Source organism: Clostridium rhizosphaerae (assembly GCF_016765585.1).
GTDB classification, from domain to species: domain Bacteria; phylum Bacillota; class Clostridia; order Clostridiales; family Clostridiaceae; genus Clostridium_AT; species Clostridium_AT rhizosphaerae.
The window spans coordinates 1-230,686 of sequence record NZ_JAESWC010000009.1; the positions used below are offsets into that span (position 1 = coordinate 1).

229 protein-coding genes, 6 tRNA genes, 3 pseudogenes, 1 riboswitch and 1 other annotated feature (1 of these 240 cut by a window edge) are annotated in these 230,686 nt (G+C 32.7%); of the genes and pseudogenes, 196 read left to right on the top strand and 42 right to left on the bottom strand.

What is annotated here, in order from left to right; all coding sequences use genetic code 11:
• The first annotated feature begins 228 nt into the window (after positions 1-228).
• Positions 229-1,002: a peroxide stress protein YaaA gene (gene yaaA, locus JK636_RS13930; RefSeq protein ID WP_202749625.1), complete on the top strand. Its 774-nt coding sequence runs from the start codon at positions 229-231 to the stop codon at positions 1,000-1,002.
• 237 nt (positions 1,003-1,239) lie between these two features.
• On the top strand, positions 1,240-2,487 hold the full coding sequence (locus JK636_RS13935; protein ID WP_202749626.1) for a glycosyltransferase family 2 protein: 1,248 nt from the start codon (positions 1,240-1,242) through the stop codon (positions 2,485-2,487).
• A gap of 55 nt (positions 2,488-2,542) precedes the next feature.
• Here the strand turns inward: JK636_RS13935 and JK636_RS13940 are convergent, their stop codons facing one another.
• A complete protein-coding gene (locus JK636_RS13940; protein WP_202749627.1) occupies positions 2,543-3,778 on the bottom strand; it encodes a mannosyltransferase family protein in 1,236 nt (411 codons plus the stop codon).
• 112 nt (positions 3,779-3,890) lie between these two features.
• Complete coding sequence (locus tag JK636_RS13945) at positions 3,891-4,964, bottom strand: glycosyltransferase family 2 protein (RefSeq protein ID WP_202749628.1); 1,074 nt, start codon at positions 4,962-4,964, stop codon at positions 3,891-3,893.
• A 155-nt stretch (positions 4,965-5,119) separates the two neighbouring features.
• On the opposite strand from JK636_RS13945, the gene JK636_RS13950 reads away from it, so the two are divergent.
• Positions 5,120-6,616, top strand: a complete 1,497-nt coding sequence (locus JK636_RS13950) for an ArnT family glycosyltransferase (protein ID WP_202749629.1) — start codon at positions 5,120-5,122, stop codon at positions 6,614-6,616.
• Between the two features lie 295 nt (positions 6,617-6,911).
• Positions 6,912-8,912 (top strand): methyl-accepting chemotaxis protein, encoded by a 2,001-nt coding sequence (locus JK636_RS13955; protein WP_202749630.1) that lies wholly within the window; start codon positions 6,912-6,914, stop codon positions 8,910-8,912.
• 110 nt (positions 8,913-9,022) lie between these two features.
• Here the strand turns inward: JK636_RS13955 and JK636_RS13960 are convergent, their stop codons facing one another.
• Both JK636_RS13960 and JK636_RS13965 read right to left on the bottom strand, forming a co-directional pair.
• Complete coding sequence (locus JK636_RS13960) at positions 9,023-9,412, bottom strand: GtrA family protein (RefSeq protein WP_202749631.1); 390 nt, start codon at positions 9,410-9,412, stop codon at positions 9,023-9,025.
• A gap of 66 nt (positions 9,413-9,478) precedes the next feature.
• A complete protein-coding gene (locus tag JK636_RS13965; RefSeq protein WP_202749632.1) occupies positions 9,479-10,024 on the bottom strand; it encodes a hypothetical protein in 546 nt (181 codons plus the stop codon).
• 146 nt (positions 10,025-10,170) lie between these two features.
• Here JK636_RS13965 and JK636_RS13970 point away from each other — a divergent pair, with 146 nt between their 5' ends.
• Both JK636_RS13970 and JK636_RS13975 read left to right on the top strand, forming a co-directional pair.
• Positions 10,171-10,929, top strand: coding sequence for a DUF2161 domain-containing phosphodiesterase (locus JK636_RS13970; protein ID WP_202749633.1), 759 nt, complete (start codon positions 10,171-10,173; stop codon positions 10,927-10,929).
• Between the two features lie 143 nt (positions 10,930-11,072).
• The gene (locus JK636_RS13975) at positions 11,073-11,405 is read left to right on the top strand and encodes a hypothetical protein (RefSeq protein WP_202749634.1); all 333 of its coding nucleotides are present in this window, start codon (positions 11,073-11,075) and stop codon (positions 11,403-11,405) included.
• A gap of 24 nt (positions 11,406-11,429) precedes the next feature.
• Here JK636_RS13975 and JK636_RS13980 read toward each other — a convergent pair whose 3' ends face one another.
• On the bottom strand, positions 11,430-12,137 hold the full coding sequence (locus JK636_RS13980) for a VanW family protein (RefSeq protein ID WP_202749635.1): 708 nt from the start codon (positions 12,135-12,137) through the stop codon (positions 11,430-11,432).
• Positions 12,138-12,377: 240 nt separating this feature from the next.
• Between JK636_RS13980 and JK636_RS13985 the strand changes: the two genes are divergently transcribed.
• From JK636_RS13985 to JK636_RS13995, 3 genes are all read left to right on the top strand, one after another.
• The gene (locus tag JK636_RS13985) at positions 12,378-13,706 is read left to right on the top strand and encodes an FAD-dependent oxidoreductase (protein WP_202749636.1); all 1,329 of its coding nucleotides are present in this window, start codon (positions 12,378-12,380) and stop codon (positions 13,704-13,706) included.
• 675 nt (positions 13,707-14,381) lie between these two features.
• The gene (locus JK636_RS13990) at positions 14,382-14,990 is read left to right on the top strand and encodes a histidine phosphatase family protein (RefSeq protein ID WP_202749637.1); all 609 of its coding nucleotides are present in this window, start codon (positions 14,382-14,384) and stop codon (positions 14,988-14,990) included.
• Between the two features lie 953 nt (positions 14,991-15,943).
• Complete coding sequence (locus tag JK636_RS13995) at positions 15,944-16,501, top strand: nucleotidyltransferase family protein (RefSeq protein ID WP_243428236.1); 558 nt, start codon at positions 15,944-15,946, stop codon at positions 16,499-16,501.
• A gap of 58 nt (positions 16,502-16,559) precedes the next feature.
• On the opposite strand, the gene JK636_RS14000 is transcribed toward JK636_RS13995, so the two are convergent.
• Together JK636_RS14000 and JK636_RS14005 are read right to left on the bottom strand one after the other, a co-directional pair.
• Positions 16,560-17,351, bottom strand: a complete 792-nt coding sequence (locus JK636_RS14000; RefSeq protein ID WP_202749638.1) for a VIT1/CCC1 transporter family protein — start codon at positions 17,349-17,351, stop codon at positions 16,560-16,562.
• Between the two features lie 110 nt (positions 17,352-17,461).
• A complete protein-coding gene (locus JK636_RS14005; RefSeq protein WP_202749639.1) occupies positions 17,462-17,917 on the bottom strand; it encodes a DUF441 domain-containing protein in 456 nt (151 codons plus the stop codon).
• A gap of 199 nt (positions 17,918-18,116) precedes the next feature.
• On the opposite strand from JK636_RS14005, the gene JK636_RS14010 reads away from it, so the two are divergent.
• The 8 genes from JK636_RS14010 (at position 18,117) to JK636_RS14045 (ending at position 25,017) form a co-directional block, all read left to right on the top strand.
• Positions 18,117-19,517: a DUF2334 domain-containing protein gene (locus JK636_RS14010; protein WP_202749640.1), complete on the top strand. Its 1,401-nt coding sequence runs from the start codon at positions 18,117-18,119 to the stop codon at positions 19,515-19,517.
• 18 nt (positions 19,518-19,535) lie between these two features.
• Entirely contained in the window at positions 19,536-19,916 is a 381-nt protein-coding gene (locus JK636_RS14015; RefSeq protein WP_202749641.1) for a VOC family protein, read from the top strand.
• 58 nt (positions 19,917-19,974) lie between these two features.
• Positions 19,975-20,199: a binding site (T-box leader), on the top strand.
• 162 nt (positions 20,200-20,361) lie between these two features.
• Positions 20,362-22,122, top strand: coding sequence for a threonine--tRNA ligase (gene thrS / locus JK636_RS14020; protein WP_202749642.1), 1,761 nt, complete (start codon positions 20,362-20,364; stop codon positions 22,120-22,122).
• Positions 22,123-22,292: 170 nt separating this feature from the next.
• Positions 22,293-23,381, top strand: a complete 1,089-nt coding sequence (locus JK636_RS14025) for an NAD(P)/FAD-dependent oxidoreductase (RefSeq protein WP_202749643.1) — start codon at positions 22,293-22,295, stop codon at positions 23,379-23,381.
• 254 nt (positions 23,382-23,635) lie between these two features.
• Positions 23,636-23,824 carry a hypothetical protein gene (locus JK636_RS14030; RefSeq protein WP_202749644.1) on the top strand — a complete coding sequence of 63 codons (189 nt, stop codon included), beginning with the start codon at positions 23,636-23,638 and terminating at the stop codon, positions 23,822-23,824.
• Positions 23,825-24,039: 215 nt separating this feature from the next.
• Positions 24,040-24,351, top strand: a complete 312-nt coding sequence (locus JK636_RS14035) for a CD3324 family protein (RefSeq protein WP_202749645.1) — start codon at positions 24,040-24,042, stop codon at positions 24,349-24,351.
• Positions 24,352-24,545: 194 nt separating this feature from the next.
• Positions 24,546-24,734: a hypothetical protein gene (locus tag JK636_RS14040; RefSeq protein WP_202749646.1), complete on the top strand. Its 189-nt coding sequence runs from the start codon at positions 24,546-24,548 to the stop codon at positions 24,732-24,734.
• Between the two features lie 118 nt (positions 24,735-24,852).
• Positions 24,853-25,017: a hypothetical protein gene (locus tag JK636_RS14045; RefSeq protein WP_202749647.1), complete on the top strand. Its 165-nt coding sequence runs from the start codon at positions 24,853-24,855 to the stop codon at positions 25,015-25,017.
• Positions 25,018-25,072: 55 nt separating this feature from the next.
• Here JK636_RS14045 and JK636_RS14050 read toward each other — a convergent pair whose 3' ends face one another.
• Entirely contained in the window at positions 25,073-25,786 is a 714-nt protein-coding gene (locus JK636_RS14050; protein WP_202749648.1) for an HAD family hydrolase, read from the bottom strand.
• Between the two features lie 456 nt (positions 25,787-26,242).
• On the opposite strand from JK636_RS14050, the gene JK636_RS14055 reads away from it, so the two are divergent.
• Positions 26,243-26,980, top strand: a complete 738-nt coding sequence (locus JK636_RS14055; protein WP_202749649.1) for a hypothetical protein — start codon at positions 26,243-26,245, stop codon at positions 26,978-26,980.
• A gap of 32 nt (positions 26,981-27,012) precedes the next feature.
• Here JK636_RS14055 and murC read toward each other — a convergent pair whose 3' ends face one another.
• Positions 27,013-28,389 carry a UDP-N-acetylmuramate--L-alanine ligase gene (gene murC, locus JK636_RS14060; protein ID WP_202749650.1) on the bottom strand — a complete coding sequence of 459 codons (1,377 nt, stop codon included), beginning with the start codon at positions 28,387-28,389 and terminating at the stop codon, positions 27,013-27,015.
• A gap of 400 nt (positions 28,390-28,789) precedes the next feature.
• On the opposite strand from murC, the gene purR reads away from it, so the two are divergent.
• The 35 genes from purR to JK636_RS14235 all read left to right on the top strand — a co-directional run bounded on the left by purR (position 28,790) and on the right by JK636_RS14235 (position 60,471).
• Positions 28,790-29,605: a pur operon repressor gene (gene purR / locus JK636_RS14065; RefSeq protein ID WP_202749651.1), complete on the top strand. Its 816-nt coding sequence runs from the start codon at positions 28,790-28,792 to the stop codon at positions 29,603-29,605.
• 100 nt (positions 29,606-29,705) lie between these two features.
• Entirely contained in the window at positions 29,706-29,990 is a 285-nt protein-coding gene (gene spoVG / locus JK636_RS14070; protein ID WP_021654947.1) for a septation regulator SpoVG, read from the top strand.
• Positions 29,991-30,316: 326 nt separating this feature from the next.
• On the top strand, positions 30,317-31,687 hold the full coding sequence (glmU, locus tag JK636_RS14075) for a bifunctional UDP-N-acetylglucosamine diphosphorylase/glucosamine-1-phosphate N-acetyltransferase GlmU (protein ID WP_202749652.1): 1,371 nt from the start codon (positions 30,317-30,319) through the stop codon (positions 31,685-31,687).
• A 26-nt stretch (positions 31,688-31,713) separates the two neighbouring features.
• Positions 31,714-32,673, top strand: coding sequence for a ribose-phosphate diphosphokinase (locus JK636_RS14080; protein ID WP_202749653.1), 960 nt, complete (start codon positions 31,714-31,716; stop codon positions 32,671-32,673).
• A 186-nt stretch (positions 32,674-32,859) separates the two neighbouring features.
• Positions 32,860-33,852 carry a GNAT family N-acetyltransferase gene (locus JK636_RS14085; protein WP_202749654.1) on the top strand — a complete coding sequence of 331 codons (993 nt, stop codon included), beginning with the start codon at positions 32,860-32,862 and terminating at the stop codon, positions 33,850-33,852.
• Between the two features lie 3 nt (positions 33,853-33,855).
• On the top strand, positions 33,856-34,557 hold the full coding sequence (locus JK636_RS14090) for a PIG-L deacetylase family protein (RefSeq protein WP_202749655.1): 702 nt from the start codon (positions 33,856-33,858) through the stop codon (positions 34,555-34,557).
• A gap of 11 nt (positions 34,558-34,568) precedes the next feature.
• Positions 34,569-35,633 carry a serine hydrolase domain-containing protein gene (locus JK636_RS14095; RefSeq protein WP_202749656.1) on the top strand — a complete coding sequence of 355 codons (1,065 nt, stop codon included), beginning with the start codon at positions 34,569-34,571 and terminating at the stop codon, positions 35,631-35,633.
• 13 nt (positions 35,634-35,646) lie between these two features.
• Positions 35,647-36,798 (top strand): exo-beta-N-acetylmuramidase NamZ family protein, encoded by a 1,152-nt coding sequence (locus JK636_RS14100; RefSeq protein WP_202749657.1) that lies wholly within the window; start codon positions 35,647-35,649, stop codon positions 36,796-36,798.
• Between the two features lie 18 nt (positions 36,799-36,816).
• On the top strand, positions 36,817-38,391 hold the full coding sequence (nagZ, locus tag JK636_RS14105) for a beta-N-acetylhexosaminidase (RefSeq protein WP_338025783.1): 1,575 nt from the start codon (positions 36,817-36,819) through the stop codon (positions 38,389-38,391).
• 137 nt (positions 38,392-38,528) lie between these two features.
• Positions 38,529-39,404, top strand: coding sequence for an ROK family protein (locus tag JK636_RS14110; RefSeq protein ID WP_202749658.1), 876 nt, complete (start codon positions 38,529-38,531; stop codon positions 39,402-39,404).
• A 51-nt stretch (positions 39,405-39,455) separates the two neighbouring features.
• Entirely contained in the window at positions 39,456-40,763 is a 1,308-nt protein-coding gene (locus JK636_RS14115; protein WP_202749659.1) for a 6-phospho-beta-glucosidase, read from the top strand.
• Between the two features lie 54 nt (positions 40,764-40,817).
• Complete coding sequence (locus JK636_RS14120; protein ID WP_202749660.1) at positions 40,818-42,239, top strand: ABC transporter substrate-binding protein; 1,422 nt, start codon at positions 40,818-40,820, stop codon at positions 42,237-42,239.
• Between the two features lie 111 nt (positions 42,240-42,350).
• The gene (locus tag JK636_RS14125; protein WP_202749661.1) at positions 42,351-43,247 is read left to right on the top strand and encodes a carbohydrate ABC transporter permease; all 897 of its coding nucleotides are present in this window, start codon (positions 42,351-42,353) and stop codon (positions 43,245-43,247) included.
• 22 nt (positions 43,248-43,269) lie between these two features.
• Positions 43,270-44,130 (top strand): carbohydrate ABC transporter permease, encoded by an 861-nt coding sequence (locus JK636_RS14130; RefSeq protein WP_202749662.1) that lies wholly within the window; start codon positions 43,270-43,272, stop codon positions 44,128-44,130.
• Between the two features lie 310 nt (positions 44,131-44,440).
• The gene (locus tag JK636_RS14135; protein WP_202749663.1) at positions 44,441-45,127 is read left to right on the top strand and encodes a response regulator transcription factor; all 687 of its coding nucleotides are present in this window, start codon (positions 44,441-44,443) and stop codon (positions 45,125-45,127) included.
• Positions 45,128-46,576, top strand: a complete 1,449-nt coding sequence (locus JK636_RS14140; RefSeq protein ID WP_202749664.1) for a sensor histidine kinase — start codon at positions 45,128-45,130, stop codon at positions 46,574-46,576.
• A gap of 95 nt (positions 46,577-46,671) precedes the next feature.
• Entirely contained in the window at positions 46,672-47,937 is a 1,266-nt protein-coding gene (locus JK636_RS14145; protein ID WP_202749665.1) for a S1C family serine protease, read from the top strand.
• A 161-nt stretch (positions 47,938-48,098) separates the two neighbouring features.
• Positions 48,099-48,668 (top strand): aminoacyl-tRNA hydrolase, encoded by a 570-nt coding sequence (gene pth / locus JK636_RS14150; protein ID WP_202749666.1) that lies wholly within the window; start codon positions 48,099-48,101, stop codon positions 48,666-48,668.
• Positions 48,669-48,699: 31 nt separating this feature from the next.
• Complete coding sequence (gene mfd, locus JK636_RS14155) at positions 48,700-52,218, top strand: transcription-repair coupling factor (RefSeq protein WP_202749667.1); 3,519 nt, start codon at positions 48,700-48,702, stop codon at positions 52,216-52,218.
• Between the two features lie 66 nt (positions 52,219-52,284).
• The gene (locus JK636_RS14160; RefSeq protein WP_243428241.1) at positions 52,285-53,271 is read left to right on the top strand and encodes a peptidylprolyl isomerase; all 987 of its coding nucleotides are present in this window, start codon (positions 52,285-52,287) and stop codon (positions 53,269-53,271) included.
• A gap of 183 nt (positions 53,272-53,454) precedes the next feature.
• Positions 53,455-54,009 (top strand): stage V sporulation protein T, encoded by a 555-nt coding sequence (gene spoVT, locus JK636_RS14165; protein ID WP_202749669.1) that lies wholly within the window; start codon positions 53,455-53,457, stop codon positions 54,007-54,009.
• Between the two features lie 161 nt (positions 54,010-54,170).
• Entirely contained in the window at positions 54,171-55,706 is a 1,536-nt protein-coding gene (locus JK636_RS14170) for a putative polysaccharide biosynthesis protein (protein ID WP_202749670.1), read from the top strand.
• Between the two features lie 32 nt (positions 55,707-55,738).
• Positions 55,739-57,196: a bifunctional methyltransferase/pyrophosphohydrolase YabN gene (gene yabN, locus JK636_RS14175; RefSeq protein ID WP_202749671.1), complete on the top strand. Its 1,458-nt coding sequence runs from the start codon at positions 55,739-55,741 to the stop codon at positions 57,194-57,196.
• A 318-nt stretch (positions 57,197-57,514) separates the two neighbouring features.
• Positions 57,515-57,793, top strand: a complete 279-nt coding sequence (locus JK636_RS14180) for an HU family DNA-binding protein (protein ID WP_021654969.1) — start codon at positions 57,515-57,517, stop codon at positions 57,791-57,793.
• Positions 57,794-57,863: 70 nt separating this feature from the next.
• Positions 57,864-58,133 (top strand): RNA-binding S4 domain-containing protein, encoded by a 270-nt coding sequence (locus JK636_RS14185; protein WP_202749672.1) that lies wholly within the window; start codon positions 57,864-57,866, stop codon positions 58,131-58,133.
• Positions 58,134-58,207: 74 nt separating this feature from the next.
• Positions 58,208-58,501 (top strand): sporulation protein YabP, encoded by a 294-nt coding sequence (gene yabP / locus JK636_RS14190; protein ID WP_202749673.1) that lies wholly within the window; start codon positions 58,208-58,210, stop codon positions 58,499-58,501.
• 9 nt (positions 58,502-58,510) lie between these two features.
• The gene (yabQ, locus tag JK636_RS14195; RefSeq protein WP_202749674.1) at positions 58,511-58,939 is read left to right on the top strand and encodes a spore cortex biosynthesis protein YabQ; all 429 of its coding nucleotides are present in this window, start codon (positions 58,511-58,513) and stop codon (positions 58,937-58,939) included.
• A 62-nt stretch (positions 58,940-59,001) separates the two neighbouring features.
• Entirely contained in the window at positions 59,002-59,271 is a 270-nt protein-coding gene (locus tag JK636_RS14200; RefSeq protein ID WP_202749675.1) for an FtsB family cell division protein, read from the top strand.
• A 150-nt stretch (positions 59,272-59,421) separates the two neighbouring features.
• A complete protein-coding gene (locus JK636_RS14205) occupies positions 59,422-59,832 on the top strand; it encodes a S1 domain-containing RNA-binding protein (RefSeq protein WP_202749676.1) in 411 nt (136 codons plus the stop codon).
• A 105-nt stretch (positions 59,833-59,937) separates the two neighbouring features.
• Positions 59,938-60,026 (top strand) — tRNA-Leu (locus JK636_RS14210).
• Positions 60,027-60,031: 5 nt separating this feature from the next.
• A tRNA-Met gene (locus JK636_RS14215) sits at positions 60,032-60,107 on the top strand.
• A 17-nt stretch (positions 60,108-60,124) separates the two neighbouring features.
• A tRNA-Met gene (locus tag JK636_RS14220) sits at positions 60,125-60,201 on the top strand.
• 5 nt (positions 60,202-60,206) lie between these two features.
• Positions 60,207-60,295, top strand: a tRNA-Leu gene (locus JK636_RS14225).
• A 5-nt stretch (positions 60,296-60,300) separates the two neighbouring features.
• Positions 60,301-60,376 (top strand) — tRNA-Met (locus tag JK636_RS14230).
• An 18-nt stretch (positions 60,377-60,394) separates the two neighbouring features.
• A tRNA-Met gene (locus tag JK636_RS14235) sits at positions 60,395-60,471 on the top strand.
• 38 nt (positions 60,472-60,509) lie between these two features.
• On the opposite strand, the gene JK636_RS14240 is transcribed toward JK636_RS14235, so the two are convergent.
• Together JK636_RS14240 and spoIIP are read right to left on the bottom strand one after the other, a co-directional pair.
• Positions 60,510-61,856 carry a CehA/McbA family metallohydrolase gene (locus JK636_RS14240; RefSeq protein WP_202749677.1) on the bottom strand — a complete coding sequence of 449 codons (1,347 nt, stop codon included), beginning with the start codon at positions 61,854-61,856 and terminating at the stop codon, positions 60,510-60,512.
• A gap of 286 nt (positions 61,857-62,142) precedes the next feature.
• Positions 62,143-63,261 carry a stage II sporulation protein P gene (gene spoIIP, locus JK636_RS14245; RefSeq protein WP_202749678.1) on the bottom strand — a complete coding sequence of 373 codons (1,119 nt, stop codon included), beginning with the start codon at positions 63,259-63,261 and terminating at the stop codon, positions 62,143-62,145.
• A 434-nt stretch (positions 63,262-63,695) separates the two neighbouring features.
• Between spoIIP and spoIIE the strand changes: the two genes are divergently transcribed.
• The 18 genes from spoIIE (at position 63,696) to JK636_RS14335 (ending at position 83,527) form a co-directional block, all read left to right on the top strand.
• A complete protein-coding gene (gene spoIIE, locus JK636_RS14250; protein WP_202749679.1) occupies positions 63,696-66,080 on the top strand; it encodes a stage II sporulation protein E in 2,385 nt (794 codons plus the stop codon).
• A gap of 110 nt (positions 66,081-66,190) precedes the next feature.
• Entirely contained in the window at positions 66,191-67,585 is a 1,395-nt protein-coding gene (gene tilS, locus JK636_RS14255; RefSeq protein ID WP_338025784.1) for a tRNA lysidine(34) synthetase TilS, read from the top strand.
• Positions 67,586-67,601: 16 nt separating this feature from the next.
• Complete coding sequence (gene hpt / locus JK636_RS14260; protein ID WP_202749681.1) at positions 67,602-68,138, top strand: hypoxanthine phosphoribosyltransferase; 537 nt, start codon at positions 67,602-67,604, stop codon at positions 68,136-68,138.
• A gap of 92 nt (positions 68,139-68,230) precedes the next feature.
• Positions 68,231-70,039 (top strand): ATP-dependent zinc metalloprotease FtsH, encoded by a 1,809-nt coding sequence (gene ftsH, locus JK636_RS14265; protein ID WP_202749682.1) that lies wholly within the window; start codon positions 68,231-68,233, stop codon positions 70,037-70,039.
• A gap of 158 nt (positions 70,040-70,197) precedes the next feature.
• Positions 70,198-70,788 (top strand): RNA polymerase sigma factor, encoded by a 591-nt coding sequence (locus tag JK636_RS14270; protein ID WP_338025788.1) that lies wholly within the window; start codon positions 70,198-70,200, stop codon positions 70,786-70,788.
• Positions 70,778-71,989 (top strand): DUF4367 domain-containing protein, encoded by a 1,212-nt coding sequence (locus tag JK636_RS14275; RefSeq protein ID WP_202749684.1) that lies wholly within the window; start codon positions 70,778-70,780, stop codon positions 71,987-71,989. Before JK636_RS14270 ends, JK636_RS14275 begins: the two co-directional genes overlap by 11 nt.
• 354 nt (positions 71,990-72,343) lie before the next feature.
• Entirely contained in the window at positions 72,344-72,727 is a 384-nt protein-coding gene (locus JK636_RS14280; protein ID WP_202749685.1) for a thioesterase family protein, read from the top strand.
• Between the two features lie 57 nt (positions 72,728-72,784).
• Positions 72,785-74,455: a formate--tetrahydrofolate ligase gene (locus tag JK636_RS14285; protein WP_202749686.1), complete on the top strand. Its 1,671-nt coding sequence runs from the start codon at positions 72,785-72,787 to the stop codon at positions 74,453-74,455.
• A gap of 70 nt (positions 74,456-74,525) precedes the next feature.
• Positions 74,526-75,413: a VCBS repeat-containing protein gene (locus JK636_RS14290; RefSeq protein ID WP_202749687.1), complete on the top strand. Its 888-nt coding sequence runs from the start codon at positions 74,526-74,528 to the stop codon at positions 75,411-75,413.
• Between the two features lie 271 nt (positions 75,414-75,684).
• On the top strand, positions 75,685-76,572 hold the full coding sequence (locus JK636_RS14295) for a metal ABC transporter substrate-binding protein (RefSeq protein WP_202749688.1): 888 nt from the start codon (positions 75,685-75,687) through the stop codon (positions 76,570-76,572).
• Positions 76,573-76,772: 200 nt separating this feature from the next.
• Complete coding sequence (locus tag JK636_RS14300) at positions 76,773-76,985, top strand: hypothetical protein (RefSeq protein WP_202749689.1); 213 nt, start codon at positions 76,773-76,775, stop codon at positions 76,983-76,985.
• Positions 76,986-77,013: 28 nt separating this feature from the next.
• Positions 77,014-78,303, top strand: a complete 1,290-nt coding sequence (locus tag JK636_RS14305; protein ID WP_202749690.1) for an MFS transporter — start codon at positions 77,014-77,016, stop codon at positions 78,301-78,303.
• Positions 78,304-78,379: 76 nt separating this feature from the next.
• A complete protein-coding gene (locus JK636_RS14310) occupies positions 78,380-78,577 on the top strand; it encodes a DUF4250 domain-containing protein (RefSeq protein WP_202749691.1) in 198 nt (65 codons plus the stop codon).
• 18 nt (positions 78,578-78,595) lie between these two features.
• Positions 78,596-78,982 carry an SMU1112c/YaeR family gloxylase I-like metalloprotein gene (gene gloA2 / locus JK636_RS14315; protein ID WP_202749692.1) on the top strand — a complete coding sequence of 129 codons (387 nt, stop codon included), beginning with the start codon at positions 78,596-78,598 and terminating at the stop codon, positions 78,980-78,982.
• A gap of 124 nt (positions 78,983-79,106) precedes the next feature.
• Complete coding sequence (gene crcB / locus JK636_RS14320; protein ID WP_202749693.1) at positions 79,107-79,556, top strand: fluoride efflux transporter CrcB; 450 nt, start codon at positions 79,107-79,109, stop codon at positions 79,554-79,556.
• Positions 79,556-79,906: a fluoride efflux transporter CrcB gene (gene crcB, locus JK636_RS14325; RefSeq protein ID WP_202749694.1), complete on the top strand. Its 351-nt coding sequence runs from the start codon at positions 79,556-79,558 to the stop codon at positions 79,904-79,906. Before crcB (JK636_RS14320) ends, crcB (JK636_RS14325) begins: the two co-directional genes overlap by 1 nt.
• 32 nt (positions 79,907-79,938) lie before the next feature.
• Positions 79,939-81,204: an MFS transporter gene (locus JK636_RS14330; RefSeq protein WP_202749695.1), complete on the top strand. Its 1,266-nt coding sequence runs from the start codon at positions 79,939-79,941 to the stop codon at positions 81,202-81,204.
• Between the two features lie 136 nt (positions 81,205-81,340).
• Positions 81,341-83,527 (top strand): glycoside hydrolase domain-containing protein, encoded by a 2,187-nt coding sequence (locus tag JK636_RS14335; protein ID WP_202749696.1) that lies wholly within the window; start codon positions 81,341-81,343, stop codon positions 83,525-83,527.
• Between the two features lie 78 nt (positions 83,528-83,605).
• On the opposite strand, the gene JK636_RS14340 is transcribed toward JK636_RS14335, so the two are convergent.
• The gene (locus JK636_RS14340; protein WP_202749697.1) at positions 83,606-84,241 is read right to left on the bottom strand and encodes a hypothetical protein; all 636 of its coding nucleotides are present in this window, start codon (positions 84,239-84,241) and stop codon (positions 83,606-83,608) included.
• Between the two features lie 300 nt (positions 84,242-84,541).
• Here JK636_RS14340 and JK636_RS14345 point away from each other — a divergent pair, with 300 nt between their 5' ends.
• A complete protein-coding gene (locus tag JK636_RS14345; RefSeq protein ID WP_202749698.1) occupies positions 84,542-85,084 on the top strand; it encodes a hypothetical protein in 543 nt (180 codons plus the stop codon).
• A 73-nt stretch (positions 85,085-85,157) separates the two neighbouring features.
• Here the strand turns inward: JK636_RS14345 and JK636_RS14350 are convergent, their stop codons facing one another.
• The 4 genes from JK636_RS14350 to JK636_RS14365 form a co-directional block, all read right to left on the bottom strand.
• The gene (locus tag JK636_RS14350) at positions 85,158-86,054 is read right to left on the bottom strand and encodes an AraC family transcriptional regulator (protein ID WP_202749699.1); all 897 of its coding nucleotides are present in this window, start codon (positions 86,052-86,054) and stop codon (positions 85,158-85,160) included.
• A gap of 111 nt (positions 86,055-86,165) precedes the next feature.
• The gene (locus tag JK636_RS14355) at positions 86,166-87,263 is read right to left on the bottom strand and encodes a serine hydrolase domain-containing protein (protein ID WP_202749700.1); all 1,098 of its coding nucleotides are present in this window, start codon (positions 87,261-87,263) and stop codon (positions 86,166-86,168) included.
• A 130-nt stretch (positions 87,264-87,393) separates the two neighbouring features.
• On the bottom strand, positions 87,394-88,878 hold the full coding sequence (locus tag JK636_RS14360; protein ID WP_202749701.1) for a polysaccharide deacetylase family protein: 1,485 nt from the start codon (positions 88,876-88,878) through the stop codon (positions 87,394-87,396).
• 5 nt (positions 88,879-88,883) lie between these two features.
• A complete protein-coding gene (locus tag JK636_RS14365; protein ID WP_202749702.1) occupies positions 88,884-89,828 on the bottom strand; it encodes a PstS family phosphate ABC transporter substrate-binding protein in 945 nt (314 codons plus the stop codon).
• Positions 89,829-90,349: 521 nt separating this feature from the next.
• Here JK636_RS14365 and JK636_RS14370 point away from each other — a divergent pair.
• Entirely contained in the window at positions 90,350-90,628 is a 279-nt protein-coding gene (locus tag JK636_RS14370; protein ID WP_202749703.1) for a hypothetical protein, read from the top strand.
• Positions 90,629-90,885: 257 nt separating this feature from the next.
• Here the strand turns inward: JK636_RS14370 and JK636_RS14375 are convergent, their stop codons facing one another.
• The 6 genes from JK636_RS14375 to JK636_RS14400 form a co-directional block, all read right to left on the bottom strand.
• Positions 90,886-91,734: a diguanylate cyclase domain-containing protein gene (locus tag JK636_RS14375; protein ID WP_202749704.1), complete on the bottom strand. Its 849-nt coding sequence runs from the start codon at positions 91,732-91,734 to the stop codon at positions 90,886-90,888.
• Positions 91,735-91,916: 182 nt separating this feature from the next.
• Positions 91,917-92,174, bottom strand: a complete 258-nt coding sequence (locus JK636_RS14380; RefSeq protein ID WP_202749705.1) for a helix-turn-helix domain-containing protein — start codon at positions 92,172-92,174, stop codon at positions 91,917-91,919.
• Between the two features lie 15 nt (positions 92,175-92,189).
• Positions 92,190-93,179 carry a hypothetical protein gene (locus JK636_RS14385; RefSeq protein ID WP_207751765.1) on the bottom strand — a complete coding sequence of 330 codons (990 nt, stop codon included), beginning with the start codon at positions 93,177-93,179 and terminating at the stop codon, positions 92,190-92,192.
• 197 nt (positions 93,180-93,376) lie between these two features.
• Positions 93,377-93,838: a GNAT family N-acetyltransferase gene (locus JK636_RS14390; RefSeq protein WP_202749707.1), complete on the bottom strand. Its 462-nt coding sequence runs from the start codon at positions 93,836-93,838 to the stop codon at positions 93,377-93,379.
• Positions 93,839-94,036: 198 nt separating this feature from the next.
• Positions 94,037-94,315 (bottom strand): CD3324 family protein, encoded by a 279-nt coding sequence (locus JK636_RS14395; protein WP_202749708.1) that lies wholly within the window; start codon positions 94,313-94,315, stop codon positions 94,037-94,039.
• A gap of 150 nt (positions 94,316-94,465) precedes the next feature.
• A complete protein-coding gene (locus JK636_RS14400; protein WP_202749709.1) occupies positions 94,466-94,807 on the bottom strand; it encodes a hypothetical protein in 342 nt (113 codons plus the stop codon).
• 194 nt (positions 94,808-95,001) lie between these two features.
• Here JK636_RS14400 and JK636_RS14405 point away from each other — a divergent pair, with 194 nt between their 5' ends.
• The 8 genes from JK636_RS14405 to JK636_RS14440 all read left to right on the top strand — a co-directional run bounded on the left by JK636_RS14405 (position 95,002) and on the right by JK636_RS14440 (position 101,928).
• On the top strand, positions 95,002-96,237 hold the full coding sequence (locus tag JK636_RS14405; RefSeq protein WP_202749710.1) for a S41 family peptidase: 1,236 nt from the start codon (positions 95,002-95,004) through the stop codon (positions 96,235-96,237).
• Positions 96,238-96,251: 14 nt separating this feature from the next.
• The gene (locus JK636_RS14410; protein ID WP_202749711.1) at positions 96,252-96,590 is read left to right on the top strand and encodes an arsenate reductase family protein; all 339 of its coding nucleotides are present in this window, start codon (positions 96,252-96,254) and stop codon (positions 96,588-96,590) included.
• 244 nt (positions 96,591-96,834) lie between these two features.
• A complete protein-coding gene (locus JK636_RS14415; RefSeq protein ID WP_202749712.1) occupies positions 96,835-97,356 on the top strand; it encodes a cysteine hydrolase family protein in 522 nt (173 codons plus the stop codon).
• 219 nt (positions 97,357-97,575) lie between these two features.
• Positions 97,576-99,252 carry a glycoside hydrolase family 13 protein gene (locus tag JK636_RS14420; protein ID WP_202749713.1) on the top strand — a complete coding sequence of 559 codons (1,677 nt, stop codon included), beginning with the start codon at positions 97,576-97,578 and terminating at the stop codon, positions 99,250-99,252.
• Between the two features lie 255 nt (positions 99,253-99,507).
• Complete coding sequence (locus JK636_RS14425; RefSeq protein WP_202749714.1) at positions 99,508-100,056, top strand: GNAT family N-acetyltransferase; 549 nt, start codon at positions 99,508-99,510, stop codon at positions 100,054-100,056.
• A gap of 57 nt (positions 100,057-100,113) precedes the next feature.
• Entirely contained in the window at positions 100,114-100,635 is a 522-nt protein-coding gene (locus tag JK636_RS14430) for a hypothetical protein (protein WP_202749715.1), read from the top strand.
• Between the two features lie 51 nt (positions 100,636-100,686).
• Positions 100,687-101,079 (top strand): GNAT family N-acetyltransferase, encoded by a 393-nt coding sequence (locus tag JK636_RS14435; protein WP_202749716.1) that lies wholly within the window; start codon positions 100,687-100,689, stop codon positions 101,077-101,079.
• 39 nt (positions 101,080-101,118) lie between these two features.
• Positions 101,119-101,928, top strand: a complete 810-nt coding sequence (locus tag JK636_RS14440) for a DUF4037 domain-containing protein (protein ID WP_202749717.1) — start codon at positions 101,119-101,121, stop codon at positions 101,926-101,928.
• 44 nt (positions 101,929-101,972) lie between these two features.
• Here JK636_RS14440 and JK636_RS14445 read toward each other — a convergent pair whose 3' ends face one another.
• The 3 genes from JK636_RS14445 to JK636_RS14455 are packed head-to-tail and all read right to left on the bottom strand — an operon-like array spanning position 101,973 to position 104,194.
• On the bottom strand, positions 101,973-102,662 hold the full coding sequence (locus tag JK636_RS14445; protein WP_202749718.1) for a radical SAM protein: 690 nt from the start codon (positions 102,660-102,662) through the stop codon (positions 101,973-101,975).
• Between the two features lies 1 nt (position 102,663).
• Complete coding sequence (locus tag JK636_RS14450; protein WP_202749719.1) at positions 102,664-103,221, bottom strand: ECF transporter S component; 558 nt, start codon at positions 103,219-103,221, stop codon at positions 102,664-102,666.
• A 1-nt stretch (position 103,222) separates the two neighbouring features.
• Entirely contained in the window at positions 103,223-104,194 is a 972-nt protein-coding gene (locus tag JK636_RS14455; protein WP_202749720.1) for a nucleoside hydrolase, read from the bottom strand.
• Between the two features lie 102 nt (positions 104,195-104,296).
• Positions 104,297-104,340: riboswitch (PreQ1 riboswitch) on the bottom strand.
• Positions 104,341-104,544: 204 nt separating this feature from the next.
• Here JK636_RS14455 and JK636_RS14460 point away from each other — a divergent pair.
• From JK636_RS14460 to JK636_RS14805, 70 genes are all read left to right on the top strand, one after another.
• Entirely contained in the window at positions 104,545-105,207 is a 663-nt protein-coding gene (locus tag JK636_RS14460) for a hypothetical protein (RefSeq protein WP_202749721.1), read from the top strand.
• A gap of 31 nt (positions 105,208-105,238) precedes the next feature.
• Positions 105,239-105,643, top strand: a complete 405-nt coding sequence (locus JK636_RS14465) for a hypothetical protein (RefSeq protein ID WP_202749722.1) — start codon at positions 105,239-105,241, stop codon at positions 105,641-105,643.
• Between the two features lie 115 nt (positions 105,644-105,758).
• The gene (locus JK636_RS14470; protein ID WP_202749723.1) at positions 105,759-106,388 is read left to right on the top strand and encodes a hypothetical protein; all 630 of its coding nucleotides are present in this window, start codon (positions 105,759-105,761) and stop codon (positions 106,386-106,388) included.
• A gap of 35 nt (positions 106,389-106,423) precedes the next feature.
• Entirely contained in the window at positions 106,424-106,624 is a 201-nt protein-coding gene (locus JK636_RS14475; RefSeq protein WP_202749724.1) for a hypothetical protein, read from the top strand.
• 27 nt (positions 106,625-106,651) lie between these two features.
• Positions 106,652-107,137: a GNAT family N-acetyltransferase gene (locus JK636_RS14480; RefSeq protein WP_202749725.1), complete on the top strand. Its 486-nt coding sequence runs from the start codon at positions 106,652-106,654 to the stop codon at positions 107,135-107,137.
• A gap of 304 nt (positions 107,138-107,441) precedes the next feature.
• A complete protein-coding gene (locus JK636_RS14485) occupies positions 107,442-107,939 on the top strand; it encodes a 2'-5' RNA ligase family protein (protein ID WP_202749726.1) in 498 nt (165 codons plus the stop codon).
• 24 nt (positions 107,940-107,963) lie between these two features.
• Positions 107,964-108,551, top strand: coding sequence for a GNAT family N-acetyltransferase (locus JK636_RS14490; protein WP_202749727.1), 588 nt, complete (start codon positions 107,964-107,966; stop codon positions 108,549-108,551).
• A 43-nt stretch (positions 108,552-108,594) separates the two neighbouring features.
• Complete coding sequence (locus tag JK636_RS14495; RefSeq protein ID WP_202749728.1) at positions 108,595-108,807, top strand: DUF4177 domain-containing protein; 213 nt, start codon at positions 108,595-108,597, stop codon at positions 108,805-108,807.
• Between the two features lie 33 nt (positions 108,808-108,840).
• A complete protein-coding gene (locus JK636_RS14500; RefSeq protein ID WP_202749729.1) occupies positions 108,841-109,548 on the top strand; it encodes a CPBP family intramembrane glutamic endopeptidase in 708 nt (235 codons plus the stop codon).
• Positions 109,549-109,593: 45 nt separating this feature from the next.
• The gene (locus JK636_RS14505) at positions 109,594-110,580 is read left to right on the top strand and encodes a phosphotransferase enzyme family protein (protein ID WP_202749730.1); all 987 of its coding nucleotides are present in this window, start codon (positions 109,594-109,596) and stop codon (positions 110,578-110,580) included.
• Between the two features lie 17 nt (positions 110,581-110,597).
• On the top strand, positions 110,598-111,095 hold the full coding sequence (locus JK636_RS14510) for a VanZ family protein (RefSeq protein WP_202749731.1): 498 nt from the start codon (positions 110,598-110,600) through the stop codon (positions 111,093-111,095).
• A 3-nt stretch (positions 111,096-111,098) separates the two neighbouring features.
• Complete coding sequence (locus tag JK636_RS14515) at positions 111,099-111,638, top strand: GNAT family N-acetyltransferase (RefSeq protein ID WP_202749732.1); 540 nt, start codon at positions 111,099-111,101, stop codon at positions 111,636-111,638.
• 82 nt (positions 111,639-111,720) lie between these two features.
• Positions 111,721-112,011 carry a hypothetical protein gene (locus JK636_RS14520; RefSeq protein WP_202749733.1) on the top strand — a complete coding sequence of 97 codons (291 nt, stop codon included), beginning with the start codon at positions 111,721-111,723 and terminating at the stop codon, positions 112,009-112,011.
• A 73-nt stretch (positions 112,012-112,084) separates the two neighbouring features.
• The gene (locus JK636_RS14525; RefSeq protein ID WP_202749734.1) at positions 112,085-112,639 is read left to right on the top strand and encodes a Type 1 glutamine amidotransferase-like domain-containing protein; all 555 of its coding nucleotides are present in this window, start codon (positions 112,085-112,087) and stop codon (positions 112,637-112,639) included.
• Between the two features lie 82 nt (positions 112,640-112,721).
• Positions 112,722-113,072: an inorganic pyrophosphatase gene (locus JK636_RS14530; RefSeq protein WP_202749735.1), complete on the top strand. Its 351-nt coding sequence runs from the start codon at positions 112,722-112,724 to the stop codon at positions 113,070-113,072.
• Between the two features lie 19 nt (positions 113,073-113,091).
• Positions 113,092-113,559 (top strand): hypothetical protein, encoded by a 468-nt coding sequence (locus JK636_RS14535; RefSeq protein WP_202749736.1) that lies wholly within the window; start codon positions 113,092-113,094, stop codon positions 113,557-113,559.
• A 79-nt stretch (positions 113,560-113,638) separates the two neighbouring features.
• A complete protein-coding gene (locus tag JK636_RS14540) occupies positions 113,639-113,899 on the top strand; it encodes a hypothetical protein (protein ID WP_202749737.1) in 261 nt (86 codons plus the stop codon).
• 23 nt (positions 113,900-113,922) lie between these two features.
• Positions 113,923-114,402: an NUDIX hydrolase gene (locus JK636_RS14545; RefSeq protein WP_202749738.1), complete on the top strand. Its 480-nt coding sequence runs from the start codon at positions 113,923-113,925 to the stop codon at positions 114,400-114,402.
• Positions 114,403-114,422: 20 nt separating this feature from the next.
• A complete protein-coding gene (locus JK636_RS14550) occupies positions 114,423-114,752 on the top strand; it encodes a hypothetical protein (protein ID WP_202749739.1) in 330 nt (109 codons plus the stop codon).
• Positions 114,753-114,824: 72 nt separating this feature from the next.
• A complete protein-coding gene (locus tag JK636_RS14555; RefSeq protein ID WP_202749740.1) occupies positions 114,825-115,148 on the top strand; it encodes a hypothetical protein in 324 nt (107 codons plus the stop codon).
• A gap of 140 nt (positions 115,149-115,288) precedes the next feature.
• Positions 115,289-116,869 carry a ClC family H(+)/Cl(-) exchange transporter gene (locus JK636_RS14560; protein WP_202749741.1) on the top strand — a complete coding sequence of 527 codons (1,581 nt, stop codon included), beginning with the start codon at positions 115,289-115,291 and terminating at the stop codon, positions 116,867-116,869.
• A 368-nt stretch (positions 116,870-117,237) separates the two neighbouring features.
• Entirely contained in the window at positions 117,238-117,861 is a 624-nt protein-coding gene (locus JK636_RS14565; RefSeq protein WP_202749742.1) for an HD domain-containing protein, read from the top strand.
• A 100-nt stretch (positions 117,862-117,961) separates the two neighbouring features.
• On the top strand, positions 117,962-118,831 hold the full coding sequence (locus JK636_RS14570) for a serine hydrolase domain-containing protein (RefSeq protein ID WP_202749743.1): 870 nt from the start codon (positions 117,962-117,964) through the stop codon (positions 118,829-118,831).
• 11 nt (positions 118,832-118,842) lie between these two features.
• Complete coding sequence (locus JK636_RS14575; protein WP_202749744.1) at positions 118,843-119,400, top strand: carbon-nitrogen hydrolase family protein; 558 nt, start codon at positions 118,843-118,845, stop codon at positions 119,398-119,400.
• 213 nt (positions 119,401-119,613) lie between these two features.
• On the top strand, positions 119,614-120,177 hold the full coding sequence (locus JK636_RS14580) for a non-canonical purine NTP pyrophosphatase (protein WP_202749745.1): 564 nt from the start codon (positions 119,614-119,616) through the stop codon (positions 120,175-120,177).
• Positions 120,178-120,201: 24 nt separating this feature from the next.
• Positions 120,202-121,203, top strand: coding sequence for a S66 family peptidase (locus JK636_RS14585; protein ID WP_202749746.1), 1,002 nt, complete (start codon positions 120,202-120,204; stop codon positions 121,201-121,203).
• A gap of 12 nt (positions 121,204-121,215) precedes the next feature.
• Positions 121,216-121,611 carry a hypothetical protein gene (locus tag JK636_RS14590; RefSeq protein WP_202749747.1) on the top strand — a complete coding sequence of 132 codons (396 nt, stop codon included), beginning with the start codon at positions 121,216-121,218 and terminating at the stop codon, positions 121,609-121,611.
• A 2-nt stretch (positions 121,612-121,613) separates the two neighbouring features.
• The gene (locus tag JK636_RS14595) at positions 121,614-122,084 is read left to right on the top strand and encodes a GNAT family N-acetyltransferase (RefSeq protein ID WP_202749748.1); all 471 of its coding nucleotides are present in this window, start codon (positions 121,614-121,616) and stop codon (positions 122,082-122,084) included.
• Between the two features lie 174 nt (positions 122,085-122,258).
• Positions 122,259-122,771: a GNAT family N-acetyltransferase gene (locus JK636_RS14600; protein WP_202749749.1), complete on the top strand. Its 513-nt coding sequence runs from the start codon at positions 122,259-122,261 to the stop codon at positions 122,769-122,771.
• A 360-nt stretch (positions 122,772-123,131) separates the two neighbouring features.
• The gene (locus JK636_RS14605; RefSeq protein ID WP_202749750.1) at positions 123,132-123,656 is read left to right on the top strand and encodes a P-loop NTPase family protein; all 525 of its coding nucleotides are present in this window, start codon (positions 123,132-123,134) and stop codon (positions 123,654-123,656) included.
• A 368-nt stretch (positions 123,657-124,024) separates the two neighbouring features.
• Positions 124,025-124,570 carry a DUF6144 family protein gene (locus tag JK636_RS14610; RefSeq protein WP_202749751.1) on the top strand — a complete coding sequence of 182 codons (546 nt, stop codon included), beginning with the start codon at positions 124,025-124,027 and terminating at the stop codon, positions 124,568-124,570.
• A 347-nt stretch (positions 124,571-124,917) separates the two neighbouring features.
• Positions 124,918-125,523, top strand: a complete 606-nt coding sequence (locus JK636_RS14615) for an NUDIX hydrolase N-terminal domain-containing protein (RefSeq protein WP_202749752.1) — start codon at positions 124,918-124,920, stop codon at positions 125,521-125,523.
• 416 nt (positions 125,524-125,939) lie between these two features.
• Complete coding sequence (locus JK636_RS14620) at positions 125,940-126,704, top strand: GNAT family N-acetyltransferase (RefSeq protein ID WP_202749753.1); 765 nt, start codon at positions 125,940-125,942, stop codon at positions 126,702-126,704.
• A 413-nt stretch (positions 126,705-127,117) separates the two neighbouring features.
• Positions 127,118-127,396, top strand: coding sequence for a nucleotide modification associated domain-containing protein (locus JK636_RS14625; protein WP_202749754.1), 279 nt, complete (start codon positions 127,118-127,120; stop codon positions 127,394-127,396).
• A gap of 260 nt (positions 127,397-127,656) precedes the next feature.
• Complete coding sequence (locus JK636_RS14630) at positions 127,657-128,418, top strand: CPBP family intramembrane glutamic endopeptidase (protein WP_202749755.1); 762 nt, start codon at positions 127,657-127,659, stop codon at positions 128,416-128,418.
• Positions 128,419-128,802: 384 nt separating this feature from the next.
• Positions 128,803-129,249 carry an HIT family protein gene (locus JK636_RS14635; protein WP_202749756.1) on the top strand — a complete coding sequence of 149 codons (447 nt, stop codon included), beginning with the start codon at positions 128,803-128,805 and terminating at the stop codon, positions 129,247-129,249.
• 271 nt (positions 129,250-129,520) lie between these two features.
• Positions 129,521-130,000 (top strand): NUDIX hydrolase, encoded by a 480-nt coding sequence (locus JK636_RS14640; RefSeq protein ID WP_202749757.1) that lies wholly within the window; start codon positions 129,521-129,523, stop codon positions 129,998-130,000.
• A gap of 288 nt (positions 130,001-130,288) precedes the next feature.
• Complete coding sequence (locus JK636_RS14645) at positions 130,289-131,017, top strand: hypothetical protein (RefSeq protein WP_202749758.1); 729 nt, start codon at positions 130,289-130,291, stop codon at positions 131,015-131,017.
• A gap of 2,034 nt (positions 131,018-133,051) precedes the next feature.
• Complete coding sequence (locus tag JK636_RS14650) at positions 133,052-133,306, top strand: hypothetical protein (RefSeq protein ID WP_202749759.1); 255 nt, start codon at positions 133,052-133,054, stop codon at positions 133,304-133,306.
• A 282-nt stretch (positions 133,307-133,588) separates the two neighbouring features.
• A complete protein-coding gene (locus tag JK636_RS14655) occupies positions 133,589-134,512 on the top strand; it encodes a carbon-nitrogen hydrolase family protein (protein WP_202749760.1) in 924 nt (307 codons plus the stop codon).
• Between the two features lie 122 nt (positions 134,513-134,634).
• Positions 134,635-135,057 (top strand): VOC family protein, encoded by a 423-nt coding sequence (locus JK636_RS14660; protein WP_034570550.1) that lies wholly within the window; start codon positions 134,635-134,637, stop codon positions 135,055-135,057.
• A 98-nt stretch (positions 135,058-135,155) separates the two neighbouring features.
• Positions 135,156-135,629 (top strand): GNAT family N-acetyltransferase, encoded by a 474-nt coding sequence (locus JK636_RS14665; RefSeq protein ID WP_202749761.1) that lies wholly within the window; start codon positions 135,156-135,158, stop codon positions 135,627-135,629.
• Between the two features lie 79 nt (positions 135,630-135,708).
• Positions 135,709-135,879, top strand: coding sequence for a hypothetical protein (locus JK636_RS14670; RefSeq protein WP_202749762.1), 171 nt, complete (start codon positions 135,709-135,711; stop codon positions 135,877-135,879).
• A gap of 204 nt (positions 135,880-136,083) precedes the next feature.
• Entirely contained in the window at positions 136,084-136,605 is a 522-nt protein-coding gene (locus JK636_RS14675; protein ID WP_202749763.1) for a hypothetical protein, read from the top strand.
• A 54-nt stretch (positions 136,606-136,659) separates the two neighbouring features.
• A complete protein-coding gene (locus tag JK636_RS14680; protein WP_202749764.1) occupies positions 136,660-137,037 on the top strand; it encodes a VOC family protein in 378 nt (125 codons plus the stop codon).
• A gap of 25 nt (positions 137,038-137,062) precedes the next feature.
• Positions 137,063-138,736, top strand: coding sequence for a GNAT family N-acetyltransferase (locus JK636_RS14685; RefSeq protein WP_202749765.1), 1,674 nt, complete (start codon positions 137,063-137,065; stop codon positions 138,734-138,736).
• Between the two features lie 141 nt (positions 138,737-138,877).
• Positions 138,878-139,369 (top strand): GNAT family N-acetyltransferase, encoded by a 492-nt coding sequence (locus tag JK636_RS14690; RefSeq protein ID WP_202749766.1) that lies wholly within the window; start codon positions 138,878-138,880, stop codon positions 139,367-139,369.
• Between the two features lie 54 nt (positions 139,370-139,423).
• Positions 139,424-140,404 carry an alpha/beta fold hydrolase gene (locus JK636_RS14695; protein ID WP_202749767.1) on the top strand — a complete coding sequence of 327 codons (981 nt, stop codon included), beginning with the start codon at positions 139,424-139,426 and terminating at the stop codon, positions 140,402-140,404.
• Between the two features lie 249 nt (positions 140,405-140,653).
• Positions 140,654-141,166, top strand: coding sequence for a GrpB family protein (locus JK636_RS14700; protein ID WP_202749768.1), 513 nt, complete (start codon positions 140,654-140,656; stop codon positions 141,164-141,166).
• Positions 141,167-141,220: 54 nt separating this feature from the next.
• The gene (locus JK636_RS14705; protein WP_202749769.1) at positions 141,221-141,655 is read left to right on the top strand and encodes a DUF3788 domain-containing protein; all 435 of its coding nucleotides are present in this window, start codon (positions 141,221-141,223) and stop codon (positions 141,653-141,655) included.
• Positions 141,645-141,989, top strand: coding sequence for a VOC family protein (locus JK636_RS14710; protein ID WP_202749770.1), 345 nt, complete (start codon positions 141,645-141,647; stop codon positions 141,987-141,989). Before JK636_RS14705 ends, JK636_RS14710 begins: the two co-directional genes overlap by 11 nt.
• An 8-nt stretch (positions 141,990-141,997) precedes the next feature.
• Positions 141,998-142,876: a carbon-nitrogen hydrolase family protein gene (locus JK636_RS14715; protein ID WP_202749771.1), complete on the top strand. Its 879-nt coding sequence runs from the start codon at positions 141,998-142,000 to the stop codon at positions 142,874-142,876.
• A 189-nt stretch (positions 142,877-143,065) separates the two neighbouring features.
• Positions 143,066-143,932: an alpha/beta fold hydrolase gene (locus JK636_RS14720; protein ID WP_202749772.1), complete on the top strand. Its 867-nt coding sequence runs from the start codon at positions 143,066-143,068 to the stop codon at positions 143,930-143,932.
• A gap of 34 nt (positions 143,933-143,966) precedes the next feature.
• On the top strand, positions 143,967-144,533 hold the full coding sequence (locus JK636_RS14725; protein WP_202749773.1) for a DUF6652 family protein: 567 nt from the start codon (positions 143,967-143,969) through the stop codon (positions 144,531-144,533).
• Between the two features lie 35 nt (positions 144,534-144,568).
• Complete coding sequence (locus JK636_RS14730; protein WP_202749774.1) at positions 144,569-145,144, top strand: GNAT family N-acetyltransferase; 576 nt, start codon at positions 144,569-144,571, stop codon at positions 145,142-145,144.
• Positions 145,145-145,195: 51 nt separating this feature from the next.
• Entirely contained in the window at positions 145,196-145,666 is a 471-nt protein-coding gene (locus JK636_RS14735) for a pyridoxamine 5'-phosphate oxidase family protein (protein WP_202749775.1), read from the top strand.
• A 70-nt stretch (positions 145,667-145,736) separates the two neighbouring features.
• Entirely contained in the window at positions 145,737-146,630 is an 894-nt protein-coding gene (locus JK636_RS14740) for a GNAT family N-acetyltransferase (RefSeq protein ID WP_202749776.1), read from the top strand.
• Positions 146,631-146,707: 77 nt separating this feature from the next.
• Positions 146,708-147,493, top strand: a complete 786-nt coding sequence (locus JK636_RS14745) for an aminoglycoside 3'-phosphotransferase (RefSeq protein WP_202749777.1) — start codon at positions 146,708-146,710, stop codon at positions 147,491-147,493.
• Positions 147,494-147,589: 96 nt separating this feature from the next.
• Positions 147,590-148,018 (top strand): pyridoxamine 5'-phosphate oxidase family protein, encoded by a 429-nt coding sequence (locus JK636_RS14750; protein WP_202749778.1) that lies wholly within the window; start codon positions 147,590-147,592, stop codon positions 148,016-148,018.
• Positions 148,019-148,302: 284 nt separating this feature from the next.
• Positions 148,303-148,752: a GNAT family N-acetyltransferase gene (locus JK636_RS14755; protein WP_202749779.1), complete on the top strand. Its 450-nt coding sequence runs from the start codon at positions 148,303-148,305 to the stop codon at positions 148,750-148,752.
• Complete coding sequence (locus JK636_RS14760; protein WP_202749780.1) at positions 148,752-149,189, top strand: VOC family protein; 438 nt, start codon at positions 148,752-148,754, stop codon at positions 149,187-149,189. The genes JK636_RS14755 and JK636_RS14760 overlap by 1 nt, the downstream gene beginning before the upstream one ends.
• 22 nt (positions 149,190-149,211) lie before the next feature.
• Complete coding sequence (locus JK636_RS14765; protein WP_202749781.1) at positions 149,212-149,952, top strand: phosphorylase family protein; 741 nt, start codon at positions 149,212-149,214, stop codon at positions 149,950-149,952.
• Between the two features lie 87 nt (positions 149,953-150,039).
• Positions 150,040-151,137 carry a P-loop NTPase family protein gene (locus JK636_RS14770; RefSeq protein WP_202749782.1) on the top strand — a complete coding sequence of 366 codons (1,098 nt, stop codon included), beginning with the start codon at positions 150,040-150,042 and terminating at the stop codon, positions 151,135-151,137.
• A gap of 157 nt (positions 151,138-151,294) precedes the next feature.
• Positions 151,295-151,663 (top strand): ArsR/SmtB family transcription factor, encoded by a 369-nt coding sequence (locus JK636_RS14775; protein WP_202749783.1) that lies wholly within the window; start codon positions 151,295-151,297, stop codon positions 151,661-151,663.
• A 24-nt stretch (positions 151,664-151,687) separates the two neighbouring features.
• A complete protein-coding gene (locus JK636_RS14780) occupies positions 151,688-154,168 on the top strand; it encodes a heavy metal translocating P-type ATPase (RefSeq protein WP_202749784.1) in 2,481 nt (826 codons plus the stop codon).
• A gap of 125 nt (positions 154,169-154,293) precedes the next feature.
• Positions 154,294-154,797, top strand: coding sequence for a flavodoxin family protein (locus JK636_RS14785; protein ID WP_202749785.1), 504 nt, complete (start codon positions 154,294-154,296; stop codon positions 154,795-154,797).
• Positions 154,794-155,432: an NADPH-dependent FMN reductase family protein gene (locus tag JK636_RS14790; RefSeq protein ID WP_202749786.1), complete on the top strand. Its 639-nt coding sequence runs from the start codon at positions 154,794-154,796 to the stop codon at positions 155,430-155,432. Before JK636_RS14785 ends, JK636_RS14790 begins: the two co-directional genes overlap by 4 nt.
• A 142-nt stretch (positions 155,433-155,574) precedes the next feature.
• Positions 155,575-156,396, top strand: coding sequence for a flagellin N-terminal helical domain-containing protein (locus tag JK636_RS14795; protein ID WP_202749787.1), 822 nt, complete (start codon positions 155,575-155,577; stop codon positions 156,394-156,396).
• A gap of 102 nt (positions 156,397-156,498) precedes the next feature.
• Complete coding sequence (locus JK636_RS14800; protein WP_202749788.1) at positions 156,499-157,389, top strand: MerR family transcriptional regulator; 891 nt, start codon at positions 156,499-156,501, stop codon at positions 157,387-157,389.
• A 42-nt stretch (positions 157,390-157,431) separates the two neighbouring features.
• On the top strand, positions 157,432-158,289 hold the full coding sequence (locus tag JK636_RS14805; RefSeq protein WP_202749789.1) for a DMT family transporter: 858 nt from the start codon (positions 157,432-157,434) through the stop codon (positions 158,287-158,289).
• Between the two features lie 85 nt (positions 158,290-158,374).
• Here JK636_RS14805 and JK636_RS14810 read toward each other — a convergent pair whose 3' ends face one another.
• The 3 genes from JK636_RS14810 to JK636_RS14820 are packed head-to-tail and all read right to left on the bottom strand — an operon-like array spanning position 158,375 to position 160,220.
• Positions 158,375-159,160 carry a hypothetical protein gene (locus JK636_RS14810; protein ID WP_202749790.1) on the bottom strand — a complete coding sequence of 262 codons (786 nt, stop codon included), beginning with the start codon at positions 159,158-159,160 and terminating at the stop codon, positions 158,375-158,377.
• Positions 159,154-159,852, bottom strand: coding sequence for an ABC transporter ATP-binding protein (locus tag JK636_RS14815; protein WP_202749791.1), 699 nt, complete (start codon positions 159,850-159,852; stop codon positions 159,154-159,156). Before JK636_RS14815 ends, JK636_RS14810 begins: the two co-directional genes overlap by 7 nt.
• Positions 159,849-160,220, bottom strand: coding sequence for a GntR family transcriptional regulator (locus JK636_RS14820; protein ID WP_202749792.1), 372 nt, complete (start codon positions 160,218-160,220; stop codon positions 159,849-159,851). The genes JK636_RS14815 and JK636_RS14820 overlap by 4 nt, the downstream gene beginning before the upstream one ends.
• Before the next feature lie 193 nt (positions 160,221-160,413).
• Between JK636_RS14820 and JK636_RS14825 the strand changes: the two genes are divergently transcribed.
• The 8 genes from JK636_RS14825 to JK636_RS14860 all read left to right on the top strand — a co-directional run bounded on the left by JK636_RS14825 (position 160,414) and on the right by JK636_RS14860 (position 172,570).
• A complete protein-coding gene (locus JK636_RS14825; RefSeq protein ID WP_202749793.1) occupies positions 160,414-161,430 on the top strand; it encodes a LacI family DNA-binding transcriptional regulator in 1,017 nt (338 codons plus the stop codon).
• 233 nt (positions 161,431-161,663) lie between these two features.
• A complete protein-coding gene (locus JK636_RS14830) occupies positions 161,664-163,085 on the top strand; it encodes an ABC transporter substrate-binding protein (RefSeq protein ID WP_202749794.1) in 1,422 nt (473 codons plus the stop codon).
• A gap of 67 nt (positions 163,086-163,152) precedes the next feature.
• Positions 163,153-164,070, top strand: a complete 918-nt coding sequence (locus JK636_RS14835) for a carbohydrate ABC transporter permease (RefSeq protein ID WP_202749795.1) — start codon at positions 163,153-163,155, stop codon at positions 164,068-164,070.
• 16 nt (positions 164,071-164,086) lie between these two features.
• Positions 164,087-164,962, top strand: coding sequence for an ABC transporter permease subunit (locus tag JK636_RS24040; protein ID WP_202749796.1), 876 nt, complete (start codon positions 164,087-164,089; stop codon positions 164,960-164,962).
• Between the two features lie 30 nt (positions 164,963-164,992).
• Positions 164,993-167,302 (top strand): glycoside hydrolase family 65 protein, encoded by a 2,310-nt coding sequence (locus tag JK636_RS14845; RefSeq protein WP_202749797.1) that lies wholly within the window; start codon positions 164,993-164,995, stop codon positions 167,300-167,302.
• Between the two features lie 2 nt (positions 167,303-167,304).
• On the top strand, positions 167,305-169,494 hold the full coding sequence (locus JK636_RS14850; RefSeq protein WP_202749798.1) for a glycoside hydrolase family 65 protein: 2,190 nt from the start codon (positions 167,305-167,307) through the stop codon (positions 169,492-169,494).
• Positions 169,495-169,910: 416 nt separating this feature from the next.
• Positions 169,911-171,299, top strand: a complete 1,389-nt coding sequence (pepV, locus tag JK636_RS14855; RefSeq protein WP_202749799.1) for a dipeptidase PepV — start codon at positions 169,911-169,913, stop codon at positions 171,297-171,299.
• Positions 171,300-171,562: 263 nt separating this feature from the next.
• Positions 171,563-172,570, top strand: coding sequence for a hypothetical protein (locus JK636_RS14860; protein ID WP_202749800.1), 1,008 nt, complete (start codon positions 171,563-171,565; stop codon positions 172,568-172,570).
• Between the two features lie 256 nt (positions 172,571-172,826).
• On the opposite strand, the gene JK636_RS14865 is transcribed toward JK636_RS14860, so the two are convergent.
• The 4 genes from JK636_RS14865 to JK636_RS14880 all read right to left on the bottom strand — a co-directional run bounded on the left by JK636_RS14865 (position 172,827) and on the right by JK636_RS14880 (position 176,377).
• The gene (locus JK636_RS14865; protein WP_202749801.1) at positions 172,827-173,255 is read right to left on the bottom strand and encodes a hypothetical protein; all 429 of its coding nucleotides are present in this window, start codon (positions 173,253-173,255) and stop codon (positions 172,827-172,829) included.
• 99 nt (positions 173,256-173,354) lie between these two features.
• Entirely contained in the window at positions 173,355-173,819 is a 465-nt protein-coding gene (locus tag JK636_RS14870) for a SpoIIIAH-like family protein (RefSeq protein ID WP_202749802.1), read from the bottom strand.
• A 145-nt stretch (positions 173,820-173,964) separates the two neighbouring features.
• A complete protein-coding gene (locus JK636_RS14875) occupies positions 173,965-174,531 on the bottom strand; it encodes a response regulator (RefSeq protein ID WP_202749803.1) in 567 nt (188 codons plus the stop codon).
• Positions 174,532-174,535: 4 nt separating this feature from the next.
• The gene (locus JK636_RS14880) at positions 174,536-176,377 is read right to left on the bottom strand and encodes a sensor histidine kinase (RefSeq protein WP_202749804.1); all 1,842 of its coding nucleotides are present in this window, start codon (positions 176,375-176,377) and stop codon (positions 174,536-174,538) included.
• Positions 176,378-176,721: 344 nt separating this feature from the next.
• Here JK636_RS14880 and JK636_RS14885 point away from each other — a divergent pair, with 344 nt between their 5' ends.
• Together JK636_RS14885 and JK636_RS14890 are read left to right on the top strand one after the other, a co-directional pair.
• Entirely contained in the window at positions 176,722-178,566 is a 1,845-nt protein-coding gene (locus tag JK636_RS14885) for an APC family permease (protein ID WP_202749805.1), read from the top strand.
• 170 nt (positions 178,567-178,736) lie between these two features.
• Complete coding sequence (locus JK636_RS14890; protein WP_202749806.1) at positions 178,737-180,443, top strand: proline--tRNA ligase; 1,707 nt, start codon at positions 178,737-178,739, stop codon at positions 180,441-180,443.
• Positions 180,444-180,533: 90 nt separating this feature from the next.
• On the opposite strand, the gene JK636_RS14895 is transcribed toward JK636_RS14890, so the two are convergent.
• Positions 180,534-182,333 carry a M56 family metallopeptidase gene (locus tag JK636_RS14895; protein WP_202749807.1) on the bottom strand — a complete coding sequence of 600 codons (1,800 nt, stop codon included), beginning with the start codon at positions 182,331-182,333 and terminating at the stop codon, positions 180,534-180,536.
• A gap of 4 nt (positions 182,334-182,337) precedes the next feature.
• Positions 182,338-182,718 carry a BlaI/MecI/CopY family transcriptional regulator gene (locus tag JK636_RS14900; protein ID WP_202749808.1) on the bottom strand — a complete coding sequence of 127 codons (381 nt, stop codon included), beginning with the start codon at positions 182,716-182,718 and terminating at the stop codon, positions 182,338-182,340.
• 235 nt (positions 182,719-182,953) lie between these two features.
• Here JK636_RS14900 and JK636_RS14905 point away from each other — a divergent pair, with 235 nt between their 5' ends.
• From JK636_RS14905 to JK636_RS23685, 15 genes and pseudogenes are all read left to right on the top strand, one after another.
• On the top strand, positions 182,954-183,343 hold the full coding sequence (locus JK636_RS14905) for a bacteriohemerythrin (RefSeq protein ID WP_202749809.1): 390 nt from the start codon (positions 182,954-182,956) through the stop codon (positions 183,341-183,343).
• A 146-nt stretch (positions 183,344-183,489) separates the two neighbouring features.
• Positions 183,490-183,825, top strand: a complete 336-nt coding sequence (locus tag JK636_RS14910) for a hypothetical protein (protein WP_202749810.1) — start codon at positions 183,490-183,492, stop codon at positions 183,823-183,825.
• 162 nt (positions 183,826-183,987) lie between these two features.
• Positions 183,988-184,905: an aldo/keto reductase gene (locus JK636_RS14915; RefSeq protein WP_202749811.1), complete on the top strand. Its 918-nt coding sequence runs from the start codon at positions 183,988-183,990 to the stop codon at positions 184,903-184,905.
• 178 nt (positions 184,906-185,083) lie between these two features.
• Entirely contained in the window at positions 185,084-185,866 is a 783-nt protein-coding gene (locus JK636_RS14920) for a class I SAM-dependent methyltransferase (protein ID WP_202749812.1), read from the top strand.
• Between the two features lie 9 nt (positions 185,867-185,875).
• On the top strand, positions 185,876-186,649 hold the full coding sequence (locus tag JK636_RS14925; protein WP_202749813.1) for an MBL fold metallo-hydrolase: 774 nt from the start codon (positions 185,876-185,878) through the stop codon (positions 186,647-186,649).
• A gap of 25 nt (positions 186,650-186,674) precedes the next feature.
• Positions 186,675-188,348, top strand: coding sequence for a hypothetical protein (locus JK636_RS14930; RefSeq protein WP_202749814.1), 1,674 nt, complete (start codon positions 186,675-186,677; stop codon positions 188,346-188,348).
• Between the two features lie 18 nt (positions 188,349-188,366).
• Positions 188,367-189,251 carry a GNAT family N-acetyltransferase gene (locus tag JK636_RS14935; RefSeq protein WP_202749815.1) on the top strand — a complete coding sequence of 295 codons (885 nt, stop codon included), beginning with the start codon at positions 188,367-188,369 and terminating at the stop codon, positions 189,249-189,251.
• A 159-nt stretch (positions 189,252-189,410) separates the two neighbouring features.
• Positions 189,411-189,902 (top strand): annotated as a pseudogene (locus tag JK636_RS14940) (thymidylate synthase); the annotation flags it as partial.
• Positions 189,903-190,071: 169 nt separating this feature from the next.
• Positions 190,072-190,881, top strand: coding sequence for a GIY-YIG nuclease family protein (locus JK636_RS14945; protein ID WP_202749817.1), 810 nt, complete (start codon positions 190,072-190,074; stop codon positions 190,879-190,881).
• Between the two features lie 191 nt (positions 190,882-191,072).
• Positions 191,073-191,375, top strand: a pseudogene (thyA, locus tag JK636_RS14950) (thymidylate synthase); the annotation flags it as partial.
• Complete coding sequence (locus JK636_RS14955; protein ID WP_202749818.1) at positions 191,375-191,872, top strand: dihydrofolate reductase; 498 nt, start codon at positions 191,375-191,377, stop codon at positions 191,870-191,872. The pseudogene thyA and the gene JK636_RS14955, both read left to right, overlap by 1 nt.
• A 475-nt stretch (positions 191,873-192,347) precedes the next feature.
• Positions 192,348-192,977, top strand: coding sequence for a TetR/AcrR family transcriptional regulator (locus JK636_RS14960; protein WP_202749819.1), 630 nt, complete (start codon positions 192,348-192,350; stop codon positions 192,975-192,977).
• 62 nt (positions 192,978-193,039) lie between these two features.
• On the top strand, positions 193,040-193,519 hold the full coding sequence (locus JK636_RS14965) for a flavodoxin domain-containing protein (RefSeq protein WP_202749820.1): 480 nt from the start codon (positions 193,040-193,042) through the stop codon (positions 193,517-193,519).
• Between the two features lie 18 nt (positions 193,520-193,537).
• Entirely contained in the window at positions 193,538-194,410 is an 873-nt protein-coding gene (locus JK636_RS14970; protein WP_202749821.1) for a hypothetical protein, read from the top strand.
• A gap of 26 nt (positions 194,411-194,436) precedes the next feature.
• Positions 194,437-195,324: a hypothetical protein gene (locus tag JK636_RS23685; protein ID WP_243428237.1), complete on the top strand. Its 888-nt coding sequence runs from the start codon at positions 194,437-194,439 to the stop codon at positions 195,322-195,324.
• 121 nt (positions 195,325-195,445) lie between these two features.
• Here the strand turns inward: JK636_RS23685 and JK636_RS14980 are convergent.
• The 6 genes and pseudogenes from JK636_RS14980 to JK636_RS15005 form a co-directional block, all read right to left on the bottom strand.
• Positions 195,446-196,258, bottom strand: a pseudogene (locus JK636_RS14980) (alpha/beta fold hydrolase).
• A 155-nt stretch (positions 196,259-196,413) separates the two neighbouring features.
• A complete protein-coding gene (locus JK636_RS14985) occupies positions 196,414-197,535 on the bottom strand; it encodes a Ger(x)C family spore germination protein (protein WP_202749822.1) in 1,122 nt (373 codons plus the stop codon).
• The gene (locus JK636_RS14990; protein ID WP_202749823.1) at positions 197,532-198,605 is read right to left on the bottom strand and encodes a GerAB/ArcD/ProY family transporter; all 1,074 of its coding nucleotides are present in this window, start codon (positions 198,603-198,605) and stop codon (positions 197,532-197,534) included. The genes JK636_RS14985 and JK636_RS14990 overlap by 4 nt, the downstream gene beginning before the upstream one ends.
• Entirely contained in the window at positions 198,595-199,953 is a 1,359-nt protein-coding gene (locus JK636_RS14995) for a spore germination protein (RefSeq protein WP_202749824.1), read from the bottom strand. Before JK636_RS14995 ends, JK636_RS14990 begins: the two co-directional genes overlap by 11 nt.
• A gap of 350 nt (positions 199,954-200,303) precedes the next feature.
• On the bottom strand, positions 200,304-201,155 hold the full coding sequence (locus JK636_RS15000; RefSeq protein ID WP_202749825.1) for a GNAT family N-acetyltransferase: 852 nt from the start codon (positions 201,153-201,155) through the stop codon (positions 200,304-200,306).
• 14 nt (positions 201,156-201,169) lie between these two features.
• Complete coding sequence (locus tag JK636_RS15005) at positions 201,170-201,769, bottom strand: TetR/AcrR family transcriptional regulator (protein ID WP_202749826.1); 600 nt, start codon at positions 201,767-201,769, stop codon at positions 201,170-201,172.
• Between the two features lie 220 nt (positions 201,770-201,989).
• On the opposite strand from JK636_RS15005, the gene JK636_RS15010 reads away from it, so the two are divergent.
• Together JK636_RS15010 and JK636_RS15015 are read left to right on the top strand one after the other, a co-directional pair.
• The gene (locus JK636_RS15010) at positions 201,990-203,141 is read left to right on the top strand and encodes a CapA family protein (RefSeq protein ID WP_202749827.1); all 1,152 of its coding nucleotides are present in this window, start codon (positions 201,990-201,992) and stop codon (positions 203,139-203,141) included.
• 422 nt (positions 203,142-203,563) lie between these two features.
• Entirely contained in the window at positions 203,564-204,835 is a 1,272-nt protein-coding gene (locus JK636_RS15015) for an LCP family protein (protein WP_202749828.1), read from the top strand.
• 74 nt (positions 204,836-204,909) lie between these two features.
• Here JK636_RS15015 and JK636_RS15020 read toward each other — a convergent pair whose 3' ends face one another.
• Positions 204,910-205,596 (bottom strand): response regulator transcription factor, encoded by a 687-nt coding sequence (locus JK636_RS15020; protein ID WP_202749829.1) that lies wholly within the window; start codon positions 205,594-205,596, stop codon positions 204,910-204,912.
• A 152-nt stretch (positions 205,597-205,748) separates the two neighbouring features.
• Between JK636_RS15020 and JK636_RS15025 the strand changes: the two genes are divergently transcribed.
• The 3 genes from JK636_RS15025 to JK636_RS15035 all read left to right on the top strand — a co-directional run bounded on the left by JK636_RS15025 (position 205,749) and on the right by JK636_RS15035 (position 209,531).
• Positions 205,749-207,161, top strand: coding sequence for a sensor histidine kinase (locus JK636_RS15025; protein WP_420839272.1), 1,413 nt, complete (start codon positions 205,749-205,751; stop codon positions 207,159-207,161).
• Positions 207,158-208,504, top strand: a complete 1,347-nt coding sequence (locus tag JK636_RS15030; RefSeq protein ID WP_202749830.1) for a hypothetical protein — start codon at positions 207,158-207,160, stop codon at positions 208,502-208,504. Before JK636_RS15025 ends, JK636_RS15030 begins: the two co-directional genes overlap by 4 nt.
• A gap of 109 nt (positions 208,505-208,613) precedes the next feature.
• Entirely contained in the window at positions 208,614-209,531 is a 918-nt protein-coding gene (locus JK636_RS15035) for a polysaccharide deacetylase family protein (RefSeq protein ID WP_243428238.1), read from the top strand.
• Between the two features lie 366 nt (positions 209,532-209,897).
• Here the strand turns inward: JK636_RS15035 and JK636_RS15040 are convergent, their stop codons facing one another.
• Positions 209,898-211,208, bottom strand: a complete 1,311-nt coding sequence (locus JK636_RS15040) for a helix-turn-helix domain-containing protein (RefSeq protein WP_202749831.1) — start codon at positions 211,206-211,208, stop codon at positions 209,898-209,900.
• Positions 211,209-211,418: 210 nt separating this feature from the next.
• On the opposite strand from JK636_RS15040, the gene JK636_RS15045 reads away from it, so the two are divergent.
• The 15 genes from JK636_RS15045 to JK636_RS15115 form a co-directional block, all read left to right on the top strand.
• Complete coding sequence (locus JK636_RS15045) at positions 211,419-212,681, top strand: S8 family serine peptidase (RefSeq protein ID WP_202749832.1); 1,263 nt, start codon at positions 211,419-211,421, stop codon at positions 212,679-212,681.
• Between the two features lie 132 nt (positions 212,682-212,813).
• Positions 212,814-213,182, top strand: coding sequence for a BlaI/MecI/CopY family transcriptional regulator (locus JK636_RS15050; protein WP_202749833.1), 369 nt, complete (start codon positions 212,814-212,816; stop codon positions 213,180-213,182).
• Between the two features lie 5 nt (positions 213,183-213,187).
• Positions 213,188-214,687 carry a M56 family metallopeptidase gene (locus JK636_RS15055; protein WP_202749834.1) on the top strand — a complete coding sequence of 500 codons (1,500 nt, stop codon included), beginning with the start codon at positions 213,188-213,190 and terminating at the stop codon, positions 214,685-214,687.
• 12 nt (positions 214,688-214,699) lie between these two features.
• A complete protein-coding gene (locus JK636_RS15060) occupies positions 214,700-215,626 on the top strand; it encodes an ABC transporter ATP-binding protein (RefSeq protein ID WP_202749835.1) in 927 nt (308 codons plus the stop codon).
• Positions 215,613-216,788 carry an ABC transporter permease subunit gene (locus JK636_RS15065; protein ID WP_202749836.1) on the top strand — a complete coding sequence of 392 codons (1,176 nt, stop codon included), beginning with the start codon at positions 215,613-215,615 and terminating at the stop codon, positions 216,786-216,788. The genes JK636_RS15060 and JK636_RS15065 overlap by 14 nt, the downstream gene beginning before the upstream one ends.
• Positions 216,789-216,798: 10 nt before the next feature.
• Positions 216,799-218,031 (top strand): ABC transporter permease subunit, encoded by a 1,233-nt coding sequence (locus JK636_RS15070; protein WP_202749837.1) that lies wholly within the window; start codon positions 216,799-216,801, stop codon positions 218,029-218,031.
• 60 nt (positions 218,032-218,091) lie between these two features.
• Positions 218,092-219,003, top strand: a complete 912-nt coding sequence (locus tag JK636_RS15075) for an ABC transporter ATP-binding protein (RefSeq protein WP_202749838.1) — start codon at positions 218,092-218,094, stop codon at positions 219,001-219,003.
• Positions 219,004-219,020: 17 nt separating this feature from the next.
• The gene (locus JK636_RS15080; RefSeq protein WP_202749839.1) at positions 219,021-220,205 is read left to right on the top strand and encodes an ABC transporter permease; all 1,185 of its coding nucleotides are present in this window, start codon (positions 219,021-219,023) and stop codon (positions 220,203-220,205) included.
• A 15-nt stretch (positions 220,206-220,220) separates the two neighbouring features.
• Positions 220,221-221,459 (top strand): ABC transporter permease, encoded by a 1,239-nt coding sequence (locus JK636_RS15085; RefSeq protein ID WP_202749840.1) that lies wholly within the window; start codon positions 220,221-220,223, stop codon positions 221,457-221,459.
• Positions 221,460-221,716: 257 nt separating this feature from the next.
• Positions 221,717-222,625 (top strand): DMT family transporter, encoded by a 909-nt coding sequence (locus tag JK636_RS15090; protein ID WP_202749841.1) that lies wholly within the window; start codon positions 221,717-221,719, stop codon positions 222,623-222,625.
• Complete coding sequence (ebgA, locus tag JK636_RS15095) at positions 222,613-225,699, top strand: beta-galactosidase subunit alpha (RefSeq protein ID WP_202749842.1); 3,087 nt, start codon at positions 222,613-222,615, stop codon at positions 225,697-225,699. The genes JK636_RS15090 and ebgA overlap by 13 nt, the downstream gene beginning before the upstream one ends.
• A 65-nt stretch (positions 225,700-225,764) precedes the next feature.
• Positions 225,765-227,330, top strand: a complete 1,566-nt coding sequence (locus tag JK636_RS15100) for a type 2 periplasmic-binding domain-containing protein (protein WP_202749843.1) — start codon at positions 225,765-225,767, stop codon at positions 227,328-227,330.
• A 96-nt stretch (positions 227,331-227,426) separates the two neighbouring features.
• Positions 227,427-228,383 (top strand): ABC transporter permease, encoded by a 957-nt coding sequence (locus JK636_RS15105; protein ID WP_202749844.1) that lies wholly within the window; start codon positions 227,427-227,429, stop codon positions 228,381-228,383.
• A gap of 9 nt (positions 228,384-228,392) precedes the next feature.
• Positions 228,393-229,286 (top strand): carbohydrate ABC transporter permease, encoded by an 894-nt coding sequence (locus JK636_RS15110; RefSeq protein WP_202749845.1) that lies wholly within the window; start codon positions 228,393-228,395, stop codon positions 229,284-229,286.
• A 17-nt stretch (positions 229,287-229,303) separates the two neighbouring features.
• Positions 229,304-230,686, top strand: the 5' portion of a protein-coding gene (locus JK636_RS15115; RefSeq protein ID WP_202749846.1) for an MGH1-like glycoside hydrolase domain-containing protein. 714 nt of this gene lie beyond the right edge of the window; only the first 1,383 of its 2,097 coding nucleotides appear in the window; the start codon lies at positions 229,304-229,306; its stop codon lies beyond the right edge, outside the window.

Below are 230,686 nucleotides of genomic sequence, written 5' to 3' on the forward strand. Positions count from 1 at the left end.
TAAAAGTTCCAAGCCCTTTACGACCTTTACCGGCTAATTTATTATACCACTACACTATTACTCAATCATTCCATTTTCATTTATTGTGGCGATGAAGCCATCATGACTGTCTGTCTTAAAATAGAAAGTAATTTTTAGGGCGAGACAGCCCTTTTTTTATAATATTATAATAGAAAAAAAGTAACGTACTATGTTAATATTATTATAAAAAAACTAGGTGGTAAACAAATGATTACAATACTTTCTCCAGCAAAAACTTTAGATTTCAATAGAGATTATAAAATAGAAAAATATACTGAACCGTTATTTAAGAAAGAAGCCTTTCAGCTAATAAAAGAACTAAGAAGATATTCACCTGAAGAGTTATCAGGCCTAATGAAGATAAATCAGGAACTTTCAGAACTGAACTTTTTCAGGAATATGGAATTTGATATAAATCATAATCTTTCTAACGCAAAACAGGCCGCATTAACTTTTCATGGAGCTGTTTATCAAGGCCTTAGAGCGGAAGGTTTTAATGAGGAACAGTTTGATTATGCACAAGAGCATTTACGAATGCTTTCGGGACTTTATGGAGTGTTAAGGCCGCTTGATATAATAGAAGCCTATAGATTGGAAATGGGTATAAAACTTAAAAACTCTAGGGGTAAAAATTTATATGATTTTTGGAGAGATAAAATAACGGATTACTTTAACAAAGAAATGGGCAGTCAAAATAACAAAATCCTCGTTAATCTAGCATCAAATGAATACTTTACTGCAATAGACATTAAAAAATTTAAAAGTAATATTATTACACCAGTTTTTAAAGAGTACAAGCATGGAACTTATAGGATTATCACAATTTATGCTAAAAGAGCACGAGGACTCATGGCAAAATATATAATTGAGAATAAAATTGATAGTTGTGAAGGTTTAAAAAGTTTTGAAGAAGAAGGATATGCATTTCAGGAAGGAATGTCTAACGATAGAGAGCTGGTATTTACACGAAATAAATTTTAGCGTTAAGAGATGATTATAATATTTAATACTGAATAGTAATAAGAAAATTTAACTAAAAAGTAATATTTTTATAATAATAACTAAGATTTTACTATTATTATTCTTTTATGTGAATAAACTTTGAATAAAAAGAAAAAATATATTTCATAGGCTGATTTTGTCTTGTACTACATTTAATGCAAGTTTATATAGGTTTAAGAGGTCACTCTATAAAAACTTGCGGGAGGAGCGGGCACTATGAAATATATTTCCATATCAATATTTATGCTGATACAATTATATGTTCTTTTTCTAACTTATTATTATAATGCTATTTCTATTTTTGGACTAAAAAAGGTAAAGGAAGAAGAAGATAAACTTCCGGAGAAAAGTTTTGCTGTGGCTATTGCGGCTCATAATGAGGAAAAGGTAATAGGACAGATTTTGGATAATTTAAAGGAATTGGATTATCCTAAAGAATTATATGATGTATTTGTAATTTGTGATAATTGTGAGGATAATACGGCAAAAATAGTTAAGGAAAAGAAGATAACCGCACTTGAAAGGTTTGATAGCGATAAGAGGGGTAAAGGCTATGCCTTAAAGTGGTTTTTTGATTTGATGTTTAAGATGAAAAGACAGTATGATGCAGTTGTTATTTTTGATGCTGATAACCTTGTGACAAAGAATTTTCTTACGAAGATGAATAACAATCTTCTTTCAGGAAAAGAAGTAATTCAAGGTTACTTAGACAGTAAAAACCCAGATGATTCCTGGGTCACTATTTCCTACGCTTTAGCATACTGGATTACAAATAGGAATTTTCAACTTGCAAGGAAAAGACTTAAATTAAATGCAGCTTTAGGAGGAACAGGATTTTGCTTGTCAACCAGAGTTCTTAAAGAATTCGGCTGGAATGCTATGAGTTTAACAGAAGATTTAGAGTTTACTATGATATGTACTTTAAATGACATTCCGGTTGTTTGGGAACACACTGCAAAAATTTATGATGAAAAACCTGTAACTATGAAGGCTTCTTTGAGACAAAGAATAAGATGGCTTCAAGGTCATTGGGACTGCTGCTTTAGGTATTCAGGACCATTATTAAGAAGAGCCTTCGGCAAGGGAAAGTTTGCCTGTTTTGATGCTTTCGTTTATCTGATTCAACCATCTAAAATGATACTGGATGCATTTTCTTTTACAATGCTTATGGCGAAGCTTGTTTTTCCTAGTGTACCAATACTAAAAATTGTGTTCCCTCTTTGGTTCTGGGTTCTGGCTTTATTCTTTAGATATGCAGTACCTGTAGCCGCACTGCTTTTAGAAGGAGTTTCTTTAAAGAGAATGATGGCTATAGTTATTTATCCTATTTACGGAGTAACATGGATACCTGTCAGCGTTATAGGATTATTTAAAAAGAATAAGAAAGAGTGGAACCATACACTACACGATAGAGTTTTAGAAGAAGAACATTTAGAAGCTGCTATTACTAAAAAGAAAATATAATAAAAGCCATCGCGATATCTAGATAAGAAGATATCGCGATGGCTTTTGTATAAGATTAAACCACGAAATAATAGCCGTTAAAAAATCCAATTGTAATAAGCCCATTTAAAGCAGCAAAGAAATACAGATATCCAGAGAAAATATAATGTTTTTCTCTATATAATTCAACTATATATAAATACATTGGTACTGATACCATAAGATATCTAGGTATACTTACTAAATCTGAGCCGAAATTGGAAAAAGGTACAACTATTATTAAGAATCCATAAATAAATAGTATCCATTGTTTTATATTAAGCTTTTTATAATTTCTTATAGCATAATATATAAATAACAGGATTACTAATGTTGCTATTGCAAAGCTTATTACACCATTATTCCACCCACCGCTGGAAAAAAAGTATGGATGCAGTATATAGTAAAAATAGCTTTTAAATGGGATGCTTAATTTTCGACCCCAGTTTCCAACATCATGAAGAGGGGCTAAAAAGTCTCCAGTTAGGTACTTCATATAAGAAAAATATATTGTAAGTGGTATTATCGATATTATCATATTAGATAATACTTTTTTTATTTGTCCTTTATCCTGTAACTTAAAGTCCTGCTCAGAAATAAGCATAAAAAATAAATATGCTATATTAACAACTCCTGGAAACCGACTTATAGAGGATAGACCAGCAAATATAGCCGCTTTTAAAAAATCTTTTTTAGTTGCATAATATATTGTGGCTGCGGAAAGAAATAAAAATAGGCTTTCCGTGTAGGGTATAGAATAAAATATTGAATATGGATAGCATAGAATAAGTGCTATTACTAAAGTTATTTCGTTCTTTTCAAAGCCTCTGTCCTCGCAGATTCTATATATATAATATAACGCAAGAACCAGTAAAAGATTTGATAGTATTAGTGAATTAACAATATTGTTTGAACTAATATGTAAAAGCCTCATACTTCTTAATAGAATAGGATATAACGGGAAAAAGCTTATCCTTGTTGCAGAGCTGCTTTCAGACATATTTACCTTAGGATAACCTGAATCAGCTATTTGAAAGTAAAAACCGCTGTCAAATTTATTAAAATCCTCAAGTTTTAATTTATTTGAACCTCCTATGCCTCCTGAAAGATTTATGAGAGTTGTATCTTTTGAAATTTTATTTTTAACGGCATCATACATAGGGAAGGTATTCATACCTAAATATCCTACAAAGCATAAAGATAATCTTGATATAATAACAATAATTAATAATTTTAGTATTAAAGATAAATTGTTAGTAAAGTTTTTTTCCAATGTAGGGTCTCCTTTCGTTGATATTTACATTGAAATAATTGCCAACTTATCTTGATAATATTCTTAATAAATATAAAAAGGTTGTAAATATAATTTACAACCTTAAAGTTATTTATGATTGAGTTGCTTCTTCGCTCTTACCTGCTAATTCTTTACTTAATTCATTGCTTACAAGATATAAAGGCTTTCTTAGACTTTTGTCAATGTGGATTCTTTTGCTATGCAAATACAATGAGTTTGATAAATTGTTTTCAAGATTTATCTCTTTGTCTATTATGTATAAAGGTCTTTCCTTACTCTCGTCATAAATTCTAGCAATATACTCGCCTACTATACCTATAGAAAGAAGTTGAATCCCGCCAAAAAAAGTGATAAAAGTTAAGGTTAGTGTCCAGCCTAGGGCAATTGATTTTAGGCCAATTGCTGAACTTATTATAGAATAAAAGATAATTGCGAGTGTTGCTAATATAGCTATAGAGCCTAAGTATTCTGCTAGTTTTAATGGCTTTACAGAGAATGAAAATATTGCGTCAAGAGCAAATTTCAGCATCTTTTTAAGAGGATATTTTGTCTCACCTGCAAAACGTTCTTTTCTTTCGTACTCTAAAGCAATCTGTTTGTAGCCTACCCAACTGCACATACCCCTTAAAAATCTATTATGCTCAGGCATTTTCTTCAAAGCATCAATAACCTTTCTGTCTACCAGCCTAAAATCTCCTGTATCAACAGGAATTTTTACTGTGCTCATTTTATCAAGAAATCTATAAAACATCTTTGCACTCGTAAGCTTAAACCAACTTTCTCCATCTCTCTTTTTTCTTTTTCCATAAACCACATCATAGCCTTGTTCCCACAGCTTTATCATATCAGGAATAAGCTCTGGAGGATCTTGAAGGTCAGCATCGATAATAACCACTGCATCACCTTTGGCCTTGTCAAGGCCTGCAGTAACTGCGATCTGATGACCAAAATTTCTTGCGAAACTGACAACCTTTACATGAGGATCTTTTTCAGCTATTTGAGATAATAATTCTAATGTCTTGTCGGTGCTTCCATCATTTACAAAAATCAGCTCATAATTTAGTTCGTTATCAATTACCACATTTGATAATCTTTTATAGCATTCCTCTACAACCTTTTCTTCGAAATACATAGGAACTACAATTGAAATAAGTTTTGAAGTCATAATATGTTTCTCCCTTCATTAGGCATAATTCCGTATTTTACAGCTAAAAATATTATTACCAATATATAGAATTTTATTCCTTACATAGAATGTTTTTGTTTTTAATGGTTATAATATACATGCTTTGTATTTATTAACTTGACAGGAGCACTGATATGGACATTCATAGAACGAAAATATTTGATTCAATTATTAGCTTTGTAGAAAAAGGCTATTATTTTTTTCTAGCTATAATTATGGCAATGACAATTTATAATGTGTTTCATAATTTGGGGCTTTCTCCTATAGAAAGCTTTGATGAGGCAAGACATGGAGTTAATGCATATGAAATGATTAAAAATAACAATTATATAGTTAGTACTTATGGTTATAAAAACGACTACTGGAATCTCAAACCGCCTGTAAGCTATTGGACTATAATTGCCGGGTATAAAGCAGCAGGTTTCAATGAATTGGGATTAAGAGCTGCTTCAGCGTGTGCAGCTGTATTGACTATACTCATTCTTGCCTTATTTATGTCGTATAAATATGATAAGCTGTCAGCACTGATTTCTGCTATTGTTTTAAGCACAACTACCCAATACATTACGGAGCATTGTGCAAGAACAGGGGATGCAGATTCTGTATTTGTATTGTTTTTTACAATATCTATGATTTGTTTGTCATTATCAAGTAAAAGCTTAAGATGGCTGTACGTTTCAGGGGTGGCTTTTAGCTTGGCTTTTTTAACTAAAAGCTTTCATGCATTAAATATAATACTTATAATTTGTATGTATCTAATTCTTTCTAAAGATATTTTTAGAATGAAATTTGTACAGATTATTTTGGTTATAGTAAATTCTTTTTTTCTAATTGCTATTTGGGGTTTTTACAGATACAAGCAGGATGGATTGAAATTCTTTCAGGCAATGATAAACTATGATCTTTTAGCAAGAACCTCATCTACTGTTGAGAAGCATGGCGGAGATAGTTATTTTTATTTAGATAAGATTAGTAGTTCTTATTTTCATTGGATAATTGTATTGTTTGCTGTTGTAGCAGCAAATGTACTTTTGTTAAAGCATCGAAGAGAGAAGGAACAACTTATTGATAAGTCTTTGGTGCTGATTCTTTGGATAACTGTGCCTTTAATTCTTTATAGCTTAGCTAAAACGAAAATTCAGTGGTATATAATACCTGTATATCCTGCCTTAGCTGTAGTAATAGGTGCAGGGGCTAGCTCATACCTTAAGTGTCGTTATAGGAATTTAATATCACAACTGTTTCTAACTTTTCTGATTCTTCATTCTGCATACAGAAGTGAAAACTATATTTTGAATGTCATTTCTAAGACATGGACTGATCCTGGGCAAATAGTATTGAAAGAGTTGAAAAGTTATCCTCAATATACAGGAAAAAACATATATACAACTTTTTTTGGTTATTCAGCAGAAGATCCCTACAGATTCAGGCAGAACTATTTGCTTTCAGCAGAGCTTTACGATGATTTAATACCGCTTGAAGGTGGTTTTGAAGGGTTTTTAAATGATAAAACTAATAACCCTATAATCCTTTTAAAGAAAGATAAAAATATATTAGCACAAAAAGAAAAATACAGATTGAAGATACTACTAGAATATGATGACGCAGTTATATTAACTAAAGAAAAATAAAGCTGTTTCATAATTGTGTAACATATATATTAAAGTCCTAAGGAATAGCAGATTCCGAGGACTTTATTTAAATTTAAATAAATAGTGATGATTAAAATAAATTTAGCAAGTTGTAGAAAAATATGTAGAAATATGTTATTATATACTATGTTTTGTATAAAAAAGTAATTTAATAGACAATAAAATACAAAATAATCTACAGCTATACAGAGAAAACTTCTATAACAAATTCAACTTTATGTGGAAAATATCGAAAAGAATAAGTGTGCAAAAGATTTAAAGGGGGGCATAAATTTTGAAAAGTATTAAGAGTAAGTTAACGTTATTATTTAGTTGTTTATTAATCATTGTTAGTTTGGGGTTTGGAATAGTTTCTTTTAAAGCTTCTTCTAACGCCTTGATATCTAATGTAAGTAAGACAATTCCAAAGATGGCTGATGAGGGAGCCAAGGTGGTTGAGGGTAGATTGCAAACACAGCTTGAATCACTATCTGCTATGGCTGAGAATGATAGCATTAAGAATAGAAACACTTCTATAAGTAAACAAGTTGAAACATTGGATTTAGAGAAGAAAAGGAAAAACTATATACACTTATTTATTATAGATAAAGATGGGAAAGCTCTTCTAGATGATGGAAGCACTCTTGATTTAAAAGATAGGGAATATTTTAAAAGAGCTATTGCGGGGGAGAATGCAGTTTCTGACCCTATGGTAAGTAAAGCAAAAGATGGAAGCAATTTAATAATTTCTTTTGCAGTACCCATAAAGTATAACAATGAAGTGGTTGGAGTCTTAGGCGGAACAAAGGATGGTAATCTTCTTAGTGAGCTTACCAACGATATAACCTTTGGAAAAACAGGAAAGGCTTTTATGTTAAGAAAAGATGGTACTACTATTGCACATACAAATAAAGATCTAGTTATAAATATGGATAATGATTTTGAAAATGTGAAGAAAGATTCAAAGCTTGCGTCTTTAGTTGAAATTGAAAAGAAAATGGTTGCAGGTGGATCAGGTACTGGTGAGTATGTTTACGATGGTGTTTCAAAGTATGTTGGGTATGCTCCTGTAAAAGGTACTGGCTGGTCCTTAGCGGTGGTAATCGCAAAGGAAGAAATTTTATCAGAAACTTCTTCTTTAAAGAATTCAATAATTATAATTGCTTTAGTTTTTATAGCTCTTGGTATTCTGTTTGCTCAAATTATTTCAACAAGAATTGTCAAAGGTATAAAAGTAACTTCAGCATATTTAGAATTATTAGCAAATGGTGATTTTAGTAAAGATGTGTCCGAGAAATATACTAATATGAAGGATGAAATCGGACAAATGTCTGGTTCTACCCAAAGATTGACGCAATCAATAAGAGCTATGATAAAGCAAATAAAAGACAGTTCAAGTTCTATAGAAAATCAGGCGGAAAATTTATCTTCTGTTTCAGAAGAAATTTCAACCTCTTCACAAAGTGTAGCATCTTCTATTCAGGATGTAGCGCAAGGAACTTCTACCCAAGCAGAGGATTTAGTAGACGTAACTGGCACATTAAATCAATTTAGCGATAACCTTCAGGCTATAGTTGTTGAAATTAAGGATATTGATATAAATGCAAAAGAAATAGGAAGTATGTCAGAGGAAAGTAATTCAAAAATGGAGGTTTTAATAAGTTCCATTAACAAAGTAAATGATTCCTTTAATGAATTTATTAATAAGGCTCAAGGACTTGAAAAAAATGTATCTCAAATAAATCAGATAATTAATATCATAAACAGCATAGCTGATCAGACTAATTTATTAGCATTAAATGCAGCGATTGAAGCAGCGAGAGTAGGGGAGGCTGGAAGAGGTTTTGCTGTAGTAGCTGAAGAAATAAGAAAGCTTGCTGAACAATCAAAAACCTCATCAGAAACTATTGCTAAGCTTATATTAGATGTATCTAATGGTACAAGCAGTATGGTTAGTAACACTGAAGAATTAAACGAAGAGTTAAAGGGACAGCTTGAAATAATAAATAATACTTTAATTTCCTTTAAAAATATTACTAATGGAATAAATGAAGTGGTTCCTAAGATTGAGAGAGTTAATAGTTCTGCAATTATGATAGATGAAGACAAAACGTATATCCTCGAGAAGATAGAAAGTGTATCAGCAGTTGCACAGGAAACATCTGCCTCTTCCGAAGAAATTGCTGCTTCTGCAGAGCAAATGAATGCTTCTACAGAAGAAGTAGCAGCCTCAGCGGAAGTTTTAAGCGAAATGACAAAGGAAATGATGAAGCATATAAACAAGTTTGAGTTATAGACAAACAACAAAAAGCATTGAAGATTTGCTATTTTATTGTCTGTGAGTTAAGTTTACGTATTGTTTATCTTATATAGTAGTATAAAGTAAAAATGTCGCCTGATAACAAATCAGGCGACATTTTTACTTATGCTGTTAAAAACGATAAGACGGCTGCCAATATAATTAGTTACAGTAGAAAAAGCTGTAGCTATAATTTGTGATAGCATACTGTCCAAATGAGACGCATCCACGAGCATATACATTGCTAAAAGATTTACTCCAAGTGAAATACCGTTAACCGCAATAAATTTCATAAGCTGAATAAAGATTTTATTATCATTATCTTTAAAGGTCCATTTCTTATTTAAGATGTAACTGTTTGCCATACCTGAGCCATAGGCAATTACAGAACTTATCATATGGTTGATGCCTAATACTTTGTTTAATAAATAAAAAACAATTAAGGATATTAGGGTATTTATACCACCTACTATAAAAAATTTAATTAGTTTAATCATTGTAAACACCAATGCTTTCATATTTGTTTTAACATGTAGTATTTTTTACAAATATTTTAATTTTATTCAACTGCATTGCGTTAAGGGATGGTTAGTTATCAATCCTTCATAAATAAGTTCTTTATTGTGTACTAAGAATAAATCGCTTGGCTTAATAAGTTCAGGCATTTTTTGTGTATAATAAATTTCGCTTTTTATTAATATTTCTGATACAAATTGAGTACAAAAGTAGTGATCTTTTCTTTTTAGAGGCCTGTTAACTAAAACTCCAAAAAGGCCTAAAAAGTTATATCTATATTTATCTTTTTCGCTCTGAAATAATTGAACTTCCTTTAATAAACAATCATACTGCTTGTCAGTTATTTTAACCTTATAAATTATACATTCGCTTAAGGGGTTGTTTTTATAAACTCCATCAAATAAGTTTTCTTCCACAAAGCCACCCGAAAATGGATTGCTAGGGTTTGTCCTGCCAAAAGAATACATCTTACTGAAGCTATCATCAAAGCTTATAGATGCATGTACATATTTTGTGTCTGAAAAAATATTCAAGGCTCTTGAAAGCCAAGTGCCTGTCTTTGAAAAAATTAGATATACGTATATATAATTCATAACGATTAAATCAACTCCCTGAAAGTTATAATAGAAACCCAACAAAATATAAACTACAATAAAGATATATATATTATAGCTTAATATAAATATTCATAAATTGATACAGGAAATTATTAAATTATTAACCTGAAAGGAAAAAGTTCATGGAGATTAGGAAGTTTTCAGAAACTGATTTATGGAAGCCGGTAAGAGACTTCTTTGTTGATAAGGGATATACCGTAAGAAGTGAAGTAAAGGACTGTGATATAGTAGCTATTAAAGATGAAGAACTCATAATAATTGAACTTAAAAAGAATCTAAGTGTGGAATTGCTCTCTCAAGCTGTAAAGAGACAAAAAAGTGCAGATTTAGTTTATATAGCTGTACCTAAGCCTAAAAAGCTTATAGGAAATTCTAAGTGGAAGGATATATGCCATCTTATAAGAAGACTAGAGCTTGGCTTAATATTAGTATCCTTTAAAGGAAATAACGGGATAATTGAGATACCTATAAACCCAACCCCGTTTGACAGATGGAAAAGTATAAATATGGGTAAAAGAAAAAGAGAAAATATTATTAAAGAGGCCAAGAGCAGATATGAAGATTTTAATGTAGGAGGAAGCAAAGGTAAGAAGCTTGTTACAGCATATAGGGAAAATGCATTATTTATTGCTTGCTGCTTAGAAAGATTTGGAGAACTTTCTCCTAAAAAACTAAGGGAACTGGGCGCCGATGAGAGAAAAACTACTTCGATTCTTAGGGAGAATCATTATGAGTGGTTTTCAAATGTTAAAAGAGGGGTATATATAATATCGGATAAAGGTAGAGAAGCCTTAAAAGAATACAAAGAACTTTCAGATTATTATTATCAAAAGATAGATGATGCATTTAAAGGAAAAGTAAAGCAAATAGAAGAGAAATGAAAGTAAAGAAAGGCCACTGCGGTAAATGGTATAAATTAACCCATAACAGTATAAAATATAACTTTACTAATGATTAGTAAAATCATATAATAAGATTATACTAATTAGTGTGATGTATTGAAAACTGTTAAGGGGGATTTATCATGTTATTTACTTCACAGGCACTGCCCACTATATTTGTTCATAATAAAACAAAGTCTGCTATTAATAATCTATATTTTACATATGAAGGGTATAGGTCTGATGATCCTGTAATTAAAAAATTAGAAAGCAGCAAAATTGATAGTGTATGCATGTACAGTAAAGGATATTGCGGAACCAAATCTTTAATAATGTATTATTATGATAATAATAAAAATAAGCATAAATACACTATTTTTGATAGATTGGGATTTGATTATATATCCAATATAATGATTGAAATACTATCACTTGAAGATGATGGAAGTTTTAAGATAAAAGTAGATGCTGATTAAGGCTATTGCCTTAATCAGCATTTTTTAACTTGTCTTCCATATTGATATATAAACCCTTTTATCATCCACACTTGTTCTGATTTCAACAGGATATTTTTTTGTGTTTTTAAATTTTAAATCCAAGCTTCCATAATTCACCGCAGCATCTCTGCCTTTTGGAACATATCCAACAGTTTTACTGTGGTCATGTCTTTCTAATATCTGAAGGCCGGCTTTATCTGCTGCGTTAAAAATTGTGGTACTCAGTTGACATACGCCGCCGCCAAAACCTTCTTCATATTCTCCATTTACTATTATTGCAGCAGTTCTAAACCCAGTTTCAGCATTTCTTTTTCCTACGACATCATTAAAGGAAAAGGTATCGCCAGGATTTAATTTATATCCATTAATTTTTTTTGCACCAAGTTTTATATTATATGTTCTATCTTTATCCTTGTTTAAGAGAACTGTACTGTATGATCCTAAACTGTATGATTCTAAAGGTTTTGGAGCGGGTTTCTTTTCAGTTTTTTTTGGAGCCGGAGCTGGTGTTGAAGGCTCCGCTGGCTCTGGTTTTGGAGTTTCAGCAGGAGGTGTTTCGGGCACTGACTGAGCACTTCCTGGATTGATTTCTTTATACTCTATGTTTTTAGCAGGTGCTGGTTCTTCTTTATAGGGTTTAGGGTTGCTTCTGCAGGAGCTAAGTATAAGTATAATAAAAGCACACAAAATAAATGAAATTATTTTTTTCAATTTAAAACCTCCTTTTAATATTAGTTTGTTTATAGTATTTGCTCTTTGATTAAGCATAATCCTAAGAAAAATATATATAGCTTATAACACTTTTCCACTAAAGGACTTTAATGTATAAAAAATTTTTAAATTAGTGTAGATTTTTTATCAAAGTATTGTTATAATATTAACAACGGATAATTAATATTAAGTAGATAATTATACTAATTGATAAAAAATATACTTTAAGGAGAATTATATATGAAGGTAGCAGTTATAGGTTGTACTCATGCTGGTACAGCAGCAATAGTAAATACAGCAAAACTTTATAAAGACGCAGAAATAACAGTTTATGAAAGAAATGATAATATATCCTTTTTATCTTGCGGCATAGCTTTATATGTGGGCGGAGTGGTTAAAGATCCACAAGGACTTTTCTATAGTTCACCAGAAGCTTTAGCTGAACTCGGTGTTAAAACTAAGATGTCACATGATGTTCTAAATATAGATTTTGATAATAAAAAACTTAAAGTTAAAAACTTAAAAACTGGTGAAGAATTTGAAGATAGTTTTGACAAGCTTATAATAACTACAGGTTCTTGGCCAATAATTCCAAGAATAGAAGGAATAGATTTAGAAAATATTTTGCTTTCTAAGAATTTCTATCATTCCAATACAATTATTGAAAAAGCAAAGTCAGCTAAAAAAATAACCGTTGTCGGAGCAGGCTATATAGGTGTTGAACTTGTAGAAGCTTTTGAGATGAATGGCAAAGAGGTTACTTTGATAGACAGTATGGATAGAATCTTAAATAAATATCTTGATAAAGAATTCACTGATATAGCAGAAGAAACCTTTAAAGAGCATAAGATTAAGCTTGCATTAGGAGAAACAGTTTCAAAGTTTGAAGGTAAAGATGGAAAAGTAACAAAGGTTATAACAAACAAGGGAGAATATGAAACAGACCTTGTTATATTATGCATAGGTTTTAGACCAAATACGGAATTGTTCAAAGGAAAGCTTGATATGCTTCCTAATGGTGCAATTATAGTTGATGAATATATGAGAACAAGCCGAGAGGATATATTTGCTGCAGGAGATAGTGCCACGGTAGTTTATAATCCAACCGGAAAGGTAGAATATATACCGCTGGCAACAAATGCAGTACGTATGGGTACACTTATCGCTAGAAATTTAGTTAAACCCACAACAAAACATCTAGGAACTCAAGGAACCTCAGGAATAAAGATTTATGATTATAATATAGCTTCAACAGGATTAACTGAAGAATCAGCAAAATCAGCAGGACTAGAGGTTAAAACTGTAACAATTACAGACAACTATCGTCCGGAGTTTATGCCAACTTTTGATGAAGCAACAATCAAAGTTGTTTATGAAACTGAATCTGAAAGGATATTAGGCGCTCAGCTTATATCAAAAACAGATTTAACTCAGTTAATGAATACAATGTCTGTAGTAATTCAAAATAAAATGACTATAGATGAGTTGGCCTTTGTAGATTTTTTCTTCCAGCCGCATTTTAACAAGCCTTGGAACTTGTTAAATATCGCAGCATTAAGCGCAAAGTAAAACTATATGGAATATTGTACACAGCAATAAACATCCGCATGTTCTTTAAAGTTTAGGAAATCTTCGCTACACATTTTAAGACTAATAATTGTTTTTTATACAATTCCTAAATCCTATAAACTCGTTTCACTCAGTTCGGGGCAGTTTAGCTTACTCATAGCCATTCGTAAACTGCCCTTGAAAAGCCATTTAGGCTTTTCAGCAGTATAGGATTCTAAACGGACTTGTATAAAAAATAATTAAAGTCTTACTAATGTTCGCTCAATGTTTCTGCAACTTTAAAGAACATGCTAAGTTTTTGCTATGATACAGTATTCCATTATAATTTTTTGAGCAGAATGATGCGATTATGTGCTATGATATACAGGTAAATATTATGAGAACTTAATTTATATAGACTGAGAATATTAAGTTCTCAGTAGTTTTCAGTGGATATAAGTTAATACTCGAAGCCGCTTTTATATACATATTGTGAAACTTAAATAATATAATCACAGGAGGTTGAAACTCTAAATGAGCTTCAACGGGCAGTTTGAGAGCGGAAACGAGCAAGTATAAACTGCCCAGTGTTCCGAGTAAAGGGAGGCTAAAGTCCTAAATGGACTTTAGCGGGTAATTTACGAGTGGAACGAGCGCTCATAAATTACCCAGTGATCTGACAAAAAGGAGGATACAATGCTTAGATTATATATAACAAGACATGGAGAAACTGAGTGGAACATACAGGGGAGAATGCAGGGTTGGAAAAATTCTAATTTGACAACTAAGGGGACTTCTAATGCAAAAGCTTTAGGAGAATCTTTGAAAAGTGTTGAATTTAACAAGGTATACTGCAGCCCTTTAGATAGAACCAGACATACTGCAGAATTAATACTTTCTGGAAGAGATATACCTGTAGTATATGACGAAAATTTAAGAGAAATTCATCTTGGTGAACTTGAAGGGTTGAATCAGGAAGAAATAAAAGAAATCTATCCGGAATTTGGAAGTCATTTTTGGGAAAATCCTCATCTTTATGAAGCAAAGTCTGGAGAAGACTTTTATCATGTAAAAGAAAGAGTTTTAAAGGTTTTAGACAGAATAATCTCTGAAAATACTGAAGGCAACATACTTATTGTTACTCATGGGGTTGTACTGAAAACCTTTCATGCGTACTTTAAAAATCTTCCTATGGAGAGACTATGGGATCCGCCTTTTATATATGATACAAGTTTAACTATTGTTGAAATTGAAAATGGAAAGTCAGAGGTTGTAATTGAAGGTGATATTTCACACTTAAAGTAGATTGCGAAATAAAGATATCGCAGGCTATGCTTTAAAGTCCGTAGGGATTTTTGAGGAAAATAATATATAATCTTAGTGATTACTTTGCTACTGTTCTAAGGTTCGTAAAGTCATAAAACTAAGAGCCTCTAAGAATTCGCTTTAACTTTTGCTATCTTTAAAGCGAAGCTTCTAGAAGAAATTTTTATATCATATTGTACTCTTGTTAGCTCAGAAGAGACGCTCTAAGTTTTATGACTTTACTTCACCAAGAACATGGGCAAAGTACTCAATTAATCTTATTTATTATTTTCCACACTGCCCTACATACTTTAAAGCAAGCCTATAACACTTTTGTTGCTCTTTAGTTAATCAGTTTAAACATTAAAAAGTTTAGCGTTATTTAATAATAGTGTAAATATAAGTATGTTCTTTGATATTGTAGAAAGCAAGTCTACCGCAAACTAGCATGGCTCAAGTAAATATTTAAATATTTTTATAGGTTTATATTTAAATATGTGAATTATAAAAATGCCATTACTAGCTTTTAATAAAGCCAAAAGTTTTAATATAAATTAATCATTGAGTAAATGGTATAGATAATTATAATTGAGTATAAAAGATACATAGGCTGCCGTGTAAAGACCGAGAGCAGGTGTAGAAAATAATATTTTAATTTGATTGATAACTTTGCTCATGTTCTTGGCGAAGCAATGCTGAAAAGTTTAGAGCCTCTTTTCTGAGCAAGCAAAAGTATTTTAAGTTTGCTAAAGATGTTTTAAAGTCTGCGGCTATTAAAGTAACAAGAAGTCAAAGCGAATTCATAGAAGCTCTTAGCTTTTCAATATTGCAAGCCCTAGAACATACGCAAAGGAATCATGAAGTAAAATATTATTTTCTACACAAGGCTCTAAGGTCTTTGCGCCACAGCCTGCAGCTATTTTATTTCACAATTTTATTAAGGGGTGATACTGTTGAATTTTAATGCTTTATCATATATAGCAGAGGAGCTTAACAAAAGCGAGGCTTTATGGGCCGTTGGCGCCTCTGTGATGCTTTATTTCAACGGTCTTGTAGAAAAGCCTAACGATATTGATATATTAGCAACTGAAAAAGATATTGAAAAGGTGAAGGCTGTTTTGGATAGCCTTGGAGAAATGACTTTTGATGGCTGCAACGAAGGTAAGGATCCATATCTTACAAGATATTTTTATAAATATAAAGTTGATGATACTGATATTGATTTAATAGCAGGCTTTAGAATTAAAAATGCGCAGGGAATATATGAAATGCCTTTTGATGAAAAGACTATAGCTTACTATGGAAAAGTAAATGATGTTTCCGTTCCTTTATGCTCCTTAGAGGACTGGTATGTGCTTTATCAGCTAATGGAAGGAAGAGAGCCAAAGGTTAAACTTATAGAAGACTACTTAGTTAAAAATGGTATAAATAACATGGAACTTTTGGAAAGAGCACTTAAGGAAAAATTACCCGACAGCGTGAAGTGTAATGTTAATAAATTAATTGACTAAATACAATAATATTAAAAGCTATTGGCAAGTTCAAAACTTACCAATAGCTTTTTTAAGCTTATGCAACACCTGAAAGCAGTATTCCTATTAAATATGCAGCACTTGCAGCAAGGCCTCCAACTAAAAGCATTTCAAGTCCTGAAACTATCCAATTCTTGCCCGTAACTTTAGTTTTTAGAGCACCTAGTATAAATAAAGTAAATCCGGTTAGCACTGAGGATAGAGCAAACATATTAATACCTAGGTTTGGTATAAATCTTGAAAGTACATAAGTAAGTACAGGAATAAAACCAAATATTATAAAGGAAGCAAAGGTCACTAAAGCGTTTTTTATTGGTGATTCTTTTTCCTGCAGTATTCCAAGCTCTTCAACCATCATTATATCAACCCAGGCTTCTTTATTTTTTGATATTATATCTGTAACAGTTTTTGCATCTGCTTCATTCATTCCTTTTTGGATATAAAGCTCCATAAGCTCTTGCTTTTCACCTTGAGGGAAATGCTCAACTTCCCAGGCCTCTCTTTCTCTCTCTGATGCTTGAAACTCCATTTCAGCTTTAGTGCTTAAGTAATCGCCGATAGCCATAGAAAGACCATCGCCTACTAAGTTAGCAAAACCCATAATAAGTACGACTCCAGGTGATAAAGCAGCTCCAGCAACTCCGGCAACCACAGCGAAGGTAGTAATTATGCCGTCAAGTCCGCCATAGATTACGCTTTTTATATATTGTCCTGCAGAACTATGAGTTTCTTCTGCTTTAATAGAGCGATGCTGATGTGCTTTTATGGAAGCCTGCACATCTTTATTTTTATAAGCATTTCTTGCCTTGTCCAAATTTCTTGTAAACATTATGACCCTCCATTGTAAAAATATTACTTAAGTTTATTTTATCTTATGTTCATATATATTGTAAATATTTTAGGCTATGAAAAATTGAAAAGCTGCAAATATCTGCAGCTTTATTTATGACCAAATATGAAGTTAATAAGCCTCACAATTTCATAGGCTATACCTGATGCGATAAGCGGCCCCACAGGAACTCCGCCCAAAAGCGATACCCCTACTATTGAACCGAGAACTACGCCAGAAAGCACGTCTGCATTTCCCTTTGTAAAGCTGACGCCTTTTGCAGCAAGCATTGCTACGATAATACCCATAGTCAACGATACAATGCCGTTTACGCTTAGTAAGCTCTTTATGTCAAAGGAGTTAGACCCTTGTTTAATAAGAGGTACGAGCATCCAAAGCATCAGAAAGATCATACCTATGTCCATACAATATTTTTCAACAAAATTTATTGCTTTCTCGCTGTTAGTTAGAGATATAACGAAAATTATAAGAGCTGCTATACCCAAGTTCTTATTCTTTGTTATAAATGATAATATAACTAATATAAATATTATTATTTTATACATTGCTTTTAAGTCCTCTTAACTTATTTACAATTATTATAATATGCTGAAAATAATATTTTGGACTAAATTTCTTATACAATACTTTACATATGAATAATTACATATTTAGTTATTCATATTTCTGTAAAATTTGTATTGCTCATATACCCTTTCATCATATATTATTAAATAAAAGAGTAGGGGGATAAGCAAGATAAATATGGGAAGATTACTTATTAAAACTGCAATAGTAGCCTTAGCTTTTTCAATGCTTATATTCGTTTCAATAAAAATTAAAAATGAAATTGAAGCTAGTAAATGGGAAAATAATATTGCTGTTGCTGCATTTAATGATAATAAAGAAACTTATAATGGAAACTTCTTAAAGTTAGGTTTTCAAGTAAAGCAAGATAGTATAGTTTCAAGTATAGATATTTTTTTAGAAAATAAGAAAGCTGAAATACAAAATAAAATTTTATGTGTAAATAATAGATACTACATTTCAGCAGAAGACATCGCTAGAAATTTTAATATGCAGGTTGAAACTTATAACGATGAAATACATTTTTATAAAATAGATAGAAACTTTAAAAAAGACGATAAAAAAGAGATAGTTATAGACTGCAAAAATGATACTTATAAAATATCAAGGGAAAACGATTTGAGAAATTCTCCGCTAAAAGTTAATAATAATTTTTATATAGCTCTTATAGACATTGCAGAAATATTTAATTTAAGAGCAAAATGGAACTATGAGACTAAAGAAATTAAATTTTATGAGGATAGAAATACGCTCTCTAGAGAATCTAAAAGACAAAGGCAAAAGAGGCCGGCTTTAATAAGATTTGAAGATGTTGCTGCAGGAGAAGTTTATATGAACAGCGACAGTCTTCAGAAAATGAGAATTATAGCAGACTTTATGTATTCACAAAGAGCGCCTTTTCATGTTGCTTGGATACCGAGGTATAAAAATCCTAAGGAAGGAATTGATAATGATCTTTTAAAGGTTGATTCCATGGCTAATGCAGATTTTGTTTATACCTTGGATTATATGATTAAAAAAGGTGCTATTATTGGGTTACATGGCTATACTCATCAATACGGAGAAGAACAAAGCATAGCAAATGCTGAATTTGGTGATTATGCTTCTTTGCAGGAAACTGAAATCAGAGTTAAAGCAGCAATAAATACGGCAAAAGAATTGAATATTCCTTATGAGTTCTTTGAAAGTCCGCATTATAAATCCACTGAAATGCAGCAGGCAATATTTGAAAAATATTTTAATTATATGTTTGAGCCTCAAAAGGGTGTATTTAATACTAAACCAGTATTAAGTAAAAGGAATAATAGAACTGTGTATGTTCCTGCACCTTTAGGATATGTTCACGACAATGATGTAGATGATATGATAAAGAGGATAAAAGATAAGGGTAAGGATTCAATTGGAGCATTTTTCTATCACCCAACAAAAGAATTTGAAAGTATAACACTTGTAAAAAATAATGATGATTATCCTGATTACGAGTATTCAAGTAGTTCTATGCTTCATAAAATGATAAAATGTTTAAAGGATGAAGGTTATGCTCCTGTGAAAATCCATGATATAAAATTATTAAAGTAAATGAAAGAAGGAATAATAATGAACTATGGGTTTGTAACAATTAAAGTTAAAAACATGGAGGAGTCCTTAAAGTTTTATATAGACTTTTTAGGGCTTAAAGAAGCAACAAGCTTTAGTCCTCAGCCAGGAGTAAAAATAGTATTTTTGACTGACGAAAAAGGAAACAAGATTGAACTTATTGAAAATAGTCATATGGATGTTAGTGAGGATGCTGGCTATAAATCATTATTATCCATAGGTTTTCCTGTGGAAAGTGTGAATGAAACTCTTAAGCTTGTGAATGAAAAAGGCTTCGAAGTAGTTTCGGGACCAGTTCAGCTGCCAAGTGGAATCAAGTTTTTATATATTAAGGATCCAAATGGAGTTGAAATTGAATTTATAGAGAATTTTAATATGTAATATAAAAATTTCAGAAAATTGTTGACATTGTGATGCAGTGGGCATATAATAACAATAAATAAAGACTGTGAAGAGGAAAAGTAAATTAAGGGCTGTCAAAAGAGAGGGAGACTCATCGGCTGAAAGGTTTCCTAGATAAGTGATAATTGAAAAACCACCTCTGAGTTGAGTACTGAAACTATAGTAGGTATCTCCGCTTGCTGCGTTACAGCTTTCAAAGTGACAGTGATATTTTTATCTATTACTGTAAATTAGGTGGAACCGCGAAATACTCGTCCTATTCTTAGGAGGAGTTTTTTTATTTATTAAGGTTTTACTAGAATTTATAGTAATGCTTATTTGTATTATCTGTAATTTGGGTGGAACCGCGATTCTCTCGTCCCATTTTTGGGGCGAGTTTTGTTTTTTTGAAAAGAAATTTTAATTGAAAAGGAGGATATTAATTATGAAAATTATCGTTAAAGATGGAAGTATTATTGAAGTTAATGAAGAAGAAGGAAGAAGGGCTTTAAGACACACAGCTGCACATATACTTGCTCAGGCTGTTAAAAGGCTTTATCCAGAGGTTAAGCTTACAATAGGACCTGCAATAGATAATGGATTTTATTATGATTTTGATATAGATAAACCAATAACTTTAGAAATGTTAAGCAGTATTGAAGAGGAAATGCAAAGGATAGTTAAGGAGAACCTAAAACTCGAAAGATCTGTACTTTCAAGAGAAGAAGCACTAAAGCTTATGGAGGAAAAGGGTGAAAACTATAAGGTTGAGCTTATAAATGATTTGCCTGAGGATGAAGAGCTTTCTTTCTTCAGACAAGGAGAATTTATAGACCTTTGCGCAGGACCTCATGTTTTATATACTTCTCAAGTCAAGGCCATTAAGCTGACTTCTGTTGCAGGGGCTTACTGGAGAGGCAGTGAAAAGAATAAGATGCTTCAAAGGGTATATGGAACTGCTTTTGCTAAGAAGAGTGAACTTGAGGAATATTTAAATATGCTTGAAGAAGCTAAAAAAAGAGATCATAGAAAGCTGGGCAAGGAACTTAAATTGTTTGCACTTATGGAAGAAGGCCCTGGATTCCCATTTTTCCTTCCTAAAGGTGTAGTCTTAAAAAATATTTTGATAGATTACTGGAGAGAGCTTCATAGAAAAGCTGGTTATGTGGAAATTGAAACTCCTATAATATTAAACAGACAGCTTTGGGAAACTTCAGGACATTGGGACCACTATAAAGAGAATATGTATACTGTAAATATTGATGAAGAAGAATTCGCAATAAAGCCTATGAACTGTCCAGGAGGAATGCTTGTTTATAAATCTGAGACTCACTCATACAGAGATTTGCCTATTAGAGCAGGAGAGCTTGGAAGAGTCCATAGACATGAATTATCAGGTGCACTTCACGGACTTATGAGAGTTAGAGCTTTTACTCAGGATGATGCTCATATATTCATGCTTCCAGAACAGATAAAGGATGAAATAAAGGGAGTAGTTAAACTTATAGATGAGGTTTATGGAAGATTTGGCTTTAAGTATAAGGTAGAGCTTTCAACTAGACCTGAAAATTCTATGGGAAGTGATGAGGATTGGAGAATGGCAGAAGCTTCTCTAGAGGGAGCACTTCAAGAAATGAATATGCCTTTTAAGATAAACCCAGGTGATGGAGCTTTCTATGGACCTAAAATTGATTTTCACTTAGAGGATAGCTTAGGGAGAACTTGGCAATGCGGAACAATTCAATTGGACTTTCAGCTTCCGCAGCGCTTTGATTTAAGCTACATTGGAAGAGATGGTGAAAAGCATAAACCAATAGTAATTCACAGAGTTATATTTGGAAGCATAGAACGCTTTATAGGAATTTTGATAGAGCACTTTGCAGGAAAATTCCCGGTTTGGCTGTCTCCAGTTCAAGTTAAGGTTCTTTCTATATCGGAAAAGTATAATAGCTATGCTGAAAGTGTAGTTAAAGCCTTAAAAGATAAAAATATAAGAGTAGAATTTGACGACAGAGCAGAAAAAATCGGCTTTAAAATTAGAGAAGCAAGAAATGAAAGGGTTCCTTATATGATTATAGTAGGTGAAAAAGAGCAGCAGGAAGGAAAAATTACTGTTAAGAATAATAAAAATGGTGAAGAAGTAAGTTCTGTACTTTATGAATTTATTTCTAAGCTTAGAAAAGAAACTGAAGATAAAGTACTTTAGTACAAAATCAAATAAATAGAGAGCAGGAGATAAAAGTATACTCCTGCTCTCTATTTATTTATAAAGACTATTATTTTATCTAATGAACTTGTCCATATAGCGGCTTTTGAATAAATTTATATATCTGGCATAAGACTATAAATACAAACTATATGTGAAGGTGATAAGTTTTGAAGGTAGCAATAATGGGTGCAGGACTTTCTGGATTATGCTGTGCAATTATACTAGAGCAAAATGGAATAGAGCCTGTGATTTTTGAAAAAAGAAATTTATGCGGTGATAGATTTATTAATGGCGAAGCAATATTTAATATAACAAATAGACCTATTAATAATTGTTTGGATTTCTTTAAAGATAAATACAATATAAACCTAAAACCTATCAGCGAAGTAAAGGAGATAACAATTTATTCACCTAATTTTGAAAGTAATCTAAGCGGAAATCTAGGTTATACAAATTATAGGGGCAGGCATAAGGATTCTTTTGAAAATCAGCTCTTTAATCAAGTAAAGTCTGAGATTATATTTAATTCAAATTATGATTATGAGGATTTAACAAAAGAATTTACTCATGTAGTATTGGCAACTGGCGACTCAGCTTATGCTTCAAAACTGAATAATTTTAAAACTGATTTAACTGTTAATTTACGAGGTGCTACAGTAGAAGGAAATTTTGGATTAAGTCATATTTCATCCTGGTATAATAATGAGTTTTCACCTAAAGGTTATTCCTACCTAATACCACTTAATGAAAGGGAAGCCAATATTTCAATAGGGTATCCAGTTTACGAGGATACTAAGAAATATAAGATTGATGACTTATGGGATAAGTTCTATAAGCGTGCTCAAAAAGACACGGAGCAAAAGCTTAATATTATTGATAAATTCGAAGTGGAAAGATATATTATTGGTATTTGTCATAAAGCTAAGCTCGATAATACTTATTTTATCGGAAATTGTTTTGGGGCTATTTCTCCTGGTTTTGGACTTGGACAATTTGTTTCTGTTTTAACCGGGATATATGCTGCATTTGATATATGCAGCAAGGGAGATTATGAGGAGCTTGTTGTTCCTCTGCGTGAGACTTATGAAAATTCTTTGGTTTTTAGGAGAAGATTAGAAAAGTTAAGCAACAACCAGTTGGATTTCCTTATTGGAGGTATAAATGATAAGCTTATAAGTAAAATGTTTAGCGATGATACTGAAATTGATTTCTTTAAAATAGCAAGTAAATTATTAAAGCCATTTACAAAGCTATAGTAGTATTATTTATTAGTCTTCTTTTTCATAGTTCAAGTATCTTGTTGGGAGTACATCAGGAAAAATTGATTATAGTTATTCTTTACCTTGTAAGTTATAGGATAAATATGGGATAATTTACTTGACCGGTTAGTTTGGTAGTAAAGGGGTTGATAATTTTGATCATATTTAAGAGGTGGCTTAAAGCCTAAAGAATGTGAGGAGGTTATAAAAAACCTCCTCTTTATAGAGAATTTTGAAAGAGGTGGAAGAGAATGGTTGACATGAATAACATGTTTTTGTATTATATAGTTAGTGGTAAATTATTTAGAAGAGAAAATCAGATGAAAGGAGTATTAAATAATGAATCTAAGAGTAGAGGTATTAATTCAATAACTAAATATCGGCGAGGAACAACAGCATCATTAGACGTTTTGTTAGTGCAATTATTCGCAAAACATTAATTATCATCTGAGTTTTCATAAATATAATAGGGGTGTATGAAAATAGCAGGAGAAAGAACCTGTTTTTTTATTGCCCTTTTATAGGTCCCGTGGATGATTATCTTCCACGGGATTTTTATATTATTTAACAAATCGAAAGGAGATGTAGAAATGATTATTAAAGTTTTTAATGAAGGTGAACAAGTAGAATTTAGAGTTTCTGGGAGGGCAAATGGATGCAGTATAAAAATGGGAAAGAAATATTACCGGCGGAGCTTTTAGTAGAGCTTCAAAAATATATTCAAGGTGAATTAATATATATACCTAGAGAAGAAACCACAAGGAAAGCTTGGGGAGAAAATAACGGCACTAGGGAAAATATAAGAAAAAGAAACAATGAAATATATAAATTTTATAAGGAAGGCTATACAGTAAGCGAATTAATGAGTTCTTATAATCTATCTGAAGACAGCATAAGAAAAATTATTAATAAGGTTAATAAGGATTTAAAAAGCTGCAATAGAGATAGAGAACTGGCTGCGGTATAAGTTTTTGTATAAATAAAAATGGCTGCTCTTAAAATACGCTAAGTTTAGGTGTTTTAAGAGCAGCCATTTTTTATGAACTTGTTTAGTTTATTCAAAGATTGTCCATACTAAAATAGTGTAACAAAACATATAGCTGTTACATAGTATAATTAGAGAATTTTATAAGGAAATTTTTGAATAGATGGGGTGGAAATATGGTGGAACTAAATAATAATGAAAAAGATTTGATAGACAGAGGAACAAAAGCTCTAATAGAAGAGCTTGGATATTCAGGTTTTTTGAAGTATATATCTAGAGTTCAAATATGTAATGGAAATTACTTTAGAACTCAGGAAGTTGTTTACAAAGATATAGCTGCAGATAAAGAAATAAGACAAGGATAGATAGAACTATCCTTTTTTCGATTAAAAGAAAAATGGTACTGTCGAATAGGCATAGAAATAAATTATTTACATCTTATCAATCAATTGGTAAAATTTGGTTAAGGGTGAGGTGATAAATATGTGGTTTGATGCAAAGACTTGGATGATTATTCTTACTGTAGGATTGTTTGTAGTCATTCCTATGATAGTTATTATATTTTCGTTAATGGTTGCAGCTGGACGAAGCAGCAGAATGCTTGAAAAATATATGGCAGAGGAAACTCTTCGAGAAATACATAAATAATATTTTATAGTTAAAAACCCAGCATCCAAGTTTATTTGGTTGTTGGGCTTTGTTTTTATTTAATCGAAGGTAGAGTTTCAACAAAATTATAGAAGTCCTCGTAATTTCCATCATAGTCGGATATAATCTCTTCATTAGTTCTGTGAAGAAGACAATCTTTAATTAAGAAGGTTTTTATTCCAAGCTCTGAAGCTATTAAATCCTCCTGTACATCATTTCCAACCATCATACATTCTTCAGGTTTTCTTTTGATTTCACTTAAAATTTCCTCATAGTATTTTACTTGAGGCTTACAATAATGATTTTTTTCATAGTGGGTAATATATTTGAATTCTGAAGGCTTAAAACCTGCCCATTCTATTCTGTGATGTATGGCCTTTAGAGGGAAAAGAGGATTAGTGGCTATAATTAACTCGTAGCCTTTTGCTTTTAGTAAATCTACGCTTTTTCTCATAAATTCATTTGGCTGAACAGCTTCTTTAGCTTTAAAAAATTCTGTATCGTAAAATTTATCAAAGCGCTCCTTGTAAATATCTATATTTCCGGTAATTCTACTGTTAAAATCCTCCATGAATACTTCTTCGTTAGTTCTGTATTCCAGATTTGAAACCATGGTCTTTGTGGATGCCCATATGTTATTTACTAAGTCTTTAGGAGATATTAAGTCTCCTAGATATGCTGACATAGCACCAAAATAAAGTTTTTCAAAGGCGTCCATATCCATTGGAAGAAGAGTACCATCAAGATCAAAAAGTATTGTATTTAACATAATAAAGTCGTTACCTCCTTGAAGTCGGAAACACTGAGTAATTTAATACTCTCGCTCCGCTCGAAAATTACTCGTTAAAGTCCATTTAGGACTTTAACCTCCTTGAAGTCTAAAAAATAATAAATATATTTTATCATATTAAAACTTTTTTTGATAATTTTTAATGACAATTCAATATATCAAAAATTAAAATAATATAAAAATATTTTAATATGGAGCTATTTAAATATAAAAATATAAATATATTTAAATATTTACTTGTATAATGCGCTTTTTAATAAGAAGTCAATATAACAAGGAGTGAAATTATATAGTAAATTGTTTTTGTATTTTATATAAGCAACAATAAAAAAATACATGAATACATTTATTGCCAAACAAATCCAAGTCTTATATAATAACTTTATAAGTATCTGGAAGTTATATCTAATATTAATTATAGATTGGATGCGAGTTATGCTTAAAAAGAAAATATTGTGTGCATTACTTTTGTTAATGCTTTTAGTTTCTGCTCCTGCATGTGTTAAAAAGATAGATAAAGATGAGGCTTCAACAGAGCCTTTTAAGACACAGCCAACTGCTTTGAATATTGCTGAAGAAGACGTCTCTGCTTACAATATCGGCGAGGATGAAATTAAAGAAGATAAATCAGCAGAAGATAAAGTTCAAGACACTATTTTAGTAGTAAAGATGAATAAGAATACTAATGCTGCAGCAAGTCCGGTAAATTTAAGAAAACAATCAAGCGTTCAAAATTCTCTTTATAAATATATGTCTAACAAAGCAAATCAAAATTCTGTTAATGCTTCTGCAAGAAAGTTAAATAACGGTAATAAGCATAACACTTGTGTTTATTTTGCAAGTGAATCTTTAAGAAGAGTGGGAATCAAGATGCCAAAGAGTATATCTAATACAAGGCAGTTTATAGGCTATCTTAAAGCAAATGGTTGGAAGGTAAATTATAATCTTTCTGAGCTTAAACCTGGAGATTTATGTTTTACAACAAATGATTCCACAGGGTGGCCGTCTCACGTTTACATTTTTATGGCTTGGACCAAAAGTGGAAGTATGGATTCGGCATATATAGTTGATAATCAAGCACATGATTATAATGATAATGTGTATCATATAAGAAATGTAAAAAAGAAATTAAAGGATAAAGATGCGACAAAGTTTTTTATGTATAAATTATAAAAAATTAAAAGAAGGAGTTTTTCTCCTTCTTTTTAAGCGTTAAGATAAATTTCTCCAACTCTATTTACATCTCCAGCACCTACAGTTAGAAGTAAATCTCCTTCCTCAAGGTTATCTTTAAGATAATCTACTATTTCTTCGAAGCTGTGAAAATTTTTGCAGTTTAAGCCTTGTTCTCTAATCTTATCTCCAAGCATATCAGAACTTACAACCTTGGTAAACTTCTCCCTGGCAGCATAAATATCAGCCAATATTATTTCATCAGCATTAAAGAATGAATGTGCAAAATCGTCAAATAAAGTTAGTGTTCTTGTATAAGTATGGGGCTGAAATACGCAGAAAATTTTTCTGTGGGGATAATTTTTAGCTGCCTCAAGAAAGGCTTTTATTTCTGTTGGATGATGCGCATAATCATCTATAACTGTAACTCCATTTTTAACCCCTTTTAATTCAAATCTTCTGTGAGTTCCAAAGAAACTAGCTAATCCATCTATTATGTAGTTATAGTCAACCTTAAGACTTAAAGCTACACAAATACTTGCTAGTGAATTAAGTACATTATGCTTTCCGGGAACATTTAAATTAGCTGTAAATAATTTTTCTGCATTTCTATAAACATCAAAAGAAGCACAGGCTTTATCGTTGTAACTTATGTTCTTTGCTGTTATTTCTCCTGAATTTAAACCATAGGTTAATACATTGCAGTCAGCATGTTCTATTACTGCCTTTAGTCTGTCATCTTCTGCATAAGCTACTAAGTAACCATCCTGCGGTATTAGACTTACAAACTCAGTAAAGGTTTCTTGTATATGTTCTATATTTCTATAAAAGTCTAAATGATCTGCTTCTATGTTTAATATAACACCTATATATGGGAAAAACTTTAAAAATGATGCCTTATATTCGCAAGCTTCAGTAATGAAATATTCACTTTTGCCTGTTTTTACATTTCCGTTTATTGCATCAAGTTCTCCTCCTACAAGTATTGTAGGGTCTAAATCAGCATCTAAAAAAATGTGAGATACCATGGAAGTTGTTGTAGTTTTACCATGTGTTCCTGAAATAGCTACATTATATTTGTGACCTTTCATTATCTGGCCTAAGAATTCTGCTCTATCCATAGTTGGTATGTTTAATTCCTTTGCTTTTAAGAGCTCTGGATTATCTTCAGAAACCGCGGCTGTATAAACTACTAAATCCACATCGTTAATATTATTTGCATCATGGCCTATAAAAACTTCTGCGCCTTGTTTTATTAACTTTTCTATTATAGTTGAAGCTTTCATATCTGAGCCGGAAACTTTAAATCCATTTTCAAGCAGGATTTCTGCAAGACCGCTCATACTAATTCCGCCTATTCCTATAAAGTGTATCTTTTTATGTTTATCCTTTAAAAAATCGAATGACAAAATATCAACTCCTTAATTAAATCCACTCTATTATATCATTATATACAAAATTATCGAAATGCAACACCCAAGGGGCAATATTTATTTGTTCAAACTATAAGTAGATTGTGAACTAAAATGACCGAAGGCTTTAAAACATCTTTAGTAAACTTAAGATACTTTTAGTTTGTTCAGATGAGAGGCTCTAAGCTTTTCAGCATCACTTTGCCAAGAACATGAGCAAAGTACTCAATCAAGTTAAAATAGTATTTTCTACACCTGCTCTCGGTATTCTATCACCAAAACCTTTAGTTCGTAAAATTATTAACTGTTGCTAATATCCTAGAAATGGAATACAATATGAATAATAAGTTAAAATACTATATGGAAAGTTCGTATTATTTTGTGTAGGGTGGTAAAAATGGAGAAGTTTAGTAGAAATACAAGAATAGCAGCTATAACTAAAACGCTTATAGAAAATCCCAATAAAGTTATAAACTTAAGTACCTTTACTGAAGAGTTCAATGCTGCAAAATCTACAATTAGTGAGGACATCTTGGTTATCAAAGAGACACTTGTGAGGCAGAATATGGGAAGAGTTGAAACAGTAGCTGGAGCTGCCGGTGGTGTTAAATACGTTTGTGGAATGTCAAAAAAAGATAAAGATAAGCTTATTGATGAGCTTTGCACTATTCTGAGAGAAAAAGACAGAATAATTCCAGGGAACTTCATATATATGACTGATATAATGTACAATCCAGAAATAATAAGAAAAGCAGGATTAATATTAGCTTCTGCTTTTGTAGATAAAACTGTAGATTGTGTTGTTACTGTAGAAACAAAGGGTATTCCACTTGCTTATGAGGTTGCAAGGATGCTTGGAGTTCAGCTTGTAATAGTCAGAAGAGATAATAAGGTAACTGAAGGAACTACTGTTAGTATAAATTATGTAACAGGATCTAATAAGAGAATACAGACAATGTCTCTGTCAAGAAAAGCTCTAAAAAGCGGCAGCAATTGCATATTCATTGATGACTTTATGAAGGCTGGAGGCACTGCTTTAGGCATAATTAATCTGCTTAAGGAGTTCGACAGCAATCTTGTAGGCATTGGCGTATTAATTGAAGACGTTGAGGCGTCTAAGAAGTTGGTTGAAGACAGGGTATCTCTAATAGAGTTTAGTGGTTTGGATGAAAATGAAACAGCTGTAATTTTCCCCTCGAAATGTTTCAAATAGTTAAATTTTCAAAAAAATAATAAATATTTTGAAAAATAAGAAGGAAAATTAAAAATAATGAAGAATATATAGTTATAAGCATCGTGGAGGTGGTTTTTGTATGCAAATTACAGACGTTAGAGTTAGAAAGGTTGCCGCTGACGGCAAAATGAAGGCTATTGTATCAGTAACTTTTGACAATGAGTTCGTTGTGCATGACATAAAGGTTATCGAGGGACAAAATGGTCTTTTTATAGCTATGCCAAGCAGAAAAACTCCAGATGGAGAGTTTAAAGACATAGCTCACCCAATTAATACTCAAACTAGAGAAAAAATTCAAGAATCCATCCTAGCAGAGTATGAAAAAGTTAAGAATGATGAAACTACTGTTTCGGAAGAACAGTAAGTAAAAAGGAGTTAAAGACTCCTTTTTATTTTTCGACAAATTATATGACAAGGTTGCAAATTAATGCTACATAAAATATAATATAAGAGGCGATTTTACGAACATTTGATTTGAATATAGCAATTTATTATGAATAAATAGTAATTTATGATACATAATTAAAAAAACAAATGAAGAATTAAGAATTAAGAATGAAGAATTAATGAAGTTTTTCCTGCGGAAAAACAAATTTTAAAAACTAAATTTAAGAATTCCGAAGGAATTTTATCCTTTCATTCTTCATTTTTCATTTCCTCATTCTTCATTAAAAAAACGGAGGTTTTTTTATGTATAAATGTGCTGCCATATTAGCTGCTGGTGAAGGTAAAAGAATGAAATCAGAAACTCCAAAGGTGCTTCACAAGGTTTGCGGTAAGGAAATGGTTAACCATGTTATTGACATAATGAGAAAGGCTGGAATGGAAGATGTTAATGTTATAGTTGGCAAGGGTGCTGAAAAGGTTAAGGAAGGCACTAAGACTAGAAATGTAAGCTATTCACTTCAAGAGGTTCAACTTGGAACTGGCCATGCAGTTATGTCTGCAAAGTCTTTTTTAAATGGCAAAAATGGTACAGTAGCAATTTTTACAGGCGATGCTCCCTTAATTAAAGAAGAAACCGTTAAGAAGTTTTTAAGCTTTCATGAAGAAGGAAGCTTTAAGGCTACAATATTAACTTCTGTTATTGAAGAACCTGCACACTATGGAAGAGTTATAAGAAACACTCAAGGTGAAGTTGAAAAAATAGTTGAAGCTAAAGATTGTAATCCAGAAGAAGCTAAAGTAAAAGAAATTAATGCAGGTATGTACTGCTTTGACATAGAAGCATTATTAAATAGCTTAGATAAGCTTAAAAATAATAATGCTCAAGGTGAATATTATTTAACAGATGTTATAGGAATTTTAAAGAGTGAAGGCTTTAAGGTTGGAGCGATGATTACTGACTTTGAAGAAACAATAGGTGTTAATTCAAGAATCGAGCTTGCTGAAACTGAAAGGATTCTTAGAAACAGAACAAATAGAAAGCATATGGAAAATGGTGTTACAATTATTGATCCTAACAGCACATATATAGGAAGCGATGTTGAAATAGGAAGAGATACAATAATATATCCTGGAAACGTGCTAGAAGGAAAGACAGTTATAATGGAAAACTGCATGCTTTATCCGAATTCAAGAATTGCAGACAGTATTATTGAAGCTAATGTAGATATTCAAAGCTCAGTAATAGTTGAAAGCCACGTTGGAGAAGGAACAACAGTTGGACCATTTGCTTATATAAGACCAGAGAGTATTATTGGTAAACACGCAAGAATAGGTGATTTTGTTGAGATTAAAAAATCTACAATAGGCGATAATACGAAGGTATCTCATCTTACTTATATCGGAGATGCTGAGGTTGGCAGTGGCTGCAATTTTGGCTGCGGAACTGTTGTTGTTAACTATGATGGAAAGAAAAAACATAAGACTGTTATAGGTGACAATGTGTTTATAGGCTGCAATACAAATTTAGTGTCACCTGTAGAAGTAAAAGATAACGCTTATACTGCTGCCGGTTCTACTATAACTTCAGAGGTTCCAAATGGAGCTTTGGCTGTAGCAAGAGCCAGACAGGTTAATATAGAAGGCTGGGTAGAGAAAAAAGGACTTAAAAAATAATAAATGTTTTTAATGGAGGGAAACTTATGATAACTCATGGCAAGGGCATTAAGATTTTTACAGGAAATTCACATCCAAAGCTTGCAAGAGAAATTGCAGACATTTTAGGGGCACCTGTTGGAGCTTCCAATGTTGGAAAGTTCAGCGACGGAGAAATTTCTGTTGATATTAACGAGACTGTAAGGGGTGCTGATGTGTTTGTTGTCCAATCAACAAATGCTCCGGTAAATGATAATCTTATGGAGCTATTAATTATGATCGATGCCTTTAAAAGAGCATCAGCAGGAAGAATAACTGCAGTTATTCCATACTACGGCTATGCAAGACAGGACAGAAAAGCTAAGGCAAGAGATCCAATTACAGCAAAGCTTGTTGCAGACATAGTAACTGCTGCAGGAGCTGACAGAGTTTTAACTATGGACTTACATGCCGCACAAATTCAAGGTTATTTCAATATACCAGTTGATCATCTTCTAGGTGTTCCAATATTAGCTAGGTACTTTGTTGAAAAGGGCTTTGGAGAAAGAGAAGATGTAGTTGTTGTATCACCAGACCTTGGAAGTGTAACAAGGGCTAGAAAATTTGCAGATAAGCTGCATGCCCCAATTGCTATAATAGACAAGAGAAGACCTAAAGCTAATGTATCTGAAATAATGAATGTCATTGGAGATATTAAAGATAAGACAGTTATATTAATTGATGACGTTATAGATACTGCAGGAACAATATGCAACGGAGCTAATGCACTAAGAGATATGGGTGCTAAGGAAGTTTACGCTTGCTGCACTCACTCAGTTTTATCAGGACCTGCTATCGAAAGAATTGAAGCTTCAGCAATAAAAGAGCTTGTTATGTTAAATACAATAGATCTTCCAGAAGATAGAAAGCTTTCTAAGTTTAACATGCTTTCAGTTGCTCCAGTATTTGCAGATGCTATAAGAAGAATTTATGAAGATATGCCTGTAAGCAGACTCTTTGAAGAATAATTTATAAAAATAGCCGCAGAAGTTTAATGCTATAACTTCTGCGGTTTTTTTATTTTAAACGAAAATAATTTTCAGAAATTTTTAAGAATTATGAAATAAATTATTGAAAACATTATCATAGAGTTGTATTATATATTTAAATATATATTTGATAATTTAATACTAGAAGAAAGGATGGCTTATATTATGGAGATTGTAAAATTTAATGATTCCTATACAAGTGAAGTAGTTAAGCTTTGGAATAAAAGCTGCAGCACTGAGATACCGTACAAGCCTTTTACAAAGCAAAGTTTTAAAGAAAAGTTTATTAATAATACTCATTTTAGCTATGAAGGAACCTTTATTGCAATTGAAGATGAGAAAATAGTAGGCTTTGCCAATGGACTATTTAAAAAAGAGTTTCTCCCGGGGGAAACCTTTGAAAATACTCCAGGCTATTTAACCTTTGTCCTAGTTGATAAAGAGTATAGAAATAGAGGATGTGGGAGCCGCCTTTTAAAAGCTGTTGAAGATTTTCTTATAAAGAATGGGAAAAAGATGATTCAAATTATATTTTTTAATCCAATAAATCTTGAATGGTATATACCTGGTTCAGAAAATAGACATGATCATCCTAACGCACCGGGGGCTGATGTTGACGGATCTGGATTTGAGTTTTTTAAAAGGCATGGATATATTGTAAGGACCAACGAAGTATCTATGTATCTTGATTTGACTGAATTTGATCTTGATGAAAAGTCGATAAGAAAGATGGAAGAACTAAAAGATAAAGGTATAAGCATAGAATATTATGATGAGGATAAGCATCACGGTTTTGATGATTTATTTGATAATTTAAAAAATGAACTTTGGAGAAAGGAAATAAAGGATAACTTAGCTCTAAATAATCCGTTTCCTGTTATAGTAGCGTCTGATAATGGATATATTTGTGGTTTTACAGGTCCGGTTGAGATTCAAGAGAGCGGTAGGGGGAAGTTCTCAGGTATAGGAGTAGATTCAAAGCATCAAGGCCTTGGGATAGGAAAGCTTTTGTTTTTTAAGTTATGTGAAAGCTTCAAAAACGAAGGAGCAGGTTTTATGTCTTTGTTTACAGGAATAGATAATAATGCAAGAAGAATGTATGAAGCGGCAGGTTTTAATGTTGTTAAGACTTGGGCAGTAATGCGAAAGGAAGTGTAGGTAATGGAAAGAAAACAAATACACATAATGGCAATAGGAGCACACATTGGCGATATGGAGCTTACAACCGGAGGAGTTTTGGCACAGCATGCAGCTATGGGAGACAAAATTACAATAGTTAATATGACTCCAGGGGAAAAAGGAAATCCTCCTCATTTAACTGTTGAACAATATGCTGAGCAGAAAATCAGAGAAGCTAGAGAGTTTGCAGAAATGCTGGGTGGAAAGTCTATAGTTCTTGATTATAAGGATGGAGAGCTTCCGGATACTGACGAGCCAAGGTTTAAAGTTGCTGATTTAATCAGAGAATACAGGCCTGATATACTTATAACTCACTGGAAAAACAGCATGCATAAGGATCACGGTATAACAAGCAGAATTGTTAAGGATGCTCAGTTTTATGCCGGAATAAGAGGCTTTGAGAGAGAAAATCCGGCACATTTTGCTGCAGGTCCTTACTTTGCTGAAAACTGGGAAGATCCATATGATTTTAAGCCATATACTTATATAGATATTTCAAGAGGATATGATTTATGGATGGAAGCTTTAAAGAAGATATGGTTTGTTACTAACAGTACTTCTTTTAAGTATTATGAATATTATGATGCCTTAAGCAAGGTAAGAGGCTGTGAAGCAAGAAAGGAAAGAGCACAAGCCTTTGCTGTAGATCCACTTTCAGTTAAGCAAGTTAGGGAAGGATTTTAGGTGATGCTTTCATGGCAATTAACAAAGAAAAATTAAACTATGCCTTTAGCCTTATTGAAGAAGGAGTAGCAAAGGGATTTTTTCCTTGTGCTGCTGCAGCTGTAGGAAATAAAAAGGGAATATGTAAAATAGAGTATTATGGAAACAGATGCTTAATTCCTGAAAAGCTTCCATTAGAAAAGAATAGTTTATTTGATATGGCATCCCTAACTAAAGTTGTAGCTGCTAATACTTTATTCATGGTGTTTTTAGATAAAGGTTTGATTTCTGTATTTGATAAGGTAAGTGATTACATAGAAGGCTTCAAGTGTGAGGAAAAGAAGGATATAACTATTTTCAACCTGTTAACTCATACAGCGGGACTTCCTGCTTTTGAAAAACTTTATAAGCTCTGCTCAGACTTTGAAGATGCCATTAAGTATATAAGCAGTGCGAAGCTTGTATATAAACCAGGGACAAAAGTTATATATAGTGATTACAGCTTTATACTTCTTAAATATATTTTAGAAAAAATAGGTGGAGACAGCTTGAATAATTTATGCAAAAAATATGTTTTTGATCCTATGGAAATGCAAAATACTTGTTTTAATCCTAAGACAAGCAATGTGGCGGCAACAGAAATTGATATTGAAACGGGTAAACCACTAATAGGGATATGTCATGATGAAAACGGAAGATTCTTTAATGGCATTTCAGGACATGCAGGATTATTTTCAAATATAGAGGACATGACTAAATTTGCAGCTATGCTTATAAATGAAGGAAATTATAAAGGAAAACAGATTATTTCAAAGGCAGCTTTTAAAGCTATGACAAAAAACTATACTGAAGATCTTGAGGAAAATAGAGCCTGGGGATGGACAGTAAAAGGACGGGACTTATCATCCGGAGGAGATATAATTTCGCCTGAGGCTTTTGGACACACAGGTTTTACAGGTACATCAATATGGGTGGACATACCTAATGATATATATATGATTTTGCTGACCAACAGAGTTCACCCAACCAGAGATAATACTAATATCATAAGATTCAGAAGAGTATTCCATAATACTGTGATGGCTGCAGTGGAGTAGTAAAGGAGGCAATATGGAAAGATTGTTAGTTAAAAATGGTATCGACTGTATTGGAAAAAATAGTTATCTTTTTGAGGGAAAGAGGCTTGGCCTTGTAAGTAGTCCTATGGGTGTTGATAGAAACCTAAGATCTACTATAGATATACTAAACGAAAAATTTAATCTAACCGCACTTTATTCCCCTGAGCACGGAATAAGAGGAAATCTTCAAGCTGGAGCAGCCGTCGATACATATGTAGACGAAGCTACTGGTATTATTGTATACAGCCTTTATGGGAAGAATAAGAAGCCTTCACCTGAAATACTTGAGAATATTGATGTGCTTGTTATAGATTTGCAGGATGTAGGTTCAAGATACTATACCTTTCTTTACACAATGTCCTATTGCATGGAAAGCTGTGCAGAAAACAATAAAACCGTAGTAGTATTAGACAGGCCTAACGTAATTGGAGGAGAGTCTGTTGAAGGAAATATACTAGATGTGAATTTTAAATCCTTCATAGGCATGTATCCTATACCTCAAAGATTTGGACTGACTATAGGGGAGCTGGCGCAGCTTTTAAATAAAGAATTCAATATAAATTGTGACTTAAAAGTTGTGAAGCTTGAAGGCTGGTGCAGAGAGGCTTACTTTGATGATACAGACTTGCTTTGGATTAACCCTAGTCCTAATATTCCCTCTGTAAATACAGCAGTATTATACAACGGAACCTGTCTTTTTGAAGGTACAAATATTTCTGAAGGAAGAGGGACCACAAAACCTTTTGAATTTATAGGAGCTCCTTGGCTTGATGCGTATAAGCTTGCTGAAAAAATGAATAAAAAAAGCTTGGAGGGTGTACAGTTTAGACCTGTTTATTTTGAACCTGCTTTTTCTAAGCATAAAGGTGAATTATGTAAGGGAGTACAGATTCATGTGAAGGATAAAAGAAAGGTTAAACCTGTAAAGTTAGGAATAAATCTTTTATATGAAGTAATGGATATGAACAAAGATAAATTTGAGTGGCTTCCTCCCTTTAAAGAAGGTGCAAATTACTTCATAGATCTTCTTACAGGTACTGATGAGGTAAGAAATAGGAAATTTGAAGCTAATATTTTTATAGAAAAATGGGAAAGAGAAAGTGAAGACTTTAAAAAGATTAAAGAAAAATATCATTTATATTAATTTTAAGGTGGGGTTTTAGTGGATATTAAAAATATGACGCTTGAAGAAAAAATTGGACAAATGATAATAGCTGGGTTTCCATCAAAAGAATATGATGAGCATTTAGATGAGATTATAAAAAATAAAATAGGAAATATAATACTTTTTACTCGAAATGTAGGCAGTAAAAAAGCTTTAGCAGAGCTTAACGATAAAATACAAAAGAGTATGCTTGAAAGTACAGGAATACCTGCGTTCATTACAATTGATCAGGAAGGAGGTATGGTAACAAGAGTATATGAAGGTGCTGCAGTTCTTCCGGGCAATATGGCTTTTGGTGCAGCCGGAGAAAGCAAGGCTGTTTTAGAGGAAGGTAAAATTATCGGAGAAGAGCTGAGAGCTCTTGGAGTAAACTTTGATATTGCTCCTGTTTTAGATGTAAATAATAATTCTAAAAATCCTGTTATAGGTGTTAGATCCTATGGTGATAATCCTGAAAAGGTAGCTGAATTTGGAGTAAATATGATAAAAGGACTTCAAAGCATGGGGGTTATTGCAACAGCAAAGCATTTTCCAGGACACGGTGATACAGCGGTTGATTCACACTTGGCACTTCCGTTAGTTCCTCACACAATGGAAAGATTAGAAAAGATAGAGCTTTATCCGTTTAAAAAAGCTATTGAAAATAATGTGGAAGCAATTATGTCAGCTCATGTTTTATTCCCATCAATAGAAAGCGAAAAGCTTCCAGGAACACTTTCTTATAGAGTCTTAACTGGTTTATTGAGAAATAGGTTAGGCTTTAAGGGATTAATAGTAACAGACTGCATGGAGATGAACGCTATAGCTGAGTACTATGGTACTGTTAATGCAGCTGTTATGGCAGTTAAAGCCGGAGCTGACTTGATTTGCGTTTCGCATCATCTTGACTTGCAGCTTGGAAGTTTAAATGCAATAAAAGAGGTTGTATTAATGGGAGAAATACCAGAAAGCAGAATTGATGAGTCTGTTCATAGAATTCTAGCAGTTAAAGAAAAGTACAATCTATTTAATAGACCTTATTCGGATATGGACAAAGTTGAGACTTTAGTTGGCTGTAAAGAGCATCTAAGTTTTGCAAAAGCAATAAGTGAAAAAAGTATCACAGCCGTAAAGGATGAAAGAAATCTACTGCCTGTTAAATATAAAAATATAATGATTATATCTACAGAAGCAGTAATTTTAACAGGAGCAGATGATGACATAAAGAAGAAGGCTTCTTTTTCAGAAGCTGTAAAAGAAAACTTAGGAGGAGAGGCGTATACTATCAGCTTAAATCCGAGAATGGAAGAAATAAATTGCTTGAAAGAAAAGGCTAAAGATAAAGAGTTAATTATTATAGGTACTTATAATGCATCGCTAAATAAAGGACAGGCGGAATTAGTAAATGAAATATTTAAGGTGAATAGCAATGTAATTGTTACAGCCCTTAGAAATCCATATGATATAAATATGTTTAACAATGTATCCACTTATATATGTGCTTATGAATATACTAAGCTTTCAGTTGATAGTGTAATTAAAGTTCTGTCTGGAGAAATAAAAGCTCAAGGAGCACTTCCTGTAGAACTTTAAGAAACAGAAAAGACTGAATTAGCATAAATTTTAAAATTATTTTTATTTTCGAAAATAATTGTTGAAAGTTTATGCCAAAATTGATATAATTTATCTAAGGAAATATTTAGTTTTTAATCATCAAGGAGAACACTGCAATGGGAAATTATTTATCATTTGATATAGGGGGAACTTTTATTAAATATGGAATATTTGATGAAAAAGCAAATGAAATATTTAGTGATAAAGTACCCACTCAAAAAGAACCGAGGAAGTTTTTAGCTCAATTAATAGATATCATTAAGGTTCAAGAAAAGGTTTACGAGATAAATGGAGTAACAATTAGTATGGGAGGGTTTATAGATCCCAAGACAGGAATTAATACTGATTTCAGTGTGGGTGAGAATTTTAGAGCCTATAATCTGAAAGAGGAGCTGAATAAAAGTACAGGCTATAGAATTTCTGTAGAAAATGATAGTAATTGTGCTGCATTGGCTGAAATGTGGAAGGGCAGCGGGGTTGAATGTAAAGATATATGTGTAATAACAATAGGTACAGGAATCGGAGGGGCCATAATTAATGATGGAAAATTGCTAAGAGGGCGAAACTTCAAAGCAGGTGAATTTGGATTTATGTATGTTAATTCATCTAATCAAACAGGCAAAGAAGTTTTTGAAGCTGCAACAGCAACCTCTGGTCTTGTAAGGCAGGTAAGCAGCAAATTAGGAAGAGACATAGATGGGAAATACATATTTAAAAATCTTGATAACTGCGATGTTAAAAAAATTTACGATAGATGGCTTACTAAGTTAGCCATGGTAGTTGGAAACGTAGCAGTATGCTTTGATCCTGAAAAAATACTGATTGGCGGAGGCATAAGCGAAGAACCGATATTTATAAATGATTTGAAGAAAAAAGTATATTCTATCTATCAACATTTAGAAGAATATACGGCTATTGAGCCCTGTAGGCTGAAAAATGATGCAGGTAAAATTGGAGCTTTACTTAACTTCTTCATGGAATATGAAAGTTAATATTTATTGACTATATAGATTTCAAATTATGTACATAGGGGGTGAATTGCTATGAAAAAAGGAATTAAGGTTGTTACTATAGGAGGAGGATCAAGTTATACACCTGAACTTATAGATGGCTTCCTTAAAAGATATCACGAATTACCTGTAGAAGAACTTTGGCTGGTAGACTGTGAAGAAGGCAAAAATAAGTTAGAAATTATAGAAAAATTAGCAAGACGTATGATTAAAAAGGCTGGAGTTCCAATAAAACTATTCACAACGCTTAATAGAAGAGAAGCATTAAAAAAGGCTGACTTTGTAACAACTCAGCTTAGAGTTGGACTTTTGGATGCAAGAATTGCAGACGAAAGGATACCTCTTAGCCATGGAATGCTTGGACAGGAAACTAATGGAGCAGGGGGGCTGTTTAAGGCTCTTAGAACAGTTCCAGTTATTTTAGATATTTGCAAAGATATAGAGGAGCTTTGTCCTAATGCATGGCTGATAAACTTTACTAATCCGGTAGGTATAATAACTGAAGCAGTGAATAGGTACAGCAATATAAAGAAAGTAGTTGGTTTATGCAATGTTCCTATAAATATGCATAAGGCTGTTGCTGAAATATTAAATGAGGAAGAAAAAAATGTAAGAATATCCTTTGGCGGATTAAACCATATGGGTTATGTTACAGGCGTATATGCAAATGGCGAAGATAAGACAGAATATGTGCTTAGCAAATGGGGAAACCAAAGTATGCAGAATATAAGCGGTACAGAATGGAGTAATGCATTTGTTAAAGAATTAGGAGCAATACCTTCTCCATATCTTAGATATTACTATATGGCTAAAGAGTCCTTAGAAGAAGCTATAGAAAAGTTTAAGGTTAATGGAACAAGAGCTGAAAGCGTTAAGGGAATAGAGAAAGATCTTTTTGAAATATATAAAGACGAAAGTATTGACGAAAAGCCAAAGCTTCTTGAGAAACGAGGAGGAGCTTATTACAGCGATGCAGCCTGCAATCTTATAGCGTCAATTTATAATGATAAACGTGATATTCAAGTTGTAAATACAGTAAATAAAGGTGTTATGCAGGAATTTGAATATGATGAGGTTGTAGAAATTACTAGTATGATCACAAAAAATGGTCCAATTCCAATGCCTATAGGCAGACTTCCAAAGGCAGCTAAAGGATTGGTTCAGGAGATAAAATCCTTTGAAATAGCGGCAGCTGAAGCGGCAGTATCAGGGGATTATAACAAAGCTCTTCTGGCAATGATGATAAATCCATTAGTTCATTCGCAAAGATATGGAAAAATAGTATTAGATGAGCTTTTAGAAGCTCACAAAGAGCATTTGCCGCAATTCTATAGGTATTAAGAGAGATATTCAAAAAATATAATATATAAATTAAATTTTAAAGGGGGATATACAATGAAAAATGTTAAAAAACTTATTGCAGTTGCAATGACAGTGTCTTTAGGCGTTACAGCATTAACAGGCTGTGGAAGCAAGCCCGCTGCAACTAATTCTGCAGGAAAAGGTTCGGATGAACCGGATACCATCACAGCATTGCTTCCACCAGTTTCACCAAATTATCAGAAAAATTTTGAACAAATGTCTAAGGATTTCCATGAGAAATATCCTAACTTAACTCTTAAGATAGAACCAGCAAGCTGGGAAGATATGACTCAAAAGTTAGATGTTCAAGTTAATGCAGGAAGCCCTCCAGATATTGCTTTTATGGGCTCGGATGGAATATCCAAATATGCTGATTCAGGCATGGTTATGGATATAAGCAAGCTTGCTACAGATGAAATGGTTAATGATTTTGAAAAAGTTCCACTTGATTATATGAAGAATGCTAAAGGTTTATATGGTTTTCCAGCATATATGGAAATCCATGCGCTTGGCGGAAATAAACAATACCTTGAAGAGGCAGGAATCGACTGGAAGTCTATTCAACAAAATGGATGGACATTCGATCAGTTCAGAGAAGCTATTAAAAAGGGAGTTGTAACAGCTAACGGAAAACCTTCAAGATATGGTTTTGTGTTTGCTTGTTCAGGTGTTGCTGCAAAGGATTATTTAGGAATTCTTACTAAAGAAGCTGGAATGCCTTCACCATTTACTAAAGACTTAAAATATGCGTATACAAGCAAAAACTTCCTTGAAGTTTTAAAGGGCATAAGAACTCTTATCGATGATGGTTCAATGCCTAAGGAATTAAGCTCAGTAAATGCAGGTATGCGTTGGAATATGTTCCTTACAGGTAAAACCATGATTACCGGTAAAGGGTTAGCTGTATTTGAAAACTCTGCTAATCAAAATAACAAAAAAATTGATGCTAAAGACGGTAGTGCAGTAAAAGATAGTATTAAGGTTGACTATATTGTTTTACCAGTTCCTACATTTGGAAGCAATAAACAGCAAGCTACTCCTGCTGTAGATGGATATGTAACCTTTAAAGGAAAGAACAGTAAAAATGCAGAACATGATAAAAACGTTGTTAAAGCAGCTTATTTCTTAGCTTCTGGCAAGGTTGCGGCAACAACTAATAATGATTTGTTTGTTGCACAAATTACTAAAAGTGGAGCAGAGGCTGCAAAGAGCATGACAATTACAAGAAATCAAGATAACGCAAAAGCTGTTGAAAATCTTATAAAAAGTGCCGCTGAAGCTAGACCGGACATCCCAACTGAACTTGGTGCAAAACATATTAAACTTGAAGACCAGGTTATAGTACCAAAACTTCAGGCATTACTTGCTAATGAAATTACTCCTCAGCAAATGTATGATGCTGTTAAGGCTGCAGCTATAGAAGCCTTTGGTGAAGACAAAATAGTAAAAGATTAAATATAAATAAAATATATCTCACCTATTATTAAACAGGTGAGATATATTATTTAACATTGATACGTAAATGTATGATTGGCTGTTCTATAATGAGATTATTAGGAGGAGCATATGGAGATTGGAAATAAAAAGAAAAATCGAATAAAAGGCGATTATATTTGGGGATATATATTCATTGCAGTTGCACTAATTATATTCTGTATGTTTACGTTATATCCTGTAATTAGCGCTCTTATTATTAGCTTTCAAAAATACAGACCTCTTGGATCTACATGGATAGGTTTAGATAATTATAAAGGCTTGTTAAAAGACAAGCTATTTGTCAAGGCAATAAAGAATACATTGGTTTATACTGTGTTTACAGTACCTGTTTCATTAGTAATTTCTTTTACTATTGCAGTATTAATATTTCCTTTAAAAAAATGGATGCAGACTATGTTTAAAGCTATATATTATTTACCGGCAGTTGCATCAGGGGTTGCTTTATCAGTAGTGTGGCTTTGGATTTATGATCCTATGCCTGAAGGTTTATTTAATAAGCTGATAGGCTTCCTTGGTATAAGTAATCAGAATTGGCTGGGTTCAAGTAAGACTTCAATGCTGTCACTTTTGCTTATGTCCTGGCTTTCTGGACATGGAACAAGTATTATAATATACATTGCAGCGCTTCTAGGTATACCTGAAAGTTATTTTGAAGCTGCCGACTTAGATGGAGCAACTTTTTTCAAAAAACTTAGGTATATAGTAATACCACTTCTTAAGCCCACAACATTATTTTTACTTGTAACAGGAGTAATTGGTTCTTTCCAAGTATTTATGAATGCTTATATGATGACTGGAGGAGGACCAAATAATTCAACAACAATGGTTGGATTATTGATATTTAATAACGCGTTTGTATATGCAGACTTTGGTAAAGCGGCGGCTCAATCATTAGTATTAGCAGCTATAATTGCGGTTATTTCTATTTTCCAATTTAAGTTTTTGGGTGACGATGTTACGTATTAATTAAAGAAGGAGGCTGCTGTAAATGTCATTTTATAGTAACTATAATAAAAACAACAAAAGTATCATGATACGTAAGGCTATATCTATAATTATTTTGATAATTTTTGCTGCGTTTACATTATTCCCTATATATTTTATGATTATTTCTTCTTTTGCAGACCCTATTGAAGCAGGAGCTGCGAGTTATTCTCTGCTTCCGCAAAAGCTGACTTTAGATTCTTATAAATTTTTCTTTAAATTTAGTCCACATTCTTTACGATGGATATTAAATTCATTGATTGTTGCAACAATAGTGACTTTATCAAATGTTATATTTGCAGGTATGGCAGGTTATGCGTTTGCAAAGATCAAGTTCCCAGGAAAGAATGTATTATTTACTATGTTCCTTTGCTCAATGATGATTCCTTATCAAGTTGTGCAGGTTCCTCTTTATATTCTTGTTGTTAATACTTTTAGGATATCAAACACATATGCATCATTAGTTCTTCCGGGACTATGCGGGGTGTACAATATCTTTTTAGCAAAACAGTTCATGTCAACTTTACCTTATGAAATAATTGAAAGTGCAAAAATAGAAGGCTGTAATCAACTGCAGATATTTACTAAAATTATTTTTCCGCTTTCTAAGACTATCTTAGCTGTAATGGCAATACTTACCTTTATGGATAACTGGAATACATTCTTCTGGCCTTTCCTTGTTACTAGTAACGCAGCAATGCAGACTATACAAGTTGGACTTAAGAGTTTCCGTTTTGCCAATACAACTTATTTTGCACCAATGATGGCTGGTGCTACAATTGCAGCACTGCCTATGTTCATACTATTCTTCTCTCTGCAGAAATACTTCCTAGAGGGCGTTGTAGTAGGTGCGGTTAAAGGCTAGAGGGAAAGATAATTGGGTTATGTTTTAAAGTAGGGTGGAGAAGCTGAGTTTGGATTCTCCACCCTATTTTTTTAATTCTTCATTATTGATTCTTAATTATGCTCTATAAGTAAATTATTTGTAACTTTTTACTCATACTATATATAAATACAATGCTTTTATGATAAATTATAGTTAGACTAGTGAAACGTTAAAGAATTGTATCTAATTAGGAGGTTAAAGGTCTAAATGACCTTTAACGAGCAATTAGCGAGCGGAAGCGAGTAATCTTTAATTGCTCAGTGTTTCCGACTAAAAGGAGGAATTATATATGGAAGGAACTATAGGAAAGGTTTTAGTTGTTGACGATGATGAGAATATATGTGAAGTAATAAAAATGTATCTTGAAAGTGCAGGTTACTCTACCAGGTTATGTCATGACGGCAGAAGTGCTCAAGAAGCTTTTACTGATTATAAGCCGGATTTAGTGTTTTTAGATATAATGCTTCCACATGTTGACGGGATAGATGTTTTAAAATGGATAAGAAGAGATTATGAAACTCCAGTTATTATGCTTACTGCAAAAGGAGAAACTTTTGATAAGGTATTGGGACTAGAATTAGGTGCAGATGATTATATCGTAAAACCTTTTGAACCAAAGGAACTTCTCGCAAGAGCTAAGGCTGTGCTTAGAAGATATAATACAGAAAATACGAATAAAGAAGTTATAAGCTTTGAAGATTTGGTCATAGATATAAATTCTTATAATGTTTTATATAAGGGACAAGAAATCAAAATGCCTCCAAAGGAGTTTGAACTGTTATATTATCTTGCAAATAATAAAAATAGGGTTTTTACAAGAGAACAGCTTCTATGTGAGGTTTGGGGTTATGATTATCCTGGAGACTCAAGAACTGTTGACGTACATGTTAAGAGACTTAGAGAAAAACTTGCAGGAGGAGCTAACTGGCAGCTTGAAACCGTATGGGGTGTAGGATATAAGTTTGAGGTGAAGTAGATGAAATTCTATCACAGACTAAAAAAAGGACTGTTTTCTAAGATGGTTTTTACCTACACTATAATTATAGCTTTAAGCTTCATAATTATAGCGGCTTTTCTTTCAGTTTGGTTCCAGAACTACTATTTTAATCAAAGAAGACATCAGCTTGAAAAAGAGTCTTTATTTATCAAGCCCTATGTATTTGATTTTTTTAAAAATAGAGAAGATGATAGGGAATACTCAGCAGCTCAGAGAGATGAGGCACTTAAGTTTTTCAGCGCTTATAGCTCCGCAGATATTTGGCTTGAAGACAAAAGTGGATATGTTTATGCGGTTTCAGACGAAAAATATCAGTCGCTTATTGCCAGACAGATTTTCACAAAAGGTCTTGAGGAAATGAGGTTTAATAAAATATATGAGATGACAGGAACCTATGGAGATATAATTAAAAATCAATCTCATATATATGGAATACCGGTTATTGACAGTGATTCGACTTTTTATGGAGCGATTATAATGAGTACTCCTTTAGACGAGATAAGAAGTCCTCTTAAAAATGTTTATAGAATTATATGGATTACTGCAATATTCGCAATAATAATATCTTGCTTCATAATATACTATTTTTCAGAAAGAATATTGATAAAACAGCTTGCAGCTATAAATGCAGTTGCTAAAAAAATATCCAAAGGCGATGTACGAAAAAGAGTCGAGATAAACTCTAATGATGAAATTGGAGAGCTGGCAGAGTCGTTTAATTATATGGCAGACAGCCTTGAAAAGGTTGAGAAAGCAAGACGAGAGTTTATATCCAATGTATCACATGAAATTCGTTCGCCTATAACTTCTATAAAGGGCTTTATAGGAGGAATACTAGATGGTGTCATACCAAGGGATAAAGAGAACTATTATTTAAGCATAACTTATGAGGAGATTCAAAGATTAACAAGGCTTGTAAACGACTTGCTTGACCTTTCTGCAATTGAAGCAGGCCAATTTAAACTTAGAATAGACGAATTTGATATAAATGAAATTATAAGGCTTACAGTAATAAAATTCGAAACAAAAATTAAAGAAAAGAAGCTTGATGTGGATGTATGCTTTAACTTGGAGCACCAATATGTAGCAGGAGACAGAGATAGGCTTATTCAAGTTATGACTAATCTTATTGACAACGCAATAAAATATGTCAATGAAGGTGGGAAAATATACATTTGTACGAAAGTAAAAGGTGAAAAAGTACTTGTTTCAGTGTTTAACAGTGGCCCTTTAATAGCTAAAGAAGATTTGCCTCATATTTGGGATAGATTTTATAAGTCTGATAAGTCAAGAACACAAAAGATTAGTACGGGGCTTGGACTCCCTATTGTAAGAAATATTTTAACACAGCATGGTGAAGACATTTGGGTAGAAAATAAAGAAGGTGAAGGTGTAACTTTTATCTTTACATTAAAAAGAATTAAATAATTAATCATATTTTATTCATAGGTTTGTAAAAGTGTTGTATTAGAATATATATAGATAAATAATATGGAGTTTTGTTTGTAGGAGGAAAATCTTGAATGGATAGCAACCAATATAATGAATATAATGATGCATCTTGGAGACATGTAAGTCGTGATGGTCATCTCGATGACTGTTCAACTATAAAATTTAGAAATAATAAAAGAAATGCCAGATTTAAGGGCTTTTTAAAAGGTGTTGCCTTTATTCTTGTTGCCGCTGTTTCAGGAGGTACGGTTGCTTATTATGTTGTTGATACAAAATATTCCAAGTTATCTTTAGTGTATGGGCAAAACAACCCATCTATGTTAGAACAGGCTAAAACAAATACTCCTACTACCGATATACCCAAGAATTCAATAACAATGGTTGCAGAAACTGTAGGTCCAACTGTAGTTGGAATCAGCAATAAGCTTGAGACCTTTTTTGGAGAAAAAACCAATGGAAGCGGTTCTGGAATAATTTTTGATAAAAAAGGATATATAGTAACTAATTATCATGTTATTCAAGGCGCGGAAAAGGTAACAGTAAAGCTTCCTAATACAAGCAAAATTTTTGAGGCCAAGTTTATAGGTGCTGAAGCAAGCAGGGATATAGCCGTTATAAAAATTGATGCAGACAGCTTGCCGGTTGCAAAGTTCGGGGATTCATCTAAGGTTAAAACAGGGGATCTTTCAATTGCTATTGGTAATCCTCTTGGAGATGAGTTTGCAGGAAGTGTTACGGCGGGTATAATAAGTGCTGTAAATAGAAATATAAGCATACAGGATCGAACCGGGAAAGTAACAACAAGATATAAAGTTCTTCAGACAGATGCAGCAATAAATCCGGGCAACAGCGGCGGAGCGCTTTGTAATGAGGCTGGAGAAATAATAGGAATAAATAGTTTAAAACTTGGTTCTGATGACAATGTAGAAGGTATGGGGTTTGCTATAACTATAAATGATGTTAAGGATATAGTTAGTAAAATAATGAGCGGAGTAAATGCAACTGCACAGAGCAGCACTCCTGATAAGCAGCCCACTTCTAAGGAACAGCCCAATGTTCTTATTGGAATACAAGGAAGAAGCGCAGTTCCTGAAGCAGACAGTGGAGTAAAAGGGGTTTATGTTGAAGAAGTTACACCTAATTCGGGCGCTTCCGCAGCAGGAATAAAGCCAAGCGATATTATTGTTGAAATAGATAAAGTTAAGATAGATAGTATGCAACAGCTTCAAGAACTTCTTAAAAAGTATAAAGCGGGCGACTCTGTAAGCTGTAAAATATGGAGAAATGGGAAAGCATATCAAGCAAAAATAACGCTTTCGGAGAAAAGTTTAAAATAAAGAGACTTTTAAAGTCTCTTTATTATTTTGTTTTTTTCGGGTAAGATAAAGAAGTAAAGTGCTGTGTTCTTTACTTAATGAAGAATTAAATTTTCATTAGAAACAAAAAATATTTGTAGACCTTTAACTAACACAAGATGATGCGGAGGTAGATGTAAGAGATGTACTTAATCGTTGGACTAGGAAATCCAGGTGATGAATATAGACATACAAGGCATAATGTTGGTTTTGATATAGTAGATTTTATGGCTGATAAGTATAAGATAACTCCTAACAGGACAAAATTTAAAGGAGTGTGCGGAGATGGTACAATAAATGGAGAAAAGGTACTTTTGTTAAAACCATCTACATACATGAATTTGAGCGGTGAGAGTGTAATCGAAGCTGCAGGTTTCTATAAAATTCCAAAGGAAAATATAATAGTTATATATGATGATGTAAGTCTTGAAGTTGGAAGGCTTAGAGTTAGACCTGAAGGAAGTGCAGGAGGTCATAATGGTATAAAAAATATTATTCTTCACTTATCTTCTGAGGTTTTTCCGCGTGTGAAAGTAGGAGTAGGACAGCCAGAACATGGACTTATTCCGCATGTACTGGGAAGGTTTCCAAAAGAAGAGAGAGATACCTTGGAAAAAGTCTTTCCAGCTGCTGTGCAGGCAGTTGAAGCTATTATAACAAATGGAGTTACAGAGGCTATGAACAGGTTTAATGGCTTTAAAGTTAATGAATAATGAATAATGCAGGAAATACAGAGGTGTTACAATGAGATTAAAGGGCTTAATGCAGCCTTTAAAACAGAGTAAAGAGTTTGAAGAGATTATAAATGCTGTAGAAAAGCGCAGATACCCAATTGGTGTATTTGGGCTTTCTGAGTCTGCCAGAGGTTATCTAATACATGGAGTGTATGATGAATTAGACAAGCCGTTTCTTATTTTAACTCACAACGACGTAGAGGCTAAAAATTTATATGAGGATTTAAATCTATATATTCCAAATGTATTCTATTTTCCAACTAAGGAAGTAGTGTTTTATAACATTGATGCTATATCTGGAGATTTAAGGTGGGAAAGACTTAAAGTAATAAGAGAAATGAGCAAGAAGAGCAAGAAAATTATAGTTGCTTCAATTGAGTCTTTAGCACAAAAATATATTCCATTTGAACTCTATAAGGAGTATACCTTTAAATATTCAGTTTCCGATACTCTTAATATAAATGAACTTAATGAAAAGCTTATTCAAGCAGGCTATGAAAGGGTAGATGTAGTAGAAGCAAAAGGACAATTTTCTATAAGAGGAGGAATAATGGATATATATCCTCCTCTTGGGGCACTTCCTTACAGAATAGAGCTTTTTGGAGATGAAATAGACTCCATAAGAACTTTTAATACTGAATCCCAAAGAAGTATAGAGAAGGTTAAGAGTATTGAAATATTTCCTGCCAAGGAAATGATTTTAAATAGAGAAAATATATTAAAAGCTTCAGCTGATATAGAAGAAGATTTGAAGCTTGTTTTAGCATCCCTTAAATCTAAAAAGAATAAGGAAGCTATGGAAAAGATAAACTCTATAATTAAAGGCAATTTAGAATCATTAAAGGAAAGCTGGAGTTTTGAAACTATAGAAAGTTATCTGCCTTATTTTTACAACAATACTTCAAGTTTTTTAGACTTTTTCCAAGATGGTTTTGTTGTTATAGATGATGTTCAAAGATGTCAGGGAAAGCTTGATAGTGTTTACTTTGAGTTTGAAGAAAACTATAAAAGCTTTCTTCAGCTTGGAAATATTCTTCCTAAACAGGGCAATCTTCTTGTTCCTAAGGAAGAGTTGTTAGAAAAATTGACTTACAGCAATGTACTTACTTTAAATTCTATACCTAAATCAACTAAGATACTTGCTCCAAGAGCTATTATAAGTTTTACACAAATAACTCTTCACAATTATCATGGGCAGTTAGATCTTTTGATTGAAGACATTAAAGATAAAAAGGCTAGGGGCTTTAGAACAGTTATACTTTCAGGTACAAGACCTAGAGGAGAAAGGCTGGTGGCTACACTTAGGGATCGAGGAATAGAAAGCAGCTACAGCGATATAGTTAACGATATAGCTTTGGGACAGGTGGTTATAACCTTTGGCAATCAGCTTAGAGGCTTTGAATATCCTGATTTAAAGGTTTGCGTAATATCTGACAAGGAAGTTTTTGGCGAAGCAAAAAGAAAGAAAACCTCTAAACCTAAAAAAGGAGTAAGTAAGATTAAAAGTTTTACTGAGCTTAAGGTTGGAGACTATGTAGTTCATACTAATCACGGTATAGGTGTTTATAGAGGTATTAAGCAGCTTGAACTTCAAGGGCATATAAAGGATTATCTGCAGTTAAGCTATGATTCAGGAGATATGCTCTATGTGCCAGTTGACCAGCTTGATTTAGTTCAAAAATATATTGGACAGGAAGGGAAAAATCCTAAAATAAATAAGCTTGGAGGAACTGAATGGGCTAAAGCAAAGAGTAAGGTTAAGAAATCTATTGAAGAGATTGCTGAGGATTTAGTCAAGCTTTATGCAGTTCGTGCAACTTTAAAAGGCCACAGCTTTTCGAAGGATACTGTTTGGCAGAAACAATTTGAAGAAGAATTTCCATATGACGAAACACCAGATCAAATAACAGCTATAGAAGACATTAAAAGAGATATGCAGTCAGATAAGCCTATGGACAGACTTCTTTGCGGCGATGTAGGTTATGGTAAGACTGAGGTAGCAATTCGTGCGGCCTTTAAGGCGGTTATGGATGGAAAGCAGGTGGCTTTCCTTGTGCCTACGACTATACTTGCAGAGCAGCATTATAATAATTTTGTACAGAGATTTTCTGATTTTCCTGTAAAAGTTGATATGGTAAGCCGATTTAGAACTGCGGCTCAGCAAAAGGCTACATTAAAGGCAGTAAAAGAAGGCAACGTAGATATACTTATAGGGACTCACAGGCTGCTCTCAAAGGACCTTCAGTTTAAGGACTTAGGACTTTTGATTATAGATGAGGAGCAGCGTTTTGGTGTTACACATAAGGAAAAATTGAAAGAGTTTAGAAAGAATATAGACGTGTTGACCTTATCTGCTACACCTATACCAAGAACTCTTCATATGTCTCTTGTAGGGGTTAGAGATATCAGCGTTATAGAAACTCCGCCTGAAGAAAGATATCCTATACAAACCTATGTGGTGGAGTTTAATGACCAGCTTATAAGAGATGCAATAATGAGAGAGATAAACAGGGGCGGTCAAGTATATTTTGTTTATAATAGAGTTGAGACAATAAGGGATACGGCTTCCTATCTTCATAAGCTAGTACCTGAAGCTAGAATTGCTGTGGGTCATGGACAAATGAGTGAGAAGGAGCTTGAAGGAGTAGTAATAGGTTTTGTAAAAAATGAATATGACATACTGGTTTCAACAACTATAATTGAAACAGGTATGGATATTCCAAATGTAAATACAATAATAATTAATGATGCGGATAAGATGGGCCTTTCTCAGCTTTATCAGCTAAGGGGAAGGGTAGGGCGTTCAAATAGAATTGCTTATGCATACTTAACTTATAGAAAAGATAAAATTTTAACTGAAGTGGCTGAAAAGAGACTTAAAGCGATTAAAGAGTTTACAGAGCTTGGGTCAGGCTTTAAAATCGCTATGAAGGACCTTGAAATAAGAGGGGCCGGAAATATGATGGGTTCTGCTCAGCATGGACATATGGCTGCCATAGGTTATGACCTTTACTGCAGAATGCTTGAGGATATGGTTAAGCTTATTAAAGGTGAAATCGACAAGGAGCCTATTGAAACAACAGTTGAGCTTAAGGTTGATGCCTTTATACCAGTTGACTATATAAGCGATGAAATGCAAAAGATAGAAGTTTATAAAAAGATTGCGGCAATCAGCTCCTTTGAAGATATGATAGAAATTCAAGATGAGCTTATAGATAGATTTTCAGATATTCCTCCTTCAGTCGAAAATCTTATTAATATAGCTTATATAAGAAGTATAGGAAAACAATTTGGAATAGAAGAGATTAAACAAAAAGGAAATGAGCTTTTATTTCAATTTGAAAGCAATGATTATATAAAAGGTGATTTAGTAAATGCTTTAATTGGTAAATATAATAGAAATATAAGCTTTAAAAATGATAAAAAGCCTATTATTGCATTTAAGCTTGGAGATTTAAAACAGGAAGAATTAATTGCTAGGAGCAGGGAAATAATGGAAAATATTAAAGCTGGTGTTGCAATAAGTTAATATTATGATAAAATAAATCTATGTGTATTAAATAAAAGAAAGAGCGGGGGAATTAGAGTGAAGAACATGAGAAGATTAGCGGCAGTTGCACTTATAAGTGTGTTTGCCATAAGTGTTGCAGGCTGTAATATGATATCAAAAACAGAGGCAGGAATTAAAAAGAGCCCTGTTGCAAAGTTCGATAATGAAACTATAACAAAAGGACAGCTTGATGAGAGAATGGCAGGACTGCAGCAAAGTTTTATACAACAGTACGGCAATGATTACCTAAAAAATTCAGATGCTAAAACTCAGTATGTAACTCAGGAAAAAAGTATGCTTGATAACATGATAACTGAGAAGATTCTTTTAAAGAAGGCTGATGAGCTTAAGGTTATGCCTACAGATGAGAAAGAAAAAACTGATCTTATAAACAAAAAGATGGATGAACTTAAAAAGGCTTATACTGAAGATCAAATAAAGCAGGCAGGTTTTAGCGGCGGTTATAATGATGCTAAGTTTAAAGATTATGTAAAAGATCTTACTGTAATGGATAAGGTTTATGAAAATATAACTAAAGATATTAAGGTAGATGATGCTAAGGCTCAGGATTATTATACAAAAAATCAATCTCAGTATACAGAAAAGCCAAATATGATTAAACTTGCACATATACTTGTAGCTACTAAAGAAGAAGCTGACAAAGTTGAGCAAAGATTGAAAAATGGTGAAGACTTTGGAAAACTAGCTAAAGAGCTTTCTACTGACACAGGTTCAAAGGACAATAATGGAGAATATGAAGTTCCTTTTGTAGGTTCAGGTTTTGATGAAACCTTTATGAGCACTGCATTAGCACAGGCAGAAGGAAAGATATCAGCGCCAGTACAAACTCAATATGGGTTCCATATAATTAAAACTATATCAAAAACAAATTATCCTGTTAAAAAGTTTGAAGATGTAAAAGAAGATATTAAAAAGACGCTTTTAGATCAAGAAAAACAAACTAAGTATACTGATACAATGACAAAATGGAGAACAGACGCTAAGATTAAGACTTACGAAGAAAACTTATAATAAAAATGCGGTGAAATTATTCGCCGCATTTTTTATTTTTTAATTCATATTTACTTCTTTATTTCCAATAATAAAAATTAATAGGAATTATCTGTGTATAAATTTGCTTAATTGGAAAGATAATAATAACACAAACAGATTTTATAAGTTAATTTTTAAGTACATATAAGGAGGTACACATTTATGAAGGCAACTGGAATAGTTAGACGTATAGACGACCTTGGAAGAGTTGTTATTCCAAAGGAAATAAGAAGGACTCTTAGAATAAGAGAAGGAGATCCACTTGAAATATTTACTGACAGAGAAGGTGGAGTAATACTTAAAAAATATTCGCCTATAGGGGAACTAAGTGATTTTTCAAAAGAATATGCAGAATCACTTCAGCAGTCAATAGGAAATATAGTTTTAATAGCAGATAAAGATGCTATAATTTCAGCAAGTGGTGCACCAAAGAAAGATTTTGTGGAAAAGAAAATAAGCAATGAGCTAGAAAAGTGCATGGAAGACAGAAAAACTGTTTCCTTAGGAGAAGGAGCAGGAAAGCTTATACCATTGTATGATGATGAAGAAGTAGAAGGGAAGTATAATTCCCAAGTAATATCCCCAATAATATCAGAAGGCGATGCTATAGGGGCAGTTATCATACTAGCAAAGCAGCCAGGAGAAAAGCTTGGAGAACTAGAAATGAAACTAGCCGAAACAGCATCAGCCTTTTTAGGAAAGCAAATGGAACAATAATGGCAACATGTTAAATGGCAGCATGTCTGCCATTTGTTTTTTGCTTCAACTGAATTATTGACTATATCTTTGTAAAGTATTCAATACTTTCTCAAAAAGTAATAAATTTCCTATAATTTAAATAATTATAAACATAACAATTTTGGAGGATTTTTTACTTTATGAGAAAACAATCATTAATAAAAGGTACTTTAATACTAGGAGCATCAGGGATTGTTGCAAAAGCTATGGGTATACTCTTTAGGTGGCCTCTAATAATGCTTATTGGAGATGAAGGCGTTGGCTACTATCAAATGTCTTATCCTCTATATACCTTTTTTATAGCTATAGCATCAGGGGTGCCTATTGCCATTTCTAAAATGGTATCAGAGAGAAATGCTGTAGGTGATAAGAGCGGTGCGGTTCAGGTGTTAAGAAATGCAGTATTCCTAATGATTATATTAGGAGGAGGCTTTTCTGCTTTTTTATTTATATTTTCAAAACAGCTTGTAGATATTTTCAGGTGGAACGAAAAATCTTATTATTCATTGGTTGCTATTTCCTTTGCACCCTTTATTATTTCTATAATGACCTGTATTAGAGGATTCTTCCAAGGGATGCAGAACATGTACCCAACAGCTGTATCTCAAATTATAGAGCAGTTTGGAAGGGTTTGCATTGGAGTTGGACTTGCCTATCTGCTTCTTCCTAAGGGAATTGAGTACTCTGCTGGAGGTGCTGCCTTTGGAGCTGCTGCAGGTGGATTATTAGCCGGTACATATTTAATCATTAAATACTTTAAATCAAGAAATGATTTTACTATTATTAAGGCGAAAAGAGATAAAAATATTTTAGGAAAGCTTCTACATATTGCTATACCTATTTCTCTAGGTGCAACAGCAAGCTCAATTATGGGGCTTTTAGATTCTCTTTTGGTACCTACTAATCTATACAAAGCAGGTTTCAATTCAGCGCAGGTAGCCACGTTGTTTGGTCAGCTTACGGGAAAGGCTATGGTACTTGTTAGCGTTCCTTTAACCTTGTCTATGGCTCTTTGTATGTCCCTTGTACCTGTAATTTCAGAAGCTAACATTAAAGGAAAAAGAGATGAAGTAATAAGCAGGGTAAACACGGCAGTAAGGTTATCCTGGGTTATAGCTATGCCTTGTTTTCTAGGTCTTTATTTTATGGCTCCTCAAATTTTGGGACTCATTTTTCCAGGACATGCAGATGGCTATAAAATACTTCAGCTTCTATCATTTACTATACCGTTTATAATAACATCTCAGGCGAGCACATCGATACTTCAAGGAGTCGGGAAGATTTATATTCCTGTGTTTAACCTTGGTTTAGGATGCCTCGTTAAGGTTATAATAACCTATAGTTTAGTAAGAATGCCTCAGATAAATATATATGGTGCAGCTTTAGGGAGCATAGGCGGTTATATTACAGCTTCTATGCTTAATATGAGCGCTATGAAGAGAAGTTTGAAGGTAAAGATTAATTACTATGATGTGTTAATAAAACCAGCCTTTGCAGCAATATTAATGATAATTTCAGTTGTATTTATTTATATGTATGTCTATAATTATACAGTAAGTAATGGTATTTCTACCTTGCTTGCTATAGGAATCGGAGGAATAATATACATTATTTTAATTATTGTTTTCGGAGTATTTAAATATAGTTATGTAAGAAGTAAATTTTTTAAAAAATAAGAATTTGATATACATGTAAGGAGGCAAAACAAATGATTAGAATTGTTGGACTGGGTCCTGGCGATAAAGATGCTATAACTCTTGGAACCTTAGAAGTTTTAAAAAGTGGCGGAAATGTTTTTTTAAGAACTTATAAGCATCCTAATGTAGAGTATTTAGAGCAGCTTGGAGTAAAGTTTGAAACTTACGATGAAATATATGATAATGCAGAAAACTTTGATGAAGTTTATAGTTCTATTGCTGAGAAGCTTATGAACGAACAGAAATCATATGGAGATATAGTTTATGCAGTACCAGGGCATCCTCTTGTTGCAGAAAAGTCTGTAAGCAATTTGATTAAGCTTTGTGAGAAGCAGGGAGTAAAATATGAGATTTATCCTGCTGTAAGCTTTATAGATGTTATTATGGAAAGTCTTCAAATTGATCCCGTAAACGGGTTAAAGGTAATAGATGCTTTTGATATACATAACCAGCTCTTTGATAAAAGAATAGGAACAATAGTAACTCAGGTTTATAACAACTATATAGCATCAGAGGTAAAGCTTGCACTGAGTGAATATTATAAAGATGATACTGAAATTTATTTTATTCGTGCTGCAGGGGTAAAGGGTATGGAGAGCATAAGAAAAATACCTCTCTATGAGCTTGACAGGCAGGAGGACGTAGATCATTTAACTTCGGTGTATATTCCTAAGGATTTAAACAATACATATGATTTTAAGGATTTTATAGATATAATGGGTACCTTAAGAGGCGAAGAGGGCTGCCCATGGGATAAGGAGCAGAATCATGAGTCTTTGAAAAGGTACCTTATAGAGGAATGCTACGAGGTTTTAGAAGCTATAGATGCAAATGATGAAGACATGATGATAGAAGAGCTTGGAGACGTGCTGCTTCAAGTGGTATTTCATGCTCAGATTGGAAAAGAAGAAGGCTATTTTGATATAACTGATGTTATAAAGGCAGTCAGCACGAAAATGATAGAAAGACATCCACATATTTTTGGAAATGTTAAGGCTGATACTTCTGAAGAAGTTTTAGCTAACTGGGATGAAATAAAGAAAAAAGAAAAAGGTTTTGAGAACTTTACAGAAGAATTAAGACATATTCCTAAGAATTTGCCGGCGCTTATGAGAGCAGAAAAAGTTCAAGCTAAAGCAAAAAAGACAGGATTTGACTGGGACAAAGTTGAAGACGCATTAAATAAGGTTTTAGAGGAATATGAAGAGGTAAAAGATGTATATAAAGGTGAAAACAGGGCAAGAATACTAGAAGAACTGGGAGATTTAATATTTGCTTCAGTAAATGTGTGCAGATTCCTTGACATTGAGCCTGAAAATGCATTAAATTATACTATAGACAAATTTATAAATCGCTTTGAATACATAGAGAAAACTGCATTAGGCAAGGGAGTAAAGCTTACTGATATGACCTTAGAACAAATGGATATTCTTTGGGAAGAAGCTAAGCATAAGAAAAATTTGTCATAAAAGAAGGAATTTCCGTATTTATGAAGAACTAATTAAAGGACAATTAATAATGAATAATGAATAATTGATAATTAAAGCAAGTTTTGCTTTGCAAAACTTAAGTACAATTCGAAAATCCCGTAATTATTAGTTATTAATTTTTAATTATTAATTAACAAAACTGTTTAGTAATATTTTATATATATACTAAAAGAAAAATGGGCTGAAAATAAATTTATATTTTTAGGAGGTGAAGAACCCTGGTTTGCGGTTAGAATTAACCTATCTTTCTGGCCCGGTAAGGTAAAATCAATTGATTTAAAAAACCAGGATACAAAAGTGAACAAAACAGAATTAGTTGCAAGTATGGCTGAGAAAAGCAGCTTAACAAAAAAAGATGCAGAAGCGGCATTAAAAGCTTTCATAGATAGTGTTCAAGAAGCACTAGCAAAAGGAGAAAAAGTTCAATTAGTTGGATTTGGAACTTTCGAAGCTAGAGAAAGAGCTGCTAGAGTTGGAAGAAATCCAAGAACTAAAGAAGAAATTACTATACCAGCATCAGTAGTTCCAGTATTTAAAGCTGGTAAGGAATTCAAAGAAAAGGTTGAAAATAAATAATACTTTTTCTATAAAAGCCTGGATTTTAATTAATCTAGGCTTTTGTTATAATAAAGATTGGGGTGTTTTTATGAGATTAGACAAATATCTAAAAGTTTCAAGAATAATAAAAAGGCGTACCGTTGCCAAAGAAGCATGTGAAAATGGCAGAGTAAGTATAAATGGCAAGATAGCCAAACCAAGTACTGATATTAAAGAAAACGATATAATTGAAATTCAATATGCTACAAAATCCTTAAAAGCAAGAATAACTAATGTAGCAGAGCACGTTAGGAAAGAAGAAGCAAAGGACATGTATGAAATACTGGTTGGAGAAGAGGATACAGACGAGGAAGAGTAATATATCTTACCCCTCAGGCATATATTAGATACAAGAAGGATAACGAAATTAATAGGTGTACCTGGAGGGATAAGATGGAGATAAAGAAAGAGATAAAAATTGAAGATAAAAAGAGCAATCTAATCCTTGAAAACAGAAAAAGACTTGCATTGACTGGCGTGCTGGAAGTTATAAGCTTTAATGACAATGTTATAATGCTTAATACAAACTTAGGCTCTATGACCATAAAAGGTGAAGGGCTTAGAATGAATAAGCTTGATGTTCAAAATGGAGAAGTAATGATTGTTGGGACAATTAATTCCTGTATTTATTCTGGAACAGAAATTAAAAAAGATGATGAAAGCATATTTAAAAAGCTTTTCAAATAGGGAGAGATTATGTTATCTACAGTAGCTTCCCAATCTAATCTTTTACTTTTCAGTATGCTTGCAGGGGTACTAACAGGAATGCTTTTCGATCTTTACAGAGTTTTAAGAGGATTTGAAAATCCTAATAAAATACTAACCTTTATAGAAGATACATTATTTTGGATACTTACGAGTATAATTGTATTTATATTTTTACTTAAAACCAACTATGCATACATGAGAGAATATGTATACATAACTATAGCTTTAGGAATATTAATTTACATTTTTGTTTTAAGTAAATCTTTTATAAAGGTTGAATATAAAATCATAGGAATTATTATCAAGTTTACCAGAATTATATTTAATTATGTGTTTTATCCAATCAATTTAATATTTTATAGATTAAAAAGAAAAAATAAACAAAAAATCCTAAAGAAAAAACTTGAAGAAAACTAGAATAGAACTTAAAATATAGTTGATAGTATATTTTTTACTGCTGTTTTAATGAGAGGTAACTGATGAAAAAAAAAGTTAGTCTGAAAAAGGTTCTTATAGTTTTATTTTCGGCATATGTGTGCTACATTATTGGAAGCACTCAAATTTCCATGACTAAAATTAGAAAAGAATTAAATGTTAGACAACAGGAACTTACTAAACTGCAGGAAAAGAATGAGAAATTACAGGATGAAGTAAAAATGTCCAAAACTGATGATTATATTGAAAAGTTAGCCAGAGAAAGGCTTGGTATGATTAAGGATGGCGAGACTCCTGTAATACCCAAGAAATAACATTGAAATATAGGGGTTCCTAAACAGCATATGAATTTCAAAATAAACCTGATGTTTGAACTTTTCAAATATCTATTTATTATTTGAAACTATGTAGTAGGACTCTATAATATATAACATATTTAATTTTTAAGGAGGAGTCTTTTTAATATGACCTTACAAACAGGAAGTATCCTTGAAGGCACAGTAGTAAACATCACTAATTTTGGAGCGTTCGTTGAAGTGGATGGAAAAACAGGTTTGGTCCACATATCTGAGGTTTCAGATACATTCGTAAAAAATATTAGAGATTATCTTAAAGAAAAAGACAAAGTAAAAGTTAAGGTGATTTCAGTTGATGATAATGGAAAGATAAGTTTATCCATTAAACAAGCTTCACCACCAAGAAAATCTGTAAAGCCTATGGAGATAGATTGGAACCAAGAAAAGGGTAAAGTAAATACAGCTTCTTTCGAGGATAGACTTTCAAAGTTCTTAAAGGAAAGTGAAGAGAAGGTACAGGAACTTAAGAAGCACCAGGATTCCAGAGGTCGTGGTTATAGAAAAAGTTCAAATTATTAATATATAATAGGAATCGAACTTTCGGTTCCTTTAATATTTTTAAAAAAGATGTTGACATTGCACAGTATATATAATATAATTATTTTTGTCGCAAGAGAGTGACTTGCTGGAGTGGCGGAACTGGCAGACGCACAGGACTTAAAATCCTGCGGTGGTTGAACACCGTACCGGTTCGATTCCGGTCTTCAGCACCAAATATCGCGGGGTGGAGCAGCTGGCAGCTCGTCGGGCTCATAACCCGAAGGTCGTAGGTTCAAGTCCTACCCCCGCAACCAATTAAATTAAATAATATGGCGGAATAGCTCAGTTGGCTAGAGCAATCGGTTCATACCCGATGTGTCGTAGGTTCAAGTCCTATTTCCGCTACCAACTCAGCTGGAGTGGCGGAACTGGCAGACGCACAGGACTTAAAATCCTGCGGTGGTTGAACACCGTACCGGTTCGATTCCGGTCTTCAGCACCAAATATCGCGGGGTGGAGCAGCTGGCAGCTCGTCGGGCTCATAACCCGAAGGTCGCAGGTTCAAGTCCTGCCCCCGCAACCAATTAAATTTAAATATTATGGCGGAATAGCTCAGTTGGCTAGAGCAATCGGTTCATACCCGATGTGTCGTAGGTTCAAGTCCTATTTCCGCTACCAGGTAATCCCTATAGATTTTCTATAGGGATTTTATGATTTTATAAACTAATATCCTGTACAAATAAAGCAGAAGATATTCCTACCTTACCGTCCGCATGAATAACTTTAACAACATACCATTTATATTCATCATCAATAGGAGTTCTTAAATTCCACTCACACTTATACCCCTGACCAAAAATCTTTTCGTGAGCTATTTTTCCCTCATTGGTTATAACCTGAAGTTTCTCGATAGGGCTTATATTATCTTCAGCCAAAATATGAATGTCTAAAACGTCACCCTTTTTTAAATTAAGTACGCTGCCCATCCATTTTCCGTTTCCTTTTACTGCAAGCTTTAAGCTTTTAGATTCTGTTGAATAAACGCGCCTCAGTTTAATGGCGTTTATTATTGAAGCCTTTGAGAGCTCTTTACATATAGCAGCGGTAACGTTATTTGATTCTCCCCAGTCATCTGAATGATTATCTTGCCCGTTTATGGCAGCAATATGCCAGCCGTAATCTAAGGCTTTATAATAATTTTCTTCTGTACGGGTATAGATTCTTGTAGTAGATCCATTGCCAACTTCATATAAATTAACAAAGTTATCAAGGTTGTGGGTAAAAGGTAAGGTTTTTGGAGAACGATGTGGATGATTTATAGATAAAAGTATATTTTCTTCCATGCAAAGCCATGTATACAACTCATCAATAGAAGATGGTTTCTTAGTTATTATAGTATTGCTGTTAATAATGTTAATATGTCCCCAAAAGGTTGTGCTTAATTCGAAGCCGTATAGTGCAGCAAAATTAGTATATCTAAAATTCATAGATTCGGCCTCAAGTTTTAGCATTTCCCATTTCGGAGCTGTTTCTCCAAATAATGAAATACTTCTATCATAGTTAAAATTTCCTTTCGCAAGTTTACCTTGATGATCTGTAATAACCAAAAAATCAAGACCTTTGCTTTTTGCCTTTTCATAAGCCTCTGTTGGAGTACCTACGCCGTCTGAATAAGAAGTATGAGAATGAGGTATACCGTAATAGAAATTGTAATCTAAAAGCTCATCCTCAATTATAAAGCTCCAGTGAAATTCTTGAATATCTTCATTTGATAAGATAACCACAATTTTAATATAATGACAGCCATAGTCTAAAGGATTATTAGTAATGCTTCTAATAGTAAAATTATTTATTCTGCTTGGTATTTCTTCATCATCTAAAAAGAGCCTAGCTGTTGAAAAGTTAATAAGCTCCCGACCTTCCTTTAGAAATGCCAAGATAGGAATACATCTATTTGACGTTGAACTAAGATTACCAGGAGAAAAATAAAATAGTACTGAAGAATCACTGTTCTTAATCCTGTATTCACTGCGGCACATATTACTTAATATATATTCTTCCAAAAATTTTCACCACCCGATAAAAATAATATCTAAAATATATAATATTCAAAGTTTAATAAATTTGTGAAGTAAAATGGCCGCAGGGCTTTACGTGGAAAATAATATATAATCTTATATATTATTTTCCGCATTGCAAGCCATAGAACATACGCAAAGGAATCACAAAGTAAAATATTATTTTCTACACTAGGATCTACGGTATTTACGCCACAGCCTACGTCAGTTTACTGCGTCCTCTGGTTATAATATAAAAAAGCTGACAGATTTGACCCGTCAGCTTATGCTGCTATTTAGAATTTATATATTCTGCTATTATCCTTGATAAGTAAAGCCCTGAGGCTTTTGCTTCATCAAGGGTATTATTTTGTGCGCCTAGTTCAATTAGTATTGCATTACCGCTTTTATGCTGATTAAATCTAGCACTCTCATAATAATGAATACCATAATCTGCACCACCGTTTCCTGGACGGATTAAACCTGGAAACAGACTTTGGGATATACTGGATACTTTCTTTGCAACAGCAATATTGGAACTCTTATTTTTGTTTCCCGTACCTATTACAATCATATATCGGGCTAAATTAGTTTTATTAAGGTTTGTTTCAAATACAGAAGCAGCAGTGTTATCAGGCAAGCCGTCTCTGTGTAGATCTATTATAAGCTTAAAGTCTTTATATTTATTAAGGTACTTGTCTACAAGTGCACCAGAATTTTCATAGGAGTGATAAAAGTTTCCTATATTGTTATAGGTTTTATCGTGTATTGTAGCTATACCGTAGTTTTTCTCCAAATCATTAGCAATAACATCTCCTACTGCGTTCATGTTTGTATTGTCTTCATACATATTTTCTTTATAAGGTTTATAACTTTCAGTTGTATGTGAATGATAAATAAGTACTTCAGGTTTTGCGGAGTTTAATGTTTTCTTAATCTTTGGATTATAAACTTGAGCAATATTGATATTCGGCGGATTTACATTTTGATTATTACTATTATTTGTATTAGGGTTTTCGGTATTTTTATTAATAGTACTTTCACTTAATTTAAATGGATTTATAAAAAAAGATGTTTTTGTTTCATGCTGAGTTTCTTCACTATTCATGGCGTTTATAAAGCCTAGTTCTCTTTCTACTATTGAAAGAGGATTTCCTACATCTAATCCAACAAACTGAAGAAGTTTGTTTTTTATTGAATAGTTGTATTCTGCTACTTCATCTTCATTAAGAGCTACGGATTTTACAAAGGGCATTGTGTAATTAATAACCTCCATGTAAAATAGGTTTTTCTCCGGCGATGAGGTTTCATCTCCAACAGCTCTAGAAATAATAGGAATTGATAAAGTAAGCAGAAGTGATAATGACAGCGAGGTATAAAATTTCCCTTTTGTAAATTTGTGCTTAACCAAGTTTATCCCCTCCATATAAGTAAGTATATGGACATGCAGTTATAGTTATTACTGAATTTAATAATTTTACAAACTAAAATGGCCACAGACTGCGGCAATTTATTTAGAAATCTACCTTTTTGACGACATATTTTGGTAATATGCTGCATAAATTAATTAGTTGTAGTTTTAAGTTATATATAAAAAAATATAGTAATAATAGCTTGTGCTCAATGTTTACAAAAGATTTAGGAATAAAAATACACTTATAAGCATATGGTAATTATTTGAAGGAAATAATAGAACAATGTCCTACGAAAAATATAAAACGCCCCTAGTAAGTGACAATAATTTCCATAACCCTCTGCTATAATTTAGACGAGACTTAAGAAAAGTTATATTTTCAGAAAATAAACGGGGTTATCCCATTATTATAAACTTAGGGGGAATAAATAATGCAGTACGGAGCTAAATTATCTACTTACGAGCGAACATTAAAAGCTAAGAAAAAAGAAGTTAAGAAAACAGTTGATGGGCAGCTGGTTATAAAACTGCTAATTTATTTTATAAGCTCTATACTTGTGAGTAGGGTTTTACTAATAAACTATATAGCACCCTTTGGCATAGCTTTTTTGATTGCCGTGCTTATATATGGAGAAGAAAAAGTGCATCTTGTGGCTGGAGGAGGTACCTTAATTGGATATGTAAGTCTTATTGGAAGTATAGATGAACTTCCATCATATATGGTTCTTGTTGCGGTAATAACTCTTACAGCTTACTTAACTAAAAATATAGGAAGAAAAAAACAACTACTAGTGATGTTTTCTTTAATTTTTATTGAAGTTATAGCATATAAGTATTTTATTTCAAAGTTAACACTAGATATAGCAGCACTTTCTGCGGCACTTGAAGCGGGATGTATATTTCCTTTATATTTTATTATCAATTACTCTATAGTATGCTTTAAAAATTTAAATACAAAGCACCTGTTTACTAATGAAGAGGTTATAAGCATGGCGGTAACAGCTTCACTTGTTATATCTGGAACCTGGGGAGTGAATATTGCAGGCGTTTCAATCAGAAATATTCTTGCTCTTTTATTTATCGTTGTTATAAGTTATGTAAAAGGAAGTACTGTTGGAGCAGCAAGCGGTGTTGCTATGGGGGTAATAATAGGGGTGTGTTCAAATAACCTTCCTATATATATAAGTGTTTATGGTCTTTGTGGTCTTATAGGAGGCTTGTTTAAAAACAGTGGAAAGCTATTAACTGTGCTTTCATATATTGTTGCCTTTGCTATTATAAAGATATATTCTAATATACAAGGCGAATTTAAAATTATAGAAGTATTAATTAGTGGAGGAATATTCTTCATATTGCCGCTCAAGTTCTATAACAGATTAATTCTTGAACTTGATTTTCATAAAAAACAGGACTATATAAGCGGAAATTATGTGGACAAGATAAAAGGAATCCTAGTTAATAGATTGGATAGTTTTTCAGATGTGTTAACAAATATGTCCACCATACTTGAGAATTTAGCTGAGAATGATAAGCTGGTTATGAAAAATAAAAGTGCTGCACTTATTGAAAACTTGGCTGATAGAGTTTGCAGCAATTGCAATATGAAATCCATGTGCTGGAACAGAGAGGCCTACTATACTTATAATGCTTTTGGAGAGCTGATTCAAAATTATCAGGAAAGAAAGCAGGAAATGCCAGAGGAGTTAGATAGGAAATGCGTTAAAAGGACAATGCTTTCTAAAAATACTGAAGAAATAGTAAATAATTATGTAATAAATGAAATGTGGAGAAAACGTCTAAGCGAGGGAAGAGAACTTTTGTCCAGTCAAATAGGTAATATGGCTTCTTCTGTATCAGAAATTATAGATGAATTTAATGCAAATATAAAGATAGATGTGGAAGCTGAAAATAATATAAGAAGAATACTAGACAGAAGTAGAATTAAATATAATGATGTATTCTGTCTATGCAATAAAAATAACAGACTTATTGTTAAAATAAAAATGCATTCCTGCAGCGGGACGCAGTTATGTGTTAAAGAGGTACTTCCTCTTATAAGTCAGGCCTTACATAAAAATATGTGTATAAGTGATGATGGCTGTAATATTGATATAAACGATAGTACTTGCACTGTAACCTTTGAAGAAGCACCAAAATTTCATGTGGCTTCTCATGCCATGCGTATTTGCAAGGAAGGAGAAAACTACAGCGGAGACAGCTATACTTTTGGGAAGCTTAGTGACGGAACTTATATGACTATAATAAGTGACGGTATGGGTTCAGGACCGCAGGCTGAGCAGGAAAGCAATGCAGCAGTTGAGCTTATAGAAAAGTTTGCCCATACAGGCTTTAATAAAATAACAGCAATTAACACCGTAAATTCAATAATGACCTTAAAGTTCTCGGCAGATGAAAAATTCTCAACTGTAGATTTAAGCAGCTTGGATTTATATACAGGAGAAGCTGAATTTATGAAAGTTGGAGCAGTGGCAAGCTTTATAAAAAGCGGAAGTAAAGTGGAAGTTATAAAATCAAAAACTCTTCCTATGGGTGTATTAGATAAAGTTGATGTAGATATAATAAAGAGAAAAGTAAAAAATGGAGATATTGTTGTAATGCTTACAGATGGAATGCTGGATTATAATAATGAAGCAGCAGGAAAGGTAGATTGGATGGTTGATTTCTTAGAAAACTCAAACTGTGGAAACCCTAAAGACTTGGTTGAGCAGCTTGTTGAAAAGGCTAAGGAATTAAGCGGAGGAAAGGTCAAAGATGATATGACCGTAGTAGTGTCCAAAGTATACAGCCTGTATTAATTAATAATTAATAATTAAAGAAGAAATGGAGAATAAGTTCTTCATTTCTTTATTTATGATATAATTATGTAATTAAATTATTAATTTTTAATTATCAATTCGTCAGCGGGGTGTTTATTTTGATCAATAAGGTTTTAAGCACAATAAAAAAATATAATATGTTTTCGTCAGGAGATAAGGTTATAGCAGCTGTATCCGGAGGACCGGATTCTATATGCCTGTTACATATATTATACAAATTACAAGAGGAGTTTAATATTAAGCTTTATGCTGCTCACATAAATCACTGTCTTAGAGGAGAAGAGGCAGACAAGGATGAGGAGTATGTAAAAGATTTTTGCAGGAAGCATGATATACCGTGTTTTAGTAGAAAAATTGATATAAATAAGCTGGCGAAGGAGAGAGGACTATCCTCAGAAAGTGCGGGAAGGGAAGCAAGATATGAATTTTTTGATGAGCTTTTTAAAGAGCTTGATGCTCAAAAAATAGCCCTAGCCCACAATGCAAATGATCAGGCCGAAACTGTGCTTATGAGAATAATAAGAGGCACAGGAATGGAAGGAATAGTTGGAATAAAACCTATGAGAGGGAATATATTTGTAAGACCACTAATAAATATTAGAAGAGAAAGTATTGAAGCTTACTGCGAGGAGAATAATTTGTCTCCTAGAATTGATAAGAGCAACTTAGAAAATATATATGCAAGAAATAAGGTCAGACTGGAGCTTTTACCTTATATAAAAGAGAACTTTAACAGCGATATAATATCAGCTCTAAATAGATTGTCAGAGACTATATCAACAGATAATAATTATTTAGAAAGTAAGGCCCTTAAAAAATATAAAATCTATTGTAGTAATAAGGAACAAAAGGTTATAATAAACAAAGAAGCTTTTATAGAAGATGAGGCAATTCTTTCTAGAGTTATAAGACTTGCTTTAAAGGATGTAAAAGGTAGTTTGAATAATATTGAAAAAGTACATATTTATGACCTCATAGAGCTTCAGAGACTTGGGACGGGAAAAAGACTCACACTTCCGGAAAACTTAATTGCTTATAATAATTATGGTAATATCGAGCTTGGCTTAAGTAAAGTTTATGTTAACAATAAAAATAGAGAAGAATATGAATTAACTATAGGCGAAGATAATTATATAGAACAATTTAATATTAATGTTTCTATAAGAATAATAGATAAAAATGAAAAAATAGACTTTAAGGAAAAAGACTGTGTAAAGTATTTTAATTATGATAAGCTGAAAGAAAAGATTACTGTAAGAAATAGAAAAGAAGGAGACAGATTCAGTCCCTTTGGTATGAAGGGGAATAAAAAGCTTAAAGATTTGTTTATTGATTTGAAAGTACCTAAGGAAGAAAGAGATAATATACCTCTTATATGTTTCGATGATGAAATAGCATGGATATCAGGCTATAGAATAAGCGAAAATTATAAGGTGGATAAAAATACAAAAAATATTTTGGAAATTAAAATAAAAAAACTTTAAGATTAAGGAGAAAAGAATGAGGGAAGATATTAAAGAAATACTACTTACAACAGAAAGCTTAGCACAAAAAATTAAAGAATTAGGGCATAATATTAGTAGAGATTACAAAGGCAAGGACTTGGTTCTTATAGGAATTTTAAAAGGATCAGTTATGTTTATGGCAGATCTTATGAAAGAAATAACCATTCCATGCTCTATGGACTTTATGGCTGTATCAAGCTATGGAAGTTCCACAACAAGTTCTGGAGTAGTTAGAATTTTAAAGGATTTGGATTTTGAAATTGAAGGCAAGGATGTACTAATTGTTGAAGATATTATAGACAGTGGTATAACCTTAAAATATCTTATGGAGTATCTTAAGGCCAGAAAAGCAAACAGTCTTGAAATTGTATGTCTTTTAACCAAGCCTGAAAGACGTAAGGTTCAGATAGATGTAAGATATACAGGATTTACTGTTCCTGATGAATTTTTAGTAGGTTATGGGCTTGATTATGCCGAGAAATATAGAAATCTTCCTTATATAGGTATATTAAAGGAAGAAGTTTATAAATAATTCACAAAATACTTTTTTTGAATATTGTAAACAAAATAACCTTATGATACAATTTTACAATAGCAGATTAACAGAAAGAGAGGGGGGCCAGTATGAAGAAATATTCAAGTATTACGGCCTGGATTGTAGTTCTTATATTAGTTATATTTGGCGCTTTGGCCATAGCTCAAACTGGTAAAAATGTAACACCAGTAAACTTTAATGAATTTCAAAAACAATGGATAGGTAATAATATAGTAAGCGTTAGAGTAAGTGAAGATAAAATGACTGTAACTGGTAAATATAAAGATGGCACAAACTATGAAACAATAGTTCCATCTGAAAGATTATTTCAGTTTATGGCTCAATATCCTAAGAATGGTGATGTTCAGGAAGCCTACAACAAACCTACAGCAATACCATTATGGTTACAGTACCTTCCAACTATTCTTCTTATTTTACTCTTTGTAGCTTTTTGGTTTATGTTTATGCAGCAATCACAAGGTGGTGGAGGCAACAGAGGTGTTATGAACTTCGGTAAGAGTAGAGCAAAAATGGCTACTCCCGATAAAAAGAAAGTAACCTTTAATGATGTAGCAGGAGCTGATGAAGAAAAGGCTGAGCTAGCAGAAATAGTTGACTTCTTAAAACAACCAAAGAGATATATTGAACTTGGTGCAAGAATACCAAAGGGAGTTCTTCTAGTAGGACCTCCAGGAACAGGTAAGACTCTTCTTGCAAAGGCTATATCAGGAGAAGCTGGAGTTCCATTCTTCAGTATATCAGGATCAGACTTTGTTGAGATGTTTGTCGGTGTAGGTGCTTCCAGGGTTAGAGACTTATTTGACCAAGCAAAGAAAAACTCACCATGTATAATATTTATAGATGAAATTGATGCTGTTGGAAGACAAAGAGGCGCTGGTATGGGCGGCGGACATGATGAAAGAGAGCAGACTTTAAATCAGCTTCTTGTTGAGATGGATGGTTTTGGAGTTAATGAAGGAATCATTATGATTGCAGCTACTAATAGACCTGATATCTTAGATCCAGCACTTTTAAGACCTGGAAGATTTGACAGACAGATTGTTGTTGGAGCACCAGACGTTAAGGGAAGAGAAGAGATATTAAAGGTTCACTCAAGGAATAAACCTTTAGAAGAAGAAGTTAAGCTGGATGTACTAGCAAAAAGTACCCCGGGCTTTACAGGAGCTGACCTTGAGAATCTAATGAATGAATCTGCGCTGCTCGCAGTAAGAAATAATAAAAAAGCTATTGGAATGGTTGAACTTAAAGAAGCTGTGAATAGAGTAATAATGGGACCTGAAAAGAAGAGCAGGATTATAATTGAAAAAGATAGAAGAATCACTGCATATCATGAGGCAGGTCACGCTGTTATAGGAAAACTATTACCTAATGCAGATCCAATACATGAAGTAAGCATAATTCCAAGAGGTATGGCAGGTGGATACACAATGCATCTTCCTGAAGAAGACAGAACTCATATGCTTAAATCTTGGCTCGAAGATGAAATGGTTATGCTTCTAGGCGGAAGAGTTGCTGAAAAGCTAATAATTGGAGATATAAGCACAGGAGCTAAGAATGATATAGATCGAACAACTAATATAGCTCGTAAAATGGTTATGGAATTTGGTATGAGTGATGAAATAGGACCAATTTCTTTTGGAAGTGGTCATGATGAAGTGTTCATGGGAAGAGACTTTGGAAAGAGCAGAAATTTCAGTGAAGAGGTTGCTGCTAGAATAGATTCTGAAATAAGACGACTTATTGATGAAGCTTATAGAAGTGCAGAAAAACTTCTATCTGAAAACCTTGGAAAGCTTCATGCAGTTGCACAAGCTCTTCTTGAAAAAGAGAAGATTGACGCTAAAGAATTTGATGAAGTATTTAATAGTGCAGTATAAAAAAAGCCACGCAGTTGCGTGGCTTTTTTGTTTAATATCCTTAATAAATAATTATTAGATTTTATTGCTGAAATTTGAACCAAACTGTATAACTTAGCATCATTATTAGTGTATACAATAAATTAAAGGGTACTCTTTATTGGGGGGGGAGAAAATTGGTGGATATAGACTTGATAGCAAAAGCTAAAGAGAAAGATAGCCAAGCTTTTAGAGTTTTATTTAATACTTATAAAGTGAAAGCATACAAAACTGCTTGTATGTTATTAAAGGATAATCAGTACGCAGAGGATGTTGTCCAAGAGGCATTTTTACAAGTTTATTTAAAACTGAATAAACTGTCTAATCCAGCGGCTTTTGAAAAGTGGCTTTATAAAATAGTTGTTAATCTTTGTTATGATATCTTAAGGAAAAAAGGAAAGGATAAGGCTGCTTCTATGGATGAAGCTATTAATCTATATGGTGATTTCCTTATTGATAATGATGATAAGCCTGAAGATGAGGTTGTTAAAAAAGAACTTTATAAGATAGTAAATGAAAAAATAGATTTATTACCGTTAAAACACAGAACTGTGCTAATACTATACTATTTTAACGGCTTTGATATTCAGCACATTGCCGAAATTATAAGTACATCTCAAGGGACAGTTAAGTCGAGATTATTTTATGCTAGAAAAGTACTTAAAGAGAGCTTGGATTGTATTAAGGATGATTTTATTGAAGATAATGGAGGTAGCTTATATGAATATTGATGATTTGATTAATGTTTCTCTAAAAGATAAATCGGAGAGATTTAATATTTCTGAAGAAAAGTATGATATGATGCTGCAATATATTGAAACAGAAGCTAAAGCAAAAAAGTGTAAGTTTACAATGCTGAATAAATTTAAGAAAATATTTTCTAAACCTTATTTAGGTTATCTAGCAGAAGTTGTTATTCTTATAATAATATTTTTTTTTATACCCTTAGCTGTAAAAAACTATAAAGATATAAATCAAACTGTAGTTCAGAATAATACTACATTACAGCTGCAGCAGAAAAATTATTCCTATGACTTTATAAAAGAGTTGAGGGGTATAGTGCAAAGATATGATAATGCTTCGCTAAGGCAAGATATAACAACTAAGGAATTTACCGATATTAATGAAGTTAAAGAAAAGGTGCCCTTTAATATTCAATGTCCCAACTTTCTTCCTGATGGGTATAAGTTTAAGGATGGCAGCATGAGAACTGAAAGTACCTCTTTTTTTACGATGTATTCTGTTATCATGAACTATTCTAAATCTGATATGGAGAATGTATTTATAGTGGAGAATAGTGATACAGGTAAGGAAAATCTTGATGGCTGGGAAAAAATAAGCATAAACGGTATAGATGCTTGGATTCGGGTTCCTGAGTCTCCAAAACCTAATATACAAATAGTGCTGTGGAATGGTGGCAAGTACTATAATTTCATCAGTGATTGTACAGGAAGAGATAATTTGATTAAGATTGCATGTTCAATTGATTATTCAAAAGATATAAATCCTAAAGAAACTGTGTGCTACACGGAAGATATGAGTCAAATCAAAGAAAAGCTCCCCTTTGAAATTAAGCTTCCTAAATACATGTCAGAAGGTTATAAACAAAATAGAACTATGCTTAGTTTAAAAACTGTAGATAAGGAATCTTTATATTTTATAACTACTGTTTACAGCAAAGATATTAAAGAAAATATAGAAGTATCTCAGGTAAACGAAACGGTAAATCCTGATACAGTACTTGAAAAATATAAAGATGAAATAAATAAACTTGAAAAACTCGATTTAAATGGAATTGATGCATGGGTTTACGAATCAAGAGGAGATTCAAAAAAATATGAAATAATATTCTCAAAATACGGAAGATATTTTATGGTAAGTGGAGATAAACAGCATAGAGATGAACTAATAAATGTAGCTAAATCAATATAAAATTGTTTTAAGAAAAAAACAAGAAGCTATCACGATATCTTCTTATCTAGATATCGCGATAGCTTTTTATATTTTTTAATAATAATATTTAATACTTTCTCTATAGCCTAGATTGTTAGTTATTTCATGTTAGTGTTATAATAAGAACATGCTGAATTTTAAAAAAACTAATAACGGAGATTAAAGTCCTAAATGGACTTTAACGAGCAATCAGCGAGCGGAGCGAGTAATCTTTGATTGCTCAGTGTTCCGACTGAAAGGAGGTTAAAGTCCTAAATGGACTTTAACGAGCAATCAGCGAGTTGAGCGAGTAATCTTTGATTGCTCAGTGTTCCGACTGAAAGGAGGAAAACAATGGAGTTTAACTTAAAGGAAGGTTTAAGTGCCTCTTCAGAAGTTACTGTAGGAGGTAATAATACAGCAAGCTTTTACGGCTCCGGCAGCTTAGAAGTATTTGCTACACCTGCTATGATTGCTCTTATGGAAAATGCGGCGTTAAAAGCTGTGCAGCCTGAGCTTCCTGAAGGTTTTACCACAGTGGGCATTGAAGTAAGCGTAAAGCACATAAAGTCAACACCTTCGGGCATGAAAGTAAAAGCAGAAGCATATCTTGAAAAGGTAGACAGAAAAAGATTGTTTTTTAAAGTAGAAGCCTATGACGAAGGCGGGAAAATAGGCGAAGGTACACACATAAGGTACATAGTAAATTCAGAGGAGTTTATGGGTAAGAAAAAATAGAAGCTTAATTATAAATGTTAATGCTTTAAATATAAGATTTTATGGGGAGGGTATAATATGAAAAGCGATATTGAGATAGCACAAAGTGCGAAAATGGAGCCTATATATAAGGTGGCAGAGAGACTTGGACTTACAGATGAGGATATAGATCTTTACGGAAAATATAAGTGCAAGATTTCTCTAGATGTTTTAAAAAAGAAACAGGATAGGAAAGATGGAAAGTTAATACTTGTTACTGCTATAAATCCTACAGCTGCTGGAGAAGGTAAATCCACCGTTACAGTTGGGCTTGGACAGGCGCTTTGCAGAATGGGTAAAAATGCTGTAATTGCTTTAAGAGAACCATCACTAGGTCCTGTATTTGGAGTAAAAGGAGGGGCTGCAGGGGGCGGATATGCTCAAGTAGTTCCTATGGAAGATATAAATCTTCATTTTACAGGAGATATGCATGCCATAACCGCAGCTAATAACTTGCTTTCAGCAGCTGTAGACAATCATATACATCAGGGCAATGCTTTAAAAATTGATTCAAGAAGAATCATTTTTAGAAGAGTTATGGATATGAATGATAGGGCACTAAGAAACATAGTAGTTGGCATGGGTGGAAAAGTAAATGGTTTCTTAAGAGAAGACGGATTCATGATAACAGTCGCTTCAGAAGTTATGGCTATATTGTGTTTATCTAAAGATTTAATGGACTTAAAGGAAAGAATGGGAAACATACTTATAGCTTATAATCTTGATGGAAAGCCGGTTTTCTGCAAGGATTTAAAAGTTCAAGGTGCTATGGCTCTTCTCATGAAGGATGCTATTAAACCTAATTTAGTGCAGACTCTTGAAAATACACCAGCTATAATACACGGCGGACCATTTGCAAATATAGCACACGGCTGCAATTCTCTGCTTGCAACAAAAACAGCACTTAAGCTTGGTGATTATGTAGTAACAGAGGCAGGCTTTGGAGCAGATCTAGGCGCAGAAAAATTCTTCGATATAAAGTGCAGATATGGAGAACTTAAGCCAGAATGTGTTGTAATTGTGGCAACTGTAAGAGCGTTAAAGCTTCATGGTGGAGTTTTAAAGAATGAGTTAAGCATACCTAATGTAGATGCATTAGCTAAAGGTATTGAAAACCTTGAAAAGCAAATTGAAAATATTAAAAAGTACAATGTTACTCCTGTTGTTGCTATCAATAGATTTATTACGGACAGTGAGGAAGAATTAAAGTTTATTGAGGATTACTGCAATAAGCTTGGGGTGGAAGTTGCTTTAACTGAGGTTTGGGCTAAAGGCGGAGAAGGTGGCTTAGCTTTAGGTGAGAAGGTTCTGAAAATTTTGGAGAATAAAGAGAATAATTTTAAAGTTTTATATGACGAAAAATTAAGCATAAAGGAGAAATTAGGTGTTATTGCTCGGGAAATATACGGAGCTGATGGAGTAAACTTTACAAAAGATGCCGAAAAGCAGATAAAGGAGCTTGAAGCCATAGAACTTGATAAGCTGCCAATATGCGTTGCAAAAACCCAATATTCACTATCAGATAATCAAAGCTTATTAGGAAGACCAAAAGGCTTTAATATAACTGTTAGAGAAGTAAGAGTATCAAACGGAGCAGGCTTTATAGTGGCTTTAACAGGAGATATAATGGTTATGCCGGGACTTCCAAAGGTTCCTGCAGCAGAGAGAATGGACATATTAGAAGATGGAACTATAGTAGGATTATTTTAAAAATTTTATATATTTATTGACATAATTAAACTTGAAAATGCTAAAAATACTATAAAGGGAGTGATTAATCATGAAAAAAGCTATTAGAATCCCTATAGTATTTTTGGCATTATTTTTATTTATACCATTTTATAATATAAAGGCTTATGAAGGAGAAGAAAAGTTTAAAATTAATACTGAGCTTAAAGTTTCTAGGTTTAAATTAAAACCCAATACTTTTATTTTAGATTATAAGATTGATGATATTAATGGAGATAATATTAAAGACAGTATTTTGCTTACAGGCTGTAAAAATGGTAAGGATAATTCTGCCTATAATGAAGATATAAAACTTATTATACAGGATGGGAAAAATAACAAATATTATAAGCTGTCTCCTGGAAAAATTGATTCTGGATATGGCGGCAAGTTGTTTTTAGGAGATTTTAATGGAGATAAAATATTAGACGTTTTTGCAAGCTTTAACAGTGGTGGAAGCGGCGGATATTCATATTACAGTATAGTTTCTTTTAAAGACAATAATTGTAAATATTTGTTTGATCAAGAGTATTTTTCAAAAGGGCTATCCTTTGATATTAACTACACAGATAATTTTAAGATTAATATATTTAATAAAGAAGTAAGTAAATTTTATTTAGTTGATGCTTTAAATAAAAAGAATACCTATATCTATGAAGGCATTTATGATAAAAGCGGTAAAATACTAAAAGAGCAGACAGGAATGGAAGGAGCACTAAGCGAGCTTACTCCTGTAGATATAGATAAAGATGGCATATATGAACTTAAGGCTATTCAAAGGCTCAGCGGCATTTGTCATGCTGATACTATAGGTTATGCAAAAGCTGTATGGAAGTATGAAAATTCTAAAATGAACTTGATATCCTTAGAAATTCTTCCTTACTCTAAAGCAGGGGAAACAAAAAGAGTCAAGACTGTAGTACCAGTAGGTAATTTTTAAAGTCTAACAAAAGGTATAACGAGCATTAGTTAAGGTAGATAAACAACTTCAACTATAGTTTATCTACAATCTAATACTCGTTTTATTTTTCATTTCTATTGACAGTACAGTTAAAAACTATTATAGTATTAATGTAAATGCAAATGATTTGCATTAAGTAGTGTTTTTAGTGAAAGGAGGTTGAAGTCCTAAATGGACTTCAACGGGTAGTTTGCGAAGTGGAACGAGCGCTTTAAACTACCCAGTGTTTCGAGTGAAAGGAGAAAAGTTCATGTTTAAAAAATTAATGTCAATATTTATTTTGGCTGCTGTGACAGTAAGTTTATCAGCCTGCAGCAATCAAAAGGCAAGTACAGCAGAAGCAAAAGCAAATAATAATATAGATGTGGTAGTTTCTTTTAATCCAATGAAGGAATTTGCAGAGGCAATAGGTAAGGATAAAATTAATGTAAAGGTAGTTGTTCCTGAAGGGACGGAGCCTCATGATTTTGAACCGAAGCCAAGGGATATGGAGAGCATAAGCAAGGCTAAGGTATTTATATATAATGGTCTTGGAGCCGAGACTTGGGTAGATAAAACCTTAAGTACACTGAATAATAAGAGCTTAATTACAGTTGAAGCTTCAAAAGGAGCAGATTTAATAAAAACAACAGATTATGATCCTCATACTTGGCTAAGTCTCAAGGAAGCCAAGGTAGAGACAAAGAATATAAAGGATGCTTTAGTAAAAGCTGATCCTGATAATAAAGACTTTTATGAAAAGAATTATGAGGATTATTCAAAAAAGCTTGATGAGCTTTACAGTGAATATAAAGCAAAGTTTGATACTGTAAAAAATAAAAATTTTGTAACAGGTCATGCTGCTTTTGCTTATCTTTGCAGGGATTTTAGTATTGAACAAAAAAGTGTTGAAGATATGTTTGCAGAAGGGGAGCCTACTCCGCAGAAGATGAAGGAATTGACTGACTTTGCAAAGACAAACAATATTAAAACTATATTTATGGAAGAGCTTGCAAGTCCAAAGGTTTCAGAGACTTTAGCAAAGGAAGTTGGAGCTAAGGTTGAAAAAATATATACTATAGAAAGCAAAGAAGATAATAAAGATTACATACAAAGTATGAAAGATAATCTTGAAAAAATATATGATAGCTTGAAATAAATTAAGAGGCTGCTCTTAAAGCACCTTAAACTCACCGCATGTTATTTGAAACCTAGGAAGCTTACGCTTTGAAGAATTCAAATAACATACTAAGTTTAGAGGCTTTAAGAGAAGCCTCTTTTATTTTGCAGAATAATAATGTAAAAAATGTGAAAATTATGATAATATATATAATATAGAAATAAAGAAAGGGGATTATTATGAATTTTTCAATGGGGGGATTTTTTGCAAGTAGTATACTCTTTGGCATTTTTAGCTTTATATTTAATATGGCAGTATTATATTTGATTATAAGACTTGCAATTAGACATGGACTAAGAGATGTACAGGGCGATATGAACATGACTGTTAGAGAAGCTGTAAAGTCAGCATTAAGAGAGCATGAAAACAGAAACCATAACAAAGAAAATTAAGTAAGGGAATAATTGAAATGGGGGACAAATGAATACATCGATTTTAAAACAGAGAAACTTTTCAACTTTAATGCTTGGAAAGATAACTTCCTATATTGGAACAGAGATGCAGAATTTTGCTTTATCCTTGTATGTATTTAAAATAACAGGTTCTGCAACCAAGTTTGCCTCGGTACTTGCTATAACCTTAGTGCCAAAGCTCATACTAGGGCCGATTGCAGGAGTTTTTGTAGATTGGCTTGATAGAAAAAAGATATTAGTTTATTTAGATATTTTAGCAGCACTGGTGGTAGGGGCATACGCTGCAGGCTTTGCCATAACCGGGGGCTTATCTTTAGCAAGTATTTATGTTCTTGTAACATTATTATCTTTAATTTCCCTGCTTTTTCAGCCTGCAATAGGAGCGGTAATTCCTTCTATTGTTGAAAAAGATAAGCTTGTGGATGCAAATGGTATAAACTCCTTCCTTATAAGTATAGGAACCTTTGTATCACCAGTTTTGGCAGGAATTCTATTCGGAATATACGGCTTATTCCTAATATTAATTGTTGATAGTATAAGCTTTATTGCTTCAGCAATTTGCGAGTTTATAATTACAATTCCTAAGATTAATAAGGCTCCAAGTGAAATAAGCTTTAAGAGCTTTTTTAATGACTTTTCAGAAGGTCTAAAATTTGTTAAGAGTAAAAAACTTATTTTAAATATATTATTTTTAGCTTTATTTTTGAATTTTGCAGCAGATCCTGTATTTTCAGTAGGCCTTGTATATATTGCGAAGAAGATACTTTTTCTGTCAGACTTTCAATATGGAACAATACAGTCAGGCTTTGTTGTTGCTATGATGATAGCGCCCTTTTTCTGCAGTGGAATCGCTAAGAAGTTTGAGCTTGGAAAGTTTTTATTTCTTTGCTTTATTGTAAATTCACTTATATTTGCGCTTCTCGCTGTTGTTCCGGCACCGTTTTATTTGAAGTTGTTTAATTCAAATACAGTTCCATATATAAGTATAATTGTAGTTACCTTTATGATTGGGTTTGTTATTACCATAGCAAATATTACATTAAATACGGTTTTCCAAAAGGAAATACCTCTTGATATGCTTGGAAGGGCAGGCACTCTTATGAGTACTGTAAGTATGGGGGCAATGCCGCTTGGGACAATGCTTTTTGGATTTCTATTCGATAAGCTGCCCGCCTATTTATGCGTTTTGATTTCTGCAGCAACTATGCTTATAGCTACAATTGCGCTAAGAAAGGGCCTATACTCTGCAAATGAAAAAACAGCAGGTAATGCAGCACCAGAAGCAGTTGAAATATAATAACTTATATTTGCATTATCACTCTAAGTTTGTTTAAAATAGTAATAGTGATTATTTTACTTGGAGGATTTTGCAGATGGATAAAGAACAACTTTTAAAAATGGATTCCTTTATGTTATTAAGTATAATTAATATGAAGCTTAGGGACGAGTTTGACAGCTTAAATTCTTTATGCGAGGATTATGAAATTTCAAGCCTTGAACTTGAGAATAAATTATCAGCTATAGGTTATAAATATAATAAAAATGCAAATCAGTTTAAACTTATGAATTAATATAAAAGGAGCTTTATTATGAACATAAATAAAATACATCACGTAGCGATAATTTGCTCTGATTATGAGAAATCAAAAAACTTTTACGTAAATATATTAGGCTTTAAGAGTATTGAAGAAACTTATAGGAAGGAAAGAGACTCCTATAAGCTTGATTTAGAGGTTGGAGATTTTGGACAACTAGAACTGTTTTCCTTTAATAATCCGCCGGAAAGACCAAGCTACCCTGAGGCTAGAGGGCTTAGGCATTTGGCCTTTGAAGTTGATGATATAGAAAAATCAGTAAAAGAGCTTGAAGATAATGGAGTAAAAGTTGAACCTGTAAGAATTGATGAAGTTACAGGTAAAAAATTTACTTTCTTTGAAGACCCGGATAAACTTCCTCTTGAGCTTTATGAAAAATAGCTATTTAAAACTCATGCAAATAGCGTTATTATGTTATTTGTGTGAGTTTTTTTATTTAGTATTAAACCTGCAAATACTGGGATGTACGCGTAGGTTTTTGCTTTTATGGGAGGATTAAGCTGAAATGAAAAAATATATTTTTATTGGTTTAGGCGGTATTCTAGGAGCCATATCTAGATATATAGTTAAGAATATACACATAATCGGATATAAGGAGGCTATACCTCTTAATACTTTTATAATCAATATTACAGGAGCCTTTCTTCTTGCTCTTTTGCTAACTACTGCTTTAGAGGTTAAAAAGATAGATGAAGATATAAAGCTTGGTATTGGTACGGGCTTTCTTGGGGCTTATACAACCTTTTCAACTATGTGTAAGGAGACAGTTGGACTTTTAAAAAGCGGATATTATTTTTCTGCAATTTCATATATAGGTTTTTCAACCTTATTGGGACTTGCTGCAGCGTATTTTGGAGTTATAGTTTCAAGAGAAGTCATAAGTAGATTTATTGCTGCTTCTGAAACTGCAATGAATGAAAGTACTGTATCTAAAGCTGAGGAGGGTGAAGAATAATGAATTATATATTAGTGGGCATAGGGGGAGCTTTTGGAAGTATTGCAAGATACAGTCTTGGAAGATTTATATCAAGTAAAGCTAAATCAAAGTTCCCCTTTGGAACCTTTTTTATTAATATAACTGGAGCCTTTCTGCTTGGAATATTAAGTGCCTCAGGAGCGGGAAACAATATGTACTCTTTATTTGGAGATGGCTTTCTTGGAGCCTATACAACTTTTTCGACCTTTATGTATGAGGGTTTTAACCTGTTTCAAGATAATAAAAAGCTCAATGCCTTTATCTATATTTTAGGGTCTCTTTTAGTAGGAATTATAGGATTTATGTTAGGTGCATTAATTGTTGTTTAATAAGTTTTTATTGGAAAATAAGGGGTGAGGCTATGGCGCATATAAAAAAGCTAAAAAGCTATGGGCAAGAATACAGCACAATTATAAAAAATAGTATTTTAATGAGAATTATAGCCGCAGGGTTTATATCATCACTTGGAAGCAAGATAAGCTATTTTGCACTTTTAAGAAAGGTTTATATTTTATCTAATGGAAAGATAACAGATTTAGGCTTCTTAACCATAATGGAAGCACTGCCTTATATGCTTTTTGGTGCTTTTGCAGGAATAATAATAGACAAGCTGCCGAGAAAATGGATAATGGCATTTTCAGATATTATGTGTGCTTTAGTTGTTATAAGTCTTATATTTGTAAATGACTTAAAACTTATCTATATAATAACCTTTTTAAAGTCTTCAGTTTATGTTTTCAGAAATCCCGCTCAAAGTGCTATGGAGCCAAACCTTGTAAATCAAGAGGATGTCCCTCTTTTAAATTCATTTGAATCTTCCGTAAACAGTATAACTCAGATTATTGGTTCAGCACTTGGGGCAGCAGTAGTTGGCTTTGTTGGAGTTAAAAATGCCTTTATAATAGATTCCGCCTCTTTTATAGTTTCTGCAGTTATTATTGGAACAATTTTTGTTAAAGAAGAGCATGTTCATAATAATAAAATGATGGTTAAGGGTAGATACCTTAGAGAATTTGTAAGCGGAATATCAATAATGTGGAAGGATGGAAGCTTAAAGCTAATGCTTCTTATAGATTTATTCGTTACCTTTGCAATGGCTATGCAAGCACCACTTATTTATATATTTTTAAAGGAAACTTTAAAGCTTGGCGACAGAGCTGAGCTTATTTGGGGAATTTTACTTTCAAGCCTGGGTGTTGGGGCTATATTTGGAAGTCTTGTAATAGGAATACTTGTTAAAAGATATAAAAATAGATTTAAGCTTTTCTTAAATATTTTATTGTTTGATTCCGTGTTTTTTACTATGTTTATTTTAAATAGAGTTTTGCTATTATCTGTAGCAATATTTGCATTTTTAGGCTGTATAGGAACAGCACACATGATTATATTAAATACAGTTATTCAAAATACAGCCTCGGATGAGCACAGAGGCAAGGTGTTCAGTACCTTTGCTATGCTCAGAAGCCCTATTTCAATAATTTCTATTTTAATTGGAACTACAGCAGCAGAATTCATATCTGCAAGAAATGTACTGCTTATTGTTGCAGGGATAGAGGCTTTAATTGCCCTTGGAGTAAGGCTTACCAGCACTTATAGAAGTTTTGACAGAAATAGTAAGGGAATTTAGATTTTAATACTTTATTAAAAATTTTAAAAAGAGATTTAGTTTGGTTTACATTTATTGTTCTTTTCTATTTTTAATCTATGTAAGTAAAATCAAAAAGCTTGCAAACAGAATAAAAATAGAGAAGGAAGGTATAAAAATGGATCAAATGGTTTTTAACGTACAGCATTGGTTAAACAATACTTACAGGAGCAATGCAAACTACACACCTATACCAGAAGATGGAATAACAGGAGGAGGTACAGTAGCTGCTCTGATAACAGCACTTCAAATCGAATTGCATATCCCATCTCCTGATGGTATTTTCGGTCCTGCAACTATGTCAGTATGCCCCACACTTCCAAGCAGCAGTGCTACAAAAAATGAAGTCTATATTTTGCAAGGTGCATTATATTGTAAGGGCTATAATCCAAATGGTCTTGACGGTGGTTATGGTAACGGTGTTATGACTGCAATAAAGAAATTCCAATCGGATGCAGGATTAACAGTTCAAGATGGAATTACAACTCCTATGATTTTTCAAGCTCTGCTAAATACGGATGCATTTGTATTGATTCCAGGAGGAGATTCTAATATTAGAACAATTCAGCAAAGACTTAATCGTGATTATAATAATGTGGTAGGATTGATTCCATGTGATGGTATATATTCACGATTGACAAATAAAGCCTTAATAAAAGCACTTCAACATGAGCAGGGGAATACCCCTGACGGCATTTTTGGAACTAATACTATGAATGCATGCCCAACAATACCTGGAACTAATGCAACTAAAAATTTTATTTTATTACTGCAATATGCTTTATATTGCAATCATTATAATCCAAATGGATTCGATGGATTATTTGGAACAGGACTTAAGACAGCGATAATCAATTTTCAAACATTTGCGTGCTTAACTCCTGATGGATATGCTGGTCCACAAACATGGGCATCTTTATTAGTCAGTACCGGAGATCCTAATAGAAAGGGAAAGGCTTGCGACTGCTCTACAACAATTACTGATGAAATGGCAAAAACACTTGGCAGCAATGGTTATGAAGCAGTTGGAAGATATCTTACAGGAAGGTTTAAGATGACTGCTACTGAACTAGAGACTATATACGGCAATGGGATTAAGGTTTTTCCTATTTTTGAAACATCAGGAACACAGTCATCATACTTTACTGAATATCAAGGAAAATCTGATGCAGCCTCTGCTGCTTTGGCTGCTGACAGTTTAAGCTTTCTTCCGGGAGCTATTATATATTTTGCAGTTGATTATGATGCTATTGATTATGAAGTAACCAATTACATCCTTTCATATTTTAAAACAGTAAGTAATGAGTTTAGTACAAACGGATATGGTTACAAGGTTGGTATTTATGGACCAAGAAATGTTTGCAGCCGTATAGCTGCTGCGGGATACTCATGCAGTAGTTTTATAAGCGATATGTCAAGCGGATTTAGTGGAAATCTTGGATATCCGCTTCCGGCAGATTGGGCATTTGATCAAATCTCGACAATAACTATTGGCAGCGGGTTAGGCCAAATAGAAATCGATAATAATATTTTGTCAAATAAAAATAATAGTCTTTATCAAATTAATGCTAATGATTGGACTACTGATGCAATTAATCGAGGATGGGGTCCCATATCACAGGAAGCATATTATGAAAAAATAAATGAACTTTTTTTAGATAATATAAAACAAAATGTCGGCGAAGAAGCAGAACGTAAAGGGAAACTTTGGAATCCTCCAATATCGGATTATCTTTCACTTGGCAATGTTTTTATTAATAATGAAACATATAAATATATGACTGATACTAAAATATATGATACAAACAAGCCAGGATTCATGAGAATATATGAATATGATTCTAAAGGTACAATACATCTTCTTGAAGAATATAAGCTTAAACCGGCTGCAGCTTTGTCAGATAGAATTACCCTTGGTCTTAAAAATAATGCAAAAGAATTAGAATTTTTCAAGAAAATAGATAAATTTTTTATTATAGCCGGAGTTATTGCAGGAACATATCATGACATGGTAGAGATGTGGGAAAAAGGAGAAGTACAGTCTTTACCAGCCATGCTTGAAGCTCTAGCTGCCTGCATCGTTACAAATGGCTTATCGGCATACTTTACTGCCATACTTGGAGGTGTAGTTAGCCAAGCTGTTGCACCTGAAGTGCCAGTTGTAGGTGCAATAATTGGAGGAGCAGTTGGAGGAGTGGTAGGTTATTGGTTCTCTAACCATGGAAGTGAGCAGATGGAGGAATTTATTAAAGATAAGCTTGCATGGGTATTTGAAGAATTATTTGGTGAAGTTGTAGTATATTAATAAATATTCATAAAAAAGAGCATGTACAGATTTATTTTTTAGTTTGTACATGCTTTTTACTAATAAAATAATGAGCGTTTATTTATCTCTATTTTTAATTATTAAATAAAACTTGTGAAACCCTGAACATGTGGGAATTAATAAATATGCTAATACTAATAATATTATTTCAGAAGGGATGCCATTTAAACCTGGCTGTTTTGATAAAATAATTCCAAGTGATATACATAAGGAAGAAATTGCTCCTGCCAAGGCCTTGTTAAGCTGATTTTTTTTATGTGCACGCTTTATTTTATTTCTTATGTTAAGAACCACTGCGGCTATAATAAGTAGATATATTAATAGACATATACAAATTGTGACATAGGATAAAGGGCTATCCAACCTGCTTAAAAAAATTAAAGAAGAAACAATAAAGAAAAATATGGAACTTCCTGTAAAGCCTACAGAAGTGTATAAATAAATTAGTTTGTTCATTCGTTCTGCGAAGATATAAAAAATTAATGAAAACAATTCAAAACTAATGATAATAACATTTAGTAAATTTATTATGAAACTAGGAATAACTGAATTAGGTACAGCGTCATAATAGCTTTTCATAGCCATGTAGCCACAAACAATTGTAAATACAGCAATTGCCAAGATAGATGTTCTTATTTCTTTCTTCTCAGGTATTTTCGTATATTCTTTAAGAAATTCATTTTTAGTATTCATTACTTCACTTCTTTCTAAAATAAACTGATATTTTCTGATTCTAATCCATTATTTACCTATATTTTATTATAAAGCTCAGACTAAAGCAAATCTACAAAAATCCTATGCTTCAATAAAAGTAATGGGATTTTATTAATTTTTTGTAGATTACTTACTTGGATTACTCCAGTTGGGATGGTGTAAAACATATTAATATTTTTATAAAATTTTTAAAGCATAGGTTTACATTTAGGTTCTTCTTTTCTTTATATAAAGTGTAAGTAAGTTTTAAAAAATAAAATTTTTGAGGAGGAATTAAAGATGTCACAATTTTGTTACAATCCATTTTATCTTGCTATCGATATGTATGATGCACCAGAGGTGGTTGCACAAGATCCGCCAGCAAATGGTATAGGAATTCTTGGAAGCTTGGAGTGTTACCTTGACAAAGAAATCTATCATAACAATTGTATGTACCCGTACGAGATTCAGGCGCTTTGCAGAGTAGGAGGTTGGAGAACAGCTTATTCATCTTTAAACTGGAACGGAAACAGCGGACGCGAACCTTGGAGTAACCATCCATCACAAAGGTATACAGTGAATGGTTATGATTCTCTTATATATGATGTAGTTAGGACTACTAATATATACGATGGGAACGCTAATCTAATAACTTCACTTCCATCTGGAAGCGTAGTCGCTTGTAAAGCATCAGAGGGATGCCAAAGCGGTGCAACTCACAAGGACTGGCTAAAGGTTCATGCTTATAGCAAATCAGGGGGAGCATTTGTATTTGGAACAGCATATGTGGATACAGGCATTGACCAATATAGCACTTCACCTAGTATTAGAGGAAATTGGTAAAAGATAAAAAAGTGTTACATAGCTGCAACAAAGCAGCCTGTGACACTTTCTTATTTAATGAGAAAAAATATTTCTAGGAATAAAATTCTCTTCTATAATCTGAAGGAGAACAATCCATGTATTTCTTAAAGATTCTAGAAAAATGGTTTGCTTCATTAAAGCCTGTTCTATACATTATTTCAGATACAGGGAGCATGGTATCTCTAAGCATTACAGCTGACAGCTTTATTCTTAATTTAATAAGATAATCTTTAATTGACATACCTGTTGAAGCACGAAACTTTTCGGACAGAGTTGTTCTGTTTATATGAAAGGCTTTTGTCAGCTCTTCAATAGTAATTTTATTTTGATAATTTGTATGCAAATAAAGAATAACATCATTTAAGTCGTTATCAGTGGTTGGGAGTTGAAGCCTTTCATCTGCTTCAGAATTAGTGTAAATATATTGAATTAAAAATAATATTTCCAAAAATAAGGAACGAGAACGGCAGACCCAGTATTCACTACTGCAAGGGTTTGTCTGCTCATAAAGCGTTTTATAAAGCTTGGATATTCTTTTAAACATCATAAGTCCTATTTCAAAGTAAGGGCTTATTTTTTCTGTACGATGTATAAAAGGATCAAGATAAAAAATATCCTGTATGTTTGTAAATTTATCACAATTATTTGCATTTATGCTATATACCTTTTCAACAGTAAAGGAGCTGTTAATTATTGTTGGATCAAAATATATGACTTGTGCTTTTAAATCACATTCTTTTTCAAGTTCGATTACATCCTTTTCATTAAGGCAAAATATTGAAGGAGACATAAAAACGAAGGAACGGTTATTTATTTTTAATATACCAGTACCTGCTTCCACTAAAATAATTCTAAACATTGAGTGATTTTCCTTGGAGAATACATCCTCAAGGCTTATATATAGTGGAATTGATACATTTGTAGTAAAGTTTTTAGAATACAATGTCATAATATAACCACCCTTCCTTTATATTACATATTGTATTCTTCAATAACTTTAAAAATCCTTTTACTGAGAGAATATTTTGTAAAATATATCTCTCAGTAAAAGGATTATAAACTATTTAAGATAATCTTTTGTTAAACTTGCCATGTCTTCTAAAGGTGCGTTTAGATAATTAGTAATAATTATAACTTTTATATCTTCATCAACCGCTCGTAGAAAATAAGTTCTAAAGCCTACTCCGGTTCCATAATGCTCATAACTTATTTTTCCTGCGGAATCTTTAAATATATACCACCCATATCCATAATTGTTCTCATTAGGAGTATATATCTTCTCATAGGATTCCTTGCTTATTAATTTTTGTTCTGTAAGAGCTTTTTCCCATTTAAGCATATCCTCAACTGTTGAACAAAGTCCTCCGGATCCATATACAAAGCCGATATTTTCTAATGTCCAGGATGTTTCTATCTTTTCCTTGTTTTCAGTTTCATATCCCGTTGCCAGATTGCTAAGATGACCAGTTTCATCCCTGAAGGAAGTATTTTTCATATCAAGAGGATCAAATATATTTTTCTTTAAATATACATCTAAAGTTTCTCCAGAAACCTTTTCTATTATATAGCCTAATAAAACATAACCTGGGTTACTGTATTGAAAACCCTTTCCAGATGAAAAAAGAAAATTAACTTTCTCATCCTTGCCTTCAATACCAAAGTTTTTGTAGGATGGTCTGAATTTTCTTATATCAAATTCAGTAGAGTATTCAGGAAGCCCTGAAGTATGACATAAAAGCTGATGAATAGTTATTTCATTTCCATGAGGAAAAGCAGGCAGATATTTATCAACCTTATCATTTACATCTAAAAGTTTTTTTTCTTGAAGCTGCATTATACCAAAGGCTGTAATCTGCTTTGTTATTGATCCTATATCATAGTTTGTCTGTTTTGTGTTTTCAGTACCTTTTTCATAATCAGCCTTGCCGTAGCCTTTATCTAAAAGTACATTGCCTTTTTTAGAGATATAGACATATCCGCTGAATTTATCCGGTCCGTAATAGTCTGTAAATTCCTTATCAAGTTTTGTTTTAATTTCTGTGAGTTTTTCAGCTTCTGCTGAAGCGGCAGTACTCTTAGTATTGGTATTCGAACCGCAGCCTGCAGCCATCATTGCAAGCAATGTACAAGTTACTATAATTGAAATCCCCTTTTTCATTTAATATCCCCCCTGTATTACCCGTGAGCGCACATATTTAATCTTTGGGCTTCTTAGTAAATAAATTTTATCATCCTTCTAGCATGTAAAACAGTAAGTTTCTACAGAAGTATTAGGCTTTTTGACAATTTTATTTAAAAAAGTCTTCAGGTGGAATTTTAACAATATCTTTTATAGAAACTTCACACTCCATTGAATCAGTTATTCCTTTAATAGTATCCTTATTTAAATGAATAACAATTGATGTAGGATCATCCGGCGTGTATTTTCTAAAATATATAATTGACTTATCATTTATAAGATTATAATTTAAGGCAGAATTAATTTTATTTGCAACTTGATTATTAGAGGAACCGTAAATTTTCAATAGGTTTTGCTTTGCAAGGTTTGTGAAGCTTTCCTTAAAGTTTTTATCCTTTAAGCTGTAATTATTTAAAATTTCCTTTGCGTCAATTATTTTGTTGGCTTTTAAATCAAAGCTGTAAACTTTATAAAAATCATTAAGGTCTTCATACTTATCCAGCTTGTATGCATTTTGAGTAATGCAGATAATTCCGTAATGATTGAAGATAGTTTGGAGCTGTACCGTTGCCTTGTGCTTATCATCACTTTTAACTTTAGATTCGCTATCCCAAAGGTTGTTATTTGCTACTTTATAAACACCGTCTTTTATTGTGTCATTTATTGTTTTTTCAAAACTATCATTTCTAAGTCCTGAAAACTGAGGGTAATAGCACCAAAGTTCTCCAATTTTTTTGTTGATAATTTCACCCTTTGATGAAGAAAAAATATTGTTGGCTCTCACTATTAAATCTGAACGTTCCTGTGTTTTTCGCTCTGTTCCTGAATACCTGTCTGTGATGTCCACGTAGTCATCAATTGTTGATAAAGGAATCTCAACAGTATGAGCCTCAGCAAAGCCACTCTCTCCGGCATCAAAAATTATAAATAAGCTTGAAGGCGAGATAGAAAACTTTTGGTTTGGCTTTATAGTAGTAAAGGGTTCTTTCAAAATATTTTCCTCTTCTGAGGCTTCGCTCAACATATTTTCAACAACCTTTTGATTAATTAAAGAAACATAATCTGTTCCTTCTGTAAATAAATCCTTAAGTTCAAGCTTTTTACCATCTGTAAGTCTGTAAAGAAAGCTGTCTAAAGGAGGAGAGTAAAGGTCATAGAAGGTAATGCATAAAAGATTATTTGCATTTAATGTGGCTAAAAAAGACAACTCAGAAGGTTTTTTAGAGGCTTTTGCTGCATAATTTTTAGCTGTATTTTCAATATCGTTTCCTAAGGACTTATTAATTTTTGCTTCAAGAGCTTTGTCTTTCAGACCGGAAAATTGGGGAGAGAAAGCAGATATCTCTCCTTTAGAAGTTTTAGCAGATTTTTGTCCATATTTTATCTCGATACCATTTGATAACAAATACTTTGTTTTATCGGCTTTCTTGACAAGTTTTATGTCCACAGCAGTATGGTAAGGATTCAAAGATGAAGGAGCTGATGAATTGCTAGGCACAGCTTTATTAGGCTCTGTCTGCTTTGAAGGAGTATTATGACAGCCCGTTAGTAATATAGCAAGAACTATTATTAATACTCTAAATAAAGCTTTCATAGTATCTACCTCACTTTTAGAGGAACATAGCCGGTTTTTTCAGCAAGTTTTTGCCCATCTTCACTAAGCATCCAATCCAAAAGTTTTCTTGAAGAGGAGTCCTTTGGCTCGGATTTTCTAAGAACTGCATAGTAAGAGGTTGTAAAAGGATACTTTCCTGAGGATATAGTACTATTGTCCGGGACTATTCCATCCACTCCTATAAATTTTATAGTATCTTTGTTATACATTGTTTTTGCGTAGTAAAAGTAAGAGTACCCTAAAGCTCTTTCGGAATTATCATATTTTGCTATGCTTTCAATAAGTCCTTCCATTCCGGTAACAATGGTTTTTGGTGCATCCACCATCTTTAGACCTTTCATAACTGTTTTTTCCATACCTGTCTGGCTGCCGGAGTTGGCTTCCCTTTGATAAGGAATAATTTCACTGTCAGTTCCTCCGACTTCTTTCCAATTCTTTATTTTTCCTTGATAGATATCTTGTATCTGCTTAATCGTAAGAGAATTTATAGGATTTTTAGTGTTCACAAGAAATACAAAGCCTTCATTGACAACTGGTATAACTTCAAGTTCAACCTTAGCATCTTTAGCTAGCTTTAGCTCTTCCTCAGAAGGTTCAGTAACAAATATAATATCTACTTTCTTATTGATGAGATTTACATAAGCATTATGCGTTGTATTGTGCTTTATAAACTTTTGAGAGTCTTCCTTTGAAATTCCAAGAATATCTGAAGCCGCTGCTTCAGATAGAGGTATAGTTGCCGTGGATCCGTCAAGCTTAGGATAGGTATCCTTTGTAAACTTAGGTTTTTCCACTTTTACAGGAGTAACTTCCGTTTGAGCAGAGCTTGGCTTAGTACTTTCAGCAGGATCAACTTTTACCTTTCCATCATTGCAGGCCGAAAGCAGCAAACTTGCTGCAGTAATCAGTATAACTAACTTTTTTTTCATAAAAACTTTCTCCTTTCACTCGAAACACTGGGTAGTTTAAGATGCTCGTTTCCTTTCAGGCACTGGGTAACTTAAAACATTCGCTTCGCTCATAAGTTACCCGCTAAAGTCCATTTAGGACATTGGCTTCGCCCACGGGGCAACCTTAAATCGCTCGTTCCCCTTCGGGCACTGGGCAACTTAAGACATTCGCTTCGATCATAAGTTACCCGCTAAAGTCCATTTAGGACTTTGGCTTCGCTAGTCTGCCCGTAAAAGCCCATTTAGGACTTTTACCTCACATTAAAAATAACACTATATAATATAGGTATATTGACATTATTGACACTTTACCACCAGGCTAATATAATAATTTAAATTAAAAGATAGATTATTTTATGAAACTTCAGAATAAATATATAAATAGTACTGTAAAAATTTCTTCTTTAAATGAAAGCTTTAAGATGTTATAATGAAAGCAAGTTTTTAGGGGCAGCCTGCCCAGAGTATTCCAACTAATAAACAAGGTGGGAAAAGTACATATGGATGAAGAACTGAAAAAAATGCTTGTAAAAATTCTTGAAAATCAGGAAGAATTTAAAGCTGAGCTTAGAAAACATACAGAAGCTATCACAAGTCTTGATGAGAAAATTATGCAGAGAACAGAAGCATTATTTGACGGATATAAAATAAATTCTGAAAAGATTGATGAGCTTACAGATAAGATAGACGACTTAAGATTTGATGTAAATAATTTAGGCATAAAGACTTTGAAAAGTGAAAACAAGATTTTAGAATTAGATAGAAGACTTGCAAAGTAAAATATAAAGGGGATGCTGCAAACAACATAAACCTGCCGCGCGTTATTTGAATTCTATGAAACATTCGCTTCGCAGATAAGACTAATAATTAAAAAATTTATAAATCCTAAATTTTATAAACTCGTTTTACTCAGACAGTATAAAATTCTTAACGGCTTTATAAATTTTTTAATTAAAGTCTTATTGCTGCTTGCTCAAATGTTTCTACGAATTCAATAACACGCTAGGTTTGCTGTTTTGCAGCATCCCATTTTTGCTTAACAGGATAAACTGTACTGATTTCTACCGTTTTTTTTAGCATTAAGCATGGCTTCATTGGCATTTTTAATTACTTCTTCATTGTTAGAGCCGAAGGAGAATTCAGAAATTCCAATGCTCAGTGTAAGTTTTACGATTGTTTCTCCAAATATAAATTCAGGTTCTGCTGAAGCTATTATATCATTTGAAAGCTTAGTAATAAGATCCTTTGATTCATTTTTGATAATAACAGCAAATTCGTCATTATTAATTCTTGTTACTTCAGTTTTTATATTATAATTTTCTAAAACAGCCCTAATTCTGTTTGGAACTTCAATGAGAACCTTGTCACCAATTTCATGTCCATAATTTTTATTGATATTGTCAAAGTGATCAATATCAATATCAAGTACAAATCCATTAGAAGAATTATTTATATTATTAATAACAACATCCCTATTCATTTCTCTATTAATCATAACATTACCCCCAATTTTATTAATGTGATTCAATGTAATTTTAGAAAATATATCAATATATATTCCTCTAAGCCTATAGTCCTTAGGTGATAGACCGTATAACTTTTTAAAAGCTCTGGAATAGGCTTCAGAAGAGTAATACTGATACTTAAGAGCTATATCCAAAATAGTATAGTTTGAATCAACAAGCTCCAAAGCTGACAAGGAAAGACGCCTTTTCCTTATATAATCCTTAACGGTTGTCCCAAGTATATTTGAGAAAACAGCATAGAAGGAAGACAAAGACATTAAAGCAGCCTTAGCAGTGTCCTCAAGATTAATCTTTTCATATAGATTTTTCTCTATAAAGTCTATAGAGCTTTGAATTCTTTCAATTAATTGAATTTCCATGGTAGGAGGCCTCCGTAAGATATCTTAATAATATTATATAGTCTTAGGAAAATTAATGCATGATATTTTTTCCAAAGATAAATACAAAGTAAGGGGCTGTCGCAAAACAATTTAAACTCACTGCATGTTATTGTTTTACGACAGCCCTGCTTAAATGTTTTATCAGAGTATATTCTTTATTGTTACTCCGATAAAACCCTTTTTATTTCTGGAATGTTTAGTCCATTCTTTTTTAAGGCCTGTATTTCTTCAATTTTTTGTATTGCCTTTTCCCTGGGAAAGCGGCGCGTCAGGTTTTCTTCCTGCTGATCAAAGGGAAGCATGCCTTCTTCTGTATAAAATTTTAAAGTGCTGTAACGGCAGCCAGTTATACGTACTAGCTCGCCTATAGATACATACTCAGATGATAGTATTTTCTCCATTGTACGCTGACGGGACATTTAAAATCCTCCCTATTAATATATTGGATATCTTCTTAAACGAACACCTTGTACTGGAAATTGATAATTCATAGCAGTTGGTATAGCCTCGTATAAGAAATTATCTATTTTTATAAGAGGAACTTCACCCTCGCGAATTACAGTAAAAGTATGACCATACTGCTCCAGTCGTACCTTTACATCACGGAGACGCTCTTCTTTATTTTCAAACATGGCTTCAGTATCAATAAATATAGATTGAGAACGTTCAAAAAAAGGAAAAGCAAAATTTACACCTGTACCAATTTGGGTAGACATAATAGATTTTTTTATATTTAAAAAGTTCTTTATTGCTATTTCAATAGATTTATGAATATTTATTGAGAAAATCTGCCTAGCAAAAGAATTTTCTTCAAATAACTGATTTATTCGATCAGCTACTATTTTTAATTCTTCTTTAGAAAAAATATCATAAATAGAACCGCTTTCTCTCATAAGCCAAAGCATAAGAATAGCTTCCTCTGACATAACACCATCTTCTAAAATTTCAGCACGAAGGCCTTCCGTGATTTTTGTATACAACTCCCCATTACTGCGATATTCCTTAATGGAAACACCAGCTGTTTTAAACTCCAAATCACATCCAAGAAGATTAGGTATTTCTTCTAATGCATCAATGCCTTTAAGAGAATCTGCCAAAGTTCGTTCGATTTCCTTCAGCTGTTTATTTGATAGTTTGATAACATGAGAAAGATAGTTTGAAAGAGTATCGCTAATGCTATCATTTCTTCCAAGAATAATTTTTAAAATGGTTTCCTGATATAAATTAATTGAAGGATTGGATAAATCCTCTTTGGTAAATGTCAGATCTTCTGAGTTTACATTAAATTGTTTATCTAAATACAACTCTAAAATCACTGAAGCTGACATACAACGTAAAGCTGCTTTTTTAGCGGTAGTTAAATGAATACTGTCTTGAGCATTTAGTGCTATAAGGGAAAAGCTTTGTGCAAAAGTAAGTTCCATCACAATAAAACCCCCATGTATTACTTAATTATTAGTTACTACTTACTACTTACGATTTAAGTGTAAATCTATAGGAAAATAAAGTCAATAGGCAGCAGGGCTATTCATTGGCATATTTTTGCAACAAAAAACTATGCTGTCTTACATATTTCAGCATAGTTTTTACAAATAACCACTTAAGTTTAATGATTAATAGGCTAATAGACTTTTTTCATAGAAATGAACTCTTTTTCTTCATTATTTACATTCCATATAAACTCCTCAGTTTTAATAAAACCGAGCTTTTCATAAACTCTTATGGCTCGTTTATTAAATTTAGCAACAAGCAGCTCAATCTTATCAAATTTATAGATTTCTCTGCCAAAGTTTAATATTGACTGTACTATTTCAGTGCCCATACCCCTTCCGGTGAAGCTTGGCTTCATTTGAACTCCAAGCATCAGATGTCCATCGTCATCATAATCAAAGCTGAAATTGCCTATAAGCTCTTCTGATTCATTGTATATAACAAAAGTATTTTCTTCCTTATGTATGTTGCTTGCCCATTCTTTTTTTGCTTCTGTCTTGTCGTTATCGTAAAAGGAATACTTACCGTCATACTTCCAGGTTGCTATTTCATTAGCATCTTTTTCTAATGGTTTTCTAAATTCAATATTCATAATTAAATCCCCCAATTTAAATTTACTATACTAATAGCTTATCACCTGGTTTTTAATTTTTATATCTCATAAACAATTCATAGTCATTTTTGATAATAAAAAGAGCCTGCTTTAAAACAACTAAACTTAGCGTGGTATTTGATAGAATTCAAATACCAAACAGTAGGTTTAAGCTATTTTGAGACAGGCTCATGATTTTTAATCAACTCTAGATTTTTCTTTATATATTATTCTTCTTATACTTTTTTCAGAAAGATAGTATAGCTTCTCTAATTCAGCAACTGAAGTGCCTAAAGCATAGAGTTTAAATATTTCCTCATTTCTCGCTTTAAGGAATACTCTTATTCCGCTTTTCTCGCCCCATTGTTTTTGGTTTTGGATTTTTCGTGGAATATATAAATATTCTCCATCAACATATTGCTGGACTAATTTAATAATATCTTCCGGAAGAACAGTTTCAGCATTTATATAACTCATATTCTTTGCCCTCCTAATCATAATTAATACATGAGCAAAGACTACGTATAAATAATCTAACATTTCATAGCAGTCTTTGCTATGAATTCACAAACGGTTTTAAAGAAGGATATTTCATCTAAAACACTCCTATCATATTTTTATATGCTTCTATAGTAAAAACACTCCATATCCGATTAATAAAGAAAAAACACCAGATAAAAACATAAGTAATGTAAAACTCATATTCTTACCTCTTTCTTTCATATAATCTTCAGCAAAATTATTAGAGCTTCTTATATAGTTATTGCTTACGCTTATTTGGGCAGTCTTTCCTGAGCCTAGTATGGCTAAACCTGAAATTATGGACATTACAACACCGCCTATACATAGACCATACCCAATGTTATGAAGTGTAAACTCATTTTTTATTAGGTACACTAGTAACACAATGACAAGATTTACTGTAGTTAAAATTAATATTTTCTTTAGATAGCTGATTATAGACTTCATGATATCGCCCCCAAATTCTAAATCTATCAATAGCTTAAAGTTTATATTAATATACAATATTATTTCATATTTTATGATGTAATTCAATATAATGTAAATTTGTTATCTAAAAGATTATAGTAATATAGAATATTCCATGTATTGGTATTATAATTAATTTATTGAAATTGTATTGGGTGTAGGGAGAGATATTTATGAAAATAAGAAGACTTGCAGCTTTATTATTAAGTTTTACGTTTATTTTATGCGGCTGTAATAATGGAGATTTAAAAACAAGCAATAAACACAAGCAGCTTACTACAAAACAGAAAGTTGAGGATTTTGAATATTTATATACAATACTTAAGGAAAATTATCCATATTTTCAGCTTAACAAAAGGGTAAATAATGTGGATTGGCTTTTAAACAAGGAAAAGTATGAGAAAGCTATAAAGGAAACAAAATCTGATGAAGAGTTCTTTAATTGCATTAAGGAAGCTCTTAAGGATTTGCATAATGGACATACAAATATTCTTAATAGCGAAGGCTATTTTTTATTTAAGGACATGTTTAAAAATATACCGCCTCCAAATCAAACACTTGATATACTTACTGATAAAAGAGCTGTTGAAAGATATGGAGAAACTCAAACTAATAAAGAAGAAGACAGCCAGCTTAATGCAGATCATTCCACAAAAGATAATGTTACAACTACTATAGTGGAAAAAGATAAAACTGCTTATCTTGGCGTAAAATCTTTTAATAATATAAATATGAATAATCAAGAGTTTGAGACTATTTATAGATTTTTGAAGGATATAAAAGATTATAAAACTTTGATAATAGATATAAGAGGAAATGGTGGGGGAAATGAATCATACTGGAGAGATTATATTGTTGCACCGTTAATAAATGAACCTTTAATGCAAAAAACCTATTGCATTTTTAGAGGAGGAAGCTATACTCAAAATATATTGAAAAGTACCTTTGGAAACAGCTATGATACCATGGTTTTGCCTATAGATAAATTAAAGAAAGAAAATTTAAGCAAGCTGCCTCAAGAAATCTTCACAGACTTTAAATACTACCTTAAAAACATAGATATAATAAGTCCTAAGGGTCCAGTAGGTTTTAAGGGAAAAATATATCTTCTTGTAGATGAAAGGGTTTATTCCTCTTCTGAAGGTTTTGCTATATTTGCTAAGAGCACAGGCTTTGCTACTGTCGTTGGTGAAAAAACCGGAGGGGATGGTATTGGAATATCACCGACCTTAGGAGTACTTCCAAACAGCGGCTATGTTTTCAGATATCCTCAGGAAATGGGCTTAAAATCAGATGGCAGCAGCGATGAAGAGTTTAAAACAGAGCCAGATATAAAAGTAGATGCTAAGAAAAGCAGCAGCTTAATGGAGGATCCTGCTGTTAAAAAGGTATTAGAACTGACAAAATAAAGGAGACTAAACAAATGAACATTCAAATATTCGGAGTAAAAAAATGCTTTGATACACAAAAGGCAGAAAGATATTTTAAGGAAAGAAAAATTAAATATCAGTTTATAGATCTAAATCAAAAAGCTTTAAGCAAAAGAGAACTTGAAAGCGTTAGAGCTGCAGTTGGGCTTAAGAATTTAATTGATGAAAAGTCTAAGGAATATGTAAAATTAAATATAGCGCAGATAAGAAGTGATAGTGTTAAGGAGGAGCTTTTGCTGAATAATCCAAAGCTATATAAAACGCCTTTAGTAAGGAACGGAAAACAGGCATCTGTAGGCTATGTGCCTGAGATTTGGGAGACTTGGGAGTAAGGCGGACAGGGCTTAGTGAGAATGAAGTAATAAATATATTAACAGTGGGTACTCGTTAGATGATAATAATTCAGACTGTGATATAGAATTTGTGGTTATTTCTGTACCTACAAGTAAAGGAGACAGAACCTTAGTATAATAGATATGATTATAAATTGGAATATATTGCACTATTCCTTTATTGAAAAATAAAGATTATTTATAAAATTTGCAGACAAATAGTAATTTACGAAGGAGAATATAGATGGTTTTATTAGTCATTGATACACAAAAATTAATAACAAATGAAAAGTTATATAATTTTCATTTGTTTGTATCTAATGTAGAAAAACTAATTTATACAGCGAGAAAAAATAATATTGAAGTAATATATGTACGGCATGATGATGGCACTGAAAGTGAATTAACAAAAGGAACTAATGGTTTTGAAATATATGAAAAATTTAAGCCATATAATGAAGATAAAATATTTGATAAACTAGTAAATAGTGCATTTAAAGAAACTGGATTAGTAGAATATTTAGTAAGCAAAGGAGAAAAGGATATAATAGTTGCAGGCCTTCAAACAGATTATTGTATTGATGCTACTATAAAATGTGGATTTGAGCATGGATTCAATATGATAGTTCCGGCTTATGCAAATACAACTGTTGATAATAAATTTATGTCGGCAGAGCAGACATATAAATACTATAATGAATTTATATGGAATGGAAGGTATGCAGAATGTATTCCCATGGATGAAACACTCATAAGGATGAGTTAGATAAATTCTAATTTGTGGAATTAAGCTAATACAGCTTTCGATAAAGTTAAGTCATATTCTTCAGGAGTATGGCTCCTTTCTTTTTTGCTCTTATGCAAGCGTTTGACATATATTTGGACAACACTTATACTTTAATATGAATAATTAGTGAGATAATATTATATATAGATAAAGCGTAGATTTTTGAGCAAAAATAACTTTTGTTTGGAGAGTGAAAAAATGACTAAAAAGTGGTGGCATGATTCTATAGTTTATCAAATTTATCCTAAAAGCTTTCAGGATACGAATGGTGATGGGGTTGGCGACGTTAATGGGATTATAGATCATTTGGATTACTTAAAGGAGCTTGGAGTTAATGTCATATGGATTTGTCCAATATTTAAGTCGCCGATGGTTGACCACGGCTATGATATCTCTGACTACTATGAAATAGATCCTTCTTTTGGAACCATGAAGGATATGGATGAATTAATAGAGGAAGCTAAAAAAAGAGATATTAAGATATTAATGGATTTGGTAATTAATCATAGTTCAGATAAACATATTTGGTTTCAAAAAGCAATGGAGGATTTAAACAGCAAGTACGCTGATTACTACATAATAAAAGAAGGAAAAGATGGAAATCCCCCGAACAATTGGCGTTCAATTTTTGGCGGCAGTGCTTGGGAAAGAATTGGAGATACAAATAAATATTATCTTCATTTATTTACAAAAGGACAGCCTGATCTAAACTGGGAAAATGAAGAGCTTAGAAATGAGCTTTATAAAATGGTTAACTACTGGCTTGAAAAGGGCTTAGGAGGCTTTAGAGTAGATGCTATAAGTCACATAAAAAAGAATTTTGATTATGTTAATCTGCCTGCTGATGGCCCTGATGGTTTGGTTGGTGCTTGGGAGTATTATCAAAATGCTGATGGAATTGGCGAGTTTTTAAATGAACTAAAGGAAAAGACCTTTAAAATTTATGACAGCATGACTGTAGCAGAGGCAGATAAGCTTGAGGGAGAAAAATTAAGAAGATTTATTGGTGAAGACGGATACTTCTCAACAGTTTTTGATTTTTCACATGCTCCTTATAGAATAAGAGAGGAAAAGTGGAAAGACAATTATATAGCAATGGTAGATGAAATAAGAGATAGGATATTTGAAAAACAGTTATCATCAATTGACTGCGGATTTTTATCCAACTTTATTGAAAATCATGATATGCCAAGAAGTGCAGACAGGCTTATACCTCAAGAGGATATTAGTTTCTACAGTGAAACAATGCTTGCAACCATGTACTTCTTCTTAAGGGGAATTCCTTTTATATATCAAGGTCAGGAAATTGGAATGAGAGATTTTCCTAAGAAGTCTATAAAGGAATTTCTAGATGTGCCAACCTATCAAATCTATGACAGAATGCTTAAAGAGGGTTTAACTAAAGAAGAAGCATTAAACAAAATAAATATAGAATCCAGAGAGCACAGCAGAACTCCTTTCCAGTGGAGCACTCAAAAGAATGCAGGCTTTACAGCCGGCACTCCATGGTTTGATATAAATCCTAATTATAAAGAAATCAACGTGGAAAGCCAGAGAGAAGATGATGCTTCTTTACTAAGCTATTATAAGAAATTAACTTTGCTTCGAAGTCATGAAGAATATAAAGAAGTGTTTGTTTACGGAGATTTTGTTCCTTTTTATAAGGATAAGGATGGGATAGTAGCTTATGAGAGAAAAGATGAAAATAAGAGAGTTATAGTTATAAATAACTGGACTAATAAAGAAAATATTTTAGAGTTTAATGATGGCTTAAAGAAAATACTTTTAAATAATTATAACAAGATTTTTATAGATAATGCTTCAATAAAATTAATGCCTTACCAATCTGTTGTATTAGAAATTGGAGTTAAATAAATCTATAGTGAAGAATTATAAAGGCAGTCTTACAGTGTAAGGCTGTCTTTTGTAATTAAAAATATTACAGTTCCATATGTAAAAAATTGAGATTAATTCTATGATTATGTATAATTAAATAAATGTATAATTATATGAAGTAACGTGCCATTAACATATTCGGAGGTTGAAGTCCTAAATGGGATTTTATGAGTAATTTTCGAGCGGAGCGAGAGTTTTAAATTACTCAGTGCTTCCGACCAAAAGGAGGAAATAATGATTATTGAAAACAAGAAAATAGAAGACAAAAATTTAACTTGGATACTGCGCTGCCCAACTAAATTTGACGCAGAGGAATTATCTAAGTTAAGAGTGAAAATTGATGGAGAAACAGAAAACTTAGATAGAGAGCCCGGCGAAAACTTATTAACTCAAGAAGATTTTGAAAAGATTATTTTAGAAGATGCTGAAGCAGAAAGATCTGTATTTTTACTTGCAGAAGCTGAGGGCAAGATTGTTGGATTTACGCGGTTGGCAGGTAATAATTTAAAGAGATTTAGACACAAATCGGAATTTGGAATATGCATATTAAAGGAGTACTGGGGATATGGAATCGGAAGAGTGCTTCTTGAGAATGTTTTAATGTGTGCGGATTCTTCAGGGATTGAAAAAATCTCACTAACTGTAGTTGAGACAAATACAAAAGCAATTCAGCTATATAAAAAATATGGTTTTGCAGAAGAAGGCTTGCTGATAAAGGATCGTATTCATAAGGATGGAAATTATTATAATACAGTTATCATGGGGAGAATTTCAGGTAAGTAAAATAATTTTAGCAGTCAGCTAAATAGTTATATGACTGCAGTTAAAAGGGGGATTACAATGTTATCTAAAAAGAAGCCATTCATGATTATGGGAGCAGTCTTAATAGCAGCTATATTACTTTCTATATTTGGTACACCAAAGTATCAGTCTATGAAGATAAATAATATAAGTTCAAAATCCTTGCAAAGTAAGTTAAAAGAAGCTGTTAGCACAAATTCAGAAGTAGATATAAATAAGCTGACAGATTTTAAATGGGATGAATGCTATGTGTTTACACCTTACTACCCATCGAAGCAAGTCTATGAAAAGACAGGAGTTGAATGGACATCCTATGAAACTTTCATCGGGTTTCTTATGTTTCATAGTACTGAAAACGAAACTGTCAATGACGATCAGTACTTAATGGTATTTAAAAAAGATAACAAGGTTGTTCTAGCTGATAAATACAGCCTAAACCAGATGCCCGCTATTTTTAAACTTGAGAACTTCAAATTTACGAGTAGCAATGCAAAATTTACAGTAACTACTTCAAAGCAGTATGATGGAGGAAAAGTTAAGGAGTTAGTATTAAAGGAATAGTAGCGTTTACTTAGATTAATAAATGCTATTTTTAAAATAAGGAGTACTAAAATGAATATAGTATACAGAAAAACTAAGGAGTTTGATCTTGAGAGTTTAAAGGAGCTGTATTTATCTGTGGGCTGGAAGTTAGGTAATAATCCTCATAAATTGCAAATATCGATGAAAAGTTCACATAACGTTTTTTCCGCATGGGATGGTAATAAGTTAGTGGGGATTATAAATTGTCTATCAGATGGAATCGCTACAGTCTATTTTAATAATTTGCTTGTAAATCCAGAATATCAAGGTAAAGGCATAGGCTCAACACTTATAAATATGACGCTTGAAGAATATAAGGAGTATAATAAAAAAATTCTAATTGCAGAAAAGGGTAAGATTGCATTTTATGAAGCTTTAGGTTTTAAGACAGGATATGATGTAGTGCCGATGAGTTATATGTAGATCAATTTATATTATTTTTTATAAGTAGGGGGAAAAAACATGAATTATAATACCGAAAAAATATTGGGGCTTTTAATAGATGGAGTTTCTGAGATTAAAGAAGTAGAGTCAATAGGAATAAGCGGAAGTAAAATTGAGATTCCCAAAGCAGGTGAAGGAGATATTGATGTTTTCATTTATTGCGATGAGATACCTAAGCTTGAGAAGAGAAAAGCTGCAGTAGATAAATTAGGGAACTTGCTGCAAGAAAGAAAATTTAATGTCTTTGAAGGTGGTCATTGGGGAACTGGAGATTTTGTACTCATAAATGGAATTGAAACCTGGCTTATGTATTTTACAATAGATGAAACCATACAGAATACTAATTTAATACTAAGTGGAGAATATCTAGATAAATTGGACAACTATTACTATCCAATAGGACGCTGCGCTATGCTGAAAAATATAACTATATTATATGATAGAAATAAATTTTTAGCTTCATTGAAAGAAAAGTTATTTGATTATCCAGAGGAGTTAGCACAAAAATTAGTACAGTATCATTTGGAAGAGTTAAGCGATGTTGAAGATTTAGAGCGTGCAGTGGCAAGAAAAGATGTATTGTTTTATCACTTTGCTTTGGAATTGGCAATAGATCATTTTCTTCAAGCTTTGTTTGCTATGAACAAAATATATTTTCCAAGCAGAAAAAGAACTATTAGCTTTATAAAGAATTTCAGAGTTAAACCTGAAGACTGTGAGGATAAATTATTAGAAGTTGTAAGATTAGGTGCATGTGCGGACAATATTAATAAGTCTTATGAATTGTGGGCAATATTAATTAATGAAATAGTAACTTTAAAATATTAAAAATGGGATGTTTTGCGACATCCCATTTTTATATTAAAGCAGCACTAGTCCCCAACTCCAAAATCTGTGTTGTTAAACAAAATTTCAATATTAGGGTTTTCCTCTAGATAAGAATATTTTTGCTTAAACCATTCTATAAGTTCTTCGTCTCTTTCAAGTTTTGTACTATTTTCTGTAAACACATTTATGGTTGCATGTCTGAAGTGGTTTAAAACAATTTCTATATCTTTATCTATCATTTCTTTAGTTTGGCCCTTTATACCAACCATAAGGCAGGTTGATTCAAAATATTCCTTTACTTCTTCAGGTGTAGTAAACCGTGCATTCTTGTTTAAGATTATATTTCTAAAATTATAATCAAAAGTTTCTACTCCTATTTTAAATATTATTGGTATACCAAAGAAATCTCTCATATCCTTAAGCCTTTTTCTATAGCACCAGTGACTTTCAAGAAACAGCTTTTCTATATTTTTTTCTTTTATTATTTCTCTTATCTTTTCAAGAGTCTTTAAAGGAAGCTCAAAGCAACTGCCAGAGTTTATAACTTCTAAAACTTTATACTTTCCTGTTATTTTTTCAAGCACCTTAAAATTAAGCTCATTTATTTCTTCCTCTGAACTTGAGTTATCCAAGATATAATCACAAAAGCTGCATTTTCCCCAAATACAGGGAAAGCTTTTTAGAAGAACTATCTCTCTTTTATTTTTGTTTTCTATCACGCTATATCTGTCCATATTAACCTCGTACCAGCTTTTGCTTTATTGCACTTGGTATGGCAAGCGTGGCAGAAATAACTATAGCTGATGCTGTAAATTTATCCAGATAGTCTGTTAGAAATTGAACTATGAATACACTTACTACTTTATTTACTCCAAGGTTTGATAAAAAGGCAACTATATAGGAGGAACCTGAAGAAGTAACTCCTCCAAAAACATATGCAGCTATTACAGCTCCGGCTGTGGAAGAAAATAGCGTAACTATAAATACACCTAAAGGCATTTTAAGGCCCTTCATCAAGCCTTTTTTGAACATTATTCCGCTTAAAAGGCCGATTAAAATTTGAACAGGTGCAAAGTAAAGAGAATATATATCAAAGGTTATCCCGCTGACTATGCTCCCTAAAAGTCCTGTTACTACTCCATAAATTGGTCCTAGAATAGCTGCGGACATTATTGTTCCGATAGAATCCAAATATATTGGTAATTTTAAATTCAGAGCTATAAAAGATCCTACTATATTTAAAGCAATTGCAAAACCTACTATTGTTAATTTTAATGGTGATACTTTTTTCATTTTACATAACCCCCTGTGTATTTTGAATTAAATTAATTTTTTCAGGAAACAATCTTTCTAAAAACATAAGCATAAACCTTTTAAAATCTACCTCTGTTAATATAAAAGCATTATCCTCTCTTTTATAGAAGTTTTCTGCATCTACTATGGATTGTCCCATTGCAATACCTTCATGGACAATTTCAACGCTGGAAGAAAATCCTCTGCAGATTGATCTGTCTATAAAATAAGCTACTGCCAAGGGATCGTTTATAACGCAGCCTATTATGCCTTCCTGCTTCCAATGAAAATCCACATAAAACCTGGTTATGTCCTTTATATACTTTCCTAGTTCTCCGCCAATTTTTTCGATAAATTCGATAGTATTTGGAGTTAATACTATTTTTCTTGTAACATCCAAGCCTACCATGTGTATTTTCTTCCCTAAGTTTTTATACACATAATCTGCAGCTTGCGGATCTACCCAATAGTTAAACTCTGCTACCGGAGAACAATTTCCATGAATTCTGAAAGCTCCTCCCATTGATATAAATTCATCAAGGTTCTGGAAAGCTTCCTTGTCCTTCATAAGTGCTTTTGCAATATTTGTTAAAGGACCTAGAGCAATTATAGATACATTATTCTCTTTTGCTAAAGTTTCAATAATATAATGTGCTGCTCCGTTTTTAACAATACCGCCATTTATTTCTTCAAAGAAACACTCGCCAACACCATCTTCACCATGGGTGTCTTGAGCTGTCACAAGCTCTCTTTTTAGAGGAGTTTCTTCTCCAAGATAAACTGGAACATGAAGACTTTTGCATAATTCTAAAGCCTTCAATGCATTCTGTACCCCTTGTTTTGCGGGAACATTTCCGCAAACTATAGTAATTCCTAGCACCTCAAGCTCTTTAGACTTTAAAGCTAAAAGCAGTGCAAGGGAATCATCAATACCGGGATCGCAATCGATGATTACTTTTCTTCTTTCTTTCATTTTCCTTCTCCTTTTCTCATTTTTGAGAACGGATTGTACAGCTTCTTTATAAAACAAAAAAAGCTGTACCTAAGGATAGATACAGCTGTACTGTAAAAATATAAATCCTTAGTTTTTTATACTGGGAGTTCTCGAACCAGTCCTGCTAAAGTACTTCAGCAGATTTATGGATTTTTATGAATTTCGCTTTCACATTATAGCATATTATTTAAATTCATTAAATAGCATGGCTATAATTTCAATTTTCAGAAATGTGGATGTAAATATTTGAGAATATTGAAATAAATTAGTATAATTAGTATATAAACTTTTGAGTAGTAATCTTTGTCTAATTAATATGGGGTGAGAAGATGAAAAAGATAATAATCATAATAGTTGCTTTACTAGGGATATTGGGTGTAGCGTCATCGATAAGAACAACTGGTTTTATAGATAAGGTACCTTCTAGTACCGGCTTACAAACTAAAGCTAATGAAGGAAAGAAGGTTTCAGAGGTAAAAACTACATGGAAAGGCTTTATAGATTCATATTTAAAGGAGCATCCTGATATAAAGTTCTTTAACCCCAGAGAGGATATTAAGGAAGACTTAAAGGTTAGAGTCGTAAAGACAGAATATCGCAATGGATATGATGAGAAGGCCGGGCACTATAGTTATGCACTTATAACAAATGTATATGATGAAAAGACAGGAGAACTGCTTACATCTTCTGGAGAGTACAAGAAGGATGATGCAAAGAATCAAAAAACAGAAGCTGATATAAGACAAATTGCCTATCAGTCTTTAAGTGAAGAAAGCAAAAAAACAATTATAAACTGGAAGACTGCTAAAGTTGAGGAATATAAAGCTGCAGATGAACATGAAGTAGCGAGTAAGAAAGGGAAAGCAGATATAAAAGATAAGGATACTTACAAGGTTACATTTAGTACTACAGATGATGCTATTTTAGGCACTATAAATGTCTATTTAGATAAGAATTCTTATGAGGTTATAGGGGTTGATTTTAGGAACTGAGCAAAAGTTATATTTATAGGGAGCAGTGTTTATGAGAAAACGTATTTTTGTTTTACTGTTGTGTATTATCTCCGTTGGATTTTATATTATTTCAATAAAGGGTTCTCCAACTACCAGTCATAACAAGATTGACATATCTAATGTGAGGTCACTAACACTAAATAATAAAAAGTATACTATGGATGAAAATACTCACTTAATTAGTGAGCTTGTATCAATGTATAATGAAGCACCATTATTCAAAAAGGATGTCGGCACTACCGCCAGCCATGAAATAGTCATAGAACTCGATAATGGGAAAAAGATTGACATATGGGGTACAACTCAAGGTTTTCATTACGTAACTGAAGGTGAGAAATCCTATAAGATATCAAGTGATAGATTAAGCAAGTATTTAAGAGAACTGATAAAATTACAAGAGGGTGCAAACCTGTAATCTCTAAAATTGATAAGAATGCAATAGAAAATATAGATAAGAGTAAAGAATTAAACTATATAGTGGAAAACAGAATAACGTAAAATTAATAATTTTATTGATAGGGGGATATATAATGGGGACAGTAGGGATTTTAGGAACAATGCATGGGGAAGATTCTTTTAGAGAGGAAATTGGGTACACCCTTGATGTTATGAAGGAGGCAATACTTAATTTTAAGCCGGATATAATATGCGGTGAGGTTAGGCCTGAAGATTGGCAAAAGTATTGTGAGGATAAAAATTATTCTGGTTATCTAGGACCAAATGAATATAGAAGGATGATAATTCCGCTTTGTGAAAAGGAAAACATAAAGTTTGTACCTGTGGATTGGTTTGAAGATGACATGATAGGATTGAGTTATTTTAGAAATTATGACAAACCCACTCAGGAGGCTTTACTTAATGAAGTGGAGCAAAAATATAAGGAAATATTTGAGTTTGGGAAAAGAAGTAGGCTGCCTTTAAACTCTATAGAATGGAATGAAGTCACAAGAGAAAAACAAAACTGGTTAGGATCTCTTGATTCAACCCTTCATAATATTTATTGGATTGCTAGAAACCAGCTAATGCTTGAACGTATAAAGAAAGTAATTAATGAGAATAAGGATAAAAGAATATTATGCACTGTTGGTGCTGAACACAATTACTTTTATTATGATGAATTAAAGAAACTTAATTGTGAGCTGGTTTTTCCATTAAAGTAAGAAAGTATATTGTAAGGAGCGAAGCGGTGGAGAAAATGAAAGATATATTGTCAAATATAATACTTATGTTTTCAGGTGTAATTCTTATTTTGCTTGAAACTACTGTTTTAAAACTAGATGGAACATTAGGCTGGCTGATAATAACAGCAGGTGTGATTCTAATTGGTATAGGATTATTATATAAGTCTAAAAATCCTATAAAAGTAGCAGTAGAATTTTTTATCAACTTATTTTAGCAATTAAAGACTTTTGGGAGAAAGAGTATGGAGATAAAAGAAATAAGCAGCAAAAACAGACAGCAAATCAATGATTTTATTAAGTCACAATGGTTTTCTACAGATATGGCAGTTAAAGGAGAGCTAGTTGATATGACACGCATAGATGGTTTTGCTGCTTATGAATGTGGAGAGATTATTGGATTAGTTACTTATAGAATTATTGATAATGAATGTGAAATTATGTCTTTAGATAGCCTGACAGAAAAACAGGGCATAGGTACTGCTCTTGTAAATAAAGTTATTGAAAAAGCAGCTAGAGAAAGATGCGATAAAGTAACACTTATTACTACAAATGATAATATAAATGCTATGCGTTTTTATCAAAAGCGCGGCTTTGATATGGTGAGTGTATATCCAAATTCTGTAGAAGCCTCGAGAAAATTAAAGCCTTCAATTCCTATAATCGGGGATTTTGGTATACCCATAAAGCATGAAATTGAATTTGAGATGGAGCTTAAGGGGGAAGAGTAAGTTAAATTTATATGGGGAATTGAGGGTCAGTATTATGAAAAAAATCAAGGTACTGTCAAAAAAGACTATTTCTATATAGGATGGGGTCTTATTCTCAGTAAGTATAGCTACAGCTTTATATTTAAAAGATACTTATAATGTTAGTTTTTGGCTATATATTATTGTGGCAGGAGGAATTATGGGGATAGGTTCAACTGTAATAAGAATATTTGAGAGAGATAGTAGTGAAAAATAGTTGGCTAAGCTGAGGTAACCTTGAAAGTTTTATTTTAAGAGATTCTAATTTTGAAAGGTAAGAAGCATTATGAAAGATAAGTTTTTATGCGTTATGGCACATTATGATAAAGAAACAGAATTAAGATTGAAAAAAATTCAAAACTTGTTATTGGATAATGGATTTGTTGGAAAACAAACAGCTAACATACCATATCATATAACTCTTGGCAGCTTTAATGTATCCCAAGAACAATTAGTTAAGGAAAAAGTGAAAAAGGCATCTAAAGAATTTCATGGTTTTAATGTTAAATTAAATAACATTGGATTATTTGGGCTTGACGTTTTATTTATAGCACCTTCAGTTAACTACGAACTTTTAAACCTTCAACAATACTTTGATAATAATTATGCTGATGAATTGGAATGGACAGCTCATACAACCATTTTAATAGATGATCGGAAAACAATTCAAAGCGCATTACCTTATGTAGCTGATGATTTCAATAGTTTTACTGGCAAAATAGAATCTATTAGTTTATATGAGTTTTGGCCCAGTAGGTTTATTTTAAAAGAGAATTTGCTGTAGAAATTTATTGTTTGGGGGCTAAGAGTGAAGATAAGAGAATACAAAGATACAGATGAACTTCAATGGCTAAGATGCAGAGTTTTATCGTTTCTAGACAGCTCATATTTTGATAATGTGCTTCGGCAAAAAGAGCATTATGAGAACCCTGCAATTGAGTTAGTAGCAGAAGAAGATAATAAAATTATTGGGCTTATTGATATAGAATATGAAACAGAGAAAGGAACGGTATGCTATAAAGTCGGCGAGTTAGGCGGAGTTATATGGCATTTAGCTGTACTGCCTGAGTACAGAAATCAAGGTATAGCAACTTTACTATTAAATGAAGCTGTATGTAGACTAAGGAATAGAAGTATAAAACGGCTTGAAGCATGGACAAGATATGATAAATGGGTAAATGATTGGTATAAAAGAAGGGGATTTAAGTGGAAGGAATCATATCTCCATGTTTATACTGAAGGAAATGAATGTGACGAGATTACTGAATCTAAAATTGAAAAATTGTTTATTTACAACTGCTTTGCTCATTATATAGGTGACAATAAGCAAGAGATAAAAGGGAAGTTTAAAAGAGTACATGAATGTAATTTATATGAATTGACACTATTTGATTAATAAATAATAGAGTCTGTATTTTATATTGGGTGGAGGTGCGAGTATGAAAAGATGGGAATATAAAGTTATTACTTGTGAGAGGAGCATTGGCCTATTTTCAAGGTATGAATGGGATAAGGATATAGAAGAAATGCTGCCGAAATTAGGAGAAGAAGGCTGGGAACTTGTAAATGTTATTGCTGAGTCTTCAGCTTACGGAGAAAACAACGCAGGATCAACTACTGAAGAAAAATGGATTTTTAAAAGAGAAAAATAAAACATCGCAATTGAAATAGGGGTTAATTAGCATATGAAAGTACTAAGAAAAACTATGTTTCCTGATGAGATTTTTGAGGGTATAGAGAAAAAGGATGGAGTAATTGCTTTAGCATTTTTTGCTATTATGTTTATTTTAATGTTTGTATTTCTTTACTTAATTAAAATATCGCCGTTATTTTTTATAATGAGAAACAATGAAGATTTTATTTATAAATTAATATTCGTTATTATAATGGATATACCTGGTTTTGTTGGTATTATAGCTATACTAAAATTGAGGAAACAAAAAATAAGTACAGTTGGGCTAAGAAGATATGGATTAAAATCTTCTTTATATGTTGCAATTGCACTTGTATCTGCTTTTTTTATTTATTATATAAGTAAAAAGGGATTTGATATAGATCTTATATGGAGAGCAACCTATTTTATTATTTTTATTGGTTTCTATGAGGAGTTAATTTTTAGAGGCTTCTTGTGGCCGAGGCTTGTAGCTGGTTTTGGAAAGACATGGGGAACAATCTTAAGCGGACTGTTTTTTGGAATGGCGCATTTGCCTATAGATATTGTTTTTAATAATAGGTCAGTTTTCCAAACCTTTATACTAGGCAATGGATCAAATGTAAATATTGGTGGAGGGCTAATAGGAGCCTTGTGGTTTATATTTATTTATACTCGAAATAGCAATATTTTATTACCTTCATTTATACATGGCATCCAAGATATGCTGTCTATGATATAAGGAAATAATCTATAATGAAGAGATGAAATTCGAAGGAGAAAAAAGATGGATTATATTATTATGGCAAAGGAACTTCTTTCGCTATATCCTATTGTTGAGCCTGAAATTCAATTTATAAGGCACAATGAAAATATGACTTTTAAAGTAACTGATAAACTATCAAATAAAAATTATTTACTGCGTATACACAAGCCTGCTATTGAAGGCTTCTTTGGACTTCAGCATACGCTTGAAGGTTTAAAGGCAGAGATTGAGATTCTCAAAAAGCTTGGATGTGAAGAACTTCTACATGTCCAATTACCCGTTGAAAATAGGTTTGGAGAATATATAACTCAATATAAATTTGATAATTACGATGATCCTTGCTATGCAACTGTTTTAGAATGGATTGATGGGAAGATTCTTACCTCGAAAGAAGAAATTACTGAAGAGATAGCATTTAAATTGGGACAAAATCTAGCATTGTTTCATAAATGTTTAGAAGAATTAGCGCCCTCAGATAATTTTGTAAGGCCAATATATAATATTGATAACATTGATATTGCTATTGAAGAACTAAAATATTGCGTTGAAGCTGAGCTGTTTTCTATAGAGCGTTATAACATTATTAGAGATGTGTTGATCTCAGTAAAGAATCAAATGAATGAGCTTAAATTAAGAAATAATGCATTTGGAGTTATTCATGCAGATATTCAGTTAGGAAATATAGTAATATCCAATGATAATCCCTGTATAATAGATTTGGGTTTTTGCGGCTTTGGATACTACTTATTTGATTTAGGAAGTGCTGCAACTATTTTCCCAAGCAATTTAAGACAAAACTTTTTACAGGGCTATGCGTCTAAAGCTTACTTTTCCCTCGAGGATTTAAGGTATATAGAAGGTCAAATATTTATGGATATCTTTATGAGTTATGCTTTGTTTATGAGGGATAATCAAAGAAACTCATGGATTAAAACTCAAGCAATAAAGACTTGCGATACTCTTTGCAGAGATTTTTTAGAGGGTAAAGAAGTGTTTTATTCTATGTAAACACTAGGGGGGATCTAATGAAGAATAAACTAAAGGTAAAAGGCTTTAAAATTGCAATTTGGAGTTTATTTGTTATATATTTACTAGTTTTAATAAATGTAATTTTATTAAAGGATGGAATTGCATTTACTATGGCTCAATATAGGCACAAAATTACTATCACCCAAAAGTTATCAGGCATAAATTATATTCCGCTAACAACGATTTTTCCATATTTAGAAGGTAAGCCATCAGTGAATATAGCAATTAGAAACTTATTAGGAAATATTCTTGCCTTTAGTCCGTTTGGATATATGCTGCCTCTTCTTTTTAAAAGGATCAATAAAATAAAAAGTATTTTCTTTGTCTCATTTGCTTTAAGTCTTGTATTTGAAGCAATACAATTAATATTTAATATGGGCAGTTGCGATATAGATGATTTGATTTTAAATGTTTCAGGAGCAATATTAGGTTTTGGAGTATTTTGCTTGTTTGGAAGAGTTAAGAATAGAATATTAGGATTAAAGGAGGTATAAACATTGGAGGAAATTATTTACAACGAATTAAAAGAAAATGAAATAGATACAGAGTTATTTTCAAGCTTTAATCGCCATCAGGATGTAAAGAAATGCTGGCGTAAGGAAGATGGAAAGTGGATATTAAAGGACATTGCTTTTGTTGAGCATTGGGGAGCAGAGGAATATGAATATCTTGTTAGATGTTTAAAAAACACTATAAAAACAGGCGGTACTGTATTTGGAGCTTTCAAAAACAATTCTCTTGTAGGATTTGCTTCTATAGAAAGCGGATTTTTTGGTACACATAATGAATACTTAGAACTTTCATGCATACATACATCATATGAAAGCCGAGGATTAGGTGTAGGTAAGAAATTATTTTCTCTTATATGTAAAAAAGCAAAGGATATGGGAGCAAAGAAATTGTATATATCAGCTCATTCCTCGGAGGAATCACAGGCTTTCTATAAAGCTATGGGTTGCATAGAAGCTGAGGAGTATAATTCCAAATCAGTTGAGAAAGAGCCTTGTGATTGTCAGTTGGAGTTTAGATTAGACTAATAGTTGTTGTATTATTTTATGGCTTCACTTGTTGCGATTTGAGTGTTGAATAATATTATTTTTCATTAAGGGGAAGTGCTTTATGCGGAAAAATAAGAAGAAAATTATAACTGTTGCAATCATATTATGCCTAGCTCTATCCGAAGCAGTTGGTATTCTGCCTTATGTTGCAGCAAGAGCAGCCAGCAGAATTTATGTAACTATAAATCATTCTTCAAGTAAGCTTAAATTTGTAGATGCAGAATATGCCTATGGTTTTGGAAATTATTCAGTAAGCTATAGAGATAAAGAGGGCAAGCTTCAAAGCTTTATGATGTTTCCTAAAGTATTTCCTGTTTTTGTTGTTTTTGATTCCATAAAAGGGGAAGGCTAAACATTCTTCTAAGTATATAAATACTAAAATAGCTTTTGAATTATTTTAAAAGAAACTTATGGAGGGAATAAATATGCAGAAAATTATTTTAACATCTTCTGGGTTCAAAAATAAAAATATAGAAAAGAAATTTTTAGAATTAGTAGAGGTTCCTAAAGAAAAGATAAAAGTTCTTTTTATTCCAACCGCAGCAATAACAAAAGAAGCTATGGATATGCTTCCGGTATGTAAAAATGATCTTTTAAATGCAGGAGTTTTAGAAGAAAATATAAGCACATATGACTTGAATAGAGTTATGAAACGGAAAGAAATTTGTGGATTTGATGCTATATATGTTTGCGGGGGAAGCTCAAAGCATTTATTGAGCAAAATAAATGAATATAAATTCTATCTACCCTTAAAAGATTTTTTAGATAATGGTGGAGTTTATATAGGGGTGAGTGCTGGAAGCATTGTTGCGGCGCAAAATATGTCTGATAACTTGGGGTACATAAATTGTATACTAAATGTGCATGAGCAAGTTGGCTCACAATCAGGTTATATAGATGTAAGCTGCTGTCCTAATATAAAACTAACTGATAATCATGCAATAGTAATCATAGACGATAACATCAACATAATAGAATAGTTATCTTGATAAGAAGATATCTTCTTATCAAGATAACTTCTTAAGAAGTTGCCTGCTGTTACGACTAAAGGGGGAGGAACTTATGCAGTGTAGTAAAGAGTTTTGGGAAGCACTTGATAGTCTTGTGGAGCAATCTGAGGTTGTCATTGACAGGCCAAAGGGAACGGCGCATCCGAGATATCCGGATTTTATTTATGAGGTTGATTATGGCTATTTGAAAAATACTGCATCAATGGATGGTGGCGGAATTGATGTGTGGAAGGGAACAGATAAAGAGCAAAAGATCGATGCCATAGTGTGCACCGTAGATTTAACTAAAAGAGATTCAGAAATAAAAATATTAATAGGATGTACTGAAGAGGAAAAAGAAAAGATATATAATACTCATAATAATTCATCAAGTATGAAAGGGATATTAATTAGAAGATATTAAATATAAAATGGAGGGTATTATGAAAAGATTATTAAGTATTATCCTAGTTATCTTATTGGCTGCATCTGGGTGTAAAAGTGGAAATCATATTAACAAAAAGGATAGCATCGATAACAATGCAAAAGTGTCAATAGAATCTGAAATTAAAACGTATAGCCCTATGATGTCATCTGTACCAGGTTTACCACTTGAGGCAAAGCTTGAAACAAATAAGGAATATAAAAATATTACATTTCAATGGATTACAGAGCAAGGGCAATTTTTAACTTGGGATAGAAGCAGCGGCAAGATAAATATTTTAGGTAAGGACATAAAAACAAATGAGAAGAAACTGTATTGGTCAATAGACACCAAAGAAAATATTAAGGAACAGTCTTTTAAAATATATCTGAAGGTATATGATAATGATTCTTCTAAGTTAATATGTGAAACAAATATTGAAATAGAACAGAGTAAGGAAGGTTTCTTTTCGGTAAAAAATAAATAAGCTAATGCTTGATATATTAATTTTGAAATCTAAAATTGGTTTTAGAATATTGGCTAATAAATCAAATGGAGATGATTAAATGAATTTTATAATTTCAGCATTGTTTTTAGTTATAGGACTTATATTTGGAAGATTGGTTTTAAATCAGTCATATGAAAAATATGATAAGAATTTATTAATTGTTGCTGCTGTTTTCTTTATTTTTGGATATAACACAATTGTTTTTAGTACTAGCAGCAATTTTACTGTTATATTGTCATGTGTTGTACCTCCCTTTCTTGTAGGAGTTGTAATAAGGCGATATATAAGCAAATATGTGATTAGCAGAAGAAATGCTTAATTTTTATAGGATGAGGTGTTGTTATGAATTATCCGGTTCATATTGTTTCTGTAGGTGGTTTGATAGAAAATGAGGAAGGAAAAGTACTTCTTGTAAAAAGCCCTGATAGAGGATGGGAAATTCCAGGCGGGCAAGTGGAAGAAAGGGAAAGCCTAACCGATGCTCTCATAAGAGAAGTTAAAGAAGAAACCGGAATAGATATCGAGGTTAATGAATTAACTTTAGTAAATTCTAATATAACTAAAAGAGTTCAGCCTGACGGGGTTACTCCTATTGGAAGTATTGTGAGCTTTGGATTTACAGGAAGAGCGGTTTCAGGTGAGCTCACTACTAGTGAAGAAAGTCTTGAAGTGGATTGGTTTGATAAGGATAATATATTAGACATAATTGATGAGGAGTTTACAAGGGATAAAGTAAAATACATGCTAAGCTATAACGGTAAGACCGCATATACTGTATTTTCACGAAATCCATATATTCTTCATTCGGTTCAGTATTATTAGTGAAATTTTGGGGGGAACTTATGAATATTTACTATTGGCTTCTTTTAATAATAGCTGTTTTATATGGAGGTTCAACAATCTTAGCTGGAATTGTGGAACTTAAGCAAAAAAGAATCAGCATGATATCTAATTTTATAATGATCTTAGGAGCTGTTTTAATATTACTAATATCTATAAGTAGAAACATCCTTGGACAGTATTCATTATATATTCTTATTTTGGGGCTTATAATGATTCATGCTTCAGCCATAGACAATGGATTGAAATTGCATGGAAAGATAACTGTAAAACATCATATTGTAAGAGGCATGGTTTCTATTTTGATGATAGCTTTATTATTATTACGATAGAAAAAATAATATAATTCAGCATTAAGAACTAGGAGTTAGACTAATGATTATATGGATAAAAGAGGTATAGCTATGAAATTGAAGAAAAAATATATAGCTGTATTATTAATTTTTATAATACTTGCACTATGTTTACCTAAGGTAACATATAGCATAGATTCTAAGCTGATATCAAATGATTTAAGACCTATATTTGTAATAGGTCAGGGAATGGCTAAGGATGGTGGGACTACTGAATATAGGGGATTGGGATATCAGATTATAAGATGGAATAGACTGGTTAACGGTGGAATTGAATACGGTTATGAAATATATAAGGCACCTAATTACAGAAATTTAAATGATGGGCCTACTACAAAGCTTACTTTTATTAAAAACCAGCAGAGCGGAAATTAAGCTTGGAAAATAAAAATTAAAGGCACACTTCATAAGAAAGCAGGTGTGCCTTTAGTAATTCACCTCATTTGATTTATCAAGTTAATAAGCCTATAATAAAACTTGTGCACAAAATAATAACTTAATAAGGGGGTTTGCAAATGGATAAGGTAAACAAGAACGATACCTATAATACATTATCTCATTGGCAAAACTTTAGACTCAAACTTTTGGGACAAGGCATTATTGTAGGAATATTTTCTGGATTTTTAATTGTATTTTATAGAATCGTATTAGAAAAGGCTGAAGAGCTAAGAAATTATATATTTAATCTCAATATTTCTAGATACAAGCTTATGCCAATATGGTTTTTGATATTGATAATTTTAGCTTATATTGTTGGAACGCTGATTACTAATGAACCGCTAATAAGCGGAAGTGGAATTCCTCAGGTAGAAGGTGTACTTGCAGGAAAGATTCGTATGAATTGGCTGCCTGTGATTATAAAGAAATTTATTGGCGGAGTTATTTCAATAGGCGCAGGTTTATCTCTTGGAAGAGAAGGCCCTTCAATACAGCTTGGAGCTGCCGCAGGGCAAGGTGTCAGCAGGATTTTTAAAAGATTTAAGTTTGAGGAAAAATATTTAATTACAAGCGGTGCCAGCGCAGGGTTGGCTGCTGCTTTTAATGCTCCTTTGGCTGGGGTTATGTTTGCACTTGAAGAAGTTCATAAGCATTTCTCGCCGCTTATTTTAATGTCGGCCATGTCTGCATCTTTAACAGCAGATTTTATTTCAAAGCATTTTTTCGGTTTGAAGCCGGTATTCACTTTTCATAATGTTACTGCGCTGCCTTTAGATAAGTATGGTTATATTATACTTCTTGGTATTATAGTTGGAGTTTTTGGGGTAGTATATAACTTCGTTCTTTTAAAAACTCAAGATATATACAGTAAGCAAAAATGGCTTCCTGTAAAATTCAGACCTATGATTCCATTTATACTTGCAGGAGTATTGGCTTTATTTTTACCTCAGGTCCTTGGTGGAGGGCATTCACTTATAGACTCGTTAACAAATGGAAGCTTTACCATGAAAATGCTTCTTATTATTCTTTTATTTAAATTTATATTTTCAATGATAAGCTATGGCTCTGGTGCTCCAGGGGGAATATTCTTTCCACTGCTGGTTTTAGGGGCATTGACTGGTGCGATATACGGAAATACACTTGTACATTTTTTGGGTTTTGATCCTAAGTATATAAATAATTTTATTATGCTTGCTATGGCTGGGTATTTTACAGCAATAGTAAGAGCACCTATTACAGGCAGTATTTTAATAACAGAAATGACCGGCTCATTTTCAAATCTTCTTTCATTAAGCGTAATTTCTTTAACAGCATACGCTGTTGCAGACTTTTTAAGGTCTGAACCTATATATGAATCACTTCTTGAAAGACTGCTTAAAAACAATGGGGAATATGAATTTAGCGAAGGCAGTAAGGATAAAATTTTACTTGAAATGCCTGTTTGCTTAGACTCTGAAATGGATGGAAAGAAAATTAAGGAGCTTAGGCTGCCTAGTGAATGTTTGCTAGTAGGTATAAGAAGAGGAGAAAAAGAGGTTATACCAAAGGGAAATACTACAATTCATTCAGGTGACTGCTTGATTGTTTTAGTTAATGAGAGCAAGGCAGCTGAAACAAATGAACAACTGTCAGAGATGAGTAAAATACCAAGTTTATAAATATAATTATAAGTGGCTGTTGAAAAACATTTTAAACCTGCCGCGTGCTATTTAAATTCTGAGAAACTTTCGCTGTGCAGATAAGACTAATAATTAAAAAACTTATAAATCCTAAATCCTATAAACTCTCTTCGTTCAAACAATATAGGATTCTTAACGGCTTTATAAGTTTTTTAATTAAAGTCTTATTACTGCTTGCTCAGATGTTTCTAGTATTCAAATAACACGCTAGGATTTACTGTTTTACAACAGCCTCTTTTTTTATACAATAACTATAAGTAAATACAAATATTGGTGTATAATAGTATGAGGGGAATAAGCAAAATTGACTGGTATTGAGAAAAATTGTATTTTATGGGGGCTTTATAATGAATAACGAATTAAAAGCGCGGGGGTTTTTAAAACGGCATATATGGAGTCAGGACAAGATTAGTGAAAGCGATAAAAGATACAGATACGAGCACAGCTTGAGAGTTGCAGCAGTTGGGAGAAAGATTGCTGTATCAGAAGACTTAGATAAAGAGGCTTTGACATTAGGTTGTATTTTGCATGATGTTGGTACTTTTGACAGCAGGAATAACCCTAGAGAACATGGCAGGGTTTCGGCAAAAATAGCACGAGAATTTCTAAAAACCTTGGACTTGCCAAAGGAAAAGGTGGAGGAAATTTGCTATGGAATAGCCATACACGTTGATGACAAGGCTGATTTTCATGGAGAAAAAACTATTTTAAATGAAAGTATAAGCGATAGTGACAATATAGACAGATTTGACTCTTATAGAATATATGATACTCTGAGGTATTTAAGATTTCACGAGATGACCGTTGACGAGCAGCTGGATTACTTGAACAAAGTAATTCCAAAACTAAAGGGTTACACAAAGCAAGAATTTGCTACAAAAACAGCAACAGCTATGTGGACTGATAATGTGAGTTTTCAAATTCAGTTTTATGAGAGATTAAAGTGTCAGCTTCAAGCAGGTCAAATTTGATTTTTATGGAGGTTAAAGCTCTAAATGGGCTTTAACGGGTAACTTGTGAGCGTGAGCGAACATCTTAATTTACCCAGTGATCCAAATGAAAGGAAGAAAAATGTTAACCGAATTTATAGATAAAGTTATAAAAAATAAACTTAATATTTATGGAATTGTTGTTATCAAAGATGGAATCAAAGTTTGCGAGTATCATTTTGTTCCGGAGGAAAGAAGAGAACTTTATTCAGTAACTAAAAGCTTTACTTCAACGGCGGTAGGCATTGCAATACAGGAAGGATATTTGTATCTTAATGACAGTCTTTTAAAATTTTTTGAAGAAGATATTCCAAAGGATATGCCTAAGGAACATTTAGACAACCTCGGTAAAGTAACAGTGGAGAGGCTTCTCACCATGTCAATCCTAGACTATCCTTTTGTAAAATTGAACTCAGACAATTGGCTTAGGCATATTTTATCAATACCTCTTCCTAATGTTGATGAGAGGGTGTTCAATTATTCGAATTTATCTTCTTATCTTGCAGGGGTTATTGTAGAAAGAGCTGTTAAAACAAATATGATGGACTATCTTAAGCCAAGATTGTTTGAACCTCTTGGAATTGAAAATGTGGAGTGTGAGTATAGTCCGGAAGGGTACTTTTACGGGGCAACAGGTATGAAGCTTACAATCAATGAGCTCAGCAGGTTTGGTCAGTTGTATCTTCAGGAAGGCTTTTATAATGGAAAGCAGCTTTTAGCAAAAGATTGGGTGGCTAGTGCTTCTAAGAAACACATTGAAACAAGAGAAGGAGGATACGGCTATTATTTTTGGAGGGAACAAGTACATTCCTACAGGGCAAGCGGCATGAAAGGACAAGTATGTATAGTGATTCCGGGGAAAAATGCTGTGATCGCAGTTATGTCTGATGTAGGAGACAGATCTTTAGAAATGAGGAAGCTTATATGGGATACAGTTTATCCTAAATTATAGGGGGATTTATGATGAGAGCTGCACTTGTAGTTAATAAAGTAGTGAGCGATGTATCAGAAAATATGAGAAATATTATTGCTTATATTAATAAAGCTGCGGATAATAATGCGGATTTGGTTATGTTTTCAGAAACTGCGTTGACGGGATTTTCCATGACGGATAATCCAAAGGAAGATATTAAGTTAGGTATTCCTATTCCCGGAGAGGAAATAGAAAAATTATGCCGGGAAGCTAAAAAAAGAAATATAAATCTTGCTATAGGGGTACTTGAAGAAGATAACGGCAGCTTATATGACTCTGCTGTTTTTATTAATAGAAATGGAACTATAGGCTTAAAGTACAGAAGAGTATCAAAAGGTTGGAGAGATCCAAATAAAAACAACAGCATTTATATGGAAGGTACTGAGGTTTTAAGTTATGAAAGTGATATAGGAAAAATCTGTTTTCTAATTTGCGGCGACATGAATAATGACACTCTAATTACTAAAGCTAAAGCGTTAAAAGCAGATATTCTTCTCTTCCCATTTGCCAGATCTTTTTATGGCGGTACAGTAACTCATGAAAGATAGATAAAGGAAGAACAAGAGGACTATATTAACAGGCTTAGGCAAACAGAAACTAAAGCATTTTTGGTTAATTATTTAGATGAAGAATATTTTGGAGGGGCTTTTGTGCTTTCTAGTGAAGGTAAGCTTTTAGCTAGCCTTGAGTTAGGTAAAGAAGGAATACTGTTTTATGATTTTTAGTAAAGGTAAGTCTTATGATAAAGAAGGTAATTATATATGGAAAAAACGTTAGTTTATGTCACAGGAAATTCTGTTAAATTTGATGTTGCACTAAAAACCTTTGAAAATACGGAAATAGTTCTATTGCAGAAGAAGATTGAAACTCCTGAAATTCAAAGTAAAAGTGTACAAGAGGTGGCTATGTATTCAGCTAGATGGGCAAGCAGACAATTAGATAAGCCCGTTATAGTAACAGATGCCGGTTTTTATATAGAAGCTCTAAATGGGTTTCCGGGTCCTTTTATTAAGTTCGTAAACGAGTGGTTTTCAGCTGAAGATTTTATTAATTTAATGAAGGACAAAGATAATCGTAATATTAATATCCAGGATTGTTTGGCATACTGCCATCCAAATGAAGAACCAATTGTTTTCACGGGAATATATCATGGAAAACTGGCAGATAAGCCTAGCATGCAGCAGGGAAGTTCAATCGATAGAATTTTTATTCCTGAGGGCTTCGAGGCACCTATTTCCGATATACCTGAGGAACAAATGATTTCCTACTGGAGCCAAGGGGAAATCATGAGTAAGTTTAAAGATTATATTTTAAAGCACAAATAAATTACACACATGGAGGAATTATAAATGAAGGTTTTAAGAAGGTTAGAGCCAGGCGATTCTATAGGAATATTTTCACCTTCCGCGCCTGTTACATATACTTGTCCTAAAAGATTTATCAGAGGTAAAGAGTATTTAGAAAGTAAAGGCTTTAGGATAATTGAAGGGAGCCTTACTGGTAAATTTGATTTTTATAGATCAGGTAGTATTAAAGAAAGAGCTGAAGAGCTTAATGAGCTTATTAGAAATCCAGAGGTTAGATGCATCATGTCCACTATTGGAGGAATGAATTCAAATTCTTTGCTTCCATACATAGATTATGAAGCCTTTAAGAAGGATCCTAAAATCATTATAGGATACTCGGATGTTACAGCTGTTTTACTTGGAATATATGCAAAAACAGGAATACATACCTTTTATGGACCAGCCTTAGCTGCTTCTTTTGGAGAGTTTACTCCATTTGTCGATTGGACATATGAATATTTTAAAGAGCTTATTGCAGAGGATGCAAAGTTTCCTTATGAGCTGAAAAATCCAGATTATTGGACAGAAGAATTCATAGATTGGGAAACTCAAGACAGAGCAAAAGATCAAAAGAAAAACAGTCTTATTACTGTTTATGATGGTGTTGCAAAAGGAAGAGTTATTGGCGGAAATCTAAATACTATGCAGGGAATATGGGGCAGTGAGTATATGCCTCAAATAAAGACTGGAGATATTCTTTTTATTGAGGATACAAGCAAAGATCCGGGAACTATAGAAAGAAGCTTTTCCCTTTTAGAGTTAAATGGTATTTTTGACAAGGTTTCAGGAATTATTCTTGGAAAACATGAAAACTTTGATGACTGGGGCTGCGGAAGAAAGCCTTATGAAATATTATTGGAGGTTCTAGGGGATAGAAAGCTTCCTTTTATTATTGAGTTTGACTGCTGCCATACACACCCGATGATGACTATCCCTATAGGTTCTGCAATTGAACTTGATGCATCTAATAAAAAGGTAACTATTTTAGAAGACATTTTTATTTAGCAGGAGATTAAGATGAAGAATAAAAAGACATTTATTACAAAAATACTTTATGGGCTATTTATTATTGGAACTATAATTTCTATCTTTATTGTCTATAAACATATAGATAGTAGTTTTGCTTTTAAATTCATAATTGGATACGCAGTGTTTAATTTTCTTATGGTTTTATATTTAGTTATTACAACTATATCTAATTTAAAGATGATAAAGAAGAAGGAGCTAAGAAAAAGATTTATTACGTTTATAACTGTATTTATAATATTTGGAGCTTTAAACTATGGTTTTGATTATATCTTTAGACCTGAGAAGATCGATTTGTTTAGAGAATTTTCTATTTCCTTTGGTTTGTCTGTTGGTATTTCTTTTATTAGACTAACATCTTTGAAAGAGAATGAGGGGGAGAATTAATAATGATAGAATTAAGAAAAATTACAGAGGACAATTTTGATGAATGCGTAAAACTAGAGGTTAATAGTGAACAAAAAAGCTTTGTTGCAAGCAATATAAAAAGTCTTGCGCAGGCTTATGTAGCATTAACCAATAACGCTTGTATTCCAATGCCTTATGCCATTTATAGCGATGATACTATGGTTGGCTTTATAATGCTGGCATACACTGAACCGGATGAAGATAATGATAAATATGCTTATTGGGTTTGGAGATTAATGATTGATAAAGTCCATCAAGGTAAAGGCTATGGAAGACAAGCTATGATAAAGGCTCTTGAACTAATTAAAACCTTTCCTCACGGAAAAGCATCAGAAGTTTGTCTTTCCTATGAATTAGATAATACAGTTGGAAAAGCACTTTATGAGTCTTTAGGTTTCGTTGAAACAGGTAAAATCCAAGATGGCGAGATGGTGGCTAAATTAGTTTTGTAGGGATTTCAGGTATAGGTAAGAATTAGCGAAACAGGTTCGTAGGTTTAATAGTTAGCAGAAACTTTAGGTCTGATGAAGTGTTGATTACGCAGTGAGTATTTTCGATAACTTAAAGGATAAATCATAATTGTAATATTATGTAATATATAAGATTTACAAACTGGAGGTATAAGATTGGAGAATAAAGTATTAGAAGCAGAAAGATTATTTTTAAAACCCTTATCTTTTAGTGAACTGTCATTTATTAATAGCAATGAGATTGATAGAGTTGAAATATTAATTGAGCAAGAGGCAATATTTGATTTTGTTAAACTAGCGATATCAAAGAAATTAGAAAAAATGCAAAATATTGATGAGAAAATTCATGAATGGTATACATACTGGTTGATTATTAATAAGGACAATAAAAAAGGTATAGGCTTTATAGGTTTTAAGGGAGTTCCAGATGAAAGTGGTTACTCAGAGGTTGGATATAGTATATCATCTAATTATAGAAGGAAAGGGCTAATGTCAGAAGCATTATCCTCATTAATAAATTGGGCTTCAACTTTTCAAAATTGTAAGGGGATTACAGCAAAGAGAGTGTTAAAAGCTAATATAGGATCAAATAATGTGCTAAACAATTGTAATTTTAAATTATATAGTTCTTCAAGCGAAGAAAATAATTATATTCTTAAGTTCAGATAAAAATAAATCTTACAAATAGATATATAGCATTTATATTATAACTACATGGAATGAAATTGTGGAGGGATAATCTTACGCATATAGATAGTAAAAGACCTAAAGCATCAGCTAACAAAAAATTTCCGTTCAGCTTGACTTGAAAAGACAGCCAAGCTATACCTGCGAAGCTAAGAAAAGAGCTTTCTAAGCTTCTCGGCATCGGAAATTAGGAACGTTATATGTAATTTTAGATATATAAATTGATAACTCAAAGTTTTATTTATTATTTGCTTAAATCATATATGTAAGATGTTGTAGACTAATAATATTTTTATTTGTCCGTATACAAGTAAAAGAAAAGACAAAGTGAAGGAGTAATAGATGAAAATTATAGTAATCGGGTGCCCAGGTGCAGGGAAATCAGTATTAACAAAAAGAATTAATGATTTTCTGCATTATCCAGTTTTACATTTAGATAAAATTTATCATACTGGTGGAAAAAACCACATAACAAGAGATGAATTGGTTGCAAGAGTAAGTGATTTCGCAAGTATACATGAGAAATGGATTATTGATGGTAATTATATTTCAACACTTGAAATGAGGGTTAAATTAGCTGATACAATAATAGTCTTAAATATACCTTCAGAAATATGTGTATCCAACGCTTATAAAAGAGCTGAAGAAAATATTGAGCAAGGTGTAAACAGGAATGATATGGCTGAAGGTTTTGATTATACAGTAACAGAAGAATTCATTAATTTCATAAAAAGTTTTGAAGTGGATACAATGCCTAGAATTAAGACTATATTAACAAGTTTTCCTGATAAAAACATAAAAATTTTAAGTAGTTATAGAGAAGTAGAAGAATTTACAGACATTTTGAGAAAAGAATATGCTGAATAAATTACTGAGGACTGATTTTTAAAGGAATTGTTAAAGCAAGGCTTATGATTTAATTAGTTCTATTTTTTAGTGCGAAATTATTAGGACTTATTTAGTAAAGTCTTTGATTAGAGTGTCGTGGTAAAAACTACATGTAACAAAAGATTAGCGGACATCTTTTCGCTGGGTGTTGAGCACCGCCTCCAAAGAAGAGTTCTGCAGGTTCAGCTCAAAGATATCGCTAATCAGAAACGTTAACTGAAATCCTTTCAAATAAACTAATAAATTAAAATGTTTGAAAGGTATTAAGTTCCATTTATTTAAAAGGAAGAACCAAAACTATTTATATATGACTTAATAGATTAAAGAAGAACGAAAGGATGATATTAATGGCCATTTTTAAGTTTTATCAAATCTATAGAAGCATAAATGAAGAACTAGGAGAGGATAAAGCTATAGAATTATTTCCTGAATATGCAACACTCCCAGATAAAATGCCTGCACATGAGCAAGCACAATTGGGAAAGATAATAATGGATAGAATGGACGAGCTACTAGATAAAGATACTATTTCTAAGATAAGGCAAAAACATTGCTGTAATCCATCTAAAGAACAAATTAGAGAAATTGAAGAGCTAAAAGAGAAGAGTAAGAATCTTGATGAATTTTGTGTGGAATATTCAAAGTATCTTTCACCGGGGTATGTAAAAAAGGAAGGTGGCGTGCTTACAGTATCATTTGGATGGAACAAATGTGTGTGTGGAATGTTTCGAAAATTAGAAATATATGAACCCATATCAAAAACATGGTGTGAATGCTGTAATGGTCATGTTATAAAAACGTTTAGTCTGATTTGCAATAAATCTGTTAAATCAGAAATTGTAGAAGCTGTAGCTTGTGGTGGAAAAGATTGTATTTTTAAAGTAAATATCTAATTTTCCGTTTTAAATATAAGCTGTATTTTAGTTAAGGTAATATACTTTCTTTATACATCATGAATTACAAGAGTTTCTGCAGTGTATATCTATAATGAAGTGCTGATGGACTTCAGTTAACACAGCATCCCCATTCGTTGTGGCTATGAGTAGTCGAGCCTCCGAAGAGGCCACAACACATCAATCAGCCTCATAAATGGACTGATTGACGTCGGGGATGCAAAACGTTAGTTGAAATTCCGGGTCAATGAAAGTTTACGTTTACACAGTTAAATTTTCTTTGCATTTTTGGAACATAAAGAAAAAATCTTGATGTAAGTTTTGTTAATTAAAGGGAGATTAAAAATATGAGTAACATATTATTACTTTTAGAACAAATACGTTCAATAGCACAACTTGGATTATGTTATGCAAAAGACCCGTATGACTATGAAAGATACGAAAATTTACTTAAATTAGCATCTAATGAATATTCTCAGATATGCGATATAGAAGAGAAAATAATTATTGAACGATTTAAAAAAGAGTTAGGTTATATAACTCCTAAGATAGGCGTAAATGGAGTGATTTTTTCACAAGATGAAAAGATTCTTTTAGAGAGACGTGCTGATGATAAATTGTGGGGTATACCAGGTGGTTGGGCTGAAACTGGTGAAAGTCCTCAGCAATCAATAAAAAGAGAAATATATGAGGAAACAGGGCTTAATGTAGAAGTTAAAGAAATCATAGACATATTTACGAGGATACCAGGAGATTTCGGACAGCCTCATACTTCATATCATATATTATTTTATTGCGAGGTAATAGGTGGAAGCCTAAAAACATCATTTGAAAGTCTAGAGGTTGGATTTCATGACTTTAATAAGATAACGGAATGGCATAAAGACCATCTTGATATGGCACGAAAAGCGAAAGAGTACTTAAATGAATATAATAAGAAAATCCATTTATGATGTTTTCACAAGAGTTATTGAAAATATATTTAAATATTAACCCTTTTTAAAATAATTAATTCGGAGAGTTCTTATAATTTAAAATACATTGAAAGAATTTTTTGGATAAAATCCTACGTATATAGATAGTAAATGACCAGGAACATCAACTAACAAAAAATTTCTGCCCAGTTTGGCTTAAAAGATAGCCAAGCTGCACCTGCGAGACTAAGAAAAGAGCTTTCTGAGGCTCCTCGGCGTCTTGAGCACGAAACGTTATATGTAATTTAGAATAAACAGAGTAAATTCACAATGTTTTATTATCTTTAAGTAAGTCATAATTAAATTTAAATGTAAACTACAGATTATTTATATTTGTGAATATGACATAAGGTCGTCAAATTTATTACGGTATACTCAAATAAGGAGGTATATTTATGATTATAGAGGAAATGTTGAAATATGTTGATAAGGGTGCAGATTTTTATCTTAGAGCAATGGGAGATGCCGAGCACATGGAAATTATTGATAATGATATCTATGAAGTTATGCGTTCATGCGGTAATATAAATAATCTTAGCTCGATCTATAATATTAGGCTTGAGCAACTTTCAGATGATGAACTTAAAAAAACAGTGCAAGATATTAAAAACTTAAAAATTCATACGTGGTGGCCACTCGCTTCATCCGATAGAGTTATAGACATAATTCATGGGAAGAAGCCTGTTTATTCAATAGAAGATTTTGAAATTTATGGTGTTATGCAGTCTGAGGATTTACCCAAATATCCAGAAGTTCCGGGATTTGTAAATATAAAACAAGTTAAGTCATTAAGTGATTTTGATATTTGGTGTGATATAGACAATAATACTGAACATGGCGGTACAGTTGTTTTTTATTCTCAAAACCATATGCATTTGATAGATAGCGGAAAATTGACTTGTTTTATAGGTTATGTCGATAATAAGCCTGTTGCTACGTCAGGAATATTGAATAATAAAGGAATTGCATCACTAGAATTTATTTCTACTTTGCCTGAATATCGTAAAAAAGGTATTGCTAAAGCGTTGTGCCAATACGCATTGAAATACGCATTTAACATTGGTGCTAACGTGATTTCGGTACGGGCAATCGGCGATGGCCGAACTCTTGCTAAGTCATTGGGCTTTCATTTTGTGGAAACGAATGAAACCGCAGTATAAGAATAATCTACAGCAAAATTAATACACAATATTTACTTATTACGAATAAATTAAAAGTTAAATATATATAAGATTTTTTTAAAAGTTTAAAGACTTAGACTATAGCTAACAAAATGTTGCTGTCCGCCTTGGCTGGTGGACTTTTTTTATATAGTATTATGTAAATATATGGTTTATAATCTATATAAAGGTTAGTAGTAATTACCCCCAAGGCACATCTTGAAAACTAAGATAAGAGTTATCTGAGTTTTCAAAACGTCAGTAACACGAAACGTTAGTTGAAATTTCATGTCAACGTAGGTATATAAGCATGAAGCTAACGGTTTTTGTAATTATTGAGAGTAAAGGATAAGTACAATTTTAAATATTACATTACAGTCGTAATTTAGAGATAAAGAAAGGGGGTATTCTATATGTCAAAAATTGACCAACATAAAGAGATATGTGAAAAATTAAATAAAATATATACTGCTAAAAATAAAGACTATGGAGACAGTTTCAGTGAAGGGTTTCAAGAGTATGGACTTATAATGCCTGCAATTAGATTAGAAGATAAGTTACGAAGATATAAGCAGTTAATTAGGGAAGATGCTGAAGTGAAAGATGAGAGCATTATTGATACTCTATTAGATTTGGCCAATTATTCTATAATGACAATTATTGAACTCGAAAATAAAGATAAAGAAAAATAAGAAATAATAATCATATATTATAAAGGGTTGATGGGAATTTATACTGAAAATATATAATTCATTCAGGGATTTTTGGGGGTAGACCTTCGCATAATAGGTTGCAGAAGACATGTAAAATTCCAAGCGGTATGTGAAATTTTAGGCCTATGAAAATCTGTATTTATGCATTAAGTGATTTTTGTTTTTATTAACACAAAGAATAAGCAACAATTGTACTTCATGGAAAGGTAAATATTACTTATAGAAAAAGGGGAAGAATAATGCAAAAAACGAAACCAGTTTTGCTATCAATTGTATGGACAATAGTGCTTTTGATTTTCCCAGTGGTATCAGGGGTAATTGTGACAGTATTTAAAATGAACCAGGTTGAGATTTTTTTGGCTCAGGGATGCTTTATGTTGATTTCCTTAATTATTCCGATGGTTTATATATGCAAAAAGAAAATTAATCTCAAAGAAATTGGATTGAGAAAAATGGAACCAGGAAGTATAGGGAAAACTCTGTTCTTTATACCCATAGTCATTTCTGAATTACCTCTTATACTGGTTGGTGTTGATTTTAAAGGTTTTACATATGTCAGTGTACTTATCTTTTTTACATTAGCGGTTGGAATTTCGGAAGAACTCTATTTCAGAGGTATTATATTAAAATTGCTAAAGGACAACTTCTCTGTTAAGCAAACAATTGTGATTTCTGCTTTGGTATTTGGAGTTGGACATTTCGCTAGCATATTGGCAGGAAAAAGCATTGTTGAGGTTTTACTACAAATTATTAATGCTATTGTATTCGGAATCATTGCTGCTGAAATTGTCATTCATACAAAGAGCTTATTCTCTGTGATAATCTGGCACTTTTTGTTTGATTTTGTGAATCATATATCGTTAGTGGCTAGCTCAAGTGGATATATAGCGATTGGGTTTCAAGAATTAATAATGATTATCTATGTATTATATTTATGGAATAAAGTATCTATAGAAAATGTGCAGATAGATAAGCATGTTAGCGATAGGCTACGAGAATAAGCTTTAACGCTAATTAATAATATATATAAACTACTTAGAAAGAAGTTGTGAGATGGATAAATATACGCATATAAATAGTAAAGGATCCAAACAACAGAGAACAAAATGTTGCCATTCGCCTTGGCTGGAGAATACTTTGAATGGGGACAGATTATGCACTCAAATTTGTTTTTCAAGCAAAGATAATTCTGAGAGCACAGCATAGGCGCATTCCTTCACCAAGTGCGTCGCGCTAAGGCTCAGGAACGTTGGCAACACGAATGGTTATCCGCAACTTTGTTAATAGAAAGCAATTAATAGTAGTTTTCTAGTTTTAATTTACTGATGCTTAATTGTAGAATAATGAGAAACAGAAAATTTATATTTTATTCGGGGGGGTATAATATGCAATGCAAGATGTGTGAACAACAAAAGAACATTACAAATGATCCGTATTTTATTATGGAACTGGAAACTGGATATGTTATCTTAGGATGGTATCAGAGGTTCAAAGGATATACTGTTTTTAACTGCAAAGAACATGGCCCAGAATTACATGATTTAGAACATGATTTTAAAGTTAAACACCTTGAAGAAATGTCGATAGTTGCAGAAGCTGTTTCTAATGTGTTTAAGCCAGATAAAATGAATCATGAGCTGCTTGGAAATGGATGCCCTCATATTCATTGGCATTTATACCCTAGGGTAAAGGGAGATACTCCTATCGTAAGCTCGGTTTATCAACTGTCTAATAGCGTATTGTTTGATGAATCCACAAGACCATGCGATGAAGTAAGAAAAGATTATATAAATAGAATTAAGAATGAAATTGAAAGACTGCTCGCATTATAAGCATAATCTACAATTGAGTAATTTCACATTCTTCTTATTGTGTGGAACAAATTTAAGTTTTGGAATAGATTCAGCTCAAAATGTTGAAGTTAAAGCAGCGTATAACAAAAAGTTTCCGTCCAGCTTGGCTTGAGAAGATAGCCAAGCTTACTAAGTGTCTCGCGTCGGGAATTACAAACGGTATCTGTGATTCTGATGAAACAAAGATGTAATTGAAGGCTTTTAATTTATTTAAGCAACTGAAAAATAGGAATTTATGAGGGGGATAAAAATGAAGTGTGATTGTGGATTTACCAAAGACAATGGATGGTTCAGATACAAAGCAACCGCAATAATCATTGAAAACGGAAGTGTACTATTTGCTAAAAATGATAGGGATGATTATTACTATCCGGTTGGAGGAGGTGTTCATATTGGTGAAAAGGCTGAAGATGCTGTTGTCAGAGAGGTATATGAAGAAACAGGAATACACTATAAAATTGATAGGTTAGCATTTATTCATGAGAATTTCTTTACTGGTAGTGGTAGTCTTGAAGGTTATAATTGTCACGAAATTGCTTTTTACTTTTTGATGAAGCCAAGGGGAACACAAAAGCTTAATAGTAATAGTTATTCATGTGGTGTTAAAGAGTATATGCATTGGCTACCAATAAATAACTTATCAAATTACAAGGCATTTCCCACTTTTTTTATTGATAAATTATCAAATATGCAAAGTTACGTAGAACATATTGTTACAGATGAAAGATAGATAAATTGCAAATTTATGTTTGAGTTGATACGCAAACTTTTTAAATGCCAAACCGATTAAAGTGGCCGGTGGAAAATTTAAAATAATATGTAAGTTTTTCTAAGTTCCTATAGCGCTGAGGCACGTAATTAGTACGGAAAGCTGTACGTAATTTAAGGTCAACACTATATAACACGTACCTTTTGAGATCGATTTTTTAGATGCAATTGTAGAATAAGGTGAAAAATGTTTTGAGATGGTATGAGAATGAGAAAAAATAATAAATTAAAATAAATGGGAGGGTCTAATATGAACAAGCATAGCAAATGGTTAGCATTAGTTATGATATTATGTACTTTGATGATATTTATGCCATATACAATAGTGTTAGCAAATTCCGCACAACCGCCATCATTGGTTATACTGGTAAATAATCCGCCAGAAGATCTATCAATTGTGCTAGTTTCAAATGGAAGTCAACCGAAAGCAAGAGTTCGGCGGGTTGCGTGGGAAGGATATTACGCATTTTATACTAGTGATATGCAAGTGACTAGCCAGTATACGTTAAAGGTTACTACAAATGGGGAAAGCTTTGATTGTACGATTGGTACACCCTTACAGCATTATAACAACGTATTTACTTTGAACCTGTCCAATCGAGAACTTAGGTCTGGCACATATCCTTTTCGCAGGGCGCTTTTAGTAACAATACGGTTACTACTTACGCTTTTACTTGAAGGTATCATATTTTGGCTCTTTAATTACAGACAAAAAAGAAGTTGGATTATATTTTTTTATGTCAACATTGTTACACAGGGGGTCTTGAATATTTGGTTGAATAGTGGAGGACCGCTAATGCCAAGCTATTTAATATTTAGTTTAATTCTAGGAGAGTTTTTTGTATTTATGGCTGAAATGATTGCTTTTCCTATTTTAGTTAAGGAGCATGGACAAAGTCGTAGCCTGATTTATGCTTTTGTCGCAAATTTTATAAGTTTAATTGCCGGTGGATATATTATTTCGGTTTTGCCGGTTTAGATACGATATAATAATTACCTTTAGTTACTATAAAAATTAATGTCTTGGCCTCTTTTATTACAAGGGAAAAGCAATCTGCTAAAGCGAAGAGGATAAAGCATATCCTTTTACCAAGCATAGTCTGACTAAGTGTCTCGGAATCTTGAATATGAAACGAGTATTGTATCGAGGTTGGTGATAATTAGATGAAGCGTGCACTGAGAATTATATAGGCCATAAGGGATACCGTAATCCTTGAAGCATATTCATCCTCGCAAGCTTAATAATACAGACAGTGACATATTTAACGATATGGAATCGTACACAAGAAAATCATTATTTCGAGATTTCTGAGGGGCTATAGGGGACATAGAACATGGCATGTATAAAGAGAAATATCAGGAACTTACGAGATCCTGCGGATTCCAATATTATGTTATTGGTAGTTTCATTCAATCGTAAAAAAGAATGCATAAAGACCTGTAGGGAGTGAAATTGCCTCATAGTACTTTGAGGCCGGGAAAGCTGGTACATGAGGAAGAAACGTTCAGAAATATGTATCTTGTAAACGAAACATTGCTTATGCGAGAATTGATAAAATTACAGCTAAGGAGTTTAGAGAAAATCTAGTATAAATATTTAGGAGACTATGAATGAACTCAAAGAGAAATGATACCACGCAAAACTGGCGAGAAGAATGTGCATCCCGAAGGGAAAGGACAAAACTCGTCCCCTAGGTATTCAAACTATGAAAGACAAGCTAGTTCAAGGTGCTGCTGCACAAATACTTGAAAACATATACTAGCAAGATTTTATATGAAATAGCTATGAATATTGTCTGAAGGTAGGAGCACATATAGCAATTAAAGCACTGACAGAAGGGTTGCAATTTGGCAAGTATTGTTGTCTGGTTGAAGCTTATATTAAAGGATTCTTTAATAACATAGACCATGGATGGCTTACGAGAATGCTAAAGCTTAGGATAGATGATAAATCGTTGTTAGTCTTGATTAACAAGTGGCTTAAAGCAGGGGTTTTAGACACAGATGGACAAATCATTTATCCTGCTACATGAACTCTGTAAGGAGGCGTTATCAGTCCAATATTAGCTAATATATACTTGCATTATGTACTAGATTTGTGTCTTGAAAAAGTAGTTAAGAAGCACTTCCAGGGTGAAGCATATCTTTGCAGATATGCTGATGATTTTGCATGTGCATTCAGGTACAAAATAGATGCGAACGATTATACACGTCACTGGCCCGACGATTAAATAAGTTTAGATTAGAATTGGCACCTGAAAAGACCAATATTATTAGTTTTTCAAGGTGTAGGAAACGAGAGAGAACAAACTTTGAACTTTTAGGTTTTGATTTCAGATGGGATACTTCGTATACGGGAAAAGACATTATAAAGAGAAACACTTCGAGGAAGAAATTAAGGCAGTCTATTTGAGCTTTTAAGAAATGGTGTAGAGAAAATAAAAATAATTGCATTAAGAAAATAGTGGACATGATGAATCAAAAGTTAAGAGAATACTATAGCTACTATGGACTTATAGGTAACTCCAAGAGCTTGTGGAGATTTTACAATACGGCTATGAAAATTTTATATAAATGCCTAAATAGGCAGAGCCGCGAAAAAGCTTTAATTGGATAGAGTTCACTAAAATGCTGAAGTGTTATGGAGTTCTTAAGCCAAGGATAGTTGAAATGGGCGAACAATAAATAAGTTTCATTATAGAATTAGTCCGATTACAAAATTGAATATTTCTGAAAATCCCGGTGTAGTAATTCAATACGCCGGGATTTGTGTGGGGACATGGAAGAATTCATGTCTCTACCGTGACTATGAAGTTTTAGAGAAACAGAGAAATTATTTGATAGTTTCTTAGATCAATTTAATTATTCATAATTGTATTCTAATGAGAAGTAGATAATTTATATTTTATTTAGGGGATTATAGTATGCAATGCAAGATGTGTGAACAACAAAATAACATGGTCCAGAATTACATAATTTAGAACGTGATTTTAGAATTAAACACCTTGAAGAAATGTCGATAGTTGCAGAAGCTGGTTCTAATGTACTTAAGCTAGATAAAATGAATTATGAGTTGATTGGAAATGAATGTCATCGTATTCATTGGCATGTATACCTAAGAATGAAGGGAGATACTCCTGTCATAAGCTCGATTTATCAACTTCCAAATAGCATATTGTTTGATGAATCCTCAAGACCAAGCGATGATGTAAGAAAAGATAATATAAATAGAATTAAGAATGAGATTGAAAGATTACTTGCATTATAAGTATAATCTACAATTGAGTGATTTAGAATCCTACTTATTATGTTAAACAAAATTTAAGTTTTGGAATAGATTTAGCTCAAAGTGTGGGTTTATAATAAACGGCACAGATATGGATGGGAATGTAAAGGTAGTAAATTTTATAATGGAAAGATAAATTCCAATTTATAAGGCTGGTGTAATTTAAATTTAGATAAATAGAGCTATGGCTCAAATGCTTCTATATGATATATGCAAGCTATTATATAAGGTACCTAATTAAAAAACCAGAATGGGGTGGTTTATTTGAAAATTGCAGCAGTTAATTTTGATGCAGTTTTTGCTGACATAGATAAAAACATAAAACAAGTTAGTAATTATGTAAAACAGGCATCAGACTTGGGAATTGAATTAATACTGTTTCCTGAATTCTTTACGTCATCGATGGGACGAGCTGAAGCAATGCTGGATGTAGCGATTAAAAGTGGTCATGTTGAGAGGGCATTATTACAACTAGCTAGTCAATACCATATAATAATTGGCGGTTCATATATTTTGTTTGATGGAAAGGATTCGTATAATTTATTTCAATTAGTTTTCCCTGATGGTAGTATTTTCTCGCATAAAAAAGACATACCTACAATAGTAGAAAATTGCTATTACACATATGGTGATGAAAATAATATTTTAAAAACACCAATTGGAGATATTGGTGTTGCTTTATGTTGGGAAATGAACCGGTATGATTCATTGAAGAGGTTATCAGAGAAGGTTGATATTGTTCTGGCAGGTAGCTGCTGGGAGGATTTGCGAGAAGGTGCTCCACTGAGACAATATAATAGACAATTTGCACTGAAGACTCCCGTAACCTTTGCAAAAATATTGCATGTTCCTGTTATTCATTCGAATCATTGCGGTAAAGTTACTGCTGTGGATTTTTATGATGAAAAAAATCCATTTACATTTCAAATGGTGGGGGCTGCGCAGATTATAGATGAGAGTGGGAATGTTATTGCTAAACGATCATTTGATGAGGGCGAAGGAATGGTCATAGCAGAGATATCTTTGGGTGAAGGAAAAAGAAAGCCTGCTGATATAGACTTTAATAAATATTGGATAGAGGATATGCAGGAGCCATATATTTATGCTTGGGAAAATTATAGTAGTATCTGTAAAGATTATTATAACAATGTGGCAAAACCATATTATCATGATAAGTATCATGTATGAGTATAATATAGCTTTGCTAAGAGAATGGAAATAGCAATTATTTAAATTATTTTACTAATTCACAATAGCATAGTATTTTCATGTAGCTATACATGTTTTATGAGGAAAGGATAGGAGATAAAATGATTCAATCAGTTGTACATATTGCTTTAGTAGTTAAGGATTATGATGAGGCAATCGAGTTCTATACAAAAAAACTTAATTTTACTTTAATTGAAGATACATATCAGCAAGAACAAAACAAACGCTGGGTAGTAGTATCGCCACCGGGTTCAACTGGGACTACCATATTACTTGCAAGGGCTTCAAAACCAGAACAGGTGCCTTTTATTGGAAATCAATCAGGAGGAAGAGTCTTTTTATTCCTCGGAACAGATGATTTTTGGAGAGATTATAATGATATGTTAGCAAAAGGAATTGAGTTTGTTAGAGAACCCAAGAAACAAGATTATGGAATAGTTGCAGTATTTAAAGATTTGTATGGAAACTTATGGGATTTAGTTCAATTTGAAAAGAATCATCCAATGTCTCAACGTGTAAAATGAGAATAACTTTTAATGTTTTTATTGAACAAATTTTTTATAGGGGTAAATGTAATAAGTAAATCTATTTAACTTAATAAGATTTAGATTTGAGGTGCTGTATGGAAGTTTCTATCCTTAAAGGAAAAATAGATTATATAGATGACTGTGAAGAAGCATTAGTAAAATCTGAACTAGGTTTAAGATATTTTTCAAAAGAAGGGAGTGCAAGAAAAGCGTTAGTAGAAGGTTTTGAAAAACAACAAATATATATTGCTGTGGATTGTAATAATAATTGCTTGGGACTTATTTGGTATATTTTAGATGGGATATTTCATTCTTTTCCCTACCTTCATATTATTGCTGTAAAAGAGGAGAGCCGAAGCCATGGGATAGGGAAGAAATTGTTAAAGTTTTTTGAAGAAACTTGTTTTAAAGAATGCTCAAAGATCTTCTTAGTCGTTGCAGATTTTAATCCGGATGCTAAGAGGTTGTATGAAAAAATAGGATACACTGAGGTAGGAGCTGTACCTAGTTTATATAGAGAAGGGATAACTGAACATATAATGATGAAATTAAGAGAGAAAAACAACTAAATGGGATATAAGAAGATAGGAAAATAGAGTTGTTTCTCGATTTTTAAAATATCATTTTCAGTGAAAGAGGGGGATAAATATGGAGTTATCAGTTTTAATAGGTCAATTTCCAATAAAGCATGATATAAAAGAAAACCTAAAGAATATACTTTTTATTTTAGGAAAATCAGAAAAAGATGATCTAGTTGTATTACCTGAAGGGGCCTTATCAGGTTATTCAGATGATATTTCTCAATGTAGGATGATGTAATCAAATTAGTTGAGGGAAAGTGAGATGCAAGATAACAAAATGCCCAAGCCAGTTTTGCATGAGAACGTTATTAGAAATTTAATAGGTCTATGAAAATTTATATTTACACATTCAATAATTCTGTTTCAAGTATTACAGGAAATGAGGTACAATTGTACTTTTGTAAATAATTATATTATTAATTATGCTAATGGGGGGCAGCATATGGATATTAAAACAAAAAAAATAGTATTAATAGCATCTGTGATTCTGTTTGGGTTAGTTGTTATTTCATTTTTTTATACTATTAAAAACAACAGTGCTTTCGAGACTAGGACAGGTTCATTATTTTATAAAATAGGTGTTGTTAATGAAGGCAACACAGAAGTTTTTAAATGGGATATAGGTATTACTAAAAATAATGCTAAAAGTGGTATCATCGAAAATGAGTCCAATGAAAAGTTCTTAGTGAACTTTAGAAATACTGTTAATGGGTTAACCCAAAAAAGATTTGAAGTGTTTTTAGACATAGCATATTTAATATTTATTATTGTTATTTATGTGTCTGTACAAAAGGATAGTAAAATATCTAAAAATAAGAGTAATAAAAAGTCGTTTAATATAATTATGTTGCTATTAATTATTTTTTTCGTTTATAAGATTGGCCTCTCGTTTGTTGAATTAAGCAGATTGCATAAAGAAGTAAATTTCTACTTTAAAATAATTTCATATATGAGAGTTATCTAAGCTTGAAGTGGTGAAGTAAATAATATTTATATATTTAGTCAGGGGGATTAAAATATGAAAATAAGTTCACAAGTATATGTTACTGGAAGCATTGAGGCAGTTGAAATGTATTGCAAGGCATTCGGAGCGGAAATAAGTTTTCAAATAAAAACAGCAGAAAATACTTACGCGCACTGTGAGTTGTCGGTGAATGGCCAACTGTTTTTAGCAGTCAGTGAAGCTCCGTTTGACTGTGATCATAATAAAGAACATGTGTGGCAAAACATGGCGTTTAATGTATATGATATGGGAACTGAGGACGCTGTTCGCAATGCATATGATGTACTACGTGAAGGAGGAACAGTGATTGATGCTTTAGGACCGTGCCCCTGGAATTCCTTTTGTGCCAATGTAATAGATAAATTCGGTGTATTTTGGTGGATAGCCATATAGTCAGTATTTATGGGGGAGAATTAATATGGAAAAGGTAACCTTAGATAATATAGAAAGATATATTATATTGAAAAATGAGCTTGCATTTGAAGATCCATATGTATTAAGAATAACCAAAAATGAATTCTTAGAAAAACATATAGAAAAATTAGAATCGGGATGTATGGATATATTTATCTTATCCAACAACAAAGAAGATATTGGCTTTATCGAACTTTCCAAAGATGTTGATACTGCAACAATCGAAGATATCTATGTTAGAAAACAATATAGTAATTGTAATACATATAAAAGCATGTTAGAGTTTGCAGATAAATATTATTGTGACACTAATATTAGTGGAGTGAAATTTATTACGGTAAATCATAAACCTGATTTAATAGAAGCTTTAAAAGATGTGGATTATGAGATGGAAAAAGAGCATATTCAGATGGAAAAAACAATTTCTAAATTACCTAAGAGAAACTTAACAATAGGTTATAGAACATTTTATGAAATAGGTGATGAGAAATGGATTTATAATTTCATGAAAGAATGTATGAAGGATAGCTTTTTTAATTATCATGCAGAAGAAGTTCATGAATTGACTCATATAAATAGCGATTTAGTATTTGTCTTTTATGAAAAAGACCAACCAATAGGATTTATGATTTCTTATATAAATGAAAAAAAAAATAAACAAGAAAATAAAAATGTTGTATATATTGAAGAGATTGCGATTTTAAGGGAATTTAGGAATAAAGGCTATGGCTTCAAGGTTATAGAGTTTGTTCTAGATAAGAATAATGGCATGGATATAGCAAGACTTCATGTATATAGGCATAATGAAATAGCATATAAAGTGTATAAAAAATTAGGCTTTAATGAAATAAAGAGCATAGGGTATTGGGTTAAAGATGTGAAAGATAATGTTATGGGAACTACCATATGTGAATTTAATAATAATATAAATGTTTATTATACAAGTCAAAGGAAACTCTTGCCGGCAGCATACAGAGAGAAAGTAAAAAGGCATTGGGAGGCCTTGTTGAGCAATGGTAAAAGTTTTTTTAACGGAGATGTATTTACAATAAATAAAATAGAGGCCAGTGAAAATATAGTGAATATTTTTGTTGGCTTAACTGACTATGCACATTTCTTATATAGCATAAATAAAAGTACTCATGAGGATTATGACTGTAGAGTTATTCATACTTCAGTTTTAATTGTAACAAGTGATAATAAATTTGCTATCGGTGAAATGAATGAGGGGACAGCATTTCCGTACAAGCTTCAGTTTATTGGGGGAGGCATAGATAAGAATGATATTAAAGGAGAAATTTTGGATTTAGAACATAATATAAAAAAAGAGATTCGGGAAGAGTTGGGCATTGATTCAGAGGACAAAACTATAGTAAGAAACTTACAACCTTGCTTTTTAAAAAGCGGAGGAGCAGACAATTTTCTTTCAGCGATATTTAAAATGGAATTATTGATTGATGAAAATAGTCTTAGATTCTTGTTGAAAAAGCATAATGAAACTCTAGAATTGACAAATAAAATGCAAGAAATAAGATCGCTAATCTTTATTGATGCTTCAAAAGAAGCTGTGAGGGAATTTGCAGCTAAAGATAAAAGAAAGAAGGATGGAAATCTTGTGGCTACGTTAGAAGCTGCAGTTGGAATAAGGTCAGTTTCGGTTTTTAATAAATGTATTTAATTGTGTTGTTATAGGTAAATAGTAGATATAAAACGTTAGCTAACACAAAAATCCGTTCAAATCGTACATGATTGTAAGCTGAACACCAAATTAATAAAGTCACTAAATAATTTTTATATCATTATTCTAGGAGGAAGTTATATGGCAGATAACTTTAAAGTTATAAAAGGTGAAGCTGAAGAAGCGATTAAGATAATGAAGGAAGTTGCAGCTTGGGGGCGTTCTGTTGGATTTAAAGTTTGGAAAGACGAAGTTCTTACTAAGGATAAACTATTGAAATATGCTAATGAAGATGATTTCTGTATAGGACAAGTATCTGGTGACGATGCCTGCTGCATGATACTACAGTGGGAAGACACATTATTTTGGCCAAACGCTAAAAAGGATGAGGCTGGTTATGTCCATAAGCTTTGTGTTAGAAGAGATTATGCAAGTCAAGGCTTACCAGCTAAAATGGTGGAGTTCGCCATAGAAGAATGTAAAAGAAGAAATATTAGTTATCTTAGGTTAGATACAGGATGGACAAATACAAAATTATGTAACCTATATAAAAGTTTAGGCTTTGAGTTAGTTGATAGGTTCGTATTAGATGATGGAGGAGCATTTGCTCTATTTGAAAAGAAAGTTGAATAATCAAAACTTTGTCTTATAGAATTTATATGAAAAATATTTTTTAGAGGGGTTTATATGTTAATTAGTCCTGGGAAAAGTAAAACTATTAAATGTATAAACATAATTGAAAAGATACAACTTGGCGGAGTTACTCAATGGATCTCAATAAGGGGAAGAGACATTTCCAAACCGATAATGCTTTTCTTACACGGAGGACCAGGTGCTTCACGAAGATACTATAATTGCCAGTTGGAAAAAATATTTATTATAGTAAACTGGGATCAGCGAGGATCAGGGAATTCATTTTCAGAGGAAGTTTCTAAGGAATCAATTAATGTGGAACAACTTATAGCTGACACAAATGACTTGGTAGAATTTCTAAAGAAGAAATTTAATAGGAAAAAAATATTTTTAGTTGGGCATTCGTGGGGGTCTTTTCTAGGAATTAATACAGCATATAGGTATCCAAATAATTTTTATGCTTATGTAGGAATTGGACAAGTAGTGAACGGTAAGATGAATGAGCGAATTTCTTATAATTATACTTTAGATATGGCTAGAAAATATAATAATATTAAAGCAATCGAAGAGTTAACAACAATTTCAAGAATTGAAGAGGGGCTATATTGCAATGGAAGAACTGGAATACATAAAGAAAGAGAGTGGCTTTATGAATTAGGAGAGTGCAAAAGTAAAAAGATGAGCTTTTTTAGATGGCTAAACAGCGTTAGGACAAAGAAAATTTTTTCTTTAGACAAAGTGCAGTATAAAAAGGGACTTAATTTTACCGCAGAAAATCTTTGGGGATGGAGCGATAATGTTGATTTGTTTAGTCAAATTCCGCAGATAAATGTGCCAACCTTTATTTTAACTGGTAGATATGACTATGTTTCAACATTTGAATTGGCAAGTAAATATTATAATCAACTGAAAGCACCAATCAAAGAATTAATTTGGTTTGAGTGGTCTTCACATGCACCACATATTGAGGAACCAGTAAAGTTCTATAAGATTATGAATAGGGTGCTTAATGTCTGTTTTAATAAATCAATTTAGTTATCAATTTTTCAATGAATATGTTGAACTATAGCATATTCCATCATCTAACAATGTACTCAGTTCGCTTTATATAATAAAACTAATTCTAAGATAATTTGAATGAGAGATATTCAAAGTATAGTGACTAAAACTGTGTATAACAAAGTGTTACTGTCCGGCTTGTCTGGTGGACTTTTATTATATAGTGTTATGTAATATTATGGTTTATAATCAATATAAAGGTTGAAAACAGAATGGGGCGAATATATGAAAACAAAAAAAGTAACTGTTATTCCATATGATTATAAATGGAATGAAGAGTTTCAGAAAATCAAATTAGATTTAGAAAAGACTCTTGAAGATAGCATTATTGCAATTGAGCATGTAGGAAGTACTTCAGTAGAGGGGCTGTCTGCTAAACCGATTATAGACATAGATATAATTATTAAGAGCTATGATAATTTTCAAGATGTTAAATCTCGTTTAGAAAGTTTAGGATACTATCATGAAGGAGATTTAGGCATAAGTGGAAGAGAAGCCTTTGGATATGTTGAAAAAGAAGAGCTTATGACTCATCATCTATATGTTTGCCCACAGGATTCTGTTGAACTAAAGAGGCACATTACATTTAGAGATTATTTAAGAACACATAAGGAAGATAGGGATAAATATAGTGAAATTAAATTGTATGCCGCAAAGAAGTATCCAACAGACATCGATAGTTATATAGAGACTAAAAGTCCTTACATAAGTGAAATTTATAAAAAAATTGGATTATGACAATTATACAATAACCTTTCAGTTACTTAAGCTTAGTATTAGGGGGATTTACCTATGTTTGAAAAAGTACCAACAGTAGAAGAATTAAATCAATTAATGGGTGATGATATATTTAAAATCTGGTCTGATATCAATAACTTCATAAAGAATAATTATGATATGGAGATGATATGGGACAATGGCGGGAAAACAGGTGTTTTTGAACTTAAGTACCGTAAAGGTGGGAAAACATTCTGTGCGTTGTATCCAAGAGAAAAAGGTATTTGCATACTAATAATATTCGGGAAAAATGAACGGGAAAAATTTGAAGCATCAAGAGGAGAGTTCTCCGAATATATAAATAGTTTTTATGATAATACACATCAGTATCATGACGGTAAGTGGTTATACTTGGATGTAATAAATAGCAATTTAACTGGCGATATAGAGAGATTATTACTAATAAAGAAAAAACCAAATAGAAAGCGGGGCACTATATATGAAAACTAGACTTAATCATGTGCGAATAAATGTTTCTGATATTAATAAGGCGTTAAAATGGTATGAAGAGATATTGGGCTTTGAGAATGATGGTGGATGGCCGCTTGAAAACCCTACATACTATGATTTTGTATCAGAGGATGGAGCAAAGTTTGCAATTATGGAGGTAAAGAGTGGAGAGTCTCATGGCAGACTTAACTTTCAAGTTGATAATGCCGATGAACTTTGGGTAAAGCTTAAAGATAAGGTGGAAATTGTTGAACCGATATTTGATACGCCTTGGGGAACACGTAAGTTTACAATTAAGGACTTGGATGGAAACGAATTAGGGTTTGGGAGGTAAGTTTTACTATGAAAAACTTAAAAGTAGCTTTATTACAGCTTATGCCTGAAGATACTTTAGACGGCAACATACAAAAAGGATTGGAATATTGCAGAAAAGCGAAAGAAATGGGATCAGACATTGCATTGTTTCCTGAAATGTGGAGTGTTGGCTATAACATTCCTGAAGATATTACTGAATTGAGAGCAAGTGCTGTAGCTGTTAACAGTGAGTTTGTTAATTCATTTGGAAAGCTTGCAAAAGAGCTTAATATGGCTATCGGAATAACATTCCTTGAAAAGTATGATCCATTACCAAGGAACACTCTCTGCCAGTTTGACCGTTTTGGCAATAATGTGCTTACATACGCAAAGGTACATACCTGTGATTTTGGCGATGAATGCCAATTAACAGCAGGCGATGATTTTTATGTTGCAGATTTAGATACTGTACAAGGCAATGTGAAAATCGGTGCAATGATTTGCTATGACAGAGAGTTTCCAGAAAGTGCGAGAATTCTTATGCTAAAAGGTGCTGAGATTATCTTAGTGCCCAATGCTTGCCCTATGGAGATAAATCGCATTTCACAGCTGCGTGCAAGAGCATACGAAAACATGATTGGCATCGCAACTGTAAATTATCCAAAAGGTAAGCCTGACTGCAATGGTCATTCTACTGCATTTGATGGTATTGCGTACAGACCTTCTGACTTTGGCTCGAGAGATACGCTTATTATTGAAGCTGGTGAACGAGAAGGAATTTATATAGCCGACTTTCCTATTGATGAAATTAGAGAGTATAGAAGTCGTGAAGTACATGGCAACGCATACCGCCATCCACAGAAATATAAATTACTTCTTTCTGAAAGTATTGAAGAGCCATTCATCAGAAAGGATTATAGAAAATAGTAAATGATAAGTAGAGGATTAACTTGAAAAATAAAGCATAATATTTGATTTGAGTTTGTTAGTGTAGGGGCAAGCTTATAGAGAAGCCAAATCACATGCCTTTATCAAGCTAAGTCTGTTTAGGTGCCGGAGATTAGAAACGTAGAAAGTTTTATTAACATAAAAGGTAAACTTATTTTTGGGGGAAATATGAATGAGATTTATATAGATAATAAAGAGATTAAAGCGAGAATACACGAATGGGGAGATAAAAAAAATCCTACAATTGTATGCCTGCATGGACTAGGAAGTACAAGCCTTAGCTTTATTGAGCTAGCACATATTTTAAAAAACAAATATCATATTATTTCTATAGACTTACCTGGACATGGGAAAACTCCGCAATTTTCAAGAATAGAAGATTATGAAATGCCTAATATGATTAGATGGGTTAATAAGATTATTTCGCATATTACAGAAGGTAAATTTTATTTATTAGCACATTCTTGGGGTGCAGACATTGCACTTCATTATGTAGCGTCTTATCCATCGAAAGTAACCAAGACTATGCTGTTAGATGGTGGATACTATTTAAAGAATGAGTGGTATGCTTACCAGGCTTCAATATCAGGAAACATCTGTACACTGCAGGATGAAATTGATTATTACATTAAGGATTTTGACGAATACTGTTTTGACACATTGGAAGAGCATATTAAGGTGGAGAAGAGCAATTATAACAGATGGTCATATTTATTGGAGGAAGCCGCTAAGGATTTAATTAGAGTTGAGGATGGTAAATATAAGTATCATGCAAATAGCTTTACTTCAACAGGTGCAATAAAATCTATGTACCTATATCCTACTGACTCATTATATGGAAAGCTGCCAAATTCAATATATTTATTGAGAAGTACACAGCCGGATACTATGAATGAGTATAGAGAGACTATGGTCGAAAAATTCAAGAAAGGTACTGGTTCAAGGGTAAAATTGATTGATGGAGCAGGTCATATGATTCACTGGGATAAACCTGATAGTGTGGCAGAAGACATACTAAGTTGGTTTAGAGTATAACATGCAAAAGTGAGGATTAAAGGGGGAAGGGTGAATGAAACTTATAAGAAACACGTTAGTAGGTCTTTATGTGAATTTATTTATGGTTATTGCATTGATAATCACCCTATTACGTGGACTAATAAGATATAACTCAGGTAATATTTTAAAATCATTACTAATAGCAGCAGTTGTTATATCGTTAATATTGAATTCAATTTTAGCTGTAAAAAATATTATTAATACATACCGACTATATAAACAAAGAGAATACAATTTACTGCGCAAACACATGAAAGTAATAAAATTAGGAATGATTCCATATTTTATTATCAATTTTATTATATACATCTTATTGTTCATGCTTTTTTTTGCTGCATCTCGAGGTTTAATAATATTTTCACCGATTCCACTGCTTTTTATAATTCCTGTATTTTTTACATACCTGTCTATGTTGTTTACATCATGCTATGGGATAGGTTTCGCAGCAATTGTTAATAGTGAAAAAAATTTAGGAAGCTTGAAGTTTATAGTTCATATTTTATTTCAATTATGTTTTGTTTTAGATGTAGTAAGCACCATAATTTTGCTTTTAAAATATAAAATCAAGCCAGCAGACTAATTTGAGTACATATCAAAAGAATATGGGGGATATTTATGGAAGAAATAATATATGATAATTATTTTTGGCAAAATGATTTAGTGAGGTTAAGATCATGGCATGAAGAGGATTGGGAATGGATGTATTATACCGGCTTTGATAGTTCTTTAAGCAGATTAGCGGGTTATAAAATTGATTTTCCACCAACAGTTTCGGGCGCAAAAGAATATAGCAAAAAGGTTGAAAACTGTGCTGAGCAAAATGGTAATACTGTTTTTGCTATTGAAACACTGGATGGCGTACATGTTGGAAGAATAATCTTTTGCATAGATAGTGAAAGACATGGAACTTTTGGCATAGGTATTAGAATTGCAGCTGAGTATCAAGGCAAAGGTTATGGAACAAGTGCTATGAAAATACTTTTAAGATATGGGTTCATGGAAAGAAGAATGCATAAATGTTCATCAACTGTTTTAGGGTGGAATGAGGCAAGTATTAAAATGCATAAAAAACTTGGCTACGAACAGGAAGGTATTCTCAAAGAAAACATTTATCTTAATGGAAGCTATCACGATGAAGTATGTTTTGGCTTAACAATAGACAAGTATTTAGAAAATATATCAGAAAAGTAGATGAAAAATTAAGTTAATTGATAAAAAATATGAATTTACGGGGGATTAAAAATGGATACTTATGAAAAAGCTTTACAGGTTATGAATGAATTGTTTGCAAGAGATTATCAATTTGCAATGGCTACAGTAAAAGGGAATACACCATCAGTTCGATTTGTGGATACCTTTTTTGAAGATGATTCATTTTATGTGGTTACATATTTAAAGTCACAAAAGGTTCAAGAATTGATTGAGAATAGTCAAGTTTCACTATGCAATAAATTATATCGCTTCAGTGGAAATGCTTATAATATTGGTCATCCGTTATTAGAAGAAAATAAGCCTATAAGAGAAAAATTAATTAAAGTCTTTGAGCCTTGGTATTTTGCGCATAATAATGAAAATGATGAAAATATGTGTTATGTAAAAATTGAGCTTAAGGAAGGATTTTTCTATAAAGACGGAATAGGATATAAAGTAAACTTTCAATTAAAAGAGGCTGAGCAATTTCCATTTGAGTTTGATATTGTGCCGGTATCATAATTTTTCGTTCAAAACTAAAAAAGTACACAAGGCATACAGCATGTAGTTGCGCTGCGGGGAGAGGATAAAAGTGGGGATAACATGTAGACGGTATGAAGATATAGGTGACTATGAAAAGATATGCAAATTTTTAGAAGGAACCTATTCTTACTATGGAACAAGGTTTGATAATAATATAACTCTATTTGAGTTTCAATGTGCGCTTTCATGTGGATATGGGGGGGCTCCAAAGAAGATTGATGAGGTATTAAAAGATGCCTTTCTTTGGTTTGATGATGAAAAATTAGTTGGAATGCTTCAAGAGGATACTTTTTGTGTAGCAAGTGATTATAGATCTATCTTTGACAGCATTATAGGTACTAGAGAAACATTATGTTCTGATTCAGACAGTGACATTGAATGGAGCATTTATGAAGGTGATTCTGACTTTGAAGGTAGTTTAATCAATAGGGGCTACTATAAAACAGATGAATATTGGGTAAGAAGAGATATAGATTTAAGTACAATTAATACTGCATTACCTCTGCCGGAAGGTTTCTCAGTACAATTAATTCCTAATTTAAGTGAGCATGATAGGGTATACAATGCATATAAGCTTTGCTATGGAATTTTATTCAATAAGAATATTTTGGACAACTTCTATAATACATCAACTTATAGAAAAGAACTGGACTTGGTAGTTGTTGATCCAGATAAAAAAGTTGCAGCTTTATGCAGCAGCAGATATGATAGAAAAAACAAAATTGTCAGTATTGAAGCTGTCTCCTGCTATCATGAGTATCGAAAAATGGGGATTAGCAAAGCACTTATGACTTATACATTAAATGCTGCTAAAATGTTAGGAGCAAAGAAAGCAACGGTATTTACTACCATGCCGGAAAGATATCCGGCTCCCAATAAACTATATGAAGCAGTGGGATTTAAAAATGTAGGAAAGCTCTATGTATGGAAAAAGAGCAAATAAATTATGGTATAGAAGCAGGGCATTTTGCCCACTCTTTTGAAGTACTAAAACTATAAAAATGCGTGGAAGTGATTTACATGAAGAAAAATGAACAAGTTGACATAGATGTACTATCATTACCTGATGAATTGATTGAATGGATTGATAATGCACCAATTTATGAAAGCAGTGGAGAATCTGGTGCAAGAACCATATATATTGACCGTGATGAAGGTGCTTATTTGAAAATTTCAGCCTTAGGATCTTTATTGCGTTCTTCACAAATGCAAACATATTATTCAAATCATAAATTATCTTCACCTGTTATTAGGTATTTGTCAACAGACAGAGACTACTTAATAACTTCACCCATAAAGGGAGAGGATGGGATAACAAGAAGATATCTAGATGAACCCGAGAAATTAAGTGAGATATTTGGGATATCCTTAAGAATTTTACATGAAATAGATGCGTATGATTGTCCCATTAAAAATAGAATGAATGAAATTGCTTTATCGGCTGAAAGAGATTCATTCTTGCAAAATCATTTAGATGATATTGCTGAGTACATAGGAGCAGCTAATGCTAACACAGCATCAGAGGAAATAATAGCTTCAAGAGGGCTTCTGAAAAATGATGTACTCATACATGGAGATTACTGTCTTCCCAACATTATACTTAACGATTGGGCATTTGAAGGCTTTATTGATGTAACTGAAGGAGGATTAGGTGATAGGCATTATGATCTTGCTTGGGGGTTATGGACATTAAACCGTAATTTGAAATCCTCAAAATATGGTCACCGTTTTCTTGATGCTTATGGTAGAGATTGCATAGACAAAGACAGATTGCGTATTTGCGGATTGTTAGCAGCTTTAGAATAATAAATTTTATTTTATGATTTGTGTGTATTGAAGCAAGCTTAGGCGTGTGCTACAATTTTCTTTATATAACATAAGTTGTAAAATGGGGGTTTTGAAATGATTGATGAGAAAGTTATTAACGAAAGTAATGAGCTGGTTGAAAGTTCAAAAATTGTGATGGTTGGTACAAATGGTGAAAATGGTTATCCTAATATAAAAGCAATGATGAGATTGAAACATGATGGCTTAAAGAAATTTTGGCTTAGCACAAACACATCAACTAAAAGGATACAAGCTTTAAAGAAAGATAATAAAGTGTGCTTATATTTTGTTGATGAGGATAAATTTGCAGGACTTATGCTTGTAGGAACTATAGAAATATTGCAGGATAGAGCATCTAAAGAGATGCTATGGTCTGATGGATGTGAAATTTATTATCCGCTTGGTATAGATGATCCTGATTATTCTGTATTCTGTTTTACTACCGAATGGGGTAATTATTACCGTCACTTAAAGAATGTGAATTTTAAAGCTGAAGATATCTAAGAAAGAGTAGTTAATTACAGTATACTTATTGTTTAACGGTTCAAGTATAAAAAGGAATGATTATATAACGCCGTATTATTCATATCAGAATTTTACGGCGTTCTTGTTTAAGAATAATAGAAGGTAAATATATTTAAATACTTATACCTATAGGAGCAAATACACCTAAAGTTTTTCAAAAAATATATCAGCTAAATAATTATATTTATACAAACTCAGTACAAGCATCTTATCGAATCAGATAATAATGAGCATTAACTAATCAAGAATTGGAAGTGGTTTATATGGAGCAGAATAATATTAAAATAATAGAGTTTGAACCGATATATGCTGAAGAAACAGTAAGAATGTGGCGGCAAAGTAAGGAAAAGGCCATCAGTCAGAAGGAAATACATTCTTTTGAAGATCATGTGTTTTTCTTAAATAACATATTAAGTAAAGACAACAAAATATATATTGCCATTGATAATACTAAGGTTGTTGGTATGATAGCTTTTAATGAAAGTGAAATTAATCAGTTGTATATTCATATTGATTATCAAGGGAAAGGGTTAGGCAGAAGGCTTTTAGAACTTGCTAAATCAAATTCTATAGGAAGACTTACTTTATTTACTTTTGAGGTTAATCGTAAAGCGCAGCATTTCTATGAGAAAAATGGATTTAGAATAATTGGCAGAGGCTATGAAAATGAAGAAAATTTAGATGACATTAAGTATGAGTGGGGGGATATGTAATGGAAAATAAAAAAGTTAAACTAACAAATGTATGTCCAGTTTTTATATCTAAAGATGTGAAAAAAACTGTAGAATTTTATGTTGAAAAACTGGGATTTAAATTTGCAGAGCATTATGATAAAATTGATAACTTTGCAACAATATATAGAGATTCTATCGAGATTGTAATTGTTCAAACTAAGTTTGGACAAATACAATCAAACACTAAAAGGTATGGGGCAGGTTATGATGCTTATATTGATACTGATACAGTGGATGGTATTGATATAATTTATGAAGAGTTTGTTTCAAAGGGTGTTCACATATTATCAAAACCACGAAAAACAGACTATGGCAGCTATGAATTTGTTATTGAAGATATTGATGGAAGACTGATAGGAATAGGACTTATTTATAGCAATCAAATATACTTTGAAAACTCAAATTATTTGGGTTAACATATTGTTTTGGAGGATATTTATGGACAGAAATCAAGTTATGACAGATCCAAAGAAGTTAGTAAAGACAGAATTAATGAACCATGGTATTGATGTTGATAAAGAAAAAATTCCGAAAAGGGTATATTTGCTTGCTGATAGTTTATATGATGAAATGCTAAGTCATAATGTAGGGGAATATAAATATCCTTTGGGTGGAAAGTTATTTGTTTTTAAGGATAATTATAATATTGGATTTATAAAGTCAAAGATGTGTTCTCCGGGAATTGCCATACAGGCCGAAGATTTGGCAGCAGGCGGAGTAAAAGAATTAGTTCATTTAGGCTTTGCAGGAGGCATAGGAAGTAACGTTGAAGTTGGACAAGTAATTCTTACTGAAGGGGCATTTAATGATACAGCTGTAGCTAGATTATATGGATATGACGAAAAAATCATATACTCAGATAAGATTCTCACACAAGAGATAAAAGATTTATTAGCTGACAAAGGACTGGATTTTTTGCAGGGATTACACTGGACTACAGATGCCGGATATCATGAAACATGGGGAGATATTTTGGACCACAGAGAAAAAAATGCTTTATGTGTTGAGATGGAAGGCGTTGGTTTATTTACTATTGCAAAATATCGAAATATTAAAGCTACAGCTGTTTACGTAATATCAGATGTATTTAATGATGAAGGATGGAGCTTGGGATGGAGTGAAAATAAAATCAGTTCTGCAGTTTCAGAACTAATTACTACAATTATTGAATCAATATAATTTACAAATGGGGATAATTGCAGGTTATTTGCACAGAAGGTTAAAGTCCTAAATTACCCAGTGCGATGACTGAAAGGAGGAGTTAGCATGATTGATACAAAACTTATCATTTTGGAAGGTTTACAGGGTACCGGCAAGACCACAAATTCATTCTTTCTATTATCTCAGCTTGAACGCAACGGTATTGCTGCAAAGTGGATTCATGAAAATGCACGTCCCCATCCAACCTCCTATTTTAATGAAGCCTGCCTAAGCTATGAGGAACTAGAGCTGTTTATTAAGAATTACCCGCATACAAAAGGCATCATAGAGAAGATTGGGATGAAAAGAAGGACAACTATAGAATTGGATCTAATGGAGATTAAGTGGCATTACCTCCAGGATTTTGGTGATAAAGCCTTTGAAGAGATTAGTAGGTTTGATGTCTGGAATTTCTCTCTAGATAAGTATGAAAAAGTGGCTTTGGAAAAGTGGGAGATTTTTGCGGAGGAGGCATCAAAGAAATCAGAGATTATTCTTCTTGACAGCAGTCTGTTTCAATTTCAGGTTTTCACCTTTCTGTTGAAAAATGCTCCTTACGAAAGGATACAAGATTTTATCCAAGAACTTTTCAATATCATTATACCTTTAAAGCCTTCGTTGATTTATTTGTATAGAGAAAAGACTGAAGAGGCTATTGAATATTTAGAAAAGCAGCGGGGAGTGGAGTTCTTAGAATATATTTATGAAAGAGATAAGAATGAACCCTTCTATACAAATCGTCCTACTGGTGCTGATGGAATGCGTGAATTTTTAAAGCATTACGGATGCTGGGTATATAATCTTTATGTAGACTCTCAATGTAGAAAAATGAAGCTGGAGCTTTCAAAAGAGCAGTGGAGTCTATACGAAGAGGAATTGCTGCTCTTTATTGGACTTAAAAACATTAAAGCTATTAAGGCAAAGTGTTTCTGCGGTGGCACATACAAGAATGATGAGATGGATACTGTAATTAAAATAGAAGAAGGATTTTTAATAGATGGATGGGGTAATAGAAGAAAGCTTATTCCAAAGTCAGGCTCTGAGCTTTATGTATATAACTTGCCAATCACAATTAAATTTATTGACGAGGATAATTTCAAAATAGAGGGCCAGCAGATCAATGAGAGATGGACTACAGCTGGTGCAGCTTATAAAAGAATATAAATTATTACTTTCTATATATAAATCATATGTAAGACCTGTTCAGAGAAAATAGAACAGGTCTTATTATTTTTTGAAAAAATCTGTTATTTTATTGACATAATTATAGGCTCTGAGTATAATGAATATATGAACAGATATTCATATAAAGGATGGCATTATGGAAGAAAGAACGAATGTTGAAAACTGCAGCTGTACAATTATACATGAAGATGTTGTTAATAAGGTTAAGACATGTATACCACAAGAGGAAACACTTTATGACTTAGCCGACTTATTTAAAATACTTGGAGATTCAACAAGGATAAAAATATTATGTGCGCTGTTTCAAGCAGAAATGTGTGTATGTGATATAGCCGCACTACTTGGAATGACACAATCAGCAATTTCACACCAGTTAAGAGTTTTAAAACAAGCAAGACTTGTAAAGAACAGAAAAGAAGGAAAAGTAGTTTACTATTCATTGGAAGATGAACATGTTAAGAGCATTTTTGATCAAGGCCTAATTCATATAGCAGAAAAAAATTAAGCTTTTATAGGGGAGGGGAAAATAATGAACAAAGAAATTAAAAAAATTAATATCAAAAATAATATTAAATTAGAACCCCATAATACTAAACATAAAAATGCAAGTCCTAAATTATCGCAAAGCAGCATAAAAAAGGAACTAATTCTAGATGGCTTAGACTGTGCTAGCTGTGCATCTAAGATAGAAGATAAAGTTTCAAAGATAGAAGGAATTAATTCTGCTAGTATTAACTTTATGACTAAGACTCTTACTGTTGAAATAGGTGAGCTGAATAGGACAAATGAACTAATTGCAGCAACTAAAAATATGGTTCAAAATATTGAAGCTCATGTAAAAGTGAGAGAAAAACAAACTGATAAGATTATTAAAAGAACATTAATGCTTGATGGACTTGGCTGCGCGAACTGTGCTGCTAAGATTGAAAAAGAGAGCAGCAACCTTGCTGGCGTAAGGTCAATATCCGTGGATTTTGTATCACAAAAATTAAATTTAGAATTAGTTAATGCATCAAATCAAGATGCTATAATTGAAAAAGTTAAAGAAATTGTTAAGAGAATTGAACCTGATGTTAAGGTTATTGAGATCCAAAATAAAAATAAAGCATCAAAAGATGAAGCTCACGAGCATGAACATGAGCACAGTCATGAGCATGGAGAGAGCAACAAAACTGAAATAATAAAATTAGCAGTTGGTGCAGCAATCTTTGCAATAGCAACTGCACTAAAGCTGCCTAACTATTTGGAACTTATTTTGTACCTAATAAGCTATGTTATAGTAGGTGGAGAAGTAGTTTTAAGAGCACTTAAGAATATAAGCAGAGGGCAAGTTTTTGATGAAAACTTCCTTATGAGTATAGCAACTATTGGTGCATTTGCTATAGGCAGCTATCCAGAAGGTGTAGCAGTTATGCTGTTTTATCAGTTAGGAGAAATATTCCAAGGTATAGCTGTTAATCGTTCAAGAAAATCAATTTCTGCTCTTATGGATATAAGACCAGACTTTGCTAACTTAAAGGTTAATGATGAGCTTAAAAAGGTATCTCCAGAAGAGGTTGGCATAGGTGACATTATTGTTGTAAAACCAGGAGAAAAAGTTCCTCTGGATGGTAGAGTAATAGAAGGAAATTCTATGGTAGACACTTCTGCTTTAACTGGTGAATCCGTTCCTAGAGAGGTGGGGACAGGGGACAGCATTTTAGGCGGAGTAATTAATAAAAATGGTCTTTTAACTATTGAAGTAGAGAAAGAGTTTGGAGATTCAACTGTTGCAAAGATACTTGATTTAGTTGAAAATGCAAGCAGCAAGAAAGCCCCAACAGAGAATTTCATAACAAAGTTTGCTAGATACTATACACCAGTGGTTGTTTTTTCAGCGGTAGCGTTAGCAGTAATTCCAACCCTTGTTATAGAAGGAGCAGTATTTTCAGATTGGCTATATAGAGCATTAGCATTTTTAGTAGTATCTTGTCCTTGCGCTCTAGTGGTATCTATACCACTTGGTTTCTTTGGAGGCATAGGGGGTGCATCTAAAAATGGAATACTTGTAAAGGGCGGAAACTATCTTGAAGCTTTAAATGATGTTGAAGTTGTGGTTTTTGACAAGACAGGAACTCTGACAAAAGGAGTATTTAAGGTAACAGAAGTAAGGCCTCAAAATAGTATTTCTGAAGATGAACTTATAGCTTATGCTGCTTATGCAGAAAGCTATTCTAATCACCCAATAGCAACTTCAATACTAAAAGCCTATGGCAAAGAAATAGTTAAAGATGCTGTAGAAAATTATGAAGAAATATCAGGTCATGGAGTTAAGGTTATTTTTGAAGGCAGAGAAGTATTAGCAGGTAATTATAAACTTATGGATAAAGAAAAAATTACTTATAGCCAAGTAGAAACTATAGGTACAGTAGTTCATGTAGCTGTTGATAAAGGATATGCTGGATATATAGTAATATCTGATGAAATTAAAGAAGACTCAGCAAAAGCAATTAAGGCTTTAAAAGCCATGGGTGTTAAGAAAACAGTAATGCTTACAGGAGATAATAAGACTGTTGGTACTAAAGTTGCCGATAAGTTAGGACTAGATGAAGTATACGCAGAGCTTTTACCGGACCAAAAGGTTGAAAAAGTAGAATTATTGTTTAAAGAAAAATCACCAAAAGGTAAGATAGTATTTGTTGGAGATGGAATTAATGATGCTCCTGTTCTTGCTAGAGCAGATATAGGTATTGCAATGGGCGGAGTTGGTTCCGATGCTGCAATAGAAGCAGCGGATGTAGTTATCATGACAGATGAACCTTCGAAAATTGCCTCAGCTATAAAAGTAGCAAAGAGAACAAGAACTATAGTAATGCAAAATATTATTTTTGCTTTAGGTATTAAAGCTATCTTATTAGTTCTAGTAGCTTTAGGACTAGGTACTATGTGGGAAGCAGTATTTGGTGATGTAGGAGTAACAGTGCTTGCGGTGTTAAATTCTATGAGAGCTATGAAAACAAAAAATATATAGTAATTTTTAGTGCAGCCATTGCATTATATAATACAATGGCTGCACTTTTTTAATTGTATGCAGGAGAAATAATACATAATATAGAAATAGATAATGGAAAGGTATGGGAGAAGGGGGATTTGAAAATGAGATTATTAATACATGATTTAGATACTGAGAATTTTAAAAAATTATTTTCTAATTCATTTGATGAAACAATGATTATTTCGGATGATGGAACAATACATAATTGCATAGGCTGTTTTGGATGTTGGGTAAAGACACCCGGAGCTTGTGTAATACGTGATAAATATGGAGATATGGGAGAATATGTGTCAAAATGCACAGAGGTTATTATAATAAGTAAATGTTATTATGGTGGATTTAGCCCATTTGTAAAGAATGTATTAGATCGAAGTATTTCTTACATACATCCTTATTTTGTAATAAGAAATAAGGAAATGCATCATAAAAGGCGTTATGAGAATCATTTTGATTTTAAAGTGTGGTTTTATGGTGAAAATATATCAGAAAGAGAGAAGCAAACTGCCCAAAAGCTCATAAAGGCAAACTCTATTAATCTTGATTGTAATATCAGCAGTCTTACGTTTATTAAAAATATATCTGAAATGGAGGGGAAGGCACTATGAAAATAGCATTTATAAACGGAAGTCCTAAATTCAAGGAAAGTGCTTCTGGCTATATCTTAGGAGAATTGAAGGCTCTTTTAGGAAAGGATAGCAATATAATTTCTGGGCATTGTTTTAATAAACCTCAATTAAGCGTAGAAGATATGGAGAAGTTGAAAGAATGCAATGTTCTTGTTTTTGCCTTTCCTTTATATGTAGATGGAATTCCAGCTCATTTGTTAAGATGTCTTGTTCAATTAGAAGCATTTTTTAAAACCATGAACAGAAGCGATATTATGGTATATTCTTTAACTAACAGCGGATTTTACGAAGCTCATCAAAATGAGCTTGCACTTGAAATGATGGAGAATTGGTGTATAAAGTCAGGACTTAAATGGGGACAAGGTTTGGCGATAGGCGGAGGCGGAATGCTCCTATCCATAAAAAATGTCCCGGTTGGGCATGGACCGAGAAAGAATTTTGATATGGCACTCAACGAGCTTACAGGGAATATACTAGGCTCTATTTCAAAAGATAATATATTTATTAATCCGAGTTTTCCAAGAATCTTATATAAACTTGGTGCCGAAATGGGATGGCGGCATTCAATCAAGGAAAATGGATTAAAGAGAAAAGATTTGTTTATGAAAAAGTAGGCTATATATTCAAATAAAGTTTTTAGTGTTATATAGATTTTTATTATAAAGATATTTATAAATAATACGATAACAGTAGTGGTATAATTATGGAAATAAAGAAATTTGAGGATAAAATTCAAGCTCTAGGGAGGGATTTGTTATGATAATTGGACATAATGTTAATGCAATGTTTGCATATATGCAAATGTCTATTCTTCAGGGCAAAATCAGCAAATCCATGGAAAGACTATCCTCAGGCTTAAGAATAAACAGAGCAGCAGATGATCCAGCTGGACTTGCAATTTCTGAAAGAATGAGAGGACAAATCAGAGGCTTGCAGATGGCTTCCAGAAATGCTCAAGATGGCATTTCAATGCTTCAAACTGCAGAAGGAGCGCTAAATGAAACTCATGCTATGCTGCAGAGAATGAATGAATTGGCAGTACAAGCAGCTAACGGCACTTACTCTGATCAGGATAGAGCACAAATAAATAAAGAATTTCAGCAATTAAAAGAAGAAATCACAAGAAGTGCTAATCAAACTGAGTTTAATACTAAGCCATTGTTAGGTAAAGATAATAATGAAATCATAATACAAATAGGCGCTAATGCAAATCAGAACATGGCTATAAAATTAGAATCTATGACAGGAAGTGCATTAAGTTTAGATGATGTTGATATATCAACACAGGAAAACGCTTCAAAAGCGATAAAGAAAGTACAGGATGCAATTGACAAGACATCTTCTTTTAGAGGAACATTAGGTGCGTATGAAAATAGATTGGAACATGTAATATCAATAAATGATAATACTGCTGAAAATCTTGAGGCTGCAGAATCCAGAATAAGAGATGTGGATATTGCAAAGGAAATGATGGAATACGCAAAGAACAGTATTTTATATCAAGTTGCACAAGCAATGCTTGCGCAATCTAATCAACAGGCTAAAAGCGTATTGGAACTATTAAAAAGTTTGCCATAAGATCAAGATTATATGTCTGAAAAAATCACTATGTTCTTTTATACAAAATAATATTGACTGTCACCTTGGGGGATAGATTATGATGATTTTGAGGTGATAAAATTGTTAATTAATGAAATATGTAAAGAATGTTCACTTACAAAAAAGGCGATAGAATATTATGAAAAGCAAGGGCTTATAAGTCCTCAAATTGCTGAAAATGGTTATAGAAATTATACTGATAAAGATGTGTATTTGTTAAAGGAAATATCTATTTTAAGACGATTGGGCTTAAGTACTGCAGATATCAAAGAGATATTATCAAGCAAAAATAAATCTGCAGCCTTGTCAAAGCATAAATATTTATTAAATTTAAAAATTGAGAAAGCTTCCATGCAGCAGAAGTGCCTTGAAAATTTAATCGAGGACTATGATATAAGCAGGGAATTAAGTTATATTGAAACTAATATTAATCCCTTGTTTACAATCAAGGAGAAGCTTCTAATGTCCTTTCCCGGCAGCTATGGAATGTATCTTTGCGTGCATTTTGGACGGTTCTTAAATGAGAAAATAGATAGTGAAGAAAAGGAAAAAGCCTATTTGAAGATCATTAGTTTTCTTGATAGTGTTGCCGATATAGATATAACTGAAGAAATGGAAAAATACTTAGAGAATTCTCTTGCTTTTATGAAAGAAGCTGATATGGATAAAATGAATAATCAGCTTTTAAGTGCGGTTGAAGATGCTCATAAATATATTGAAGATAATAAAGATTTTATAGAAGAATATATGAAAGTACGTGCATCTAGAGAATTTAAAAAAAGTGAAGCGTATAAGTTTCAGCAGCTGTTATTAGATTTTAACAAAACCAGCGGCTATTATGATATTTTTATTCCAAATTTAAAGATTTTAAGTTCATCTTATCGCGAATATTCAAGCAAACTTCATGAGGCAAACAAATTGTTTGTTGAAAGATATCCTGAAATGAAAAATCTATATAATGATAATATATAGGATAAGAATATTTTCTGATAGGTGAAACTATGAGGTAGCAGTATGACAGATAAAAATAAGAGTTTAATAGAAATACACTTGGCGGTTTTTCTATTTGGGATAGCAGGTTTGTTTGGGAAGCTGCTATCTTTGTCGTCAATAATAATTGTTCTTGGAAGAGTGTGTTTTTCAAGTGTTTTTTTATTGATCTTAATAATTTATCTTAAGGAGAATATTAAGTTAAAGCAAAGAAAACATTATTTTTATTTAGCGATAATGGGTGTAATATTAGCAGTTCATTGGTGCACTTTTTTTAAAGCAATTCAAGTATCCACAGTAGCAATAGGACTACTTACCTTCTCTACCTTTCCGGTGTTTGTAACCTTCCTTGAGCCTTACTTTTTTAAAGAAAAGCTTAAGCATATGGATATTATGCTTGCTATAATTACATTTTTAGGAGTAATACTTGTAGTTCCAAAGTTTGAGCTTAGCAACGATTTAACAGAGGGAGCTTTATGGGGAATAATATCTGGCTTTACCTATGCAGTTTTATCAATACTTAATAGGAAGTATGTAAGGGAATATTCAAGTTCAGTAATTGCTTTTTATGAGCAATTTATAGCTGCTTTAGTACTAAGTCCTTTTATATTTTTTTATAAGCCTCACATTAAGATCAATGACTTGATTCTGTTGTTGCTTCTTGGTGTTATTTTTACTGGAGTTTCTCATTTAATATTTATAAATGGCTTAAAGAATGTGAAAACGCAGACAGCAGGGATCATCTCAAGCTTGGAGCCTGTATATGGAATTATATTTGCTGTTTTTTTATTGAAGGAAATTCCGACATTAAGAGAAGTAGTTGGAGGAAGTATTATTTTAGGTACTGTTTTTTATTCTACTATGAAAGTTAAAAAAGTTTAGTTGAAATTATTGATAGAAGTGTTATTAATGTAAGATGTTATAAATGATAAACGGGGGTATTAACAACACCCCTGTTTATTGTTTTTTAGTCTAAATTAAGCTTTTTCTTAAAAATATAATTTGTTCCAAGGTAGAAACATGAAGACCCGGCAGCAAGAATTATTATAGAAGTCGGGAGAATTACTTTAGGAAGTACAGAAATCCCAACTTCCGTATTTGAATTGAATGCTCCGAAAATAACTAGCACAATAATCATAGCAAACTGAATAACTGTGTAAATTGCTATATAGGATATAAAAGAGCCTATAATCTTATGCTTGGAGAATAATTGTCCTAAAGCTATAGAAGTGTATATCATCAGTATATTTGTAGTCAGACTTAAAAGTAACATAACAATTCCTTCAATAAGTGCAAACATCCAATTTCCACCGAAGTCTCTATTTAAACTTGTTATAGCATCTCTTACTGCATTTAGGATATCAACAAAATCGGCTTGCGATGAAAATGCAATAAACAAGGAAATCAAAACTGCTGCAACGCTTATAATAGTCCAAAGTACTGTAATTATGAGCTTTGAAGTAATAAGCTCATGAGTCTTAGTTGGCAGTGTGAACATTAAATATCCTTCGTCTGTGAGAAGGTTTTTATAAAACCTTACAATCATGTATATAACAGTTACAATTAAAACTGCAAAGATTGATATTACATAGCTTATCATAAGAAAGGTATTTACAATTTTAAATACTACATCCTGGCTGTTGAAGTTAAATATAAAGCGATTAACTATAGAAAGTATAAATAGTATTAAATATAAGGGAACAAGAAGTCTGGAAGTTGCCTTTAATTCATATTTCATTAACTTATTTAGCATTTGAATACCTCCCTGAACAACGAATCTACAGATTTTCCTTCCTTTGCACGTACATCATCTACGGAAGAGTGAAGAGTAACTGTGCCATTTTTAATAAATATAACCTCATCTAATATATTTTCGATCTCTGCAATAAGATGAGTAGAAATCAATACCGTTGCGTTTTCATTGTAGTTACTGATTATTGTATTGAGAATATAGTCTCTTGAAGCAGGATCAACTCCCCCAATTGGCTCATCTAAGCAATACAGTTCTGCGCTGCGGCTCATAACTAAAATAAGCTGTACTTTTTCTTTTGTACCCTTCGATAGAGTTTTTAGCTTTCTGCCAGGGTCAATCTGAAGGCGGCTGAGCATATCATAAGCTTTATTTGCATCAAAATCGCTATAAAAATCCTTAAAGAAAGCTACAAGTTCGCTTACCTTCATCCAATCATTAAGATAAGTTCTTTCAGGAAGGTAGGACACTATTTTTTTTGTTTCAATTCCTGGTTCCATGCCTGCAATCTGAATTTTACCTGTATCAGGGACTAAAAGACCGTTAATAATTTTTAAAAGCGTAGATTTTCCGCTTCCGTTTGGTCCTAACAGCCCTATAATACGACCCTTCTCTAAGGTTAGATTTACATCTGTAAGAGCAGCAAAACCAGAAAATCTTTTTGATAAAGCTTGACACTCTAAAATTGTACTCATTTTCCCATCTCCTTTACTGTTTCCGATAAAATTGATAAAACTTCTTCTTTTTCATAGCCAAGCTGATTCATTTTGTCTAGAAAATCTATTACTAAATTCTTGGCAGATTGTTTCTTAAGTTCTTTGATTAATAATAAATCAGACGTAATATACCTTCCGCTTGTTCGATTACTGTAAACAAGTCCTGTTCGCTCGAGTTCTGAAAGAGCCTTTTGCATTGTATTTGGGTTAACTGAAGCTTCCGCAGCTAAATCTCTCACAGAAGGAAGTTTATCAGCAGGCTTGAAATACCCTGTAATAATTGATGCCTGGATCTGCTCTATTAGCTGTATATAAACTGGTCTTTCCGAGTTAATATCCCACTGCATCTTTAAAACTCCTTTCATGTATTATTGTACTAATGACTTAATACAATAATACATCTTTTGTAAACTACTGTCAATAGGTGTATAAAATATTTTATAGTACCATATTGATTTATAAAAAAAATTGATATAGACTTATGGTGAAAACGTAATAATTTACATTAGTTATGTTGTCAGGGTTATATGGAGGGAATATATGGTCACTTTAAAGGATATTGCTAAAGAAGCAAATGTAAGTGTTACTACAGTTTCAAATGTTATTCATGGTAATTATAAGCGCGTTGCACCTGAAACTGTAGAAAAGATAAAGATGATAATTGAAAGAGATAATTATGTCCCTAATATGACAGCAAGATCTCTTGTTAATAAGCTGTCAAAAATTATTGGGGTTATTAATCATGTAGTTCCTGAGAAAACCGGAAACTTTATTTCCGACCCGTTTCATAGTGTAGTTATTGAAGGCATTGAAAAGAAGCTTCGTGAAAAAGGCTATTATATGATGATACGTACAGTTTATAGCGAAGAAGATCTATTTTCATTACTGCGTAATTGGAATATTGACGGTTTAATAATTATAGGTTTATTTCAGGATGATTTTTTTGAAAAGCTAACCAAGGCTAACATTCCTTTTGTACTGATAGATAGCTATATTGATAATAAGAAAGTATTAAATATAGGTCTTGATGACTGTAGGGGAGGTTATCTAGCCACAAAATATCTAATTGATAAAGGGCATAGAAATATAGTTTTTGCATCTCCTATAATTAAGAAAAATGGTGTAGTAGAGGAACGTCTTATAGGATACAAAATGGCGCTTAAAGAGGCCGGTATTCCCTTTGAAGATAAAAATGTATACCAACAGGAAATTACAATTACTGAAGGCATTGAGCTTGGACATAAGTTGAGCAGAAGAACTGACATAACTGCTGTGTTTGCCACTGCAGATATTTTGGCAGCAGGTATCATCTCTGGACTTATGGAAGAAGGAAAGAGCGTGCCAGATGATATTTCTATAGTTGGCTTTGATGATCTTTATATCAGTTCCCTTACGGCGCCAAGACTAACTACAATTCACCAGGATCCACAAGAGAAAGGAAAAGTTGCTGTTGAAACTCTGGTAAGTGTTATTGAGGGTAGCTCAATTGAAAATAATAATATTGTGTTGCCAGTAAGCATAGTTGAACGAAATAGTGTAAAGCAAATAGACAAGTAGTAAAAGTTTATATAATTGGCTTAATAGAGGTTGTTGAAGATAGGTCAGTACGAGATGTCTGATTAAATTTTTAGCAGCCATTTTCTTTAGAATGGTTTTTAAATAATTTTCAGAATATATATTGACTTCTATAGTGAAAACGATTATAGTTAAATTAGGTTGAACGTTAAACCTATATTTTTTTAACGATTGGTTGAACGTTAAACTTACATGAATATCAGGGGGGAAATTATATGAAAAAAAGTATTCAAAAACTTATTTCTTTAGGTCTCATGTTGTCAGTACTAACTTTAGCAGGATGTGCAAAGAGCACTCAAAGCTCAGGCAAGGATGCACCAGCATCATCATCAAAAGAAGTAGAACTTAAACTTGGTATATGGCCAGAAGCTACTTTAACTGATGATATTAAAATGTATGAAAAATGGACAGAAGATTTTAAGACTAAAAATCCTGGCGTAAAGGTTACACCAGCAAACTATAAGTATGCTACTGATACTTTTGTATCCTTAGCGGAGTCAGGCAATCTGCCTACTATATTTGAAACTTGGTATACAGAACCGCAAAAGCTTATCGAAGGCGGTTTTGTTAAGGATATAACTGCTGAGCTTAAAGAGCTTGGCTGGGACAATGCTATGAATCCTACTATTAAAGAGCTTCTTTCAAAGAATGGGAAAATATATGGTATACCTCGTGACGGCTATGCTCTTGGCTTAATGGTTAATGTAGAGCTATTTGAAAAGGCAGGCTTAGTAGATGCTAATGGAGTTCCAAAGTATCCTAAGACATGGGAAGAGCTTGCTCAAACAGCTAAAACAATAAAAGATAAAACTGGAAGTGCCGGAATATGTATCTTGGCTAAAGATAATGCAGGTGGATGGCATTATTCAAGTTTAGCTTGGGCTTTTGGTGCTAAGCTTGAAGCTCAAAAAGATGGTAAGTGGGTTGCTCAATTAAATTCACCTGAAAACATTGCTGCTATGAGTTATGTAAAGGACTTAAAGTGGAAATATGATGTTTTAACAGCTGATCCAACAAATGAAGATTGGGGTACTGGATTCAAAGCACTTGGAACTGGCGCTGCAGCAATGTATATTGGAGCTAATGATGCTGTTAATCAGCCAACTCAAGTAAATAAACTTGATGTTAAGAAACTTGCTTTAGTACCGCTTCCTGCTGGACCAGGGGGACAATATTCATTAATGGGCGGAACACCTTACATGTTCTCTGCTAAGGCTACTTCTGAAGAAGTTAAAGCTGCTCTTAAGTTCCTTGAGATCATGGGAAAAGCTCCTGTAGCAACAGATGCAGCTAAAGCTGGTATGGAAACAGATGCTAAGAATAGAGTTGCAAATGGGGTGCCTGTTATACCTTCTTTCCCAGCATGGACTGCACCAGATTATCTAAAAGCACAGGATGAGGTTGTAAAGAAGTATTCAAATGTAAATATGGCTTTTTACAATGACTATTACAACATAATAAAGCAAAAGGACAACTTACATCTTGAAGAACCAAAACAGACTCAAGATATGTACGCAGAGCTAACAAAAGTTCTTCAAGCTGTGCTTACAGATAAAAATGCTGATGTTAAAAAACTACTTGATACAGCAAATACAAATCTCCAAAAGATTTTAGACAGCCAGGTAAATAAGAAGTAATAAAACCTTCATACACCGTGAGAGGCATATATACTCTCACGGTGTTAAGTTAGGCAGAAAAAGGAGGATGGGTAAAGTGCTTCAAGTAAGTAAAAAAACAAGAGAGCTTAAAATACCAGGTGTTATTAAAAAAAATATGTCAGGATGGCTGATTATGGCGCCTACTCTGATTTTATTTGCATTTTTCGTATGGGAACCGCTCCTGGCAAGCATTAGACTATCACTTTATAGTGCTAAAGGTATGCGAACAGTAGAATTTGTAGGCCTAAAAAATTATATTGATGTTTTTCATCACCCTGATTTTTTTCCTGCGGTTAGAAATACATTTTCCTACACTATTTGGTCGCTTTTAATAGGATTTTTAGTGCCAATTATAATGGCAGTAATTATAAATGAAATGGTACATGCAAAAGGTCTTTTCAGAGTCGGCATATATTTTCCTAATATTGTACCGGGCCTTGCTACAGTTATGATGTGGGCTTTTATTTTTAGACCGGGTAAAACAGGAGTGCTCAATATTATACTCGGAAACATAGGTGTTCAGCCACAGGTATGGCTAAGCAATCCGAAGATTACGATACCGCTCATAGTCCTGACCATGACTTGGAAAGGTGCAGGAGCTACTGCACTCATATATCTGGCAGCACTTCAAGGAATAAATCCTGAACTATACGAGGCGGCAATTATAGATGGAGCAGGTATTTGGAAGAGAATAGTACACGTGACTGTGCCGAATCTTAAGAATTTAATACGTTCTCTTTTGATTTTACAGGTTATTTCTGTTTTCCAAATTCTTTATGAGCCTTTAGTAATGACCAATGGAGGACCAAACAATGCCTCAATTTCTATAATGCAGCTTGTTTTTAAATACGCCTTCGAAAAATTTGATTATCCAAAAGCTGCCGCAGTATCAGTTATTATAAGCTTATTCTTAGTTACATTAACGGCGGTTTACAATAAATTCAGCAAAGAGCAGGATATTTAGAAAGGAGTGAGCTTCTGTGTTTAAGATAAAGAGTAAGGATAACGGAATTATAACTTATTCAGATTTAAAAAAACCATCTATACGGATTTTCTATTATGTACTTTTTGCTGTCTGCATAATTATAACTCTTATTTCGATTGCACCTCCAATTTGGGTTTTTCTATCGAGCTTTAAGGATATAAAGGAATTTACACTGGAACCATCCTTGATACCAAAGAGTTTTGATTTTAGCAGGTTTATAAAGACATGGAATGATCTTAAATTTATAAAGTATTATATAAATTCCTTTTATTCTGTAGTGGGAAGCGTTGTGTGCGCCATAGTATTTAACGGGCTTTTGGCATACGCAATTTCAATACTTAAGCCAAAAGGCTCGAAGTTTATATATGGACTTATACTAGGAAGCCTTATGGTACCGGCTACTACAAGTGTAGTTCCTCTGTTTATCAATCTAAGCAAAATGCATCTTAACGGTACTTTCTACCCACTTTGGCTCTCTATAGGTGCAAATGCTTTTTATATAGTTTTGTATAAGCAGTTTTTTGATACTCTTCCTGCGTCAATCATAGAAGCATCAAAAATTGACGGATGCAATAACTGGCAAATATTTTTTAAGATTGTTATGCCATTAAGCAAACCGATTACTATGGTAATAGCTATGTACGCAGTAAATGCAGCTTGGTCAGATTTCTTATTGCCCTATTTATTATTAAATAATTCAGGACATGAAACTATAATGGTGCGGCTGTTCCAGTTCAGAACCAGCATAAAAGCAACTGATGTAGAAGTTCTGAGGGCTATTGTTTTTGCTATCATTCCACCAATAGTTTTATTTACTTTATTCCAAAAACAAATTACTCAAAGCAATACTCATTCGGGAGTTAAAGGTTAAAGATGTTTAAAAAGTAAGGCGGGGGTTGTTATGGCTAAAATTGCAGATATTTATTTTAAGGTTGATCCATGGAAAATTATTGAGGAGGGCTTTGATCCAGAAAGAAGTATGGTAGCTGAATCGGTATTTTCTTTAGCAAATGAGTACATGGGTGTAAGAGGTTATTTTGAAGAAGGCTGCTCCTGTGACAGCCTGCTAGGAAGTTATTTTAATGGAGTATATGAGTTTTCAAAAGATGTAAATAAGACTGCCTACAGGGGAATTGTGGATCATACTCATTTCATGGTGAACTCAGTAGACTGGCTTTACACAAGAATGATGCTTGAGGGAGAACAGCTTGACTTAAAAAATGTTGAATTTAAGGATTTTAAAAGAGTATTAGACTTAAAGGAAGGTACCCTTACCAGGGAATTTATCTGGAATTTAAAGAGTGGTAAGAACTTGAAAGTGAAATTTTTGAGGTTTTTAAATATGGATAAAACCTCTCAAGGTTTTCAAAGAATTGAATTTGAACCTATTAATTTTACAGGAAATATTGAAGTTGTAATGGCATTAGATTTTGGAACTATTCACGTTTCAAGAGAGAAAAACTACTGGAACATAGTTAAAAAAGATAAGAGTGAGGATATAGCAGCTATCATAGGAGAAACTTTAACTTCAAACCAAAGGGTATTTTCAGGCTTTAAGCTAATGTCTAACGGCGTTATAAGCAAAAGTACTTATGAGAGTGATAAACTGATTGGCTATAAGGTTAAGATGTCCCTTAATCAAGCAGAAGTTACTTGGGTTGACAAACTTGTATCAAATATCGTGGTAAAGGATTCTAAAGCAGATAACGAATATATTTGGAATACCGGTATTAGTGCTGTAAAGGAACAGGCAGACAAGGGACTTAATGCAGCGCTAAGTGATAACAAGTTATTATGGGAAAATATTTGGAACAGATTTGATATACAGATTGATGGAGATGCTAAGAATCAGCAAGGTATAAGATTCTGTATTTTTCAAATGCAGCAAACCTATCATGGACAAAATCCAACTAACAATATAGGAGCAAAGGGACTTACAGGAGAAGCTTATAATGGACATGCTTTTTGGGATACTGAAACCTGCTGTCTTCCTTTTTTCCTATTCAACAATTTAAAAGCTGCTAAAAATTTATTGGAGTATAGATACAGTAAGCTTGAAAGGGCTAAGGAGAGGGCTAAAATGCTTGACTGTAAAGGTGCTTGTTATCCTATAGCTACCTTGAATGGTGAAGAGGCCTGTGATCTTTGGCAGCACGCAAGTCTTCAGTTTCAGCCAAGCACGGGGGTGGCCTATGGAATTTGGCATTATGCTCGCCTAAGAGATGATAAGGAATTCTTGTATGGTCACGGTGCTGAGATGCTTATAGAAATCAGCAGATTTTTAAGATCTCGGGGAGCTTTTAGCCAGCTTACTAATAAATTCGGTTTTTACGCTGTCATGGGTCCTGACGAGTTCCATATGATGGTTAATAACAATTGCTACACTAACTATATGGCAAAGAAGACCTTTGAATATACCTTATCTGTCTTGGAGGATATGAAGAAATTTTCAAAGATAAAGTATGATGAACTTCAAACAAAGGTACATTTTACTGATGAAGAACTCCAAGATATTAAGAATTGTTCAGATAATATGGATATCTTGTTTGATGAGGAAAGTAAGCTATATGAGCAGCATGAAGGGTATTTTGCTCTTCCTCATATTGATGTGGATTCAATACCGGTTGAGGAATTCCCACTATATCATAACTGGTCTTATGACAGAATATATAGAAGCGATATGATAAAACAGCCTGATGTTTTAATGTTTATGTTTCTTTATAATCAGGAATTCAGCACAGAAGTGAAGCAGGCTAACTACGAATGCTATGAGCCAAGATGTATTCATGAATCTTCATTGTCTCCTTCTATTCATTCAATTTTTGCAGCAGAGCTTAAAAAGCATGAGGAAGCACTTGATTTCTTTGGCTTTGCTACTCGTATGGATTTAGATAATTATAATAGAAATACAAAGGAAGGACTTCATACTACAAGTCTTGCTGGTGCCTGGTTAAATATTGTTTATGGTTTCGGCGGAATGAGAAGTGATGGAGAAGTGCTGACATTTAATCCTTCTATACCTAAGATATGGGATAGTTACAGCTTCAGAGTTGTTTACAAAGAGGCAATACTTTTAATAAAGGTTGATAAGGAAAAAATCAGTTTTAGACCACTTAATGGATTGTCCGTTGAAATTTCTATTTATGATAAAAGATATATGGTTGGTTCTGAAGGTATAGTATTACCAATGCCGGAAGGTTGGAGAGGGTAGCTATGGGATGGATTATAGAAGAAAATAAATTTGATAGCAATAACATAGTAAGTAATGGCAATAAGTTTATGACAGGCAATGGATATATGGGCTATCGAGGAACTTTGGAGGAGTATACTAAAAAAGAGCTTGCAGCCTGCAATCTAGCAGGTCTATATGATAGACAGGGAGATAGCTGGAGGGAGCCTATTAATGCTCCTAACGCTTTATTCGCAGCTTTATCAGTTGAAGGCAGAGAGCTTGGAATTATGAATATGGCTCCAATTGAGCATAGTCAAAGCTTAGATATTAAAAATGGAATCCATAAGCGTTGCACAGTATGGGATACAGAGTACGGAAAGGTTAAGATTACATCAGAACGCTTTGTAAGCCTTACTGATGTCCATATGCTTTGTCTTAAATATACGGTATCAACAGAGAGGACTTGTAATTTAGCAATAAAGACGGGCATAGACGGAGATGTATGGGACATAAATGGGCCTCATCTTGAAGAATATACTGTTGAACAGGAAAAAAGCCTGATAAAGGTTTCTGCCTTGACCCAAGAGCTAAAGGTTCCGGTAGCAGTAGCAGAAATATGCGAAAGAACGTTTGAGGCTGAAGAAAGTATAGTGAAAACTGAAAAAAGTATTTTTCGTAATATTGCTTTTAAGACAGAGCCAAAAGTTCAATATACAATATATAAATATGCTTCAGTATGGACAGAAAATGATGGCTCCAAAAATGTGCTGGAGGATTGTTGCTTGAGCATATTAAGAGCTTCAAGCATGGGATATGAAAAGGTGTACTCAGAGCACATAGAGCAGTGGAAGGACAGATGGGAAGCTTCGGATGTATTAATAGAGGGAAGTGATGAAGACCAACTATCGCTTCGCTACAGCATATACCAGCTTCAGATAATTGCACCTATGCACTCAAGTAAACTCTCAATTCCGGCGAGAGGACTTTCAGGCCAAACCTATAAAGGTGCGATTTTTTGGGATACAGAGATGTTTATGCTTCCATTTTTTCTTCATACAGCACCGGAAGTAGCTAGAAATCTGGTCAACTATCGTATAAGAACCTTAGAGGGTGCAAGAAAAAAAGCTGAATTCTATGGCTTTAAAGGAGCCTTCTATGCATGGGAGAGCCATGAAAACGGGGAGGATGCCTGCAGTGATTTTAATGTAACTGATGTATTTACGGGACGCCCTGTGAAAACCTATTTCAAAGACAAGCAAGTTCATATAAGTGCTGCGATCTCATATGCAGTATGGGAAACTTATAAGTTTACCGGAGATGTAAGCCTTCTTTTAAATGGTGGTGCAGAAGTTATATTAGAATGTGCTAGATTTTTTTATTCTTATGCTTATTTTAAAGAAGATAAGAATAGATACGAAATTCTAGATGTAATTGGTCCTGATGAGTATCATGAAAGAGTAAATAATAATGCCTATACAAATAAAATGATTTACTACACAGCTGATGCTGCACTTAAGACTCTAGAACTTCTTAAAAAGGAATATATTAAGGATTATCAGGAGCTTATAGCAAAACTCGATTACTCTAAGGAGATTAATAATCTTATCAAATTTAAAGAAAAGCTTTATGTTCCTGAGCCTGATGAAAATACACTGTTAATAGAGCAGTTTGATGGTTATAACAGGTTAGAGGATTGTTCTCTTGATGAGGTCAGAAGCAGACTTATTAATCCTAGAGAATATTGGGGAGGGGGACACGGTGTTTCCTCAACTACAAAGATTATTAAGCAGGCTGATGTTGTGCTTATGCTATACCTGTTTAAAAATGAATATTCCAATGAGGTTAAAAAAGCTAACTGGGAGTACTATGAGCCTAGAACTGAGCATGGTTCAAGCTTAAGTCCCTGCATTTATTCATTATTGTCCTGTGAAATAGGTAATTCAGAGTGGGCGTATCCCTTCTTTGTTAAAACTTCAAATGTAGACCTCACAGGTGACTCTAAGCAGTTTGCTGGTTCTATTTATATAGGAGGTACTCATCCGGCCGCCAATGGAGGTGCCTGGATGTCAGCAATTCTAGGCTTTGCGGGGCTAAAGGTTGAGAATGGAGAAATAAGTGTGAATCCAAACCTTCCTGAAAGGTGGAAAAGGATGGCGTTTAAGATAATAGTTAGAGGAGAAAAATATTTAGTAGACATTACGCATGATAATTTTCAAGTTACTAAGTTATAATAAATGAATAAAAGAAAGTTTTATATAATAATGAGGTGGTGCTATTTTATGAATAGCATCACTATATTTTTGGCTGATTTTAAGGAATATGTACATGTAAAGCATTTGACATTATAGAAAATAGGAAGCAAAATATAATTATAGTATGTTAACCTCTTGTACTAGTTCAGCTAACTATGCGAGTTAATTGGACTAGCACAACAGATTATGTTATTAATCAAGTATTTCCGGTGATGAAAGGAGGTTGGAGTCCTAAATGGACTCCAACGGGTAGCTTGTGAGCAGAGCGAATGTCTTAAGCTACCCAGTGTTTCGAATGAAAGGAGGTTGAAGTCCTAAATGGACTTCAACGGGTAGCTTATGAGCAAAGCGAATGTCTTAAGCTACCCAGTGTTTCGAATGAAAGGAGAAATATTATGAGTCTTAACGAAAAAATCGATAGCTTAAAGGAAGAGCTTATTGAGGCAACAAGAGAAGTTCTTCAAATAAAAAGCACAGAAGAAGCAGCAGTAGAAGGAGGCCCTTTTGGAGCAGGTCCTAAAAAAGCTCTTGAAAAGGCATTAGAAATATCTTCAAAGCTTGGCTTTAAAACAGTAAATCTTGATGGTTATGTAGGATATGCTGAATACGGTGAAGGTGAAGATTATGTGGCAGTTCTTGGACACCTTGATGTTGTTCCTGAAGGGGACGGCTGGATGTATCCTCCTTATGGTGCAGAAATTCATGATGGAAAAATATATGCCCGTGGAAGTCTTGATGACAAGGGACCAGTAATGGCAGCTTTATTTGGTCTTAAGGCAATTAAAGATTTAAATCTTCCTGTTTCAAAGAGAGTAAGAGTTATATTCGGCTTAAATGAAGAAACCGGAGATGCAGACATTGAACACTATAATAAAAAAGAAAAGCCTCCAGTAGCAGGATTTACACCAGATGCAGAGTATCCAATTATATTTGCTGAAAAAGGAATTATACATACCAATTTAAAGAAACAGCTCAAAGCTTCAGAAGGAGACTTATTAGTTAAAGCTATAAAGGGTGGAGTAAGACCTAACATGGTTCCTGATTACTGTGAAGCAGTAATTGAGGCAAAAGATAAGGAAAAGCTTTTAGCTTTAGCAAAGAGTTTTTCGGAAAACAATAGCTTTGATATAAGTGCAGAAGTTAAGGATAATCTTGTGATTTTAAAATCAATAGGAGTATCAGCTCATGGAAGCATGCCTCATATGGGTAAAAATGCAGTAATGCAGATGTTTAAATTCCTAGGGGAACTTTCAATAGCTCAAAAGGATTTAGCAGATTATATAGCTTTTGTAAATAAAGCTATAGGCTTTGAGACAGACGGAACTTCTCTTGGTGTAGGTTTTAGAGACGAAGCTTCAGGAAAGCTTTCCTTAAATGCAGGAGTTATGGCGATGGATGAAAATTCAATATCCTTATCAATTGACATACGTTATCCTGTAACTATAGAAGGAAGCAAAATTATAGACATTTTAAACAGCAAAGCGGCAGAAAATAATATAGAGCTTTCAAAGATAGATCCTGTAAAACCTTTATACTATCCACCAGAGCACCCAGTAATTCAAAAACTTCAAAAGGTTTATAAGGAACAGACAGGAGAGGAGCCAAAGCTTTTAGCAATCGGCGGAGGAACCTATGCAAAGGCAATGCCTAATATAGTTGCTTTTGGTCCTATATTTCCTGGAAAGCCAGATTTAGATCATCAAGCTAACGAATATATTGAAGTTGAAGACCTTCTTTTAAACAGCAAAATTTATGCTAATGCTATCTATGAATTAGCAAAATAATTTTATAAATTACACGATGAAAGCGGTGTACTGAACTTAAATCAGTATACTGCTTTTTTAATTATATCATTTATTTAACGTTTTCTATAACAACTTATTTTCCAATAAGCTGCTTTATTAACAGTTATATATTAATAAGGAAGTTTATTGAACATGTTTAAAGGTAAGGGTATACTAAGACTATATTAATATATTGGTTATGCTCTTGCCTGTCAGGCTAACCCTGAATGGTTAATTTCTAGACTTAAAAAGGAGGCTTAATTATGAAAAAAAATCTTATATTAATTGCTGCTGTTTTAATCAGCGTATTGATAACCGGATGTGCTGGTAAAAAGGCAGCGGTACAAAATGAAATAAAGCAGGTTCAGACACAATCAGCAGGCAATAAAGATAAAACCCCTGCTGCCCCTGAAACTAAGAAAACAGATGAAGCTTCAAACACTGTAGCTTCAGAAGCAGGTTACTCAAAATACTCAGGAAGATGGGTAACTGAAAACAATTTAAAACACGACATACCCTTTGGAACTGTAATTAGCATTAAAGCGGACAAAAGCGGCGAGCTGTCAGGTGTTGTAAGTGATTCCTCCTCTGGATTTGGACACATATCAAATATTGATATCAAAGGAAAGATTAATAATAATAAATTCAGCACCAATTTTAGCAATGATGGCTGGGATCACAGCGGAACAATAGAACTTGAATTTAATGATAAGCAAGTGGTGCTTAAATTATCCTATGATAAGAAAAGCGAGAGCGTAAATTCAGGCTGGGGAATTAGCCCAGGCACTTTTAATCTCGTAAATATCAATACACCTATTAAAAGAACAATAAATGATTTAAGAGAAGGCGGCTGGAAAGATGTTGAAGGCCAATGCTTCGATGTGGATTTAAATAAATATGGAAAGATAAGATTTATATCTGAAACCAACTGGAATACAGGCTTCAGCTTTTACCTTCAGGACAGCAAATGTAATATAGCCTACAAGTTCCCAGACCTTTATTTAAATGATTATCAGACTAAGAATTACGCTATTGAAAGCATAAGCGCAGTATCTTTTACAGATATAAATAATGACAGTCTGAAAGATGTAATTATTTTATACAAAGCCACTGATGTAACAAAAAAAGTTCCGTCAGCTATATGTAATGTATTTACTCAAAAGAGTGATGGAACCTTTGTAAATAACAGCAGCTTAAATGATAAAATCAATGCTTCAGGAAGTACTAAGGACATTGCTTCAATAGTAAAGTTTATTAAAGGAATCAAATAAATATGGGGGATGCTGCAAAATAACTTAAACTTGCCGCATGTTATTTGAATTCTAGAAAACTTTCGCTTCGCAGATAAGACTAATAATTAAAAAATTTATAAAGCCTAAATCTTATAAACTCGCTTTGCTCAGACAATATAAGATTTTTAACGGCCTTATAAATTTTTAAATTAAAGTCTTATTGTTGCTTGTTCAAATGTTTTTACGTATTCAATAACATGCTAAGTTTAGTTGTTTTTTAACATCCCCAATGTGCTTATTTTGATAAGCTTTTTACTAAATTTTCTATAGCAGAATCCTCGTTATTGTTGCTTCTGACTATGGAAGTTATAGACTTAAAACCTGAGGAATGATTTTTTATAGTGCTTCCTTTAGAGGTTACAACTAAATGAACCTTATCTGAAGGAAACTTTTTAAGAAAAGACGTAACAGCAGGGGCAGGTCCTCCAGCCCATAAAGGAGTAACAAGTACGATTTCATCTGCATTTCCTACACTTCCGCTGAGGCTAATTTCAACCTTTTTGTTTTTTGAAGCATAATATCCGCCTTTGATAAAACCTATAAGTCCTTTCCAATTAATATTGTCTTTGATTTCAATAGTTTCGCAAGAAAGCTTAGCAGCTATCTTAGCAGCGACCTTTTTACTAGTTCCCGTTCTAGAGAAATAAACAACCTTATAATTCATGATATCTTCCCCTTTAGCTTAATTATTCCATAAATTTCTTGTTCTAATTATAATTTATAAAATATGTATTCACAACAACATAGGGAAATTAATTTTAAATTATTTCTTTTCTACAACTTCAACATCCTTTATGTTTGCAGTTTCCATCAACACATCCTGTATTATCTTAGCTGACTGACTATTTAATTTTTTATGTTTTGACCTTACAAAAATGGTTACTCTATTGTTATCTGATATAGCTGCAAAAGAGTCACCAAAACCTTTTCCATTAAGTATGACTTCAATTTTATTTTCCATATTTGCATTGTTAATTTCTTCTTTAAGCTTTTTTTCTAGAGTGTTCTTAGCTTCCATAGAAATATTTTTATCATCCAGCATGGCCTTATAAGTAGAAATAATTTTACTAAGAGTCTGATCTCTATTAAGCCTTGATTGAACAAAAAAATCTGTCTTTGAAGGTTGTCTTTGTATGTAAGAAAACTGTGCAATATTTGCTATAAGTAAAACCAAGATGATGATTATAGTTGGTTTTTTAAGCAAGCTGATTTTTGACTTGATATTCATATACTTCCTCCCATGGAATTATTACTATATTAATACTTGCCTAACATAATAAATATTCTAGGGAAGAGAAATATAAATCGTATGCCTGGCCTGTGACGGTGTGGGCCTTGCATTAAGAATTAAGCTTTTAAATTATACCTTAATTTTACTCAAACTGCTTTGATATATTATAGAACCTTTCTGCTTCCTTTTGTTCTCCCGTAAGTTCATATATCTTTCCTATCAAAGAATATATTTCAGCGCGATTTATATCCTGAGGAAGAGTATTTTTGAGTACATTAAGGGCAGATTCCAGCTTTAATTCATCAATTAGTTTTTTAGCAGTATTTATATTAGTATCAATGTCTGATGAAGCATCGTTTTTAAGTTCATTCAAGAGGTTTCTTACTTTGTCAGCTGTAAAAGGCTTTTGAAGGTAGGCTACTGCTCCAAGTCTTGTGCACTCAACCGCATTTTTAACAGTACCAAAGGCTGTCATAATAACAACAGGAGTGTTGAATCCCATAGAACGTATTCTTCTAAGTACCTCTGTGCCGCTAAGCTCCGGCATTTTTATATCTAAAAAAGCTAAATCAAAAGATTCCTTTGTAAAAAGATCCAGTGCCTCTTCTCCGTTTTTTGATGAAATCACTTCATATCCTTCAAGCTCTAAACAAGCGGTAAGCAGAACTCTGATATTTTTTGTATCATCAACTATAAGTACTTTTTTCATAGTTTTATTCCCCCATAACTATCGGCAGAGTAAATGTAAAAGTAGTACCAATGCCAAGCTCACTTTCACACCATATTTCTCCACCGTGAGCTTCAATTAGTTCTCTTGCTATTGCAAGTCCGAGACCTGTACCTTTCGCTTCGGCATCTTCTCCAGGTACTTGAATAAATTTATCAAATATCTTGTCTAGATAATCTTTAGGTATTCCTATACCAGTATCTTTTATAGAAACACATACTCTATTCTGTTTAACAAAGGAATTAACAAAGATTTTGTCATTAGCTTCAGTATGTTTAAGAGCATTTGAGATTAAGTTGTTAATTACCCAAACTATCTTTTCAGAGTCTGCATTTACTTTTGGAAGATTGCTCTCTAATGTGTTATAGACGTATACTTCCTTAGATTTTGCCTGCTCTGTAAACCCTTTAATACTGGCATCTACTATCTCTTCTATAGAAGTCGGTTTAATATCAAAAACTGACTTGCCAGCTTCTATTTTAGATAAATTAAGTAAATCATCTACTAATGTCAGCAATCTTTCGCTGTCTTCCTCTATGGTATCTAAAATATTTTTTTGCTTTTCATTTAAATCTCCCAGCTTTTCCCCTGAAATCAAACTTGTGCCTATCATGATGGAAGTTAAGGGTGTCTTGAATTCATGTGAAATAGTAGCAATAAAATCTGACTTTATTTTTTCAATTTGTTTCAGCTGAGTTACATTTTGAAATAGTACTACTAATCCTGAATTAACGCCTTCAGCATTCTTTAATATTCCCACTATAACATTGAAGTAATAGTCTTCTCCATTGATATCTAAATATATTATTTTTTGATCTACTTCATTTCCATTTGAATTAAATATTACGCTTATATATTCGTAAAGCTCGCCATTATTTATAACTTCTAAGAAGTACTTGTTTAAAACATCATTTTCCTTTATTCCAAAAATATTTTCGCAGGCACTATTTAGCAAGGTTATTTTATAATTTGTATCTAAAACTATTAATGGATCGGCGATACTTTTTACTATTGTAATAGATTTTGTTTTTTCAGACATAAGCTGTCCTAAAGTACTCTGTTCAAACAGCTGAAGTCTTTTAGTCATATTATTAAATTCTTCAGTTAAATCTCCAACTTCATCCTTAGATAAAATAGGAGCCTGTTTATCTAAATCACCGGCCTTTACTGCCTTCATAGTTTCCCTTAATGAATATATAGGAGACAAAAACTTTTTAAGCAATATCATAGATAATGCAAAACCAATAACAACACATATGGTAGATAAGCCAAGTATAAGATACATGGAGTAATTTGCATAATTATTAACTCTATCTTTGCTGCTGAACATACCATTTTCATTTAGTTTTGAGGCTGTGTTTAATATTTCCTTTATATGAGTATGCTGGGGCTGAAGCTTTGCTTTATAGAAATTGACAGCTGATTGAGTACTCCCTCCCGCACTTACTTCCTGAAGCTCGGAAAAAAGAGTAATGTAGGTTAGATATGAACTGCTCAGCTCATTTACAAGCTCTTTTTCACCGCTTTCAGTTATGTTGTTAGCCTCTATATTATAGCTTTCATTAAAAATAAGCGAGTATTGATGGAAGCTTTTAATACCGTCCTCATGACTTATATTCAAATAGGTTAAAATCGCAGCATTTTGCGCATCTACTGCATCAGACATATTATTTATAGCCCTAATACTTTTGTAATTGCGAACCATCAAACTATTGATTTGCTTTCCTAATATAAACGTATTGTAGGCAGCAAAAATACCTATTATACCGATTATTATTACAAGACTAATATATACCGCTGAAAACTTTGATTTTAATTTATTAAACATAGAAAACCTCTTTTAAGTAATACTTGTACTAAACAAGAGAAATAATTAACACCACTGCGATTTAGAGAGATAGTTCTATTTAACAGTCCTAACTAAATAGGATAAATTTTATAGCTGCAAATAGGCGAACTTAGCTTTATGTGATATCCGTAGTATAATTTTCTTGTAGCTAAGATAATAATACAATTTAGCTAACTTAAATACAACATAAATCCATATAATCTATGGGTTTATATATATTATTCTCTTGATAAAAAAGGTAAACCAAAGCTTTTGCTTTGGTCTATCTTTTTGTATAGGACAATCGATTTTTATAACAATCAAAATTATAGGGGGAAATTATCTTGCTTACAGAAATAAAAAGTGTACTAATAGGAAAACCGCTAAAAAACGAAGAACTGGCAGGAGAAAAGTTTAATGTATTTTGGGGATTGCCCATATTATCAAGTGATGCTATTTCGTCAGTAGCTTATGCGGGGGAAGAAATACTTTGGATTTTAATTCCTGCGATAGGAGTACTAGCTTATAAGCAGATGTTCTATATAGCTCTGTCAATAGTTGCACTGCTTTCTATATTAGTATTCTCCTACAGGCAAACTATAGATTCTTATCCTAACGGCGGAGGTTCTTATATAGTTGCAAAGGATAATTTAGGTGACAATTTTGGATTAACTGCCGGTGCTTCATTATTAATAGATTATATATTGACGGTAGCCGTAAGTGTCTGTGCAGGAACAGCCGCCATAACCTCAGCAGTACCGTCGCTTTTGCCTTATACTGTAGTCATAAGTGTTGCTATAGTAATATTAATGACTATTGGAAATCTTAGAGGAATAAGAGAGTCCTCGCATATTTTTGGCGTGCCCACATATTTATTTATAATCTCTATGATAACAATGATTATTTATGGCTTAGTCAAAGTTTATATTTTTGGTATTGTTCCTGCTCAAACAGTTCAAATAAGTCAAGCAACAGGAAACATAACTTTACTCTTATTATTAAAGGCCTTCTCAAGAGGTTGTACAGCATTAACAGGGGTAGAAGCTGTAAGCAATGGAATTCCAAATTTCAGAGAGCCTTCTCAGAAAAATGCTAAAAGAACGCTATTCTTATTAGCAGCTACAGTTTTATTTATTTTCGGAGGGACTTCTTTACTTGCAACTGTTTATCACGCTGTTCCTCAAAAAGAAATTACCGTGCTTTCACAAATAACAGAGCAGGTATTTGGCAAAACTTTTATGTATTATGTAGTTCAAATTACTACGATGTTAATTCTAACTATGGCAGCAAATACAGCCTTCAGCGATTTACCGCTGCTTTTGTCCATAATATCAAAAGACAGGTATATGCCGAGACAGTTTACAAAGAGAGGTTCAAGACTTTCTTTTGCCAATGGTATAATCTTGCTTGGGCTTTTGTCATCTTTGCTTATTGTAATATTTAGAGGTGAGACTCATTTATTACTTCCTCTATATGCTGTTGGTGTATTTATTTCCTTTACACTATCACAGAGCGGAATGTTTATAAGGTGGATAAGATTAAAAAGCAAGGGCTGGAGACATAAAGCTCTTATTAATGGTTTGGGTGCATTAGTTACCTTTGTAACAGTTATAAATATAGGTATTACAAGGTTCGTAGATGGTGCATGGATTATTGTTTTATTAATTCCAACCTTTGTAATACTAATGAAGCTTGTTAAGCATCATTATGACAATATTGCACATGAACTTACCTTGAGTACAACTGAAATAGAGAAAGAGGTAAGGGCGGTTGAAGTTAAGGATTTCGTTATAGTTCCCATAGATTCACTTAATAAATCTTCCTTTAAAGCACTTAATTATGCAAGGCACTTGTGCGATGAAAAAAGAATTGTTGCACTTCATGTCAGCACTAATTTAGAAGAAGCTAAAAAGCTGCAGGCAAAGTGGAAAGATTGTGGAATATCAATAAAACTAGTAGTAAAATATTCGCCATATAGAGATATAGTAAATACATTAGTTAAGTACGTTGAATCACAGGAGCATGAAAGCAAGCCGGGTGACATTATAACAGTTGTAATATCAAAGTTTTTAGTAAGACACTGGTGGGAAAATATATTCCATAACCAGACAAGCACAATTTTAAGACATCAGCTTTTAAAAGACAGGCATATAGCTGTTGTAACAGTTCCTTATGTTTTAGATAAGTAAATATAATAGACTCCGGTGGGTTTCTGACCATCGGAGTTTTTTTATAAATAATGCAATAAAATATCAAATACCCACAGGGGATTTATGATTATTATGTATTAGAACTTTTACATTATATATTAAGTTTGTAGTATAATAGATATTATTTATTAAGGAAAGGTTGGATAGAAGTGAAACTATCAAAAGCACTAATGACAACGCTTAGAGAAGTTCCAGCAGAAGCTGAGATACAAAGCCATAAGCTTATGTTAAGAGCTGGACTTATGAGGAAGATGGCCTCAGGGATATATAATTATATGCCTATGGGCTTAAAGGTTTTGAAAAATATTGAAGAGATTGTAAGAGAAGAAATGGACAATACAGGAGCACAGGAATTTTTGGCTTCGGCTCTTCTGCCTTCAGAGCTTTGGAAGGAATCAGGAAGATGGGATACTATGGGACCTGAGATGTTCAGACTTAAGGATAGAAACGAAAGAGAATTCTGCTTAGGACCAACACATGAGGAAGTTTTTACTGATATAGCAAGAAATGAGATAAAGTCTTATAAGCAGCTTCCTTTAAATCTATATCAAATACAAACCAAGTATAGAGATGAAAGAAGACCTCGTTTTGGAATTATGCGGTCAAGAGAGTTTTTAATGAAGGATGCCTACAGCTTTGATAAGGATAACGAAGGACTTGATATTTCCTTTAATAAAATGTATGAAGCTTATCATAAGATTTTTAAACGCTGCGGCTTAGAGGCAAATTGTGTTGAGGCTGATTCAGGAGCAATGGGAGGCTCAGGTTCAGCTGAGTTTATGATTAAGTCTGAAATAGGCGAGGATGAAATAGCTTTTTGTACCTCCTGCGATTATGCAGCGAACATGGAAAAAGCTCCTGGAACTCCAGAAATCCTTGAAAAGGAAGAGCTAAATCCTCTTACCAAGGTTGAAACTCCGGAGGCAAAAACTATTGAGGATTTAGTTGCCTTTTTTAATACAAACTCTAAGAGATTTGCCAAAACACTTATTTTTAAAGCAGATGAAAAACTTGTTGCCGTAATGGTAAGAGGGGACAGAGAAGTTAATGAAATAAAAGTTATTAATGCTTTAGGCGGAGCTGTAGATTTTAGAATGGCAGATGCTGAAGAAGTGTTTAAGGCTACCTCTGCAGCAGTAGGCTTTGCAGGGCCAATAGGAATAAAAGTTGATTGCCTTCTTGTAGATAGAGAAGTAGCTGAATTATATAATATGATAGTTGGAGCTAACGATACAGGCTATCACTACATAAACGTAAACTACGGAAGGGACTTTGAAGGACAGCTTGGTGACTTCAGAAAAGCAGTTGAAGGGGATATATGTCCTAAATGCGGTAAACCGCTTACTATTGCAAGAGGCATAGAGGTAGGGCATATTTTTAAGCTTGGAACCAAGTATTCAAAGTCTATGGGAGCAAACTTTATAGATGAAAATGGAGAAATGAAGCCTCTAATAATGGGCTGCTATGGTATAGGACTAAATAGAACTATGACTGCAATAATTGAGCAGAACAATGATGAAAACGGGATAATATGGCCATTATCAGTTGCACCTTATAAGGTTATTATAATACCTGTAGTAACAAAGGATGCCGAGCAGATGAGAATAGCTGAGGAGCTTTATAACAGCCTTAGAAAGCTTGGTATTGATGTACTTATGGATGACAGAGACGAGAGGGCAGGAGTTAAATTCAAAGATGCGGATTTAATCGGAATTCCTATGAGAATTACCGTAGGGAAGAAGATAAATGAAGGAGTTGTAGAATTTAAGCTCAGAAACTCAAGCGATATTGAGCTTGTTTCTTTAGATGACGTTGTTGAAAGAGTGGCAAATGAACTAGATAATATTAAACGTTAAAAATAAATATCACTTCTAATAAAAAAACTCTTATGCTGTCTTTTAAAAATATCAGCATAAGAGTTTTATTTTTTTAGTACACTACTTATATTAAGGAAGTACTACAAATGCAGATGGAACTTTTCTTTCACCACTCGCATCACAGGGATGATTGATTACATTTCCGTTATAATACATAGTTGATGAGCTGCCTCCATCTAAAAGACAAGCATTATAAGCATTGTTTTGTAAAAGTATTTCTGAGACATCCTTAACTGAAGCACCAATAGAGTTTTTTGATCTTCCGTCAATTACAAGGAATAGTACTGTGCCGTCACTTTTTTGAGCTATGGCGGTTCTAGGGTTAATACCTAAGTTTATGTTTGAGGTATCTAATGACTTTCCGTTTATGATTAATGCTGGTCCACTGACAACAGCATCTCTAACATCATTGTTTTTCAGCTCATTTATAGAGTAATCTCCAACTACTAAAAGACCATTTTTAGTCAATCCTGCTGTAGGAAATTTTTTAGAAGTATCCTTTGAATCATTGTTGATCACATTTCCATTTTTCATTATGAAGCCGTAAGGTGTTTGATCCATTGTAAAACTTCCCGCATTTATAGCCGCCGATGCATTTTCTTCTTTAGCAATCTGGCTTGTTGTTTTGTAGGCCTTTAAATCTTTTAAGCTGTAAGCTACAGAAATTTTATTAGGATTTGAAATAGTCATCAGCTTGCCATTAAAGTTTTTCCCCTTAATGTCCTTTACATCAATTGAATTACTGCTGAGAGTTGTTGTAAGAGCCTTTACATTTTCCTTTATAGAACTATCTGCATGTGCAGTATTTGTCTTTGCATTGGTAAATAGAGCAAAGCTTAATAATGATATTATGACTAACCCAGCTGCAGAAAATTTAAATGATTTTTTATTGAACTGTGATATCATAACTATTCTCCTTTTTATATTGGATTTCCCTGATAATAGTCCTGCTGCCCCTAAAAGACGCTTTTGTGCTGAGGATATTTTAAGCATATGTAAGATCGTATATCCATACTCTAGCTGCTCTTCTTTACTCATGTACTCCATTGCCTCATAATCACAACAAAGCTCGCAATCTTCCTGCATTTTATAAAAGCCATACCAGATAACAGGATTGAACCAATATATCATTTTCAAAAATAAGATTACATATTTTATGGCATTATCTTTTCTTTTGTAATGAGACAGCTCATGCAGAAAAATATGTTTTAATTCATTATCATTTATATTGTCTAGTATATCCTTAGGAAGAAGTAAAACAGGTTTATTTATGCCTAAAATTGAAGGCGAAGTTACATAGCTTTCTAAGAAAACTGGAATATCTTTTTGTATACCCATTAAAAGTTTGCATTGTTCAAGAGTTCCACGAATATTAGTAATTTCTGTGGGCTTGCTCTTTTTAGTTTTTAATAAAAGCCTCAGATTAATATAGCAGGTATATATAGTAAAGGTTATTACCCCTAAAAGCCAAATAAACATAAAATAAAGCTTTAAGTTCATTTTTGTTAAAGAGCTGCTTGAAGAATTATTGTGCATATCTGAAGGAGAAGCGGTATTAACTATATAATCATCCTTAAGACTTAAATCTGAAACATTATTATTTATTGGAAGCTTCTCATTTAATACTTTGCTTTCAGAGTAATACATACTCTGGACAGCAGGAGTTACAGTGTTAAATATGCTTATAGGGCTTTGAGGTGCATAAGGAATAAGCAATCTTATCACTAATATAAACCATATATAATAGTGCCACTTTACACTTTGTTTGTCTCTCATAAGGCGTTTTATAAAAATGATGGCCCCTGTTAAAATAACGGCAGCAGTAGAGGAGAACACTATCCAATCAAAAATAGCTGTTAAATTTCTCATTGTTTCATCCCCTATCTTTGCTCTTATCAAGAATTTTTTTAAGCTCTTCTATATCTTCCTCTGATAGATCCTGCTCTTCAACCAAGTTTGATAGCATAAGGTTTAATGAGCCGTTATATACTTTTTTTATAAAAGAGGAATATTCTTTTTTAGAGCAATCCTTCCTGGATACTAAAGGATAGCAGATATAAGGAGAAGAACCTTCTTTTATTCCTATAGCCTTTTTATTTACCAGCCTGCTTATTAAGGTATAGATAGTTGTAGGGCTCCATTTTGTAGCAGGTTTAAGCATTTCAACAATCTCGCTTGAGGTTAAAGGGGATTTATCCCACAATACTTTCATAACTTCCCATTCAGAATCAGAAATCTTAGGCATATCCTTCATTATTTTCACCTCCTCTACAACTGTAGAATATAATTTTATTCTACAGTTGTAGAAGGAATCTGTCAATAGTTTCCTTTAAAAAATTTTGACAAAATAAAACAGAGTACAGATTGCACTCTGTAAGTTATTATTTCAATTGTTTTAGACTTATATTGATAATAATAAACAGAGTTGCTATATTATATATGTTATATTTATAACAAATTTACAATAAAGGTAAATGGGGGATATCTTAATGTTAAGATGGAATGAAAAGTATACTTTAGGTGTTGAGATGATTGACGACCAACACAAGAAATTATTTGAAATTGCTGAAAGAGCTTACGACTTATTAGTTAATGATTTTAGAACAGACAAATATGATCAGATTGTAAATATACTTGGTGAATTAAAGGATTATACTGTATTTCACTTTAATTGTGAAGAAGAGTATATGAAAAGTATAGGCTACAAAAAGTTCTTATCTCACAAGGTTTATCATGAAGACTTTATAAATACTATCAATAATACAGACTTAAGCAAAATAGATGTAAACCAAGATGAGTATATAATGGAAATACTTAATTTTATAGCTAAATGGATAGACGAGCATATATTAGAGCAGGACAAACAAATAGTTTCCTAGGAATTGCGTATAATCAATGCACATATCTTACAAAAAGGATATGCGCATTTTTTATATTTTAAATAGTTAAAATATTTATACAAGTCTGAATAAAAGTGATATACTTATAAGAAAAATCATTTATAACCTATGGGGAGGGGACATCAATGGAAAGTTATGTTGGCAATTTAAGTATGAATCTGTATAATAAAGGCATAAAGCTTGCAGAGGAAAGAGGAAGCAATTCTCTTGAAGACTTGGCAGGTATCTTCTCAGGAGGAAATATCACTAACATCGTTAAAAATGGAGTTGATGAAGTTTACGTTAAAAACTCAGCTTGTTTTGCAAAGAATTTTGCAAACGATTTAGCAAAAGAAGAATTTAAATGTGGCTGTGATAATGCTTTGGCAGAAGGCTTTAATAGTAGTCTTGGCTGTGAAGTTATCCAAACTATCGAAAGCGGCTGTAGTGTGTGCATACATAGACTTTATATAAAGAAATAATAAAATAGTAAGTTTTAAATTGCTAATCTGATAAAAATCAGACTAGCAATTTTTATATTTATCAAAACTATATTTGAAAGTTATGTTAATTAATATGTATAAATATTGATGATATTAATAGTAATATGGTATAACCTATATAAAAGAAGGAGAGTGATTTAAATGAAAAACATTAGCATAGGAAATGGAGCAATAAATGCTTCTCAAATTTCACTGGGCTGCATGAGAATTTCAGAAATGCCTATTAAGGAAGCTGCTAATCTTGTAAACACAGCCTTAGAAGAAGGTATAAATTTTATAGATCATGCAGATATATACGGCGGAGGAAAGTCTGAAGAGGTTTTTGCAGCTGCTGTAGATATGAAGCCAAGTGTTAGAGAGAAGTTTATAATACAAACAAAATGCGGAATAAGAAAAGGCTTTTTTGATTTTTCAAAGGAGCACATACTAAATTCTGTTGATGCAAGCCTAAAAAGATTAAAAACTGATTACATAGATGTACTTTTACTTCACAGACCAGATACTCTTATGGAACCAGAAGAGGTTGCAGAAGCTTTTGATATTCTTCATAAAGATGGAAAGGTAAGACACTTTGGAGTAAGCAATCAAAACCCAATGCAGATTGAACTTTTAAGTAAGTATGTAAAGCAAAAGCTTATAATAAATCAGCTTCAGTTCAGCATCATGCATACAACGATGATTGATGCAGGACTTAACGTAAATATGAGAATTGATCCTGCAATAAACAGAGATGGCGGTGTGCTTGAATACTGCAGACTTAAGGATATTACTATTCAAGCTTGGTCACCATTCCAATATGGCTTTTTTGAAGGTGTATTCTTAGATAATGATAAGTTCCCTGAGCTAAATAGTGTAATAAATAGAATAGCAGAAGAAAAAGGCGTGCCTAATACATCCATTGCTATTGCATGGATACTAAGACATCCTGCAAAGATTCAGCCTATAGCCGGCACAACAAATGCAAAGCGTCTTAAAGATATATGTAAAGCATCTTCTATCGAGCTTTCAAGAGAAGAATGGTACGAAATATATAGAGCAGCAGGAAATAAGCTTCCTTAATATTTGCATATAAAAATATTTATATATAAAACTTCTTAAGAAGATATATTCTTAAGAAGTTTTATTTTACAGAAAAATGAAATAATGGGTATAATATAAGTAATGAGAGGAAGGAAGTGGAAGCTTCTTAAAATTAATAGACAGCATTAAAGTTACTATAAGGGAATGGGGGATGAAAATGGAGACGATATTAAACTACTACAACGCTTATGATGAGGATAACAGACTTGTTAAGGATAAGGCACATGAAATAGAATTTATAACTACAGTACATTTTTTAGACAAGTTTATAAATAAGACTTCTAAGGTTTTAGAGGTTGGGGCAGGCACAGGAAGATATTCTTTTCATTTTGCCGAAAAGGCCTGCGAAGTTACTGCACTTGATATTACGCCAAGGCATGTTGATATAATGAAGGAAAAAGCGGCAGGAAAGACCTTAAAGCTGAATCCATTACTGGGCAATGCTTTAGATATGAAGAAAATAGAGAATAATTCTTTTGATGCAGTCTTATGTCTTGGTCCGCTTTATCATTTAACTGGTGAGGAGCAAAGGAAACAATGTATTAGGGAAAGTTTAAGAGTACTAAAACCGGGCGGTGTTTTGGCAATTGCTTATATAAACAGAGCTGCTACCTTTGTTAATTATATACATAGAAATGCCCAGAATATAAATAATGCCGGACTTTGGAATATTGCTAAAACCGGTCTTGAATTTAATAATGAAGAGGATTGTTTTTATTACTCCACTTATGCTGAGATGGAAGCTTTAATGGACAGCTTTAATGTAAATAAAATTGATAATATTGCTTCTGATGGCGTGGTAGGAACACTTAGAGATATTATTAATAAGTTTACTGATGAAGAGTTTAATAAGTGGATGGAGTTTCACTTGATGACTTGTAATGACTCAAGTTTAATGGGCTACAGTCAGCATGGACTTTATCTATGCAGAAAGGCTTAGGTAGCAGAAGTGAATAATTGGTTTAGTATAGAAAAAATTGATGAAGATACTTATTCTATAAGCGAATATGGACATTATGAAAAAATGCATTCCTATCTTTTAATTGGAAAAGATAAAGCGGCACTTATCGATACCGGTCTCGGTATAGGAGATATAAGGGAGGAGGTTAGAAAGCTTACTTCACTGCCCGTTGTTGTTATAACAACACATGCTCACTGGGACCATATAGGCGGACATGCTTTGTTTGATGATATTCTTATTCATGAAGCTGATGAAGCCTGGCTTGTAAATGGACTTCCTCTACCAATAGATATTATAAAAAGCAATGTTATAAGGGAACCCTTCACAAGAGAACTTCCTGAAGGTTTCAGCATCGATAATTATAAGGTTTATAGGGGAAAGCCCTCAATGAGTTTGAAGGATATGGATACTATAGATATAGGCTTAAGAAAAATAACTGTTCTACATACTCCGGGGCATTCCCCGGGACATATATGCCTTTTGGAAGAGGATAGAGGATATTTATACAGCGGTGATTTAATATACGAGGGAATTTTATATGCAAATTATCCAAGTACAAGCCCTGTGGATTTTAAGGCTTCTGTAGATAGGGTAAGCAAATTAGACAATATAAAGAGAATATTACCGGCACACAACTCATTGAATATTGATGTTGAAATCATAGAAGAAATGAGAAAAGCCTTTATTTCAATAGAATCTAATGGGTTACTAAGACAGGTTGGGGGAACTTTTGAATTTGATAATTTTGCAATAAGGCTGTGATGGCTGATTGGGGATAGAGGCATTTATGAGAATAATAAAATTTATTTTGGAAATTATAGTGGAATTTTTGATAATTCTTACTGCATTTTTAATTTCAATTTTTCTGAATTTCAAGGGGAGTATTATTTTTAGTGCAGCAATGCTATTAGCCTGTATTTTTATGCTTGTCATAGGTATAAGGGGGATTGCAAAGAATAGAAAGAGAAACAGCGGAGCTTTAAAGAAGTTTTACAATCTTTGTATTACTGCAGTAATACTTGTAGCTTGCATCTCTTTCGTTGAGAGTAAAAACTTTAAGATACTAAATGATAATAAAAGTTCCTCAGTATATAACGTTGTAAGAGAAAGTATGAATTCAAAAAAAGAAACGGAAGCTTATAACAAGCTTTTTAAAACCGTAAAACATAACAATGCTGAAATATATTATAAGGAAGACATAGAGCCTGCACTGGACCTGGTATACTTTTACTTGGATAAAGCAGAAACACGAACTTCAAGCATATTTAAAAATGTTGAAAATGTTCCCATTACTATAAAGTTTGACTATGACAAAGATGTATTTAAATCTATTAATAAGGATTCATCAGACTATGCAGGACTGTATAATTATAATAACAAGACAATAAATATTTTTGTTGAAAATTGCTATAGTGACATTTTAGCTTTTAATTTAAAGAATGGAAACTTTAAGCATTATTTGCTGCATGAGTATTCTCATTATAAATTTGGGCAATTTCTAGATAAAAATAAAATTGAAAGAGATTCTATTCCGGACTGGTTTAATGAAGGTATTGCTGAGTATATGGCATTTGGTGGTGAGCGTGGAAATGAGCCTACTAGTATTGTTGAGTTTAGCAAGCTTAAGGATATAAAAGACTGGAATAAATATAATAATGAAAAATATACGGTATATGAGCAGGCGCATTATGCAGTGAATAGACTCATAGCTCTTAAAGGAGAAAATGCAATCAGTCAGATAATATTAAAGACCAAGGAAAGCAATTTTGAAACTGCTTTTAAGGAAGCATCAGGAGTAAGCCTTGAAGAATACCAAAAGCAGCTTCAGGAAGACATGAATAATAAATGGAAGCAGTACAATAAGCTTATCAAGCCAATAACTCTAAAAGATGAGGATGATAATATAAGAGTAAAGGGTTTGCTGGCTTACGCTGATAAGAATACCAATAATATAGATCCTTTATTGGACGCAGAAACCATATATAGTGGAATGAATCGATTTGATAAAGCAAAAGAAGTATGTAAGTTGGCCGTTGAGAGAAATCCTAATCATAGTCTGGCTTGGGCAAGGCTTGGAGATAATTATGTAGAACTGCTGGATTTTAAAGCTGCTCAGGAGGCTTATGAAAAAGCCATTAGCGTAGATAAAGAAAACTCGGCTAAGTATATATCCTTATCACAAGGATTATTAGCTGTCGATATAAACAAAGCAGCTGAAACTGCAGATAAGGCTCTTAAATTTGATAAGTCAAGCTTTACAGCTAAGGAGGTTCAGTATATAAAAAATCTTAAGGTAGCTGCAGACAAAGGCAATCCATACCCGGCAGCTTTGAGCATAATAAAAAATGATTATATAAACTCAAATACACTAAAGAAAGCTTTTATTAATAAGCTTATTAAAGATTTTCCCAGCGTAAAAAATGCTTCGAGAAGCGAGCTGGAGAAGATTATAGAAAAATAAATTATATGGGGGTATAGCATGGATAATATTAAATCAAATAAATTCCTAGTTCTAAAAGAGTATTTAAATGAAAAAGATTATGAGGATGCTAAGCAGCTAGAGGCTGTATGTTCTGAGAAGGATAATGTAAATGTGAAGCTGGAGCTTGATTTTAGAATGCACTTTAACAGGAAAGAAAGAGAAGTAATCGATAATATTAATGAATTTTTATACTATATAGATAATGTTTTGGTAGGTTATATAAGCATATCAAGCTTTGGAGGTAATATAGCTGAAGTGACGGGGCTTGTTCATCCTGAGCATAGAAGAAAAGGTATATTTAAAAAGCTTTATAGTTTAGCACTTGATGAGTGCAATAAGAGAAACTTCAGCAAGATACTTCTTTTAACTGATGATAAATCAGCTTCAGGAAAGGGATTTATTAAATCAACCGGAGCAGAATACGACTTTTCTGAACACGGAATGAAGCTTAAAGAAATACCGGATATTGAAAGCAATAAGATTATTGCCTTAAGAAAAACATTAAATTCTGATGCAGAAGAAATAGCAAGGCAAAATACCATTTTCTTTGGAGACAGCAGAAGTGAGCTTATATGCCCAGAGGAAGAAGAAAAAAATGGCATGACAACTTATTTAGTTGAGCAGGAAGGAAAGGTTGTTGGAAAACTTAAAATAGAGATAAATGAAACTTCTGCCTTTATAAGCGGAGTAGGTATTCTGCCTGAGTATAGAAGCAGGGGTTATGGAAAGGAAGCCTTAAAAGAGGCTCTTATAAAAATCAAAGAAAAAGGTATTAATGAGGCGGCTTTAGATGTGGCAGCAGGAAATAAAAATGCTCTCAAACTATATAAGAGCTGCGGTTTTGAAGAAGAGGATGTAATGAATTATTATGAAGTAAAATAGGAAGCTCTTTACTTGTCAGAATCAGGCCACTCCTTTATAATTATTTTAGTACGACAAAGGAATGGAGGTTGAAGTCCTAAATGGACTTCAACGGGTAATCTGCGAGCGGAAGCGAGTACTCTAGATTACCCAGTGTTTCGAGTGAAAGGAGAAATTAACATGAGCACTGCAGACAAACAATATTTACAGCTGGTTAAGGATATATTAGAAAACGGCTATTATGAAACAGGAAACAGAACAGGAATACCAACCTATAAGCTTCCTCATAGAATGTTTCAATTTAATTTAGAGAAGGAATTTCCTATACTTACAACAAAGTTTGTAGCTTTTAAAACTGCGGTTAAAGAACTTTTGTGGATATACAAAGATCAATCCAATGATGTAAAGAAGCTTCAGGAGCAGAATGTACATATATGGGATGAGTGGATGAAGGAAGATGGAACTATAGGAACAGCTTACGGCTGGGTAGTTAAAGAATATAATCAAATTGATAATTTAATTGAAGGTCTTAAAAATGATCCTCAGGGCAGAAGACATATTATGAGCCTTTGGCAGATTCCTCACCTTAATGGCGGAACTCTTCACCCTTGTGCTTTTATGACAATGTGGGATGTAACTGATGGAAGATTGAACTGCATGCTTGTACAGCGTTAAAACTGAGCGCCCTTATGCAGTAATGCATATTGAATAACCTTGCTAAACAGGGAAACTCTTATTTTTTATAAGACAATCCTGTGCTAAATTTCTATATAAATATATAAATACATAATCTCTTTGAAAATGTATTAACCTATAATATATTTTTTAAAGGGATGATAATATGACGGGTTTGTATATTATTAAAAATACAATAAATGATATGTTTTATGTAGGACATTCGGTAGACATAGAAAGACGGTTTAGAGCACATAAATCATATTTAATAAGGAATATACATCATTGCGTGTATCTTCAGAGAGTATGGAATAAGTATGGTGAAGAAAACTTTGAATTTATTATATTAAAGGAATGTTCATTAGAAGAAAGTATTAAATTGGAACAGTATTATATAGATAATTTTAAGAAAAGTATTTATAATACTGGAGACTTAGCAGCTTCTGGAGGAGATTTAATAAGCAATAACCCTAATATTGATAATATAAGGAAGAAAAAGAAACAAGATGCCATAAAATATTATAGTAGGCTAACTGATGAAGAAAAGAAAGAAAAGTATGGACGTAAAGGTGATAAAAATCCTATGTACGGAAAACATCACACTGATGAAGTAAGAAAACTATTGAGTGAGAAAGCTAAGAGACCTAATCCGAACAAAGGCAAGAAAATTGAAGAGATTATAGGCTATGATAAAGCAAAAGAGGTTAAAAAAATCTTGTCTGAAAAAGCGTCTCAAAAAATAGGGGAGAAAAATCCTTTTTACGGTAAAACTCATAGTAATAGAATTAAGGAGAAGCTAAGAGAGAGAATGCTAGGAAGTAGACCAACAAATATAAGACCGGTAAGTATAGAAGGAATTATATATGAAAGTGTTACAGATGCTTCTCGAAGGTTAGATGTTTGCCTAGCTACTATAATATATAGAATAAAGTCTTCCAGCGAACAATATAAAAGTTATGGGTATTTAGATATTTAGATAGAATAAAAGCTTAACGACTATCGAAACCGCGTTTATGAACGTAAGGGAGTAGAGTACACTGCAAGCTATTGGTAGTGGAAAAGCAAGGCTTCCCTGAAAGGGAAGGTGATATAGTCTGAACTCTATAGTGATATAGAGCTGTTCTTAAAGAACGAATAAGATTTAGCGAATCTTATTGAACATTAATGTCAGGTGATGTTGGTTTAGGAATTCCATTTAATATGGCCCAATATGCAGTATTAGTTTACCTTATAGCTCAAGTAACAGGACTAAAACCGGGACTATTTACTCATGTTATTAATAATGCTCATATTTATGAAAATCAAGTAGATGGCATGAAGCTTCAGCTTACAAGGGAAAATGAAGCTTATGAAGCTCCAAAGCTTTGGATTAATCCAGAGATTAAGAATTTTTATGACTTTACTATAGAGGACATTAAACTTATTGATTACAAGCATCATCCGTCAATAAAAATGGAGGTGGCTGTTTAATGCTTAGTTTTGTAGTTGCTATTGCAAACAATAATGTTATAGGAAAAGACAAAAGTCTTGCCTGGGGACATCTTCCAAGCGATATGAAAAAGTTTAAGGAGATAACTCTTTCAGGCAGCAAAACAATGATAATGGGAAGAAAGACCTTTGAATCTCTGCCTAATATTCTTCCGGGAAGAAAGCATATAATACTTACCAAAAACGAGAGTTATGAAGCTCAGGATGAGGATGTAGAAGTAATCCATACCATGGATGAAATTATGAAATATGTAAATTCTGAAGAGGAATACTTTGTTATAGGTGGAGGACAGATTTTCAATCTTCTGTTCCCTTATACAGAAAAAATGTATATAACAGAAATTCATGAGGATTTTAAAGGTGATACCTTCTTTCCGGCCTACGATAAGTCAGAGTGGAAGGTAAAGGCTGAAAAAGAAGGTGTAGTTGATGAAAAAAATAAATACAAACATACCTTTTTGATTTTAGAGAGAATTTAAAAAATAATTAAGGATTAATGAATGAAAATCCTCTTTGGATTTTCTGAAATACTGTAATTATAGCAGAAGAAGCTAGGATGTTATTTCTTAGCTTCTTTTTATTTATATATCTTTTATTTATTTGTGCTGCTCGGGTGTCGCATTAAAATAAGAGCTTTGTCATATCTAATGCGACATAATTACTCAAATAGCAGGGCATGCATAGGGTGTGGATATGGCATAGATACGGTATGTATAGGGTATAATCAGCCAGCGCCCAGTTATTTATATGTAAAGAAAATACAAAAAAGCATGGTGGCATACCTGGCAGGTCGAGTGTATTAGTTGTATCTTTATACAGAACTGCAGACAAGGGTTAGCAAAAACCTTGCTGTTTTTTTTATCCTTTTATTGACATTTAAAATATGAAGTGCTAATGTTAAATTGAACAGTGTTAAATAATAAAACGGCGTTCAATGAAACGAGGGATAACAAAATGACTATTGAAAAAAGAAGAGAACGAGAAAAAGAAGAAATGAAGGAACTTATCCTTTCAGCGGCTAGCGACATTATAGCTATAGAGGGGTTTGACAAGTTATCAATTAGGAAGATAGCTAAAAAAATTGAATACTCTCCAGCTATTATTTATCATTATTTTAATGATAAGGAAGAAATATTAAACAACGTAATGCAAAGAGGCTATAAGAAAATAATATCAGCTGTATCTTCTACAGAGATGAAAAATACTTCACCTGAAGAAAGGCTGGTAGAAATGACTAGAAATTATATAGAAGCGGCATTAAATATGCCAGATGAATTTATGGCAGCTCAGTTAAATAAATCAAATGAAGCTTTAAAGCATACTTCCTGGCTATTTAAGGGAGCCTCAAAAGAAAAGCTGGCTTTATCTGAACTATGCCAATGCTTGCAAGATATATATAAAGATAAAGAGGCAGATGAAAATACAATTGAATTAACCGCTCAGATGATTGCAGTATCAACATTAGGCCTTATTATGAAGCTCACTGTAGAAAGAAACCTCGTTGAAGAACAAAGACAAAGGTTAATTGACTTTTATTCAAAAGAAATAGTATTAAGAATAGCTAATGGTAATAAAATTAAGTAGGTAGAAGAGGCAATTCGGAGTCATTAGGAAATGTGTTAAATAATTAAAATGGGGGTAATTAAATGAATACTTTGATAGTTTATACAAGCAAATATGGATGTACGGAGAAATGCGCAGAGCTTTTGACTAAGGAGCTTAATGATAAAGTAGACATAATAAATTTAAAGAATGCAGGGGATATTGATATTTCAAAATATGACAAGGTTATTATTGGCGGATCAATTTATATTGGTAGAATACAAAAGGAAGTTACAGAATTTTGCTCAAAGAATTTAGATAAGTTAAAAGAAAAAGGAATTGGATTATTTATTTGTGGAATGCAAGAAGGTGAGGCAATAAATACTGAATTAAATCAGAACTTTCCTTCAGAGCTTTTAAATATTGCAGCAGCAAAGGAATATTTAGGTGGGGAATTTATATTTGATAAAATGAACTTTATGGAAAAGCTGATAGTAAAAGTGGTATCAAAGGCATCCTCCAATAAATCAAATATATTAAAGGATAATATTCATAAGTTTGCTCAGGAAATGAATGCTATTTAGTTGGTGGAGGGGTTATAAATGAAGTATAAAAGAACAATTAGCCTACTCATAGGATGTATTATCATATTGTCAGTATTTGCATCGCTGGTTGGAATTTTCTCTAATGCTGGTTCAGGGGTTAGACAAATTGAATCATTTAGAGGTGAAACAATTAAAATTTATGGGAAAGGTTTATATAGTAATGATTCTGTAGCAGTAGCAGCACAGGGCATAGCACAAGATATAATAACGGTAGCGTTAGGTATTCCTCTAATAATTGTATCACTATATCGGGCACTAAAGGATTCTTTGAGAGGTAGATTGCTGCTTACAGGAACATTAGGTTATTTCTTATACACCTATATTTCTTATGTTTTTTTATGGATGTACAATCCAATGTTTATAGTGTATGTAATGCTGATATCAGCAAGCTTCTTTGCATTTACCTTATTAATGATGTCCTTTGATATAAAAAATTTAAGTTCTTTATTTAATAAAAAGCTACCAGTAAAATTTCTGGGTGGCTTTCAAATATTCTTTGCTGCAGCGTTATGGTTACTTTGGATGGGTAAGATAATACCTACAATAACAAATGGGGCTGTACCTGTGGGTTTAGAGCATTATACAACCCTTGTTATCCAAGGATTAGACCTAGGATTTATAGTACCTATAGCACTATTATCTGGTGTGCTATTAATTAAAAGAAAGCCCTTTGGCTACCTTCTTTCTTCAGTAATAATTATGAAAGGCTTTACTATGGGAGCAGCACTGACAGCTATGATAATAAGCCAATATATTGCAGGTGTTTCAATGGGTATTATAGAGATAATTATGTTTCCTATGTTTAGCTTGGTTATATTCTATTGCATGATATTGCTGCTAAAAAATATCAATGGTAAAGGATACGCCTAAATAATAACAAATAATGGGGGATATTTATGAGTAAAAACAGAGACAAGAGTTTGCATTTAGTAACTCTATTAATTATTATCTTTAGCATTATAACATCATCCATGGGCATCTTATATAAAACAGGAGGAAAAACATATGATTTTGTGAACCAATATGGTGATACAGTAAAAATATATGGGGATGGATTATACGCACATGATTCGTATTTTATGGCACCTATCTTTCGAGGAACAGATTTTACAATTTTATTTATTGCTATCCCAATTTTAATTACTGCACTAGTATTGGATATAAAAAGAAAAGGGTTAAAGAACCGTATATTTTTAATCTCAATTATTTCCCTATTTACTTATTATTCTATGGGCACTGCCTTTGGAGTAACTTATAATGTATTACACTTGATATATATTGCACTTTTTTCCTCCAGCCTTTTTGGGTTAATTATTGCAATCAGCACTATAGACAAAGAGCAAATTGAAAATAGCATGGGAGATAAATTGCCACTTAAAGGTATATATGTATTTTTACTGCTAACGGGCATTTCACTTATTGTGGCATGGCTTCCAGACATCCTTAAGTCTTTAGCACTAGGACGCTCTTTAGAACTAATTGAAATCTACACAACGCAAATAACCTATGTTCTAGATATGGGCATAATTGCTCCAACCGCTTTAATTTGTATATATGAGTTAAAGAAGCGAAGCAGAATAGGGTATATTCTTCTAGCGTTGCTGCTTACAATATGTACTGTTGTTGGGGTAATGCTTCCTATTCAAACGGTATTTCAGCTAAAAGCAGAAATCCCTCTTCCTATTGCTGCTGCTGTAACAAAGATAGCAACCTTTGTTGTTTTAGCATTCTTTGCATTATATTTTAATATAAAATTTTATAGAAATATAAAGAGTTCTTATTAAATGTATCATAAGGTGAGATATAGTGAGAAAAAATTTGTGGTTGTATATAGCTTATCTGTAAGAACTTACAACGAAAAATATTCTATTGCTATATTTTTAAAGAACCTTAAATTTAAGAATTTTACTCCTCAATGAATTTTGCTAACTCCTCATTAAACTTATCCATCTGATCATAGAAGGATGCATGGCCACTATAATTGAAGGGTAAGAGCCTTGATTTTTTAATAATTTTATTCTGTGCTTCGCCTAGTTCAAATGGAACAACATTATCATGAATTCCATGAATAATTAAGGTTGGTACATTTATAGCTTCAAGATCGGAAAAGAGAACTTCATTTAGCCAAGTATTTGCGATTGCTGCAGTTGACCATCCGGCTGCCTGTAAGCCTAATTGGAAGAACCAATCTGACAAGGCTTCAGTTGTATGCTTATAGAAGAATATATCTCCAAAACCCTAGAGCATTTTAGGTCGGTCTGCATATGTTCCCTCGATCAATTGTAGAACCGACTCTTTATCTAATCCATAAGGGAAATTGGGACGCCTAATCAGACTTGGAGCAGCTGCAGCTATTAGAACAAGCTTTGATACTCCGTGAGCTTTATGTCTGCCCATATATCTTGCGGCTATAGCGCCTCCAGTTGAATGCCCTGCAAGCGTAATATCGCACAATCCTAATGCATCAATCACATTCCTAACATCATCTGACAGAGTATTATAATCATATCCTGTCCATGGTTTATCTGAATTGCCAAATCCTCTTGTATCTATACCTATACATCTATAACCTAGTTTGGGGAGCTTGTTAAATTGATATTCAAACAATTTATGACTGCCAGGCCAACCGTATATAAAAAGTATTGTATTTTTTTCTTCTGGATTTAGATCCTCTACATAGATTTTTACATTTGTAGGGGGTTTAATATAATATTCCACAGGTAACCTCTAATAATTATTATGTATACCATTATATTATTCACTTTCACAAAGACAGCATATGATATAATGGTAAAGACTCTCAAAAATAAAACTCATAAAGTTGAACATCATACAGCCGGAAGCTAAGAATTTTCTTAAACCTCCGGCTGTTTTTAGTTAGACCTTAAAATACCTGTATGAACTAATTCAATATGTGGGTTAACTTCAAATTTTATATTAGGATAAATATCAGTAAGCCAATCATTTGTCGGCATATAGTTTTTATCATTTGCCCAGTAGAGCATTTGCAGCTGAAGAGGGTCAACCTTATTTTCTTTAAGTTTATCTAGAAGTGCTGTGATTTGCTTTTTTAAAGCGACTTCAAATTTTGGAGCCAGCACTGAAGCATTTCCAGAAAAGTTATCAAGCTCTTCTAATGTAGCATTTATCTTAGGAGTTATGGTGCATAATATGTCTCCCTCGCTTGTTTTCTTTATTTTTATCTTTGAACTTCCTTTGTTTATGCTTATAGATATAGGAGGACCTTTTTCTTCGAGTTTGATAGTCAGGGAGCCAAGGCGTATTTTGTCAGTGAGCAAATTAAGAGTTTCTGTTTCATTTTCATTTAGCACAAGTGCCAATTTACCCTTTGAGATAATAGCTGTTTTGTTCATTGCAAGCTTATCTTCCTTTGTCTCTATTATAGAGCAGGAAGGAGAGCAGCCTGGGGTTATTGTATCACTATATATTTGAAAAAGTCTTTTTTTATAAGAATAAGGAGATTCTGAGCCTTGCCCAAATTTCAGAAATAAACTATTGCCAGGAATTCGTTCCTCTTTAGGGGTTGCTGTAAGTACTGCTTTGGCTGACGGAACGCCTAAGGATACCCAGGCTATATCTTGGAAGTCACGTCTTCGAGTAAAAAAGTCAAGATTATAATCAATGTTATGTGTCTTAGCATACTGTTCTCCGAATACGATAAGCTTCATTTGACTAAAGTCTGGTTCAAATGAAGTTTCACTTTTTATTTCTCTAAGTATATTTGATAAAGAATCTCCTGACAGAGTATACATATCAGACATTCCTTTTTCATTGCTGCTTCCTCCGCTGCTCTCTCCCCCGCTGGTAGGCATAGCCGCTTTAAGAGATACTCGCATAAGCTCTGAATTGGAAGGATCTAAATCGATTCCTATGGCCAGTATAAACACTCTATGATCTATGTCTTTAAAATCGCAGCCTGTAAGGGAGCACAAAATTAGTATATTAATTAAAACTAAGCTTAAAGATTTTTTCATGCATTTTTGCCTTCTTTCAGTTTAGTTAAAATAAAAAGCAGAGTTGTTAAAAACAAATGATATAGTAAAGCCCAGATAATACAGGAGCTTCCAAGCCTAAGCATAGTTTCTGTATCTCTTAATAAGTAGGATACTATTATATAGGCTGCACCAAGTATATTTACTGCCAAGAAACTGATTTTCTTATTTTTTATATAGCTTTTCATTAATGTCCAAGATACATATCCAAAAAGAATAAAGTCGCTTGCTGAAAGCAGAAAAAATAATGGAAGCAGTATGTATAAGGCCCGCTCAATAAAAAATAAGTCTACAGAAATTGAATCTGCTGTGGTAACAGCAGTGAGCTGAGATTTTTGAAGCATATAAGGACCTAAGACACCAACAGGAATATATAAAGCAAATAAGGCAACTGGCAGTCCTATAAAAATATATACTAAACAGGTTTTCTTCCAATTTATTTTTTTGAATTCAGGATTAAATACAGACAGATGTGAAATCCCTGAAAAAAAGAAGCCTGCTGCCGCCAGTGTTTCAAAATTAGGAAGCTTAATTGAATGAATGACTGCTGTTTTTATATAATACAGATGAATTCCTTTAATGCTTAACAAAACATAAAGTATAGACCAAATTATAATAAAAAGCGAAATAAAAGCAATAAAATTAAGAAAACTTCTATTGTCATTTAATAAATTTATATAGGGCAGAAAAAGGAAGGTTATGGCTAAAAACCAAGCTGGTGTAGAGGGAAGCATAAATTTCATAACAATTTCAATTAAGCCTCTAAACATAAAGAAGCTTACAAGAACCGTAAATAGTATAGTAAAAAATGAAAAAAAGCCTCCTAGGTATTTGCCCATTAATATTTTATTTATATCTAATATATTGCTGCTTTTGTAAGTATTGTAAACATATATAGTCGTATAGGCGTTTATGCAGGAAATTATTAATGCTAAAAAGATTGCTACAAAGGAGCCATCAAATAAGTTTCTATTTAGTTCATAAGGAGCGTAAAGAATAAAGTGGGACAGTATAGTTGTAAATAAAAGCAGGTAATAGTATCTATACTTCATCTGAATGCCCCTTTCTAAAGAAGGACTTAAAACCTTTAATACTGATGTTTTCTACTGGATTAAAATAAGGAACATTAAATGTTTTGATAGAAAACATATAGCAGGTTAAACAATAAAGTCCTAAGTATATACCATAAACTCCGGTAAAAGACACTAAAAACAGCAACCCATATTTTGCAACTCTTACGGATAGATTCATTGATATTGCAGGTATCATAAAGTTTGATATAGCAACAGTCGAAACTATTATAATCATTATGTTGCTTACTAAATGAGCTTGTATTGCAGCCTGACCAAGTATAAGGCCTCCTACTGTTGTTGCAGTTTGACCTATTGACTTTGGAAGTCTTATGCTGGCCTCTACTAGAAATTCCATAAGCAGCAGCATTATGAAAACTTCTATAAAGGATGGATATGGCACACCGCTTCTGCTCGAAGATATAGAAAGAGATAACTGTATTCTCAGTATTTCAGGATTATAAGATACAATTGCTACATAGGCAGAAGGCAGCATAATAGATAGTATTAGTGCAAGGTATCTTAAAATCATTAAAAAAAGTGCAGGTATAGGCAATAGATATTCATCATCAACAGTTTTCATAAAGTCATGAAATTGTACAGGAATTATAAGTGCTGTTGCAGTGCCGTCTAAAAATAATATTATTTTCCCTTTAGTAAGATAATCAGTAACCCTGTCAGGTCTTTGAGTTACAAGCATGCGAGGGATCAAAAGCTGATTTTTCCATAAAAGCTGCTGAAGGCCATTTAAGGCTTGAACTGCCGGAACATTGATATTGTTTAATCTGTCTGTTACTTCTTTTAGTAAGTTTTCATCAACATAATTAGAATCATATAGGAGAGCAACAGTATTGTGAGTCACTGTCCCAACTGTAAAATTTTTGACTACTAAAGTAGGCTGGCGATAGTATTGAGCTACCAAATTTACGTTCGTTAAAGAAGCTTCGTTGAAGCCTTCCATACCTCCCTCAAAGGAAACCTCTCTTTCAACTTCAGGAACGCCTCGGCTTTCTGTTTTTTCAGCTCCAGTAATTTTAAAAAGCTGATTTTTATATATGGATATTATATCCCCTTTTATTAGGCCTATTTTAATGCTTTCTATAGTCTCATTTAAAGTAATTTTATTAGCTAAGGATTTAAAATAAGAATCAAAATCTATATTCTTATCAAAATATACCTTTTGAAGGTCTCTTGTAATAAAGTCTGTATCAACCAAGGTGCTAATATAGTACAGCTTAAGTTCATTTCCTAAGCTTAATACTTTTCCATTTGCCTTAGTTCTTATAAAATCTTCTATAATGCTTTGTAATATTAAAATATTATTTTCCATAGAGTTCATCACCTGATCAACATAGTTATATTAAGTATTTGTTGTTTTGTATAAATTTACTCATAGAAAGATTTCATGAAAAGAAGATATCGCGATAGAAAATCTTGCTGTACAATTTATTTATTGTTATTCGAGAGCCTTTTGATACTTCAAACCATCTATCCTATGTACGGAGTTTATAGATTTGGAATTAAAAATTAGTAATACAGTCAATTCCAATATAGAAGTGGTTAATTTCAAGAATTTAAGCAAAGATTTCTTTTAAACTTGGCGAATCAGGCAATAAAAATTAATTTAAAATAATTTTAAAGCCCACTATTGTTTTGCAACTAATAGTGGGCTTTTTATCATTAAAGTGTATAGTACATTTCATACTGGCTTATGTTGTCTCTTGTAAAGCCTTTGTGATTTACATAGCCTTGGAGAGAGGCGTTGTTTGGAAAGCTGATGCTTAGCTTTTCAAGCTTTAAATGAGAAACACCGGTTAATATTAAATTTGTTCCTATGCCTTTGTTTCTAAACTCAGGACTTATCCATATAAAGCTTATTTTAGAAGATTTGTTTAGGCTGACAGCACCTATTAATATGTTGTTTTTGTAGGCTCCAAAGCTTAACTGACCTTCAGATTTTTTAAGATAGTCTAAATCATTTTGCCAGTTTATATGAGTATCCTTAAGATTTTCAAAGGCTTTATCTAATTCTTCAAAGGTTATTTCTTTAATAATAATGTCCTGATTTTCTTTAAAGGACAGCTTATTTAAATCAGTTAGGGAATAGTAGCTTAAATCATAGATTTTTTCGTAGCCGTTCTTTTTATAGAAGTTAATTGCTCTGTCATTTCCAACTATAACCTCTAAAAATAGCTGCCTGCACCCAGCTTTGCTTGCAGCTGCCTTATGAAGATCATGAAGATTTTTACTTATGCCTTTTCCTCTGTAATCAGGATGTACCGCCAAGGTTCCGCATCTTATGGTTTTAATGCCTTCATAAGTTTTGATGGCACCTAATATTACCCCTACAGCCTTATCTTCATCTAAAGCTATAAAGGAGGTTTCTAAATTATTTCCTTCCACACCAAAAAACCTTTTAAAAAAGATATCTTCAGGTATTTCCATTTTTATTATATAGTCTGAAAATCCGATTTTAAATGCTTCGTAAATGAGACTTTTATCAACTTCTGAACAATTTTTATAAGTTATCATTTTCATTCCCCCATCTATAATGATTTTAAAATAATATCTATATAGTTTTTTATGATGCTATCATTGACTGGTATATCCATAACGCTATTGAAAAATCCCATGCCATCCATACTTGACAGGATTATATATACCATTGAACTAATGTCTAAATCCTTTTTAAATTCACCATTTTCTACCCCGGATTGCAGTATATCTGAAAGGTCCATTTTGAAAAGCTCATATCTTTCTTTTGCTTTATCTGAGGTATCTTTGTTTTTTGAAAGTACAGACCAAAACTCAAAAGTAAACCTTGCATTAAGCTTATTTTCTTCTTTAAGCTGGCCATAAAGTGTCCACTCAATATATTTAATTAATTTTTCCTTATTAGACATATTATCAGTAAAGCTTTGAACAAGCTTATGCCTTTGAGCAAAGCGATCCTCTGCAATGGCGAAAAATATTTCTTCTTTGCTTTTAAAATAATTGTAGATGCCTCCCTTGCTTATGCCGGAAGCCTCAACAATGTCATCCATAGAGGTTTCGGTGAAACCTTTTTTGGAGAATAATTTCATAGCATGATCTATTATTATATTTCTTCGCAGGCTTTTTGCTTCATCAGAAATTTTAGGTGCCATAGCAGCCTCCAATTAATAAAACCGACTAAACGGTTTTTATTTTATAATAGCATATAATATTCAAGCTTTTCAAGTATACGATTTCATTGAAAAACTTTTACTGATGTTTTAACGTATATAGAACTATAGGTAATTAACTATAAACACCTAGGAAATAATAAAAATTGTGTGGTAATTTCCAATAGGTTACTATATAATTTTTGTATAACGAGGTGATTATGTGAGAAATAATAGATCAAAAAAATTGAAAGCTAAAAAAACAAAAATAATAGTTTTTAGTTCTTTAATTACTTTATGTCTATTGGTGGCAGGATTTTTTGCGGGCTATAAGCTAAAAAGCAATAAGCTTCAGGCTCAGAAAAATAATGATAATAAGGCTGTGGAGGCAGTAAAGCCTGCCGCAGAAGTTAAACCTGAGGTTTCAGAAAAACCAGCGGCAGCTTCTGCAGAACTTGTAATAACAAGCGTTGGCGACTGCACTATAGGGCATGATGATAAATTTGCCTTTGCGCAAAGTCTTCCTGATGTTTTAGGAAAGAATAATAATGATTTAGGCTATTTCTTTAAAAATGTAGCTGATATATTTAAGGCTGATGATATAACTACAGCAAATTTAGAAACTACTTTTACAACGGCAAATAAAAAGGCCGAGAAGGAATTTACTTTTAAAGCGCCGCCTGAGTATGCAAAGGCTTTTGTGCTTGGAAATATTGAAGGTGTAAATGTATCAAACAACCATATTTATGATTATTTGCAGCAGGGCTTTAATGATACGCTTCAATCCTTAAAGACAGCCAACGTAAATTATTTTGGAGAAGGCAACAAGTGGATAACCGAGGCTAAAGGCATAAAGGTAGGTTATCTAGGCTATAGAGGCTTCAGCTATGACAACGCTTTTCTTAAAAAACTTCAAGGTGATATTGAAGGCTTAAAAAAGGAAGCTGATTTTGTTGTAGTTAACTTCCACTGGGGTGAGGAAGGAAAGTATAGTCCAAACGCCACTCAAAAGTATTTAGCGCATTTTTCAATCGATAAAGGTGCTGATCTTATTGTAGGACATCATCCTCATGTAATTCAAGGACTTGAGACTTATAAAGGCAAGACCATAGCCTACAGCATGGGAAACTTTGCTTTTGGAGGAAATAAAAACCCATCAGACAAGGATACCTTTATTCTTCAGCTTAAGCTCAATTTTACAGATAAAAAGCCTGATAAATATGCAGTTCGTGTTATACCTTGCAGCATATCTTCTGTAGATTATGTTAATAACTATAGTCCAAAGCCTTTAAGCGGAACAAAAAAAGATGCAATGCTTCAAAAATTAAATAAACTTTCCCCGGATCTAGGCTATTCTATTAAGGATCAGTTTTAAGAATAAAATATATACAATGCAATAAAGTTCTTGCATTAATGGTGTCGCAGATTATCTAGTCTTCAAGGATTTTTGGGACACAATTAATGTATAAGAACTTTTGCATTGTATAAAAAAATCGCTTCAAAAGAGCGATATTTTTATGCTGCTATGTTTAAAAAATAAATAGCTGGCAATACTTTTAAATGACCTCAATATTATAATCCATAAATTACGTAGTGAGCAGTTGGTCTATCCCCCTAGCCGGCTGCTCTTCTATTTTATATAAAAATTGGAAATATTTAAACTTTTACTTCAACTTTTTCGTAATAGTAGTATAATATATAGATAAACGATACGTGAACAGTTGAAGTTATTTAACTAATATGATAATTTGGACTAGCAGGTTTTTACTTTTAATATTTATGGGGATGGTGCGGGATATGTGGAAACTTAAGGATTTTTCCTTTAAAAAGCTCTCAAAGAAAAATAAGATAATAACAATTAGTGTATCTGCTGCAGTTATAGTAGTTGGTTCAATAGCTGGGGCTTATTTGTATGCAAGAAACTCTTATAATAATATTTTAGCAACGGAAGCACAAAAGCCGCCTGCTGAAGATACGTATACTCCAGAAACACCTGTTCAGGAAGAAATACAGGATGTTGATTATGGTCTTGAATCAGACATAGTTAATATTCTTTTGGTCGGGGTTGATACTAGAGGAGAATTTGATGATTCAAGAACGGATTCAATGATAATCGCAACAGTTGATCCTAAGAATAAAAAGGTTAAGCTTACTTCACTTATGAGAGATATGTATGTTGAAATTCCAGGAAGAGGCTATCAGAAAATTAATTCAGCCTTTGAGCTTGGAGGAATAGAACTTCTTAAAAAGACTATAAAATATAATTTTGGAATTTCCTTAGATAAATATGTAGCAATTGATTTTAAAGGTTTTCAGGAACTTATTGATACTCTAGATGGCGTAGAGCTTGAAGTAAAGGATTATGAAGTTAAAGAAATCAATAAATATATTGAAGATGTAAATGGTGACAGTTCCACACTGCTTCAAGGACCAGGAGTTCAGAAGCTTAATGGACAGCAAGCCTTATCCTACAGCAGGATAAGGAAAGTAGGAAACAATGACTTTGAAAGAACAGAAAGACAAAGAAGGGTTCTTTCGCTTCTTCTTTCAAAGATTAAGGAAACAAAGGTTACAAGTTATCCTAAGCTTTATTCAACAATATCACCATATTTGAAAACAAACATAGAGTTTGAACCTATGCTTAAATTGGTTTATACAGTATACAAGCTTGATAACTTTACCCCTGAGACTACCAGAATACCAGTAGATAATCATTTTAAAGACATGAAAATAAATGGAGCAGCGGTTTTGGTTCCAGACTTAAACTATAACGCTAAAGAGATTTTTAAATTTATTTATGGTACAGTGCCAGGAAAGCTGTCAGTGCCTAATAACAGCAAGGTATATAATGCAGACATAATAGAGGCTGAAAAGAAAAAGGAAACCACAACCCCGGCTTCTACAACGCCGCAAACACAAACTCAGCCGCCGGCATCGGAACAAAAGCCAGCTGAAACGCCGGTAAAGACGCCACCGCCAGCACAAAATCCAGCTGAAACGCCAGTACAGGCGCCTCCGCCGGCAAATCAAAATCCAGTACAGCCTCCTTTAACACCACCACCTAGCTAACCTAAAAAATATAATATTTTGTATAAATAAAAACACACCGAAATTTCAAATTAAAATGAATTTCGGTGTGTTTTTTAATGCTTTTTCCATCTGTAGCCTACTCCCCAGACTGTTTCTATATACTCAGGCTTTGAGGGTACAGCTTCTATTTTTTCTCTTAATCTTCTAATATTTACATCAACTATTTTTGTATCTCCAAAATATTCATAGCCCCAAACTATGTTTAATAGCTCATCCCTCGTAAAGGCTTTGCTTTCATTCTCCATAAAGGTTTTTAAAAGCATAAATTCCTTTGGAGTAAGATCAATTTCTTTATCTTCCTTATAAGCATTCATAGAAAAGCTGTCTATTTTTATTTGACCTGAGGTTAATATATTAGTAATCTCTGCCTTAGGCGCTCCTATACGTCTAAGCAGTGACTTGACCCTAGCTATAAGCTCAAGCGGATTAAAAGGTTTAACCATATAATCATCCGCTCCAAATTCAAGCCCCATTATCTTATCCATATCCTGACCTTTAGCAGTGAGCATTATAATTCCTATGTTAGGCAAATAGCTTCTAAGAATTTCGCAGGTCTTAAAGCCGTCAATTCCAGGCAGCATCAAATCAAGTATGACAACTTGAGGGTCTTCCTTTTGAGCCGTTTTTATACCCTCTTCCCCAGAAGGTGCTTCAAAAACCTTAAAGTTGTTTCTTTCAAAATTTATCTTAACAAATTTTCTTATTGATTCTTCATCTTCTATTATTAGTACCTTGTACATCAAAATCCACCTCTTTTCAAAACCAGGTATAGATTAAGTTTATCATCCTATATTATTAAAATGGTTACAATTTAATTACAAGTAAGTTTTGCTGATATATAGAGTTTATTTTTAATGATATAATTATAAATCATGAAAAGTAAAGATAGAAGGTGATTTTTTTGAAGAGTATAACTCAAAGATTAGTATTAAGCTATTTTATAGTAATACTTATAACTGTAAGCGTTTTAGAAGTTTTCTTGATTTCTGCCTTAGACAAGTATTACAACAATAATATGAAGGAGCTTGTTGGAAATCAAATTAAAGCTTCAGCAGACTTTTATAATAATTATTTTTCATCTTCTAGTCTTGAAAAGAATATTGAAGATAATGCAGATATATTTTGGAAAAATACAAATGCAGAAGTTCAAATAATTAATAAGGATAAAAAGATGCTTTTAGATTCTGTTGGTAATTTTACAGAGGATAAGGTTGAGGCTGAGGATGTGGAAAAAGCCTTAGAAGGAAAGCTAAGCAGCACTACGGCCAAGGATAAAGCGACAGGGGAAAGGATAATGTATATGTCCTATCCTCTGATGTCTTCAGGGAAAATTGAAGGTGTACTAAGATTTGTAACCTCTCTTTCAGAGGTAGATGAAATTACTAAAAGAATAACTTACATATTTGCGTCTTTAGGACTTGTGGTAATAGTAATATCCAGTTTGATAAGCATAAAAATTTCCAACTCTATTGTAAAACCTATTAAAGAAGTCACTAATATGGCTAAAAGAATTGCAGAAGGCAAGTTCAATGAAAGGCTGAGCATACATAGAAAGGACGAGATAGGAACTCTTTCAATGGCTTTTAACTCCATGACAGAGGAAATATTAAAAAATGATAAGCTTAAAAATGAGTTTATAGCTTCTGTTTCTCATGAGCTTAGAACTCCTCTTACCTCTATCAAGGGATGGGCATCAACACTTAAGACAGGGCAATTGGACAATAAAAGCGAGATAATAGATGGCCTCAATATTATAGAAAAAGAAAGCGACAGGCTTACTTTAATGGTTGAGGAGCTTCTTGATTTTTCAAGATTTATTTCGGGAAAGGTATCCTTAAAGAAGGATTATATAGATATTAGAAATAATCTTTTATATTTAGAAAAACAGTTTACGCCAAGGGCAAATCGTCAAAATATTAATTTTACAGTAAGGCTTCAGGAAAATATGAGTCTAATATTTGCTGATGAAAATAGAGTTAATCAGGTTATTATAAATATCTTAGACAACGCTTTTAAATTTACTCCTGCAGATGGGAACGTAGAGATGACATGTGCTGAGGAAGAAGATAGTATAGTGATAAGAGTTTCAGATACAGGACTGGGTATTCCTAAGGAGGAACTTCCTCATGTGATGGAAAAGTTTTTTAAAGGAAAGAGCAGTATGTCTAAAAACGGTCTTGGATTATCTATAAGCAGGGAGATAATGGAACTTCATGGCGGGACAATAAGTATTCAAAGTACATATGGAGAAGGTACAACAGTAACTATAAAATTTCCTGTAAATAAAGAAGGTGAAAAGGCTTGAAAAGGATATATTTAGTTCTTTTTAGTGTAATTTTAATAGTTATATATTTATTGTACAGCAGTTTGGATTTGTCCTTAAATGCAGAGATAACACCAAGAAAGTTAGTAAAATCTCCTATAGAAGGCGATTGGGTAGTAAATAAAACCGTTGCTTTTGGAGATAAAAGTTTAGGTGACAAGGATAAAAATGAATGGCTTAATAAGCCTGCAAGCTTTAATAATAAAACTGCTGTTTTTGATGATAAGCTATGTGATTCTCCAAACTATAAGGTGAAGCTTGTTAATGCATACAATTACTTTTGGGATAATTTTAAGATAAACCCTAAAACCTTAGGGCTTAAGGAGGAGAAGGTAGAAGTTATAACGATAAGTTCTAAGGATAAGTACTATGACGAGTATGTTAGAATAAATGAAAATTCTATAGTAAAACAAAACGAAGATACCCTTTTGTTCTTTAAAAAAAGTGACAGCAGCAAAACTTCCGATGCTAAAAATAAAGAAAATTTTATTGATTATAAGAGTATTGCTTCCGCAAAGGAAAAAGAAACAAAGGATAAGTCAGGAGTATTGCTGGGTTTAAGAGATGCAAAAGGAACTTATAGAACAGTTTGGATAAGCTATATTAATAAAAGTTTTATGCCTGTAACTGAGGTTAATAATATACTTCTTCCAAGGATGGACGGGTTTTGGCAGCTTGGAGTTGATAATAATTTATGGGCATATCCAATGAAAAAAGACATAAATAAGGACAATTATAAGAATATAAAAGATTTTAAGGAAGATAATAGTGCAGTAATAAATTTTGTGGGAAGTGATTATATTTCTATTGAAACAAGTGACAAAAAGCTTCAGGTACTTCCTATAGATAATCTAAAAAGCACTCCATTGAAGTTTGCAGCGGCTTTTGGGCAAGGGCTGCCAAATTCTATTCTTAATGAGGATAGCAGTGGAAAGGATACAGCAAATTTTAATGAAAGTAACTGGGGAGTTTTTAGAAGAGCAGGCAGATGGATTTTTAGGTCGAGAAAAAATACAGATGAAAAGAGCTATAAAGACTTTGATATGAGCTATTCAATCACAAAGAGCATGATTAGATATGATGAATTATATCCTTCTTTTAGTGAAATAAAAGAAAAGGAATCAGAGGCAGTTGATGCATTTTCATCTCCTAACAGAGATTTTGATGTTATAATCACAAACACTGATATACTAGTAGTTCCAATAAAGAATGGGAAGCTTGGCGAAGTACAAAACAGGATTACGCTTAAAAAAGGTGAAGCACCTGTAATGGCTCATTGGGCCACAGGAAGCTACGTTGACGATTGGACCAAAATAGCAAGATAGAAATTTGTAATCACTTTGTAATAATTTGATAATTTATTTGAAACCTCTCCCTAATTATTACGTTATATACTTTAATTAGACAATTAAGTGGAGATGGGAGAGGATTTTGATGAAATCAAGAAAAAAACGTAGAATAGGCTTTAAGGTATTAATGATAATGCTGGCAATAGTCATTTCAGCTGCAATGTTATATCTTAAGCTTGATATAGCTAGAGCAACAGCAAAGGTTGATAATATACAACAATATGACAATAGTGTACAAGCTTCAGCGAAAAGTAATGCTGATAAGAATATAGAGGATAAAAAGGATGTACAGCCTGAAGAAAAAACTAAGCAAGAAGTACCAGTAAAGCAGGTAGAGACTAATGAGACAAAAAATATAGTAGTTACTTCTGCAAAAAATAATGATACAAGTAAAACAACTTCTTCAGCAAATAACAGCAACAAGGGAGCTAAGATAGCATATTTAACCTTTGATGATGGTCCATCTTATAAAGTAACTCCAGCTGTATTAGATATCTTAAAGAAGGAAAATATTAAAGCAACCTTCTTCGTTGTTGGACAAACAGTAAAAGCAAACCCAGAGCTTTTAAAAAGAGAAAAAGCAGAAGGTCATACTATTGGAAACCATACTTATTCTCATAATTATAAGTATCTTTACAGCAGTACGAATAACTTTTTAGAAGACTTAAAGAAAAATGATTCTATAATAAAATCTGTAATCGGTGATTACAACGATAAGCTAATAAGGTTTCCAGGAGGCTCTTTTGGTAAACAAGCTTATCAAAAGGCTGCAGAAGAAGCAGGCTATACTTATATAGACTGGAACTGTTTAAGCGGTGACGCTGAGTCAAAGAAAAAGTCAGTAGAGCAGCTAATACAAGGAGTTAAAAGTACAGCAAGAGGACAGCATCAATTAACCATACTTATGCATGATGCCGCTGGAAAGGAAACAACCGCAGAGGCTCTGCCAAAGATCATTGAGTATTTAAAGGGACAAGGGTATAAATTTGAAGTTTTAAAGTAAAAGGGGTGCTGCAAACAGCTTAAGTCGGACGCGTGCTATGTTTCAACGGATTCAAGTAACACGCTGGATTTAGCTGTTTTGCAGCACCGTTTTATTTTATGAAGCATTTAAAATACAAAAATTTGATTGCATGGTATTATAGGATTATCATTAAATAATCTATGACATGGTTTAATCCACATATATAAAACCTTCCTCTACTAAAGCCTTATAATCTTTTGTACTAATAAGATATCTTTTTTATATTCACTAAGTTTCATTTCAGCTTGTATAAATATATAAATACACAAATATGTAAATATATAAGTATATAAATATTTATATATTTTTGTCTACAATCTGTCCATAGGACATTAACTTAATGCCCTATGGTTTTATGTTTTTATAATCACTTATAAAAATATTATAGGTCTTATTATTTTCATGCATCTTCATATAATATAAACTTTTATCTAAATCTTCCTGACTGCTATTAATTTGATACAAATCTTTATACACTATGCTTAGATCAAGATAAAAATTTCTGCTTAACAAATAATTTTTACATCTATTGAGATAATTATCAGCAGTAGTGTAACTGCCTTGTAGAAACTTAACATGTCCAACTATAAGATAATAATCCATTTTACTTTTCCTTCTTAGTTCATTAAACTTTATTTCAGATAAAAGTTCTGATAATTTATTGAATTCTCCTATGTTAAAAAGGATTATCAAATGCTGTATGGAAAAAACATTAATTAATTCTTTATCATAATGATACATAGCTTTTATCTCAGAAATTAGATATAAAGCTTCTTCAAAGCGTGATAATAGACGAAGGCAATTGATATAATTTAAATAACATTCACCTGCATCAAGACTCTTTCCGCTGTATTCAAAAAAAGTAATAGCTAGTTTTATATGATGAAGAGCTTTTTCAAAATTGAGGGTGTAAAAGTAGGCTATATTTAGTGACAAATGAATGCTTGCCAATATAGATATATAGGCTAAATCATCTATATTATCAATGAAATTCTCTAGTGTTTTAATTACTTTATTATATTCTTTTTTATGGCAGCAAATTGAGCCTATATTATTGATTATAATATAAAACATTTTACTTTCCACTAAGTTATTTTCTCTTAGAAATAGCTGAGCTGTATATAAATATTTAAGAGCCTTTTCATAATTTGAATTTTTCATCATAACAAAACATAGCTTATTTAGGGCAAAGGCATAGTTAATTGCATATTTTTGCTTATCAGTTTCGGAAAACTTGCTATATAACTTTATATATTTAGTTAGATTAGTAACCGTATCATTATATAGCTGTATATTAAAATAAGACATACCGACATAAAAGTTTTTATTAATATCACATGGATTACTGGATTCTGCAATTTCAATTATGTCAAAGTATTTTTTTTCGATATATAAATTTTCTAATGCTGTACATTTATCAGATGAAACAGTAGAGTTTTGATTGTGATCAGAGGCTGTATAATTCTGAAAAAAATATTCAATAGGTATACCTAATTTATGAGAGATATGTTCAAGCTGAGGAATTGAAGGCAGCATTTTATTATTTTCTATTTTACTTAAAATAGTTCTATTTAAAATATTGCAGCACAGCTCATCCTGTCGAATATTTTTTTCTTTTCTTAAGGATTTAACTTTGTATCCTATGCAGCTTATCAAGGTATAACCCCTTTCACAAAATGTAATTTTAAAGAACATTCTTAGAATATGGATGAAATTACAGCAAAAATGTAATTAAGCTTGTCTTATTTTTAAATAAAGTTAAAGTAAATGAAATATTCTAAATTTAAGATAATTATAGAAGTTTTACACTTGTTTGTAAATATTATACACTAAGTATAGCAAATACGATACAAAGGAGAAGATAACATGAAAAGATACAGGTATATATTATTAATTAATATAGTAGTAATCTTATTATGCGGGGGCTACTTAATCAAAGACAAGCTTCTAAATAATAAGTTGACTGAGGAAAAGCCAGTTGCAAACAAACCAGTTGAATCAAACCTAGATAAAATGTACGAACTGCCAGCCTTTTATGAAGATTTTCCAAGCCCGGAAAAGTTGAGGTTAATTCAGGTTGATTTGCGCAGAAAAGACTTATCTGAACTAGACTTAAAGGGAAGAAGTAAAGACCTTTTCAATGCATATTTTGACAGCACAACAAAATGGCCATCAAAGGATAAAATGCCTGAGGACTTTACCCCTGAAAAGGTATTAGAATTAGGAAAAGATCCTGGTCTTGGTATTAGTAAACTGCATAAGGAAGGAATAACAGGAAAAAACATAGGAATAGCTATATTAGATTCACCATTAAAAAATAAACATGTCGATTATAATGAGAGAATAAAACATTATGAAGAGATGTTCAATCCTATAGATGATAATCTTGAACATGGTCCGGCTGTAACTTCCATAGCTGCGGGAAAGAGTGTTGGTGTAGCATCAGAAGCTGACATATATTATTTTGCAGATGATAATGATTATACTGATAAAAATGGAAATACGAGAAACGATTTCGAAAAGGTAGCAAAGGTAATTGATAGAGTTATAGAAATCAATAAAACCTTGCCTGAAGATAAAAAAATAAGGGTTATATCCATGTCTGAAGGATGTGGACCAGAAGATAAGGGGTATAAGGAATTTAAAGATGCTGTTTCAAGAGCAGGTAAGGAAGGCATATTTGCAATATCGTCAATATTAGAAGATACTCATGGATTTAAATTTAGTGGATTAGGAAGATTCCCGGCAGATGATAATAATAATGTTTCTTCATTTGTCAATGGGAAGTTTTATCAAAATAAGTTATCAAAATTTACGTCCGAAGAATTTTTAAAATCAGTCAAAGATTACTTATACTTTCCAATGGACTCTAGAGCAGTAGCTGGTCCCAATAGTGATAATGAGTATATATTTTATAGATTTGGAGCCTACAGCTGGGTAGTACCATACATCTCAGGGTTATATGCACTTTCCTGTGAAGTAAATCCAAAGGTTACACCGGAACTATTTTGGAAAACCGCTTTAGAAACAAGCAAGGAAACAAAGTTTGATTATAAATCTAAAACTTATGAAATTAAGCATGTAGTAAGTCCAGTGGACTTGATAGAAAAACTTAGGGCATTAAAGTAAATATGCCCTAAGTTTTTATTGTATATTTTTATGAGTAATATATTATTATTGACTCCTATTACAATATAAGGTAACATATAATTAAGGCTTACAAATGTAATCTATATTGAATTCGCAGGAGGTAAAGAAATTATGGATTCTTTAAAAATATCAGATTCTGAATGGGAAATAATGAAGGTTATTTGGCAAAATCCTAACTGCACTGCAGGGGAGGTAATAGATGCTTTAAAGGATAAGAAGGAATGGCAGCCTAAGACTGTCAAGACTTTAATAAGAAGGCTTGTAGATAAGAAGGCTTTAGGCTACGAGCAGTATAAAAGGGAATATAAATATTATCCTTTGGTAGAAGAGGGAGATTGTGTTAAAGAAGAAAGCAAATCTTTTTTACAAAGAGTTTACAGAGGCTCTTTAAAAAATATGCTGCTTAATTTTATTGAGGATGAAAGTCTTACTAAAGAAGACATAGAAGAATTAACTCGTATTCTTGAAGAAAGGAAGTAGAGGATATGAATTTGGGGGAATTAATTCTTTACAGCTTTTTTAATGTTATGCTTTCGGTGTCTTTAAAAGCAAGTGTTATTGGGGTTTTTATTCTTGTACTGAGATCTATTCTAAAGGATAAAATGTCATTAAAGTTTAAGTATGCTCTTTGGCTTGTTCTAATACTTCGGCTGCTGCTTCCTATAACACCTCAGAGCAAATTCAGCATATATAATTTTACTCAATTCACTAATCAATACACTCATTTATATTCAGCTCAAAATACTAGTCTAGATATACCTACTAGTTCTAAAGATAATTCTAATATGAATATGACAGCTCAGAATAACACTTATATAACAGAAGCTCTCTCAAATAGTTATAATAATTCATCAGGAAAACATATTTTAAATTTAATGCCAATGCTGTGGCTAATAGGTATTATTGGAGGCCTTTTATTTGGAGGACTACTTTATATAAAATTTCTGTACAGTATTAAAAAATGTCCTAAAGTCAACAATCGTAAAATTTTAAACCTATTTGAGGAATGTAAAGAGCTTATGGATATACATAAGAAAGTAATGCTTGTACAGACGGATACTATAGCAACACCTGCTTTAACAGGTTATATGAGGCCAAAAATATTGGTGCCTAGTTCTATGATGGAAGACTGTAACATTACTCACATGAAATATGCATTATTGCATGAGTTAGCTCATGTGAAACGAAAAGATATACTTATTAACAACGTCTCTTACTTTTTGTCAATTGTATACTGGATGAATCCTTTGCTTTGGTTCTGTTTTAATAAGATGAGAGATGATAGAGAGCTTTGCTGCGATTCTTTAGCGCTTTCGTATTTATCTGATGAAGAAGTTAAAAGCTATGGAAGAGCAATAATTAAGATGGCTGAAGTTTCTTCAAAGACAGCATGGATCCCAGCATCAGGCTTTACAAGCAATAAATATAAAATTACTAGAAGAATAGAAAATATAAAGCTTTATGATAGATATTCCTATAGATTATCAATTCTTTCAGTTTCAGCAATTTTAATTTTAAGCTTTGTTTCCTTAACCAATTCTAAAGCAGAGACTATTGGAAGCTATTTAAAAGGCAATAGTAATGCTGCATTAATAAAGTATACAGATAATACTAATATTCCTTTTGTTAATGATGAAGAGGCCTTAGGAAAATGGAAGTCTATAGATTTTGTATATGATATAGATAATTTTAGTACAAAATATGTGAATTATGAGGGAAATCTGTTTTTAAAAAGTATAGTTCTTCTTCCGGACGGAAAGATGCCTCAAATGAATACAGAAGACAGTAAAGTCAATGAAGAAAAAACAGCAAACTGGATGAAATGGTCAAAAGGATATGTAATAAATAATATAAGTAAAACAGCAAGCAAGTATATTATAAAAGAAATTGATGGTACTAAATATATGTTCCTTGAATGGAAAAATGGGGATTATACAATTAGAGGTGTGAAGCCATTTTATTATGTGTTTAAAAAGGTGTTTTAGGGGTGGGAATTTATGAATAATGTTTTAGAACTTAATGATGTGCATAAATCCTTTGGAAAGATAGAGATAATTAAAGGAATAAGCTTTGAAGTAAAAGAGGGGGAAGTATATGGTTTTCTTGGACCAAATGGGTCAGGAAAAACTACCACAATAAGAATGATTGTGGGACTTATTAAGCCAAACAGTGGAAATATACGGATTAATGGATACGATGTGCAAAAACAGTTTGTAAAGGCAGTTAGTTCAGTAGGATGTATTGTTGAAAATCCGGATATGTATTTGGATTTTACGGGAAGAGAAAATTTAAATATTTTTGCAAAGCTCTATGGAAATGTAGATAGTAAAAGAATAGATGAAGTCGTAGAAATTATAGGATTAAAAGATAGGATAGATGATAAGGTGAAAAAATATTCCCTTGGAATGAAGCAGAGATTAGGTTTAGGTCAAGCGCTGCTTCCTAAGCCTAAATTATTAATATTGGATGAGCCAACTAATGGATTGGATCCTTTAGGAATTATTGATTTTAGAAATATAGTTAAGAATTTAGCCAAGGAATGTAATACTGCTGTCTTTGTATCATCTCATATTCTTTCAGAGATTGAACAGTTATGCGATAAAGTTGCTTTTATAGATAATGGACTTATAAAATCTATAGAAAAGATAAATGGATTGAGCTCAAATAGCACAGAAAAAATTATACTTAAAATTCATGAAATTGAGAAAGCAAAGCAGCTTTTAGGAGAAGTTAGCTTTGTAAAAAAAGTTGAGGAAAAGGAAGGAAGCTTAATTATAACTGCAGATAAAGATTGCTACTCTATGCTTATTACTATTCTAAGTGCAAAAGGAATACAGATATTAGACATTAATAGGATTCATCAGAATCTTGAAGATAGATTTATGGAGATATCTGGAGGAGGTAAGCACAGTGAATTTGTTTAAGGTAGAATTTTATAAGCTTATAAAAAGCAAGAAATATATCTTGTTTTGTTTAGCTTTAATAATGCTTATACTTGCTCAAATATATATTATTTATAGAAATGCCCAGAATGAAACACCTGATATAAAGCTTAAATATAACGAGAAATTGCTTGTAGACTATAGAGCAAAAGTTAAGGATGAGGAATTATCTAAAGATATTATAAAGGATTATGAAAATAAAATTAAAAAGATTGAGCAGGAAAATAAAGAACTTATAGAAGAAAAGAATAATCCAAACTACAATTGGATTGAAAAATTGAAGAAGAAGAATGAAGTCCTTGAAAATGAAAGAAAAAATGCGGAAATATCGTTGAGATTAAACGAAGCAGAAGACATTAATTCGCAGATTATGGTTAATAACTATTTAATCAATAATAATATAATGCCACATAAATCATACGAAATAAGTGCATATAACAATATGGGCAGCGTTATAAGCTTTGTTAATATTATATTTCTTCCTCTATTAATCGTCATATTAACTTATGACTTAGTTAGTGGAGAAATACAGTTTTCTACAATAAAGCTTCTGGCAACTAAGCCTGTTAAGAGAAGTCATATTATACTGGCTAAGTTTTTTAGTTCATTTATTGTAACAGTTGTAACTGTTTTAACTTTTGAGCTTCTGGGGTTTTTAGTTATTGCAGTTTTCTTTAAAACAGGAAGTCCTGTATATCCAATTTCTGCAGGAACTAAGTATACCATTGATAGCTTGGGAAAAGTAAGTGCAGCAGTAAATAGCTCTTCCTTAATATACGCATACAGCTATCTTGTCAGATTAGCATTGCTTCAAGTTTTATTTATCTTTTCATCAGTAAGCTTTACTCTAGTTATTTCAACTCTATTTGTGAACAATACAATAAGTTTAATGGTCAGTTCAGTTGTTATGCTGTTTTTGAACATAATTACTTCTATTTTACCTCAAGCCTTTCTTTCTAAAATTTATCCTTACCTGTTTACTACTTATGTGGATGGAGCAGGAGTAGTAAGAAGAAGTATTAATATAAGTTTAGGAACTGTTAATATAGGCTTCACTACCGGTTTATTTAGCACATTAATATGGGGAATTTTGTTTATTAGCCTGGCCTGCCGTAACTTTATTAAAAAAGATATTACAGCATAGGGGGATTAAGATGTTTAACATTATACAGATAGAATTATGGAAATTTGTTAGAAGAAAAAAATTCATTATATCCCTTGCATTATTAATGGTAGTATGTGTTTTTTGTATACTTTCTACAATAGTAGCGGCACCAAAGACCAGAGGAATAACAAATGAAATTAAAAGAACAAAGGATTATATTAATATCCTAGAGGAGCAAGGTAATCTTCAAAAGGATAAGGGAGCATCTGAAGCAGTAAATAAAGGCTACAGTAAAATAATAAATGATCAAAAGGAAAAACTTATACAGTTGGAAAAGCTGGCAGATGAAAATGTGCCTTGGCAGGAAAGAGTAAAACAGGATATAAGCTATTCAAAGCAATACTTGGAGAAGAACTGGAATCTGCCTCCTGTAGCCCAATACCAGGAACGTATAAATATAATGAAAAAGCAGTATTACTTAGATAACAATATACCCTACGACTATAACGAGAGTATAAAAAGCTTTAATGATATGCCGGACGAAATGAGGATATTTGGACTTCTTGGTCTTTTAATTATAGCAGGGATAATGGTCGTTGACATAGTATCAGGAGAGAACAAGCCCGCCACAATAAAATTGCTGCTTACAAAGCCTATAGAGAGAAGAAAAGTCATACTGTCTAAATTTATAGTAAGCTTTTTTGTGGTTAATGGAGTCATTTTATTATTTGAGCTTATAACTTTTGTTGCAATAGGAGGTATATTTGGCTTTGGAAACTCCTCTGTTCCTGCAGTCGCCGGAACAAAATATGCAGCTGTTTCCCCTGAATACGCAAATGAGCTGAAAAGTATAGTTATTCCAAACTTAAGCAGCACTTTTTTAATATCTTCAGGCAATCTTATTGTAAAAATACTGGTTATTCAGATTTTAGATGTTACTGCAAGCATAGCCTTTTGCTTTCTTTGTTCTACAGTAATTGAAAATAGCAATATATCAACTGGAGTAGCAGTATTCTTTATGGGATTTACTCATGCTCTTGTTTTACTAAAACATAATGGATTTATGTATCGTGTTCAGCCGCCGACTATCATTGATAAAATTTCTGCCTTTATATTTACTACTTATTATGATGGTCAGGCTGTTGTCAACGGAGATATAAATATGAAATTAGGACTTGATTTTATAAGTTACAGATATGTACTAGTAATTCTTATAGTCTGGATAGTTTTGTGTTATGGTATAAGTCATTTAGTATTTGTTAGAAAAGATATAACTTCATAAGGTATAGTTTGAATAACAGAATTTATTAAAATACATTTTAGATAGGGGGTTGGGGATTTAATGAATATTGTTCTGGAAGTTAACAATGTATATAAAAGCTTAAGCAGAAGAGAGATTATTAAAGGAATATCCTTCGATGTAAAAGAGGGAGAAATATTTGGATTTTTGGGGGCTAACGGGGCTGGAAAAACTACTACTATAAGAATGCTTGTTGGGCTTATTAAGCCTGATAAAGGAAACATAAGAATTATGGGCTATGATATCCAAAAGAATTTGGTAAAAGCCTTAAAGCAGGTTGGCTCTATAGTAGAATATCCGGATATGTATAATGACTTAACAGGAAGGGAAAATTTGATTATTTTTTCAAGGATGTACGGCAATGTAAGCAAGGAAAGAATAGAAGAGATTATCGAGCTTATAGGTTTAAAGGACAGAATAGATGACAAGGTTAAAAAGTATTCCTTAGGAATGAAGCAGAGATTAGGTCTTGGTCAGGCACTGCTTCCTAATCCGAAGCTTCTTATACTGGACGAACCAACAAATGGTTTTGATCCTCTTGGAATTATTGAGTTTAGAAATATAATAAAGAACTTGGCAAGAGAAAATAATACAGCAATTTTTATATCCTCACACATCTTAGCTGAAATTGAACAGGTTTGCGACAGGGTTGCTTTTATAGATAAGGGGATTATTAAATCTATCGAGTACACTAATAAACTTAAAAATAATGAAGAATATGACAAAGTGGAGCTTATAGTAAAAGAGCAAGCCAAGGGAGCAGAGCTTTTAGGCAAATTAGAGTATGTAAAAACAATTGATATACTTGATAATAAAATTTTATTAAGTATAGAGAAGGAAGCCTTCTCTAAGCTTATATTTGATTTGGGCAAAAATAATATTGAAGTTGAAAGCATCAATAAGCTTCATCAGAATCTTGAGGGAAGATTTATGCAAATTGTAGAGGAAGGTTAAACAAGGGGGGGATTGAATTGTGGAGGCTAATAAGAAATGAAGCATTAAAACTTATAAAAAGTAAAAAGTTTATTATACTTTGTTTTGTACTTATAGCAGTTTTTATATATGCAAACATTTCTGTTATAAAGGATATAGAAAGTTTAAATCCAGAAATTAAAAGAGTTAGGAACAGCGAAATGATAACTAAGCTGTCAAGACAACTTGAAACAGATAAGAAGCTTTCTAAAGAAGATAAGCTAAATGTTGAAAATCAGATAAAAAAACTAACTGAAGAAAATATTGCTTTAACTGAAGAAATGATGGCCTCAGTTAAGGATTGGAGAAAAAATACAGAAAAGAAAATCCAGACATTAAAAGAGCAAAAGAAGGATATAGATGCTTTGACTAACAATAGTGTAATGGAAAATCTAAATGCTCAAATAATGAAACTTCAATATTATTTAGATAATGATATGGCACCTGAAAAGGATTATAAAATTTATAGCTTTTCAGCTATGTTAAAGATTATGGAAACAATAAGTACTTTGCTTATTCCTGTGTTTATAGTTTTCTTAAGTGCTGATGTTATTTCAGGAGAGTACAGCAATTCTACAATAAAAGTTCTTTTAAGCAAGCCCGTATCAAGAAAGAAAATAGTTATTTCTAAATATCTTACCCATTGTCTGATAATAATCTCAATAATAGTTTTAGCAGAAACAGCTAATTTTTTGTTCTTAGGTTTGAAGTTTGAGTTTGGTAAAATTAAAAATCCTGTTGTAGCAGGAACTCAGTATGTTTATAATTCAAATAAAAATATGTGTGAAGCTCTATTAAACAGCTCTTATCTATGGTCATCAGGAAAAGCACTAGTGAGTTCTGCAGGGCTTCAATTATTATTTATTGCAGCACTAGTTGCTCTTGTTTTATTGATCTCTATTATTGTTACAAATAATGTTTCATCCTTGATAATAAGCTTTGTATTAATTGTAATAGTAAGCTTAGGAACGTTTTTAATCCCTGAACAAGCCTTTAGAAATATATATCCTTTGTTATTGACTACTTACTCTAATGCACCAATATTAATAACAGGTCAGATAGTTAATATAGTCAATAATCCCATTGTGAACATGAAAATGGGGATTATTGCGATGGGGATATATATGCTGTTTAGTCTATTGCTGTCTATGATTATATTCAGCAAAAAAGATGTTTTGATTTAATAAGGAGGGGCTGGCATGTGGGGATTAATAAGAAATGAATTTAAAAAAATGATAAGCAAGAAGAGATTTACTGTAGTATTTTTTGCACTTACAGCTGTTACGGTTTTCTTGGTTTTCATGATGTATCCTAATTATAAGAGGCTGCTTACTATAGACGGACAAGAAGCAGAAATAAATAGGCAGCTAGAAACGCTTAATCAAAGAAAACTTTATGCATTTTCAGTTGATGAGACTGGGCAGATGGATAAACAGTTAAATGTTCAAATTGCAAGCTTAAATGATAAACTTGATAAATTAGAAGAGCTTAAGAATACTGATAAACCATGGAAGGATAAGCTTAGAAAAAATATAGAAGATTTAAAGAAAGAAGAAAACTCTTATGAAAGTGTAAAACTTTTTACTCAAGCAGAAAAAGTAAATAAAGAGATATTGGTGAAAGAATATTATCTGAGTAATAATATTGAGTATAATTTTAATGGTGAATGTACTGCTTTTGGTTTGTTTTATTTTTATTTTGAGGCAAGTGAAAGATTATTTTTGATACTGATCTTATGTTTAGTACTTTCAGATAATGTGTCTAAAGAAAATAGTGATTCAACTATAAAAATGCTTTTAACTAAGCCGGTTTCAAGAGGAAAGATTATTCTTTCTAAGTTTTTAGCTAGCTTTATAGCAGCTAACGGAATGGTTATGCTGATACAGCTCTTAGGTTTTATAGCCATAGGGGTAGTCTTTGGTTTTGGAAATCCGTCAACACCAATAGCTATAGGAACAAAGTATGAAGTTTCAAGTCCTTTAGTTTTTAAAATTACAGGTCAGTATTTAAATTCAACTTTAAATAGCAGCTATATTCTGCCGATGTGGAAGGCTATGCTTTTATGGTTTGGACTTCAAGCATTATTAATACTGGCATTAACAGCCTTTTGCTTATTTGTTTCAACCTTGTTTAAATCAAATGTAATTTCTACCGGTGCAGCTTTTATTTACTGTACAATTTTATTTAGTATTTCCATACATGTTTCAGAGCTTCCTTTGAGAAAAGGATTTTTGACCCCAAGTTTCTCTATGAAAATTTTATCCTATATTTTTAACAGTTATTTTGATGTTGTTAAGCTTACTGATGGAAGCATGTCATTTGATTTACTAAATACGAACATAAATACTTTGTTATTTATTGCAGTTTCACTTTCTTGGACAGCTGCCTGTTATTTGTTGGCGCATATTATTTTTAATAAAAGGGATGTGCTGGAATAGAATAGTTAAATAGACGATCCTATTAAGGGAGTTATTAACCTTAATAGGATTTTTTTATTTTACTGCAAAAGTTGCTTAAGTAAAAATATTAATAAAAATATATAAAATTTTAGTAAAAATATATTGAAAATATAAATAAAATTTAGTAAAATTAAAATAAAGATAATAATTAGAAAATTCGATATTGTCATAAAATATGATTTTATATAGATTTCAAAATAAATCTGCTATTTGAAACTATGTAGAAAGAGAAGATTATGGAAAGTGTTAAGAGAAGAAAAACCCTTGCAGCAGATGCTGCTTTACTGCTGGTAGCTGTGTTTTGGGGAGGAGGCTTTGTTGCAGTTAAGGACGCTGTAACAAGTATCACACCCTTTTATATGATAGCGATAAGGTTTCTTTTATCTAGTTTGATTTTAGGGATTATTTTTTTAAAAAAGGTAAAAAGTTTAACTAAAAAAGATATCAAGATAGGAACTATTGTAGGAGTATTTTTGTTTCTTGCTTTTGCAGCACAGACTGCTGGAGCACAATATACTACAGCAGGCAAGCAGGCCTTTTTAACTGGAACTAATGTAGTTATTGTACCTTTTCTAGCTTGGCTTGTTTATAAGCATAAGCCTGATATTTACTCGGCGGCAGCCTCCGCATTGGTACTTATGGGAATAGGTTTACTAACCTTAAAGGAAGGCTTTACTATAAATTTCGGTGATGCTCTCACGCTTGTTTGTGCTCTTTTCTTTGCGGCACATATTAGTTGTGTAGGATATTTTGCTAAGAAAACTGATACTTCAGTTTTAGCAGTTACTCAAATGGCAGCAGCTTCCCTTATGTCTTTTATATGTGCTTTTATATTTGAGCCTCCTTTAAAAAATATACCAAGAGAAGCGGCAGGATCTATGATTTATATAGTGATTTTCAGCACAATGCTTGCTTTCTTTATTCAAACAACTGCTCAAAAATATACTACAGAAAGTCATGCGGCTATAATACTTTGTCTTGAATCAGTATTTGGTTCTATATTGGCAGTTATATTCTTAGGTGATGTTTTTACTAAAAATATGATAATTGGCTGCATTTTAATATTTTCAGGAATTTTGATCTCAGAAACTAAGCTTCAATTTTTGAAGAAAAATATCGGGAGGTGGGGCAAATGCGCGAAATGAAGCTTTGGGAAAATATAAACATAGACCATATCAATAGAATGAGAAGTCGTGTTTATTTTAATTCCTATAATGATAGAGATAAGGCAATTTTAAATGAAAAAAAATACAGCATAGCTTACAAGAAATTAAATGGAGTTTGGAAGTTTACATTTTTAGAAGCTCCGGAATATTCTCCTAAAGGTTTTTACAAGACAGACTATGACTGTTCTGATTGGCAGGACATTGTGGTGCCGGGTAATTGGCAACTTCAAGGTTATGGAAAGATGCACTATTCAGATGTTTGGTACAGCTTTCCTATAAGGCCACCTTTTGTGCCTTCTGAAAACCCAACGGGAATATACAGAAGAAGCTTTTATATAGATGAAAGCTTTAAGGATAAAAGAGTTATTTTAAGGTTTAATGGAGTAGATTCAGCTTTTAATCTTTGGATAAATGGCAAAGAAGTTGGCTACAGCAAGGGAGCAAGGCTTTTATCTGAATTTGATGTAACGGATTACGTAACTTGCGGAGAGAACATCTGTGTAGTAAGTGTATATCAATGGTCTGACGGCACTTATCTTGAGGATCAGGATATGTGGTGGCTCAGCGGAATATTTAGAGATGTGGAGCTTTATGCAGAGCCTGTAGATGGAATTGAAGATATTTTTGTCATTGCAGATTTAGACGAGAGCTACATAAATGGAAGGCTTACTATAAAAACATCTTTAAGAAGCATAAGAAATATCAAAGACTATTCACTGATTTACGAGCTGATAGATTATAAAAATGGAACTGTATTTTTAGAAGAGCAAAAGGGGTTAGAAAGTAATAATACTTTTGAAAAACATATAGAGAAACCTCTTAAATGGTCAGCTGAAGAGCCAAATATTTATAAGCTACTTATAAGCTTAAAAGAGGGAGATGAAATAAAGCAGGTAGTTCCTCAAAGCATTGGCTTTAGAAAGATTGAATTAAAAGAAGAAAACTTCTTGGTAAATGGAGCTCCTATAAAGCTTAAAGGCGTCAACAGGCATGATTTTAATCCTGTTAACGGTAGAGTTGTTGCTAAGGAAGAAATTGAAAAGGACATTGTGCTTATGAAGCAGCACAATATTAATGCAATTAGAACCTCTCATTATCCAAACTCTCCTTATTTATATGACTTGTGCGATAAATACGGAATTTATGTTATGGATGAAACAGACCTGGAGTGTCATGGTTTTGAGCTGACTAATGATTACAGCTGGATATCGGATAAACCAGAGTGGAAGCTTTCTTATGTAAGCAGAGTGGAAAGAATGATAGAAAGAGACAAAAATCATCCTTGTATTATAATGTGGTCCCTTGGAAATGAGTCATCCTTTGGTTGTAATTTTAAAGCTATGGCTGAAAGAGCAAGGCAGCTTGATCCAACAAGGCTTATTCATTATGAAGGAGACAGAAAAGCAGAGGTTACAGATATTTATTCAACAATGTATACCTGGCTTGAGCATGAAAATCCAAACAGGCTTACAATGGATAAAGTTATCAGTGATGCAAAAAAGCCTCACATAATATGCGAATACTGCCATGCTATGGGCAATGGTCCGGGAAACCTTAAGGAATATCAAGAGCTTTTTAACAATAACAAAAAGCTTCAGGGTGGCTTTATCTGGGAATGGTTTGACCACGGAATTGAGGCCTTTAATGAAAAAGGCGAGAAGTTTTATAAGTACGGTGGAGATTTTGGAGATGATCCTACTAACGGCAATTTCTGCGTAGATGGCCTATTAATGCCTGACAGAAAACCATCACCGGGGCTTTTGGAATTTAAAAAGGTAATCGAGCCTGTAGAAACAAGTGAAATATGCTTAGAAGAAGGCGTTATAAAAGTAAAAAACAGATATGACTTTATAGGTTTAGAGCATCTTGAGCTCATATATTCAGTTATTAAAGACAACGTGATAATTGCAAGCGGTAAAGGAAATATAAGAAACATCAATGCAGGAGAAGAAAAGGAGGTAAAGCTTGATTATGAAAGCTTTCTGCCTAAAGAAAGATACGGAGATTATTACTTAAATATTTCTTATAAGCTGAATAAGGACATGAACTGGGCTAAAAGCGGACATGAGGTTTCTAATGCTCAATTCAAGCTTCCTTCGAAGGAAGAGTTTACAAAGGTTAAACCCTTAGGAAAACTTGAGGTTATTGAAGAAGGTTTTAAGCTTATTATTAAGGGCAGTGACTTTGAAACAGCCTTTGATAAAGTAAAGGGAACGCTTTTATATGTGATAAAAGACGGCTGCAAGATACTAAACAAAGGACCTAAACTTAACTTCTGGAGGGCGCCGATAGATAATGATATGTACCTTTTAGAAGATTATTATAAGAAATATTTCATGCACCTTATGCTTGAAAGTGTTGAAAATTTTTACTACGAAAGAAAAGATAATTATGTTTTAGTTAAGGTTTCAACGGTTAATGGAAGTCCAAATAGTGCTTGGTATTATTCAAGCAGCTATGAATACAAAATTTATCCAAGCGGAGATATCCTATTAAATATTGAAGGAGAGCCAAGCGGAAAGCTCGAAAATGCTCCTGATATGCTGCCTAGAATAGGCATAAAGATGGAGCTTGATAAAAAATACAGTAATGTTAAATGGAAGGGAAGAGGTCCCGGAGAATGCTATTCAGATTCAAAGCAGTGCAATTTATTCGGCATATATGAGAGGAAGGTTGAAGAGCTTTTTACAAACTATGTAAGGCCTCAGGAGAATGGAAACAGAACAGATTGCAGCTTGGTAAGCTTAGCTGACGATAGAGGAGTTTCTTTTATGGTTTCTTCTAAGAATATGTTTGATTTCAGCGCAATGTATTATGAGGCAGAGGATTTGGAAAAGGCAAAGCATACAACTGATCTGATGATAAAAAGAGATTATATAACTCTAAACATCGATTATAAGCAAAATGGACTCGGCAGTAACTCTTGCGGACAAAATCAGCTTCAAAAATACAGATGTAAATTTGACAGCTTCAAATTAGCCTTAAAGCTGTCGGCTTACAATAACAAGGAAGTTTCAGAGCTTTCATTGGCAAGAGAAATAATAGAGGATTAATTTATAAAAAATGTTACAGGAAAAACCTGTTCATTAAAATAAATAATTTTAAAGGGGGACTATTTATGAAAAGCAAGAGTTTATTAACACTTGTACTTGCAAGCTTACTATCAATTATGACTTTAACAGGCTGCAACAAGACTAAAACAACTGAAGCTCCCAAGGATACAGACATAAATACCAATGAAAAAATAAATGTGAAGTATTGGGTTCCTTTTACTCCGAACCAATACATTAAAAGCTTGAATGAAAGCTTGATGTATCAGGAGCTTGAAAAAAAGACAAACGTGCATGTGGTATTTGACCATCCAGCTGAAGGTCAGGAAACAGAGCAGTTTAATCTTCTTGTAAATTCCAAGGATCTGCCGGATGTTATACAAACTTATGCAGGAGAGTATAAGGGTGGAGTAGATAAGGCTATAAAGGATGGAGTTTATTTAAGACTTAATGAATTAATAGATAAATACGCTCCAAACTTTAAAAAACTGCTTCAAGAGGACCCAGAGCTTGCTCGTCAGGTAACTACTGATGAAGGAAATATTTATGCTTTTCCTGTAATAGGAGAAGACAAGAATGAACCAGCCTGGTGGGGACCTGTTATTCGTAAGGACTGGCTTAACGATTTAGGTTTAAAAGATCCTGAAAGTATAGATGATTGGTACAATGTTTTAAAACAGTTTAAGGAAAAGAAAAATGCTCAGGCACCTCTTATGCTTGGGAAAAAAGGCATAGACTCTTATGGAACTTTGATAAGTGCTTTTAATATTGGCCCTGGTTTTTATAAAAACGGAAACACAGTGAAATATGGGCCAATTGAGCCTGAATTTAAGGATTATCTTGCAACAATGAATAAATGGTACAATGAGGGCTTAATAGATAAGGATTTTGCAACTCGTGATAAGAAGAGCAGAGAAGCTGTAATAACTTCAGGAAAAACTGGTGCCTTCATTACAGAATATGCTTTAGTTGACCAATACTCTGCAGCTATTAAGGGCACTGATGCCAAGGCGGAATTTGCGCCTACAGTGCAGCCTGCTTTAAAGAATGGGGATAAGGTTCATTACAGGGTAGTTAATAACAGAAATGGAGGATATGAGGCCGTAATAACTTCTTCCTGCAAAAACCCTGAAAGACTTGTAAAATGGTTTGATTACGCATACGGTAAAGAGGGTTATATGCTTTTTAACTATGGTATAGAAGGCACAAGCTACACTATGGTGGATGGCAAGCCTAAATTTACAGATATTATGACCAAAAATCCAGATGGACTTGATTTCTGGACAGTGTGCAACAAGTATAAGCTTGAAGTTGGTCCATATTTAAGAGACTATAAGGCTGTACCAGACTTTACAAAGTTTGATAAGGATGCAATGGATAAATGGACTAAGGCAGAGGCTGATTATGTACTTCCTCAAGTAAATATGACTGCTGAAGAGAGCGACAACTATTCAGCAATTATGGGAGATATAGATACCTACAGAGATGAAATGGTATTAAAGTTTATAACAGGCAAGGAGCCTTTAAGTAAGTTTGACAGCTATGTAACTCAGCTTAAGAAAATGCGTATTGATGAAGCTATAAAGACTTATCAAGCTGCACTTGAAAGATATAACAATAGAAAAATAAAGTAATTAATGTAAGAACTTTATTGCATTATATATAGGTTCTGAGGAAGTTTTTTCTCAGAACCTATAACTAAAAGCCTATAAAATAAGGGGGGCTCAAAGATGGCAGAACTGCAGGCCAACATAAATAATAATCCTGCACCAAAAAGCAGTCTATGGAAGAAAATAAAAAAGGATTTTAAGATAAATAAGTATGTATATTTAATGGCTGTCCCTATGATTGTATTTTTCATACTGTTCAGCTATATTCCAATGTATGGAGTAATAATAGCTTTTAAAAACTTTAGTCCCAAGCTTGGTATTTTGGGAAGTCCATGGGTAGGCCTTAAGTATTTTGAAAACTTTTTTCACAGCATGTATTTTGCAAGAACAGTTAAAAATACAGCTCTTTTAAGTTTTTATTCTCTTTTGTGGGGTTTTCCTGCAGCAGTTATACTTGCACTTTTATTAAATGAAATTAGAAGAGAGAAATTTAAACGTGCAGTTCAAACTGTTACCTATCTTCCTCACTTTATTTCCTTAGTTGTTATTTGCGGTATGATTGTAGACTTTACTTCTACAGATGGTTTAATTAATTCGATACTAGCAGGTTTTGGAATTGAGCCTGTAAACTTGCTTACGAAGCCTGAATGGTTCAGAACCATTTATATAAGTTCAGGGGTATGGCAGAGCATTGGCTGGGACAGCATAATTTATCTTGCAGCACTTTCCGGCATTGATCCTACTTTGTATGAAGCAGCGACAGTGGATGGCGCTGGGAGATGGAAGCAGCTTATTAATGTAACCCTGCCAGGTATAGCGCCTACTATAGTAATTATGCTCATACTAAATATAGGCGGCTTAATGAGTGTAGGCTCAGAAAAGATTATTCTTTTATACAACCCTATGACCTGGGAAACTTCGGACGTTATTTCAAGCTATGTTTACAGAAAAGGACTTATTGGTTCAGATTACAGCTTTAGTACAGCTGTAGGGCTTTTGGAATCGGCTATAGGCTTTACACTACTTATGGCTGCTAACAAGTTCAGTAAAAAGATATCTGAAACTAGCTTATGGTGAGGTGATAGTATGTTGAAAAAATTAAGCAGAGGAGAACGTGCCTTTGATATATTTAACACTATATTTTTAGTAGTTTTCATGATTGTTTGTATATATCCATTATTATATGTCTTGTTTGCATCATTGAGCGATCCTTATAAATTGATGCAGCACAGAGGCCTTTTGTTAAAGCCTCTTGGGCTTACCTTAAATGGATATGCGCTTGTATTTAAAAACCCAAGCATAATGACAGGTTTTTTAAATACTTTATTTTATGTTGTAGTTGGAACAGGTTTAAATTTGCTTCTAACCTGTATGTCTGCCTATGTACTTTCTAGGAAAAACCTACTATTAGGAAAGCCTTTAATGCTTATGGTTACTATTACAATGTTTTTTAGCGGTGGGTTAATTCCTTTTTACCTTCAGGTGCAAAGACTTGGACTTATAGATTCAAGATGGGCAATAATACTTCCTTCGGCCTTATCTGTTTGGAATCTTATTGTAATGAGGACAGCCTTTAAAAGCATACCTGAAAGTCTTATAGAATCTGCTAAGATTGATGGAGCAAATGATTTTACTATTCTGTTTAGAATAATAATACCTGTTTCGAAGGCAACCTTAGCTGTAATAGCTTTATTTTGCGCTGTAGGCATGTGGAATTCATGGTTTAATGCTATGATTTTCTTAAGAGACAGAAGCAAATATCCTCTTCAGCTTATACTTAGGGAAATCTTAATATCAAATGATACAAGAGAAATGATGAATCTTCCAAAGGGTTCTGCTCAATTTATAAAGGCTGATGCGTATAAGACCTTAATCAAATACAGCACTGTTATTGTTTCAACTATTCCTATATTATGCGTATATCCCTTCCTGCAAAAGTATTTTGTTAAGGGAGTTATGATAGGTTCAATAAAAGAATAGAGAAAAGAGGATATACTATGAAGCTGTTAAGACGAATTGCGATGATGCTAGCTTCCTGCTTTGTGATTACAGGCAGTATGTCAGGCTGTAAGAGCAGCGCTTCTAAGGGGGATGAGGAAATGAGATATGAATATAAAAATATTATTGACGTAGCAGGAGTTCCTTCAAAGGTAGAACCTGATGACAACTATGAAATAAATCCTTTTTCTGATATGGGTGCTTGGCAGGCGTATCACCTACCCTCTAAAAAGGATAAGGAGTACTACGGCGGCTTTACAGGCCCCTTATATATAGCTGAGGAATACGGAAAATGGCTCAGCAAGTCCTTTAATCTTATTAGGATATATAATGCAGCAGATGAAAGGGAAATTAAACTTTCGGACTGCAAAAATATAGATATTGCATACTATCCAGGTATTCTTGTTCAAAGCTATGATATGGATAATTTTAAGCTGACTTTAGAATTAAGGTTTGTTACAAACAGGACAGCTTTAATTACAACAATAATTAAAAATAATTCTAAAAAGGACTTAAGCTTAAAGCTTAATTGGAAAGGAGAGCTTTTAAAAAGCGATACAGCAAGACTTGATTCCTTTGTTAAGGGAGTTACAGCTAAGCTTAACAACCCTAAAGAAGCAGAATATGAAATAAGATATCCCTTTGAAGTGAGTACTAAGATAACGGAAAAAAGCTATGTCATATCTTTAAAGGACCCAGTAGTTATCAAACCTAACAAGGAATATGTGTTAAATACAACTAATTCCTATACTTTTACAAAGGAAGAGAGAAGCAGCGAAGATAAAAAGCTTGGAGATATCTTAAAAAATACTTCCACATATATTAAGGAAAATAGTGATAGATGGAATAATTATCTTAAGGCAGCATTAAAGGAAGGAAAAGAAAAATATAATGTTGCTGCTGTAAAGGCTGTGGAAACCCTTATAACCAATTGGAGAAGTCCTGCAGGAGCTATAAAAAAAGATGGTATTATTCCTTCCATGTCTTATGTATGGTTTAACGGGATGTGGGCATGGGATTCATGGAAGCATGCGGCAGCAGCTACAAGCTTTGCACCGGAGCTTGCTAAAAATAATATAAAAGCAATGTTTGACTATCAAAGACAAGACGGAATGATTGTTGATGCTATATTTTACAATAAGGACGGAGACAACTGGAATGAGAGAAATTCAAAGCCGCCTCTTGCAGCTTGGGCTGTTTGGAGGGTTTATGAAGAAACTAAGGATGATAAGTTTTTAGAGGAAATGTATCCTAAGCTTATAAGCTATCACAACTGGTGGTACAGCTGCAGGGATAATGATAAAAACGGTATTGCAGAGTATGGTGGTACTATAGATTCTAAAAATAACAGCCCTGAAGAAATTTTAAAGGCTGCTGCATGG

Coding starts and splice junctions, on each gene's coding strand:
- yaaA (WP_202749625.1), top strand. CDS start 229: ATGATTACAATACTTTCTCCAGCAAAAACTTTAGATTTCAATAGAGAT.
- JK636_RS13935 (WP_202749626.1), top strand. CDS start 1,240: ATGAAATATATTTCCATATCAATATTTATGCTGATACAATTATATGTT.
- JK636_RS13945 (WP_202749628.1), bottom strand. CDS start 4,964: ATGACTTCAAAACTTATTTCAATTGTAGTTCCTATGTATTTCGAAGAA.
- JK636_RS13950 (WP_202749629.1), top strand. CDS start 5,120: ATGGACATTCATAGAACGAAAATATTTGATTCAATTATTAGCTTTGTA.
- JK636_RS13960 (WP_202749631.1), bottom strand. CDS start 9,412: ATGATTAAACTAATTAAATTTTTTATAGTAGGTGGTATAAATACCCTA.
- JK636_RS13965 (WP_202749632.1), bottom strand. CDS start 10,024: ATGAATTATATATACGTATATCTAATTTTTTCAAAGACAGGCACTTGG.
- JK636_RS13970 (WP_202749633.1), top strand. CDS start 10,171: ATGGAGATTAGGAAGTTTTCAGAAACTGATTTATGGAAGCCGGTAAGA.
- JK636_RS13975 (WP_202749634.1), top strand. CDS start 11,073: ATGTTATTTACTTCACAGGCACTGCCCACTATATTTGTTCATAATAAA.
- JK636_RS13985 (WP_202749636.1), top strand. CDS start 12,378: ATGAAGGTAGCAGTTATAGGTTGTACTCATGCTGGTACAGCAGCAATA.
- JK636_RS13990 (WP_202749637.1), top strand. CDS start 14,382: ATGCTTAGATTATATATAACAAGACATGGAGAAACTGAGTGGAACATA.
- JK636_RS14000 (WP_202749638.1), bottom strand. CDS start 17,351: ATGTTTACAAGAAATTTGGACAAGGCAAGAAATGCTTATAAAAATAAA.
- JK636_RS14005 (WP_202749639.1), bottom strand. CDS start 17,917: ATGTATAAAATAATAATATTTATATTAGTTATATTATCATTTATAACA.
- JK636_RS14010 (WP_202749640.1), top strand. CDS start 18,117: ATGGGAAGATTACTTATTAAAACTGCAATAGTAGCCTTAGCTTTTTCA.
- JK636_RS14015 (WP_202749641.1), top strand. CDS start 19,536: ATGAACTATGGGTTTGTAACAATTAAAGTTAAAAACATGGAGGAGTCC.
- thrS (WP_202749642.1), top strand. CDS start 20,362: ATGAAAATTATCGTTAAAGATGGAAGTATTATTGAAGTTAATGAAGAA.
- JK636_RS14030 (WP_202749644.1), top strand. CDS start 23,636: ATGGTTGACATGAATAACATGTTTTTGTATTATATAGTTAGTGGTAAA.
- JK636_RS14035 (WP_202749645.1), top strand. CDS start 24,040: ATGCAGTATAAAAATGGGAAAGAAATATTACCGGCGGAGCTTTTAGTA.
- JK636_RS14040 (WP_202749646.1), top strand. CDS start 24,546: ATGGTGGAACTAAATAATAATGAAAAAGATTTGATAGACAGAGGAACA.
- JK636_RS14045 (WP_202749647.1), top strand. CDS start 24,853: ATGTGGTTTGATGCAAAGACTTGGATGATTATTCTTACTGTAGGATTG.
- JK636_RS14050 (WP_202749648.1), bottom strand. CDS start 25,786: ATGTTAAATACAATACTTTTTGATCTTGATGGTACTCTTCTTCCAATG.
- JK636_RS14055 (WP_202749649.1), top strand. CDS start 26,243: ATGCTTAAAAAGAAAATATTGTGTGCATTACTTTTGTTAATGCTTTTA.
- purR (WP_202749651.1), top strand. CDS start 28,790: ATGGAGAAGTTTAGTAGAAATACAAGAATAGCAGCTATAACTAAAACG.
- spoVG (WP_021654947.1), top strand. CDS start 29,706: ATGCAAATTACAGACGTTAGAGTTAGAAAGGTTGCCGCTGACGGCAAA.
- glmU (WP_202749652.1), top strand. CDS start 30,317: ATGTATAAATGTGCTGCCATATTAGCTGCTGGTGAAGGTAAAAGAATG.
- JK636_RS14080 (WP_202749653.1), top strand. CDS start 31,714: ATGATAACTCATGGCAAGGGCATTAAGATTTTTACAGGAAATTCACAT.
- JK636_RS14085 (WP_202749654.1), top strand. CDS start 32,860: ATGGAGATTGTAAAATTTAATGATTCCTATACAAGTGAAGTAGTTAAG.
- JK636_RS14090 (WP_202749655.1), top strand. CDS start 33,856: ATGGAAAGAAAACAAATACACATAATGGCAATAGGAGCACACATTGGC.
- JK636_RS14095 (WP_202749656.1), top strand. CDS start 34,569: ATGGCAATTAACAAAGAAAAATTAAACTATGCCTTTAGCCTTATTGAA.
- JK636_RS14100 (WP_202749657.1), top strand. CDS start 35,647: ATGGAAAGATTGTTAGTTAAAAATGGTATCGACTGTATTGGAAAAAAT.
- JK636_RS14110 (WP_202749658.1), top strand. CDS start 38,529: ATGGGAAATTATTTATCATTTGATATAGGGGGAACTTTTATTAAATAT.
- JK636_RS14115 (WP_202749659.1), top strand. CDS start 39,456: ATGAAAAAAGGAATTAAGGTTGTTACTATAGGAGGAGGATCAAGTTAT.
- JK636_RS14120 (WP_202749660.1), top strand. CDS start 40,818: ATGAAAAATGTTAAAAAACTTATTGCAGTTGCAATGACAGTGTCTTTA.
- JK636_RS14125 (WP_202749661.1), top strand. CDS start 42,351: ATGGAGATTGGAAATAAAAAGAAAAATCGAATAAAAGGCGATTATATT.
- JK636_RS14130 (WP_202749662.1), top strand. CDS start 43,270: ATGTCATTTTATAGTAACTATAATAAAAACAACAAAAGTATCATGATA.
- JK636_RS14135 (WP_202749663.1), top strand. CDS start 44,441: ATGGAAGGAACTATAGGAAAGGTTTTAGTTGTTGACGATGATGAGAAT.
- JK636_RS14140 (WP_202749664.1), top strand. CDS start 45,128: ATGAAATTCTATCACAGACTAAAAAAAGGACTGTTTTCTAAGATGGTT.
- JK636_RS14145 (WP_202749665.1), top strand. CDS start 46,672: ATGGATAGCAACCAATATAATGAATATAATGATGCATCTTGGAGACAT.
- pth (WP_202749666.1), top strand. CDS start 48,099: ATGTACTTAATCGTTGGACTAGGAAATCCAGGTGATGAATATAGACAT.
- mfd (WP_202749667.1), top strand. CDS start 48,700: ATGAGATTAAAGGGCTTAATGCAGCCTTTAAAACAGAGTAAAGAGTTT.
- JK636_RS14160 (WP_243428241.1), top strand. CDS start 52,285: ATGAGAAGATTAGCGGCAGTTGCACTTATAAGTGTGTTTGCCATAAGT.
- spoVT (WP_202749669.1), top strand. CDS start 53,455: ATGAAGGCAACTGGAATAGTTAGACGTATAGACGACCTTGGAAGAGTT.
- JK636_RS14170 (WP_202749670.1), top strand. CDS start 54,171: ATGAGAAAACAATCATTAATAAAAGGTACTTTAATACTAGGAGCATCA.
- yabN (WP_202749671.1), top strand. CDS start 55,739: ATGATTAGAATTGTTGGACTGGGTCCTGGCGATAAAGATGCTATAACT.
- JK636_RS14185 (WP_202749672.1), top strand. CDS start 57,864: ATGAGATTAGACAAATATCTAAAAGTTTCAAGAATAATAAAAAGGCGT.
- yabP (WP_202749673.1), top strand. CDS start 58,208: ATGGAGATAAAGAAAGAGATAAAAATTGAAGATAAAAAGAGCAATCTA.
- yabQ (WP_202749674.1), top strand. CDS start 58,511: ATGTTATCTACAGTAGCTTCCCAATCTAATCTTTTACTTTTCAGTATG.
- JK636_RS14200 (WP_202749675.1), top strand. CDS start 59,002: ATGAAAAAAAAAGTTAGTCTGAAAAAGGTTCTTATAGTTTTATTTTCG.
- JK636_RS14205 (WP_202749676.1), top strand. CDS start 59,422: ATGACCTTACAAACAGGAAGTATCCTTGAAGGCACAGTAGTAAACATC.
- spoIIE (WP_202749679.1), top strand. CDS start 63,696: ATGCAGTACGGAGCTAAATTATCTACTTACGAGCGAACATTAAAAGCT.
- hpt (WP_202749681.1), top strand. CDS start 67,602: ATGAGGGAAGATATTAAAGAAATACTACTTACAACAGAAAGCTTAGCA.
- ftsH (WP_202749682.1), top strand. CDS start 68,231: ATGAAGAAATATTCAAGTATTACGGCCTGGATTGTAGTTCTTATATTA.
- JK636_RS14275 (WP_202749684.1), top strand. CDS start 70,778: ATGAATATTGATGATTTGATTAATGTTTCTCTAAAAGATAAATCGGAG.
- JK636_RS14280 (WP_202749685.1), top strand. CDS start 72,344: ATGGAGTTTAACTTAAAGGAAGGTTTAAGTGCCTCTTCAGAAGTTACT.
- JK636_RS14285 (WP_202749686.1), top strand. CDS start 72,785: ATGAAAAGCGATATTGAGATAGCACAAAGTGCGAAAATGGAGCCTATA.
- JK636_RS14290 (WP_202749687.1), top strand. CDS start 74,526: ATGAAAAAAGCTATTAGAATCCCTATAGTATTTTTGGCATTATTTTTA.
- JK636_RS14295 (WP_202749688.1), top strand. CDS start 75,685: ATGTTTAAAAAATTAATGTCAATATTTATTTTGGCTGCTGTGACAGTA.
- JK636_RS14300 (WP_202749689.1), top strand. CDS start 76,773: ATGAATTTTTCAATGGGGGGATTTTTTGCAAGTAGTATACTCTTTGGC.
- JK636_RS14305 (WP_202749690.1), top strand. CDS start 77,014: ATGAATACATCGATTTTAAAACAGAGAAACTTTTCAACTTTAATGCTT.
- JK636_RS14310 (WP_202749691.1), top strand. CDS start 78,380: ATGGATAAAGAACAACTTTTAAAAATGGATTCCTTTATGTTATTAAGT.
- gloA2 (WP_202749692.1), top strand. CDS start 78,596: ATGAACATAAATAAAATACATCACGTAGCGATAATTTGCTCTGATTAT.
- crcB (WP_202749693.1), top strand. CDS start 79,107: ATGAAAAAATATATTTTTATTGGTTTAGGCGGTATTCTAGGAGCCATA.
- crcB (WP_202749694.1), top strand. CDS start 79,556: ATGAATTATATATTAGTGGGCATAGGGGGAGCTTTTGGAAGTATTGCA.
- JK636_RS14330 (WP_202749695.1), top strand. CDS start 79,939: ATGGCGCATATAAAAAAGCTAAAAAGCTATGGGCAAGAATACAGCACA.
- JK636_RS14335 (WP_202749696.1), top strand. CDS start 81,341: ATGGATCAAATGGTTTTTAACGTACAGCATTGGTTAAACAATACTTAC.
- JK636_RS14340 (WP_202749697.1), bottom strand. CDS start 84,241: ATGAATACTAAAAATGAATTTCTTAAAGAATATACGAAAATACCTGAG.
- JK636_RS14345 (WP_202749698.1), top strand. CDS start 84,542: ATGTCACAATTTTGTTACAATCCATTTTATCTTGCTATCGATATGTAT.
- JK636_RS14350 (WP_202749699.1), bottom strand. CDS start 86,054: ATGACATTGTATTCTAAAAACTTTACTACAAATGTATCAATTCCACTA.
- JK636_RS14355 (WP_202749700.1), bottom strand. CDS start 87,263: ATGAAAAAGGGGATTTCAATTATAGTAACTTGTACATTGCTTGCAATG.
- JK636_RS14360 (WP_202749701.1), bottom strand. CDS start 88,878: ATGAAAGCTTTATTTAGAGTATTAATAATAGTTCTTGCTATATTACTA.
- JK636_RS14365 (WP_202749702.1), bottom strand. CDS start 89,828: ATGAAAAAAAAGTTAGTTATACTGATTACTGCAGCAAGTTTGCTGCTT.
- JK636_RS14370 (WP_202749703.1), top strand. CDS start 90,350: ATGGATGAAGAACTGAAAAAAATGCTTGTAAAAATTCTTGAAAATCAG.
- JK636_RS14375 (WP_202749704.1), bottom strand. CDS start 91,734: ATGGAAATTCAATTAATTGAAAGAATTCAAAGCTCTATAGACTTTATA.
- JK636_RS14380 (WP_202749705.1), bottom strand. CDS start 92,174: ATGTCCCGTCAGCGTACAATGGAGAAAATACTATCATCTGAGTATGTA.
- JK636_RS14385 (WP_207751765.1), bottom strand. CDS start 93,179: ATGGAACTTACTTTTGCACAAAGCTTTTCCCTTATAGCACTAAATGCT.
- JK636_RS14390 (WP_202749707.1), bottom strand. CDS start 93,838: ATGAATATTGAATTTAGAAAACCATTAGAAAAAGATGCTAATGAAATA.
- JK636_RS14395 (WP_202749708.1), bottom strand. CDS start 94,315: ATGAGTTATATAAATGCTGAAACTGTTCTTCCGGAAGATATTATTAAA.
- JK636_RS14400 (WP_202749709.1), bottom strand. CDS start 94,807: ATGAAGTCTATAATCAGCTATCTAAAGAAAATATTAATTTTAACTACA.
- JK636_RS14405 (WP_202749710.1), top strand. CDS start 95,002: ATGAAAATAAGAAGACTTGCAGCTTTATTATTAAGTTTTACGTTTATT.
- JK636_RS14410 (WP_202749711.1), top strand. CDS start 96,252: ATGAACATTCAAATATTCGGAGTAAAAAAATGCTTTGATACACAAAAG.
- JK636_RS14415 (WP_202749712.1), top strand. CDS start 96,835: ATGGTTTTATTAGTCATTGATACACAAAAATTAATAACAAATGAAAAG.
- JK636_RS14420 (WP_202749713.1), top strand. CDS start 97,576: ATGACTAAAAAGTGGTGGCATGATTCTATAGTTTATCAAATTTATCCT.
- JK636_RS14425 (WP_202749714.1), top strand. CDS start 99,508: ATGATTATTGAAAACAAGAAAATAGAAGACAAAAATTTAACTTGGATA.
- JK636_RS14430 (WP_202749715.1), top strand. CDS start 100,114: ATGTTATCTAAAAAGAAGCCATTCATGATTATGGGAGCAGTCTTAATA.
- JK636_RS14435 (WP_202749716.1), top strand. CDS start 100,687: ATGAATATAGTATACAGAAAAACTAAGGAGTTTGATCTTGAGAGTTTA.
- JK636_RS14440 (WP_202749717.1), top strand. CDS start 101,119: ATGAATTATAATACCGAAAAAATATTGGGGCTTTTAATAGATGGAGTT.
- JK636_RS14445 (WP_202749718.1), bottom strand. CDS start 102,662: ATGGACAGATATAGCGTGATAGAAAACAAAAATAAAAGAGAGATAGTT.
- JK636_RS14450 (WP_202749719.1), bottom strand. CDS start 103,221: ATGAAAAAAGTATCACCATTAAAATTAACAATAGTAGGTTTTGCAATT.
- JK636_RS14455 (WP_202749720.1), bottom strand. CDS start 104,194: ATGAAAGAAAGAAGAAAAGTAATCATCGATTGCGATCCCGGTATTGAT.
- JK636_RS14460 (WP_202749721.1), top strand. CDS start 104,545: ATGAAAAAGATAATAATCATAATAGTTGCTTTACTAGGGATATTGGGT.
- JK636_RS14465 (WP_202749722.1), top strand. CDS start 105,239: ATGAGAAAACGTATTTTTGTTTTACTGTTGTGTATTATCTCCGTTGGA.
- JK636_RS14470 (WP_202749723.1), top strand. CDS start 105,759: ATGGGGACAGTAGGGATTTTAGGAACAATGCATGGGGAAGATTCTTTT.
- JK636_RS14475 (WP_202749724.1), top strand. CDS start 106,424: ATGAAAGATATATTGTCAAATATAATACTTATGTTTTCAGGTGTAATT.
- JK636_RS14480 (WP_202749725.1), top strand. CDS start 106,652: ATGGAGATAAAAGAAATAAGCAGCAAAAACAGACAGCAAATCAATGAT.
- JK636_RS14485 (WP_202749726.1), top strand. CDS start 107,442: ATGAAAGATAAGTTTTTATGCGTTATGGCACATTATGATAAAGAAACA.
- JK636_RS14495 (WP_202749728.1), top strand. CDS start 108,595: ATGAAAAGATGGGAATATAAAGTTATTACTTGTGAGAGGAGCATTGGC.
- JK636_RS14500 (WP_202749729.1), top strand. CDS start 108,841: ATGAAAGTACTAAGAAAAACTATGTTTCCTGATGAGATTTTTGAGGGT.
- JK636_RS14505 (WP_202749730.1), top strand. CDS start 109,594: ATGGATTATATTATTATGGCAAAGGAACTTCTTTCGCTATATCCTATT.
- JK636_RS14510 (WP_202749731.1), top strand. CDS start 110,598: ATGAAGAATAAACTAAAGGTAAAAGGCTTTAAAATTGCAATTTGGAGT.
- JK636_RS14520 (WP_202749733.1), top strand. CDS start 111,721: ATGCGGAAAAATAAGAAGAAAATTATAACTGTTGCAATCATATTATGC.
- JK636_RS14525 (WP_202749734.1), top strand. CDS start 112,085: ATGCAGAAAATTATTTTAACATCTTCTGGGTTCAAAAATAAAAATATA.
- JK636_RS14530 (WP_202749735.1), top strand. CDS start 112,722: ATGCAGTGTAGTAAAGAGTTTTGGGAAGCACTTGATAGTCTTGTGGAG.
- JK636_RS14535 (WP_202749736.1), top strand. CDS start 113,092: ATGAAAAGATTATTAAGTATTATCCTAGTTATCTTATTGGCTGCATCT.
- JK636_RS14540 (WP_202749737.1), top strand. CDS start 113,639: ATGAATTTTATAATTTCAGCATTGTTTTTAGTTATAGGACTTATATTT.
- JK636_RS14545 (WP_202749738.1), top strand. CDS start 113,923: ATGAATTATCCGGTTCATATTGTTTCTGTAGGTGGTTTGATAGAAAAT.
- JK636_RS14550 (WP_202749739.1), top strand. CDS start 114,423: ATGAATATTTACTATTGGCTTCTTTTAATAATAGCTGTTTTATATGGA.
- JK636_RS14555 (WP_202749740.1), top strand. CDS start 114,825: ATGAAATTGAAGAAAAAATATATAGCTGTATTATTAATTTTTATAATA.
- JK636_RS14560 (WP_202749741.1), top strand. CDS start 115,289: ATGGATAAGGTAAACAAGAACGATACCTATAATACATTATCTCATTGG.
- JK636_RS14565 (WP_202749742.1), top strand. CDS start 117,238: ATGAATAACGAATTAAAAGCGCGGGGGTTTTTAAAACGGCATATATGG.
- JK636_RS14570 (WP_202749743.1), top strand. CDS start 117,962: ATGTTAACCGAATTTATAGATAAAGTTATAAAAAATAAACTTAATATT.
- JK636_RS14575 (WP_202749744.1), top strand. CDS start 118,843: ATGAGAGCTGCACTTGTAGTTAATAAAGTAGTGAGCGATGTATCAGAA.
- JK636_RS14580 (WP_202749745.1), top strand. CDS start 119,614: ATGGAAAAAACGTTAGTTTATGTCACAGGAAATTCTGTTAAATTTGAT.
- JK636_RS14585 (WP_202749746.1), top strand. CDS start 120,202: ATGAAGGTTTTAAGAAGGTTAGAGCCAGGCGATTCTATAGGAATATTT.
- JK636_RS14590 (WP_202749747.1), top strand. CDS start 121,216: ATGAAGAATAAAAAGACATTTATTACAAAAATACTTTATGGGCTATTT.
- JK636_RS14595 (WP_202749748.1), top strand. CDS start 121,614: ATGATAGAATTAAGAAAAATTACAGAGGACAATTTTGATGAATGCGTA.
- JK636_RS14605 (WP_202749750.1), top strand. CDS start 123,132: ATGAAAATTATAGTAATCGGGTGCCCAGGTGCAGGGAAATCAGTATTA.
- JK636_RS14610 (WP_202749751.1), top strand. CDS start 124,025: ATGGCCATTTTTAAGTTTTATCAAATCTATAGAAGCATAAATGAAGAA.
- JK636_RS14615 (WP_202749752.1), top strand. CDS start 124,918: ATGAGTAACATATTATTACTTTTAGAACAAATACGTTCAATAGCACAA.
- JK636_RS14620 (WP_202749753.1), top strand. CDS start 125,940: ATGATTATAGAGGAAATGTTGAAATATGTTGATAAGGGTGCAGATTTT.
- JK636_RS14625 (WP_202749754.1), top strand. CDS start 127,118: ATGTCAAAAATTGACCAACATAAAGAGATATGTGAAAAATTAAATAAA.
- JK636_RS14630 (WP_202749755.1), top strand. CDS start 127,657: ATGCAAAAAACGAAACCAGTTTTGCTATCAATTGTATGGACAATAGTG.
- JK636_RS14635 (WP_202749756.1), top strand. CDS start 128,803: ATGCAATGCAAGATGTGTGAACAACAAAAGAACATTACAAATGATCCG.
- JK636_RS14640 (WP_202749757.1), top strand. CDS start 129,521: ATGAAGTGTGATTGTGGATTTACCAAAGACAATGGATGGTTCAGATAC.
- JK636_RS14645 (WP_202749758.1), top strand. CDS start 130,289: ATGAACAAGCATAGCAAATGGTTAGCATTAGTTATGATATTATGTACT.
- JK636_RS14650 (WP_202749759.1), top strand. CDS start 133,052: ATGTCGATAGTTGCAGAAGCTGGTTCTAATGTACTTAAGCTAGATAAA.
- JK636_RS14660 (WP_034570550.1), top strand. CDS start 134,635: ATGATTCAATCAGTTGTACATATTGCTTTAGTAGTTAAGGATTATGAT.
- JK636_RS14665 (WP_202749761.1), top strand. CDS start 135,156: ATGGAAGTTTCTATCCTTAAAGGAAAAATAGATTATATAGATGACTGT.
- JK636_RS14670 (WP_202749762.1), top strand. CDS start 135,709: ATGGAGTTATCAGTTTTAATAGGTCAATTTCCAATAAAGCATGATATA.
- JK636_RS14675 (WP_202749763.1), top strand. CDS start 136,084: ATGGATATTAAAACAAAAAAAATAGTATTAATAGCATCTGTGATTCTG.
- JK636_RS14680 (WP_202749764.1), top strand. CDS start 136,660: ATGAAAATAAGTTCACAAGTATATGTTACTGGAAGCATTGAGGCAGTT.
- JK636_RS14685 (WP_202749765.1), top strand. CDS start 137,063: ATGGAAAAGGTAACCTTAGATAATATAGAAAGATATATTATATTGAAA.
- JK636_RS14690 (WP_202749766.1), top strand. CDS start 138,878: ATGGCAGATAACTTTAAAGTTATAAAAGGTGAAGCTGAAGAAGCGATT.
- JK636_RS14695 (WP_202749767.1), top strand. CDS start 139,424: ATGTTAATTAGTCCTGGGAAAAGTAAAACTATTAAATGTATAAACATA.
- JK636_RS14700 (WP_202749768.1), top strand. CDS start 140,654: ATGAAAACAAAAAAAGTAACTGTTATTCCATATGATTATAAATGGAAT.
- JK636_RS14705 (WP_202749769.1), top strand. CDS start 141,221: ATGTTTGAAAAAGTACCAACAGTAGAAGAATTAAATCAATTAATGGGT.
- JK636_RS14710 (WP_202749770.1), top strand. CDS start 141,645: ATGAAAACTAGACTTAATCATGTGCGAATAAATGTTTCTGATATTAAT.
- JK636_RS14715 (WP_202749771.1), top strand. CDS start 141,998: ATGAAAAACTTAAAAGTAGCTTTATTACAGCTTATGCCTGAAGATACT.
- JK636_RS14720 (WP_202749772.1), top strand. CDS start 143,066: ATGAATGAGATTTATATAGATAATAAAGAGATTAAAGCGAGAATACAC.
- JK636_RS14725 (WP_202749773.1), top strand. CDS start 143,967: ATGAAACTTATAAGAAACACGTTAGTAGGTCTTTATGTGAATTTATTT.
- JK636_RS14730 (WP_202749774.1), top strand. CDS start 144,569: ATGGAAGAAATAATATATGATAATTATTTTTGGCAAAATGATTTAGTG.
- JK636_RS14735 (WP_202749775.1), top strand. CDS start 145,196: ATGGATACTTATGAAAAAGCTTTACAGGTTATGAATGAATTGTTTGCA.
- JK636_RS14745 (WP_202749777.1), top strand. CDS start 146,708: ATGAAGAAAAATGAACAAGTTGACATAGATGTACTATCATTACCTGAT.
- JK636_RS14750 (WP_202749778.1), top strand. CDS start 147,590: ATGATTGATGAGAAAGTTATTAACGAAAGTAATGAGCTGGTTGAAAGT.
- JK636_RS14755 (WP_202749779.1), top strand. CDS start 148,303: ATGGAGCAGAATAATATTAAAATAATAGAGTTTGAACCGATATATGCT.
- JK636_RS14760 (WP_202749780.1), top strand. CDS start 148,752: ATGGAAAATAAAAAAGTTAAACTAACAAATGTATGTCCAGTTTTTATA.
- JK636_RS14765 (WP_202749781.1), top strand. CDS start 149,212: ATGGACAGAAATCAAGTTATGACAGATCCAAAGAAGTTAGTAAAGACA.
- JK636_RS14770 (WP_202749782.1), top strand. CDS start 150,040: ATGATTGATACAAAACTTATCATTTTGGAAGGTTTACAGGGTACCGGC.
- JK636_RS14775 (WP_202749783.1), top strand. CDS start 151,295: ATGGAAGAAAGAACGAATGTTGAAAACTGCAGCTGTACAATTATACAT.
- JK636_RS14780 (WP_202749784.1), top strand. CDS start 151,688: ATGAACAAAGAAATTAAAAAAATTAATATCAAAAATAATATTAAATTA.
- JK636_RS14785 (WP_202749785.1), top strand. CDS start 154,294: ATGAGATTATTAATACATGATTTAGATACTGAGAATTTTAAAAAATTA.
- JK636_RS14790 (WP_202749786.1), top strand. CDS start 154,794: ATGAAAATAGCATTTATAAACGGAAGTCCTAAATTCAAGGAAAGTGCT.
- JK636_RS14795 (WP_202749787.1), top strand. CDS start 155,575: ATGATAATTGGACATAATGTTAATGCAATGTTTGCATATATGCAAATG.
- JK636_RS14805 (WP_202749789.1), top strand. CDS start 157,432: ATGACAGATAAAAATAAGAGTTTAATAGAAATACACTTGGCGGTTTTT.
- JK636_RS14810 (WP_202749790.1), bottom strand. CDS start 159,160: ATGCTAAATAAGTTAATGAAATATGAATTAAAGGCAACTTCCAGACTT.
- JK636_RS14815 (WP_202749791.1), bottom strand. CDS start 159,852: ATGAGTACAATTTTAGAGTGTCAAGCTTTATCAAAAAGATTTTCTGGT.
- JK636_RS14820 (WP_202749792.1), bottom strand. CDS start 160,220: ATGCAGTGGGATATTAACTCGGAAAGACCAGTTTATATACAGCTAATA.
- JK636_RS14825 (WP_202749793.1), top strand. CDS start 160,414: ATGGTCACTTTAAAGGATATTGCTAAAGAAGCAAATGTAAGTGTTACT.
- JK636_RS14830 (WP_202749794.1), top strand. CDS start 161,664: ATGAAAAAAAGTATTCAAAAACTTATTTCTTTAGGTCTCATGTTGTCA.
- JK636_RS14835 (WP_202749795.1), top strand. CDS start 163,153: ATGGGTAAAGTGCTTCAAGTAAGTAAAAAAACAAGAGAGCTTAAAATA.
- JK636_RS14845 (WP_202749797.1), top strand. CDS start 164,993: ATGGCTAAAATTGCAGATATTTATTTTAAGGTTGATCCATGGAAAATT.
- JK636_RS14850 (WP_202749798.1), top strand. CDS start 167,305: ATGGGATGGATTATAGAAGAAAATAAATTTGATAGCAATAACATAGTA.
- pepV (WP_202749799.1), top strand. CDS start 169,911: ATGAGTCTTAACGAAAAAATCGATAGCTTAAAGGAAGAGCTTATTGAG.
- JK636_RS14860 (WP_202749800.1), top strand. CDS start 171,563: ATGAAAAAAAATCTTATATTAATTGCTGCTGTTTTAATCAGCGTATTG.
- JK636_RS14865 (WP_202749801.1), bottom strand. CDS start 173,255: ATGAATTATAAGGTTGTTTATTTCTCTAGAACGGGAACTAGTAAAAAG.
- JK636_RS14870 (WP_202749802.1), bottom strand. CDS start 173,819: ATGAATATCAAGTCAAAAATCAGCTTGCTTAAAAAACCAACTATAATC.
- JK636_RS14875 (WP_202749803.1), bottom strand. CDS start 174,531: ATGAAAAAAGTACTTATAGTTGATGATACAAAAAATATCAGAGTTCTG.
- JK636_RS14880 (WP_202749804.1), bottom strand. CDS start 176,377: ATGTTTAATAAATTAAAATCAAAGTTTTCAGCGGTATATATTAGTCTT.
- JK636_RS14895 (WP_202749807.1), bottom strand. CDS start 182,333: ATGAGAAATTTAACAGCTATTTTTGATTGGATAGTGTTCTCCTCTACT.
- JK636_RS14900 (WP_202749808.1), bottom strand. CDS start 182,718: ATGAAGGATATGCCTAAGATTTCTGATTCTGAATGGGAAGTTATGAAA.
- JK636_RS14905 (WP_202749809.1), top strand. CDS start 182,954: ATGTTAAGATGGAATGAAAAGTATACTTTAGGTGTTGAGATGATTGAC.
- JK636_RS14910 (WP_202749810.1), top strand. CDS start 183,490: ATGGAAAGTTATGTTGGCAATTTAAGTATGAATCTGTATAATAAAGGC.
- JK636_RS14915 (WP_202749811.1), top strand. CDS start 183,988: ATGAAAAACATTAGCATAGGAAATGGAGCAATAAATGCTTCTCAAATT.
- JK636_RS14920 (WP_202749812.1), top strand. CDS start 185,084: ATGGAGACGATATTAAACTACTACAACGCTTATGATGAGGATAACAGA.
- JK636_RS14930 (WP_202749814.1), top strand. CDS start 186,675: ATGAGAATAATAAAATTTATTTTGGAAATTATAGTGGAATTTTTGATA.
- JK636_RS14935 (WP_202749815.1), top strand. CDS start 188,367: ATGGATAATATTAAATCAAATAAATTCCTAGTTCTAAAAGAGTATTTA.
- JK636_RS14945 (WP_202749817.1), top strand. CDS start 190,072: ATGACGGGTTTGTATATTATTAAAAATACAATAAATGATATGTTTTAT.
- JK636_RS14955 (WP_202749818.1), top strand. CDS start 191,375: ATGCTTAGTTTTGTAGTTGCTATTGCAAACAATAATGTTATAGGAAAA.
- JK636_RS14960 (WP_202749819.1), top strand. CDS start 192,348: ATGACTATTGAAAAAAGAAGAGAACGAGAAAAAGAAGAAATGAAGGAA.
- JK636_RS14965 (WP_202749820.1), top strand. CDS start 193,040: ATGAATACTTTGATAGTTTATACAAGCAAATATGGATGTACGGAGAAA.
- JK636_RS14970 (WP_202749821.1), top strand. CDS start 193,538: ATGAAGTATAAAAGAACAATTAGCCTACTCATAGGATGTATTATCATA.
- JK636_RS23685 (WP_243428237.1), top strand. CDS start 194,437: ATGAGTAAAAACAGAGACAAGAGTTTGCATTTAGTAACTCTATTAATT.
- JK636_RS14985 (WP_202749822.1), bottom strand. CDS start 197,535: ATGAAAAAATCTTTAAGCTTAGTTTTAATTAATATACTAATTTTGTGC.
- JK636_RS14990 (WP_202749823.1), bottom strand. CDS start 198,605: ATGAAGTATAGATACTATTACCTGCTTTTATTTACAACTATACTGTCC.
- JK636_RS14995 (WP_202749824.1), bottom strand. CDS start 199,953: ATGGAAAATAATATTTTAATATTACAAAGCATTATAGAAGATTTTATA.
- JK636_RS15000 (WP_202749825.1), bottom strand. CDS start 201,155: ATGATAACTTATAAAAATTGTTCAGAAGTTGATAAAAGTCTCATTTAC.
- JK636_RS15005 (WP_202749826.1), bottom strand. CDS start 201,769: ATGGCACCTAAAATTTCTGATGAAGCAAAAAGCCTGCGAAGAAATATA.
- JK636_RS15015 (WP_202749828.1), top strand. CDS start 203,564: ATGTGGAAACTTAAGGATTTTTCCTTTAAAAAGCTCTCAAAGAAAAAT.
- JK636_RS15020 (WP_202749829.1), bottom strand. CDS start 205,596: ATGTACAAGGTACTAATAATAGAAGATGAAGAATCAATAAGAAAATTT.
- JK636_RS15035 (WP_243428238.1), top strand. CDS start 208,614: ATGAAATCAAGAAAAAAACGTAGAATAGGCTTTAAGGTATTAATGATA.
- JK636_RS15045 (WP_202749832.1), top strand. CDS start 211,419: ATGAAAAGATACAGGTATATATTATTAATTAATATAGTAGTAATCTTA.
- JK636_RS15050 (WP_202749833.1), top strand. CDS start 212,814: ATGGATTCTTTAAAAATATCAGATTCTGAATGGGAAATAATGAAGGTT.
- JK636_RS15055 (WP_202749834.1), top strand. CDS start 213,188: ATGAATTTGGGGGAATTAATTCTTTACAGCTTTTTTAATGTTATGCTT.
- JK636_RS15060 (WP_202749835.1), top strand. CDS start 214,700: ATGAATAATGTTTTAGAACTTAATGATGTGCATAAATCCTTTGGAAAG.
- JK636_RS15070 (WP_202749837.1), top strand. CDS start 216,799: ATGTTTAACATTATACAGATAGAATTATGGAAATTTGTTAGAAGAAAA.
- JK636_RS15075 (WP_202749838.1), top strand. CDS start 218,092: ATGAATATTGTTCTGGAAGTTAACAATGTATATAAAAGCTTAAGCAGA.
- JK636_RS15085 (WP_202749840.1), top strand. CDS start 220,221: ATGTGGGGATTAATAAGAAATGAATTTAAAAAAATGATAAGCAAGAAG.
- JK636_RS15090 (WP_202749841.1), top strand. CDS start 221,717: ATGGAAAGTGTTAAGAGAAGAAAAACCCTTGCAGCAGATGCTGCTTTA.
- ebgA (WP_202749842.1), top strand. CDS start 222,613: ATGCGCGAAATGAAGCTTTGGGAAAATATAAACATAGACCATATCAAT.
- JK636_RS15100 (WP_202749843.1), top strand. CDS start 225,765: ATGAAAAGCAAGAGTTTATTAACACTTGTACTTGCAAGCTTACTATCA.
- JK636_RS15105 (WP_202749844.1), top strand. CDS start 227,427: ATGGCAGAACTGCAGGCCAACATAAATAATAATCCTGCACCAAAAAGC.
- JK636_RS15110 (WP_202749845.1), top strand. CDS start 228,393: ATGTTGAAAAAATTAAGCAGAGGAGAACGTGCCTTTGATATATTTAAC.